196 protein-coding genes, 1 other RNA gene and 16 pseudogenes (2 of these 213 cut by a window edge) are annotated in these 229,559 nt (G+C 62.8%); 97 read left to right on the forward strand and 116 right to left on the reverse strand.

Going from position 1 to position 229,559, the window contains the following annotated elements; genetic code table 11:
• Positions 1–826, reverse strand: the 5' portion of a protein-coding gene (locus MET49242_RS11255; RefSeq protein WP_084679013.1) for an enoyl-CoA hydratase. Its footprint begins 8 nt before the window's first position; only the first 826 of its 834 coding nucleotides appear in the window; its start codon is at positions 824–826; the stop codon falls past the left edge of the window.
• Positions 827–1,007: 181 nt separating this feature from the next.
• Between MET49242_RS11255 and MET49242_RS11260 the strand changes: the two genes are divergently transcribed.
• Positions 1,008–1,850, forward strand: a complete 843-nt coding sequence (locus MET49242_RS11260) for a hypothetical protein (RefSeq protein ID WP_144259591.1) — start codon at positions 1,008–1,010, stop codon at positions 1,848–1,850.
• Between the two features lie 75 nt (positions 1,851–1,925).
• Here MET49242_RS11260 and MET49242_RS11265 read toward each other — a convergent pair whose 3' ends face one another.
• The 3 genes from MET49242_RS11265 to MET49242_RS11275 form a co-directional block, all read right to left on the reverse strand.
• A complete protein-coding gene (locus MET49242_RS11265; RefSeq protein ID WP_051134141.1) occupies positions 1,926–3,431 on the reverse strand; it encodes a PAS domain-containing sensor histidine kinase in 1,506 nt (501 codons plus the stop codon).
• A gap of 379 nt (positions 3,432–3,810) precedes the next feature.
• Complete coding sequence (locus MET49242_RS11270; RefSeq protein WP_036287787.1) at positions 3,811–4,221, reverse strand: ArsC/Spx/MgsR family protein; 411 nt, start codon at positions 4,219–4,221, stop codon at positions 3,811–3,813.
• A 173-nt stretch (positions 4,222–4,394) separates the two neighbouring features.
• Positions 4,395–5,111, reverse strand: coding sequence for an SIMPL domain-containing protein (locus MET49242_RS11275; RefSeq protein ID WP_036287789.1), 717 nt, complete (start codon positions 5,109–5,111; stop codon positions 4,395–4,397).
• A gap of 129 nt (positions 5,112–5,240) precedes the next feature.
• Between MET49242_RS11275 and MET49242_RS11280 the strand changes: the two genes are divergently transcribed.
• The 4 genes from MET49242_RS11280 (at position 5,241) to MET49242_RS11295 (ending at position 9,409) form a co-directional block, all read left to right on the forward strand.
• Positions 5,241–5,924 (forward strand): glutathione S-transferase family protein, encoded by a 684-nt coding sequence (locus MET49242_RS11280; protein ID WP_036283002.1) that lies wholly within the window; start codon positions 5,241–5,243, stop codon positions 5,922–5,924.
• A gap of 14 nt (positions 5,925–5,938) precedes the next feature.
• Positions 5,939–7,048: a tRNA epoxyqueuosine(34) reductase QueG gene (gene queG / locus MET49242_RS11285; protein ID WP_244430895.1), complete on the forward strand. Its 1,110-nt coding sequence runs from the start codon at positions 5,939–5,941 to the stop codon at positions 7,046–7,048.
• Positions 7,049–7,152: 104 nt separating this feature from the next.
• Entirely contained in the window at positions 7,153–8,382 is a 1,230-nt protein-coding gene (locus MET49242_RS11290; protein WP_036283006.1) for a hypothetical protein, read from the forward strand.
• A gap of 13 nt (positions 8,383–8,395) precedes the next feature.
• The gene (locus tag MET49242_RS11295) at positions 8,396–9,409 is read left to right on the forward strand and encodes a WD40 repeat domain-containing protein (protein WP_036283008.1); all 1,014 of its coding nucleotides are present in this window, start codon (positions 8,396–8,398) and stop codon (positions 9,407–9,409) included.
• 89 nt (positions 9,410–9,498) lie between these two features.
• On the opposite strand, the gene MET49242_RS23375 is transcribed toward MET49242_RS11295, so the two are convergent.
• The gene (locus MET49242_RS23375; protein WP_144259592.1) at positions 9,499–10,404 is read right to left on the reverse strand and encodes an alpha/beta hydrolase; all 906 of its coding nucleotides are present in this window, start codon (positions 10,402–10,404) and stop codon (positions 9,499–9,501) included.
• A gap of 235 nt (positions 10,405–10,639) precedes the next feature.
• Between MET49242_RS23375 and thiD the strand changes: the two genes are divergently transcribed.
• The gene (gene thiD, locus MET49242_RS11315) at positions 10,640–11,443 is read left to right on the forward strand and encodes a bifunctional hydroxymethylpyrimidine kinase/phosphomethylpyrimidine kinase (RefSeq protein WP_036283016.1); all 804 of its coding nucleotides are present in this window, start codon (positions 10,640–10,642) and stop codon (positions 11,441–11,443) included.
• Between the two features lie 24 nt (positions 11,444–11,467).
• Here the strand turns inward: thiD and MET49242_RS11320 are convergent, their stop codons facing one another.
• Positions 11,468–11,917, reverse strand: a complete 450-nt coding sequence (locus MET49242_RS11320; RefSeq protein ID WP_036283018.1) for a GatB/YqeY domain-containing protein — start codon at positions 11,915–11,917, stop codon at positions 11,468–11,470.
• A 61-nt stretch (positions 11,918–11,978) separates the two neighbouring features.
• On the opposite strand from MET49242_RS11320, the gene carA reads away from it, so the two are divergent.
• Positions 11,979–13,169 carry a glutamine-hydrolyzing carbamoyl-phosphate synthase small subunit gene (gene carA, locus MET49242_RS11325; protein ID WP_036283020.1) on the forward strand — a complete coding sequence of 397 codons (1,191 nt, stop codon included), beginning with the start codon at positions 11,979–11,981 and terminating at the stop codon, positions 13,167–13,169.
• Positions 13,170–13,224: 55 nt separating this feature from the next.
• Complete coding sequence (locus MET49242_RS11330) at positions 13,225–14,085, forward strand: hypothetical protein (protein WP_051134143.1); 861 nt, start codon at positions 13,225–13,227, stop codon at positions 14,083–14,085.
• A 40-nt stretch (positions 14,086–14,125) separates the two neighbouring features.
• On the opposite strand, the gene MET49242_RS11335 is transcribed toward MET49242_RS11330, so the two are convergent.
• Positions 14,126–15,466: a DUF563 domain-containing protein gene (locus MET49242_RS11335; protein WP_158497290.1), complete on the reverse strand. Its 1,341-nt coding sequence runs from the start codon at positions 15,464–15,466 to the stop codon at positions 14,126–14,128.
• A 249-nt stretch (positions 15,467–15,715) separates the two neighbouring features.
• On the reverse strand, positions 15,716–16,735 hold the full coding sequence (locus MET49242_RS11340) for a GNAT family N-acetyltransferase (protein WP_144259593.1): 1,020 nt from the start codon (positions 16,733–16,735) through the stop codon (positions 15,716–15,718).
• Positions 16,736–16,908: 173 nt separating this feature from the next.
• Here MET49242_RS11340 and MET49242_RS26615 point away from each other — a divergent pair, with 173 nt between their 5' ends.
• Entirely contained in the window at positions 16,909–17,628 is a 720-nt protein-coding gene (locus MET49242_RS26615; protein WP_371212549.1) for a trans-aconitate 2-methyltransferase, read from the forward strand.
• 2 nt (positions 17,629–17,630) lie between these two features.
• Here MET49242_RS26615 and MET49242_RS11350 read toward each other — a convergent pair whose 3' ends face one another.
• The 3 genes from MET49242_RS11350 to MET49242_RS11360 all read right to left on the reverse strand — a co-directional run bounded on the left by MET49242_RS11350 (position 17,631) and on the right by MET49242_RS11360 (position 21,253).
• Entirely contained in the window at positions 17,631–18,308 is a 678-nt protein-coding gene (locus tag MET49242_RS11350) for a WbqC family protein (protein ID WP_051134145.1), read from the reverse strand.
• A 351-nt stretch (positions 18,309–18,659) separates the two neighbouring features.
• A complete protein-coding gene (locus MET49242_RS11355; protein WP_036283027.1) occupies positions 18,660–20,330 on the reverse strand; it encodes a bifunctional 2-polyprenyl-6-hydroxyphenol methylase/3-demethylubiquinol 3-O-methyltransferase UbiG in 1,671 nt (556 codons plus the stop codon).
• 140 nt (positions 20,331–20,470) lie between these two features.
• Positions 20,471–21,253 (reverse strand): FkbM family methyltransferase, encoded by a 783-nt coding sequence (locus tag MET49242_RS11360; RefSeq protein ID WP_051134146.1) that lies wholly within the window; start codon positions 21,251–21,253, stop codon positions 20,471–20,473.
• Positions 21,254–21,896: 643 nt separating this feature from the next.
• Between MET49242_RS11360 and MET49242_RS11365 the strand changes: the two are divergent.
• From MET49242_RS11365 to MET49242_RS26145, 3 genes and pseudogenes are all read left to right on the forward strand, one after another.
• Positions 21,897–22,829: pseudogene (locus tag MET49242_RS11365) on the forward strand (transposase); the annotation flags it as partial.
• Positions 22,720–22,989 carry a hypothetical protein gene (locus tag MET49242_RS11370; RefSeq protein WP_244430797.1) on the forward strand — a complete coding sequence of 90 codons (270 nt, stop codon included), beginning with the start codon at positions 22,720–22,722 and terminating at the stop codon, positions 22,987–22,989. The pseudogene MET49242_RS11365 and the gene MET49242_RS11370, both read left to right, overlap by 110 nt.
• Before the next feature lie 301 nt (positions 22,990–23,290).
• Positions 23,291–23,446, forward strand: a pseudogene (locus MET49242_RS26145) (IS3 family transposase); the annotation flags it as partial.
• A gap of 199 nt (positions 23,447–23,645) precedes the next feature.
• Here MET49242_RS26145 and MET49242_RS11375 read toward each other — a convergent pair.
• Positions 23,646–24,818, reverse strand: a complete 1,173-nt coding sequence (locus MET49242_RS11375) for a DegT/DnrJ/EryC1/StrS family aminotransferase (RefSeq protein ID WP_084679019.1) — start codon at positions 24,816–24,818, stop codon at positions 23,646–23,648.
• Between the two features lie 334 nt (positions 24,819–25,152).
• Between MET49242_RS11375 and MET49242_RS24220 the strand changes: the two are divergent.
• The 7 genes and pseudogenes from MET49242_RS24220 to MET49242_RS11410 form a co-directional block, all read left to right on the forward strand.
• Positions 25,153–25,654 (forward strand): annotated as a pseudogene (locus tag MET49242_RS24220) (transposase); the annotation flags it as partial.
• A 128-nt stretch (positions 25,655–25,782) separates the two neighbouring features.
• Complete coding sequence (gene istA / locus MET49242_RS11385) at positions 25,783–27,321, forward strand: IS21 family transposase (protein ID WP_051134150.1); 1,539 nt, start codon at positions 25,783–25,785, stop codon at positions 27,319–27,321.
• Positions 27,318–28,160 carry an IS21-like element helper ATPase IstB gene (istB, locus tag MET49242_RS11390; protein WP_036282603.1) on the forward strand — a complete coding sequence of 281 codons (843 nt, stop codon included), beginning with the start codon at positions 27,318–27,320 and terminating at the stop codon, positions 28,158–28,160. Before istA (MET49242_RS11385) ends, istB (MET49242_RS11390) begins: the two co-directional genes overlap by 4 nt.
• Positions 28,161–28,315: 155 nt before the next feature.
• Positions 28,316–29,408 (forward strand): annotated as a pseudogene (locus MET49242_RS11395) (IS21 family transposase); the annotation flags it as partial.
• Positions 29,405–30,214: pseudogene (gene istB / locus MET49242_RS11400) on the forward strand (IS21-like element helper ATPase IstB). The pseudogenes MET49242_RS11395 and istB (MET49242_RS11400), both read left to right, overlap by 4 nt.
• A 97-nt stretch (positions 30,215–30,311) precedes the next feature.
• Positions 30,312–30,437: pseudogene (locus MET49242_RS24985) on the forward strand (IS3 family transposase); the annotation flags it as partial.
• Between the two features lie 44 nt (positions 30,438–30,481).
• Positions 30,482–31,870: an IS30 family transposase gene (locus tag MET49242_RS11410; protein WP_202804183.1), complete on the forward strand. Its 1,389-nt coding sequence runs from the start codon at positions 30,482–30,484 to the stop codon at positions 31,868–31,870.
• A gap of 114 nt (positions 31,871–31,984) precedes the next feature.
• Here MET49242_RS11410 and istB (MET49242_RS11415) read toward each other — a convergent pair whose 3' ends face one another.
• The 9 genes and pseudogenes from istB (MET49242_RS11415) to MET49242_RS11455 all read right to left on the reverse strand — a co-directional run bounded on the left by istB (MET49242_RS11415) (position 31,985) and on the right by MET49242_RS11455 (position 43,997).
• Entirely contained in the window at positions 31,985–32,827 is an 843-nt protein-coding gene (istB, locus tag MET49242_RS11415) for an IS21-like element helper ATPase IstB (protein WP_036283035.1), read from the reverse strand.
• Positions 32,824–34,362, reverse strand: coding sequence for an IS21 family transposase (istA, locus tag MET49242_RS11420; RefSeq protein ID WP_051134150.1), 1,539 nt, complete (start codon positions 34,360–34,362; stop codon positions 32,824–32,826). Before istA (MET49242_RS11420) ends, istB (MET49242_RS11415) begins: the two co-directional genes overlap by 4 nt.
• Before the next feature lie 127 nt (positions 34,363–34,489).
• Positions 34,490–34,669, reverse strand: a pseudogene (locus MET49242_RS11425) (transposase); the annotation flags it as partial.
• 88 nt (positions 34,670–34,757) lie between these two features.
• Positions 34,758–34,991: pseudogene (locus MET49242_RS11430) on the reverse strand (DDE-type integrase/transposase/recombinase); the annotation flags it as partial.
• Between the two features lie 296 nt (positions 34,992–35,287).
• Entirely contained in the window at positions 35,288–36,319 is a 1,032-nt protein-coding gene (locus MET49242_RS11435; protein ID WP_036287460.1) for an IS110 family transposase, read from the reverse strand.
• A gap of 365 nt (positions 36,320–36,684) precedes the next feature.
• Complete coding sequence (locus MET49242_RS11440) at positions 36,685–37,698, reverse strand: IS110 family transposase (RefSeq protein ID WP_036287802.1); 1,014 nt, start codon at positions 37,696–37,698, stop codon at positions 36,685–36,687.
• A gap of 471 nt (positions 37,699–38,169) precedes the next feature.
• On the reverse strand, positions 38,170–40,875 hold the full coding sequence (locus MET49242_RS11445) for a glycosyltransferase (protein ID WP_036283039.1): 2,706 nt from the start codon (positions 40,873–40,875) through the stop codon (positions 38,170–38,172).
• A complete protein-coding gene (locus MET49242_RS11450) occupies positions 40,872–42,413 on the reverse strand; it encodes a DUF6212 domain-containing protein (RefSeq protein WP_036283041.1) in 1,542 nt (513 codons plus the stop codon). The genes MET49242_RS11445 and MET49242_RS11450 overlap by 4 nt, the downstream gene beginning before the upstream one ends.
• 855 nt (positions 42,414–43,268) lie before the next feature.
• Positions 43,269–43,997: a GyrI-like domain-containing protein gene (locus MET49242_RS11455; protein ID WP_036283043.1), complete on the reverse strand. Its 729-nt coding sequence runs from the start codon at positions 43,995–43,997 to the stop codon at positions 43,269–43,271.
• A 153-nt stretch (positions 43,998–44,150) separates the two neighbouring features.
• On the opposite strand from MET49242_RS11455, the gene dapF reads away from it, so the two are divergent.
• The 3 genes from dapF (at position 44,151) to MET49242_RS11470 (ending at position 47,103) form a co-directional block, all read left to right on the forward strand.
• On the forward strand, positions 44,151–45,011 hold the full coding sequence (dapF, locus tag MET49242_RS11460) for a diaminopimelate epimerase (RefSeq protein WP_036283045.1): 861 nt from the start codon (positions 44,151–44,153) through the stop codon (positions 45,009–45,011).
• 5 nt (positions 45,012–45,016) lie between these two features.
• Complete coding sequence (locus MET49242_RS11465; RefSeq protein ID WP_036283047.1) at positions 45,017–46,165, forward strand: MiaB/RimO family radical SAM methylthiotransferase; 1,149 nt, start codon at positions 45,017–45,019, stop codon at positions 46,163–46,165.
• Between the two features lie 398 nt (positions 46,166–46,563).
• Positions 46,564–47,103, forward strand: a complete 540-nt coding sequence (locus MET49242_RS11470; RefSeq protein WP_158497292.1) for a class I SAM-dependent methyltransferase — start codon at positions 46,564–46,566, stop codon at positions 47,101–47,103.
• A 46-nt stretch (positions 47,104–47,149) separates the two neighbouring features.
• Here MET49242_RS11470 and MET49242_RS11475 read toward each other — a convergent pair whose 3' ends face one another.
• The 3 genes from MET49242_RS11475 to MET49242_RS11485 form a co-directional block, all read right to left on the reverse strand.
• Positions 47,150–47,662, reverse strand: a complete 513-nt coding sequence (locus tag MET49242_RS11475) for a phospholipase D-like domain-containing protein (RefSeq protein ID WP_051134154.1) — start codon at positions 47,660–47,662, stop codon at positions 47,150–47,152.
• A 67-nt stretch (positions 47,663–47,729) separates the two neighbouring features.
• A complete protein-coding gene (locus MET49242_RS11480) occupies positions 47,730–48,938 on the reverse strand; it encodes a sorbosone dehydrogenase family protein (RefSeq protein WP_084679020.1) in 1,209 nt (402 codons plus the stop codon).
• Between the two features lie 89 nt (positions 48,939–49,027).
• Entirely contained in the window at positions 49,028–49,471 is a 444-nt protein-coding gene (locus MET49242_RS11485; RefSeq protein ID WP_051134509.1) for a PRC-barrel domain-containing protein, read from the reverse strand.
• A 213-nt stretch (positions 49,472–49,684) separates the two neighbouring features.
• Between MET49242_RS11485 and MET49242_RS11490 the strand changes: the two genes are divergently transcribed.
• Positions 49,685–50,395, forward strand: coding sequence for a TerC family protein (locus MET49242_RS11490; RefSeq protein ID WP_036283049.1), 711 nt, complete (start codon positions 49,685–49,687; stop codon positions 50,393–50,395).
• A 136-nt stretch (positions 50,396–50,531) separates the two neighbouring features.
• On the opposite strand, the gene MET49242_RS11495 is transcribed toward MET49242_RS11490, so the two are convergent.
• Complete coding sequence (locus MET49242_RS11495; RefSeq protein ID WP_084679022.1) at positions 50,532–51,404, reverse strand: tetratricopeptide repeat protein; 873 nt, start codon at positions 51,402–51,404, stop codon at positions 50,532–50,534.
• A gap of 122 nt (positions 51,405–51,526) precedes the next feature.
• Positions 51,527–51,745 (reverse strand): annotated as a pseudogene (rpsU, locus tag MET49242_RS11500) (30S ribosomal protein S21); the annotation flags it as partial.
• 216 nt (positions 51,746–51,961) lie between these two features.
• Here rpsU and MET49242_RS11505 point away from each other — a divergent pair.
• From MET49242_RS11505 to MET49242_RS11525, 5 genes are all read left to right on the forward strand, one after another.
• Complete coding sequence (locus MET49242_RS11505; RefSeq protein WP_036283052.1) at positions 51,962–52,165, forward strand: hypothetical protein; 204 nt, start codon at positions 51,962–51,964, stop codon at positions 52,163–52,165.
• Positions 52,162–52,938 carry a metal ABC transporter ATP-binding protein gene (locus MET49242_RS11510; protein WP_192815594.1) on the forward strand — a complete coding sequence of 259 codons (777 nt, stop codon included), beginning with the start codon at positions 52,162–52,164 and terminating at the stop codon, positions 52,936–52,938. Before MET49242_RS11505 ends, MET49242_RS11510 begins: the two co-directional genes overlap by 4 nt.
• Positions 52,928–53,797 (forward strand): metal ABC transporter permease, encoded by an 870-nt coding sequence (locus MET49242_RS11515; RefSeq protein WP_036287817.1) that lies wholly within the window; start codon positions 52,928–52,930, stop codon positions 53,795–53,797. Before MET49242_RS11510 ends, MET49242_RS11515 begins: the two co-directional genes overlap by 11 nt.
• A gap of 5 nt (positions 53,798–53,802) precedes the next feature.
• Positions 53,803–54,678: a metal ABC transporter substrate-binding protein gene (locus MET49242_RS11520; RefSeq protein WP_036287819.1), complete on the forward strand. Its 876-nt coding sequence runs from the start codon at positions 53,803–53,805 to the stop codon at positions 54,676–54,678.
• A gap of 106 nt (positions 54,679–54,784) precedes the next feature.
• On the forward strand, positions 54,785–55,918 hold the full coding sequence (locus MET49242_RS11525) for a GTP-binding protein (protein ID WP_036287821.1): 1,134 nt from the start codon (positions 54,785–54,787) through the stop codon (positions 55,916–55,918).
• A gap of 6 nt (positions 55,919–55,924) precedes the next feature.
• Here MET49242_RS11525 and MET49242_RS11530 read toward each other — a convergent pair whose 3' ends face one another.
• The gene (locus tag MET49242_RS11530; protein ID WP_036283054.1) at positions 55,925–56,449 is read right to left on the reverse strand and encodes a DUF6101 family protein; all 525 of its coding nucleotides are present in this window, start codon (positions 56,447–56,449) and stop codon (positions 55,925–55,927) included.
• A 221-nt stretch (positions 56,450–56,670) separates the two neighbouring features.
• Between MET49242_RS11530 and MET49242_RS11535 the strand changes: the two genes are divergently transcribed.
• The 4 genes from MET49242_RS11535 (at position 56,671) to lpxK (ending at position 60,164) form a co-directional block, all read left to right on the forward strand.
• The gene (locus MET49242_RS11535) at positions 56,671–57,489 is read left to right on the forward strand and encodes a 3'(2'),5'-bisphosphate nucleotidase CysQ (protein WP_036283056.1); all 819 of its coding nucleotides are present in this window, start codon (positions 56,671–56,673) and stop codon (positions 57,487–57,489) included.
• A 2-nt stretch (positions 57,490–57,491) separates the two neighbouring features.
• Positions 57,492–57,746 (forward strand): DUF4170 domain-containing protein, encoded by a 255-nt coding sequence (locus MET49242_RS11540; protein WP_036283058.1) that lies wholly within the window; start codon positions 57,492–57,494, stop codon positions 57,744–57,746.
• A gap of 133 nt (positions 57,747–57,879) precedes the next feature.
• Positions 57,880–59,157 carry a 3-deoxy-D-manno-octulosonic acid transferase gene (locus MET49242_RS11545; RefSeq protein WP_036283060.1) on the forward strand — a complete coding sequence of 426 codons (1,278 nt, stop codon included), beginning with the start codon at positions 57,880–57,882 and terminating at the stop codon, positions 59,155–59,157.
• 5 nt (positions 59,158–59,162) lie between these two features.
• A complete protein-coding gene (gene lpxK, locus MET49242_RS11550) occupies positions 59,163–60,164 on the forward strand; it encodes a tetraacyldisaccharide 4'-kinase (protein ID WP_036283062.1) in 1,002 nt (333 codons plus the stop codon).
• On the opposite strand, the gene MET49242_RS11555 is transcribed toward lpxK, so the two are convergent.
• A complete protein-coding gene (locus MET49242_RS11555; protein ID WP_036287823.1) occupies positions 60,148–60,369 on the reverse strand; it encodes a DUF2093 domain-containing protein in 222 nt (73 codons plus the stop codon). The two genes, lpxK and MET49242_RS11555, sit on opposite strands and share 17 nt — an antisense overlap.
• Positions 60,370–60,664: 295 nt before the next feature.
• Here MET49242_RS11555 and MET49242_RS11560 point away from each other — a divergent pair, with 295 nt between their 5' ends.
• Complete coding sequence (locus MET49242_RS11560) at positions 60,665–61,741, forward strand: DGQHR domain-containing protein (protein WP_036283064.1); 1,077 nt, start codon at positions 60,665–60,667, stop codon at positions 61,739–61,741.
• Here the strand turns inward: MET49242_RS11560 and MET49242_RS11565 are convergent.
• Entirely contained in the window at positions 61,700–63,703 is a 2,004-nt protein-coding gene (locus MET49242_RS11565; protein ID WP_051134155.1) for a glycosyltransferase, read from the reverse strand. The genes MET49242_RS11560 and MET49242_RS11565 overlap by 42 nt on opposite strands.
• 114 nt (positions 63,704–63,817) lie before the next feature.
• On the opposite strand from MET49242_RS11565, the gene MET49242_RS11570 reads away from it, so the two are divergent.
• The 4 genes from MET49242_RS11570 (at position 63,818) to MET49242_RS11585 (ending at position 67,780) form a co-directional block, all read left to right on the forward strand.
• Positions 63,818–64,699, forward strand: coding sequence for a transporter substrate-binding domain-containing protein (locus tag MET49242_RS11570; RefSeq protein WP_244430798.1), 882 nt, complete (start codon positions 63,818–63,820; stop codon positions 64,697–64,699).
• A 145-nt stretch (positions 64,700–64,844) separates the two neighbouring features.
• Positions 64,845–65,792: a right-handed parallel beta-helix repeat-containing protein gene (locus MET49242_RS23380; RefSeq protein ID WP_051134156.1), complete on the forward strand. Its 948-nt coding sequence runs from the start codon at positions 64,845–64,847 to the stop codon at positions 65,790–65,792.
• 49 nt (positions 65,793–65,841) lie between these two features.
• The gene (locus MET49242_RS11580) at positions 65,842–66,777 is read left to right on the forward strand and encodes a hypothetical protein (RefSeq protein WP_036283068.1); all 936 of its coding nucleotides are present in this window, start codon (positions 65,842–65,844) and stop codon (positions 66,775–66,777) included.
• Positions 66,778–66,859: 82 nt separating this feature from the next.
• The gene (locus MET49242_RS11585; protein WP_036283069.1) at positions 66,860–67,780 is read left to right on the forward strand and encodes a right-handed parallel beta-helix repeat-containing protein; all 921 of its coding nucleotides are present in this window, start codon (positions 66,860–66,862) and stop codon (positions 67,778–67,780) included.
• 15 nt (positions 67,781–67,795) lie between these two features.
• Here MET49242_RS11585 and MET49242_RS11590 read toward each other — a convergent pair whose 3' ends face one another.
• On the reverse strand, positions 67,796–68,215 hold the full coding sequence (locus MET49242_RS11590; protein ID WP_036283072.1) for an Hpt domain-containing protein: 420 nt from the start codon (positions 68,213–68,215) through the stop codon (positions 67,796–67,798).
• Between the two features lie 281 nt (positions 68,216–68,496).
• On the opposite strand from MET49242_RS11590, the gene MET49242_RS11595 reads away from it, so the two are divergent.
• The gene (locus MET49242_RS11595; RefSeq protein ID WP_036283074.1) at positions 68,497–76,029 is read left to right on the forward strand and encodes a hypothetical protein; all 7,533 of its coding nucleotides are present in this window, start codon (positions 68,497–68,499) and stop codon (positions 76,027–76,029) included.
• Between the two features lie 84 nt (positions 76,030–76,113).
• Here the strand turns inward: MET49242_RS11595 and MET49242_RS11600 are convergent, their stop codons facing one another.
• Positions 76,114–77,643: an FAD-dependent oxidoreductase gene (locus MET49242_RS11600; protein ID WP_036283076.1), complete on the reverse strand. Its 1,530-nt coding sequence runs from the start codon at positions 77,641–77,643 to the stop codon at positions 76,114–76,116.
• Positions 77,644–77,988: 345 nt separating this feature from the next.
• Here MET49242_RS11600 and MET49242_RS11605 point away from each other — a divergent pair, with 345 nt between their 5' ends.
• On the forward strand, positions 77,989–79,515 hold the full coding sequence (locus tag MET49242_RS11605; protein ID WP_084679028.1) for an outer membrane beta-barrel protein: 1,527 nt from the start codon (positions 77,989–77,991) through the stop codon (positions 79,513–79,515).
• Between the two features lie 97 nt (positions 79,516–79,612).
• Here MET49242_RS11605 and MET49242_RS11610 read toward each other — a convergent pair whose 3' ends face one another.
• The 3 genes from MET49242_RS11610 to MET49242_RS11620 form a co-directional block, all read right to left on the reverse strand.
• Positions 79,613–79,870, reverse strand: coding sequence for a hypothetical protein (locus tag MET49242_RS11610; RefSeq protein WP_036283078.1), 258 nt, complete (start codon positions 79,868–79,870; stop codon positions 79,613–79,615).
• Positions 79,871–80,129: 259 nt separating this feature from the next.
• Complete coding sequence (locus MET49242_RS11615) at positions 80,130–81,125, reverse strand: hypothetical protein (RefSeq protein ID WP_036283079.1); 996 nt, start codon at positions 81,123–81,125, stop codon at positions 80,130–80,132.
• 43 nt (positions 81,126–81,168) lie between these two features.
• The gene (locus tag MET49242_RS11620) at positions 81,169–81,873 is read right to left on the reverse strand and encodes an aldolase/citrate lyase family protein (protein WP_036283081.1); all 705 of its coding nucleotides are present in this window, start codon (positions 81,871–81,873) and stop codon (positions 81,169–81,171) included.
• A gap of 98 nt (positions 81,874–81,971) precedes the next feature.
• Between MET49242_RS11620 and MET49242_RS11625 the strand changes: the two genes are divergently transcribed.
• Positions 81,972–83,264: a DUF2336 domain-containing protein gene (locus tag MET49242_RS11625; protein ID WP_036283083.1), complete on the forward strand. Its 1,293-nt coding sequence runs from the start codon at positions 81,972–81,974 to the stop codon at positions 83,262–83,264.
• 39 nt (positions 83,265–83,303) lie between these two features.
• Here the strand turns inward: MET49242_RS11625 and MET49242_RS11630 are convergent, their stop codons facing one another.
• Together MET49242_RS11630 and MET49242_RS11635 are read right to left on the reverse strand one after the other, a co-directional pair.
• Positions 83,304–83,591, reverse strand: a complete 288-nt coding sequence (locus MET49242_RS11630) for a ferredoxin (RefSeq protein WP_036283085.1) — start codon at positions 83,589–83,591, stop codon at positions 83,304–83,306.
• 20 nt (positions 83,592–83,611) lie between these two features.
• Positions 83,612–84,403 (reverse strand): NAD kinase, encoded by a 792-nt coding sequence (locus MET49242_RS11635; RefSeq protein ID WP_036283087.1) that lies wholly within the window; start codon positions 84,401–84,403, stop codon positions 83,612–83,614.
• Between the two features lie 212 nt (positions 84,404–84,615).
• On the opposite strand from MET49242_RS11635, the gene MET49242_RS25540 reads away from it, so the two are divergent.
• Positions 84,616–84,783, forward strand: a complete 168-nt coding sequence (locus tag MET49242_RS25540; protein WP_158497293.1) for a hypothetical protein — start codon at positions 84,616–84,618, stop codon at positions 84,781–84,783.
• Here the strand turns inward: MET49242_RS25540 and MET49242_RS11645 are convergent.
• The 8 genes from MET49242_RS11645 to MET49242_RS11680 all read right to left on the reverse strand — a co-directional run bounded on the left by MET49242_RS11645 (position 84,777) and on the right by MET49242_RS11680 (position 93,416).
• Entirely contained in the window at positions 84,777–85,697 is a 921-nt protein-coding gene (locus tag MET49242_RS11645) for an ROK family protein (protein WP_036283090.1), read from the reverse strand. The two genes, MET49242_RS25540 and MET49242_RS11645, sit on opposite strands and share 7 nt — an antisense overlap.
• Complete coding sequence (locus MET49242_RS11650; protein WP_084679307.1) at positions 85,694–86,407, reverse strand: pentapeptide repeat-containing protein; 714 nt, start codon at positions 86,405–86,407, stop codon at positions 85,694–85,696. Before MET49242_RS11650 ends, MET49242_RS11645 begins: the two co-directional genes overlap by 4 nt.
• Before the next feature lie 93 nt (positions 86,408–86,500).
• Positions 86,501–87,226, reverse strand: coding sequence for a hypothetical protein (locus MET49242_RS11655; protein ID WP_036283092.1), 726 nt, complete (start codon positions 87,224–87,226; stop codon positions 86,501–86,503).
• A gap of 22 nt (positions 87,227–87,248) precedes the next feature.
• Complete coding sequence (locus MET49242_RS11660; RefSeq protein ID WP_036283094.1) at positions 87,249–88,682, reverse strand: OmpA family protein; 1,434 nt, start codon at positions 88,680–88,682, stop codon at positions 87,249–87,251.
• A 199-nt stretch (positions 88,683–88,881) separates the two neighbouring features.
• Positions 88,882–89,340: a ribonuclease HI gene (gene rnhA, locus MET49242_RS11665; protein ID WP_036283096.1), complete on the reverse strand. Its 459-nt coding sequence runs from the start codon at positions 89,338–89,340 to the stop codon at positions 88,882–88,884.
• The gene (gene thrB, locus MET49242_RS11670; protein WP_036283098.1) at positions 89,337–90,302 is read right to left on the reverse strand and encodes a homoserine kinase; all 966 of its coding nucleotides are present in this window, start codon (positions 90,300–90,302) and stop codon (positions 89,337–89,339) included. The genes rnhA and thrB overlap by 4 nt, the downstream gene beginning before the upstream one ends.
• A gap of 25 nt (positions 90,303–90,327) precedes the next feature.
• Positions 90,328–91,296: a 4-hydroxy-3-methylbut-2-enyl diphosphate reductase gene (gene ispH, locus MET49242_RS11675; protein WP_036283099.1), complete on the reverse strand. Its 969-nt coding sequence runs from the start codon at positions 91,294–91,296 to the stop codon at positions 90,328–90,330.
• 155 nt (positions 91,297–91,451) lie between these two features.
• On the reverse strand, positions 91,452–93,416 hold the full coding sequence (locus MET49242_RS11680) for a bifunctional diguanylate cyclase/phosphodiesterase (protein ID WP_036283101.1): 1,965 nt from the start codon (positions 93,414–93,416) through the stop codon (positions 91,452–91,454).
• A 228-nt stretch (positions 93,417–93,644) separates the two neighbouring features.
• Between MET49242_RS11680 and MET49242_RS11685 the strand changes: the two genes are divergently transcribed.
• A complete protein-coding gene (locus MET49242_RS11685; RefSeq protein WP_036283103.1) occupies positions 93,645–94,598 on the forward strand; it encodes a DUF937 domain-containing protein in 954 nt (317 codons plus the stop codon).
• 9 nt (positions 94,599–94,607) lie between these two features.
• Here the strand turns inward: MET49242_RS11685 and MET49242_RS24225 are convergent, their stop codons facing one another.
• A complete protein-coding gene (locus tag MET49242_RS24225; RefSeq protein ID WP_084679029.1) occupies positions 94,608–94,772 on the reverse strand; it encodes a Flp family type IVb pilin in 165 nt (54 codons plus the stop codon).
• A 304-nt stretch (positions 94,773–95,076) separates the two neighbouring features.
• Here MET49242_RS24225 and MET49242_RS11690 point away from each other — a divergent pair, with 304 nt between their 5' ends.
• On the forward strand, positions 95,077–96,465 hold the full coding sequence (locus tag MET49242_RS11690) for a glutamate--cysteine ligase (protein WP_036283105.1): 1,389 nt from the start codon (positions 95,077–95,079) through the stop codon (positions 96,463–96,465).
• 92 nt (positions 96,466–96,557) lie between these two features.
• Here MET49242_RS11690 and MET49242_RS11695 read toward each other — a convergent pair whose 3' ends face one another.
• Both MET49242_RS11695 and MET49242_RS11700 read right to left on the reverse strand, forming a co-directional pair.
• On the reverse strand, positions 96,558–96,884 hold the full coding sequence (locus tag MET49242_RS11695; RefSeq protein ID WP_036283107.1) for a porin: 327 nt from the start codon (positions 96,882–96,884) through the stop codon (positions 96,558–96,560).
• Positions 96,885–97,155: 271 nt separating this feature from the next.
• Positions 97,156–97,896 carry a 16S rRNA (uracil(1498)-N(3))-methyltransferase gene (locus MET49242_RS11700; RefSeq protein WP_036283109.1) on the reverse strand — a complete coding sequence of 247 codons (741 nt, stop codon included), beginning with the start codon at positions 97,894–97,896 and terminating at the stop codon, positions 97,156–97,158.
• Between the two features lie 142 nt (positions 97,897–98,038).
• Between MET49242_RS11700 and MET49242_RS11705 the strand changes: the two genes are divergently transcribed.
• Together MET49242_RS11705 and ubiA are read left to right on the forward strand one after the other, a co-directional pair.
• Complete coding sequence (locus MET49242_RS11705) at positions 98,039–98,491, forward strand: hypothetical protein (RefSeq protein WP_036283111.1); 453 nt, start codon at positions 98,039–98,041, stop codon at positions 98,489–98,491.
• A complete protein-coding gene (gene ubiA, locus MET49242_RS11710) occupies positions 98,488–99,438 on the forward strand; it encodes a 4-hydroxybenzoate octaprenyltransferase (RefSeq protein WP_051134157.1) in 951 nt (316 codons plus the stop codon). The genes MET49242_RS11705 and ubiA overlap by 4 nt, the downstream gene beginning before the upstream one ends.
• A gap of 4 nt (positions 99,439–99,442) precedes the next feature.
• On the opposite strand, the gene MET49242_RS11715 is transcribed toward ubiA, so the two are convergent.
• The 5 genes from MET49242_RS11715 to MET49242_RS11735 all read right to left on the reverse strand — a co-directional run bounded on the left by MET49242_RS11715 (position 99,443) and on the right by MET49242_RS11735 (position 103,270).
• Positions 99,443–99,877 (reverse strand): hypothetical protein, encoded by a 435-nt coding sequence (locus MET49242_RS11715; protein ID WP_036283113.1) that lies wholly within the window; start codon positions 99,875–99,877, stop codon positions 99,443–99,445.
• Positions 99,878–99,906: 29 nt separating this feature from the next.
• Positions 99,907–100,110 (reverse strand): hypothetical protein, encoded by a 204-nt coding sequence (locus tag MET49242_RS11720; RefSeq protein ID WP_036283115.1) that lies wholly within the window; start codon positions 100,108–100,110, stop codon positions 99,907–99,909.
• A gap of 51 nt (positions 100,111–100,161) precedes the next feature.
• Entirely contained in the window at positions 100,162–101,262 is a 1,101-nt protein-coding gene (locus MET49242_RS11725; RefSeq protein ID WP_371212550.1) for an ABC transporter permease, read from the reverse strand.
• Positions 101,263–101,342: 80 nt separating this feature from the next.
• Complete coding sequence (locus MET49242_RS11730) at positions 101,343–102,278, reverse strand: ABC transporter ATP-binding protein (protein ID WP_036283118.1); 936 nt, start codon at positions 102,276–102,278, stop codon at positions 101,343–101,345.
• Positions 102,275–103,270 carry an HlyD family secretion protein gene (locus tag MET49242_RS11735; protein WP_036283120.1) on the reverse strand — a complete coding sequence of 332 codons (996 nt, stop codon included), beginning with the start codon at positions 103,268–103,270 and terminating at the stop codon, positions 102,275–102,277. Before MET49242_RS11735 ends, MET49242_RS11730 begins: the two co-directional genes overlap by 4 nt.
• 132 nt (positions 103,271–103,402) lie before the next feature.
• Here MET49242_RS11735 and MET49242_RS11740 point away from each other — a divergent pair, with 132 nt between their 5' ends.
• Complete coding sequence (locus tag MET49242_RS11740; protein WP_036283122.1) at positions 103,403–105,082, forward strand: electron transfer flavoprotein-ubiquinone oxidoreductase; 1,680 nt, start codon at positions 103,403–103,405, stop codon at positions 105,080–105,082.
• 136 nt (positions 105,083–105,218) lie between these two features.
• On the forward strand, positions 105,219–106,010 hold the full coding sequence (locus MET49242_RS11745; protein WP_036283124.1) for a YdcF family protein: 792 nt from the start codon (positions 105,219–105,221) through the stop codon (positions 106,008–106,010).
• Between the two features lie 32 nt (positions 106,011–106,042).
• Here the strand turns inward: MET49242_RS11745 and MET49242_RS11750 are convergent, their stop codons facing one another.
• Entirely contained in the window at positions 106,043–106,864 is an 822-nt protein-coding gene (locus tag MET49242_RS11750) for a response regulator transcription factor (RefSeq protein WP_051134511.1), read from the reverse strand.
• 933 nt (positions 106,865–107,797) lie between these two features.
• Between MET49242_RS11750 and MET49242_RS11755 the strand changes: the two genes are divergently transcribed.
• Positions 107,798–108,082, forward strand: a complete 285-nt coding sequence (locus MET49242_RS11755) for a DUF1190 domain-containing protein (RefSeq protein ID WP_244430799.1) — start codon at positions 107,798–107,800, stop codon at positions 108,080–108,082.
• Between the two features lie 9 nt (positions 108,083–108,091).
• On the opposite strand, the gene MET49242_RS11760 is transcribed toward MET49242_RS11755, so the two are convergent.
• The gene (locus MET49242_RS11760; RefSeq protein WP_036287836.1) at positions 108,092–108,901 is read right to left on the reverse strand and encodes a DUF3108 domain-containing protein; all 810 of its coding nucleotides are present in this window, start codon (positions 108,899–108,901) and stop codon (positions 108,092–108,094) included.
• Between the two features lie 83 nt (positions 108,902–108,984).
• Positions 108,985–109,401 (reverse strand): hypothetical protein, encoded by a 417-nt coding sequence (locus MET49242_RS11765; RefSeq protein WP_036283128.1) that lies wholly within the window; start codon positions 109,399–109,401, stop codon positions 108,985–108,987.
• Positions 109,402–109,499: 98 nt separating this feature from the next.
• Here MET49242_RS11765 and sseA point away from each other — a divergent pair, with 98 nt between their 5' ends.
• From sseA to MET49242_RS11785, 4 genes are all read left to right on the forward strand, one after another.
• Entirely contained in the window at positions 109,500–110,354 is an 855-nt protein-coding gene (sseA, locus tag MET49242_RS11770) for a 3-mercaptopyruvate sulfurtransferase (protein ID WP_036287839.1), read from the forward strand.
• 200 nt (positions 110,355–110,554) lie between these two features.
• Complete coding sequence (locus MET49242_RS11775; protein WP_036283130.1) at positions 110,555–110,893, forward strand: P-II family nitrogen regulator; 339 nt, start codon at positions 110,555–110,557, stop codon at positions 110,891–110,893.
• A 103-nt stretch (positions 110,894–110,996) separates the two neighbouring features.
• Positions 110,997–112,406 carry a type I glutamate--ammonia ligase gene (gene glnA / locus MET49242_RS11780; RefSeq protein WP_036287841.1) on the forward strand — a complete coding sequence of 470 codons (1,410 nt, stop codon included), beginning with the start codon at positions 110,997–110,999 and terminating at the stop codon, positions 112,404–112,406.
• A gap of 248 nt (positions 112,407–112,654) precedes the next feature.
• Complete coding sequence (locus MET49242_RS11785) at positions 112,655–114,235, forward strand: DUF3300 domain-containing protein (protein ID WP_051134158.1); 1,581 nt, start codon at positions 112,655–112,657, stop codon at positions 114,233–114,235.
• A 55-nt stretch (positions 114,236–114,290) separates the two neighbouring features.
• On the opposite strand, the gene glyA is transcribed toward MET49242_RS11785, so the two are convergent.
• Positions 114,291–115,550: a serine hydroxymethyltransferase gene (gene glyA, locus MET49242_RS11790; RefSeq protein WP_036283132.1), complete on the reverse strand. Its 1,260-nt coding sequence runs from the start codon at positions 115,548–115,550 to the stop codon at positions 114,291–114,293.
• Between the two features lie 155 nt (positions 115,551–115,705).
• Between glyA and MET49242_RS11795 the strand changes: the two genes are divergently transcribed.
• Genes MET49242_RS11795 through MET49242_RS11805 form a run of 3 tightly spaced genes read left to right on the forward strand, consistent with a single transcriptional unit; the run spans position 115,706 to position 118,631 of the window.
• Entirely contained in the window at positions 115,706–116,584 is an 879-nt protein-coding gene (locus MET49242_RS11795; RefSeq protein WP_036287846.1) for a chorismate mutase, read from the forward strand.
• 3 nt (positions 116,585–116,587) lie between these two features.
• Entirely contained in the window at positions 116,588–117,712 is a 1,125-nt protein-coding gene (locus MET49242_RS11800; protein WP_036283134.1) for a histidinol-phosphate transaminase, read from the forward strand.
• On the forward strand, positions 117,705–118,631 hold the full coding sequence (locus tag MET49242_RS11805; protein ID WP_036287848.1) for a prephenate/arogenate dehydrogenase family protein: 927 nt from the start codon (positions 117,705–117,707) through the stop codon (positions 118,629–118,631). The genes MET49242_RS11800 and MET49242_RS11805 overlap by 8 nt, the downstream gene beginning before the upstream one ends.
• A gap of 159 nt (positions 118,632–118,790) precedes the next feature.
• Here MET49242_RS11805 and MET49242_RS11810 read toward each other — a convergent pair whose 3' ends face one another.
• Positions 118,791–119,117, reverse strand: a complete 327-nt coding sequence (locus tag MET49242_RS11810; RefSeq protein ID WP_036283136.1) for a polyhydroxyalkanoic acid system family protein — start codon at positions 119,115–119,117, stop codon at positions 118,791–118,793.
• 51 nt (positions 119,118–119,168) lie between these two features.
• On the reverse strand, positions 119,169–120,860 hold the full coding sequence (gene recN, locus MET49242_RS11815; RefSeq protein WP_036283137.1) for a DNA repair protein RecN: 1,692 nt from the start codon (positions 120,858–120,860) through the stop codon (positions 119,169–119,171).
• 117 nt (positions 120,861–120,977) lie between these two features.
• Between recN and MET49242_RS11820 the strand changes: the two genes are divergently transcribed.
• On the forward strand, positions 120,978–121,865 hold the full coding sequence (locus tag MET49242_RS11820) for an alpha/beta hydrolase (protein ID WP_036283138.1): 888 nt from the start codon (positions 120,978–120,980) through the stop codon (positions 121,863–121,865).
• Positions 121,866–121,872: 7 nt separating this feature from the next.
• Here the strand turns inward: MET49242_RS11820 and MET49242_RS11825 are convergent, their stop codons facing one another.
• Positions 121,873–122,781, reverse strand: coding sequence for an outer membrane protein assembly factor BamD (locus MET49242_RS11825; RefSeq protein WP_051134159.1), 909 nt, complete (start codon positions 122,779–122,781; stop codon positions 121,873–121,875).
• A 384-nt stretch (positions 122,782–123,165) separates the two neighbouring features.
• On the opposite strand from MET49242_RS11825, the gene MET49242_RS11830 reads away from it, so the two are divergent.
• Positions 123,166–124,086 carry a hypothetical protein gene (locus tag MET49242_RS11830; protein WP_036283140.1) on the forward strand — a complete coding sequence of 307 codons (921 nt, stop codon included), beginning with the start codon at positions 123,166–123,168 and terminating at the stop codon, positions 124,084–124,086.
• Between the two features lie 54 nt (positions 124,087–124,140).
• Here the strand turns inward: MET49242_RS11830 and lpxC are convergent, their stop codons facing one another.
• The 19 genes from lpxC to MET49242_RS23385 form a co-directional block, all read right to left on the reverse strand.
• Positions 124,141–125,118, reverse strand: a complete 978-nt coding sequence (lpxC, locus tag MET49242_RS11835; RefSeq protein ID WP_244430801.1) for a UDP-3-O-acyl-N-acetylglucosamine deacetylase — start codon at positions 125,116–125,118, stop codon at positions 124,141–124,143.
• A 91-nt stretch (positions 125,119–125,209) separates the two neighbouring features.
• The gene (ftsZ, locus tag MET49242_RS11840; protein WP_036283141.1) at positions 125,210–126,949 is read right to left on the reverse strand and encodes a cell division protein FtsZ; all 1,740 of its coding nucleotides are present in this window, start codon (positions 126,947–126,949) and stop codon (positions 125,210–125,212) included.
• Positions 126,950–127,111: 162 nt separating this feature from the next.
• Positions 127,112–128,425: a cell division protein FtsA gene (gene ftsA / locus MET49242_RS11845; protein ID WP_036283142.1), complete on the reverse strand. Its 1,314-nt coding sequence runs from the start codon at positions 128,423–128,425 to the stop codon at positions 127,112–127,114.
• Positions 128,426–128,429: 4 nt separating this feature from the next.
• The gene (locus MET49242_RS11850; RefSeq protein WP_036283143.1) at positions 128,430–129,434 is read right to left on the reverse strand and encodes a cell division protein FtsQ/DivIB; all 1,005 of its coding nucleotides are present in this window, start codon (positions 129,432–129,434) and stop codon (positions 128,430–128,432) included.
• Complete coding sequence (locus tag MET49242_RS11855) at positions 129,401–130,324, reverse strand: D-alanine--D-alanine ligase (protein ID WP_036283144.1); 924 nt, start codon at positions 130,322–130,324, stop codon at positions 129,401–129,403. Before MET49242_RS11855 ends, MET49242_RS11850 begins: the two co-directional genes overlap by 34 nt.
• Positions 130,325–130,513: 189 nt before the next feature.
• The gene (locus MET49242_RS11860; RefSeq protein ID WP_051134162.1) at positions 130,514–132,043 is read right to left on the reverse strand and encodes a hypothetical protein; all 1,530 of its coding nucleotides are present in this window, start codon (positions 132,041–132,043) and stop codon (positions 130,514–130,516) included.
• Between the two features lie 36 nt (positions 132,044–132,079).
• A complete protein-coding gene (murB, locus tag MET49242_RS11865; RefSeq protein ID WP_036283145.1) occupies positions 132,080–133,000 on the reverse strand; it encodes a UDP-N-acetylmuramate dehydrogenase in 921 nt (306 codons plus the stop codon).
• Positions 132,997–134,406, reverse strand: coding sequence for a UDP-N-acetylmuramate--L-alanine ligase (gene murC / locus MET49242_RS11870; RefSeq protein WP_036283146.1), 1,410 nt, complete (start codon positions 134,404–134,406; stop codon positions 132,997–132,999). Before murC ends, murB begins: the two co-directional genes overlap by 4 nt.
• Positions 134,403–135,518, reverse strand: a complete 1,116-nt coding sequence (gene murG, locus MET49242_RS11875) for an undecaprenyldiphospho-muramoylpentapeptide beta-N-acetylglucosaminyltransferase (RefSeq protein ID WP_036283147.1) — start codon at positions 135,516–135,518, stop codon at positions 134,403–134,405. The genes murC and murG overlap by 4 nt, the downstream gene beginning before the upstream one ends.
• A 1-nt stretch (position 135,519) precedes the next feature.
• Positions 135,520–136,674 carry an FtsW/RodA/SpoVE family cell cycle protein gene (locus MET49242_RS11880; RefSeq protein WP_036283148.1) on the reverse strand — a complete coding sequence of 385 codons (1,155 nt, stop codon included), beginning with the start codon at positions 136,672–136,674 and terminating at the stop codon, positions 135,520–135,522.
• A complete protein-coding gene (murD, locus tag MET49242_RS11885; RefSeq protein WP_036283149.1) occupies positions 136,671–138,098 on the reverse strand; it encodes a UDP-N-acetylmuramoyl-L-alanine--D-glutamate ligase in 1,428 nt (475 codons plus the stop codon). The genes MET49242_RS11880 and murD overlap by 4 nt, the downstream gene beginning before the upstream one ends.
• A gap of 2 nt (positions 138,099–138,100) precedes the next feature.
• Positions 138,101–139,183, reverse strand: a complete 1,083-nt coding sequence (gene mraY / locus MET49242_RS11890; protein WP_036283150.1) for a phospho-N-acetylmuramoyl-pentapeptide-transferase — start codon at positions 139,181–139,183, stop codon at positions 138,101–138,103.
• Between the two features lies 1 nt (position 139,184).
• Complete coding sequence (locus tag MET49242_RS11895; protein WP_036283151.1) at positions 139,185–140,612, reverse strand: UDP-N-acetylmuramoylalanyl-D-glutamyl-2,6-diaminopimelate--D-alanyl-D-alanine ligase; 1,428 nt, start codon at positions 140,610–140,612, stop codon at positions 139,185–139,187.
• Complete coding sequence (locus MET49242_RS11900) at positions 140,609–142,060, reverse strand: UDP-N-acetylmuramoyl-L-alanyl-D-glutamate--2,6-diaminopimelate ligase (protein WP_036283152.1); 1,452 nt, start codon at positions 142,058–142,060, stop codon at positions 140,609–140,611. Before MET49242_RS11900 ends, MET49242_RS11895 begins: the two co-directional genes overlap by 4 nt.
• On the reverse strand, positions 142,060–143,862 hold the full coding sequence (locus tag MET49242_RS11905) for a peptidoglycan D,D-transpeptidase FtsI family protein (protein WP_370635057.1): 1,803 nt from the start codon (positions 143,860–143,862) through the stop codon (positions 142,060–142,062). Before MET49242_RS11905 ends, MET49242_RS11900 begins: the two co-directional genes overlap by 1 nt.
• Positions 143,859–144,338 (reverse strand): hypothetical protein, encoded by a 480-nt coding sequence (locus MET49242_RS11910; protein ID WP_036283153.1) that lies wholly within the window; start codon positions 144,336–144,338, stop codon positions 143,859–143,861. Before MET49242_RS11910 ends, MET49242_RS11905 begins: the two co-directional genes overlap by 4 nt.
• Positions 144,338–145,378 carry a 16S rRNA (cytosine(1402)-N(4))-methyltransferase RsmH gene (gene rsmH / locus MET49242_RS11915; RefSeq protein WP_036287857.1) on the reverse strand — a complete coding sequence of 347 codons (1,041 nt, stop codon included), beginning with the start codon at positions 145,376–145,378 and terminating at the stop codon, positions 144,338–144,340. Before rsmH ends, MET49242_RS11910 begins: the two co-directional genes overlap by 1 nt.
• Positions 145,379–145,676: 298 nt before the next feature.
• An RNA gene (gene rnpB, locus MET49242_RS23675) (RNase P RNA component class A) lies at positions 145,677–146,074 on the reverse strand.
• 110 nt (positions 146,075–146,184) lie between these two features.
• Positions 146,185–149,178, reverse strand: a complete 2,994-nt coding sequence (locus tag MET49242_RS23385) for a patatin-like phospholipase family protein (protein WP_244430802.1) — start codon at positions 149,176–149,178, stop codon at positions 146,185–146,187.
• Positions 149,179–149,498: 320 nt separating this feature from the next.
• Here MET49242_RS23385 and smbP point away from each other — a divergent pair, with 320 nt between their 5' ends.
• From smbP to MET49242_RS11935, 3 genes are all read left to right on the forward strand, one after another.
• Entirely contained in the window at positions 149,499–149,864 is a 366-nt protein-coding gene (gene smbP / locus MET49242_RS11925) for a small metal-binding protein SmbP (protein WP_051134164.1), read from the forward strand.
• Positions 149,865–150,073: 209 nt separating this feature from the next.
• Positions 150,074–151,360 (forward strand): M4 family metallopeptidase, encoded by a 1,287-nt coding sequence (locus MET49242_RS11930; RefSeq protein ID WP_144259594.1) that lies wholly within the window; start codon positions 150,074–150,076, stop codon positions 151,358–151,360.
• Between the two features lie 31 nt (positions 151,361–151,391).
• Entirely contained in the window at positions 151,392–151,718 is a 327-nt protein-coding gene (locus MET49242_RS11935) for a protealysin inhibitor emfourin (RefSeq protein ID WP_036283154.1), read from the forward strand.
• 190 nt (positions 151,719–151,908) lie between these two features.
• On the opposite strand, the gene MET49242_RS11940 is transcribed toward MET49242_RS11935, so the two are convergent.
• Positions 151,909–153,135 carry a DUF4268 domain-containing protein gene (locus tag MET49242_RS11940; RefSeq protein ID WP_036283155.1) on the reverse strand — a complete coding sequence of 409 codons (1,227 nt, stop codon included), beginning with the start codon at positions 153,133–153,135 and terminating at the stop codon, positions 151,909–151,911.
• A 147-nt stretch (positions 153,136–153,282) separates the two neighbouring features.
• Here MET49242_RS11940 and MET49242_RS11945 point away from each other — a divergent pair, with 147 nt between their 5' ends.
• The 3 genes from MET49242_RS11945 (at position 153,283) to MET49242_RS24995 (ending at position 156,495) form a co-directional block, all read left to right on the forward strand.
• Positions 153,283–155,565 carry a primosomal protein N' gene (locus tag MET49242_RS11945; protein ID WP_084679032.1) on the forward strand — a complete coding sequence of 761 codons (2,283 nt, stop codon included), beginning with the start codon at positions 153,283–153,285 and terminating at the stop codon, positions 155,563–155,565.
• 353 nt (positions 155,566–155,918) lie between these two features.
• Complete coding sequence (locus MET49242_RS26150) at positions 155,919–156,107, forward strand: YARHG domain-containing protein (protein WP_244430897.1); 189 nt, start codon at positions 155,919–155,921, stop codon at positions 156,105–156,107.
• Positions 156,108–156,147: 40 nt separating this feature from the next.
• Entirely contained in the window at positions 156,148–156,495 is a 348-nt protein-coding gene (locus MET49242_RS24995) for a hypothetical protein (protein ID WP_144259595.1), read from the forward strand.
• 71 nt (positions 156,496–156,566) lie between these two features.
• Here MET49242_RS24995 and hrcA read toward each other — a convergent pair whose 3' ends face one another.
• The 4 genes from hrcA to MET49242_RS11975 form a co-directional block, all read right to left on the reverse strand.
• Complete coding sequence (gene hrcA, locus MET49242_RS11960) at positions 156,567–157,652, reverse strand: heat-inducible transcriptional repressor HrcA (protein ID WP_036287878.1); 1,086 nt, start codon at positions 157,650–157,652, stop codon at positions 156,567–156,569.
• A 116-nt stretch (positions 157,653–157,768) separates the two neighbouring features.
• Positions 157,769–158,548 carry an outer membrane protein gene (locus MET49242_RS11965; RefSeq protein WP_036287882.1) on the reverse strand — a complete coding sequence of 260 codons (780 nt, stop codon included), beginning with the start codon at positions 158,546–158,548 and terminating at the stop codon, positions 157,769–157,771.
• Positions 158,549–158,721: 173 nt separating this feature from the next.
• Positions 158,722–159,975, reverse strand: a complete 1,254-nt coding sequence (locus tag MET49242_RS11970; protein WP_051134514.1) for a glycosyltransferase — start codon at positions 159,973–159,975, stop codon at positions 158,722–158,724.
• Between the two features lie 71 nt (positions 159,976–160,046).
• Complete coding sequence (locus MET49242_RS11975; RefSeq protein ID WP_244430803.1) at positions 160,047–161,186, reverse strand: glycosyltransferase; 1,140 nt, start codon at positions 161,184–161,186, stop codon at positions 160,047–160,049.
• A gap of 142 nt (positions 161,187–161,328) precedes the next feature.
• Here MET49242_RS11975 and MET49242_RS11980 point away from each other — a divergent pair, with 142 nt between their 5' ends.
• On the forward strand, positions 161,329–162,222 hold the full coding sequence (locus tag MET49242_RS11980; protein WP_036283159.1) for a hypothetical protein: 894 nt from the start codon (positions 161,329–161,331) through the stop codon (positions 162,220–162,222).
• A 25-nt stretch (positions 162,223–162,247) separates the two neighbouring features.
• Positions 162,248–163,414, forward strand: coding sequence for an LptF/LptG family permease (locus MET49242_RS11985; RefSeq protein WP_036283160.1), 1,167 nt, complete (start codon positions 162,248–162,250; stop codon positions 163,412–163,414).
• A 4-nt stretch (positions 163,415–163,418) separates the two neighbouring features.
• Here MET49242_RS11985 and MET49242_RS11990 read toward each other — a convergent pair whose 3' ends face one another.
• The 5 genes from MET49242_RS11990 to glmU form a co-directional block, all read right to left on the reverse strand.
• Positions 163,419–164,159: an ABC transporter ATP-binding protein gene (locus MET49242_RS11990; protein WP_051134165.1), complete on the reverse strand. Its 741-nt coding sequence runs from the start codon at positions 164,157–164,159 to the stop codon at positions 163,419–163,421.
• Complete coding sequence (locus tag MET49242_RS11995) at positions 164,149–164,973, reverse strand: ABC transporter permease (RefSeq protein WP_036283161.1); 825 nt, start codon at positions 164,971–164,973, stop codon at positions 164,149–164,151. The genes MET49242_RS11990 and MET49242_RS11995 overlap by 11 nt, the downstream gene beginning before the upstream one ends.
• Before the next feature lie 142 nt (positions 164,974–165,115).
• On the reverse strand, positions 165,116–166,468 hold the full coding sequence (locus tag MET49242_RS12000) for an acyltransferase (protein WP_051134166.1): 1,353 nt from the start codon (positions 166,466–166,468) through the stop codon (positions 165,116–165,118).
• Between the two features lie 282 nt (positions 166,469–166,750).
• Complete coding sequence (gene glmS, locus MET49242_RS12005) at positions 166,751–168,580, reverse strand: glutamine--fructose-6-phosphate transaminase (isomerizing) (protein ID WP_036283162.1); 1,830 nt, start codon at positions 168,578–168,580, stop codon at positions 166,751–166,753.
• Between the two features lie 121 nt (positions 168,581–168,701).
• Entirely contained in the window at positions 168,702–170,069 is a 1,368-nt protein-coding gene (glmU, locus tag MET49242_RS12010; RefSeq protein ID WP_036283163.1) for a bifunctional UDP-N-acetylglucosamine diphosphorylase/glucosamine-1-phosphate N-acetyltransferase GlmU, read from the reverse strand.
• Positions 170,070–170,292: 223 nt separating this feature from the next.
• On the opposite strand from glmU, the gene MET49242_RS12015 reads away from it, so the two are divergent.
• From MET49242_RS12015 to MET49242_RS12040, 7 genes and pseudogenes are all read left to right on the forward strand, one after another.
• A complete protein-coding gene (locus tag MET49242_RS12015; RefSeq protein ID WP_036283164.1) occupies positions 170,293–171,828 on the forward strand; it encodes a glucan biosynthesis protein in 1,536 nt (511 codons plus the stop codon).
• Entirely contained in the window at positions 171,816–174,017 is a 2,202-nt protein-coding gene (gene mdoH / locus MET49242_RS12020) for a glucans biosynthesis glucosyltransferase MdoH (protein ID WP_036283165.1), read from the forward strand. Before MET49242_RS12015 ends, mdoH begins: the two co-directional genes overlap by 13 nt.
• A 23-nt stretch (positions 174,018–174,040) precedes the next feature.
• A pseudogene (locus tag MET49242_RS26370) lies at positions 174,041–174,247 on the forward strand (phage baseplate assembly protein V); the annotation flags it as partial.
• Positions 174,245–174,664: a DUF952 domain-containing protein gene (locus MET49242_RS12025; RefSeq protein WP_371212551.1), complete on the forward strand. Its 420-nt coding sequence runs from the start codon at positions 174,245–174,247 to the stop codon at positions 174,662–174,664. The pseudogene MET49242_RS26370 and the gene MET49242_RS12025, both read left to right, overlap by 3 nt.
• A complete protein-coding gene (locus MET49242_RS12030) occupies positions 174,661–175,806 on the forward strand; it encodes a quinone-dependent dihydroorotate dehydrogenase (RefSeq protein WP_036283166.1) in 1,146 nt (381 codons plus the stop codon). Before MET49242_RS12025 ends, MET49242_RS12030 begins: the two co-directional genes overlap by 4 nt.
• Positions 175,793–176,167, forward strand: coding sequence for an SgcJ/EcaC family oxidoreductase (locus MET49242_RS12035; RefSeq protein ID WP_036283167.1), 375 nt, complete (start codon positions 175,793–175,795; stop codon positions 176,165–176,167). The genes MET49242_RS12030 and MET49242_RS12035 overlap by 14 nt, the downstream gene beginning before the upstream one ends.
• A gap of 65 nt (positions 176,168–176,232) precedes the next feature.
• Complete coding sequence (locus MET49242_RS12040) at positions 176,233–176,775, forward strand: formaldehyde-activating enzyme (protein ID WP_036283168.1); 543 nt, start codon at positions 176,233–176,235, stop codon at positions 176,773–176,775.
• On the opposite strand, the gene MET49242_RS12045 is transcribed toward MET49242_RS12040, so the two are convergent.
• The 4 genes from MET49242_RS12045 to MET49242_RS12060 all read right to left on the reverse strand — a co-directional run bounded on the left by MET49242_RS12045 (position 176,776) and on the right by MET49242_RS12060 (position 179,142).
• Positions 176,776–177,576 carry a DNA-binding domain-containing protein gene (locus tag MET49242_RS12045; RefSeq protein WP_036283169.1) on the reverse strand — a complete coding sequence of 267 codons (801 nt, stop codon included), beginning with the start codon at positions 177,574–177,576 and terminating at the stop codon, positions 176,776–176,778.
• On the reverse strand, positions 177,573–178,418 hold the full coding sequence (locus MET49242_RS12050; protein ID WP_036283170.1) for a DUF692 domain-containing protein: 846 nt from the start codon (positions 178,416–178,418) through the stop codon (positions 177,573–177,575). Before MET49242_RS12050 ends, MET49242_RS12045 begins: the two co-directional genes overlap by 4 nt.
• A 92-nt stretch (positions 178,419–178,510) precedes the next feature.
• The gene (locus MET49242_RS12055; protein ID WP_036283171.1) at positions 178,511–178,777 is read right to left on the reverse strand and encodes a hypothetical protein; all 267 of its coding nucleotides are present in this window, start codon (positions 178,775–178,777) and stop codon (positions 178,511–178,513) included.
• 74 nt (positions 178,778–178,851) lie between these two features.
• A complete protein-coding gene (locus tag MET49242_RS12060) occupies positions 178,852–179,142 on the reverse strand; it encodes a hypothetical protein (RefSeq protein ID WP_144259596.1) in 291 nt (96 codons plus the stop codon).
• 446 nt (positions 179,143–179,588) lie between these two features.
• Here MET49242_RS12060 and rpsA point away from each other — a divergent pair, with 446 nt between their 5' ends.
• From rpsA to rpsD, 4 genes are all read left to right on the forward strand, one after another.
• Complete coding sequence (gene rpsA, locus MET49242_RS12065) at positions 179,589–181,334, forward strand: 30S ribosomal protein S1 (RefSeq protein WP_036283173.1); 1,746 nt, start codon at positions 179,589–179,591, stop codon at positions 181,332–181,334.
• Between the two features lie 207 nt (positions 181,335–181,541).
• Complete coding sequence (locus tag MET49242_RS12070; RefSeq protein WP_144259597.1) at positions 181,542–182,462, forward strand: hypothetical protein; 921 nt, start codon at positions 181,542–181,544, stop codon at positions 182,460–182,462.
• A gap of 132 nt (positions 182,463–182,594) precedes the next feature.
• The gene (locus tag MET49242_RS12075) at positions 182,595–182,921 is read left to right on the forward strand and encodes a hypothetical protein (protein ID WP_036287895.1); all 327 of its coding nucleotides are present in this window, start codon (positions 182,595–182,597) and stop codon (positions 182,919–182,921) included.
• 281 nt (positions 182,922–183,202) lie between these two features.
• Complete coding sequence (gene rpsD / locus MET49242_RS12080; protein ID WP_036283174.1) at positions 183,203–183,820, forward strand: 30S ribosomal protein S4; 618 nt, start codon at positions 183,203–183,205, stop codon at positions 183,818–183,820.
• Between the two features lie 264 nt (positions 183,821–184,084).
• Here the strand turns inward: rpsD and MET49242_RS12085 are convergent, their stop codons facing one another.
• On the reverse strand, positions 184,085–185,668 hold the full coding sequence (locus tag MET49242_RS12085; RefSeq protein WP_084679035.1) for a DUF262 domain-containing protein: 1,584 nt from the start codon (positions 185,666–185,668) through the stop codon (positions 184,085–184,087).
• Positions 185,665–186,597: a hypothetical protein gene (locus tag MET49242_RS25000; RefSeq protein WP_144259598.1), complete on the reverse strand. Its 933-nt coding sequence runs from the start codon at positions 186,595–186,597 to the stop codon at positions 185,665–185,667. Before MET49242_RS25000 ends, MET49242_RS12085 begins: the two co-directional genes overlap by 4 nt.
• A 239-nt stretch (positions 186,598–186,836) precedes the next feature.
• Between MET49242_RS25000 and MET49242_RS12095 the strand changes: the two genes are divergently transcribed.
• Positions 186,837–187,139, forward strand: a complete 303-nt coding sequence (locus MET49242_RS12095) for a tyrosine-type recombinase/integrase (RefSeq protein WP_051134167.1) — start codon at positions 186,837–186,839, stop codon at positions 187,137–187,139.
• 67 nt (positions 187,140–187,206) lie between these two features.
• On the opposite strand, the gene istB (MET49242_RS12100) is transcribed toward MET49242_RS12095, so the two are convergent.
• Genes istB (MET49242_RS12100) through istA (MET49242_RS26385) form a run of 4 tightly spaced genes read right to left on the reverse strand, consistent with a single transcriptional unit; the run spans position 187,207 to position 189,587 of the window.
• Positions 187,207–188,049 carry an IS21-like element helper ATPase IstB gene (gene istB, locus MET49242_RS12100; protein ID WP_036283177.1) on the reverse strand — a complete coding sequence of 281 codons (843 nt, stop codon included), beginning with the start codon at positions 188,047–188,049 and terminating at the stop codon, positions 187,207–187,209.
• Entirely contained in the window at positions 188,046–188,717 is a 672-nt protein-coding gene (locus tag MET49242_RS26375; protein WP_256378581.1) for a hypothetical protein, read from the reverse strand. Before MET49242_RS26375 ends, istB (MET49242_RS12100) begins: the two co-directional genes overlap by 4 nt.
• Complete coding sequence (locus MET49242_RS26380) at positions 188,668–188,886, reverse strand: hypothetical protein (RefSeq protein WP_256378582.1); 219 nt, start codon at positions 188,884–188,886, stop codon at positions 188,668–188,670. Before MET49242_RS26380 ends, MET49242_RS26375 begins: the two co-directional genes overlap by 50 nt.
• Positions 188,883–189,587, reverse strand: a complete 705-nt coding sequence (gene istA, locus MET49242_RS26385; RefSeq protein ID WP_256378583.1) for an IS21 family transposase — start codon at positions 189,585–189,587, stop codon at positions 188,883–188,885. Before istA (MET49242_RS26385) ends, MET49242_RS26380 begins: the two co-directional genes overlap by 4 nt.
• A gap of 161 nt (positions 189,588–189,748) precedes the next feature.
• Between istA (MET49242_RS26385) and MET49242_RS12110 the strand changes: the two genes are divergently transcribed.
• From MET49242_RS12110 to MET49242_RS25005, 7 genes are all read left to right on the forward strand, one after another.
• Entirely contained in the window at positions 189,749–190,117 is a 369-nt protein-coding gene (locus tag MET49242_RS12110) for a DUF6876 family protein (protein ID WP_036283178.1), read from the forward strand.
• A 127-nt stretch (positions 190,118–190,244) separates the two neighbouring features.
• On the forward strand, positions 190,245–190,862 hold the full coding sequence (locus tag MET49242_RS12115; protein WP_036283179.1) for a DUF262 domain-containing protein: 618 nt from the start codon (positions 190,245–190,247) through the stop codon (positions 190,860–190,862).
• 56 nt (positions 190,863–190,918) lie between these two features.
• A protein-coding gene (locus MET49242_RS24235) for an IS5 family transposase (RefSeq protein ID WP_144259599.1) occupies positions 190,919–191,754 on the forward strand; the annotation gives its coding sequence in 2 pieces (ribosomal slippage) (positions 190,919–191,303 and positions 191,303–191,754; 837 coding nt in all).
• A 22-nt stretch (positions 191,755–191,776) separates the two neighbouring features.
• Positions 191,777–193,171, forward strand: a complete 1,395-nt coding sequence (locus MET49242_RS12130) for an HNH endonuclease family protein (RefSeq protein WP_051134168.1) — start codon at positions 191,777–191,779, stop codon at positions 193,169–193,171.
• A gap of 65 nt (positions 193,172–193,236) precedes the next feature.
• Complete coding sequence (locus MET49242_RS12135; RefSeq protein ID WP_051134169.1) at positions 193,237–195,465, forward strand: ATP-dependent RecD-like DNA helicase; 2,229 nt, start codon at positions 193,237–193,239, stop codon at positions 195,463–195,465.
• Positions 195,466–195,738, forward strand: coding sequence for a hypothetical protein (locus MET49242_RS12140; protein WP_036283181.1), 273 nt, complete (start codon positions 195,466–195,468; stop codon positions 195,736–195,738). It begins immediately after the preceding gene.
• 84 nt (positions 195,739–195,822) lie between these two features.
• A complete protein-coding gene (locus MET49242_RS25005) occupies positions 195,823–196,371 on the forward strand; it encodes a hypothetical protein (RefSeq protein WP_144259600.1) in 549 nt (182 codons plus the stop codon).
• Positions 196,372–196,441: 70 nt separating this feature from the next.
• Here the strand turns inward: MET49242_RS25005 and MET49242_RS12150 are convergent, their stop codons facing one another.
• Together MET49242_RS12150 and MET49242_RS12155 are read right to left on the reverse strand one after the other, a co-directional pair.
• The gene (locus MET49242_RS12150; protein ID WP_144259601.1) at positions 196,442–197,632 is read right to left on the reverse strand and encodes a hypothetical protein; all 1,191 of its coding nucleotides are present in this window, start codon (positions 197,630–197,632) and stop codon (positions 196,442–196,444) included.
• A gap of 177 nt (positions 197,633–197,809) precedes the next feature.
• Complete coding sequence (locus MET49242_RS12155; RefSeq protein ID WP_036283184.1) at positions 197,810–198,283, reverse strand: Hsp20/alpha crystallin family protein; 474 nt, start codon at positions 198,281–198,283, stop codon at positions 197,810–197,812.
• A 413-nt stretch (positions 198,284–198,696) separates the two neighbouring features.
• On the opposite strand from MET49242_RS12155, the pseudogene MET49242_RS26620 reads away from it, so the two are divergent.
• A pseudogene (locus tag MET49242_RS26620) lies at positions 198,697–198,957 on the forward strand (nucleoside deaminase); the annotation flags it as partial.
• 23 nt (positions 198,958–198,980) lie between these two features.
• Here the strand turns inward: MET49242_RS26620 and MET49242_RS24245 are convergent.
• A protein-coding gene (locus tag MET49242_RS24245; RefSeq protein ID WP_144259444.1) for an IS5 family transposase occupies positions 198,981–199,816 on the reverse strand; the annotation gives its coding sequence in 2 pieces (ribosomal slippage) (positions 198,981–199,432 and positions 199,432–199,816; 837 coding nt in all).
• Between the two features lie 887 nt (positions 199,817–200,703).
• A complete protein-coding gene (locus MET49242_RS24250; protein WP_158497294.1) occupies positions 200,704–202,275 on the reverse strand; it encodes an ATP-binding protein in 1,572 nt (523 codons plus the stop codon).
• A 686-nt stretch (positions 202,276–202,961) separates the two neighbouring features.
• Between MET49242_RS24250 and MET49242_RS12185 the strand changes: the two genes are divergently transcribed.
• Both MET49242_RS12185 and MET49242_RS12190 read left to right on the forward strand, forming a co-directional pair.
• The gene (locus tag MET49242_RS12185) at positions 202,962–203,531 is read left to right on the forward strand and encodes a site-specific integrase (protein WP_036283187.1); all 570 of its coding nucleotides are present in this window, start codon (positions 202,962–202,964) and stop codon (positions 203,529–203,531) included.
• 69 nt (positions 203,532–203,600) lie between these two features.
• Positions 203,601–204,959, forward strand: a complete 1,359-nt coding sequence (locus tag MET49242_RS12190; RefSeq protein WP_144259603.1) for a tyrosine-type recombinase/integrase — start codon at positions 203,601–203,603, stop codon at positions 204,957–204,959.
• A gap of 190 nt (positions 204,960–205,149) precedes the next feature.
• Here the strand turns inward: MET49242_RS12190 and MET49242_RS12195 are convergent, their stop codons facing one another.
• Entirely contained in the window at positions 205,150–205,962 is an 813-nt protein-coding gene (locus MET49242_RS12195) for an IS5 family transposase (protein WP_036279258.1), read from the reverse strand.
• A gap of 567 nt (positions 205,963–206,529) precedes the next feature.
• Here MET49242_RS12195 and MET49242_RS12200 point away from each other — a divergent pair.
• Entirely contained in the window at positions 206,530–206,799 is a 270-nt protein-coding gene (locus MET49242_RS12200; protein WP_036283189.1) for a DUF2312 domain-containing protein, read from the forward strand.
• Between the two features lie 68 nt (positions 206,800–206,867).
• On the opposite strand, the gene MET49242_RS25010 is transcribed toward MET49242_RS12200, so the two are convergent.
• Entirely contained in the window at positions 206,868–207,320 is a 453-nt protein-coding gene (locus tag MET49242_RS25010; RefSeq protein WP_144259604.1) for a hypothetical protein, read from the reverse strand.
• A gap of 963 nt (positions 207,321–208,283) precedes the next feature.
• Here MET49242_RS25010 and MET49242_RS12210 point away from each other — a divergent pair.
• The 5 genes from MET49242_RS12210 (at position 208,284) to MET49242_RS12230 (ending at position 214,095) form a co-directional block, all read left to right on the forward strand.
• Positions 208,284–209,714, forward strand: coding sequence for a hypothetical protein (locus tag MET49242_RS12210; RefSeq protein ID WP_144259605.1), 1,431 nt, complete (start codon positions 208,284–208,286; stop codon positions 209,712–209,714).
• A gap of 491 nt (positions 209,715–210,205) precedes the next feature.
• Positions 210,206–211,315: an IS110 family transposase gene (locus tag MET49242_RS12215; protein ID WP_036283192.1), complete on the forward strand. Its 1,110-nt coding sequence runs from the start codon at positions 210,206–210,208 to the stop codon at positions 211,313–211,315.
• A 351-nt stretch (positions 211,316–211,666) separates the two neighbouring features.
• Complete coding sequence (locus tag MET49242_RS12220) at positions 211,667–212,017, forward strand: transposase (RefSeq protein ID WP_051134170.1); 351 nt, start codon at positions 211,667–211,669, stop codon at positions 212,015–212,017.
• Positions 212,018–212,114: 97 nt separating this feature from the next.
• Positions 212,115–212,468 carry an IS66 family insertion sequence element accessory protein TnpB gene (gene tnpB / locus MET49242_RS12225; protein ID WP_036283193.1) on the forward strand — a complete coding sequence of 118 codons (354 nt, stop codon included), beginning with the start codon at positions 212,115–212,117 and terminating at the stop codon, positions 212,466–212,468.
• Positions 212,469–212,520: 52 nt separating this feature from the next.
• Complete coding sequence (locus MET49242_RS12230; protein ID WP_036283194.1) at positions 212,521–214,095, forward strand: IS66 family transposase; 1,575 nt, start codon at positions 212,521–212,523, stop codon at positions 214,093–214,095.
• Between the two features lie 299 nt (positions 214,096–214,394).
• Here MET49242_RS12230 and MET49242_RS12235 read toward each other — a convergent pair.
• The 6 genes and pseudogenes from MET49242_RS12235 to MET49242_RS23390 all read right to left on the reverse strand — a co-directional run.
• A pseudogene (locus tag MET49242_RS12235) lies at positions 214,395–215,336 on the reverse strand (IS110 family transposase); the annotation flags it as partial.
• A gap of 174 nt (positions 215,337–215,510) precedes the next feature.
• The gene (istB, locus tag MET49242_RS12240) at positions 215,511–216,353 is read right to left on the reverse strand and encodes an IS21-like element helper ATPase IstB (RefSeq protein ID WP_036283195.1); all 843 of its coding nucleotides are present in this window, start codon (positions 216,351–216,353) and stop codon (positions 215,511–215,513) included.
• Positions 216,350–217,889 (reverse strand): annotated as a pseudogene (gene istA / locus MET49242_RS12245) (IS21 family transposase). The gene istB (MET49242_RS12240) and the pseudogene istA (MET49242_RS12245) overlap by 4 nt, the downstream one beginning before the upstream one ends.
• A gap of 109 nt (positions 217,890–217,998) precedes the next feature.
• Positions 217,999–218,169: pseudogene (locus tag MET49242_RS12250) on the reverse strand (IS110 family transposase); the annotation flags it as partial.
• Between the two features lie 827 nt (positions 218,170–218,996).
• Entirely contained in the window at positions 218,997–219,755 is a 759-nt protein-coding gene (locus MET49242_RS26450; RefSeq protein WP_084679040.1) for a CatB-related O-acetyltransferase, read from the reverse strand.
• Between the two features lie 151 nt (positions 219,756–219,906).
• Positions 219,907–220,704: a sulfotransferase family 2 domain-containing protein gene (locus MET49242_RS23390; protein ID WP_084679042.1), complete on the reverse strand. Its 798-nt coding sequence runs from the start codon at positions 220,702–220,704 to the stop codon at positions 219,907–219,909.
• Between the two features lie 871 nt (positions 220,705–221,575).
• On the opposite strand from MET49242_RS23390, the gene MET49242_RS25775 reads away from it, so the two are divergent.
• Positions 221,576–221,854: a DapH/DapD/GlmU-related protein gene (locus tag MET49242_RS25775; protein ID WP_192815596.1), complete on the forward strand. Its 279-nt coding sequence runs from the start codon at positions 221,576–221,578 to the stop codon at positions 221,852–221,854.
• 41 nt (positions 221,855–221,895) lie between these two features.
• Here MET49242_RS25775 and MET49242_RS12265 read toward each other — a convergent pair whose 3' ends face one another.
• Positions 221,896–222,756, reverse strand: coding sequence for a class I SAM-dependent methyltransferase (locus MET49242_RS12265; RefSeq protein ID WP_158497295.1), 861 nt, complete (start codon positions 222,754–222,756; stop codon positions 221,896–221,898).
• A complete protein-coding gene (locus tag MET49242_RS12270) occupies positions 222,698–223,648 on the reverse strand; it encodes an alpha/beta hydrolase (protein WP_084679046.1) in 951 nt (316 codons plus the stop codon). The genes MET49242_RS12265 and MET49242_RS12270 overlap by 59 nt, the downstream gene beginning before the upstream one ends.
• Positions 223,649–223,809: 161 nt before the next feature.
• Here MET49242_RS12270 and MET49242_RS25020 point away from each other — a divergent pair, with 161 nt between their 5' ends.
• Positions 223,810–224,094 carry a hypothetical protein gene (locus MET49242_RS25020; protein ID WP_144259606.1) on the forward strand — a complete coding sequence of 95 codons (285 nt, stop codon included), beginning with the start codon at positions 223,810–223,812 and terminating at the stop codon, positions 224,092–224,094.
• A 329-nt stretch (positions 224,095–224,423) separates the two neighbouring features.
• Positions 224,424–224,555 (forward strand): annotated as a pseudogene (locus MET49242_RS24260) (transposase domain-containing protein); the annotation flags it as partial.
• 19 nt (positions 224,556–224,574) lie between these two features.
• Here MET49242_RS24260 and MET49242_RS12285 read toward each other — a convergent pair.
• The 4 genes and pseudogenes from MET49242_RS12285 to MET49242_RS26165 form a co-directional block, all read right to left on the reverse strand.
• Positions 224,575–225,522: a hypothetical protein gene (locus tag MET49242_RS12285; RefSeq protein WP_036283200.1), complete on the reverse strand. Its 948-nt coding sequence runs from the start codon at positions 225,520–225,522 to the stop codon at positions 224,575–224,577.
• Positions 225,523–225,648: 126 nt separating this feature from the next.
• Positions 225,649–226,799, reverse strand: a protein-coding gene (locus MET49242_RS12290; protein ID WP_371212523.1) for an IS3 family transposase whose coding sequence is annotated in 2 segments (ribosomal slippage) — positions 225,649–226,538 and positions 226,538–226,799 — 1,152 coding nt in all. Because the reading frame shifts where the segments join, the coding sequence is not laid out codon by codon here.
• A 452-nt stretch (positions 226,800–227,251) separates the two neighbouring features.
• Positions 227,252–228,511, reverse strand: a pseudogene (locus MET49242_RS12300) (IS256 family transposase).
• Between the two features lie 48 nt (positions 228,512–228,559).
• Complete coding sequence (locus MET49242_RS26165; protein WP_244452959.1) at positions 228,560–228,943, reverse strand: hypothetical protein; 384 nt, start codon at positions 228,941–228,943, stop codon at positions 228,560–228,562.
• Here MET49242_RS26165 and MET49242_RS12305 point away from each other — a divergent pair.
• Positions 228,866–229,559 carry the 5' portion of a PepSY domain-containing protein gene (locus MET49242_RS12305; protein WP_244430804.1) on the forward strand. Its footprint extends 410 nt past the window's final position, so only the first 694 of its 1,104 coding nucleotides appear in the window; it begins with the start codon at positions 228,866–228,868; its stop codon lies beyond the right edge, outside the window. The two genes, MET49242_RS26165 and MET49242_RS12305, sit on opposite strands and share 78 nt — an antisense overlap.

Here is a 229,559-nt window from a genome sequence, read left to right on the forward strand (position 1 = left end):
CGTCTCTCTGCACCCATTGCGGCGCCCGCTTTTCGAGAAAGGCCGCTATGCCTTCGCGCGCGTCCGCCTGCAGCATATTCGCCACCATCACGGCGCTCGCGTCTTCGTAGGCCTGCGACAGGGGCGCCTCCACTTGACGGTAGAAACATTTCTTGCCGAATGTAATCGCCTGCGCGGATTTTTGCGCGATCTTCCGGGCAAGCGCCAAGGCCGGCGCGCGGGCGCCATCCGGCGAAACATGATTGATGAGGCCGAAACGCAAGGCGTCATCGGCGTCGAACACGTCGCCGGTGAGCAGCATTTCCATCGCGTGCTTGCGCGCAAGATTACGCGATAGCGCCACCGCCGGCGTCGAGCAGAAGAGTCCGATGTTCACGCCCGGCGTGCAGAAGCGCGCGTGCGGCCCGGCGACGGCAAGATCGCAAGCCGCGACGAGCTGGCAGCCGGCCGCGGTGGCCATTCCGTCAACGGCGGCGATAACGGGCTGCAGCATACCGACGATCTGCTGCATCACATTCGAACAGGCGCGCATCGTTTGCGTAAAGAACGCTTCGCCGCCGTCGTTGTCGCTGCGATGCGCGGTCATTTCCTTGAGATCGTGACCCGCACAGAAAACGTCGCCTTCCGCCTGAACCACGATTGCGCGCACGCCCGGCTGTTGCGCAGCTTTTGCAAGATTCTGCGCCAATGCTTCGAGCATGGCTGACGACAGCGCGTTTCGCGTTTCCGGGCTGTTCAGCGTGATGATCGCGACGGGGCCGTCTTCGGCCAGCGTGACAAGCGCGCGCGCCACGTTTTCGGAGCGGGGATTTTCCTGTTGCGTCAACGTCTGCGTTTCCTCGTCAAATCCGCTCCTGACCCGACAGGTCAGGGAAGCGCCACCCGATCCGCGTCAACTAGCATTTCGATTGCACCGCTCAAGAGGACCATGCTCATGGTCCGCTTGCCAGCGAAAGGGCGCAATGTAGAGTCGCGCTCAGGCGCGGAGCGCGATTGGCGGAAGCAACATGCGAAACCTTGTGATCAGAGCATGTGTGATTTTTCTGTTCGGTTTGAGCTTCTCCACAGGCTTGGCGGCCAAACCGCCCATAGTCAAGCCAGCGCCGCCGCCCGAGGCCGAAAACCCGCCGGCGTCCCTCCAGGCTCAACGTCCCGAACCTGAAAAACCGCCAGCGCCGCCACAGCCGCCGCGCGCGGAGCCCGGGCCGCCGCCGCCCAGGCAACAAAAGGAAAACCCGCGCCGGGTCGCGGAAGCAAAGGCGGCGTCGTCCGAATTCACGGATATATTCGGGCTGCGATTCAAGAACGGCGAGCTTTTTCTCGCGGCCTTCACGGCCGGGCTTTTCCTCGGGACACTGGGTTTATGGCGGTCCAGCCGCAAGCTCATTCGCGAAGGAAGGGAGTTTTCCGAGCGCAAGCTCAGGGCCTATCTCCATGTCACACGCGTCGAGTTCCACGGGAGCCTCGGCGGCGAGCCGAAGTTTTTCCTCGAATACGCCAATCTCGGACAAACACCCGCCTACGAAGTCGCCGACTGGTGCGTTGTCGAATTGCGCCACCATCTCTCCGACCTTCCCTTTCTGGACAGCGGCGAGATCACGCATCACGGAGACCTGGGGCCGGGCCAGAAGCAAAGCTTCGTGAAAGAGGGCCCCCGCCAGTTCACCAGCGAGGAAATCAACGATATCATTTCCGGCGTGTCGACAATCCATTTCTATGGCGCGTTCGCATACCGGGACGCCTTCGGGAAGCTTCACCGAACGCAATTCAGAAGGATGCTCGTCGACGCTAACGGAGCGGGCGAGCGCATCCATTTCGGAGTCTGCTCCGAAGGCGAAAGATCGGATTGAGACGGACGCGCCTGCATAAGGAAATGCGCGCGCAGTTTCATTGAACGCGTTCAAGGCGCGGGGGACGCCGATTCGTCACGAAGCCATTGCGGGCGTCTCGACATGTGCGGCCAAAGGAAGACGGACGATAAATTCACTGCCACGTCCCACGCCCTCGCTACGCGCCTCGATCCGCCCGCCGTGCAACTGGACGACGCTGCGCGCGAGCGCGAGGCCGACGCCGATGCCGCCCGGCGCGCGCCGGCATGTTGGTTCGACCTGCGCGAACATTTCGAAGATCGACGACAACTGCTGCCGTGGAATCCCGATGCCGTTGTCGCGCACCGTGACGACGGCCTCCTCGCCATCGCGCGCGGCGGCGATCTCGATTCGCCCGCCCGCGTCGGTGTATCGCGCCGCATTGTTGATGAGATTGGTGAACACCTGAGCAAGGCGAACCGGGTCGCCATCGATTTGCAGGGGCTCAGTTGAAAGATCGACGGCGAGCCGGTGTGACCCTGCCTGGATTTGCGGCTGACTGAGATCGATCGCCTGGGTCAGGATCGCGGCGAGATCTGTCCGCGCCTTTCTAAGCTCCACCTTGCCATGGCTGATGCGAGTGATCTCCAGCAGATCGTCGACGAGGCGCGCCATATGGTCGACCTGACGCCCGGCCCGTTCGAGCGCCGCGCGTCTTTTTTCCTTCGTGGCGGAATCGTCGTCCTCGAGTAATCGGAGGACATGGACCGCGTTTTTGATCGGCGCGAGAGGATTGCGCAGTTCGTGCGCAAGCGTCGCGAGGAACTCGTCCTTGCGCCGATCCGTCTCGCACAAGGCATGGATGCGCTTCTTTTCGGTGACCTCATGCACCACGACGTTGAAGCCGATGATCTGGCCCTCACTGTCGAAGGCCGGATGGAGGCTTAGGCTGAAATAGCGCGCGACTCCGGGAGGGCGCGGCGCCCTCCCGCGAAACTCGATGTCTCGCAATGCTTCGCCCGTCGAAAGGATCTTTCTGGCGCTTTCCTCGATCCCGGGCGCGAGCGCGGGCGCGACTTCCCGCACCCTGCGGCCGATATGCGCCTCGATCGGCAGGCCGTTGATTTCCGCGAGCCAACGGTTCACGCAAAGATAGCGTAAATCCCTATCGAGGTGACACAGGCCGATCGGCGCGTTCTCGTACAACCATTCGATCTGGTCGCGCTGACGATCCGTTTCGACCGCTTCGTCGCGCAAAGCGGCGTCTGCAAGCTCTCGCCCGGTGACGTCCTCAGCGAGGATGACGACGCCGCAGATCTCGCCGGAGGCGGCGCGCCAGGGCATGAATTCCCATCGCACCCATTGAATGGAGCCATCCGCGCGCTCGAAACGATCCGCCGGCGAAATGACGGTTTCGCCCCCAAGGACGCGGCTGCGCGCCTCGCGCCACCGCTGCGGGATCTCGGGAAGGATTTCACGATGACGGTTCTCGCGCGGATCGCCCGCTCGCTCGTAATCCACCCGCCAGCGCGGGCTCATTGCGACATAATTCATGTCACAATCGAACATCGCGGCGGCGACAGGCATATTCTCGATAAAAGCTTGCAATTCTGCGCCGTTCATTGGCGATGTTCAACTCCGCGGCCGGAATGGAGCGGCAGGCCGCGCGGCCGATAACATTATTTATAAACCCAACAGCGCCAGCTGTGCAATTCCGCCAAGGCCCGTAAGCGCCAAGCTGCCATGTAAGCGATTGTGCAGATTATATTTTGGCAAGGCCTGATTACAACACCAGTGATGTAACATCTTGATGGTGGAGCCTTGCTTCTTTTGCGGCGCGCGCGATCAAGTGGCCAGGCCGTCGCCGGGCATTGCGAGAATCAGCCGGGCCAGCGGCCGATCGCATGAGCAAATTCAATATAAAACAATGACTACTGGAAATTGATCGCCGGTCGGAGACAATAATCGCGCGGGCGCCGCGCGCCGTCCGCTCGCGTCTCTTTCAGGCAGCGTCGCTTTCGATCACATGAATGCAGCCGTCGACAGCGTCATCCGCATCCGCCTTCAGGCCTACCCAGGCTCGAACCGCCTCGCGATCGAAGCCCGCCTCGCAATGATCGCCGACGCGCATGAGCGGGCGGCGGATCAGCGTCGGGTCGAGGATCATCATCATCAGCGCTTCCTGCGGATTTACCTTTTCGGGGTCGATTTCTCCCGACTTGATCCGCGGGGAAGCGGGGTTGAACCATTCCTCGACAGGCTTGGAGCCGAAATAGGGGCGCAGGCTCGGCGCGCTCCAGGGCTCGGTGAGCAGGTTGCGCGCGTCGACCTGATGTCCGGAAGCGAGGAGCAGCGCTTTTTGTCTGGCGTTGCCGGCGCAGCCCGGCTTTTCGTAAAAGATGATGCGAGCCATGGGCGTCCTCATCACGCTGCGGCGAAAGCCCAAGCTTTTCGCCACAATCAGCCTATCCCGGATTTGTGCGTTGCGATAGCGAATCGGCGCCTAAAGATCAAGCATTGCAATAGGCAACACGCTGTAATTACGGGCAGTTTGCTTTACAGAGCGCAAAACCGGTCTCCTGAGCCTCAGCGCCCCAAGGCCCAGGTGACGCTGACGCGCGAAGAAATCCGCTGCAGGCCGGGCCGCATCGGAACCTGAGTCGCCTCGGGAGCCGGAGCCAGGCGCGCCGCATAGGGGCGCATTTGCGGACTCTCGCCGTCCACGGGGCGGATCTCGAGGACGCGGCCGAGGCGCAGGCCGGCTGCTTCCGCGTAGGTTCTGGCGCGACGCTCTGCGTCCTTCACCGCCGCGGCGCGCAGGGCGTCGAGCTTCTCGTCGGGATTGGAAAAGTCATATTCCACCCCATCGAAGCTGTTCACGCCCTTGTCGATCAGCCGTCCGGCGATCGCCCCGGCCTTGTCGAGCGGCTTCACCCGCGCGGCCAGATCATTGCGGGCGCGGTAGAGTTTCTGCACGCCTTTCGATTTTCCCTTGGCGTCATGCTCTTCTATAGTGAAGGGCTCGAGCGTGACGCCCTGCGTCTGGATGTCGACGTCCGCGACGCCCAGCGACTTGAGTTCGGCGAGGATTTCTGCGGCGACGCGCGCATTTTCGGTCGCCGCCTCGGCGGCGGTCGGGCGCTCGGTCACGACGCCGAAACGCAGCGTCGCTCGGTCCGGCGCAACTTCCTCGAAGGCCTCTCCGACGACAGAAATGTTTGGAACCGTATCCTTGAGCGGCTCGGCGCTAACGGAAACGCAACCTGTCAGGACCAGAGACAGTGCGAATGCGAAACGAATCATGGCATATCCTCTACGCGCGGCGGCAAAGACGCCGCTGTGTGAGCCGCAAAAGCGCCAGCTTGTGACGTTATTCGGCTCGAACATACAGGAAATCGGCGCAATCGTCCCGCGCCGCCGCGAACAGGCCTCATGCCCACCCTCTATCATCACCCGCTCTGCCCTCATTCCCGCTTCGTCCGGCTTGTTCTCGCTGAATATGGCGTCAACGCTGAGCTGATCGAGGAGCGCGCCGCTGACAGACGCCCCGAATTTCTGGCGCTCGACCCTGCTGGCCGGACCCCGGTCTTCATCGACGACGACGGTTTGGTCGTCCCGGGCGTCGGCGTGATCGCCGAATATCTGGACGAGGTCTATGGCCCCGCGCGCGGCGTGCAGCGTCTGCTGCCGCAGGAGAAGGGCCCGCGAATCGAGACGCGGCGCCTCGTCGACTGGTTCAACGTCAAATTCTTCGACGAAGTGACCGGCTGGCTGGTGAAGGAAAAGGTCTACAAGCGCTTCTCGCGCCAGGGCGGCGCGCCGGACATGGACGTGCTGCGGGTCGCGCGCGCGAACATCCGCCACCATATGCGCTACATCGGCTATCTCACGAGCACGCGGAACTGGCTCGCCGGCGATCGCCTGACCTACGCCGATTTCGCTGCGGCCGCGCATATTTCCTGCGCCGACTATCTGGGCGACGCGCCATGGGACGAAGACGAAGCGGCGAAGCACTGGTACCAGCGGATCAAGTCGAGGCCGGCCTTCCGACCGCTTCTCGCCGACCGGGCGCCGGGCATGACGCCGTCGCCGCTCTACGCCGAACTGGACTTCTGACGCTCGAGGACGACATCCGCGCTCACGCGCTCTCGCTCGGCTTCGACGCCTGCCGCGTCGCGCCCGCGGAGGCTGCGCCGGAACTCGCCGGACGCCTGAGGGAATGGCTGGCGCTGGGGGCTCATGGCGACATGGGCTGGATGGCGGAAACCGCGGACCGACGCGCGTCCCCCCGCGCCCTCTGGCCCAATGTCAACAGCGTCGTGATGCTGGGTCTCAACTATGGTCCGGCCGACGGCCCGCTCGCGGCGCTCGAAAAGCGCCAAAGCGGGGCGATTTCGGTCTACGCCCGCCACCGCGACTATCACGACATCGTCAAGGGACGGCTCAAGCAGCTGGCGGCTTTCATGCTCAAGCGCGCGGGCGGCGGCGAGGTCAAAGTCTTCGTCGACACCGCCCCCGTCATGGAGAAGCCGCTGGCGCAGGCCGCCGGGCTCGGATGGCAGGGCAAGCACAGCAATCTCGTCTCGCGTGATTTCGGGTCCTGGCTGTTTCTCGGCGCAATCTTCACCGATTTGCGCCTCACCCCCGACCCGCCGGAGCGCGACCATTGCGGCTCCTGCCGCAACTGCCTCGACATCTGCCCGACGCAGGCCTTCATCGGCCCCTACAGGCTCGACGCCCGCCGCTGCGTCTCGTACCTGACCATCGAAAATAAAGGGCCGATCCCCCGCGAATTCCGCATGGCCATCGGCAACCGGATTTACGGCTGCGACGATTGCCTCGCCGTCTGTCCCTGGAACAAATTCGCCGTGGCGACGCGCGAGGCGAAGCTCGCCGCCCGTCCCGATCTCGACGCGCCGCCGCTCGGCGAACTCGCCCGGCTCGACGACGCCCGCTTTCGCGCTTTCTTTTCCGGCTCCCCCGTCAAGCGGATCGGCCGCGCCCGTTTCCTCCGCAATGTGCTGATCGCCATCGGCAACAGCGGCGACTGCGCGCTTGCAGCGGAGGCCGAGCGGCTTCTCGACGATCCGGAGCCGCTGATCCGTGGCGCGGCGGTCTGGGCGCTGGCGCGACTGGCGCCGGCGCGCGTCGCCGCACTGCAACCCCGTCATATGTCAACAGAACCGGACGAGACCGTGCGGCTGGAATGGGCAAAAGAGACACAGTGGGGAAAAAATTAGCCCTCGGACCGGAATCGTGCGTTGCAACACACACATGCTCCGCCATTTCATTTTAAGGTCTCCGACCAAGCCCGATTCAGCTCCCACTCCGCAGCGCCAGTCCGATGTTTACGTTTTCACGACGCCCCGCCGACGACCCCGCGGAGGAAGCCGCCCGCCTCCTGCTGCGCGTGGGCGTCTTCCTGCTGTTCGTGATCTCGCTCGTCGCGCCCATCCTCGCGCGCCAGACCGTTTATATCCTTCTGCCGATCGGGGCGGCGCTGCTGCTCATTTCGGCCAGCCTCTCGGAGGACGCGCGCGCCGGCCGGTCGCTGCGCGCGATCCTGCTGTCGCCGCCCATGCTCGCCGCCATGCTGCTCGTGCTCTGGACCGGGCTTTCCCTGCTCTGGACGCCCTTCAGCGGCCCGGGCGAGCGATTCGGCAAGGCTGTCGATACGTTGGGACTCGTCGCCGTGGCGACCGGCTTTCTGCCGCTGCGCACCAAGACGTCGAATCTCAATCTTCTGCCGATCGGCGCAGCGATCGCTGCGGTGGCGCTGGTCGCGATCACGCTGCTGCTGAAACCGCAATATTCGATCGAGGACATTCTCGACGTCGGCCCCCTCGCCCGCGCGGGGCTCGGGCTCGCGCTGCTCGTCTGGCCCGCGATGGGCGCGCTCGCCGTGCGCGGCCGCTGGTATTCGGCTGCGGCGCTGGGGGTGGGCACGATCCTCGCCTGTTATCTGTCGAAGGCTCCCAACGCCCTTCCGGCGCTGGCCGGCGGCGCGGTCGTCTTCGCCACCGCCTTCGGCCGCGCCCGGCAGATGTCCATGGCGCTCGCCGCGCTGATGGCGGCGATCATCCTGCTCGCCCCGCTCGCCGCCTTCACGACGCATCTTGTCTGGCCCGAGAGTCCGCCGACATTCTTCAAGCACCTCGCCTTCTGGGGCCACATGATCGCGAGCGATGGGCCGCGCACGCTGATCGGCCATGGCTTCGGCGCCGCGACCTGGGGCGTTCTGGGCGGCTATCTCACGCCGGCGACGCCGCGCAGCCTGATTTTCCAGATCTGGTTCGACCTCGGCGTTCTCGGCGCGGCGGCGCTGGCGCTGGTCGCCGTGCGGGCGAGCCTCGCGGTCGGCGGAACGCGGCCGGCGCTTGCGCCCTTTCTGCTCGGCGGACTTGGCGCCGGCTTCGTCATCTGCCTATTGGGACCGGCGGCGGAGCAGCTCTGGTGGCTGACCCTCGCAGGACTTGACGCCATCGCTTTCGCGCTGGTGACGCGCGGCCAGTTCCGCAAGCGCCGCCCGCGCCTGCCGGCCGGCTGGGGCGCGCCCGCGCAAGAGGGCGCCTGACGAGAGAGCTTTCGTGACCGACTATCCGACTCTGACCTCCAACGTCGAGACCATCGCTCTCGGCGAGGCCGCGGCAGGCGCGGCGTTTCTCGGGGATACGCCCGTTTTCGCGCTGGCCGACGGCCAATTGCGTTTTGGCGATGGTGTGGAGGGGCGGCGCGTTCCTGCGCATCCCGAAGCCTCTATCCTCGTCGTCGCGAGTGACGGGCGCCGCATCGTCACGGGCGGAGACGACGGGCGCGTGGTCACGACCGACGAGAGCGGCGCCTGCGAAACGATCGTCGACGAGAAGGGCAAATGGATCGACGCCGTGGCGCTGCATGAAGGCGCCATCGCCTGGTCGGCGGGTCGCTGGGTGCGGGCGCGCTCGGCCAAAGGCGAGGAGAAATCCCTCGACATACCGTCGACTTCGCGAGGCCTCGCCTTCTTCCCCAAGGGCTACCGCCTCGCCATCGCGCATTACAATGGCGCGACCCTCTGGTTCCCCAACGCCGGCAAGCCGGAATTGCTCAGCTGGAACGGCTCGCATCTCGACGCGACGATTTCGCCGGACGGGCGATTCCTCGTCACCTCCATGCAGGAGAACACGCTCCACGGCTGGCGCGTCGCGGACGGCAAGCACATGCGCATGGCGGGCTATCCGGGGAAGACCCGCAGCTTTTCCTGGTCGCATGACGGGAAATGGCTCGCCACCTCGGGCGCGGACGCCTGCATCATCTGGCCCTTCTCCGGCAAGGACGGCCCCATGGGACAGGCGCCGCGCGAATGCGGCGTGCGCGTGAACGTGCCGGTGACGCGCGTCGCCTTCCATCCCGGCGCGCTGGTCGTCGCCATCGGCTATGACGACGGGCTCGTCATGCTTGCCCGCATCTCCGACGGCTCGGAAATCCTCGTGCGCCGCATGGCGGAGGACTCGAAAAACGCCCGCATCAGCGCGCTCGCATGGGATGCGAGGGGCGCGCGACTTGCTTTCGGCGCGGAGAATGGCGACGCCGGCGTGTTGACGCTGCCGAAGTCTCACGGCTGACAGGGCTCGTCGCGGCGCGGAGCCTTGCTCCGCGCCGGGCGTCTCTACCTTGAAGGCCAGTCACGCTTTCGGTGGCGCGGCGCGCAGATTCAGAGGGCATTTAATGGATTGGGCCGCAAGATGTTGCTTATGCAGAGCAAGGCGGCGCGGTCGATGGCGGTTCTCTGCGTCCCTGAGAGGCCCGAGAATGAATGGCCGCCGAGGAAGGGGATGAATTTGTAGGACACGCCGAGCTGCGACAGTCTGCTGATCAGGGAGAGCGACTGCGACACCGGGACGACCGGATCGAGGGTGCCGTGGACGACGCAGGCGGGCGCCGTCCGTGTGCTCAAAGTGAAGATAGGCGACGCGTTACGATACAGATTCGGAACCACCGGGTAGGGCCGCGCGCCGAACAGAGCCGAAGGCGCAAGCTGCGTATACATTTCAGGCCGGGTGAGATCGGTTGGTCCGAACATGTCCACCACCGCCGACACCTTCGGCGACAGGGCCGGGAAGAAGGCCGCGCGATCGATCCCGCCCGTCATATTCGGGGCCGACGTCGCGAGAGACCCTAGAAACAATGCGAGATGGCCGCCGGCGGAGTCGCCGACAGCGCCGATGCGGGCGGGGTCGATCCGCAACGCGCTCGCATATTGGCGCAGCCAGCGTATCGCCAGCTGCACGTCCTGCAACTGGGCGTTCCATTGAGTCGAGCGATCGCCGTATTTCGCAAGGCGGTAATTGATCGCCACCACATGGAAGCCCGCCCGGGCGTACATTTCTGCGTAGTAGCCGGCGTAGGAAGATTTGTCGCCGCCCTGCCATCCGCCGCCGTGGATCATGACGACGACCGGGTTCACGCCCCTGTTGAGCAGATAAAGATCCGCCTTCTCCTGTTCGCTCACGCCATATCTGACGTCCCTGTAGACGGTCCAGTTCGGCGCCGCGTCGGCGGCGCGCGTTTGTAGCGACGCCAGTATCAGAATGGCGAAAAGACAGAAGATCCTCTTCATTTCTCCAACCTTCGAATTTCCCTCCGCAGCAAGGCGGGAGCATGCATGCCGGGGCGCGGCGGCGATATCGAGCAATGAAATTGCATCGTAAAGATTAGCGTCGCGTTCACGAAAGATGAGAAGTTCGAGGCCGTTACGCGGCGAAACGGCGACGGGGAAGCCGAAAGACGCGCGAACGCGGTCCGTACGGTGTCCGACGCTTGGGCGAGCAGAGCGACTGCGCTAACTAGGACTCATGCAGGCCCGAATCCCGAAGCTCCTCTCCATAGCCGGGTCCGACCCTTCGGGCGGAGCGGGCGTGCAAGCCGACCTCAAGACCTTTTCCGCCTTCAGCTGTTACGGCATGGCGGCGGTCACCGCGCTCACCGCGCAAAACACGCGCGGCGTAACGGCGGCCTTCCCCGTCGCGCCGGACATTGTCGCGGCGCAGATCGAGGCGGTGATGTCGGACATTCGGCCGGACGCCATCAAGATCGGCATGGTCGCAACGCCGGAAATCGCCCGGGCGATAGCCGGCGCGCTGGGGGAAGCGCCGCTAAATGTCGTGCTCGATCCGGTGCTCGTTCCAACGCAGGGCGTCAGCCTCGCCTTGGCAGGTCTGGAGACGGCCCTCTCCACGACGCTGCTGCCCCTCGCCCGGCTCGTCACGCCCAACCTACATGAAGCGAGCGCGCTCACCGACACGCCGCTTGCCCGCACGCTCGATGAAATGGCGGCGCAGGGGCGTCTGCTGACCGACGCCGGCGCGCGCGCCGTGCTTGTTACGGGCGGCGACCTTGCGGGCGAACCCCTCGACGTGCTCGCCGACGGCGCCGAGATCCGCGTTTTCCATGGCCGCCGCGTCGAGACGCGCCACACCCATGGCACAGGCTGCGCGCTCTCCTCCGCCATCGCCGCCGAACTCGCCAAGGGCACGGGGCTCATCGACGCCATCGCCGCGGCGAAGGTCTGGCTGGAGGGCGCTCTGGCGGCGGCGGAGGCGCTCGAATTGGGAGACGGCCGCGGCCCGCCCCATCACTTTTTCGCAATGTGGTCCTAGCGGCCGAGGCTCAGCCGGCGCCGATTACCCGTTCAGCGCCGCCTTGACCGCTGCGCTGGCCTTGGCGAAGTCCATGCGGCCCGTGTATTTCGCCTTGAGCGCGGCGACGACCTTGCCCATGTCCTTGATGGACGCCGCGCCCACCTCGGCGATGGCCGCCTTTATCGCCTCCGCCGCCTCGGCTTCGGTGAGCTGCTGCGGCAGATAGGCGGAGATCACGGCGATTTCGCCGCGCTCCTTCGAAGCGAGATCCTCGCGGCCGGCCTTCTCATAGATGTCGAGCGATTCCTGCCGGCTCTTGATCATCTTCTGAAGCAGGGCCAGCACATCGTCCCCTGTGAGCGTCTTGCCCGCCCCGCGCGCCTCGATATCCTTGTCCTTGAGCGCCGCATTGATGAGGCGCAGGGCGTCCACCTTGGCGCGGTCGCCTGCCTTCATTGCGTCTTTCAGGTCCTGGGTGATCTTCTCGCGCATAGGGTTTCCATTTCGGGGTCGGATGGACTAAATCCACGGTCAACAGGGAATAGAGCGGAACATGAGCGTCAATCAAGACAATGGCTGGACGAAGCCGGTGCACACCGGCGTGCTGGTGCTCGCGAGCGGCGAGGTTATCGAGGGCTACGGCCTTGGCGCCGTCGGCGAGGCGGTGGGCGAGGTCTGCTTCAACACCGCCATGACAGGCTATCAGGAAATTCTCACCGACCCGTCCTACGCCGCGCAGATCGTCACTTTCACCTTCCCGCACATCGGCAATGTCGGGGCCAATGAGGACGACATCGAGACGGTCGATCTCGCCCGCAGCGCCGGCGCGGTCGGCGCGATTTTCGGCGCGCCGGTGACGGACCCATCCAATTTCCGCGCCGAGTCGACGCTGACGAGCTGGCTCGAGAAGCGCGGGATCGTGGCTCTTTGCGGAATCGACACGCGCGCGCTGACGGCGCTGATCCGCGAAAAGGGGATGCAGAACGCCGTCATCGCCCACTCGCCGGACGGCCGGTTCGACATGGCCGCGCTCAAGGCGAAGGCCGCGGCCTGGCCGGGCATCGACGGGATGGACCTCGTCCCGACCGTGGGCGCGAAAGAGCGCTTCGACTGGCGCGAGACCACCTGGAAGCTCGGCGCGGGTTATGGCGCGCGCGAGGGCGCGCCGAAATATCGCGTCGTCGCCATCGACTATGGCGTGAAGCGCAATATCCTGCGCCTGCTGGCGGAACAGGGCTGCGAGGTTATCGTCGCCCCCGCGACGGCGACGAGCGCGGAAATTCTCGCGCTAAAACCCGACGGCGTATTCCTCTCCAACGGGCCGGGCGACCCGGCCGAGACGGGGAAATACGCCGCGCCCGTCATCCGGGACCTGCTGGCTGCGAAGGTTCCGACTTTCGGTATTTGTCTGGGTCACCAGATGATGGCGCTCGCCGTCGGGGCCAGGACGCGGAAAATGCCGCAAGGACATCACGGCGCCAATCATCCGGTGAAGGACTTCACCACGGGCAAGGTCGAGATCGTGTCGATGAACCACGGCTTCGCGGTCGATCGCGACACGCTGCCGGAGAATGCGGTCGAAACGCATCGCTCGCTCTTCGACGGCTCCAATTGCGGCATCGCTCTGACGGACCGACCGGCCTTCTCGGTGCAGCATCACCCCGAGGCCTCGCCGGGACCTCAGGACAGCCATTATCTGTTCCGCCGCTTCGTCGAACTGATGAAAGAGGCGAAAGCCGCGTGACGGCGGCCCGGCGGGAGCGCAAAATGGCGGCGTCGTCCACGAACGGAGCGCCGCCATGCGCATCCTCCGGTTTGCCGCGATGGCGGCGCTGACGCTCATAGCCGCCGTTGTCATTTCCCTGACGGCAAGGCCGGCGTTGCGTCATGCGCTCCTCGCCGAGCTGAATGACCCGGGCGCCCTGCCCGCGCTCGAAAGCGACGGGCGCATCCGCTTCGAGCCGGCGGCGCGCGCATGCGCGCAAGAGGTCGCCGCGATCCTTCCCGGCGCGCTCAGACGCGTCGAGAGCGAGCATGGCCGCCCCTTCGCGAAAGCTCCGCTGATCGGAGTCTACGAATCCTTCGACACTTACGCGCGCGCAAACGGCCTCGGCGACTCTGGCGTCGCAGGCGTTTCGCGGGCGGGACGCGCCTTGCTTTCGCCGACCCTGTGCGGGCAAGAGCGCGCGCGGCTCGATGGCGTGCTGACCCATGAATTGTCGCATATTCATTTCTTCGGCTGGCGACCGCGCAACGCGCCGCGCCCGCCGCCGTGGTTCACCGAAGGCCTTGCCGTGATGGTTTCGAAGGGCGGCGGCGCCGAGGGCGTCAGCGACGAGGAGGCCGCGCAGGCGATCCGCGACGGCTACGCAGTCATTCTCGACGATCGTCCGTGGTTCGATTTCACCGACATCCGCTTCGAGCGCGAGCCTTCGGCGACGGGCGCTCTCGACGCTTACTCCTACCGCCAGCGACTGGCCTTCCGGCAGGCGGCTGTCTTCATCGCCTGGCTGCGGGCGCGCGATCCCGTCGCCTTCGGGCGGCTGCTGCGCAGCCTCGAGAGCGGCGCGCCGTTCGACGAGGCGTTTCACGACTCCTTTCGCGCGGCGCCGATGGACTGCTGGCGAGATTACGTCGCCGCCATCTCACATGCGGGCTGAACCGCGCGCCGCGCGCGCTCGGCATTAATTCTGCGGGGGTCTACGCATCGGCCGTCCATTGCTTCAAAAAATCTTCGTACACGGTTTCGTCGATTCGATAATCGCCATGATGCGGGTAGTCCAGATCTTCCTTTACGAAGCGGCCGGTAATGACCGTCGTGTCCATGCCCAATTCATCGAGAAGCGCGGTCACCCCGACCAGCAATTCCGTATATTGATGATTGAGAATGGCGATCTTCGTCCCCGGCCTCGCAAAGAATGCAAGGAAATACGCCGAACCCTCCGGCCCGGTCACAAATTTCGCATTTCTGATGAGGTTGAGCTGGCTGGCGAAATCATGTTCTTCCGGGTAAACGATCGTGAAACCGTTACGGACCGCGATTTTCTCGATCCTCCCGGCGTTGAAAAGCTTGCGATGAAGATAGTAGCGGCGCGCCAGAAAAATCTTTTCTAGGCCCGGCGTCGCACTCAACCGCTCGACAAAGCGAGCTGTCATGAAATTGGCGAGGCGGGCGAAACGGTCGAGCGGCGCGGCAAACAACTCCTCGCGATAGCGATCGTTCATCCGGACGAGGATCGGCGCGTAATAATAGGTGGGCGAATACCAAAGCTTTCCCACCTCTACGACCGTATTAGGCTCAATTTCGATTATCTCGGCGTTCTCCGGCAGCAACAGCGCGAGCGATTGCCGGTGTTGCTCGGGCATATGAGCGTCCATCAGCACGGGAACATCGGGCATCATCCCGCTCGACATCGCGACAGCCAATCGAGGAAGGTATTCGCCAACCCAATGACCGAAGGCACCGCTGTTGGGGCCGAGCAGGCTGAAACACTCGTCAATCCGCAGCGGCGGCGCGTCGGAAACGCCCTCCATGAAAGAAGCGGAATGGCCTTCCCGCTGAAAAACCGCGGCGTCCAGCTCGATGTCATCGTCGATGCTGTCGAATTCCGTCCCTTCGTAATCCAGCAGAAGTTCGTCGCCCGAATTGACAAGCTGCGATCTGCCGAGAAGCTTCACCCCCTCGAAGGCCGCAACATATGAGGACCGCGAAAAACCATGGACAACACGATGGTTGCCGTCACCGATTACACGCGGCGGTAAATGCGCGACCGGCTCGCCGCCATTTTCCAGAAGATGAAAAAAAGCGCTCCGATGCGTCGCCGCCTCCCTGATGCTTCGCAAAGGCAAGGACTTCAGATGCGCAGAATCGGGATAACCCATCGCCTCCCTGAACAGCTCGAAACCATGATGAACGCCATATTTCTGGGTCAACTTCAGCTTCATCTGGCGCCGCGCCCATATCGACCAGACCGACATTGATCGGGCGTGATGGATGAGATCGCCAGGAAAAAGCTGCAAAATTTCGTCGTTATCGGCCAAAATGATTATCCATGAGATACGATGTTTCATCTCCGCCGGAAGGACACCCGGCGACGTGTCAAGGATGCTCAACCTCATTATATCTTTTATGTTACCAACGGGGAAGGCGCCAGCCGGGTCATTGACCGAATGTCGAGCGTCCCACAACCGCCCGTCCCCAAACAGGAACATACGATTGCGGCCAAGCCAATCGACACACGGCCACGCGCCATGTCAGTCAGGCACGCCGCCCGCGTAAATCGGCGCGACTCAACACCCCCGCCCTTGCTCGCTGGCCCTCGTTTCCCTCACCGGATAGGACGCCAGAGCCTTGGCGCGATAGGCGGGAAACCATTCGGCGTCCAACGGCGCATTCGACTCGACGCATAGTCTGCGGTATTTCTCGAGGTTATAAATTTGCTTCACCGCATGTAGCGACATCGGCCGTCCGCCGAACTTCTCCTTGAATTGATAAAGTCCGTCTTGTGGTTTTACGCCCCCTCCCAGATTCAGAATTCTCACTCCGCAATCTCTTAACATCTGCATGCCCCGCCATAACAGCCACGCCGACCAGTCGCGTCCTGCCGCGCTCGTGGCCCCGATGAAATACTCGGCCCGCTCGCCAAAGAAGGGAAACACCGCCACCGCCTCCACACAGCCGTCCATAGCCGCTCCCACAACAAGACTGCCTCGATCGAATATCCAGGAATCGAGCGTTTCTTGGGAAAATTGGTAATGCGCCAAAGCACCCGATCGCGCCATGGTCTCCGGATAAAGCCGCCGTAGCGCGTCAGCCAGCGATTCCCTTTCCTCGGCAAGCGCAACTCCGAGTCTTTCCGCGCGCCGGATTTTGCGTCGAATGATCGCCCCAGTGTTCTCTAGGAGATCGTAAGCTGAGAGATCGAGCAGAAACACCTGGTTGCCGGGCGTCGCGTTTGCGACCGCGCGCAAGTCGGTCTCCGGCTCGAACTGCAAATACCCGGCGACCCATCCCTTGGCCGCGCCATACTCCGCCCACGCGGAAAGACACTCTTGCCCCGGCGACCGCATCACGGCGCCTGAAACCGACAATGTGGTGCAAATGTCGACGTCATCCCGCCAGCGACGTTCATAGAACGGAAAAATCAGTGCGCTTTCACCCACTTCAACCAACGCGAGCCGGGGATCGATTCCAGAAAATGAGAGCGCGCGATTGAAAGAAAAGGAGTGCGAAGGAATACCGCTCCTGGCCGCCATCGCTTGCCATAGTCTAAGATCATCAAAAGTTGCGATCCGGATTTCGGCGTTCATTCTGACCACCCGCTGCAAGTGAAGCCCTTCCGCCGCGCCGCGCAAGACCCGCGCGTCCTTGACGCAGCCCGGCGCCGATGCTTGTGTATCGAAAATCCATTCTGATTTGGAAAAAAACGATGATTGATAGCGAAGCGCGAGCGTATAGCCGGTTTGCCGAATATTACGATCTTATGGTCGGAAATCGCGATGACCATGTCAGTTTCTATTCCGGCCTTTTGGACCCGGCTCAGAGTTCCCTGCTTGATCTTGGCTGCGGGACGGGCGCGATCACGACCCGGGTCGCCCGCGCATTGCGCGCCATGCGACGCGGCCAAGCCGTTCGCGTCGTTGGCGTCGATGGTTCCCGCGCAATGCTGGACGTCGCCGCGTCTCGTGACGCGAGCATCGAATGGGTGGAAGGCGATTTGCGGTCGCCGCCGATCGAAGGCCGCTTCGATCTTGCAATCTCCTGTTACAATACGCTGCAACACATTGAGACCGCAGACCTGCAAAAGGCATTTGAGCGGGTGCGCGCGCTGCTTGCCGCAGCCGCATGCTTTGCCTTCGATATATATAGACCCAATCTCACTTACATCCGCGTCCCACAGCGCAATCGCCTCGCCCGCGAACTGGTTCACCCCGACGGCAGACGTCTCGAAATTCGGGAAGACACGGATTATTGCGAGGAGGGGCGTTTCATCACCATTGTATGGGATTTGATCGACCCTGCTCGCAAGGACCAGCCGCCTTTGGCCCAAACAAGATACAGAATGTGGCAGCACGAGCCCGGAGAAGTCGAGCAGGCGCTCGCGCATGCCGGATTTGAAATCGTCGAGAGATTTGGCGACCTCGACCGTTCCGTATACGGGCAATCGTCCAAGAAACAGGTTACTGTTTGCCGCGCGATTTAAACTCATCGTAGCTGCTGAGGCGTCGCCACATCGAGAGTCGATGCATTGATAATGTCAGCGCGAATTACACCAGGCTCCTCGGTCATCAATGCGTGTAGCATGTTGGTGAAAGGTCCATTATAGGAAGACAGGAAGCGCAGCTCCATATTCGCTTCGGCAAATGCCGCAGCGTCATAGAGCCGCCTGCCCCCCGGCGAATTGACATAGCGCTTCGCGCCGACCGCCGAGGCGATGGCGATGACACGATCCTGACCACGGAGTTGGGGATCGATCGCGAGGCGCGAACTTCTGATGAACTTGATATCGAACGCGAGTAGCTCCGCGACCCTACGAAGGCTGTCTTCAAGATAGTCGATGACAGATGAAGCGGGTCTTTCGAGCAGTTCACGAATTAGGCCTGCTGCGGGGCTACTGCCTCCCTTTATCCATGCAACGCGCTCCACGCGGTCACGGAGTTCTTCCCGTGCATTTGGACTGAAACGCAAGTCTTTTATCAATGTCTCGCGCGGCTGACGCTCCAACGGGAGCGTCAGCCATGTCGGCCTTTCGCGATCGCCTCCGATTTGGCATCTATGAACCCGCCCGCGGCGCGGGAACTGCACGCAATCGTATATTACGAAAACTTCGCAGACGGCAAACAAGCGGAAATAACCCGCATAGGGAAAGAAATAGGGCTGCATGACCGCGACCGATCCCGGGCGAAATCCACGTAAAGGCCCAACGTCGCCGGGACCTTCAGTGTCACGCGCGGAGTTACCGCAGGATTGACCCCAATGCGATGCGGAATGGTCAAAGAGACGAACATTCATCGAATTTTTCTATCCCCACGAAATTGCCTGCCATTTCGCCGCATATTCCTCGGGCAATCGTTGACGAAACGGGCGGCGGCTTTCACAGGGGAGCACGAGGACGCAGCACATAGCTTTGACCGTTGGGTCAAGAAACCACCCTTTCATCAATGCCGTATCATTTGAATATCGACCAGCCGCCTCACCCGATATTTCGAAACAGAAGACGCCCCATTTCTGGCTCTAAATCCTGGCGCTCGCGCGAGCATTGAGCAGAGACGAGAGGCTCTTGGCGCCTTTTGCGACTTCGCGACGGATCGCGTCCAGCGCAGCCTTCGAAATATCATAGGGAAGAGAACCGGCGATTTCTGTCGTCGGTCGCAACAAAACTTCAGCGCCCAGCCCGCCGGGGATGACTTCCACCTTTGCAATCTCGTGCAGCCACTCGCCAACATTCCAGCGCCATCGCTTGTTCCAGATCAGGAAATCATCCGAATCAACTTCAAGATTGAATTGGTGAAATCCGCAATAATTTTCCCTTTCCGCCTCGTTGGGAATATGGCGCAGATAGACCAACCCGCCAGGTTTAGTGACGCTCAGCATATTCAGTATGCCGACAAGCGGGTTGATCGAATGATCCAGAGCGTTTCGGCAATGGACGATGTCGAAACGTTCAGATCCATCGAGCGCCAGGTAGAGGGCCTCGGCCGGTGCGAATCCGGTGCGAACAGGCGGCGAATATCCGCTGGCACTAATAATTTCGTCATAAAGGCTCGCGAGCGGATCGACTGCTTTCAGATAAATTCTTCCCTGCTTCGATTGCGTCCCGAGGCTGGTTGAAGGCCCTGCGCCCACATCCAATATGCGAATTCCGTCACCCGCAGCCAATCGGCCAATCACCATCTCCATGCGCTCGTCCATCGGTGTGTCCGGTTTCATTCGCTGGATAAACTCCTCCGGCCATTCCCTGCCGGCGGTCTGAAACCATTGCGCCCAAAACTGGCATTCGTATTCAATTCCTTCTGCCCAAACCCCAGTGTCAATCAATGCTTCGCCGTAAGCAAGATTGATCGCGGGGGCCGCTAATGACTCGTCGTTCTCTCGCGCCTCGATAATATGAGAAAGTGGCCGAGTTGTTTCCGTTGCTACGGTGGATGCAACTGAAACCCGAGAATCGGACGTCTGCGATTCGATCTCATTATCGACGAGTGGCGCGCAGAGAAAATTATGCGCGCGACCACCCCATGTTTCAGCGTCGTTCACAAGCCTGAAACCTACGGCTGAAAGCATCCGGCGAATAGTTTCCGCCGTAAAGAACCACCACCACGGGCCAAAATTTGGCTTCCCCGGACCATACATCAGCTTCTGTGCGTCCTGCATAATCGTCTCGTAAGGCAATCCCATTCGTTTTAAATAAGACCCGATAATCAACTGTTGTTTTTCGTCAAGTTGATGTGTCGACAAGAAGCGTCCACCAGACAGATCTATCTCTCCGTCGTCGCCACTTATGACATCGGGGACGACCATACTGGTCAGAACGAGATATTCCCTCGTAACCGCGTGGAGATTGATCAAATAATTGTAAGGCGAATGGACGTGATAAATGATGCCCGATGAGTGACATATGTCATAACGTCCTATCCTCTCAATCAGTTCCGGCGCGCAGGCGTCCGCGGTGAGGCACGCCACGCCGCGATCGCCCTGTTCCGCCAGTTTCGATTGAAAATCCAGCCAGAGCGAATGACCCTGAGGAACTATGTCTACCATAGTCGCAGAGGCCGCCCCCGCTCTCAGCGCCGGAGTCACCATTTCGTTCGTCAGGCCCCATAACCCTCCGATATCGACAAATGTCTTTCGAGGAGCGAGCCCTGCGATAACAGCTGCCTTATCTGTCAGATCCAAAACGTCGATCATTCCTATTTCACTCCATTTCCAGGATCGGACGATGGGGTTCTCAGTCTCCTGTCTGAAGATCGAGGCCACGCAACCGCGTAACGAATTGCTTGCTTCTGCCGTTTCAAGACTCGTACGCTTACAATCGGCATTTTTGGCGTCTATTCGATAACTCCCAGCTTTTTCAATGTCGCGCTGCTCGTGACATGGAAATCCATCCACCCATGCACGAGCGGACTGTTGTGTTTCTGCAATTCCTTGAAAGCGAGATAATCCCTCGCTGCGTCCTCAAAACTTTGCCATCCCTCTCGCGGCAGTTCACGTCCGAACAATCCGCTCATGAGGCCGTTGAAGTGCGCAGGTACAAACACACCTTCTTGCGCCGGATTTGGAGGCGTTAAAGAGCTGTTAAATCCTTGATTGACGATTTGGACTAGATCGTAACCTGCTGCAAAAAGAACAGCCAGGGCGCCAAGAGAAGCCGCCTCGATCGAAACAAAGGCCGGTCGGCGTGAGTCAGCCAACAGCTGTTGAACGAACAATTCATCTGCTCCCTCCATATCACATTTGAGGTAATAGGGCACGCCATAAAGATCGAACATTTGGCTGAGCGTGATGGTGTCGACCTTGATTTCCTGGCTGGCGTGTCCGCCTTTCTCCGCCCGGCTCTTGAATGCGCTCGACCAATCGTCCTTTATCGGGTTGAGATAGAATGAGATTTTCTCAGCCGAATTACGCCATAAAGCCCGATTGAGGATGACAAGCCTTTCTGCTTGCACGAAGGCCTCATGCTCCTGAAGCGCCGCTTCGACGAAAGCGGGATTTGCCTCGAGTGAAACTACACGAAACCGCTTGTCCAGATAGAACTTCGTGTCCAGCGCATAGTGCATCCCCAGATCGTAGATAAGATCCGGCAGATAGGTTTCCCCGTTACCATGCAACATTAACAATTCTCCGCTTGTTTTGGTTACTCACCTGCCGATTTTGCCTTTGATCAATCCGATAACTTGTTGCGCCTATTCGCGGCTGGCAGGTACGAATGTCTCGTGCGGCCCGGTCGCAACATGTTGTCGCGCGTGCGCTCACATTAGATCTACGAGTCAAGTCCCACCGCACAGCGTCATAAGCGATATGCGCCTTTCAGAAGGCGTGACCCCGATTTGTTTACATTGGAAGGCGGCACGATTACGGTCCGAATCCCTCCATTTCATTCTCGGGGGCGGCGACTGATCGTCCCGGCTGAGGCAATTAGGCCGTCGCCGCGTAACACTAATGATGTTGATTTGATTTTGCAAAGCATCGGCCCGGGGAAAGCCCATGGCGCCCGGGATCTCGATTGACGCCGATTTACCTGATCAGAACGCCAGCTCTAAACCTGGATTTCCGCCCGGGATTGCAAGCGATAATTCATTCGGGTGAAAAATCAAAAAAACCAACGCGATAAGCGTTAATAGACAACGCCGTCGAATTTCTTTTCGGCGCGTCTGCGGGGACGTTCTTCAATTTCTGCGACTCGATTCAAAGAAACCGGAAGCGTAACATTGGCCGAAGCGGCCTCTTTTCCGTGACGCCGGCGCCTTTCAATGCATCCCTACGCCCCCGCCGAAGGCAGAGCTTGCCGTTGCACAGACCAGTGGGCTGGACTTTACAGCGGAACTGGCGGTCGCCCACGCGAAAGTGTCGGAAGATATGGCGCTGATCGCACAACAGAAGCTTCGGAACGCGAAACGGAGCGCCACGTCTTCGGGTAGCGGTCCGAGCGTTCGATGAGGCTGATCGATCACTTGTGGCTTACCTTCGAAGAACTGGAAGCCGGCGCGACGGAAGACCGGCTTGCAGCCGAAAAGGCGGTCGCCAGGACGACGACGGTCGCTGGATTTACGCGCAAGCGCGGGAAGCGCAATACCTTCCCTGACCTCCTTGCTCGCGAGCGAGTGGTGATCGACCCGCCGGCGGCGTGCGAATGCTGCGGGAGCACTCGCCCGCGCAAGCTCGGCGAGAATGTGACGCGCACATTGGAAACGAGCCCTGCCAGTCGAAGGTGATCGAGACGGTGCGGGAGATGTTCATCTGCCGGGATTGCGAGAAGATCAGTCAGGCGCCGGCGCCGTTCCATGTGATTGCGGAAGGATGGGCAGGCGCGAGCCTGCTGTCAGTGATCGTGTTCGAGAAATTCGGCCAGCACCAGCCTTTGAACTGTCAGGCCGAGCGTTATGCCCTGGACGGCGCGCCGATCGCGCGGTCGACGATGGCCGACGCCGTGGCTCGGTCTGCCCGGCTCCCGATCCGCTCCTCCGCCTTGTGAAAACGCATGTGATGTCGGCCGAACGGCTGCAGGGCGACGACACGACCGCGCCCGTTCTGGCCAAAGGCGAGACTGACACGGGCCGGTGCTGGATTTATATACGAGATGACGAGCCGATTGGCGGCGCTTGGCCGCCGGCCGCGATGCTCTACTATTCTCGCGATCGCCGGGGCGAACACCCAAATCGCCAAAGAACTCTGCGAGCCCGTGTGTTGGCTGTTTGACGTCGCCGCAGAGATGGAGCCCGAAAACGGCCTCATATGGGTCCACGGCATCACGGACGACGGCGTGATGGCTTTCACCGACTGTGGAATCGATTACTTGGTCGAGCTGATCAAAATGCGTAAGCTCGATCGGACGCTCCTCAGTAGATAAAACACCGGACCGGCGATACCCGCGACCTACGTTCGATGGCTACTGTCGTCCACACGAAAGACGGCTTAACTCCAAGCGCCACGTCTTCTGGGACGGCGCCGGAAAACAGTGGCAATGCCGTTGACCGAGGCCGTGACGGCGACTGGCTTCGCGAGGCGTTCGCCGGGCGCGCGACAGAGCCCTGCAATCCGCCGTCGGAAAGCCCCAAGGACTTGGTTACTACAACAAGGCCCTCTATCGCCAACGCCAAAAAATCGAGAACCTCTCCGCCAAACTCACAGCTGTCCAAACAACAGGGGCCAACTCTCTCAGCTACGCGGCGCCGGCAAATTATGCGGCAAACTTCACCGAAACAGGCGGTCGGCTGCGCAATCCTGACCAGCTCCGCCGATCACCAGTTGCTACATCCGCGCCCTCGTGCGTATCAAACACCGAAACTCTGGTTGCCCCTGGATGAAAATGCAGGGGCAGGTCACCCACTTTTGGATGGGATCCTAATCAGATATGGAGAAATGCCTCGTTAATCCCCAGCCAGATAATGGAGGTCTCCGTCAATTTCACTTCCACCTTATATAGATTTTCTTTCCTTACTGCCGCCGCTTGATATACGTGAAAACCACTCATGTTCGCAATGAACTATTTTAAATGGAACATCGTCAAGCATATCCAACAATCGCATTATTTTTCGAGTTCACAATTGATGGCATTATCTTGTCTCGACGAACACCATCCGCTATCGCCGCCACGACTCGGCTCACGTCCGAGGCGGACAAGTCGCACGCGACCGGAACACCCACCAATCGGCGAGCCAAGTCCTCTGTGACAGGAAGTTCGTCTCGTTCAACATCTTTATAATAGGCATGATTGTGCAGTCCCGATCCGTACCACAGTCGAAAATCGACGCCGAATCGCTCAAGAGCCGTATGCACTGCGGTTGTTTCTGCGGAGGTCTGACAGAGATATAGGGCGTAACATCCCGCAACCTCCGGAAAACCATGAAAGTTATCGGCCATCGTTACATCATTGAAATACCGGCGATAACAATCAGCAACGGCCCTGAACGCCGCCTGTCGCTCATACAGACTATCAAGAGACGCGAGCCCAACCGCCGCATGATATTCGCTCATCTTCCCATTGATGCTCGGCATTTGGCTATTGCGCGCGCCATAAAAGCCAAAATTCATCGCTTGTCGCGCACGGTCCGCCAATGCGATGTCTGATGTGACAACTGCCCCCCCTTCTCCCGTCGCAAAGCTTTTGGTAGCGTGAAAACTCAATGCGATCGGGATATCGCCAATCGCTTGCTCTGGCGAGGCGACGCACGCTTCAAAACTTGCGGCCGCATCGATAACTATCGGTATTCCGGTTCTTCTTGCGAAGCGTCGCCACGCCTCTTGCTGGGGCGGCTTTCCGAATGACGCCACAGGAACGATGACGCCAACATGGTCGAGCAAGGGATGCGCGATGAGTCGCTCGGGATCGAGCATCCAGCTCATTTCATCAACGTCCACCAGATACGGTCGATACCCGCATTGCTCTACCGCTGAAGCGGTGGCGATAAATGTATAGCCTGGAACTATCGCAAGTGGTCGCGCCGCCCTTGCGCGTCCCGACGAGGCCAGTATCGCACAAACGAGAGCCGCAGTTCCTGAACCCGTGCAAACTATACCCCCGGCAGGCGAACGAAGAAGACGAGTTATCCGCGTCTCCAATTCAGCGACCAAAGGTCCGCCATTTGAATAGGTCCTGCCTACGTCAATGTAACGCAAATATGGCAGTATCTGATCCGCCACCGGCAATTTCGGGCGCATGACAGGTATCTTATTCATCGACCCCGCTCAACATGTTACATGTTAACCTTATACACGCACGCTCTGAAGTCAAGCTAGTGCGCAAGGTGTTGAATATTCGATCGAACACCAGATACGCCTGCTCTGAAATCGACCGCTGACAGGACGCTTGATTGGCCTTCGGTAACACATTTCAGGTGATTTTAATCGAGGCTCAGGACTCATTGATTGAGATAAAACCGCGGCGGCTGCGATCCAGATGGCCGAAATGAATGTGTGGGCGCAGAGCTGGCCGCGGAAATTCGGGCAGTAGCTTGAGTGGATTTTCTGCCTGATCGCGGCGAGGATTCTCGGCGCGAATCAGAAGTATTCGATGACGAAGCGAAGCCGCCGGACGCATTCTCCGGCGTTCAAGGCGAAAGTGGCTTTGGCCGCGATCAAGGGTGAGAAGACGCTGGCCGAACTGGCGCAGCAGTTCGACGTCCACCCCAACCAGATCACGACGTGGAAAAGTCAGTTGCTGGAAGGCGCGGCAGGCATTTTCGGGCAGGAGAAGACGGAGCCGAAAGAAGCCGCCATTGACTTGAAGGGGCTTCACGCGAAGATCGGCGAACTAACGCCGGAGAACGTTTTTTTGTCCGGCGCGCTCACAAAAGCGGGATTGCTGAGCGCAAAAAGATGATCGACCGCGACCATGACCTCCCGATCGCCCCCGGCATGCGAAAGCGCTCGGCCTCGCCTAAAGGACGGTCTACTACAAGCTTCGGCCGGTCTCGGCCGAGGACCTGAAGCTGATGCGGAGCCTCGACGAACTGCATCTAGATTATCCCTTCGCCGGGGCGCGGATGCTGCGTGATTTCTTGGGGCGCGAGGGCGTATGAACAGCGGCGCCAAAGTGTACCACTGAACCGGCTTTGGGGGCTGCTGTGACGGCGGCGCAAAAGTGTACCGGTCCTGATAGGCCGAACTCGATGTCATCGACTGGCATGGAGAGGCCGAAAGGATGTTCACAGTGGAACTCTATGCCCGGGTGAGACGCGCGGTGATGGCGGAAGGGCTGAGCCGCCGGGAAGCGGCCAGGCGCTTCGGCGTGCACCGCAATACGATCACGAAGATGCTTCAATATTCGGTTCCGCCGGGGTATCGGCGTCGGGAGCGGCCGATCTCGAAGAAGCTGGGGCCGTATATGGCCTGGATCGACAAGGTCCTGGCGGATGATCGGCTTGTTCACGCCAAGCAGCGTCATACGGCACAGCGGATATTCGAACGGCTGCGGGACGAAGAAGGGTTTTCCGGCGGCTACACGATCGTCCGGGAATATGTCGCGCAGGCGCAGTTGCGGTCGCGCGAGATGTTTATTCCACTCAGCCATCGACCGGGGAATGCGCAGGCGGATTTTGGCGAGGCGGACGCCTATATCGCCGGCAGGAAGGTCCGCTTTCATTATTTTTGCATGGACCTGCCGCATTCGGACGGCTGCTTCGTCAAGGCCTATCCGGCGGAGACGGCGGAAGCCTTCTGCGACGGCCATGTCGCGGCCTTCGCCTTCTTTGGCGGCGTCCCCCAGTCCATTCTTTACGACAATACGCGTCTCGCGGTCGCCAGGATCGTGAAGGGTGGAGAGCGTCTGCGTTCGCAAATGTTTGCGGAACTCCAGAGCCATTACCTTTTTGCTGATCGCTTTGGCCGGCCCGGCAAGGGGAATGACAAGGGCAAGGTCGAGGGGCTTGTCGGCTATGTCCGGCGCAACTTCATGACGCCACTGCCCGTGGCGGAGAGTTTCGAGGCGCTGAACGCGAGGTTCCTGGACGCCTGCACGAAACGACGGCGGGCGATCCTGCGCGGCCAGTCGACGCCGATCGGCGAACGCATGCAGGCGGATATGGCGGCATTCCTGCCGGCGCCGCCGGCTCCCTATGACGCCTGTCACAAGGTCGCGACGCGCGTGTCGTCGATGGCGCTGGTGCGCTACCGCAACAACGATTACTCGGTCCCGACGCGCTTCGGCCATCGGGAGGCGCTGGCCAAGGGCTATGTCGATCGGGTCGAGATTGTCTGCGGCGGGGAGACCATCGCCGTGCATGCGCGCAGCTACGGCAAGGCCGAGTTCATCTACAACCCGCTGCATTATCTCGCCCTGCTCGAACACAAGAGCCGCGCGCTCGATCAGGCCGCGCCGCTCGACGACTGGCGGCTTGCCGACTGCGTGCATCGTCTGCGGCGGCTGATGGAGGCGCGCATGGGGAATAGCGGGCGCCGCGAGTTCATCCAGGTGCTGCGGCTGATGGAGGACTTTCATCAGCATCAGGTCGAACAGGCGGTCGCGGAGGCGCTGCGTCTTGGCGCGATCAGCTTTGACGCAGTGAAGATGCTGCTGCTGGCCAGGCTGGAGAACCGGCCCGCGCGGCTCGATCTGACATTCTACCCCTACCTGCCGGCGGCTACGGTCGGCGCGACGGATCCGCGCGCCTATCTCGGGCTCGTCGCCGGCGCGAGCGTCATCGCGGGCGTCATGGAGACGACCGCGGGAGGTCCGGCATGACCACCTCGCATGAGCCAGGTTCGCAGACGATCGTCGCGCCGCAGGTGCTGCTGGGTAATCATCTCAAGGCGCTGAAGCTTCCCACCTTCGCGCGCGAATATGAGAAGGTGGCGCTGGAGTCGGCGCAGGACCGCGCCGATTACCCGCGCTATCTGCTACGCCTGTGCGAACTGGAGCGCATTGATCGCGAGCGGCGCAATGTCGAGCGCCGCATCCGGCTGGCGCGCTTTACGCAGGTCAAAAGCCTCGACACATTTGACTTTACCGCCCAGCCTTCACTCAACAAGCCGCTCGTGCTGGAGCTGGCGCGGTGCGAATGGATCGAGAAGCGACAGAACTGCATCGCCCTTGGGCCAAGCGGAACGGGGAAGACCCACGTCGCGCTCGCCCTGGGGCTCGCCGCCTGCCAGAAGGGGTTCAGCGTCGCGTTCACGACCGCCGCGGCTCTTGTGCACGAACTGATGGAGGCGCGCGACGAGCGCCGCCTGCGCGCGCTGCAAAAGCATCTCAACACCGTCAAACTGCTGATCGTCGACGAGCTGGGCTATGCGCCGTTCACGGCGGTCGGCTCAGAGCTGCTCTTCGAGGTCTTCAGCCAGCGCTATGAACGCGGCGCGACGCTGGTGACCAGCAATCTGCCCTTTGATGAATGGACGTCGGTGTTTGGCTCCGAGCGTCTCACCGGCGCATTGCTCGACCGGCTCACCCATCATGTCCACATTCTGGAAATGAACGGCGGGAGCTATCGCCTCTCGACCGCAAAGAAAGCGCAACGGCGAAACCGCGATCTCCCCGACGCGCCCGCAATCGACAAAGGAGGCGCCGACACGACGAACTGATCGCCGTCGCGCGCGTTGAACCGCGCTGCGCTACGCTCCGCGCGCCTCAACGCCCGCGTCAACTAAACTACAAGGGCCGTGCGGCCCTTTTCTCGAAACCAGACCGGTACACTTTTACCCCGCCTTCATGCACATTTTGTCCCCGCCATTGACACCAGGACCATCCGCCGGGCCGAATGGCACTCTCCGACTTTTGCGACATGCGGAATCTCAACGTCTCCGTCGCCGGGGTTCCACTCGATCATCGGCTCTATCACTTCCGCCTGCCGTTCTCGGGCTTCGAATCCGCCCATGTCGTGCGCGGCGGCGAGAGCTTCGTCGCCCTCGCCGAAGGCTTGCAGAACGCCCTGTGGACGCTCGGCGGCGTGCCGCAACAACATCGCAGTGACAGTCTCTCCGCCGCCTTCCGCAACCTCGACGCCGACGCCAAGGAGGATATGACGCGCCGCTACGAGGCGCTCTGTGCCCATTACGGCATGACGGCGACCCGCAACAATAAAGGTGTCTCCCATGAGAACGGTTCGATCGAAAGCGCCCATGGCCATATCAAAGCCGCGCTCGAAGACGAACTGCTGCTGCGCGGCTCGCGCGACTTCGACGATCTCGGCGCATGGCGAAAGTTCGTCGACGAGCTCGTTGGTCGGCGTAACGCCCGCAACGCCGCGTAAGACCTCGGACTTCGAGGAAGAACGGGTCTCGGTCACCTCGTCCAGCGCCTTCACTTTGCGCAAAGTCTTCTACACCGTGCCCTCTCGGCTGATTGGCCACAAGCTTCTCGTGCGCCTCTACGACGATCGGCTCGAGGTTTTTCAGGGATCGACGCATCTGTTCGACCTGCCGCGCGGCGGGCCGAGGCCCAATGGCAAACATGGACATGTCGTCGATTATCGGCACGTCATTCATTCTCTGCGCCGCAAACCCATGGCGCTGCTCAATCTTGTCTACCGGGATCAACTCTTCCCCCGGCGCGCCTACGCCAGAGCCTTCGACGCGCTGCTCGCCGAGGCGGGAGAAAAGGCGGCGTGCAAAACCATGGTCGGTTTGCTCGCCCTCGCGCATGAGCGCGTCTGCGAAGCGGAACTCGCCGCGGCGATAGAGGAGGAGCTCGACACAGGCCGTCTGCCGGATCTTGCCGCGCTCACCGAGCGCTTTGCCCCGAAAACCGCCGCAACGCCCAGCGTCGTTGTCGCGCTGCCGGACCTCACGGTCTATGACGCGCTTGCCTCTCTCGAAGGAGCGGCGGCATGAAGGCGAACGACAAAATCGACGCCGCCCGCGTCGACCCCCTTCTCTCCGAACTGCGCCTTTCCGGCGTCAAGCTCGTCTGGAGCGCGCTCGCAGCCACCGCCGACAAGGAAGGCTGGCCCGCCGCACGATTCCTCGCCGCGCTTGCCGAGCAGGAACTCGCCGATAGAAGGCAGCGCCGCTTCGCCCGACATCTCACCGAGGCGCGCCTGCCGCCCGGAAAGACCCTCGACGCCTTCGACTTCGACGCCGTGCCGATGATCTCGAAGGCGCAAGTGCAAGCTCTCGCCGCCGGCGACGCCCGGCTGGAAAAGGGCACCAATCTGCTGATGTTCGGTCCGCCCGGCGTCGGAAAATCGCGTCTCGCGGCGGCCCTCGGCCTCGCGCTCATCGAAAACGGATGGCGCGTTCTCTTCGCCAGAACGACGGACCTCGTCCAAAAGCTGCAACTCGCCCGGCGCGATCTCGCCCTCGAGGCGGCGATCGACAAACTCGACAAGTATCATCTCCTCATCCTCGACGACCTCGCCTACGTCGCCAAGGATCAGGCCGAAACCAGCGTTCTCTTCTAGCTGATCAGTGCGCGATACGAAAGACGCTCCCTTCTCATCACCGCAAATCAGCCCTTCGGCGAATGGGGGAAAATCTTTCCCGATCAAGCCATGACCCTCGCCGCCATCGACAGGCTCGTCCATCACGCGACAATCTTCGAGATGAATGTCGACAGTTACCGGCGAAAAGCAGCGATCAAAAAATCTCAAGGCCCAGGCCGACCCGCCTCGCGCGCGACAATCAAATCCTCATCCTGATTGTCGCTCCGCGACAATCATCCCAACACCGCGACCGAAACATCTCATCCCGATTGTCGCGCTCTTCTCACTCAGATTGTCACACCATAACGTGGCGAGCCGCCGCGTTCTTTCGCATCGCGTGTCGATCACGATGGAGGCGGCGTTCTGCGTCGAAGCGCTTGAAGAGGCGCTGGCGAAACATGGCAAGCGTGAGATTTTCAACACGGGTCAGGGCGTGCAAGGCGGATTCAATCGGTCGTCGCAACGATCTCAATGGCGGCGGTGATGGCGTGCACGAGATCGAAGATTGGGATATCTGACAGAAAGACGACGATACGCTCACCCGGCAGACCGTCAGCAGCCGTCCGGGAACAGCTTGTTCAATTCTGGAAAGCAATTGCCGCGGGTCAGACAAGCGACGGCGCTGCTATAGATGCGGGCGTCTCCCCGGCGGTCGGCGTCCGGTGGTTTCGGAGGGCTGGCGGCATGGCGCCGTCGCATTTGTCGAAAAATTCCAAGCCGCATTCCGGGCGCTATCTGTCATTTACCGAGCGAGAAGAGATCGCAATCCTTTACGCACAAGAGCGGGGCGTCTGTGAGATTGCGCGCCAATTGGGGCGAGCATCTTCGACCATCTCCCGCGAACTGCGTCGCAATGCCGCGAGGCGTTCCGGCGGCTACGATTACCGCGCCACGGCCGCCCAATGGCATGCGGATCGATCGGCTCAGCGACCAAAACCGTCGAAGCTGGCGACGAATTCACGTCTGCGGCAGTATGTTCAGGAAAGGCTGTCCGGAGCAATCAGCTCGAATGACGGCTCGAAAATATTGGGGCCGAAGGTCGAATGGAAAGGCCGGAAAACGGGACCTCGGCAAGATCGGCGCTGGGCGTGCGCTTGGAGCCCCGAGCAGATTGCTCGTCGATTGCCATTGGACTTCCCCGACGACACGGAGATGCGGATCAGTCACAAAGCGATCTATCAAGCCCTCTTCATTCAAGCGCGCGGCGGGCTCCGACGCGACCTGACCGCCTGCCTTCGATCAGGGAGGGCGCTGCGAGCGCCGCGGGCGCGTACCCGGGGAAGAAGCAAGTCTTTCGTCTTGCCCGAGATCATGATCAGCGAACGTCCCGCCGAGGCCGAAGACCGGGCCGTTCCGGGCCATTGGGGAGGCGATCTGATTCTCGGTTTGCGCAGCTCCGCTATCGGAACGCTGGTCGAAAGGACAACACGCTTCACGATGCTGTTGCATCTTCCTCGAATGGAGGGCCATGGTGAAACTGCACGCGTGAAGAATGGGCCGGCTCTGGCTGGCCATGGCGCCGAGGCAGTTCGTGACGCAATTAGCCGGACGATCGTCCGACTCCCCGAACAACTACGCCGATCCTTGACCTGGGACCAGGGAGCAGAAATGGCGCAGCATCCACGTCTGCGGATCGATACCGGGCTATGCATCTATTTTTGTGATCCGCACAGTCCATGGCAACGAGGCACGAACGAGAACACCAATGGGCTTCTGCGCCAATATTTTCCAAAGGGAACCGATCTGAGCGAGCATAGCGCCGAAGCCCTGGAGGCGGTCGCTAACGCGTTGAACACACGACCGCGAAAGGCGTTGGATTGGAGAACACTCGCTGTCAATGGCGGGGACAAAATGTGCATGAAGGCGGGGTAAAAGTGTACCGGTCTGGTTTCGAGAAAAGGGCCGCACGGCCCTTGTAGTTTAGTTGACGCGGGCGTTGAGGCGCGCGGAGCGTAGCGCAGCGCGGTTCAACGCGCGCGACGGCGATCAGTTCGTCGTGTCGGCGCCTCCTTTGTCGATTGCGGGCGCGTCGGGGAGATCGCGGTTTCGCCGTTGCGCTTTCTTTGCGGTCGCCAGCCGATAGCTCTCGCCGTTCATTTCCAGAATGTGGACATGATGGGTGAGCCGGTCGAGCAATGCGCCGGTGAGACGCTCGGAGCCAAACACCGACGTCCATTCATCAAAGGGCAGATTGCTGGTCACCAGCGTCGCACCGCGTTCATAGCGCTGGCTGAAGACCTCGAAGAGCAGCTCTGAGCCGACCGCCGTGAACGGCGCATAGCCCAGTTCGTCGACGATCAGCAGTTTGACGGTGTTGAGATGCTTTTGCAGCGCGCGCAGGCGGCGCTCGTCGCGCGCCTCCATCAGTTCGTGCACAAGAGCCGCGGCGGTCGTGAACGCGACGCTGAACCCCTTCTGGCAGGCGGCGAGCCCCAGGGCGAGCGCGACGTGGGTCTTCCCCGTTCCGCTTGGCCCAAGGGCGATGCAGTTCTGTCGCTTCTCGATCCATTCGCACCGCGCCAGCTCCAGCACGAGCGGCTTGTTGAGTGAAGGCTGGGCGGTAAAGTCAAATGTGTCGAGGCTTTTGACCTGCGTAAAGCGCGCCAGCCGGATGCGGCGCTCGACATTGCGCCGCTCGCGATCAATGCGCTCCAGTTCGCACAGGCGTAGCAGATAGCGCGGGTAATCGGCGCGGTCCTGCGCCGACTCCAGCGCCACCTTCTCATATTCGCGCGCGAAGGTGGGAAGCTTCAGCGCCTTGAGATGATTACCCAGCAGCACCTGCGGCGCGACGATCGTCTGCGAACCTGGCTCATGCGAGGTGGTCATGCCGGACCTCCCGCGGTCGTCTCCATGACGCCCGCGATGACGCTCGCGCCGGCGACGAGCCCGAGATAGGCGCGCGGATCCGTCGCGCCGACCGTAGCCGCCGGCAGGTAGGGGTAGAATGTCAGATCGAGCCGCGCGGGCCGGTTCTCCAGCCTGGCCAGCAGCAGCATCTTCACTGCGTCAAAGCTGATCGCGCCAAGACGCAGCGCCTCCGCGACCGCCTGTTCGACCTGATGCTGATGAAAGTCCTCCATCAGCCGCAGCACCTGGATGAACTCGCGGCGCCCGCTATTCCCCATGCGCGCCTCCATCAGCCGCCGCAGACGATGCACGCAGTCGGCAAGCCGCCAGTCGTCGAGCGGCGCGGCCTGATCGAGCGCGCGGCTCTTGTGTTCGAGCAGGGCGAGATAATGCAGCGGGTTGTAGATGAACTCGGCCTTGCCGTAGCTGCGCGCATGCACGGCGATGGTCTCCCCGCCGCAGACAATCTCGACCCGATCGACATAGCCCTTGGCCAGCGCCTCCCGATGGCCGAAGCGCGTCGGGACCGAGTAATCGTTGTTGCGGTAGCGCACCAGCGCCATCGACGACACGCGCGTCGCGACCTTGTGACAGGCGTCATAGGGAGCCGGCGGCGCCGGCAGGAATGCCGCCATATCCGCCTGCATGCGTTCGCCGATCGGCGTCGACTGGCCGCGCAGGATCGCCCGCCGTCGTTTCGTGCAGGCGTCCAGGAACCTCGCGTTCAGCGCCTCGAAACTCTCCGCCACGGGCAGTGGCGTCATGAAGTTGCGCCGGACATAGCCGACAAGCCCCTCGACCTTGCCCTTGTCATTCCCCTTGCCGGGCCGGCCAAAGCGATCAGCAAAAAGGTAATGGCTCTGGAGTTCCGCAAACATTTGCGAACGCAGACGCTCTCCACCCTTCACGATCCTGGCGACCGCGAGACGCGTATTGTCGTAAAGAATGGACTGGGGGACGCCGCCAAAGAAGGCGAAGGCCGCGACATGGCCGTCGCAGAAGGCTTCCGCCGTCTCCGCCGGATAGGCCTTGACGAAGCAGCCGTCCGAATGCGGCAGGTCCATGCAAAAATAATGAAAGCGGACCTTCCTGCCGGCGATATAGGCGTCCGCCTCGCCAAAATCCGCCTGCGCATTCCCCGGTCGATGGCTGAGTGGAATAAACATCTCGCGCGACCGCAACTGCGCCTGCGCGACATATTCCCGGACGATCGTGTAACCGCCGGAAAACCCTTCTTCGTCCCGCAGCCGTTCGAATATCCGCTGTGCCGTATGACGCTGCTTGGCGTGAACAAGCCGATCATCCGCCAGGACCTTGTCGATCCAGGCCATATACGGCCCCAGCTTCTTCGAGATCGGCCGCTCCCGACGCCGATACCCCGGCGGAACCGAATATTGAAGCATCTTCGTGATCGTATTGCGGTGCACGCCGAAGCGCCTGGCCGCTTCCCGCCGGCTCAGCCCTTCCGCCATCACCGCGCGTCTCACCCGGGCATAGAGTTCCACTGTGAACATCCTTTCGGCCTCTCCATGCCAGTCGATGACATCGAGTTCGGCCTATCAGGACCGGTACACTTTTGCGCCGCCGTCAAAGCAGCCCCCAAAGCCGGTTCAGTGGTACACTTTGCCGCCGCTGTTCATAGTTGGGCATGGCGCGCCAGGCGATGCCGTAGCGCAGCACGTAACGCAGGCCGTTGAACAGCTCGCGCAGCGAATGTTGACGCTGCGGCGCGCCTTCGTCCATGAGCGTCAGATAAGGCGCAACCAGCGACCATTCTTCGTCGCTGACGTCAGACGGATAAGGTTTGCGAATCGGAGACATCCGATTCTACTAAGACAATCAATCACCAAAGTACATAACACCCTCTAGCTTACGGTTATTGCGACGACCGATTGAATCCGCCTTACACGCCGCGGTCGCTGTGATGAACGAGACCGCCGCGAACAGGCTGCCGATCGTACAACGCTTGTTCGAGCGCATCGAGCACGAAGGGCGTCTGCGCCGAACGGGAGACTCGCCAGCCGACAATCCGCCGGGCGAAGACGTCGATAACGAAAGCGACATAGACGAAGCCCTGCCAAGTCGCGACATAGGTAAAGTCGGCCACCCACAGCCGGTTTGGCCTATCCGCCGCAAACTGTCTTGTGTGGATGTATATGGACCCCGCCCGATTGCAACGGCTTTGACAGTTCCGACTTTCGGTCACAACTGCTGACGTATATCCGGCTTCATGATGCGGCCGAAAAAGTTCTTGCCGCGAGCCTCGATGGATTTTCGCGCGCTTCCACCTCAATGCCCCCAAGGCATTGGCTCTCGCCATGCCGGTCCACACATCAGGTTCGGGAATCGACGGAGTGACCGTTTCGCCATCACTGCCAATCGTTGCAATTGCTGGTGGGAATCTCGTTGGTTGTCTGTTTCCCGGATGCTTAGCTGCGGTTAGGCCGAGCTGACGGTTAGACGCTGATCGTAGCTCATGCCGCTGGCGAGCAAGCTCCATGCGATCCGCGCGTTCTTGTTGGCGAGCGCGACGGCGACGACATTTGGATGATGGCGTTCGCGCGCTTTGAGCAGCCAAAGGCTTCTCGGATCCTGCTTCCCTCGTATCCGGCCCAAGGCGGCGCGTGCGCCGTGGATAAGCAAGGTACGAAGATATCGGTCGCCGCGTTTGCTGATGCCGAGCAGCCGCGATCGGCCGCCACTCGATCGTTGTCTCGGGACAAGTCCGATCCATGCCGCGAACTGCCGTCCATTCTTGAAGCATTTTGCATCGCCAGCCGCTGCGACCAGCGCTGTCGCAGTAATAGGTCCAATTCCTTCGACCATGCCGAGGCGCTGACATGCTGCGCTTGTTCGATACAATTCCCGGATTTTGCGATCGTAAATTGCGACCCGCCTATCAAGGTCGATCAATTCCTCCCGCAATTCGCCGATCAACTCCCGAACAATGCTGTTCAGACCGTTGCTTTCCTCGTCGACGATCCGCGGCAAAGCGCGCCGAAGATTGCCGATGGTCTGCGCAATAACGACGCCGTGCTCGCCGAGTAGGCCGCGGATCTGGTTCACAAGTCTAACCCTATTGGCGACTAGACGACTGCGAATCCGATGAATAGCCTGGATCGCCAGCTGTTCGGCGGATTTGACCGGAACGAACCGCATGTTCGGACGGCCGACTGCTTCACAGATCGCCTCGGCGTCATTCCGATCATTCTTGTTGGATTTTACGTATGGCGTGACGAACTGCGGGCTGATCAATCGAACGTCATGCCCAAGCTCGGAGAACGTCTTGGCCCAATAATGCGCGCCGTTCGAGGCTTCCATTCCAACAATGCAGGGCGGAAGATTCGCGAAGAAGAGCGCAACGGCCGGGCGGCGTAAAGTCTTACGCAAAACGACTTTGCCGCGTTCGTCAACACCGTGAAGATGGAAAACATATTTCGCGAGATCGAGGCCGATACGGACGATGTGCATGGTCGTCTCCTGCTCTGCGAGTGACAGTTCGACATCCCAGCCTAGGCCAAGGGCGGGGTCCATACCATTGCCCCCGTTTTGGCAAGGTGATTCTTCGGCGACATTTCAGCGCGGCGCTTCTATCGGTCGTGTGTCAGGCCTCTTGACGTGGCCTGCTTTGCGCCACGGGCCGGCATGCCGTTCGAAGAACAGGGTCCACATCGGTTCAGAGAGCTTGGTTGGCTCGAGCCCCGGGACCGGCTTTCCCCATTCTGAACATTGAAGTCCTTGCCGCATATGTCGTCGGTCGATCTCCTCGCCGGAACCGGCGCTACGCCGGCCCTGTCAGCGCTTTTCCGCTTCGCGCCCGGTTGGGCTTTCGCGGATCACGCCATTCGGTAATTCTGTTCCCTGGTCATCATGGCCCAGATGATGCGCGCCATTTTGTTCGCGAGGGCGACGGCTGCGACCATCCTCGGCTTGCGGCCGAGAATGCGGCCAAGCCAATTGTCGGGCAATACGCCCTTGCGCACGATCCAGCGGATCCTGCTCATGGCGCCGACGATCAGCAACCGGCGGATATCGTTCTGCCCCATCTTGCTGACCGCCCCCAGTCGGGTTTTCCCGCCTGTCGAATGCTGGCGTGGCACAAGGCCGAGCCAGGCGGCGAAATTTCTGCCGCTCGAAAAAGCCCGCAAGTCCGGAGCGAAGGCGAGCACGGCTCCGGCGGTCACAGGGCCAACGCCCGGGACAGTGCAAAGACGCCGCATCTCGTCGTTTTCCTTCGTCGCTTTTTTGAGCCGCAGAGCCAGATCCTCGATCTTGGAAGTAATCGCTTCGATCTGATCGAGGAAGAGCTGGACGACGTCCCGCACTGCTTCTGGGACATCGACGCTTTCATCCTTCATCATGTCGACGAGTGACTTCAAATTCGCGGGGCCTTTCGCGACGACCAGTCCGAACTCCGCCAGGTGACCGCGAAGCGCGTTGATCAATTGCGTGCGTTGTCCGACGAAGCATTGATGGGCGCGGAAGGCGACGGCCCGCGCCTGATGTTCGGCGCTCTTGACCGCCACGCAATGCATGTTCGGCCGCAAAGCGGCCTCGGCGATCGCCGCAGCATCCGCGGCGTCATTCTTCTGACGCTTCACGAACGGCTTGACGTAGATCGGCGGGATCAGACGAACCTCGTGTCCACAAGCAGCTCCCATTCGGCCCCAGTAATGGCTCGTCGCGCAGGCTTCCATCGCGACGATGCAGGGCGGCTGCGCCCGGAGGATTTGCTCGAGTTTCGAACGAGACACGGTCCGATTGAACAGAACCGCCCCACCGCGATCCGTCCCGCAAAGCTGAAAACTGCGTTTCGCCAAATCGATCGCCAAAACATGAACTTCAGACATATGCACGTCCTCCATAACTGCGCCTCCCGGCGCCGACCCAGCATCACACAATGCTGGGTGGAGGGGGCATCCACCCCATCAGTTCACCACGGCGCGGCAACTCTCGCCAGCCAAAACCGACGCAACCACACGCTCTCGAAGATCATTGGAGAGAGGTCGAACCATTGGATGCTGGCCTCCGCCCAGCCAGCATCTTCAATCACACTCCTGCTAGAATAGGAATCCCTCCCGATTCAGAAAAACAGGGAAATGCTCTAACTTTTCACCTTCCTCAAATCAACGACATGATGCGAGGACGCCACACCTGTCGCCCAAAACGAATGTCCCGCCTTCAGCGGGATTGCCGAAGTCTGTTTTCCGCCAAAATTTACCCATGTATAGCCAAACGTCGCGCCTCGCCCTTACGACCCGGTCCATACTGAGTATCCCGTGTCATACCAAGACCAGCAATCACCAATTGAATCTACTCTATCAAGCCGTTGCCTCCGTCGATAATGCGTCGGAGAGATTGATTTGAGAGTTATTCGCATTCATCTCAAGACGAAAATCCAGTTTAGAGAAGTGGCTATGATTAGCCTGTCTCTTAATGCCTGCAACCTGTCCCCCCTCACAATAGAGACTTCCTCGTCGTTCAGCGACTTCGCGACGTAAGCGATCGTACAAATCCGTTATTGAATCATCCCATCTCCGATCCTCAACGGAGAGCATAGCGGCTTCGGCCATTTTCAATCTTTGTTCCGAGTTGACGGCCAGATATACTAACCTTTTTGTCATATCCTCAACGCAGCTTTCCTGTGAAACGATAAAACCGTTCTCACCGTTCGCTATCAATTCCCGCAGAGCTCCGGTTTCGGTGACAACCGTCACAACACCCGCGATCATTGCCTCTATCGCAACCAGCGGAAGTCCTTCATAATGCGAGGGCAAGAGCAAGACATCGGCCCACTCCAACAGCTCTATCAGGCTATCTGGATCATAGACCGCAGACTCGATCCTAGTGTGGTTGATATGCTTGGCTTCATGTTGATCTATAACGGATTTTCCGACAAGCCTGAATCTAATATTATAATCGTCCCAGTCGATCGATAGAAGCCGCTGAATTCTATCAAGACCCTTTTGATAATCGAATCGACCCATAAGGAGCACATTGAGACCAAGCTTTTTCTCAGCCCTGGCACGACGATGAGACACCCAGTCGCGCGTGCGCAGGAGTTCTTCATTAATGCCCGGCGCATTCGGAACGATTACGATCTTGTCACTCGCCATTCCGCGTCCAAGCAGTTCGGCCCCGAGCTGGTTGGAACAGGTTATTACGAGATCCAATGCGTGATCATAGGCTAAAGCAAGTTGTGGATGCCCAACGATACGACCGGTCTGCGTGATATCGTTTACATGCAGATATGCGCTTGTCACAATTCCAATCTGTTGCAGCTTGCGAAAAATACCAAACATCGCTGATCCGTTACAGGATAACACGACGTCGTATGATGTAAAAAAACCAGCGACCCCGGAAGCGACGCTTTCGTTGTCCCACGCAGGTAATTTGGTTCCCTCATAAAGAGGGCCGGACCATCCCTGAAATTTGGAGCTGTCGACAAAATTGAGAGAATCGAATGCTTCGCGAAGCGTCGGCCCCCAGTCGACGCGGGAGGCGCCAATCACAACTGCATGGCATCGCATCCCTCGACGCTTTAGAGCGCTTGCGACAGCGCAGGCCACGCGCTCCACACCACCAAACTCCAGAATAGGCAACAAAAAGGCGACATCGATCGCTGCTACGTCGGCGCCGGCCTGCATGCCGTCAACACCGAGGTTCCAACACATTAACTCATAGACCGCCGAACGATCTGGCGCCCCCATTTTCATCAATGTCGCCGGCCATTGCCTCACGAAAGCTCCCCCGTATGCGCGCAACTCCATAAAAAACGAGACCAGATAAAACACCGCGCTCTTGGCTCCGAGACTGTCAGCGCTCGACGGTGTCGCTACTCGCCGCCGGTTGACCCCTATCTCAGGTTCCTTCGTGGTCACCGAGCGGATCCGCAAATCTTGGGCATCCTCGAGGATTTCTCTTGCCAGAGTCATGCTGACCATCGCGATTTGTGCGTCGGTCCACCCGGACCAGTCAACGGACGAAGGCTCGACAAATTCATCCGAGCATTGGAACAGTTCGGTTACAGCAAGGTTTTTCGATTGGGTTCTCCTTTCGAGATCGAAGAGAATCCAGTTGGAAATATGCAGATCGTTGATCGCGCTCAGGGTATTCGACGTCGTGATGACAAGGAAGGATCCCGGATGAAAGCTGTTTGGTTGCTTCATCGCGCTGACAAACAGCTTCCTGTAGTCATCGAGCCGCATGCTTTCTCGCGTGGACTGGGCGTTGCTGGTCAGAACAACCCGCGCCTCGTCCGCAAGGAAGATCGCATACCTTGGAAGATCGGACATCTCCAGAAAAAGAAGGGATTTCGCGTCGCCTGTCCAGCGATGCTTATGTTTCATGTAATTGGAGATATGCGCATGCTCCCGGTGAGAATCAGCCAGCATGCTTTCTGGGCGCTTGCGATAGCGAAAGCCCAAACCCGGCCAATTCATTCCACGGAATCCCGCCTCCACTATCGATAGCCAGAAATCCCAATCCTCATATCCAGATTTCATATTTTCATCGAAGCGCTGTCCTTGCAAGAAGACGCGCGTCCGCACCAAGCTGCCGGCTTCCGATATATTGGCTACGGCGTGGATCAGCGGAAGATAGTTGCCAGCGTAACTCCCGTGCCAGTTTAGTCCGAACATATTGATATCCGGATAAAACCAGTCGGCATCCGGATGCTTATCGAGGGCATCCTTCATTGATCGTACAGAGTGCGGCTCCAGCATATTGTCAGCGTCGAGAAAGAAGATTCCCTCGACATTTGGAAGCTTGGCCAATATATATTCGATCCCGCGATTTCGAGCCGACGACAAGCCTTTATTTGGGCCTCTTATGCAGTAAATCTGCTCGTTCGCGATGGATAAGGAGAGACTCGTAAGGTGACTTGAGAGGTGCGGGCATCCATCGTCGACGATGACGACAGACACCTCGATTCCCGACTCTTGGGACGCAGCAAGAACAGACTGAATCGCTTCGCAGACGAGCTGGCTATGTTTGTATAATGGAACGACGAATGCAATTTCGATCACGCGGCCTGTCCTTCCGTGCGCATCGCGTATTTATCGGCCGTGCGGCTGATATACATACCCCCGAAAATGCTCCATGCGAACTGGCAATTTCCTGATGGAGATCTTGAAAAAAGAATTATGTCGCCTGTCTCGATTCCCTTCGGAAGATTGCAATGAATCTGAATTGCGTCGCCGGGAGTGACGGCCATCCAGTCCAAGGATTCCCAATATTCGGATCCCAGATGACCCACGATGTCGCCTAATGAACCGCCATTTCTGTTGTGAGCACTTTTCAATACAGCTGCGGCGCACTCGATTGCAGCCTCCGATTGCGTTCCGACATGGCTTACCAGTATGCTCAGTTTTTCGCCGCCGCCAAACGGGACGTGAGGCACAACGGCGATAGTTGGCTCTTTTCCTGTCGGATGAACGAGAATGCCATTGTATTGCGGCATCAACTTTACGACGTCAAAATCGGCAAGTTCAGCCGTCTCGACAAGCTGACACTGCGCAAGATGTTCCTGGCCCAACGTCCGATGCTCTTCGCGCGAGCCGCTAATATAGGTTTTCGCCAAAGGCGCGGGAACTCGCAGGTCGACGCGGCTGATATCTCCGATTTCGATACTTTCGACCGGCATCAGCGCGCCGACCGTCGGTTGCCTCATGTTTCCCGGCAGCCCGGAATATACGCGGACGGACAGAGGTCGGTCGCCCTCACGTTTGCCATTGATCGCAAGCGCGTAATCCTTGATCGGGGTCGCCTTGCCAAGGCCCACTGAGACGATAGGCGTTACTGAATAGGGGATTGTCAGAGAAATTTCCATTGGCTCGTCGAGAGCCTTGATGGAAGGCGGCATCTCAAATCGGGTCCAGGGTCCCGAAATAGCATCGAGCGACACGACCCACTGACCGATGGATTTGCGCGACCAGCGCCCGATCACCGAGAGAGATATTTGCTGCTTTTCGTTGCCGCCTCGACGAACATGCTGGAGCTTCAGCGACACCCCGCTCGGAAAGGGTACGACCTGCGGAAGGGCTTGCGTCAAAGTGACGTAGGAGTTCAGGCCCGTACTTCCTTCAGAAAACGTCCAGTAATCCTCCGCGTCTGGCAGGGCGAAAGCGAGCCAATCACGAGCGAAGGGGACCGACGTCAGATATTCCTCGAGATGCGAGAACGAGGTTTGAACTTCTCGCAGCCTGGACCTGACCTCGCCCAGAGCGATAAGGTTTCGACTGTTTTCAGCAAGCGACAAGCGCGCAAAGGCCGTCGCTCGTTTGGCAAGCCAAAAACAAACTCGGGTTGTCGCTTCGGTCGAGTCGAAAACGAATGTCGAGTCTTCCTCGAGTCCTTTCGGAAACAAGGCGACTCCCGGTTTGATAGCCCCTGGTTTTTCGACAATCACGCCCAGCAGCGGCCCGTGCTTGGAAACGTCGTATCCCGTATTCGTCGCCTGATCGAGATCGATGCGTTCGATTCCATTATTTTTCAGCAGGGACACCAACCAATCAGGCGCCTGCTTTTCAGTGGCTACGCAGAAGAGACGTTTTTGTTCTAGCATCGGGGATCCCCTAACGCCGCCTGGCGATAATTTTCAACTAACGCAGCCCATCGTCAAAACGCAGATTGACGGACGAAGTCCGAAGAGCGCGAGGCAAATCCGGCCCATAAAAGCTCCGGGATGGACGAGGCGCCGAAGCCCGTCGCATGAAAGTTGCACTTTCTGCCGCTCAGTCGGACACGCGACAGGCGCGTTAGCGCTGCCGTGCGCTCCGTGAGAAGCGGGCGAACGCCGCGAAAAGGTAAACTCTGGCTCACTCCCGACATCTCCGACGCCACTGCAACACTTAAGATGTTACATGAAGATGGCCCAATCCGGAATAGCGTCCGGCGACTTTTTTCTTGGCCGGAAGCGGTGGGCATTTTTCCCTTGCTACAAATGCATGATCGCGTCCCGCCGTCGCCTTGCGGGGAGGACCGATAAAATTGTCTTCAGGATAGAGCTGTCGTCGCTATTTCGAGCCGCCAGTGATTTGCGATTGTCCGCATCCGCGACGTGGAAAACCTGCTGGGGGAGGCCATAGCGGGCGACAAAGTCGCCGTTCGACATATCTCGGCCCGGATTTCCGAACACTGGCGGATCGAGAATGCACATGTATCGCCGACGAAGGGGCGCGCCCGCCCGTGCCCGGGAAATTTCCAATGAAATCAGGTATTTTTAGCCAGCGAAGATCGGCGGGCGCATAGCTGGGCCTTCACCCCGCGCCCGAGCGGCGTTGTCGCCCATTGCGCCGACCGCTGACGCGCCCGCCGTCCTCGCGACGGGACCCGCGCACCTCCGACGAAACGCGAACACGCCCCTCCGCAGACATGAAGAATGTCATACTCCCAATCTCACGCCGGTGCCGGCCAATCATCACTTCAGAAAGACGTAGATATCCACATCGACGTTTGCGTCCTCGCCTTTGAAGTCGGTGAGATATTCCTCGATGATCAGGTCCTTGGTGTCGAGCCCCTTTTCGTCGAGATAGGCCGCGATCGCCTCATAGGTGGCGTCGATCTCGTCATAGGCGCCCCGGTGCTGGAATTTGAGCGCCTTGCCGGCCGGCGACGCGCCGATCTCGACGCCGTCCGCAAGCTTGACCTTGCCCTCCGGCGCGGCGGTGAGAGGGGCCATCGCTTCGAAAGAAAAGCCCGTGTCGTCGGTCTTGGTGAAAACGGCGATCGGCCTGCCGTTAACCGTGAGGCCCGCCTTTGTCACAGCGGCGATGAGCTTTTCGAGCGCGGACGACAGCGTCTTGGCGGCCTCGTCCCACTTGCCCTGCCCCTTGAGCACCGCGGCCGGCCGCGCGTCGACGGCGACGGTCTCGCTCATGACGGCGGCTGCGGGGTTTTCCTTGGCCGCGCCCTGCTGCGCGTCGGCGGCCCCGGCCGGCTTGTCGGCGACGCTGCCTCCGCCCCTGGCGTCCGTCTGGGCGGACGGAGCCGGCTGCGCAGGCGTGACTGGCGTTTCGTCCTCGAGCTCGGGAGCCGGAAACAGCCTGCGCTCGGCGACGATCGCCGCCGTCGCGACGAGAAGCGCGAAAACCGCCAGCGCGCGCCAGTGACGCCGCAGGCTGTCGATCAAAGCCGGTTCCTCGTCCATTCCCAGGGCATCCTTTCACACAGGCTGCGAATTACATTTGGCCCTTGTCGCGCGCAATTGCGACAGGCGTCGGGCGCCGCGAAACTGGCGCTGCCGCGGCGCAGTCTCTATATACGAGCGCTTGTTAACGGAAACAGTGCGAGACCGCCCGCGATGCCACATCCGCTCGAAAACCGACCGATCCTGCGCATGAATGGCGCCGGCAACGAAATTCTGGTGCTCGACCTGCGCGGCCTCGACCATGTCCTCGCGCCGCAGGAGGCGCGCGCCATCGCCGCCGCGCCGGGCCTGCGCTTCGACCAGTTGATGGCGCTGCATGATCCGCGCGAAAAGGGCGACGACGCCTTCATGCGCATCTATAATGTCGATGGTTCGCTCTCCGGCGCCTGCGGCAATGGCGCGCGCTGCGTGGCCTATGCGCTCGCGCGCGACGGCAAGGAACGGCTGCGGCTTGCGACCGACGCCGCCCGCATCGAGACGCGGCGCGAAGCCGAGACCGTCTTCACCGTGGACATGGGCCGCCCGCGGCTCGACTGGCGGGAGATTCCGCTGTCGCGGGAGGCCGACACTCGCACGGTGGCGCTGGAGCCGCCGGTCGCGGGCGCGCCCACGCAATTCAGCGCCGTGAGCATGGGCAATCCCCATGCGGTGTTTTTCGTGCCCGACGCGCTCGCGACGCCGCTCGAAACATTGGGCCCGAAGCTCGAACATCACCCGCTCTTTCCGCAACGGGCCAACATATCCTTCGCACAGATCGTCGCGCGCTACGATATTCTGCTGCGGGTATGGGAACGCGGCACGGGCGCGACGAAGGCCTGCGGCTCGGCCGCCTGCGCGACGCTCGTCGCGGCGGCGCGCGCGGGTTTCACCGAGCGGCGCGCGCGCGTGCGCCTGCCGGGCGGCGATCTCCATATCGAGTGGCGCGACGACGATCACGTCATGATGACGGGGCCGGTTGAGTTCGAATTCGAGACGATGCTTTCCGCGAGCCTTTTCGAGGGCGTCGCCGCGTGAGCGAGATGGCGCGGAATGTCGAGGTCGTCACCTTCGGATGCCGGCTCAACATGGTCGACTCCGAAGAGCTCGCGCGCCGGCATGAGGGCGAGCGCGAAACGATCATCGTCAACACATGCGCCGTGACGGGTGAAGCGACCCGGCAGGCGCGACAGGCCATTCGCCGCCTGCATCGCGAGCGTCCGGAGGCGGAGATCGTCGTCGCGGGCTGCGCGGCGCGCATCGATCCACAAGCCTTCACATCGATCGAGGGCGTCTCGCGCGTCATCGCCGAGCAGGCGCAAAACCGCGCTGCTGCGGCGGAGGAAGGCACGCGCGCCTTTCTCGCCATACAGAACGGCTGTGATCACAGTTGCACCTTCTGCATCATTCCGCTTGGCCGAGGCGCCTCGCGCTCCGCGCCGCCGCAGGAGATCGTCGCGCAGGCTCGCGCGCTCGTCGAGCGCGGCAAACAGGAGATCGCGCTCACCGGGGTCGATCTGACGAGCTATGACGCGGACGGATTGCGGCTCGGAGGGCTTGTCCGGCTGCTGCTTCGCGAAATTCCCGACTTGCCGCGCCTGCGTCTTTCCTCGATCGATTGCATAGAAGCCGACGACGACCTCATCGTCGCGGCCGCGGAAGAAGAACGTCTCTGCCCGCATCTGCATCTATCATTGCAGGCAGGCGACGATCTGATCCTGAAACGCATGAAACGGCGACATTCACGCGCCGAAGCCATTCGTTTTTGCGGGGAACTTCGCGACGCGCGCCCCGACATCGTCTTCGGCGCCGATTTCATCACAGGCTTTCCGACGGAAACGGAAGAAATGTTCACGCGCACGCTCGGGCTGGTCGAAGAATGCGGCCTGACGCATCTCCATGTCTTTCCCTTCTCGCCTCGCCCGGGAACGCCTGCCGCGCGCATGCCACAGGTCGCGCGAGAGGTTGCAAAGGAACGCGCCGCGCGGCTGCGCGAGGCCGGCGACGCGGCGCTGGCGCGCCATCTCGACAGGCAAAAGGGGAAGCGGCTGCGCCTGTTGACCGAGCGCGGCGGCATGGCGCGCGCGGCGGATTTCACACCGGCGCGCACGCCGGGCGTAGCGGCGGGAGTGATGATCGACGCCCTCGTCACCGGCCACGACGGCCGGGCTCTCGAGACGGCGCGCGGATAGCGTCGCGTTGGGGAGTTTCGGGCGTGCGTCGCTGTCTGCGGCGTCGAAGCATGCGCCATCGTTCACGCGCCGAAATTAAATAATGTCGCGCGCGGCGCTGACTGGATGGATCCATGCGACGATATATCGTCAATCAGCGAGCGCCCAACAGTTCGTCTACTGGTGGGGCGTCTGGATCGCCTGCCACCGAACGCCAGAAACACTTTCCATGTCATTGAATGTTAGATACACTACCCACTTTGGCGCTACAATGGCACTAGGTGGTTTGCGGCATGCCGTCATCTTCCCGCTCGGTCGAAACACTGGAGTCCCTCGCAACGAATGTTGGACGCCGTTATAAAACTGCGACGAAATACTTTGAAGCGGCGGAAGGCGAAATTAACGAGCGCTGGGCGGCATTGGTTTGGCCATTCATCAAGGGCTGCAATTTCGAGACCTGTGTGGACCTGGCGGCGGGGCACGGCCGAAACACGGTGAAGCTTCTGGAGTTGCCGGAGTGCAAGCTCGTCTATTGCGTCGAAATCAATCAGGAAAACGTCGACTTCTGTTCAGCAAGATTCTCCGATGAACCGCGCGTCGTTTGCATCAAGAACAACGGCGTGACAGTCTCCGGCATTCCTTCCCAATCCGTAACCATGTTTTATTGCTTCGATTCGATGGTCCATTTCGACTCGGACATCGTACGTAGCTACCTCGCCGAAATCGCGAGAATGCTTGCGCCCCGGGAAGGGCGAGCGTTTCTGCATCACTCCAATTACAGCGCCAATCCGGGCGGAGATTTTTACCAAAACCCGCATCGGCGGAATTTCATGTCCGCGGAGCTCATGAAGCACTACGCCGCAAAGGAGGGTCTTGCGGTCGAGAAGCAGCAATTGCTCGACTGGAACTGGGACGGCACGAATATCGACTGCTTCACGCTGTTGCGGCACGGCGAGTGAAATCCGCCAAGTTCCGCAATGAGCGGAATCGACAAAGGCGACGCCTTCACCGCGCCCACATGGCTTCGAACGCCTTCTGAAACCGCTCGACGGCCGCGGGGCATCGCAATGCGACGAGGGAGTTGTCCTGCTTTCGCAGACCGCTGTGCGTGAAATTGCCTGCGCCTTCGCGCACCAGCACGCCGTCGACGGCGTAGGCCTTCAGATGCATGAAGGGTTGCGGATCGCCCTTGTAGCGGATTTCGACATTCTCGCGCGCCGCAAGCCGATTGTAGGCCTCCGCTAGCCGGGACGGCATGCGGGCGTCGCGACCGTCGCGATAGAGGCGAATGCGCACGCCGCGAAGCGCCGCGGCGTCGAGCGCCTGCACGATGGGAATGCTCGTGAGCACATAGGCCGCCATGTCGATAGAGCGGGTCGCGCGGCCGATGAGATCGACGTCGATCGCCTCCAGATTTTCCGCCAGCGCATAGGCGTGCCGCTCGACAACGCAGGAGCTGGCCGCAGCGGCGGACTGCCCGCCAGCACATAGAAAAACGATGAGCGACAGACGTTTCATTCGGCCCCGGTCCGAGAACGGATACGGAACGCTTCTTGCACGTCAGGATTGCGGAATCCAGCGCCAATTACGGCCTGCGATAGGTAATTCGATAGATCGCGCCATTCTGGTCGTCGGTGACGAGCAGCGAGCCGTCCGCGAGTTCCGCGACGTCGACGGGGCGGCCGAGATAACGCCCCGCGCCCGTATTCCAGCCCTCTGCGAAGGGCGTCGCCACGCCGCGCCCGTCGGCGCCGGGCCGCGTGAACATCAATCGGGCGCCGATGGGGACGCTGCGATCCCAGGAGCCGTGCTGAGCCGAAAAAAGGCCCCCGCGATATTCCGGAGGAAACATAGCGCCGCGATAGAAGGTCATGCCGAGATCGGCGGCGTGCGCCTGCGTCTCCACCATCGGGAAAACGGCGTCCGCCGGCGGCGTGTCCCGCTCATATTCCTTCGTGCGGACGTGGCCGCCGCCGAACCACGGAAAGCCGAAGTTCAGCCCCGGGCGATCGGCGCGGTTGATTTCGCCGGGAGGAATGTCGTCGCCCATCCCGTCCACCTGATTGTCGGTGAACCAGAGGGCGTCGTCGAGGTCGAAATCCATGCCGACGGAATTGCGAACGCCGGTCGCGAAGACTTCACGGCCGGAGCCGTCGGGATTCATGCGGATGATTCCGCCGACGCCGGTCCGCTCATAGAGCGCGAGCTTGTCGCGCGGCGCCACATTGTCCGGCTGGCCGAGCGAAATATAAAGCCTGCCATCCGGTCCGACGCGGCAGACGCGCGCGGAGTGACTGCGGCTCTCCGAGCTGCGCGGGACGAGATCACCCGCCTTGACGATCGCCTGCGCTTTCGACGCTGCATCGCGCCAGTTGCTCTCGGCGTCGTCGAGCCGCGTCACGCGGTTGCGTTCGACGAGAAAGAGAGCGCCCTCTTTCGACAGGCATACGCCATGCGGCATCGTGAGACTCGGCCATGGCGAGAAATCCTCGACGGCGGCCGCCTTCCCGTCGCCGGGCGTCAGCACATAGGCGCGCTTGTCGTCCGTGCCGACGAAGATCGCCTTGCCTTGCGCGCCGACCGCAAGCGTGCGCGCGCCCGGCGCCAGCGCATAAAGCGAGATCGAGAATCCCGGCGGCAGCTTGATGCGCTGAAGCGTAGCCTCGACCTCGCGCCGGCGGTTTTCACTATCGGCTTGCGCCGGCGCCGAATGCGCGTCCGGGGGAACGGAAAGCGCAGCGGCAAAAGCAAACAGCGCCATTCCGGCGGCGAAAAGTTTTCTTGCAGAAGACATCCGCGTTGCTTCCCGCGATCAAGACCCGGCCACCAATGCAGGAACGAGCGGTCGAAGCAAGGCCGCGAGACGGCCTTCCCCGACCCCCGTCAATGACCCATCGTTCGATCGGCGTCGCCGCGCATGGGCGAGACCGGCGGAACCGGCGAGTTCGGCGTGATGGGAGACATTGGCGATTCCTCCCAATAGGGCGCCGCAGCAAAATGCTCGTGCAAGCGGACCTCCCAGTCGCGGTCATCGAAGCTGTCTTCGTCGAACTGCGGCGCCCCCTTCACCTGCTCCGCGGTGACTGCGGTGACATACCCGCCAAGGCTCATGTCATAGTGAAAGGCCTTCCAAGGCAGCGGATATTTCCTGCTGCCGAAACCAAGGAAACCGCCGAAGGTCATGATCGCATAGCGCACCATGCCGGAGGCGCGGTCGATCATCAGATGGTCGATTTCGCCGATTTTGACCCCCGCGAGGTCATAGACATTGGTCCCTTCGACCCGCTCGCTGGAAATGAGATTGACGCTGTGCTGGCCCGTTCCCATCATCGCCTCCCGCGGCAAGGCGCGAGTCGACTTCGATTCGCGCAATGTCCTAGAACCATTCTTCAGGCCGAATGTTCCGCCCCGGAAAAACGGGCGGGGCGGTTTTTCCTCCTCACGATAGCGACGGCCCCGAAAAGGACCAGCTTTCGCTGTTGTTGAAAACACGCTAATTCGACGACATGGCGCATTGGCCAAAATGCAGGAAACCTACGCATGACTTCTGATCTGACGATCGGATGGGAAATCCTCGAGATCATCTGGATCAACATCCTGCTCTCCGGCGACAATGCGATCCTCATTGCGCTCGCCTGCCGGCAACTGCCCGTAAAACAAAGGCGTTGGGGCGTTTTTCTCGGCGCTCTCGGCGGCGTCGTCCTGCGCGTCGTCTTCACGCTGATCATCGTCGAGCTGATGGCCGTTCCGCTGCTGAAAGCCTTCGGCGCCGTGCTGCTGCTGATCGTGGCCGTGAAGTTGCTGATCGACGAGACGGAGCATTCCGACGTCAAGGCCAAGCCCAATCTCATGGGCGCCGTCGTCTCGATCATCATGGCCGACGCCGTGATGTCGCTCGACAATGTCATCGCCATCGCCGCCGCCGCGCGCGGCTCGGCGCAGCTTATCGTTTTCGGCCTGGCGCTCTCCGTACCGATCGTGATGTTCGGCGCGGGCTTCCTGTTGAAAGTGCTGGAGCGCTTCCCGCTGCTCGTCTGGGCCGGCGCGGGACTGCTCGGCTGGGTCGCGGGCGACATGGCGGCGGCCGATCCCTTCGTTGTCGAGCACACGCATGGAATGATCGACCACGCCATGTTGGAGCGCGCGCTCTGCATCGGCGGCGCGGCGCTCGTGCTTTTGGTCGCATTTATGGTGGAGGCCTATCGCCAGTGGCGCGAGGACCAGAAGGCGCGGGAAGAAGGCAAGCTTTGAAAGCCGCGCGGGTCAGCTTCAGCCGGACGGATCGCCGCTCGGCTGAACAAGACGCTTCGGGAAGAATAGAAGAGCTCTGAAGCGGATTATGTCCGCACAGTCGGATGGCAAGCCGCGCGCATTGCTCCTGAATGCTTCAGCCGCGGGAGTTCTGCCTCGCGATCGGCTGCTGCGGGTCGAGCTGCAGGGCGCGCTGATAGGACTCCTGCGCTTTCTGCCGGTTGCCGTTCTTCTCATAGGCGAGCCCGAGCCACGCCCAGGCGAGCGCGCTCTTGTTGTCGACGTTGAGCGCGGCGTTGAAGTCCTCGACCGCCTTGTCATATTTGCCGAGCGCCACGAGGCTCTCGCCGCGCGCCTGATAGGGCGCCGCCGCGAAGGGGTCGCGGTCGATGGCGTTGTCGAAATCGGTCACGGCGCGGGCGTTGTCGCCGCGCTTCTGATGGATGAGGCCGCGGGCGTGGAAGGCCTGCGCGCTCTCGGGATTCAGGCGGATCGCCGTGTCGAGATCGGAGAGCGCCTGGTCGAGATTGCCCTGCGCGCGCAGCAGATTCGCGCGTCCGACATAGGCCGGGGCGTGGTTGGGATTAACCTGGATGGCGTGGTCGAAATCGTTGCGGGCGGCCTCGTTCTGGCCGATCTGTCGCTGGGCCAGCGCGCGATTGGTGTATGCCGCCGCGCTGTTCGGGTCGAGCTTGATCGCCTGCGTAAAGTCCGCGATGGCCTCGTTGAAGCGCCCGACGCGGGCGTAGGCGACGCCGCGGGTGTTGTAGGCCTCGGCGCTGGATGGGTTGCGCCGGATGACCTCTGTCAGCGAATCGATGTTCGCCGCGGCGGCCTTGGAGTCGGTGTCGGCGATTTCGGCGATGCCGCGCCCCGGCGGCCGGATGCCGCTGGCTGTCTCGCAGCCCGCGAGCGCGATTACGGCAAGCGCCGCGGCGCCACGTACGAGCGTGGCGCGGGAGGGGACAGGAGACGGGCGAACCAATGTCGCCGCAAGGCGGAAGCCCATGCCTTCAAATCCTCTCAGCCGTGTCATTGCAACCTATGGCCGATCTCTGCCGTCTCAACCTTAACAAAAGGTGTAAAAACGGCGAAACGCAGGCTCAGGCGCGCCGCTCAGCGGCCGGTGGCCTTGGCCTTGACCGGCAGCAGGCCCTCGCGCTGCAGCTTCTTGCGGGCCAGCTTGCGAGCGCGGCGAACGGCCTCGGCCTTCTCGCGGGCGCGCTTCTCGGACGGCTTCTCGTAATGGCCGCGCAGCTTCATCTCGCGGAAAATGCCTTCGCGCTGCATCTTCTTCTTCAGCGCCTTAAGAGCCTGATCGACATTGTTGTCGCGAACGAGAACTTGCACGAATCCATCCTGCTTTTGAGGGGCCGCCCGCTCGAAGGGGCGTCCAAATAGGGAATAGGTCGCCGGGCGCTGTACGGAGCGCCTGACCCGCGATGGGGCAGATAGCAGAGTCGCCCTGCCCTGTCCATGAAGAAATGCCCGAAATGCGTGTGGCGGGCGATCAAATCGGCGGCGCCGCGCTTGTTCTTGCGGCCCGTTATATTATAACATTTGGACATGACAGACGCCACGTCCCACGGACATAGCCACGGACATAGCCACGATCACGGCCACGCGCATGCGCGCCTCCCGGCGCCCGTCGTCGCGACCATCGGCGCCGAGCGAACCAGCCTGCTGGGGCTTTCGGCCGTGGGGCGGCTCGGCGGCGTGGCGCTTCTGCTTGCGGCGCTGTGGGCGGGCGTTTTCTGGGCGCTGCATTGACCGCGACCGCCGGACAGCGCGAGCCGATCCGGCTCGTCAATCTCACTCTCGGCTATGACCGCCACCCCGCCGTCCACCATCTGGAGGGCGAGATCGCGCCCGGCGCCGCGCTTGCCGTCTGCGGCCCCAACGGCGCGGGGAAGTCCACGCTACTGAAGGCGCTCGCCGGCGTACTGAAGCCGCTCGGCGGGCGAATCGAGCGCGGCGGCGGTTCGGCCCGCGACGTCGCCTATCTGCCCCAGCTCGTCGACATCGACCGCGCCTTTCCGATCAATGTCCGCGATTTCGTCGCCATGGGCGCCATGCGGCGGATCGGACTTTTCGGCCGGCTCGGCGCGCAGGAGCGTGAGCGCGCCGAGCGCGCGATCGCCCGCGTGGGCCTCACGGGGCTAGAGGATCGGGCGATCGAGACGCTGTCCGGCGGGCAGATGCAGCGCGTGCTCTTCGCGCGGCTCATAATGCAGGATCAGCCGGTGATTCTTCTCGACGAGCCCTTCGGCGCGATCGACGAAGCGACGACCGACGACCTTCTCTCCCTCATCGGGCAGTGGCGCGAGGAAGGCCGCACGGTCGTCGCCGTGCTCCACGAACTCGAACTCGCCCGCCGCGCCTTTGCGCAAACGCTGCTGCTGGCGCGCGAGCGCATCGCCTGGGGCGAGACGCGCGAGGCGCTTTGCCCGGAAAACCTCGCCCGCGCCCGCGCCATGTCGGAGGCCTATGACCGGCAGGCGCGCGAATGCCTGCGCGACGAAGAAACCGCCCATGTTCACTGACGTCTTCATCGCGCCCTTCGCCGATTACGAATTCATGCGCCGGGCGCTGGTCGGCTCGGTGGCGCTGGCGCTGTCCGGGTCGCCGCTCGGCGTCTTTCTCATCCTGCGGCGCATGTCGCTCGCCGGGGACGCCCTGTCGCACGCCATTCTCCCCGGCGCGGCGGTCGGCTATCTCGTGGCCGGCCTCTCCCTTCCGGCGATGACCTTCGGCGGACTCGTCGCGGGGCTGGTCATCGCGGTCGCGACCGGCGCCGCCTCCCGCTTCACGACCCTGCGCGAGGACGCCTCGCTTGCCGCCTTCTATCTCGTCTCGCTCGCGCTCGGCGTGACGCTGGTTTCGCTGCGCGGCTCGAGCGTCGATCTGCTGCATGTCCTGTTCGGCTCTGTCGTCGGCCTCGACGACGCGGCGATGCTGATGCTCGCCGGAGTCTCGACCTTCACGCTCGCCGCGCTGGCGATCTTCTACCGCGCGCTGGTGATGGACACGCTCGACCCGCTGTTCCTGCGCCAGACGAGCGCGCTGGGCGAAGCCGTCCCCTTCCTGTTTCTGTCGCTCGTGGTGCTCAATCTCGTCGCCGGTTTTCATGCGCTCGGCACGCTGATGGCCGTCGGCCTCATCATGCTGCCGGCCGCCGCCGCGCGGCTCTGGACGCATGAACTCGCCGTCGCCCTGCCGCTCGCCGCCGCAATCGGCGCGCTTTGCAGCTATGTCGGCCTTGTCTTCTCCAATGAAACCGGCGCGCCGACGGGCCCCGCCATCATACTCGCCGCAGGCCTCGTCTATTTCGCTTCTCTCGTTTTCGGCCGCGCCGGGGGCGTGCTGCGCCTGCGGCGTCCGCGCCGGCATCTCGAAGGGTGACGCTCATGCTGACACGCCGTGCCGCTCTCGCGCTTTCCCTCGCCGCGCTCGCCGCGCCGGCCCTCGCCGAGTCGCCGAAAATCCCGGTCGTCGCAAGCTTTTCGATCATCGGCGATTTCGTCCTCGAGGTCGGCGGCGATCGCGTTTCAGTGACGACGATCGTCGGGCCGGACGGCGACGCCCATGTCTACCAGCCGAGCCCCGCCGACGGCCGCCGCATCGCGCAGGCGAAGGTGATTTTCGTCAATGGACTCGGGTTCGAGGGCTGGCTGGAGCGGCTGATTTCCGTCGCGAAAACCAAGGGAACCGTCGTCACTCTGGGCAAGGGCGTCGCCGCCCGCAAGGACGAGGAAGGGGCCGATCCCCACGCCTGGCAGGATGTGGCGAATGCGAAGATTTACGTAAACGAAATCCGCGACGCGCTCGTCGCCGCCGATCCGGAAGGCGCCGAAAGCTACAGGGCCAATGCGGCCGCCTATCTCGCGAAGCTCGACGCGCTCGACGCGGAGATCGTGAAAACGCTCGACGCGATCCCCACGGACCGCCGCCGCGTCGTCTCCACCCACGACGCTTTCGGCTATTTTTCTGCCCGCTACGGGGTCGAATTCATCGCGCCGCAGGGCGTCTCGACCGAATCCGAGGCCAGCGCCCGCGACATCGCCCGCATCATCGACGCGGTGAAGCAGCACAAGGTCGGCGCGGTGTTTCTCGAAAATGTCGCCGACCCGCGCCTCGCCAAGCGCATCGCGGCGGAGACGGGCGCCCGCGTCGGCGGCATGCTTTATTCGGACGCCTTGTCCGATGCAAAAGGCGACGGGGCGAATTATATCGACATGATGCGCCACAATGTTAGAGAATTGGCGAAAGCCTTGACGCCTTGAGGGCGATTGTCTCGGCACGCCCGACCGCCCGATCCCTAGAGCCGCGCCACCAGCGCGCCGTCTCTCGGGATGCGGGCGTGAGGGCTCGTGAAACCAAGGAATGATCGTGACCGATAAAATTCCCGTCACCGTCATCACCGGCTATCTTGGCGCCGGCAAGACGACGCTTCTCAACCGCATCCTCACCGAGCAGCACGGACGCCGCTACGCCGTGATCGTCAACGAGTTCGGCGAGATCGGCATCGACAACGATCTCGTCGTCGGCGCGGACGAGGAAGTCTTCGAGATGAACAACGGCTGCATCTGCTGCACCGTGCGCGGCGATCTCATCCGCATCATCGAGGGGCTCATGCGCCGGCGCGGCAAGTTCGACGCCATCATCGTCGAGACGACCGGCCTCGCCGACCCCGCGCCCGTCGCGCAAACATTCTTCGTCGACGCCGACGTGAAGGACGCCGCGCGCCTCGACGCGGTGGTGACGATGGCAGACGCGAAATGGCTGAGCGAGCGGCTGAAGGACGCGCCGGAAGCGAAAACGCAGATCGCTTTCGCCGACGTCGTCATCCTCAACAAGACCGACCTCGTGACGCCGGAAGAACTGGAAGAAGTCGAGGCGCGGATTCGCGGCATCAATCCATACGCGGCGCTGCATCGCGCGGTGAAGGCGGATGTTCCGCTGAAGGCGGTGCTGGAGCGCAACGCCTTCGATCTCGATCGCATCCTGAAAATCGAGCCGAATTTCCTGTCGGCCGAGGAACACGATCACGACCATCATGATCATGTTCATGATCACGACCATCATCATCATGACCATCACCACGGGCATGATCACGAGCACGGTCATGAGTGCGGCCCGGACTGCGGCCACCATCATCATCATGAAAAGCACGAACATCACCACCACGACGACCACGGTCATCTGAAGGCGATTCACGACTCGGAGATGCAATCTATCTCCATTCGCCACTACGGCGAGGTCGATCCCGAGCGCTTCGTGCCCTGGCTGAACGAACTCGTTCAGCGCGACGGGCCGGACATTCTGCGCTGCAAGGGCATCATCGCCTTCAAGAACGAGCCGCGCCGCTTCGTTTTTCAGGGCGTGCACATGATCCTGGACGGTGATCTGCAACGCGAATGGAAGGACAATGAGAAGCGCGAGTCGCGCCTCGTCTTCATCGGCCGCAAGCTGAAGGAGGATGAAATCCTCTCCGGCTTCGCGCAGGTCGTCGGCTCGGCCTGAGCCGGCTCATTCGTAGCAGATGATCTCGCGCTCACCGGCGAAGACGGCCTCCATGCGGGCGGCGTCGCCGGCCTTGCGGCGCGACAGGAAGCGCGGACGGCGCTTGAGCACGTTCACGTCGCGGCGGCGCTGCACGCTCGCCTGAGCAGGCGTCGCGGCGTCGATCGGGGCGAATTCGCCATCCTCCAGCGCCAGACGCGGCAGGTCCAGAAAGGCCGCCCAATATTTCCACTCTGCCGCAGCCTCGCCGCCGTCCTGCGTCTCCGCCAGCACGATGTCCAGATCGGCGTCGCGATGGGCGAGCGACAGACGGTAGCAAGGCGCCCCGTCGCGGCCCTCTCGCACGTCGAGGGCGACGCCGTGATAGGCGGGGACCGGCACCGCGATCATCATGTCGACGCCGCCGAAGCGACGGGCGATGAGAATGTCGCTGCGCGTGACGCGGACGCGGCGGGCGCCGCCGTCGGCCCGGCGGTCCCGCTGAACGAGAAACGCTTCCTCGACCTTGCGCGCATTGCCGGCTTCGAACATGGGCCCCTCCTCAAGGCGTGATCTCTTTGTCCCGGTCATCTTGCCGCGCCATGCCCGCCGGAGTCCCTAAAAACACTGGTGAACGGCGCGTAAATCACTGCTTTTACACTGCAATTGAGCGATGAGGGTGAAGCCGCGGGAAACGGAATAGATCAAATTGTCGATATTTCGCCCATGCGGGCGTCTTGCGGCCCGGCGGCGCGTCGCCTACTGATTTTGCAATGCACATTTCCCGAAACGACCTCGCTGCTTTCCTCCCGCGCCTCGAAGCCGTGACGCGGAAAGCCGGCGACATCGCCATGTCCTATTTCCGGCCCGGACAGCGCACCGCCGCCGCGGTCACCTACAAGGGCGGCGGCTCGCCGGTGACGGAAGCGGATTTCGCCGTCGACCGGTTCCTCTTCGAGGAAATGCGCCGCCTCGCGCCGGAGGCGGGCTGGCTCTCCGAGGAAACCGCCGACAGCGAAGCGCGGCTCTCGCGCGAGCAGCTCGTCGTGGTCGACCCGATCGACGGCACCAAGGCTTTTTCCAACGGCGACGCGCGCTGGGCGGTCTCGATTGCGCTCGTGGAGAAAGGACGCCCAACCGTCGGCGTCATCCATGCACCCGCGCTGGGCGAGACCTTCACCGGAGCGGCGGGGCTGGGGGCCTTTCTCAACGGCGCGCCGCTCCTGACGCCGCCGCGGGCCGGAATGACCGGCGCGGCGATCATCGCGCCGCGGTTCCTGCATCCCGAACTCGCCAAGCTGCCGCAGAAGCTCGTCATCGCGCCGCGCACGCCGTCGCTCGCCCTGCGGCTCGTCGACATCGCGACCGGCCGCCACGACATCGTCATCGCCGCGCCCGACGCGCGCGACTGGGACATCGCCGCCGCCGACATCATCCTCCATGAAGCCGGCGCCGCGCTCAGCGAAGCGGAAGGCGCGCCGTTGATCTATAATCGCCGCTCTCTGGCGCGCGGCATGCTGGTCGCGGCGCCGAAGCCGCTACTCGACGAAACCCTCACGATCGCACGGACTGTTGCGGAAGGAGCCTATTAGAAATGACGAAGCAGGCGACGAAGGCAAAGAAGGACAAGCAGCTTCTGCATCTCGTGTTCGGCGGCGAACTCGAGTCGCTTGACGGCGTCACATTCCGCGACCCCTCGAAGCTCGACATCGTCGGCATTTATCCCGACAATGACAGCGCTCTCGCGGCCTGGAAGGCGAAAGCCCATTCAACGGTCGACAATGCGCACATGCGCTATTTTGTCGTGCATCTTTATCGTCTGCTCGACCCCGATCACGAGGAACTGTAAACGGCAGGCTTTCCAAAATTCGCCGGTTTTGCGAAGAATATAGATGTTTCTCGCCGCGAGGCGGAGCGGTTGCGATGACCACGCGCCGCGCCTGTCCGCGACACGCGCGTGCGTTTCATAAGACCAAGGAAACATGCCGCTATTAAAGCTCTATCGGGCAGCGACCATTCTCGCGACGCCTTTCGCCGGCGTCGTTCTCAGGCGGCGCGCGGGTCAGGGCAAGGAAGACCTTGCCCGTCTCGACGAGCGCATGGGGCTCGCCAGCCGTCCGCGGCCCGAGGGGCGACTCGTCTGGCTCCATGGCGCCAGTCTCGGCGAAAGCCTGTCGCTGCTGCCATTGATCGAGCGCTTCATCCAGCGCGGCGCGGAAGTGCTGGTGACGAGCGGGACAGTCTCCTCCGCGCGCGTTCTCGCCGCGCGCCTGCCGGCCGGCGCCTTTCATCAATACGCCCCGCTCGACGCGCCGAAATTTGTCGAACGTTTTCTCGATCACTGGCGCCCCGACATCGCGGTCTTCGCCGAGTCGGAACTCTGGCCCAACATGGTCGCCGCCGTGCGCGCCCGCAACGTGCCGCTGGTGCTCGCCAACGCCCGCATCTCGCGCAAGTCCGCTGAGCGCTGGCGCAATTTGCCCGGCGCGGCGCGCATCGTCTTCGGCGCCGTCGATCTCTGCCTCGCGCAGGATTCCGACAACGCCGCCCGTTTCCTCGCGTTGGGCGCGCCCTGCGTGCGCATCACCGGCAATCTGAAATTCGACGTGCCGCCGCCGCCGGTCGACGCGGCGAGGCTCGCGGAATTCAACGGCGCCGTCGGCGCGCGCCCCGTCTGGGCGGCTGTCTCCACCCATCCGGGCGAGGAGTCGATCATCCTCGAAGCCCATGCGGAACTGGCGCAGCAGATCCCCTCGCTGCTGACGGTGATCGTGCCGCGCCATCGCGAGCGCGGACCCGAGATCGCGCAGATGGCGCGCGACAGGGGCTATGTGACGGCGCTCCGCTCGCAGGACGGCGAGCCGCGGCGCGACGTCGACGTCTATGTCGCCGACACGACGGGCGAACTCGGGCTCATCTTCCGCAGCGTCGGCGTCGTGTTCATGGGCAAGTCGCTCGTTCCCGGCGGCGGGCAGAACCCGATCGAGCCCGCGAAGCTCGGTTGCGCGGTGCTATACGGCCCGAATGTCGAGAATTTCAACGAGGTGTATAGCGAACTCGCCGCCGCCAAGGCCGCCGCCCGCGTCACCGACGCGGCCGTCCTGGCTCGCGCGGCGCATTATCTGCTCTCGGAGCCCGCCCGGATGCGGCGCATGGGCCGCGCGGGCGCCGAGACCGTCGAGAAACTCGGCGGCGCCTCGCGCGGGATCATGACGGCGGTCGAACCGTTCCTGGCGCAACTCGCCGTCGCGGAAAGGTGATCCCGATGCGCGCGCCGAACTTCTGGCGCGCGGATGGTTTGTCCGCCCGTCTCCTGGCTCCGGCCGGAGCCGTTTATGGCGCTGTCGCAAAGACGCGGCTCGTCCGCAGGGCGCCGCGCGCCGCCCTGCCAACCATCATCGTCGGCGGACTGACGACCGGCGGCGACGGCAAGACGCCGCTCGCGCTGGCGCTGGCGGAGAGCCTGTTGGCGCTCGGGGAACAGCCCGCGATCCTGACGCGCGGCTATGGGCGAAAGCTCGGGCGCCGCGAGCCCTTCGTCGTCGACTCCAGCCATGTGGCCGAGGATGCCGGCGACGAAGCGATTCTGCTCGCGCGCGTGGCGCCGACGATCGTCGGCGCCGACCGCGTCGGGGGCGCCGCCATGGCGCGGGAGTTCGGCGCCAGCGTCATTCTGCTCGACGACGGCTTCCACAGCCGCCGGCTCGCGAGTGATCTCGTCCTGCTCGCCATCGATTCGGATTACGGCGCCGGCAACGCCCGCTGCCTGCCGGCCGGGCCCCTGCGCGCGCCGCTCGACGCGCAGCTTTCAGCAGCGGATGCGCTGGTCGTGATCGGCGATGGCGCGCAAGGCGCGAAGCTTGCGCGGCAATCGGGGAAATCCGTTTTCACGGCCCGCATCGTTCCCGATCCGAAGTCGGCGGGCGCTCTGGCGGGCGCGCGGGTCGTCGCATTCGCAGGGATTGCGCGGCCCGACAAATTCCTGCGCACGCTCTCGGAAACCGGAGCGGAAATCGTCGCGACGAAATTCTTCGGCGACCATCATCGCTTCTCGCGGAGCGATTACGCCGCGCTTTCGAGCTTGCGGCGCCAATTCGACGCACGCCTCGTGACGACGGAAAAGGACGCGGCGCGCATCGACGCGTCAGCCGCAGGACTTCGCATTGAAACCCTGCCCGTCACGCTCGCTTTCGACGATCCCGCCGCAATCGAGGCGAGGCTTTCCGCCGCGCTCGCGCGGCGGGCGCGGATCAGTCGGGCTTCTTGACCCCGAGCCGCATCAGCTTGGCGTGCGGGCCGCTGTAGGGCTCCTGCAGATCGACGTTCCAGTAGCGCAAATCCTCGAGCGGGATCGGCTCGCCCGTCACGGCGCAGCGCACATAGGCGCCCGGCTTGCGAACGCGATATTCGCCGTCGAGAAATTCAACAACGGCCTCGTCGGCCGGCTGAGGGGTGCGTTCGTAGCGGTTCATGCGGAATCTTCTGTTAAAGCGCCGCGAGAGCGGTTGCCCCGTCAGACGCTGCAGCGCCGAGATGATCGACCTCATTGGCGACATTCGAATTAGATCGGCCACCACGGCCGCGGGGCAACCCTACATCCGCGCGCGCGCTAACGGAAGAAAATTCGCGCCCTTTCCGACCCATGGCGGGGCTTTGCGTCTTGTTCTCGTCGTTATTCGAGCCTACCCTTTCGGGGAGTACCGGTTTTGATTCGTCGAGTCAGCTTTTGCGAACGCTGTCAAGTTCGCGCTTTCGAGGGATCACCAGATGGATCGGGACACGATAGGCGACCTTGCCGATTCCGCCCCGCTTTCGGGCGACGATTCAAACTTCTCCAGCGCAGAGACTTCGCATTCCTTCGACGGCAAGTTCGTCACCGACAAGGCGCTCGTCGTCGAACAGGGAAAGCATCGCTTCTATTCGCTGGTGCTGCCGAGCGATCTCCTCGGCGAGACCTGCATGGTCGAGCCGCGCAACGAAAATCCGATCGACGGCTTCCAGAGACTGCTCGACGAACGCCGCGCGAAATCCATCGCCCGCTATATCGACGCCGGCTTCGGCACGGTGCCGGGAGCCGTCGTGCTTTCGGCCCAGAGCCGCGCGCATCTGCGCTACGACCGCGCGACGGGGGCGCTGACTTTCCGCAAGGACCCCCGCTCTTTCCTCATCATCGACGGCCAGCATCGCGTCTATGGCTTCAAGCTCGCGAAAAACGCCGTCAGCGTTCCCGTGGTGATCTACAACAGGCTCACCCGCGCGCAGGAATGCCGGCTGTTCATGGACATCAACACCAAGCAGCGCCCGGTGCCCAATGAATTGCTGCTCGACATCCGTCGCCTCTCGGAGGTGGAGACGGAAGCCGAAGCGCTGATGCACAATGTCTTCGACCTCTTTCACACGCGCGAGGACAGCGCGCTCGCCGGCTATCTGAGCCCCGCGGAACGCAGGAAGGGCCGGATTTCCCGCGTGACGTTCAACGCCGCGCTGCGCTCGATCAGGAGCGCCTTCGTCGGCGCGCCGGCCGAGGAAGTCTACGCGGTTCTCAACGCCTATATGCGCGCCTGCCGCCACGGGCTCGGACTGCATGGCGTCGATGAGAACATCGCCAATCCGGTGCTGTTCAAGACGCTGATGCTGCTCTTCGTCAATGTCGCGGAGCGCGTCGCGGACCGCCATGGCGGCAATTACACGGTGCGCAATTTCGAGGATGTGCTGATCCCCTTTTTCCGCCGCCTCAAGAAGAGCGACCTTCCGCGCGCCGGCATGGGCCATCTCGCGCTGCACGAGCATTTCAGCAAGGCGCTAAGCGCGGGGTTCCTGCTCAAGCAATGGCTCTTCGCCTGAGGCGAAGGGCGCGGGGTGGAGAGCGCCGCGCATGGTGAGCCCGTGCTCGGTCTTCTCCCAGTGAAACGGGCGGCTCCAGAGTTCGAAAAGCGCGCGCCAGGCCGCGATGCTGAGCATCGCCAGCCATAAGGGCAGGCAAAGCAGCGCGCGCCACTGCGCGGTGAGCTTGCGCCGATACATGCCCAAAATCAGCGGCCACAGCAGCGCGACGGCGCCTGAAATCGCCAGAAAGCACCAGAGCGTGCTGCAAATGATCTCGAAACCCGTCTGCGGCTCGAAAAGCGCGCCGAAGGCCGCGTCGTAAACCAGCCGCGCCGCAAGCAGCGGACCGAGGAGCGGCCCGAGGAATCCGCCGACGAACATGGCGCAAACCGCGCCGGCGCGGCGCGGGCCGAGGTCGGCGAGAAGCCGCAGCGGATGGCGGCAATGGACGATCGCCGTCTGCATCCAGCCCTTGAACCAGCGCGTGCGCTGCTTCACCAGCGCGCGGAAAACCGCCGGCGCTTCCTCATAGGTGTCTGAGGAAAAGGTGCGCACCCCATAGCCCGCGCGCGCGAGGCGCAGGCCGAGATCGGCGTCCTCGGTGACGTTGAACGCGTCCCAGTAGCCGATCTCGCGCAACGCCTCCATCCGGAAATGATTGGACGTGCCGCCGAGAAAAAGCGGCAGCCCGAGCGCGGCGAGGCCCTTGTTGAAGACGTCGAACAGCGCGGCGTATTCCATCGCGAAAAGCGACGTCATCCAGTTCAACGCGCCATTGTCGATGACGAGGCTCGCCTGCAGGCAGGCGACATCGCTCGGCAGATGCGCGAACAGCGCCGCCGCGCGGCGAAGCTGGCGCGCGTCGGGGAGATCCTCCGCGTCGAAAACACAAACAAGCGAACCGCGCGCGAGCGACATGGCGATATTGAGCGCGCGCGGCTTGGTGCGCGGCTCGCCCTCGGGGCAGACGACAATCTCATGCGGCGCGCGCGGCGCATGAGAGCGCAAGGCGGCGGCGGTCGCCTCGTCATCCTGCTCGATGACGAATTTGACGTCGAGCTTGGCGCGCGGATAGTCGAAACGGTCGATGGCGCGCGCAAGCTGCCGCGCCACGGACGCCTCCTTGTAGAGCGCGATCACGACCGTATAGACCGGCAGCTGCGCGTCGCGGATCGAGCTCACGCGATCGTGGATGTCGCCTCGCGCCGCGCAGGCAGCGAGGCGCAGGAAGACGCTGGAGAGAAAGGCTACCGCAAGCAGCAGCGCGGCGGCGAGCGCGACCGCCTTCACCGGCGCGAAAAGGCTCGCAATCAGCGCCGCCAGGGCGCCTGTGGCGAGCGCGAGCGGCGCGCGACGCAGCGAGCCGCGCACGCAGAGCGCCCGGTCGACGAACTCGGCGGAATGGGCCGCGACATGCGCAACGTCTTTCGGCGCGGCGCGGCGCACCGCCTCGATGAAGCGCGTGCGCGTCGTGACGGCGAAAAGCGGACGCCCCCCGGCGTTGCGCGCCGCGCTCATCAGCCGGAAGATTTCGGCGCCCACCGGCGCGAAGAGCCACTGCACGCCGCATGCGGCGTCGCGAAGCCGGGCGTAGCCGAGACGGGCCGTCACGACGCTCGCCGGCGCAACCTCCACCGGCTCGTCGATGAAGGCGACTTTGAGATGATCGGCGAGCGAACGGTAGTAGACGTCCTCGCGAACGAGCCCCTCGGCGAGCAGCGCCGCGTCGGCGGACACGCCCTGACGGCGCGCCGTTTCGGCGGCGTATCGCAACACTTCCTCCGGCACGCCATAGGCGATGAGAAAGCTGATTTCGACCGGAAGCGCGCGCGGCGCAGGGACTTTCGCGCTCGCCGGCCGCCTCTGGACGGAAGCCGGAAGCTCCGTGGAGAGCGCGCGCCGGCGGTCGACAGGGCGCGTATCTTCTCTTTTGAGAGAAGGAGAGGCGGACGAAAAACTGTCGACCGACGCCATGCTCATGAACTACAAACTCAAATAAGACGCTGCGGTAGCAGTCTGTAGACGACTATCGTCCGCGAGCTTTGCCTTGGCAATGAATTTATACGGATTATCAACAGGGGGCCGGGAGCGGGCGTGAAAGCACTTCCCATGAGCGTCGTCGCCGCGTGGCGAGGGCTTCGCCGCCCTGCATTGTTCGGAGGGCTGGCGCTTCTTTCCTTTCTGGCGGGCGCGACGGCCGGGGAGACGCCGGCCACCGCGCCCCCGTCCTTCTGGGACTCCAATCGCACCCTCGAAAAGCCGGATCTCTCCGGCGTTCGCCAGATCCGGTTTCTGACGGAAGACGACTTCCCGCCCTTCAACTTCCTGTCGGCCGACGGCCAGGTGGCGGGCTTCAACGTGGACCTTGCGCGCGCGATCTGCGCGGAGCTCGACGTCCCCTGCACCATCCAGCGGCGCAGCTGGGAGCTGTTGATCCCGTCGCTCGACGACAACAGCGGCGATGCGATCATCGCCTCGCTCGCCATCAATTATGAGACGCGCAAGCAGGTCGACTTCACCGCCCCCTATTTTCTCACGCCCGGGCGCTTCGCCATGCGCACGGACACGACGCTGAAATCGGCGTCCCCCGACGCGATCGGCGACCGGCCGGTGGCGGTCGTCGGCGGCTCGCGTCATGAAGCTTTCCTCAAGGCCTTCTACCCGAAAGCGACGCTCGTTCCCTTCGAGACGCCCGCGCTGGCGCGCAACGCGCTGAAGGCCGGACGCGTGCAGGCGCATTTCGGCGACGCCGTCACACTCTCCTACTGGCTCAATGGCGCGGAGGCTGGCGGCTGCTGCGAATTCCGGGACGGGCCCTTCACAGATCCCCGCTTTTTCGGGGAGGGCGTCGGCATTGCGGTGAAGAAGGGAAACAATCAGTTGCGCCGCGCGCTGGACTATGCGCTGGCGAAGCTCGCCCGACGCGGCGTTTTCGGCGAGATTTATCTAAAGTATTTCCCGGTCGGGCCTTTCTGACGCCGCGCGGGACGGCGGCGTCGCCCGGCGTTAAGCAAATGTAAAAACTCCGCCATCGAATGTGTTTCAAATTGTAGCGCTCAAGCCTGATGCGGTGTAAATCCGTCGCATCAGGCTTATGCAAACGCATTTTCAGGAGCGCGCTATGACATTCCGCCCCGCTTTCGTCGCCCTCGCCGCCATCTCCAGCCTGGGCGTCGCCGCCACGCCGGCCCTTGCGCTGTCGCCGCGCGTTTTCGTCTCAGGCAAGGGCGCCAACGCAGCCGGATGCGGGACGACGGCGCCCTGCCGCACTTTCCAATACGCCCTTGCGATGGTGTCGGCCGGCGGCGAGATCGTCGTGATGGACTCCGGCGATTACGGCCCCGTGCGGATCACCAAATCGGTGAGCATTGTCAGTGACAGCGGCGGCGTCGCCGGGATCACCCAGACGGGCGCGGGCGCGGCGATCGACGTCGCGGCGGGCGTCGCCGACAAGATCGTCCTGCGCGGCCTCACAGTCGACGGCGCCGGCGCCGCCGCCTATGGCCTACGTGTGACGAGCGCGGCGAGCGTCGATGTGACGGACTGCGCTTTCAGAAACTTCCGCGCCGATGGAATCCACGTCAACGCCACCGGCGGGCCCTTGTCCTTCTCGCTGTCGAAGGTCGACGCCTCCGACAACCGCGCGAGCGGCATGTTCGTCACCGGCGCCTACAAGATCACCGGCAGGATTGCCGACAGCAACTTCGATCGCAACGGGATCAACGGCTTTTACGCGCTGAACTATCAGGCCGCCGCCGTCGCCGGGCTGATGACGCAAGTGGCGATCTCGGGCGGCGAAGCCCATGGCAACGCCTTCGGCTACCGCGCGGAAAGCACGGTTTCGACGAGCCCCGTGCATCTCACGCTCGACGACGTCACCGCCTCGAAAAATTCCACCGCCGGCGTCTCCAGCGTCGGCAATATTCTCGAGACGCGAATTATGAAATCGGTCATCGCCTACAACCGGGTCGGCGCGAGGGGCGTAAAGCTTACCTCCGCGAAAAACAACGTCTTCTCGGGAAATACGACCGATCTGGCCGGCGCCCTCGGCGCCGCGCCGGCGTTCTGACTCGCCCCGCGCCGCGATAACGATCGAACCGATTTTCACGAGGTCTCACATGCGTTTCCAACGCCTGGCCGCGCTCGCGGCCGTCTCGACGCTCGCCGCGTCGCCCGCATTCGCTCACTCGCCACAGGTCTTCGTGTCCGGAAAGGGCGCCGACAGCGCCGGCTGTGGAACGACCGCCGCGCCCTGCCGCACCTTTCAATACGCCCACGACTCGGCCGTGACGCCGGGCGGCATGATTGCGGTGATGGATTCCGGCGACTATGGGCCGGTGCGGATCACCAAATCGGTGAGCATCGTCAACAACGGCGCCGGCGTCGCGGCGATCGGCCCCAACGCGCAACTTTCGTCGATCGAAGTCGCCGCCGGCGCGGACGGCAAGGTTGTTTTGCGCGGCCTGACCGTGGACGGCGGAAAGACCGGATTTCTGGGATTGCGTATCGTCAGCGCCCGGGCGCTGGACGTGTCGAAATGCGGTTTCCGGAATTTTCTCGGATCGGGCATGGCGTATGAGGGAGGGTCGGACATGTCCTTCCGCATCGCGGACTCGGAGTTTTCCGATAACGTCAACAGCGGGATACAGTTCGCCTCGATGAACGAGCCGAACATCGACGGCGTGATCCGGAACAGCCGCTTCAACCGCAATGGCGCCGGCTTCCTGGGCGCCGTCTTTTATTCGCCCTTCGGCAGCAACCGGACTTTCCGCGTCGTGGTGAAAGACGTCGAAGTCAATGGCGGACGAGCGGGTTTCGAACTGACCAACCCGTCGCCAAACACATCGCTCACTCTCACGGGCGCAACAATCGGCGGGGCCTCGCGCGCGGCGCTCATGGCCAGTTTCTCCGCGCCCCAGATACGTCTTTCGCGCTCTGTCCTGATCAATAATCTCAACCCTTGGGAAGGCGGCGAAGGCGTCACATCGTCCGGCGACAATCAGGTGATGCTGAGCGCGACGACGCTCCCCGCGCCGATCATTCCGATGAAATAGGGCGGCCCCGCCCGCTCCTGCTTCGAGGCGGCGCGCCGCCCCCTCCCCAATCGATATTCATGAATTTTCTGGAGGTCACGACATGAAGTTCCGCTCGTTTCTGACCACTGTGGCGACTTTCTCCGCCCTCGCGGCGAATCCTGCCTTCGCATTGTCGCCGCAGGTCTTCGTCTCCGGAAAGGGCGCCGATCGCGCCGGCTGCGGAACAACAACGGCGCCCTGTCGCAGCTTTCAATACGCGCACGACGCGGCGGTGACGGCCGGCGGCATGATCGCAGTCATGGATTCGGGCGACTACGGCCCGGTGAAAATCACCAAATCCGTCAGCATCATCAACAACGGCGCCGGCGTCGCGGCGATCAGCGCCGCTTCCGCGAGGACTGCGATCGAGATCGACATTCCCTCATCGGGCCGGGTCGTGCTGCGCGGCCTGACGGTCGACGGCGGCAAGACACAGGACTGGGGCCTGCGGGTTCCAAACGCCGCCACGCTCGAAATATCGAAATGCGTTTTCCGGAACTTCAATCAGTCCGGCATCGCCCTCGCCGGATTCACGCAGCTGTCTTTCATCATCGCCGACACGGAGTCCTCCGACAATCTCCGTTACGGGCTCGAAGCCACCGGTCCGGTCTCCATCGACGGCGTGATCAGGAACAGCCGCTTCAACCGAAACGGTACGGGAATTTCCGCGGGGCCGAGCTACCGCTCCATCGATCCGGGCGTGCGGCTTGTCGTCAAAGGCGTCGAAGTGAACGGCGCCAATAAGGGTTTCGCCATGTGGGGTTATGACCCGACCCGTGATGTCTCGACGCTCGCGGGCGTCAGCATCTCCAACACCTCGACCGCGCTTTTAGCCTCCCTGTCCGGCGCGCTCCGCGTCTCACGGTCGACCTTCGTAAACAACAATGAGGTCGGCGGCTTCGGGCTGGTCACGTCTTCGGGCGACAATCAGGCGTCCTTGTACAACGTCGGGCCGACCATGACTGTCGTCCCGATGAAATAGCGCCGGGAGCGGCGCTCACGCCTTCTCGAAAAGCGCCGCAATCTCGGCTCGCGCGGTCCCTATCGCCGCCGCGAGCCGCTCTTGCAGCGCTTCCGCGCAGGGGTCTCCGCTGCGCAGCGCCGACTCATAGGCCTCGGCCGCGGCGCCCAGGCCGAAGGCGCCGACGGCCCGGGCCGAGCCCTTCAGCGTATGGGCGAGATCGGCGCGCCAGCCGCTTTCCCCGGCGCCGCAAGGCGCGGCGAGACGGGCGGCGAACTGCTCCGCCTGACGGTCGAAAAGCGTCAGCAGCTCGGTCTCCAGCGCATGGTCGCCGAAGGTCTGACGGGAGAGATGGACGAGGTCGAGAACCGGCTCCTCCGCCGCGGGAGCGCTCCCGGAGTCGCGGTCCGGCGCCGGTCCACAGGAAAAAGACTCGGCCAAAGCGGAATTAACCATAATGCGGCTCCCTTCATTGTCGCGCCAAGCCTGCCGTCTGGAAAATCGCTGCGCTTACAAGGCTATAGATAAGCAGGGCCGTTGCGCGCGCAAGGCTGGCGAAGCGCCATTGCGAAGCCTCGCGCGCATTTCTGAAGGCCGCGTTAACGAAGTTTCGGATTACGCCAGAGCCACATGTTTCAATTACATGTGATGGGCTGTAAACTTTGGTTAATCTTTTGTGTGCGCGCCCCCGCGGCGCGATGCGGAGCGGCGCATGTTTTCCGCTCGGAGTATTGAAGATGGCGAAATCGGGCAAGATCCAGGATGCGGCGTCGGCCGCTCTGTCGGCGATCGAGGAGGCGCTCGATCTCGGCGCTCCTCCCGCCGCGGAGGGCCAGAGCGCCGAGCCCGAAACGAAACCGGCCGACCCGCCGCCAGCCGCCGGCGCAGCGAAGTCAGCGCCCGAAAATCCAGGTCCGAAGCCACAGCAGCCGCTCGTCGCTCCCTCGGTCGCGCCGGCGAACGACGACCGTCGCACCGTCGGCGAATTGCGGGCGGCGCTCCAGATTCCGCCCAACCGCACGATCATGGCGATGACGTTCGCCTCGATCGCGCTCTGGGCCGTCTGCTGGACGCTTTACGTCTATTTCCATCAGGGCGAGATTCTCGACGCCGACGGCTCGCTCCTCGCGCCGAAGCCCGTTCTGACGCTCGCGGCGCTCGTCGCGCCGATCGTCTTCCTTTTCATCACCGGCCTCATGGCGCGCCGCGCGCATGAAATGCGGCTCATCGCCAATTCGATGACCGAGGTGGCGATCCGCCTCATCGAGCCGGAGACGATCGCGACCGAGCAGGTCGTGTCGCTGTCGCAGGCGATCCGGCGCGAGGCGGCGTCGATGGGCGACGGCATCGAGCGCGCGCTGGCGCGCGCCGGCGAACTCGAAGTGATCGTCCGCACGGAGGTGACGAATCTCGAGCGCTCCTACACCGAAAACGAGCGCCGCATCCGTCTTCTCATCGACGAACTCACGCGCGAGCGCGAGGCGATCGTGGTCAACGCTGACAACGCCCGCACCGCGCTTTTCGGCGCGCGCGACGCGCTGTCCCAGGAGCTCGCCGCGACATCGGTCCATCTCGCCGAGACAGTGAGCGAGGCCGGCGCGCGCGTCACCTCGTCGCTGGGCTCGAAGGGCGAAGAGATCAAGCTCGCCCTCGAAAAGGCGGGCGACACATTCGAGGCGACGCTCTCCTCGCATGGCGAAAAAGTCATCGGCGTCCTGTCGCAGACCGGCGACGCAGTCGCGCAGAAGATCGCCGGCGCCAGCGACGACGTGACCCGCCGCTTCACCGAGGGCGTGCAGGAGGTCGGCAGCAAGCTGCAAACCGCCGGCGAGGCGCTGTCGGTGGATTTCGGCGTGCGCGGCGCGGGCATTCTCGAGCGTTTCGAGGAGCTCGGTTCGAGCTTCGCCCAGTCCATCGGCGACCAGGGCGATCGTCTCGTCGTTCGGCTCGCCGAGACGGGCGGCGTCATCCACGAAACCATCGCGACGCATGGCGGCGCGCTGGACAGATCTCTCGCGGAAACGACGGAGCGACTCGCAGCCCGTGTCGGCGAGCAGATCGAGAACGCCAAAGCGACATTCGAGAGCGCCGAGACGCGCATCACGGGTCTCATGGAGACCACGCATCGCAAGGCGCACGACGAATTCGAGCTGCGCGGGCAAGCGCTGCAGGACGCGCTGACGCGCAGCCTGAACCAGACATCCGCCGCGCTGGTCGAGCAGGTCGACGCGATGCAGGACCGTTTCGTCTCCGTGGCGAGCGAAGCCGTGTCGGCGATCGGCACGCACAGCGACCGCGTCAACGAGACGCTCGCCGACCGTCTGCAAAATTTCGAACGGCTGGTGCTCAATCGCGGCGAGGAAATCGCCGAGCGCGTCACCGAACGCGGCGGCCAGATCGAGGCGACGCTGTCCGAGCGCCTCGCTGCTTTCGAGGACGCCGTCGTGCGCAACAGCGCCGACGCCGCCATGCGCGTCGCTGAACATGGCGACCGCATCAGCACAGCATTGACCGAGGGCCTCGCCGCCTTCGAGGAGACCTTCGGCCGTCAGGGGGAGGAAGTCGCCGCCCGCGTCGTCGAGCATGGCGACCGCGCCGCGACCACCCTGTCCGAGCGCCTCGCCGCTTTCGAGGACGTCTTCACGCGCAAGAGCGAAGCCGTCGCATCGAGCGTCGCCGAACATGGCGACCGCGCAGCGGCGACAGTTTCGGCCCGTCTGGCGGACTTCGAGGAAACCATGGCGCGCCGGGGCGAGGAAGTCGCCGCCCGCGTCGTCGAGCATGGGGATCGCGCAGCGACGAAGGTGACGGAGCAGCTCGCCGCCTTCGAAAGCACGGTGGCTGCGCATGGCGACGAACTCGCCGCGCGCGTCGTCGAGCATGGCGACCGCGCCGCCGCCTTCCTGACCGAACATCTCGTCGCCTTCGAAGACTCCGTCACGCGCCAGACCGAGGAGGTCGCGACCCGCGTCGCGCAGCACGGCGAGCGGGCGACATCCGAATTGTCACGCCAGATTGCGGCCTTCGAGACGACCGTCGCGCGTCATGGCGACGACATCGCCGCCAAGGTCGCCGAACAGGGCGAGCGCGTGACGACCGTCCTGACGGATCGGCTCTCGGTTTTCGAGGACATTTTCACGCAGCGCGGACACGAAGTCGCCTCACGCGTTTCCGAACACGGCGATCGCGCCGCGACGAAGGTGGCCGAGCAGCTCGCCGCCTTTGAACAGACCGTCGCCGAACATGGCGACGAACTCGCCGCGCGGGTCTCCGAGCACAGCGAGCGCGCGACGACGGCCTTGAGCGAACAACTCGCCGCCTTCGAGCAGACCGTCGCGGCGCACAGCGACGAACTCGCCGCCCGCGTCTCCGAACATGGCGAACGCGCAACGACGACCCTGACCGAGCAACTCGCCGCCTTCGGGCAGTCCGTCGCCTCGCACGGCGACGAACTCGCCACGCGCCTCTCCGAACAGGGGGATCGCGCGGCGGCGGCGGTGACGGAAAAGCTCGCGGCGTTCGAACAGACGGTCGCGCAACGCAGCGACGAACTTGCCGCGCGCGTCAGCGAGCAGGGTGAACGCGCAACGACGACGCTGACGGAAAAGCTCGCCGCGTTCGAACAGACGGTCACGCAGCGAAGCAATCAGGTCGCGGCCCGCGTCGCGCAGCAGGGCGAACGCGCGGCGACGACGCTGAGCGAAAAGCTCGCCGCGTTCGAGCAGACGGTCGTCGAGCGCAGCGACGCGATCGTGGCGCGCAGCGACGAGATTGCGACGCGCGTGAACGAGCATGGCGAGCGCGCGGCCACGACCATCACCGAGCAGCTCGCGGCCTTCGAGCAGCGGGTCGCCGCGCACAGCGACGAACTCGCCGCCCGCGTCGTCGAACATGGCGAGCGCGCAACGGCGACGCTTTCCGATGGACTCGCCCTTTTCGAGGACTCGATCCTCGGCAAGAGCGAAGAAGTCGCGACGCGCGTCGCGCAGCAGGGCGAACAGGCCGCGACGACGCTTTCGCAGCGCATCGCGGCCTTCACGCAGGCGGTCGCGCGCCACAGCGGCGACGCCGCCAAACTGATTTCGACCAAGGGCGAGGAGGTCAACGCCGCCTTCGCACAGGGCCTCGCCGCCTTCGAGGACACTTTCGTCCGGCAGGGTGACGAAATCAGCAAGCGCGTCGTCGACCAAACGACCGTCACGGGCGAAGAGCTCACCGCGCGGCTCGCCGCCTTCGAGACCGCTGTGCAGCGCGCCAATGAGGAAACGGCGGCCCGCGTGTCGGAGGAAGGCCGTCGCATGGCCGAGGCGCTGTCCAGCGGCGTCGGCTCCTTCGAGGACGCCGTGAAACGCCACAGCGAGAGCGTTTCCGCCGTCGTCTCCGAACATGCGAAGCGCGTCGACGATCTGCTCGACGAGCGCATGACCGCGCTGGAGACCGCCGGCATGCAAGTAGCCAAGACGATGGAGACGACGCGCGAGCGCGCGCTCCAGGAGTTCGAGGCGCATGGCGAGGCGCTGCGCGCCAATCTGCAGGAGAGCGTCACGGCCGCAGCGGCGGCGCTCGCGGAAAATTCCGAGACGATGCACGATCGCTTCACGACGACGGCGACCGACGCCGTGCTCGCGATCGCCACTCAGGGCGAACGCCTCACGGAATTCCTCGGCGAGCGGCTCGCCGCCTTCGAGAACTCCATGCTCGAACAGGGCAAGGACGTCGTCGTGTCGTTGGCGGATCACGGCGAGCGCATCGCCACGACGCTCGGCCAGCAGCTGGGGCAGTTCGAGCGCGCGCTGCTGCGCGACGGCGGCGCCATCGCCGACCGCGTCGCGCAACATGCGGCGCGACTGAGCGAGGATGTGGCCGAACGCCTCACGGTCGTCGAGGACGTGATCGGCGGCCACGGCGAGGAGCTCGTCCAGCGCATCGCCGCGCAGACACAGGACGCCGACGCGCGCATCAGCGCTCAGGCGCAGAAATTCGTCGCCTCGGTCGACGATCGCCTGAACGCGATCGACCAGACGCTGACGACGCAGGGCGGCGAGCTCGTCGGAAAACTTTCGGCGCAGGTCGATTATTTCTCGTCGCGCATCGGCGACAATTCCAAGCATTTCGCCGAGGAAATCGACGCCCGTCTCAGCGCGCTCGACGAGACGATGACGACGAAGGGCGGCGCGCTCGTCGACCGGATCTCCGCGCAGGCCGATCTCTACGCCTCGCGCATCGGCGACAACTCCAAACATTTCGCCGACGAAATCGATGCGCGCCTCAACGCGCTCGACGAGGTCATGACGAAACATGGCGGCGCGATCGTCGAACGGCTCGCGGCGCAAGCCAGCGACTACGCCGCTCGCGTCGGCCAGAGCTCGAAACAGCTCGCGGCCGAAATCGAGGAGAAGGTCGGCGCGCTCGATCAGGCGATGACGACCCAGAGCGGCGCCCTTGTCGAAAAGCTCACGGCGCAGGCCGACGACTACGCCGCGCGCATCGGCGAAACGTCGAAACAGCTCGCGGAGCAAATCGACTCGAAGATGGGCGCCATCGATCAGGCCGTGACCACGCAGGGCGGCGCTCTCGTCAACCGGCTCGCCCAGCAGGTCAATCAGTTCGCGGCGCGCATCGGCGCGACCTCCAAGCAGCTCACCGAAGAGATCGACACGCGCCTCGGCGCCATTGATCAGGCGATGAACACGCAGGGCGGCGCCCTCGTCGACCGGATCGCGACGCAGGTCGATCAGGTCGTCGGCCGCATCGGCGACAACTCCAAGCATTTCGCCAGCGAGATCGACGCGAAGCTCGAAACGATCGACCAGGCGATCTCGGTGCGCGGCGGCAAGCTCGTCAGCGAACTCGACGCGACCACCGTCGCGGCCTTCTCGCGACTGGGCGAGCAGGCTGAGAGGCTCTCGAGCGACGTCAGCGCCAAGCTCGACGCGATCGACCGGACGATTGGCGCGAAGGGCGGCGAGCTCGTCGAAAAACTCGGCGCCCGCGCGGCGGACATCGCCGCAACCATGTCGAGCAAGATCGAAACCTTCGAGAGCGTCAGCGAGACGCGCACGAAGGAAACGGCCGACCGCATCGAGGCGCTCGTGAAGCACATGGACGCGGGGCTCGGCGCCGGCGGCCAGAAGCTGCAGGAGTCGCTCGCGAAGCATGCGCTGGACGTCGCCCGCGTGATGGGCGACGGCGGCCGCGAGATCGTCGGCTCGCTCGACGCGAAACTGAAGGACGTCGACTCCGTTCTTCTCTCGCGCTCCAGCGAACTGGCGCAGACGCTCGCCGCCAAGGCGACCGAAATCAACGACACGCTCGGCGGCCGCGCGAAGGAGCTGGAGAACACGCTCGACGGCCGCATCGAACTCTTCGAGAAGAACGTCGTCGACCGTCTCGGCGCGGTCTCGACGGAGATCGACCAGCGCGGCCGTCAGGTCATCGAGACGATCGGCGCGCGGCTCGAGGACATCAACCAGACGCTTGCCGGCGCCCGCCGCGAACTCGATGCGACGCTCCATGCGCGCACCGGCGATCTGGGCAAGACCCTCACCGAACGCGTCATGGAAATCAGCGGCGCGCTCGACGAGCGCCTCACGCAGATCCAGGGCGCGCTCGACGAGAGGCTGGAAAACATCAAGAGCACCCTCGGCGAACGCGGCGGCGACGTGACGCGCGAACTGACGAGCGTCGGCGAACTCGTCGCCAAGGCGATCGAAAGCCGCGGCGCGGCGATCGTCCGCCACCTTGGCGACAAGCGCGAAGAGCTGACGCAGGCGCTCGACCAGTCGCGCGAGGCGCTCTCGCAAACGCTCGACGCCGGCGCCCAGTCGTCGATCAGCGCGCTCATCGCGATGAACGACAAGATCCGTTCGGAGCTGCCGCCGGTGCTCGACAAGCTCGGCCAGACGAACACCTCGCTGCAGGCCATCATCGACAAGACCGGCGGCAATCTCGTCAATCTGGAGCGCGAACTCGGCAAGCGTCTGTCGGAGTTCAACGAGGCGATCAACGACGTCTCGGGACAGGTGCAGCAGCTCAGCGCCGTATCCGGCGGCACGATGCGCGACGCCCATGTCATCGTCGACGCGCTGGAGGAGCGCCAGCAGGCGCTGACCCAGAGCGCGCAGAAGCTCGCCGAGAGCCAGAAGGCGCTCGACGCAGCCTTCGACGAACGCCAGCGTTCGCTGGAGGAGCTGGTCTCCATGCTCGACGGCAAGCGCGCCGAATTCGAGCGCGGCATGTCGGGCTTCTCGGAGATGATGGAGGAAGCCTTCCACGCCATCGAGGCGCGCTCGCGCGACATTGGCGGCGTGCTGACCGAGACGACGCAGCAGACCGCCCATATCGTCGAGGAGCGCTTCGCGCAGGTCCGCGAGGCGGCGGAGGGCGAGCGCCAGCAGACCGCCGAAGCGATGCAGGCCGCTTTCGCGCAGGCCAATTCGGAGATGTCGCGGCTCTTTAGCGAGGCGACGGCGAAATTCCAAGCCGCGGCCTCGGAAATCCGTGGCCTCTCGCGTGAAATCCATCGCGAGATCGAGGAGACCCGCGAGGAAGTGCGCCGCGGCGCGACCGAGCTGCCGCGCGAGACAGCCGAACAGGCCGCCGCGCTGCGCCGCGTCGTCGGCGATCAGGTGAAGGCGCTCAACGAACTCACCGACATCGTCGCGCGTTCGGGCCGCGTCTACGACATCGCCGAGCAGGCGCCGCCCGTCGCCCCGCGCCGCACCTTCGAGGCCGCGCCGCGCGTGGAGCCGCCGAAGCCGCGCGTCGCGCCGCCGCCGTCGCCCGCGCCGGTTCAGCGTGCGAGCGAGCCGCAGCGCGATGCGCAGGGCGGCTGGCTGAGCGACCTGCTGGCGCGCGCCTCGCGCGAGGAGGCTCCGGCCTCTCAGGCCGCCCCGCAAGCGCCGGCCCGGCCCGCGCGCCAGCCCAACGCGGGCGCGCTCGACAATCTGACGCTCGACATCGCCCGCATGGTCGACGGCCCCGCCGTCACGGAGCTGTGGCGGCGCTACCAGCGCGGCGAAAAGGGCGGACTCTTTGGCCGCCGCCTCTACACCGCGCAGGGTCATCAGACCTTCGAGGAAATCCGCCGACGCTATCGCGTCGACCCGGAATTCCGCGCCACGGTCGATCACTACATCCGGCATTTCGAGGATCTGCTCGTCGAGACGAGCCGCGGCGATCGCGACGGGACGAAGGCGCTGGATCTGCTGACGGGAGACGCCGGCAAGGTGTTCACCATGCTCGGCCACGCCGCGGGCCGTTTCGACTGAGCCTGTCGCCCCGCGTCGACAAAAAACGGAAGAGGCCGTCTCGATCGAGACGGCCTCTGCGATTCGCAGGCGAACGAAACCAGCTTACATCGCAAGCGCGCCGATCGCCTGCTCGAAGGCGACTTCGGCGCGCAGGCTTTCGAGATCGCGACCCAGCGTCGCCACCGCAAGCTTGCGGTCGCCATTGTAATAGACGACCGCGCAATCGCCCGCCGCCGGATCGCCGGAGACTTCGGCGCGATCCCATGCCGGCGCATGGCCGACATAGGAAATGACCTGATCGTAGTGCTGGCTCCAGAAGAAGGGGGTGGCGTCGAAGCGCTCCTTCCCGCCAAGCATGTTGCGCGCGGCCGTCTGGCCCTGTCGCCCGGCGACGGCCCAATGCTCGACGCGGATGTTTTCGCCGGTGATCTTGTCCGGCCAGCGGGCGATGTCGCCGGCGGCGTATATGTCGGGCGCGCTGGTCTGGAGATATTCGTCGACAAGCACGCCCTTGTCGACGGCGAGCCCTGCGCTTTCGGCCAGCGCCACATTGGGCCGCACCCCCACGCCGATGACGACGAGGTCGGCGTCGACCGTTCCCCCGCTTTTCAGCGTCAGCGTGCGCTCGCCGATTTCCGTCGCCGTGTCCTCGAGATGGAACACGACGCCGTGATCCTCGTGAAGCTTCTTCACATGGGCGCCGAGCTCCGGCCCCAGAATGCGCGCCATGGGCACGGACTCGGGGGCGATGACATGGACGTCGAGACCGCGCGTTCGCAGCGCCGCGGCGACCTCGAGCCCAATGAAGCTCGCGCCGATCACCGCGACGCGCCGGGCGCCGCCGCTCCCTGCGATCAGCCGGTCGGCGTCGGCGAGCGAGCGCAGGTAAAACACATGGGGCCGATCGGCGCCGGGGGTCGGAAGGCGCACCGGATCGGCGCCGGTCGCGAGCAGCAAAGCCCCGAAAGCGACGTCGGCTCCGTCATCGAGGGTGAGGCGCTTCGCCGAAACATCGAGCGCCTCGACGCGGCGGCCAAGGCGTAGCAACACGCCATGATCGCGATACCAGGCGGGATCGCGCAGCGGCAGCCATTCCGGCTGCGCGGTCCCGGCCAGATAATCCTTGGAAAGGTTCGGCCGGTCGTAGGGCTCGGCCGGATCGGCGGCGATCATTTCGACGAGGCCGTCATAACCTTCTGTCCGCAAGGCATGCGCGGCGGCGAAGCCGGCGGCCCCTGCCCCGACGATCACGACCGAGCGCGGCGCGGCGCCTTCATGCCTGCGCTCGGGCCCCGGGAGCTTCTCGCGAGCGAAATATTTGCCGTCGGCGCTCTCGACCCGCCAGCGCTTGAGCGCGTCGAAGGCCGGCGCCCGCAGGGCCTGCCCGCTGCGCAGGCTGAAACAGGCGTGATGCCAGGGGCAGCGAATCGTGTCGCCGACAACGAGGCCGTCCTCGAGAGGGGCGTGGTAATGCGTGCAGGCGGCGCCCAGGACGAAGACCTCCTCGCCCCGGCGCACCATGATCGCGTCCTTGCCGCCGACATGTCCGCGCAGCGGCGTGCCTTCGGAGAGGGACGCCGCGTCGATCCCGAGAGCGAAATCGGGTCCCGAAACCTCATTGCCACCGCCCATTTGCACCTCCCCGCTCATGTTGCGCCGTCACGACGCATTTCACTGCAGGATGGCGCAAAACCGCCAGCGAACAAGCTCCACAATGCAGCGAATCACATCATCGGGCGGTCGGAAACTGCGACGTGAAAAAAGCGTCCGCCGCGCGCGAAGGTTAACAAGATCAAAACATGGGAAGTTTTAGCGCCGAATTAAATGTGACATTCTCGCCACATTCGCTGACACAAATTTTCTACAACGCCGATTTTGCCTATCAAATAGGCAATTGCGCTTGAGTTGAGCTTGAACGCATTCAATCGTGAGAGTGAAATCAGACCAGTTCTTCTCCCCCGCTCTGGAGTTCCTGGCATGAAGTGGACCTATCTATCGACCGTCGCCGCTATAGCACTGGCAGCAAGCACGTCTGGAGTCGCGCACGCTCAGTCCAAGCTGCTCGACGTCGACCCGACGCTCATCGAGGAGAACCAGGCCGCCCCGGCGCCTGCCGCAAAGCCTGTCAAGAAGAAGGTCGCCATCACCAAGGGTCCCGCCCCGGTCGCTCCTCCGCCGGCCTGGATTGATACGCTGACGGTTGACGGCTACATCGAAGGCGGCGTGGCGTTCAACTTCGGCCAGCCCTTCAACAAGCTCAACTTCGGACATCTGTACACCGACCGCGCGAACTGGCCGACCTTCAACGGCGCCGTTCTGACGGCGCAACGTCCGCTCGACCCGAATGCGACCGGCTATGACTTCGGTTTCAAGGTCCAGGTCGGCGTCGGCGAGGACATGCGGTACAACCACTATCTCGGCGAGCTCGATTACGTGATTCCCTCGCGCACACAGATCGCGCCGATCGAAGCCCATGCGCTCGCACATCTTCCCTGGGTCAGCCCGATCAGCGAAGGCGGCATCGACGTCAAGGTCGGTCAGTTCGCGACCTATAACGGCACCGAGCTCATCTACGCCAAGGACAACCTCTTCTACAGCCACTCCTACATCTTCAACTTCGGGCCGTTCTTCCACACCGGCGTCATGGTTACGACCCACGCCAAGCCCTGGCTCGACATCTACACGGGCGTCACGACCGGCGTGAACACCAGCATCGGCTGGCCGGGCGACAACAACGCCTCGGCTTCGTTCCATGGCGGCTTCGGCCTCAATCTGCTGGACGGCGCTCTGACCGTCATGGGCATCGTCCATCATGGCCCGGAGAACCCCAAGCAGACCGGCGACTGGCTGACCCAGACGGCAACCTTCTGGCCCAATACGGCGCTGGGCTGCGCCTGCAACCCGAACACGGCCAACCGCACTTACGTCAATCTGACGACGACCTGGAAGGCGACCGAGAACCTCACGCTCATCACCGACATGGCGTATAACCGCGAGAGCGGCTGGAACACGATCTCCCAGACGGGCCTCCCCGCGCAGACGCTTGCGGACATCGACGCCGCCTTCGGCACCAACTTCGCCGGATATCCGCTGAAGCCGCAGGGCGCCGACGCCTACGCCGTCGCGCAATACGCGTCTTACCAGGTGAACAATCTGTTCAAGGTCAACGGCCGCATCGAGTATTACCGCGACAACAAGAACTTCTTCGTCGCGGGCTTCCCGGGCTACTTCGACGCGGTCAACCTCGCTCACGGCTTCGCCTGTCCGTCGTGCATCTTCGCCGGGCCGGGCAATGTCGGCACGAGCTATCTCGCGCTCACCGCGGGCGTGACCATTACGCCGGAGATTCCGAAGCTGCCGATCATCACCGGCCTGATCCTGCGTCCGGAGTTCCGCTGGGACACGGCGGTCAATGGCGCGACCCCGTTCTTCGGACCCAATGGCCGCAAGAGCACGCAGGGCATGTTCAACATGGACGTGATCATTCCCTTCTCGCTGCTCTGACGGCAAAGCCGTTTCCGTCTCCAGGCAAATCGAAAAGAAGCTGGCGCCTTTCGGGGCGCCAGCTTTTCTTTTGCCCGCCGTTCAGCGACGCGCTGGATCAGCAGCCGCCGCTCCAGTGGCGGATGCCTTTCGCGGCTTCGGCCGGGGAGTTCGTGGTGAAACAGCCGCCATGGCTCGGCGCAGTCGCCGCCCGCTCCGTGGGCTCGGCGCCGCCCGCATAGGCGTAGAAATCGGAGTGGTGGACAGGAACCCGAACCCCATGGTCGCGCGCTTCAGCGGCGCCGCTCGCCCCGGCGCACAGGCCGGCCAGGATGAGAACGCGGGCGCTGAGGCTAGCAAATTTCGACTGCGTCATCTTAATATCTCCTGACTGGCCTGATTATTTCGCAGCCGATCGGCTGAAATTTTGAGCGACATCCGCACAAATCTTGATCACATTGTTCAATTTATAATCAAATGGCGCCAGTCAGAAAGGGCCACCCCGAGCCATTATGTACAACCACAGTGGTTCCAGTTGTACAATCGAAAGCTGGGCCACGGCGAGCCATTCGCGCCAGCCACGATAGAGCCAGAAAGCCTTTTGGAATCAGGACCAGAGGAGGTAGTCAGCCGCGCTACTGAGCCGGCTCGACCTCGGGTCCGGCGTCCTTCGCGATCACTTCCACATCCGCGTCTTTCGTGGACTGGACCCGGAAGGTGTTCTGGAAGGTCTTGCCCTCGTGACGAGCGATGGCGACATATTCGCCTTCGGCGAGCACGAGCGACGGGAAGGCGCCGATCAATTCGCGAATCACGTCGCCGCCGGGGGTCAGCACCGAGAAGGTCGTATTGGCGAGAGCCTCGCCGCCCGGCGCCTTGACGAGCTTCAGGGTCATGGTGGCGGCGTGGTGCTTCAGCGTCGCCTCGATGAGCTTGCCGGCCGGGACTTTCAGATCCGCCGTTACGACGGAGTTCGTCGCATTGTTGCCGCCCTGCGCGCCCTGAGTCGTGTCGAGAAGCGTCGATACGATATGGTAGGATCCCTCTGGCAGGGAGATGATTTCATCGCCCCTCGCGTTGGCGAGGACGAGCTTGGCTTCGGAATTGCCGCGCTCCGGGACGTAAATCGAAATCGACAGGCGTTGCGGCGGGATTTTCGTCTCGCCCAGCATGTCGACGATCTTAAGCCCGCCGGCGTTGAGCGGCACGCGCTCGGAAATATTGCGCCCTTCGACGACGATTCGGCGGGTGACGCCCGCAAGACCATAGGACGCATGCACGACATAGGCGCCGTCGGGCAGAGGCAGGGTCGGCGCGGCCTCTTCGGATTGCGCGACGAGCTTGTGGGAGCCGTCGGGCTGCGCGCGCTCCTCGAAGATGCGCCAGACGACGCCCGACCGAACGGGCTGGGCGTCATTGGACGCGAGGGTCGCCGTGAGATGAAGGGTCGAAAGGCCCTCCGTGCTGGCCGGGGCGGCGGGCGCGGGCTCCGGCGACGGCTGTGGCGACGGCCGGGCCTGCGCCGGCGGCGCGTGTCCGCGCCGATGCGTCGGCGCGGCGGCCGCCACGCTCGGGACGGCGAGCGCGACGAACAGCAGTCGCCCCGCCTTCTTCAAAATGTCCTGCTTCATGTCCGCCGATCTATGGCGCCGATCATGGCTATTTGTCGATTCGTTACGCCGCGCTGAAGGCGGCCTCGATGACGCCGATCTGGTCCGGCGCCTGCGCCAGCATCCCGGAGAAGCCCTCGCGCCGCGCCGCCGTGCAGGCCGTTTCGAGCTTCGCGCCGTCCTTCGGCGCGCAATCGAGCGCGGGCACGCCCGCGGCCGCCGCCGCGAAGACGAGCAGCGCGCGCGCCGCCGACAGCGGCGCCGCTCCTTCCGCGATTGCGCCGGACATCGCGTCGAGCAGCGACGCCTCGTCATAGGCCAGCGCCGTCAGCCGCGGCGAGGCGCCGGCGTATGTTCCCAGCTGGAAGATCGCCGCCGGGGTCTGCGCGGCGAGAGCGACGATGCTCGTCGATCCCTCGGCTACCCCCGCGGCCGCCTCGCGCACGGCGAGCTTGACGGAAAGCTGCTGCAGGTCGGCACGGCCCGCGCAAGCTTCGAGAAAGACCCCGCCCGGCAGCGCCCCGGCCAGCGCATCGAGATCCGCCTCGACGACAGCGCTTCGCGCCGGCGCAACCTGCACGAAGATGCGCGGGGCGGCGGGACGGCAGCGGGCCTCAGTAATTATAAGGCGCGCGCGTTCTCTGGCGCGGCGGCGCGCCTCGTTTTCGACCGGGGGCCCCAGCCGCAGGAGCAGCGCCGCCGCGCCGCATCCGAGCGCGGGGGCGAGCGCCTGCTCAGCGTCCGCAGGAAGGATCAGACAGGAGCGCATGCGACCCCGTTACTGCCGACCTTAAGCCAGCATTTACCATAAATCGCCATGATCCCTGCCTGTTAACCGCCTGCGGGCTGGAGAGGATCGGGCTGCCAATGATCGTGCGTAATTTCCTGTCATGGGCGCAAACGGCTCCTGCGGCGCAACGCGCCGAGGGGGCTGGCGCGCTGGCGCGGGCCTATCTTTACTCCGATCTCGACGCTCATGCGCGTCGCGAGACGGAAATCGCGCTGATGTCGCTCCTCGACGATCCGTCGCCGCTGGTGCGCAAAGCGCTCGCCGACAATTTCGCGAGCGCGGCCGACGCCCCGCACGCCATCGTCTCGGCGCTCGCGAGCGACCAGTCCGACATCGCCTCGCCGGTGCTGTCGCGCTCGCCGCTGCTGACGGAGGCCGAACTCATCGACTGCGCCGCAATCGGCGACGCCTTCGCGCAAAGCGCCATCGCCCTGCGCGCCCGAGTGCCGGCCGGCGTCTGCGCGGCGCTGGCCGAAGTCGGCGCGCGCGAGGCGGCGATCTCGCTTGCGGTCAATCCCGGCGCGGACCTTCCCGACTTCTCCATGCGCCGCATGGTCGAGCGCTTCGGCGACGACGGCGAAATGCGCGAGGCCCTGCTCTCGCGCCCCTGGCTGCCGGCGACAGTGCGCAACGATCTCGTCAACGCGACCGCGGCCAGCCTCACGGCTTTCGTCGTCGATTGTGGCTGGCTTACGGGCGAGCGCGCCAAGCGCCTCACGCGGGAGGCGCGGGACAAGGCAAATGTCATCATTGTCGCGGAGGCCGCCGAGCGTGACGGCCGGCAAGGCGTGCGCGACCTCGTGGCGCATCTGCGCGCGTCCAACCAGCTCACCGCCACCCTCGTGCTGCGCTCGCTGCTTTCGGGCAATCGCGACCTGTTCGAGGCCGCGCTCGCGGAGCTCTCGGGCCTGCGCGAGGAGAGGGTCGCGGGGCTCGTGCGCGATTTCCGCGGCGCCGGCTTCGCCGCGCTTTACGCTCGCGCCGGGTTGCTCGAGAAATATCTGCCCGCCTTCCGCGCGGCGCTCGAGGCGCAGCGCGAATACGCCGACGTGAATGGCGGCGAAGCGAAGCTCAGCCTCGTGATGATCGAACGGGTGCTGACCGCCTGCGAGGAAATCAACGGCGGCGAACTCGACAAGCTGATGGCGCTGCTGCGCCGTTTCGAGATGGAGGCGGCGCTGGAGGAAGCGCGGATCGAGGCCGCGCGTTTTGCAGCGGAAGCGGAAGCCGCGCGGATCATCGCGACCGCGCAGGCTCCGGAGATCGTCGCGCCGGCGGCTTTCAACGATTCCTTCTCCTCCGCCCCTGCTTTCGAGATCGCAATCGACATGGCGGCGATCGAGGCGGAACTCATGCCGGAAGCGGCATAGCGTCGGCCGGGAGCGGCGCGCCGCCCTGCCGGCCGCCGATCAGTCGAACGAGCTGGCTTCCTCCGTCACGAAACGCGCGAGCTCCTCGGCGGAGGCGTAGCTGATCCATTTGCCCGCTGGGTAGGCCACCGCGACCGGCCCGTGCTGGCAGCGCCCGAGGCAGCCGGCGGCCGACACGCGGACGCCTTCGCGATCGGCGGCGGGCAGCGCGTTTACCGCCGCTTTCGCGATTGCGAGCGCCTCCTTCGCGCCGTGATCCTCACAAGCGGGCCGCCCTTCGCGCTTGTTCGTGCAGACGAAGAAATGTCGCCGAAAAGGTTCGATCAAGCAAAAGCCTCCCTCATCGCTCAATAGCCGAACTGCTCCCGCAGGATTCGCTCTTCCAGCGAATGGCCCGGGTCGTGCAGCAGCACGAGATTGGTGCCATGGTCCATCTCGATGTCGACGAAGGCGAGGTCGCGGAATTCGTCGTGATCGGCGACGACCGAGACCGGCCGCTTGGCCGAGTCGAGCACCTCGATCCGCACCCTGGCGGCGTCGGGCAGCAACGCGCCGCGCCAGCGTCGCGGACGAAAGGCGGAGATCGGCGTCAGCGCCATCAGCGGCGCGTCGAGCGGCAGGATCGGGCCGTTGGCGGAGAGATTATAGGCGGTTGAGCCCGCAGGCGTCGAAACCAGCACGCCGTCGGTGATGAGCTCCGGCAGGCGCTCCTGCCCATTGACCAGAATGCGGAGCTTGGCGATTTGCGACGTCTGCCGCAACAGCGAGACCTCGTTGATCGCATGGGCGGAAAACTCGTCGCCCTGCACGTTCACCGCGTGCATCAGCAGCGGGTGGATGATCGACGGCTTGGCCTCGCTGATGCGCTTGCGAAGGCCGCTCTCGCGATACTGGTTCATCAGGAAACCGACCGAGCCCCGGTTCATGCCATAGATCGGCTTGCCGGAGTCCATGTAGCGATGGAGCGTGCGCAGCATGAGGCCGTCGCCGCCGAGCGCGACGATGCAGTCGGCGTCCTCCGGCGGGACGTCGCCGTATTTCTCGACCAGCCGCTTGCGCGCCTCCTCGGCCTCCGGCGTCCCGGACGCGAGAAAAGCGAGCTTCTTTGCCGTTGTCGGCGTGTCGCCGGAGGCGCCCATTTCTCATCCCTTGTTCAGGACGCCCGAACAGCGCCGCGACAGACCTTCGCATACACCGGCCCGCAAGGACGGAAAATGGCCGCCCCGGCATTTCCCGCCGACCTTCGCAATTTTAAGTAAATCTGAAATCCTTGCTCAAAAACCGGCGTTTACAGATAGGCGTGTACAAAATCGGCATAAACCCCGGGTGAGGGTTGGAGTCCCTTGAAATCATGTCGAAGCTGGCGTTCCTCGCGAGCTTTCTCGCGGCGTTCATCACGATGGACGAACAATTCTTTGGCGGCGAAACGACGCGGGCGGTCTGGTATGGCGTCAGCGACGCGGCCCATGCGGCGGAAAAACAGATCCACCGCTGGACCCATCCTGTCGGCCGTCACTGAGCCTCGTCTCGCCACAGCCAGGCGGCCCCGCGCACGCCGCCGGAATCGCCGTGGACGTTGCGCAATATTTTCGTGTCCAGCGCGTCCGTGAAGGCGTGGCGCGCGACACGCGCGGTCAGCCCCTCGTAGATTCGGGCGATGTTGGAGACGCCGCCGCCGAGCGCGATCACGTCCGGATCGAGAATGTCGATCAGCATGGCGAGCGCGCGCGAGAGACGGTCCTGATAGGCGTCGAAAGTGGCGAGCGCAGCCTCTTCGCCTTCATCGGCCCGCGCGACGATATCGAGACCCTTCACGGCCTCCCCCGTGCGGACGAAATAGTCATGCGCGAGCGCCGGGCCGGAAAGAAAAGTCTCGATGCAACCGTCGTGGCCGCAGAAGCAGCGCCGGCCCGGATATTCCTGCGGCGTCATCCACGGCAGCGGCGTATGGCCCCATTCGCCGGCGATGCGATTGCGGCCCGCATGCGTCTTTCCGTCGATGACGACGCCGCCGCCGACGCCGGTGCCGAGAATCACGCCGAAGACGACGCGCGCGCCCCGCCCGGCGCCGTCCACCGCCTCGGAGAGCGCGAAACAATTTGCGTCATTCTCGACGCGCACGGGACGCTGAAGCGCCCGCGAAAGATCGGCGACGAGCGGCTTGCCATTGACGACGGTGGTGTTGGAGCCTTTCACAAGGCCAGTGTGGGTCGAGATCGATCCCGGACCGCCGACGCCGACCGTTCCACGGCGGTCGGTTTCGAGTTCGAGATCGTGAACGAGCGCGACGATGGAACGCACGATCTCTCCATAGTCATGCGCGGGCGTCGCAACGCGGCGGCGGGCGAGGATCTCGCCGGAGAGATCGAGCGCGATCGCTTCGATCTTGGTGCCGCCGAGATCGACGCCGATGCGAATCGATTCATGACTCATTTTCGGCGGGCGCGATCGAGATGCTGGGCATTCTGGAGCGCGCTTTCGGCCGATGCGTCGATCTGCGCGGAGTCGAGATCGAGGTCCTTGGCGTTCGCCCCCGTCAGGATGACGCCGGCGAGATCGGCGCCGGAGGCGTCGGCGTTCATGAGATTGGCGCCAGTGAAATCCGCGCCGGCCGCATGGGCGAAACGCAGATCGGCGCTCATCAGATTGGCCTTTTGGAATTGCGCGCCCTCAAGCACGGCCGAGCGCAGCACCGCGCGCATCAGGCCCATCGACTGGTTCTTCATGTCGGCGGAAAGATCGGCGCCGTTGAACTTCGCGCCGCGCAACGACGCGCCGGTGAGATCGCCAGCGACGCGGGCGCCGGAGAAATCGGACCCGTCGGCCCGCATGCGCTGCATCTGCGCGGCGAAGGCGTGCGCGCCTTTCAGCGAGGCGCCTGTGAGGTCGGCCTCCATCATCCAGGCCTGATCGAGAATGGCCCCGTCGAGATTGGCGCCGGAAAGCCGCGCCTTGTTCAGCCGCGCGGCCCGAAAATTTACGCCGGAAAGATCGAGGCCGGAGAGGTCGAGGCCATTGAGGCTCTTGCCCGAGAAATCCACTTTAACGCCCGACTTGCGGTCTTTCAGGGCGGTTTCGACATCGGCGCGCGAGAGTTCGGCCTGAGAATAGGCGGGCTGCGAGAGATCGACGCCCTGCAGCATGTCCTGCGCGTTAAGCGGCGCAGGCGCGACGAGGAGCGCGCAGAAAAGCGCGAGCGCAAATGGACGCAAATTCGACACGTCGCCCCTTCCCTCTCAGGCGCGCTCCACTGCTTCATCCGCCTCGATGAGCGCGCGCGCCTGCTGAATCCACTTACTGCGTTCGACGCGACCGGGGGCGCCGATGGCCGCGCCGATCCATCTGGCGTTGTCCAGATTCCACGCGGCGATCTGATCATAATGGAAAACGCCGAGCGCGTGCAGCTTTTCGACGCTCTTAGGGCCGAGCCCCTTTATGCGGGCGAGATCGTCGGGCGCGCCGCCGCGCGGCGCAGCGAGCCTGGCGGGCGGCAGGCCGGGCAGCGATTTCTTCGCGGGCGGCGCCTCTCCCTCCATGGCGGGGGCAACATCGGCGGACGCGGGCGCTTCAGGGGATGCGACGGTCTCCTGCGGAACGATGATCGGCTCCGGCGCCGCGACGATCGGCCCCTCGCGACGCGTGACGACGACAGGCGCGACTTTCGGACGCTTCGGCTCGGGCGCGCCGCCGAGGGATTTCAGCGCGCCGCCGACCGGCAGGCCGACCGCATAGGCGAGGCCTGCGAGAAGCGCGATGTCGAAAGTCGCCGCCGTGCGCCCGCTCAGCATTTCGAGCCAGGAAACCGCGCCGCCTATGGCGAGCGCGAGGACGCCCGCGACGATGATCCAGCCGCCCGAAAATGTCGCGCTCTTCGCCGTGTTGAAAGTAACGAAGCCGACGAGCGCGCCGAGGGCGAGGGCGCCGGCGAACCATGGCCAACCGAGCGCAACCAAATACAGCATAAGCCTTCTCCGTTGCTCGCAGTTATCGCACGACGAATTCGACGCGCCGATTGCGCGCCCGATTTTCGTCGCTGTCGTTTGGCGCGACGGGGCGCTCGCTTCCATAACCGGCGGCCGAAACCCTGGACGGATCAGCGCCAGCCTTGATGAGGCGGTCGACCAGGACCTGCGCCCGCCGCTTCGTTCGGCTGCGATTGATTTCCTCGATGCCGAAATTGTCGGTATGCGCAGCGACCTCGATCGTCGCGGCCCGGCAACGCAGCACGGTCGCCGTCAGCGCGTCGACGAGCGGCGCCGAGTCCGCGGCGACAGCCGAATCATCCGTTTCGAAGATGATCGGCGTCCGCGCGAGGTCCGTAAGCGCCGTCCGGCAGGCGGCGGCGTCGAGCGGCGATCCGGCGGCGCGCGCGCCAAGGCGCCCGTCGTTCCTGAAACTCTTCGGCAGCGCCGCCGCGAAAGCGGCTTCGACCTCGGCGCGAGCTTCGTCGTAATGCGCGGCGCCGGTGAGCGTGACATTTGCGCCGCGGATCGAAAGCCTGCCCTCGGCAAGCCGCGAGAGCGCGGCGAGCGAGGCGTCGACGGCTTCGATGAAATTCGGCGGCGCGCCTGTGGCGATGGACAACCGGTCGGCGACCGTCGCGCCGAAGAAGCGGCGCCGCGCGGCCTCCACGATGCGCTTGCGCGCCCCCTCGTCGGGCGCGAAGCCGGTAAGCGTCGCCTCCGCGCCCTCGCGCGTCGCGCCGAAGACATAGGGCGACACGGGGCCGGCCACGACGTCGGCCCGGGCGAGTTCGAAGCCCTGCGGCAGCCGCGCCTTCGCCTCCGCTTCGATGGTCTCGGCCCGCACATTCTCGCGGCCCTGTCCCTCGACCGAGACCTTTCCGCCGGCGATAGCGACCCTGCCCTGCGACAGGCGCCCCAGCGCCTCGAGCGCGAAGCCGACCGCGGCGGCGTAGTCTCCCGTTGGCGCGGCGGCGTCGATCCGCGTCGCGTCGCTGACAGCCGCGCCCGCGCCGAGCGCCGCGATCTGCGCGACGACGGTCTTCCGCAGCTCTTCGCTCGGCAACTGACCGGAAAGCGTGATCATGCCCTCGCCGATCGCGGCCGAAAACGCATAGGGGTTCCCGCCGGGCGCGTCACGCGGCGGCGGCGACTCGGAGTCGACGGGTTTCGCGATCGCGACGACGGTCGAGGCGCCGGCGGCGAGTTTTCGCAGTCCCGGCGCCATACGCAGGTCGTCGAGCGCGCCGGCGGCAAGGCTGACGCCCGAAATCGTCACATCGCGGCCGGAGACGGATATTTGCGGCGAGCCGCCGCCCTCCGGCGTCCGCGCGAGCAGCGACGCCGCGCGGGATTGCAGATCGGCTTCGATCCGCGGCGTCAGATTCGCCGCGGCGAAATAAACAAGACCGGCGAGGATCGGCAGGCCGATCCACCATTTTCTGGGCTGGTGCATGGACGTCCCGTCTCCGTGCGGAGAGAATCAGCAAAGACGCGCATACTCTTGACTGCATGGTTGCTTGGCGCCCGCAGGTGTCAAGATGATGGCCGCAGAAAGAAGGGCGCGGCTCGCGCCACGCCCTTTCAGGTTTGAAGAAGAGAGTCCTGGGTATTGATAAGTCAAATAGGCGCGCCCGCGCGCTGTGCAAGGGGGCTCAGGCCGACGCCGACCGGCGCGGGAGAAAGGGCGCGAGGCCGGCGCGCGCGAGCGCGTCTGCGCGGTCGTTCATCTCATGGCCGGAATGGCCCTTCACCCAGTGCCAGTGGACGTCATGCCGCTCCTCGGCGGCCTCCAGGCGCTGCCAGAGCTCGACGTTTTTCACCGGCTTCCTGTCCGCCGTGCGCCAGCCGCGGGCTTTCCAGCCCTTGATCCAGGAGGTGACGCCGCCGCGCAGATATTGCGAGTCGGTGTAGAGATCGATCACGCAAGGCCGCGTCAGCGCCTCCAGCGCCATGATGGCGGCCATCAGCTCCATGCGGTTGTTGGTGGTCAGCGGCTCGCCGCCGCTTATTTCCTTTTCGTGTTCGCCGAACCGCAGGATCGCGCCCCAGCCGCCGGGGCCCGGATTGCCGGAACAGGCCCCGTCGGTCCAAATGGAGACGCGTTTCGTCATGGGGCCAGGCCGTATCCGCTCACGCCCTCCGCGGCGCGGTGGAAACGCAGTTTGGCGGCGTATTCGAGCGGGTCTTTCGGTCGCACGAGCGCGCCCTTGGGCACGTTCAGCCAATCCACGAAACGCGTGAGCAGGAAGCGCAGCGCCGCCCCGCGCGCAAGGAGCGGGAAGGCGGCGATCTCCTGCGCGGTCAGCGGCCGCAGCCGGCGATAGGCGGCAAGCAGCGCCACGCCCTTCTCCGGCTGGTAAACGTGATTCTCGTCGAAGCACCAGGCGTTGAGGCAGATCGCGAGGTCGTAGGCGTAGGCGTCGGTGCAGGCGAAATAGAAGTCGATCAGGCCCGAAATCCGGTCGCCGAGGAAGAAGACATTGTCGGGAAAAAGGTCGGCGTGGATGACGCCCCCGGGAAGTCCCTTCGGCCAGTTGCGCTCGAGATGGTCGAGCTCGGTTTCGACCAGTTCGCGCAGGCCTTCCGCCACCTCGTCGGCGCGCGTGGCGGAGGGCGAAAACAGCGGGCGCCAGCCCTGAACCGACAGCGCATTGGCGCGCGTGAGCGGAAAGCCCGCGCCGGCGACATGGAGCCGCGCAAGCGCCTCGCCGAGCGCGGCGCAATGGACGGGCTCGGGATGATGGATCGAGTATCCGTCGAGAAAGGTGACGATGACCGCCGGCCGGCCCGCGAGCCGGCCGAGCGAAGCCCCCGCACGGTTTTTCACCGGCTGCGGGCAGGTGACGCCCTGCGTCGCGAGATGCTCCATCAGCCCAAGGAAAAAGGGCAGATCGGCCTCCGCCACGCGCTTTTCGTAAAGCGTGAGGATGAAGCTGCCGGCGCTCGTGTGAAGGTAATAGTTCGAGTTCTCGACGCCCTCCGCAATTCCCTTGCAGGAGAGGAGTTCGCCGAGATCATAGGTCGCGAGAAAAGCGATCAGCTCCGCGTCGTCGACCTGAGTATAGACTGCCATGACGTCGTCCCTGAGAGCGGCGCCCTCAGGCGATCGCGCGCAGCTCCTTGGGCAGGGGGAAGGACACGCTCTCGTCGGCGGTGGAGACGGTTTCGACCGTTATCTCATAGCGCTCGGCGAAAGCGTCCATGATCTCCTCGACCAGCACTTCCGGAGCCGAGGCGCCGGCGGTGATTCCGAGCGAGGAGATATTGCCGAAGATCTCCCAGTCGATCTCGCCGCGGCCCTGCACGAGCTGCGCGGGCGCGCCGGCGCGCTCTGCCACCTCCCGCAAGCGCTGCGAATTGGAGGAGTTGGGCGATCCCACGACGATCACGGCGTCGACATGCGGAGCCACTTCCTTCACCGCCGCCTGCCGGTTGGTGGTGGCGTAGCAGATGTCTTCCTTGTGCGGCCCGACGATCTGCGGAAAACGGCGCATCAGCGCATTGACGATCTCCTGCGAGTCGTCGAGCGACAGCGTGGTCTGCGTCACATAGGCGAGGTTCGACTCGTCGTCGAGCTTCAGACCGGCGATGTCGTCGACCGACTCCACCAGCACCACCGCGCCATCCGGCAGCTGCCCCATTGTGCCGACGACTTCCGGATGGCCGGAATGGCCGACGAGCAGGACCCGGCGGCCGCGCTTCCAGTGGATTTCGGCCTCGCGGTGCACCTTGGTGACGAGCGGGCAGGTCGCGTCGATCGCGAGCAGATTGCGCTCCGCCGCCTCGGCGGAAACGGATTTCGCGACGCCATGGGCGGAGAAGATAACCGGCGCGTCGGTGCTCGGGATTTCCTCGAGCTCCTCGACGAAAATCGCGCCTTTTGCCTTCAGGGATTCGACGACGTAGCGGTTGTGCACGATCTCGTGGCGCACATAGACCGGCGGGCCGAATTTGGCGAGCGCGCGCTCGACGGCGTCGATGGCGCGGACCACGCCGGCGCAGAATCCGCGCGGCGAGCACAGAAGGATTTTGAGCGGCGGCTTCATACCGCGAGGCTGAACGTTCATATTGGCGCCTTCGGCAAATGGCGGGTGGCGGCGCCCGGGGCCCGCGTTCCGCCCGTGGAGGCCGCCCCCGGGGGGCCGGCCGCCCGCTTGTTGCGGCAGTTGGCGCAACTGATGTCGCGCCGGCGGGGGTCTGTCAAGCCGCGCGGGGGGCGAGGCTATTCCGCCGCGCGGCGATAGCCGGGCTCGCGCTCGCCGGCCAGGAGATAGGCGGCGACCTCCGGCTCGGCGATCGGTCTCGAGAAATAATAGCCCTGCGCGATGTTGCAACCGATGCTCGCGAGCGCCAGCACCTGTTCGGGACGCTCCACCCCCTCGGCCACGCAGGTGACGCCGATGTCGGCGCTCAGCGACTGCAACGCCTTCACGACATTGTAGCTGATCTCGTTGGTGGTGATGTCGACGACGAAGCTGCGGTCGATCTTGATCTTGTCGAGCGGCAGATTGCGCACATGGCTGAGGCTCGAATAGCCCGCGCCGAAATCGTCGAGCGAAATGCCCACGCCCAGCGCCTTGAGCGCCCGGATCGTCTCGCATGCCTGGTCGAAATCATGAGCGATCGTCGTCTCGGTGATCTCGAAATCGATGCGCCGCGGATCGACGCCGCTGCGGTGAATGATGTCGATGATCTGCAACACGCCATCGGCGGCGGAAATGTCGTGCGCGGAAAGGTTGAAGGAGAGCCGCACCTGCTCCGGCCAGTCGTTGGCGGCGGCCAGAGCCTTGCGCAACAGCACCTTGGTGAGGCGGCGGATGAAGCCAGAGCGCTCGGCGACGGGTATGAAATTGGCGGGCGACACCTCGCCGAGCGAGGGGCTCGTCCAGCGGGCCAGCGCCTCCAGCGCCAGCGTGCGGCCGGTGCGCGCGTCGACGATGGGCTGGAACACCATGGAGAGTTCGCTCTCCAGATCGGCGCTGTTCAACGCCAGTTCGATCACGCCATATTTGCGGATCTGCTCCTCATGCTCCTGCGAGAACAGGATCGCCTCGCCGCGCTTGTGGCGTTTGGCGTAATAGAGCGCATAATCGGCGCGCTCATAGAGCCGCGGCGGCGTGTCGGCGCTGTCGGGAAAAACCGCGAAGCCGACCGACGAGCCGATGCGCACATCGAGTTCGCCGAGGTAGAAGGGCGCGCGGATCACCGCGATGAGCCTGCGCCCGAAGTCGATGATTGCGCGGTCGGACGGGTCTCCCGCGACGATCAGCGCGAATTCGTCGCCGCCGAGCCGATAAAGCCTCGCGACTCCTTCGCAGCAGAGCTCCATGCGCCGCGCCGCCTCGACGAGCAGCCTGTCGCCGACGAGGTGGCCATGCGTGTCATTGACGGGCTTGAAGCCGTCGAGATCGACGACGCCGATCGCGAGACGCCGGCGCGACAGCTTCGCGGCCGTGAAAGCCTCGTCGAGCGCGCCGAAAAAATTGCGCCGGTTGGCGAGTTCGGTCAGGCTGTCGAGATTGGCGAGACGAAGATTTTCGTCGCTCAGCCGCTGCGTCTCATCCTGTTTGTGCATCAGTGATTTGCGGGATTCCACGAGATTGGAGAAATCTCGGTAATAGGCGAACAGCACCGCCAGCATCGCTACGGTGACGAGGGCGATGTTGACCGCCATCGCGCGCAGGTTCGCCTGATCCTCGAGCAGGAAATAGAGGATGAAAGGCACGTTGACGACGAGCGCGACCAGCAGCGCCGCGGATCGCACATGCATCAGACAGAAGATGCAGCCGATGACCGTTATCGCGATATAGAAGGCGACCTGACCGCGCGCATATGCGTCACCGTAATGATAAAGCGACAGGGCCCAGGCCGTGAAGAGGAATGAGAGCACGATCGCGAGCCGGTTGGCCTGCTGCAGCAGCCGCAAGGCGCGTTCGTCGCCAACGCATTCCGCATCGTGGGAAATCCAGAAGACGAAACGCGCCGCGCAAAAGAGACAAAGAGCGCCAGGAAGATAGAGCGAAAGATAGTTCGGCGCGACGCCATGGAAGGCGTAGCAGATCGCCAGCGAGTTGGTGATCAGGATGAAATAGAGCAGCGGGATCTGTTTGGAGAACGCCGCATATTGCGCTCTGACAAGCTCCACATTGTCGCCCGAAACCGTGAAAAGCTTTCTTGCAAGAGACATTTTGAACGTCCTTGGGTCGCAATCATTGCGACATGAACGATTGTAGACACGCTTGCGTCTGCCAAAGGTTAAATGAAGGGATCGAAGCCGAAAGACGCGAAATCATGATGAACGCTTTGACAGCGAGGAAATGAAATCGTCTCGCGTTTTGGCGATAATCGGATACCATGATTGCAATCAGGTAAGCGTCAGAAATTCCCCGGCGCGAAAATCTGGAGGGAGAGAAGCATGGCGGGCCTCGACGAAATTCTGTACTCGGCGCAGGGTGGACAGCTTGTCGCCAATCTCGCGCAGCGTTTCGGCCTGAGCGAGGAGCAGATGGAAAGCGCGATCAAGGCGCTCACTCCCGCGCTCGCCATCGGCCTCAGCAACGCGGCCGAGGAGCCCGCCGCATTCGGCAAGGTCGTCGGCGCGCTCTCGGCCACCGAGCGCTATTCCTTCTTCGACGAGCCCGAGGCGTCGCAGTCCGACGACTCGGTCGCGATGGGGCGCGATCTCCTCACCGACCTCTTCGGTTCGCCCGATGCGGCGGGTCAGGTCGTGCAGGTCGCCGCGCGCGAGTCGGGCGTCAGGCCGGACATTCTCAGCCAGCTTTTGCCGGTGCTCGCCTCGATCCTCATCAGCGGCCTCGGAAAAGCGATCAGCAACCAGGGCCTTGGCGGCGTTCTCGGGCAACTCGTCAATTCCGGCGCGCTCAATGACATCCTCGGCCAGGTGCTCGGCGGCGGCCAGACGCCCCGGCAAGGCGGCGAAGCGGGTCGGGCGTCGGGCGGCGGACTCGGCGATATTCTCGGACAGGTGCTCGGCGGCGGGCGCGCGCCGCAGCCGGGTCCATCCCCCACGCCGCCAGGGGGCGGGATGGCCCGCGCTCCCGGCGGCCTCGGAGACCTTCTGGGCGGGCTGCTCGGCGGGCTTCTGCGCGGCCGGCGGCCGCCGCCCGGCATGGATCGCGGCCCTGCCGACGCAGGCGGCGGCTTCAATCGCGGCGGGCCGCTCGACGTCGATTCCGGAATGGGCCGCCCGGGGCCGTCGGGACTGCCGGAGGGCATCGACGAGGCCTCTTTGCAGCAGGCGATCGAGCAGATCCAGAAGACGCTGAAGGTCGGGAAAAGCGCCCCAGCGAACACGGGCGGTCAATCCGATCTGGAGAGCCTGCTCGGACAGTTGCTGGGAAAACGCTAGAGTCGGAAATCAGAAATTGCCGATGAGCTTGCCGTAATAGAGCGTCGACAGCTTGGTGCCGATGGTCGTCGAGCCCGCAATGATGATGATCGACACCATAAAGGCGATCGTCACATATTCGAGGGCCGTCGCGCCTCGCGTGTCGACAAGAAAATTGCGCAATGACCGTAGCATCGTGCCTCCATGGCCGGTGAAGCTAAAGCAGGATTCTGTCAAAAACCTTAATTACTTCGCGGGCGTTTAATCAGACCACGGAGGGTCGGCCCGCCGGATCCGGAGGCGCGCGCCTCTCCGCTTCGGCGGCGTTCGCTCACGGACTTGCGCGCGGAGCGCTTTTCCGGCAATCCATCCGCCGGGGGCGCCGGACGACCGTGGCCGGGCGGCGCCCGAATCCTCCCCGGAAAGCGGCGCCCGCCGCCTTCCCCCAGCGCCTTGGTCGATCGCATCGACCCCTCTACTATGGAAAATCTTCTCTGAAATGGCCCGCGACGTATCAGACACGACGCCGATCACGTCGCAAAATGCGCTCGTCGAATCGCTGGAAGCCGGTTGCAAGGGCGTCGACGCCGTGCTGCGCATCGGCACGGAACACGAGAAGATTCCCTTCTACGCCGACAGGCTTGCGCCCGTGCCCTACGAGGGCGACGGCAAGCGCGGCGGCGTGCGCAGCCTTCTCGAAGGCCTGCGGGAGCGTATCGGCTGGGAGCCGATTCTCGACCAGGACAATCTGATCGGCCTCGCCGATCCGCGCGGCGGCGGCGCCATATCGCTCGAACCGGGGGGGCAATTCGAACTCTCCGGGGCGCCGCTCGTCGACGTTCACGCCACCCAGGCGGAACTCGACGCCCATCTCAGCGAACTCGGCGCCGTGGCGCGCCCGCTCGGCGTCAAATTTCTCGATCTCGGCTGCAGCCCGAAATGGTCGCGCGCGGAAACGCCCGCGATGCCCAAGCAGCGCTACGCCATCATGTCGGCCTATATGCCGAAGGTCGGCTCGCGCGGTCTCGACATGATGTTCCGCACCGCGACGGTGCAGGTGAATCTCGACTTCGTCAGCGAGGCCGACATGGTCGAGAAGATGCGCGTCGGCATTGCGCTGCAGCCCGTCGTCACCGCGCTTTTCGCCAATTCTCCGTTCCTCGACGGCAGGCCGACAGGGCAGTTGTCGCAGCGCTCCTGGATCTGGCGCGACACCGATCCGGATCGCACCGGCATGCTGCCCTTCGTCTTCGAGGAGGGTTTCGGTTTCGAGCGCTACGTCGAATATGCGCTCGACGTGCCGATGTATTTCGTCAAGCGCGGGGACGTCTATCACGACGTCGCCGGAGCGAGTTTCCGCGATCTTCTGGCCGGCCGCCTGCCGCAATTGCCGGGCGAGCGCGCGACGATGTCGGACTGGGCCAACCACCTCTCCACCATCTTTCCCGAGGTGCGGCTCAAGACCTATCTCGAAATGCGCGGCGCCGATGGCGGGCCGCGGGCGCATATGACCGCGCTGCCGGCCCTTTTCGCCGGGCTCTATTACGATCGCGTCGCGCTCGATCAGGCGCTTCAGATGACAAAGGGATGGAGCGCCGCCGCGCGCGAGACCCTGCGCGCCGAAGTTCCGACAAGGGCGCTGGCGGCCGGGATCGAGGGGCGCAGCGTGCGGGACATCGCGCGCGACATGCTGGAGATAGCGGCGGCGGGCCTCGAGCGCCGCGCGCGCTTCGATGCGCAAGGGCGCGACGAGAGAATCTATCTCGCGCCGCTGGAACGGATTGTGGAAGAAGGCCGGACGCTGGCGGAGCGCCGTCTGGAAGCCTATCGCGGCGCCTGGAGCGAATCAGTCGACGGCGCTTTCACGGACTGCGTCATCCCGATGTAAAAAACCTTTCCGGCCAGATCGAACCGGAAAGGCTTCTGATCTCATTGGCGTAACGCCACGCCTTCACGCGAGAAAGTCCGCCCGGCGTCTCCTCAGCGCGGGAACAGGTCGTTGAGCCCGAAGGGCGCGACTGGCTGAAGGTTGGCGGCGCGAGCGGCGGCGTGATGCACGCCGTCCTGCATGGCGACATAGCCCATCGGCGCGACCGGGGTGCGGGCGATGTCGACACGCACATGGCCGCCGATCCGAACGCATCCGTTCGATCCCGCAACCGCGACATAGTCCGAACCATAGCGCGCGCAATGGCTGACGGTCTCCGCGCCGGCCGGCGCGACGGCGAAGGTCGCAAGCATGGCTCCGAGCACGCTGGCGCTCGCGAAACCGGAAGATGCGAGGGGGCGTAAAGCGGCGAACATCATGGGTTGGTCAGCCTCGGTTCCGATTGTCGCGCGCCGCCGGGCGACGCGTCGGCCAATCTGGCCCAGTCAATTTTTTGCGGTCGGGTTTGCCGCTGAGCCGCCTTCCGCGACCTTGCGACGACGCCCTCCCGTCACCCGATCAATAGAGCCGAACATCGTGGCAGGATCGTGTCGCAATTGGCCAGGTCGTCCGTCTCATTTGGGATAGGAGCAATTTTCACTTTATTTTTCGTATAGTCGAAAGGTTAACGGTTGATGGCCGCACGAACCCTCAGCGCCAGTCGCCGATCGTCGCCTGCACGACGGCGAGCGCGGCGACGGCGGCGGTGTCGGCGCGCAGCACGCGCGGCCCCAGCGACAGACGGACGACATTGGGGAGACGCGCGATCGATTCGCGCTCGACGTCGTCGAAGCCGCCCTCCGGCCCGACGAGCAGACTGATTCCCTCGCCTTCCCTCCCAGCGAGCGCCGCGACGGGATTGGCGATCGGCGCGTCCTCGTCGCAGAAGACGAGAAGCCGCCCCGCGGGAAAGCCCGCCAGGAACTCGGGCAAATCCGCGGCCTCCCCCACCTCCGGCACGGCGAGAACGCCGCATTGCTCGGCGGCCTCGACGGCGTTGGCGCGCAGCCGCGATGTATTGACGCGGCGGACCTGGGTGCGGCGGGTGACGACCGGAAGGAGCCGGCCGGCGCCCATTTCGGTCGCCTTCTGGGCCATATAGTCGAGCCGCGCCTGCTTGAGCGGGGCGAAGCAATAGTCGAGGTCGGCGCGCGGCGTCTGGGGACGAAGCTGCGCGCCTACCGCGAGCCGGGCCGAGCGGCGGGTCACCTCCCGCAATTCCGCCCGAAATTCGCCATCGCGGCCGTTGAAAAGAACGATCGGGTCGCCCTCGCGCAGCCGCAGGACGTTCAGCAGGTAGTTGAGCGCTTCGGCGGGCGGGAGGACGTCGGCTCCCGGCGCCAGCGCGCTTTCGACGAAGAGACGCTGCGCAGAGAAGTCATAATGTGACAAGATCGGATCCTGCTGTGCGGCGGCGCCTTGCGGGGACCTTGCCTTGAAGCGGCCGCTTTGTTTGCCGACAGGTTGGCGAAAACTTGCATGACCGGCAAGCCTGCTGGTAACACAAACAGCCCCTTAAAGCGGATAGAACGTCATGATCATCGGCGCCTTCTCCTACCCGCGCATGGTCGCAGGCCTCTCGCTGCTGGCGCTTCTCGCCGGCGCGAGCGGCGCGTCCGCGCAGTCCTGCCAGGAGGACTTCCAGAAGCTGACGGAACGGCGCATGGGCCAGATCCAGGTTCTGAACAATCTGGGCAAGGCCGGCAAGGGCAAGATGGACCCGAACGCCGCCTGCCCCGCCGCCAAGAAGCTCGTCGGCATCGAGACCGAGATGCTCAACTACATGACCAAGAACAAGGAATGGTGCAACATTCCGGACAATGTGCTCGACGGCTTCAAGCAGGCGCGCAGCAAGACCCAGAACTTCGCCTCGCAGGCCTGCACGGTCGCCGCGAAGATGAAAAAGATGATGGAGCAGCAGCGCGAGCAGGCCGCCAACGGCGGCGGCATGATGGCGCCGCCCAAACTGCCCTCCGGACCGCTGTGAGCCTGACGCGCGGCGACGACGCCGACACTCTTCTTCCGGACGCTGTCGCAGATCATTGGCTCTGGCGCCATGCGCCGGCGAGGCTGCGCCCCTTCGTGCAGCTTGCGCGGCTCGATCGGCCCGTCGGCTGGTGGCTGCTACTTCTGCCCTGCTGGGAAGGAAGCGCGCTCGCCTCCGCCTCGCTCCGTGAGGCGCCCAATCTCTGGCATCTGACGCTCTTCTTCATCGGCGCCGTCGTGATGCGCGGCGCCGGCTCCACCTACAACGACTATGTCGACCGCGAGATCGACGCGAAAGTGGAGCGCACGCGCGGACGCCCTCTCGCGAGCGGCCGCGTCAGCCCCCGCGCCGCGATCTGGTTCATCGTCGCGCAATGCCTGATCGGCCTTTGGGTGCTTCTGTCCGTCAACGGCCTCACCATCGCGCTCGGCTTTGCGTCGCCGCTGATCGTCCTTCTCTATCCTTTCGCCAAACGCTTCACCTCATGGCCGCAGGCGATCCTCGGAACGGCCTTCGCCTATGGCGCGCTGCTCGGCTGGACGTCGCGCACGGGCGCGCTCGAGGCGCCGGCGCTGCTGCTCTATCTCGCCGCGATTCTGTGGACGATCGGCTACGACACGATCTACGCGCTGCAGGATCTGCGCGACGACGCGATTGCGGGCGTGCGTTCGACGGCGCGGCTCTTCGGCGAGAATGTGCAACTGGCGGTCGGCGGGCTTTATACGGGCTCCGTGATCAGCGCGGCGCTCGCGGTCCATCTCGCTGGCGGCGGCGTATTCGCCTGGCTCGGCGTCGTCGCCTATGCGGCGCATCTCGCCTGGCAGACGTCGCGGACTCGCGAAGACGTTGCTCCGCCGACGGCATTGAGGCTTTTCCGTTCGAATCGTGACGCAGGCCTGCTGCTTTTCGCCGGCTTTTTCCTGCAAAGCCTCGCGCGGCTGATGTGAAAATCTAAAACCGGCGCCCCGGCGGCGCGGGGTTGCATGTCAGAACGGCGATCTCGTCGCCATTGTCATATTTCATTTCGCCGCGATTGACGTCCAGCGTGTTGCGCACATGCTGGTCCGCGCATTTCTTCGCGCCGTCCTCCATGCAGAGGCGGTCCGAGCCGAAGGTGACGACGCTTTTGACCATGTTCATCACATAGACGACTTTTTCCTTGCGCCCGTATTTGTCGGGGCCGGAGATATAGGAGTCGCCGTCCTTGTATTCCTCCGCGACGCCTTCGCCCCACATGATCTGGAGGAAGTTGCGGTCGGTGTCGATGTCGACCATCGCCGTCTGGTTCGAACGCGCACAATCGAGATGAATTTCGGTCGCCGTCGCCGGAGTCGCACACAGCGCGAGCGCGGCGACGAAAATCGGATGCGCCGGATTTTTCGTCATGTCTGCCGCTCGCAATTGAAAACCCCGCGCTATTTGTCCAGTTCCTTCTTCGCATCCAGGCAGGAATCGAGCTGCGTGCGGCTCAGTTCCCAATAGGAGGCTCCGCACAGCGCCTGATAGCGGCTGCTGTTGAAGAAGGACCAGAGATTATAGGCGCCCAGAAGCAGCGCAATTACGGCGACGACTTTCAGGATGTTGTTGAATCTCGTGATCGGATCGGCGTCGGTCGTCATGCTGTCCTCCGCAGACAAATGTGAGGCGCGAAGCCCCGGCCGTCAACGGCCTCAGTCGAGCGTCTGGCGGAAGCGCATCACGGCGAGGCTCATTGCTGCAAGCGCGAAAATCGCCAGAGCGCCGGCGTCGACGGCCAGATCGGCGAAGCCGGAGCCTTTCAGCATCACCGAGCGCACGATGCGCAGGAAATGGGTGAGCGGCAAAATCTCGCCGAGATATTGCGCCCAGAGCGGCATGCCATGGAAGGGGAAAAGAAATCCCGAGAGAAGCATGCTCGGCAGAAAGAAGAAGAAACTCATCTGCATCGCCTGCAGCTGGTTCGTCGCGACTGTGGAGAAGCTGTAACCGACAGACAGATTGGCGACAATGAAGAGCAGCGCGAGCGGCGCGAGCACGAATAGCGAACCCACGACGGGCACGCCGAAAAGGAAATAGGCGACGATGAGGATCGTCGCCATCTGCACGCCGCCGACGACGATATAGGGCGCAATCTTGCCGAGCATGATCTCGACGGGGCGGATCGGCATGGCGAGAAGCGCCTCCATCGTGCCGCGCTCGATTTCGCGCGTGACCGACATCGCCGTATAGATCAGCATGGTCATGGTGAGGATGGTGCCGATCAGCCCCGGCACGATGTTGCGGCGCGTTTCGCCGGCGGGATTATAGCGACGCTGTATGTCGACGACGAAAGGCGGAGCGGGTTGCGCGAGCGAGGCGAGCGGTCCGGTGAGTTCGCGGTCGAGCGCCTGGCCTGCCGCGCCCAGCACCGCCGCGACGACGCCCGAGGTCGCGACGGGATCGGACGCGTCAGCGACGAGAAGCAAGGACGGCTTTTCGCCGCGCACGAGACGACTCGAAAAATCCGGCGGGATCTGCACGACGAATTGCGCCTTGTTGGAAAGGATCAGCCGGTCGGCGTCCGCCTCGCCCTTCGCCTCATATTTGATGTTCAGATAGTCGGTCGCGCGCAGGGCTCCGACCAGCGCGCGCGTGATGGGGCTGTCGTCGCTGGTCAGCAGCGCGGTCGGCAGGTGCTTGGGATCGGTGTTGATCGCAAAGCCGAAGAGCATGAGCTGGATCAGCGGAATGCCGACGATCATCGCGAAGGTCGGCCGGTCGCGCCGCAGCTGGATGAACTCCTTGGCGAACATGGCGACGAATCGCTGCCACGACTGGGCGACGGGGCCGCGCCGCGCGGGGCGGTTGGCGCCCCATATGCGTCGCGGCGCGGTCATTGCTCCACCCGCTTGCGGGTCATGAGATCGATGAAGACGTCCTCCAGCGTCGCCGCGTCGCGCGACCAGCGATGCGCCGGATCGGCGCAGCGGCGCACGACCGCCTCCATCGCCGCCGCATCGCGCCCGCCGACATGCAGGGCGACGCCGAAGCGCGCCACCATGTCCACGCCGGGCGTGATTTTCAGCCGGGCTTCGAGCGCGTCGAGCCCTTCGCCCGTGACGACCCAGGTGGAGAGGCCCGCCTCTGCGATGATCTCCTCGCTGGTTCCGGTGGCGAGCAGCCGCCCTTCGGCGATATAGGCGATCTCGTGACAGCGCTCGGCCTCGTCCATGTAATGCGTGGAGACGAGGACGGTCAGGCCCTGGGTGGCGAGCTGATGGATTTCATCCCAGAAGTCGCGCCGCGCCTTGGGATCGACGCCGGCCGTCGGCTCGTCGAGCAGGAGCAGCGAGGGCGAGGGCAGGACACAGGCTCCGAGCGACAGCCGCTGCTTCCAGCCGCCGGAGAGTTCCCCCGCAAGCTGGTCGGCGCGGGAGGTCAGCCCCAGCCGCTCCAGCGCCGCCCGCGTCGCGCCCTCGGGGTCTTCGAGGCCGTAAATGCGCGCCACGAACAGCAGATTCTCGCGGATGGTGAGATCGCGATAGAGCGAGAAGCCCTGCGTCATGTAGCCGACGCGCCGCTTGATCTCCTCCTGCTGGGTGCGGATGTCGTAGCCGAGACAGCGCCCCTCGCCAGCATCCGGCGTCAGCAGGCCGCAGAGCATTCGGATCGTGGTCGTCTTGCCGCTGCCGTTGGGGCCGAGGAAACCCTGAATATGGCCGCGCTCGACGCGCATGCTCAGATTGTCCACGACCTTTTTGGCGCCGAAGAATTTCGTGAGGCCGGAGGCCTCGATGGCGATATTGCTTTCGGCGCCGGCTTCGGTCATTTGGCCGCCCCGCCCGCTTCAGGCCAGATCGTCACCGACGCGGGCAGGCCGAGCGGTAATTCCCGCGCGCGGCCCTCCAGCCGCGCCTCGGCCTTGAAGACAAGCTTCGCCCGCTCCTGGTCGCTGAAGATCACGGGGGGCGTGTATTCCTGACGGCCGGAGATGAAGGAGATGCGGCCGTAAAGGTCGTCGGGGCAGCCGTCGCATTCGATCTTCACGCGTTCGCCGAGCTTCACGCGCGCAAGCTGCGGCTCCCCGACATAAAAGCGCACTTTCCGATTTTCCGGCGGCAGGAGGGCCACGACCGGCTGGCCCGCCTTCACCACCTCGCCGGGGCGGAAAAACACGTCCTGGATGACGCCGTCCGCCGGCGCGGTCACACTTTGGCGCCTGATGCGAATGTCCAGCGCCTGCTGTTGCGCGCGCGCCTGCTTGATGGCGGCCTCCGCCGCCTCGATCTCCTGCGAGCGGCTGGCCATTTGCGCGACCTCGACCTGACGGCGCGCCTCCTTGACGCTCGCCTCGTCGCGCGAGCGGGCCATCACGGCGCGATCCAGCGCCGCCTTGGCGACATGCCCCTCGGCGAAGAGCTTGCGCTGACGCTGGTAATCCTCCTGCGAGAGTTTCAGCGACGCCTCCGCGCGCTCCAGCGCCGCCTGCAGCACGGCGATCTGCTGCGGACGATTCATCGCGGCCTGCAGATTTTCCACCTGCGCCTCGAATTGCGCGATTCGCGCCCCCGCCTCGGCGCGGGCGCGTTCGAGCAGCGTGGTGGTCATGACGAAGAGAAGGTCCCCGGCCTTGACCTGCGCGCCCGCCGCGACCGCGAGTCTCGCCAGACGCTCCTCCTCATTGGGGCCGATGTAAAGAGTCTCCCCCTCGACATAGCCGAGGAAGCGCGGAGACCCTTCGGCACCGTCGCCCATTATCCGCCAGACGGCGAATCCCGCCAGGGCCAGAAGAATCCCCGCCAGCACGACGCTCGTTTTCATGTAGCCCTGTCTCTTCCGGCTCTACCGCGTCGCATGGATGGCCGATCCGCCCCATCCGCCGAGAATCTCCTTTTGGCGCGTCGCGCACAAAAAGGCTAGAATGTCTCCAACAAGGCCGAAAAGGGATCGAAAATGGCTGAAGAAGTTACGGAACTGCCGGCGCGCGAAGGGATGGACTACGACGTGGTGGTGGTCGGCGCCGGCCCGGCGGGACTCGCGGCGGCGATTCGGCTGAAGCAGGTTGCTCCCGATCTTTCCGTCGTCGTCATTGAAAAGGGCTCCGAGCCCGGCGCCCATATTCTCTCGGGCGCGGTTATCGACCCCATCGGCCTCGACCGTCTTCTGCCCGACTGGCGCACGCGCGACGACGCGCCGTTGAAGACGCAGGTTCATGACGATCAGTTCCTTCTGCTCTCCGAGAAGGGCGGCTTCCGCATCCCCAATTTCTTGATGCCGAAGCTGATGAACAATCATGGCAATTTCATCGGCTCGCTCGGCAATGTCGTGCGCTTCCTGGCGAGCGAAGCCGAAAACCTCGGCGTCGAGATCTATCCCGGCTTCGCGGGCGCCGAAATTCTCTACGGCGAAAAGGGCGAAGTCGTCGGCGTGGCGACGGGCGACATGGGCGTCGACCGCGACGGAACGCCCAAGGACAGCTTCACCCGCGGCATGGAGCTGCGCGGCAAATACACGCTCTTCGCCGAGGGCGCGCGCGGTTCGCTGTCGAAGCAGCTCATCGCGAGATATGAGCTGGCGAAGAACAGCGACGTGCAGAAGTTCGGCATCGGCTTCAAGGAGCTCTGGCGAATCCCGAAGGAGAAGCACAAGGCGGGCCTCGTGCAGCATTCCTTCGGCTGGCCGCTGCAGTCCGACACGGGCGGCGGCTCCTTCCTCTACCATTTCGACGACGATCTCGTTTCGATCGGCTTCGTCGTGCATCTCAATTATTCGAATCCGACGCTCTCGCCCTTCGACGAGTTCCAGCGCTTCAAGTGCCATCCGATGATCGCCCCGACGCTGGAAGGCGGCGAGCGCCTCGCCTATGGCGCCCGCGCGCTGACGGAAGGCGGCTGGCAAAGCGTGCCGAAGCTGACTTTCCCCGGCGGCGCGCTGATCGGCTGCGGCGCGGGCTTCATGAACGTGCCGCGCATCAAGGGCTCGCACAACGCCGTGCTGTCGGGAATCATGGCCGCCGAACATGTCGCCGCCGCAATTGCCGAAGGCCGCGCGCATGACGAGGTCAGCGCCTATGACGCCTCATGGCGCACGTCGGACATCGGCCGCGACCTCAAGCCCGTGCGCAACGTCAAGCCGCTGTGGTCGAAATACGGCACTTATGTCGGCGCCTCGCTCGGCGGGCTCGACATGTGGACCAATTCCCTTTTCGGCTTCTCCTTCTTCGGCACGCAATCGCATGGCAAGCCGGACCACGCCTGCCTGAAGCCGCTCTCGGAAGTGACGCCGATCGTTTATCAGAAGCTCACGCAGAAACCGGCCTTCGACAAGCTGTCGTCCGTCTTCGTGTCGAACACCAATCACGAGGAAGACCAGCCGGTGCATCTCAAGCTTGCCGACCCGTCGATCCCGATCAGGCAAAACCTGCCGATCTATGGCGAGCCGGCGCGGCTCTATTGCCCGGCTGGCGTCTATGAAGTCGTCTACGGCGACGAAGAGACGAAGTCCGATCCGCGCTTCGTGATCAACGCGCAGAACTGCGTGCACTGCAAGACCTGCGACATCAAGGACCCTGCGCAGAACATCACCTGGGTTCCGCCGGAAGGCGGCGGCGGGCCGAACTATCCGAACATGTGATGGCGTAAAGACGCAACGACTTCATTGCGAGGAATAGAGGGCGATGAAGCAATCCGCTAGCCGCGCGCGCGGCGGGATTGCTTCGCTTCGCTCGCAATGACGGCGGGCTTCCACAATCATCGAGCACGGCGGCGCCATGTTCTTCATCGCCTCGAAGATTTTCGAGTTCTTCTTCGCGCCTGCGCATTTCTTCATCTTTCTCGCAGCGCTCGGCGCCGCGCTGCTTTACACGCGCTTCGCACGCTGGGGCCGCCGCTTCGCGGCCGTGAGCGCGGCGGCGCTGGCGCTCATGGCCTTCGGTCCCGTGGGACAGTTTCTCGGCGCGCCGCTCGAGTCGCGTTTTCCGCGGCCCGGGGATGACATGCCGGCGCCCGACGGCGTCATCGTGCTTGGCGGCACGGTCGACGAAAAGCTGAGCGCGGAGCTCGGTCATACGGCGATGGTCGACGCTGCGGAGCGCCTCACCGCTCCCATCGCGCTCAAGCGCCGTTATCCCAATGCGCGCATCGTCTTCACGGGCGGCACGGCGGCGCTGCGCGGCTCGCCCTTTACCGAGGCCGAGGGCGTCAAGCGCTTCTGGCGCGACGTCGGGCTGGACGCCGGCGACATTCTTTACGAAGACCGTTCGCGCAACACATTCGAGAACGCCATTTTCACACGCGAACTCGTGCAGCCGAAGCCCGGCGAGCGCTGGCTTCTCGTAACGTCGGCGATGCACATGCCGCGCTCGATCGGCATTTTCCGCAAGGCGAATTTTCCGGTGATCGCCTATCCGGTCGATTACCGCACCAATGGCAAGTTCAGCTTCATCCTGCCGCGCTTCGCGGTAAAGGCGATCGGCGTCGTCGAATTCGCCGCGCATGAATGGATGGGGCTCGTCGCCTATCGGCTGACCGGCAAGACCGACGCGCTTTTCCCCGCGCCGTAGACGATTTTCCGGCGGGAGGGACGCCGGCCGGATTACTCCGGCCGCCCGTGCCCCCTGCGCCCGCGCGCGCCGGCGGGGCCTTCGAGATTGCGGCCGCCCGACGCGCCGCCGGGCCAGGCGCCATGCTTCATCTCCAGAAACAGCGCGATCGCCTGGGCGCGATTGCGCACTTCGAGCTTCTCGAAAAGATTGCGCAGGTGGAACTTGATCGTGTTGATCGAGACGCCGAAATCCTTGGCGAGCTGGCTGTTGGTGTGGCCGGAGCCGAGCGCCGACAGCAGGCTGCGCTCGCGCAGCGTCAGATTCTCGAGCGGATCGCTGCGCATCTTGCGGATGTCGACGAAGGGAAACACCATGTCGCCCGCCGCCACCGCCGCCAGCACGTCGAGGAGGCGCTCTGGCGGAGCGCGCTTGGAGACGAAGCCGGCGCCGCCGAGTTGCAGCGTCTCGGCCGGCGCGGCCGGATCATTGGTGCCGCTGTAGACGACGATCTTCGGCGCGGCGACCTGGCGCGAGAGCGCGCGCAGCACGTCGCGGGCGTGCAACGTCGGCAGTTGCCAGCCGATGACGGCTATGGCGAATTTCTGCTGGCGCGCGGCCTCAAGGAATTCCTCGCCGTCGGTGACCTTGAGAACGAGGTTGAAGCGCTTGTCGTCGGAGAGAAGCTTGTCGAGCCCGGCAAGTATGAGCGGACTCTTGTCGGCGATGGCGACGTCGATGCGCTCGCCTTGCGACATGGTTTCGCGACCGTCGTTTTCGGGGCGGGCCGCGCGTGGCCGCGCCGCTTCTTCGCCGCTGGCGCGAAGACCCTCCGCCGCGGAGTCCGCGGGCCTGATCGAAGAGGTAGGGATCATCATCTCCTCCAGGCCCGGGCGAAGCGCGCCCGCGAGCCAATTATCGCCGCTGAAGATCGTCGCCGATTCTCTCAACTTATTGTAATTTATGAGATCGGGACAAAGCGCACGCCTACCCGTTCGAGTTGGCGCACGGCGATAGAATACTCGCCGCCTTTGAGGAAGCAAGTCCTGCCCGCAGGGCTGGACGGATGGAAGCGCGAGACAAAAATAAGGCGCGGCGCATCGACCCAAAGCCGACGCGCCGCGCCTGAAAACGCTGCTTCGAGCGGTCGCCTTAGTCGGTGAAGACCCAGCGGGCGGCGAAATAAGCAACCGCGCCGATGACGATGATCGCGATCATGCCCATCGGGGTCGCCGCATAGCTGGTCAGTTCGAGAATAGCGCCCATAAGTTCCTCCTTCTGTCACACAGTTTGCCGGTTCTTAACCACAAGCCGACATGTCACAATACAACACTGCCGCAAGCGGCGCCGTCATTTTTGTAATCGCGGTCACGTGGATCTCACCGCGGACCCGTTCCCCTGCGTGTATGACTATACGTCAAGTTCACATAGGGGGGAACATGTCTGCATCGCTCGTTCGGCCCTGTCCGCGTCGGTGAGCCATATTGCTCCACAGCGCATCGCTGCGGTTCCGAAATGCGGTGGTGCGACCAACTATTGTAGTCGCCGATCCTTGTCAAGCGACCGCCCGGGACAGCATTGCGACGAGTCGTCGCGTCTCAGCCGGACAAGAGCACAGTTTACGCTTGCCGCACGATGCGGCGGGCGACTAATCTCGCTTCGATCAGCAAAAGAAGAACAAGTGGAAACGCATGGCGACCAGGGGTTTGACAATAGTCGTGATCGGGGTCGCGCTTGCCGCGGCCGGCTTTTCGGCCTTTTATGCGATGCGGGGCCGCACCCCCGCGTGCGCCGGCGGCGGAAAATACATGTCCACGCTCAACGACTGCAAGGCATGGGGAATCGCGGCGGACGTCTGCGCGCAAGCAGTGGAAAAGGCGCGCGCCGTCGCCGCCCGCGCCGCGCCGAAAACCGAGACCATGTTCCAATGCGAAGTGCGTTTCTCGGAATGTTTCGAGAATCCGGCGGGCGGCTTCACGCCGCGCCCGTCCTTCTGCCTGAACCCGGGCGGCGAACCGACGGAAGTCCGCTATCTCGAGTATGAATCCGACCGCCGCAACCGGAAAACGACGAAGGAAGTGCGGATCGACTGATGCGACGGGTCAGCGACCGGAATCCGCGCGTCGCTGACCGACCTGGAATTCCGAGGCGTCGATGACGAGCTTGCCGGCGGCCGTGCGGATGTCGATGTGGATCGGCACGACGACATGGGCCTCCGGGAGCGGCGCGAGCCAGACGTTCATGTCGTGGTTCTCCGCCATGTAGCGCGTCGAGGTGCTGTCGGGACGGTGTCCGGCGATCGGCGTATAGCGCGCCGAGCAGACAGCCACCGGGCCGGAGTAGCCCTTCGTATGCGCCTCATGCGCGCCGGCGTAGGACAGCGCGACGTCGAAACGCGTCACGCCGTCGAAGACGGAGATCGTGCGATCGCAGGCTGCGGGGCCCGCCAGATCCTGCCCCGACGGCACGCTCATGATCAGCGCGCTCACCGGATCGACGACGCGCCTTTTCGCGCTCTCGGTGACGGGGATGCGCGCGGCGGCGTCCCAGGGCGCCGGTTTCACCTCCACGGCCTGCACGGAATTGCCGCCGAGCGCCATGCGAACGGTGCGCGTTTCGTCGCTGTTGGCGGTCGTATTGGCGTAGGTCGCGGGCGACGGCCCGCCAGAACCAAGACCGCCTGTCGCGGAGGCTGCGCCCTTCGTGCTGTTGACGAGATTGGCGAGCCCCGTCGTCTTCATCGAAATGTCGATGCGATAGGTCTGCGGCTCGACGACGCCCGAGGCGAAGGCGCTGCCTATGGAAAGGCCCATCAGGCTCAGCGCGTAATGCGCCTTGATCGTTTCGGCGCTGGCCGGAGCGGCGGCCGCGAGCCCCCCGCAAAGGAGAGCGGCGACGCGCGCCTTGCGCATGATGACGAAGGAAAGCGTGTCGATCGGGCTCATGATCCGCACATTCGGAAGAAGGACGCCGCAAACATCATGAAAGGACGGCATCAGGCCGACTCCTGCCAATGTCCGTCGGCATAGATGCGCCACGCGCGCAACCCCGCCTTCGCGACGACCATCCTGCCCGCCTTGGCTTCGGCGACGAGATGCCTGAATACGAGAGGATTGCGCCAGGAAAACGGCTTTTCCGGGTCGCAGACGGCATGGTACTCGTCGCTGTCGGGGTCGTCCATCAGCAGCGTTCCGACGCGATCGGGCCGCATGGTGGCGGGAAGGCCGCGGTCCTCCTTCCACTGACAATAATAGTCGCGGCAGACCTCCGGGCGCGTGTCATAGACGCCGCAGCCGCCGGTCAGCGCGCAATGCCCGCACAGCGTCCCGGCCTTCTTCTTCATTTCCTCGATTTCGAGCACCTTGCAGCAGAAGTAACAAGGGCCGCAGGCTTTGCCGGGGATGTCGAGCATGAGGATCGGGGCCACGAGACAGTGAGAATCGAATCGGCGTATTGTGACCGCGAAAGCGCCGGATGCAAGCTGGCCCGGACCGCAACCTGAGCGAGACAATGCCGCGAAAGATCCACCTGGAAAATCTGTTCGTCTCCACGCAATGGCTCGCCGACAATCTTTCTTCACCCGACATTCTCGTCTTCGACGCCTCCTGGCACATGCCGGCGGCCGGTCGCGACCCCCGCGCGGAATATCTCGCGGGCCACATTCCCGGCGCTGTCTTTTTCGACATTGACGGCGTCGCCGATCATTCGACCGACCTCCCGCACATGCTCCCTTCTCCCGAGGTCTTCGAGGCGGAGATGCGGCGACTCGGTTTCGGCGACGGCACGCGCGCGGTCGTATACGACAGCGTCGGCCTCTTTTCGGCGCCGCGTCTTTGGTGGACGCTCAATGTGTTCGGCGTCGACAAGGTTTCGATCCTCGCGGGAGGGCTGCCGGCCTGGAAGGCGGAGGGGCGCCCGCTCGAGAGCGGCGAGCCGCAGCGCGCGCCGCGAGGTTTCACCGCGCGCTTCGACCCCGATCTCGTCGCCGACGCCGCAGCGGTGAGGGCCGCGCTCGAAAGCGGCGCCGCGCAGGTCGTCGACGCGCGCTCGGCCGAGCGCTTCCATGGTCGCGCGCCCGAGCCGCGACCCGGCCTGCGCTCGGGTCATATGCCCGGCGCGCGCAACCTGCCCTTCCCCGCCGTGATCCAGGACGGCCGCATGAAGGAAAGGTCCGGGCTCGAAGCCGCCTTCACCGCCGCCGGGCTCGACCCCGACCGGCCGGTGATCGCGAGCTGCGGCTCCGGCATGACCGCCTGCATCCTGAGCCTCGCGCTTGCGGCCTCCGGACGCGCGCCGGCAACCGTCTATGACGGCTCCTGGTCGGAATGGGGCGGCCGCGCGGATTTGCCGGTCGTGGCCGATTGATTGAAACAGGCGCCGCCGAACTGATCATCTATCGCCTAAAATTAAGGCATATCGTATAAATCCTCGGCGCCGGACCGGAATCCGGCGCCAGAACTTTGGCCATGGCGCCAAAATCGCTCCAATGCTAGAAGCTCGACGGCGTCGGCTATTGGCGAGGCATAGGCGCGGGCGCGGGCTTAGACGCAGCGCGGGGAAGAGAAATGAAGAAGGTCGAGGCGATCATAAAGCCGTTCAAGCTCGATGAAGTGAAAGAGGCTTTGCAGGCGGCGGGACTGCAAGGCATCACCGTCACCGAAGCGAAGGGTTTTGGACGCCAGAAGGGGCACACCGAGCTCTATCGAGGTGCCGAATATGTCGTTGATTTTCTTCCGAAAGTAAAAATCGAGATCGTCCTGGCGGATGAGGCCGTGGATCGCGCGGTCGAGGCCATTCGCAATGCGGCGCAGACGGGCCGCATCGGCGATGGCAAGATTTTTGTTTCCAACATCGAAGGCGCGATCCGAATCCGCACGGGGGAGACCGGCGCGGACGCGATCTAGACCATCGAGTTCCCGCCCCATGAGCTTTCTCGACAAGATCTTCCGACGCTCCGCAGCGCCCAACACGCACATAACCAGGCAACAGACAGAGGCAACGATCAAAATGACAACGGCCAAGGACGTAATCAAGCAGATCAAGGACAACGACGTTAAATACGTCGACTTCCGCTTCACCGACCCGCGCGGCAAGTGGCAGCATGTCACCTTCGACGTCTCGATCGTCGACGAGGACGCGCTGAACGAAGGCATCATGTTCGACGGCTCCTCGATCGCTGGCTGGAAGGCGATCAACGAGTCGGACATGACCCTGCTGCCCGACCTGTCGACCTGCACGATGGACCCGTTCTTCGCCGCTTCGACCATGTCGATCGTCTGCGACGTCATGGAGCCCCTGACCGGCCAGCCCTACAACCGCGACCCGCGCGGCATCGCCAAGAAGGCGATGGCCCACATCAAGACCGCCGGCGTCGGCGACACCGCCTATTTCGGCCCCGAGGCCGAATTCTTCGTCTTCGACGACGTGCGTTTCTCGGCAGACCCCTACAATACGGGCTTCTCGCTCGACTCGGTCGAACTGCCCACGAACTCCGACACCGCCTATGAGGGCGGCAACCTCGGCCACCGCGTACGTACCAAGGGCGGCTATTTCCCCGTTCCGCCGGTCGACTCCGCCCAGGACATGCGCGGCGAGATGCTGGCGGCCATGGCGGCCATGGGCGTGAAGGTCGAGAAGCACCATCACGAAGTCGCCTCCGCCCAGCACGAGCTCGGCCTGAAGTTCGAGACGCTCGTCACCGTCGCCGACCACCTGCAGATCTACAAATATGCGATCCATCAGGTGGCGCACTCCTACGGCAAGTCGGCCACTTTCATGCCGAAGCCGGTCTTCGGCGACAATGGCTCGGGCATGCACGTGCACCAGTCGATCTGGAACGGCGGCAAGCCGGTCTTCGCGGGCGACAAATACGCCGGCCTGTCGCAGGAATGCCTGTGGTACATCGGCGGCATCATCAAGCACGCCAAGTCGCTGAACGCCTTCACCAACCCGTCGACCAACTCCTACAAGCGTCTGGTCCCGGGCTATGAGGCGCCGGTGCTGCTCGCCTACTCCTCGCGCAACCGCTCGGCCTCCTGCCGCATTCCGTTCGGCACGAGCCCGAAGGCCAAGCGCGTCGAGGTCCGCTTCCCCGATCCGACGGCCAACCCCTATCTCGCCTTCGCAGCCATGCTGATGGCCGGCCTCGACGGCATCGCCAACAAGATCGATCCGGGCGCGCCGGCCGACAAGGACCTCTACGACCTGCCGCCGGAAGAGCTGAAGGCGATCCCGACCGTCTGCGGTTCGCTCCGCGAGGCGCTCGAGAGCCTGAAGGCCGACCACGCCTATCTGACTGCCGGCGGCGTTTTCGACACGGACTTCATCGAGTCCTACATCGAGCTGAAGATGCAGGACGTGATGCGCTTCGAAATGACCCCGCATCCGGTCGAGTTCGACATGTACTACTCCTACTGAGGAGCACGCGCCCGACCGGGCGACGGTCCCGACCGTCGCCTGTCATGCGCGCCGATCAAAGGCCCGAAAGCGGTTCCAACGCCGCTTTCGGGCCTTCTGTTTTTTCACCCTTCATTGCGGTTGAATCCACAGGCGCGACTCGCGTGGATTGACGCGCTCGCTTATGCTGGGCCGTGCGATCGGCGAACGGACAAACCCGCGTCTTTCGTCTTTTTCAGCGGCTACGCCGGTTTCCCGGGAACGTACGAATGTCGAAAAACAAGAACGAGACAGCGCTCGCCAGAAGACTTGTCGCCGGCGTCGCCTGCCTGCTCGTCGCGCTCACGCCCGAATATTCCTTCGCCATCGATCCCCCACCCGTCCCGACGCCGGACGCCGCCGCCCCGGCCGCTCCGCAGCCCGCGCCCGAGGCGCCGAAGTTCACGCAGGCCGAGCTCGAGAGGCTGCTAGCGCCGATCGCGCTCTATCCCGACGCCCTGCTGGCGCAATTGCTGCCCGCTTCGGCCTATCCGCTGGAGATCGTTCAGGCGCATCGCTGGCTCGAGAAGAACAGGGCGGCCGCCGAAAAACAGGACTTTTCAGGCGCGGACGCTCAGGACTGGGATCCGTCGGTGAAAGCGATGCTGCGCTTCCCGACCGTGCTCGACAAGATGAACGACGACCTCGAATGGACCGAGAATCTCGGCGCGGCGATCGTCAATCAGCCGCAGGACGTCGCCAATGTCATCCAGCTGCTGCGCGCCAGGGCGCAGAAGGCAGGAACGCTCAAGTCCGGCAAGGAGATGCAGGTCACGACCGAGAAACAGGACGGGCGCGACGTCGTTACGATCGCCTCCCCGGACCCTTCGGTCATCTATGTCCCCTCCTACGATCCCGTCGCCGCCTATGCGCCCGCCTATAACGGAACAGGCATGGCGGCCGCGGCCGGACTGCTGAGCTTCGGCGCCGGCGTCGCGATCGGCTCGGCCTGGCGCGGCAATTACTGGAACTGGGGCACGGGCGCGTTCTATCGGCCGGTCTGGCCGGGTTATCCGGCGTGGCGGCCGCCTTATCCCGGCTGGCGTCCCGGCATGGCCGTCGGCGGCGGCAACAACGTCAATATTGGAAATGACGTCAACATCGGCGGAAAGCCCTGGCGGCCGGATCCGGGCCATTACCGGCCCGGGGGCCGGCCGGGCATTGGCGGCGGACCGGGCGTGGGAGCCGGGCGCCCCGGCTATGGCGGCGGCCGTCCGGGCGCGGGGATCGGCGGCGGGCGCCCCGGCGCGGGAGGCGGACCCGGCAATAATGGCGGACTCGGAGGCGGCGGCGGGATCGGCGGCGGCCGTCCAGGCGTGAGCGGCGGGCGCCCCGGAGTCGGCAAGCCGGGCGTTGGCGGAGGCACCAAACCCATCGCCCGCCCGAAACCTGTGACTCGCCCCGTGCCCCGGCCCGCCACGAGACCGGCGATGAACCGGCCGATAGCGCGCCCGGCGGGCGGTTTCGGCGGCGCCGGAGTCGGCCGGCCCGCAGGCGGCTTTCGGGGCGGCGCCATGAGGGCCGGCGGCGGTTTCCACGGCGGGCGCCGATCCGACTTGCGCCTCAAGCATGCCGTCACCCTCCTCGGCCGTCTCGACAATGGCCTCGGCTTCTATCGCTTCATCTACAACGGCGGCGAGAAAGCCTTTGTCGGCGTCATGGCTCAGGAAGTGCAGAAGGTCATGCCGCAGGCGGTCTGGCGCGCGCCGGACGGATATCTGCGGGTCGCCTACGACAAGGTCGGCGTCAAGTTCCAAAGCTACGACCGCTGGGTCGCATCCGGCGCAGAGATTCCCGCGACCCGACGCTGAGACCGGGCAGGCGGCCCCCCGGCCGCCTTTCCCTTGCCTCGCTGCCGGGCGCGGCTCAGTAGATGGGAAATTCAGCGCACAGCTTCCGCACCTCCTCACGAATGGCGGCGATCTCCCGCCCGTCGTCCGGCGCCCGCAGAACGCGGTCGATCCAGCGCGCGATTGTTTGAAACTCCCCGACGCCGAAGCCGCGCGTCGTTCCGGCGTTGCTGGAAAGGCGCAGCCCCGACGGCGCCTCGGGCGGCCGCATGTCGAAGGGGATGAGGTTCTTGTTCACGGCGAGCCCCGCCCGCTCCAGCGCCTTCGCCGCGATGTCGCCCGTGACGCCGCGCGGCGTGAGATCGACGAGCATCAGCCCCGTGTCGGTTCCGCCCGTGACGATGCGCAGGCCCGCTTCCGACAGCGCCTCGGCCAGCGCGCGGGCGTTTTCGAGCGTCGCCCGATTGTAAAGCGTGAACTCGGGCCGCAGCGCCTCGCCGAGACACGCCGCCTTGCCCGCGACCCCATGCAACAGCACCGATCCCTGAACGCCCGGAAAAATGCCGGCGTTGATCCTGTCGCTCAGGGATTCGTCGTTCCAGAGCGCAACGCCGCCCCGCGCGCCGCGAAGGGATTTGTAGGTCGTCGTGGTGACCACATGCGCGTGCGGGAAGGGGTGCGGATGCAAACCCGTCGCGACCAGCCCCGCGAAATGCGCCATGTCGACGAGGAGATACGCCCCCGCCTCATCGGCGATGGCGCGAAGCCCGGAGAAGTCGATGGCGCGCGGATAGGCCGAACCGCCGGCGATAATCATGCGGGGACGCGCCGCGAGCGCAAGATCGCGAAGCTCGTCGAGATCGATGCGCTCCGTCTCCCGGTTCACGCCATATTGCGTGATCTTGTAGTCGCGCCCGGTAAGCGTGGCCGGATGCCCGTGGCTGATGTGCCCGCCGGCGGCGACATTCATGGAGAGGATCGGATCGCCGGGCTTCAGCAGGCCGAGAAAGACGCCCGCATTGGCGTTGGAGCCAGAATGCGGCTGCACATTGGCGAAGCGGCAACCGAAGAGCCGGCATGCGCGTTCGACCGCAAGCGACTCGATCCTGTCGGCGTATTCCGCCCCGCCATAATAGCGGCGATAAGGCGCGCCCTCGACGGTCTTGTTGGTCAGAACCGACCCCTGCGCCTCCAGCACGAGGCGGGAGACGATGTTTTCGGAAGCGATCAGTTCGATCCCGTCCTGCTGGCGGCGCAACTCCCCGCGAATGGCGTCGGCAAGTTCGGGATCGGCGTCGAGCCCCGTCGTGAAATATCCCTGATGCAAGCAACTCAATGGCGGCCTCCCCTTCACCGGAGCAAGGAAGCCCCACCTCGGCCGCGAGGGCAAGGCTTCCGGGCGCGTGAAATTTCCGCTGCCGGCGGAGATTGCCGTTCTGGCCGCGCGGCGCCCCCTTCACTCTCGCCGCCCGCTGGCCTAAGACAGTCGCCATGCAAGACTCGCCTGTCCTGACGCCCGCCGCCGACACGCTTGCCGAATTGCGCGCCGAGATCGACCGCATCGATCTCGAAATGCATCGGCTGCTGATGGCGCGTGGCGAGATCATCGACCGGCTGATCGCCGTGAAGCGCGCGCAGGGCGGCGGCTGCGCCTTCCGGCCAGACCGCGAGGCGCAGATGATGCGCGCGCTGGTCGAGCGGCATCGCGGCCTCCTGCCCGTCGACGCTGTCGAAGGCGTCTGGCGCGTCATCGTCTCGACCTTCACCTACGTCCAGAACAATTATTCCGTCCACGCCGACGACTCGGGCGGCGACGCGCAAATGCGCGACAGCGCGCGATTCCACTTCGGCTTCACCGTGCCTTACATCGCGCATCACGGCGCGAGCGCGGTGATCGACGCGGTGGCGGCTTCGGCCGGCGATCTCGGCGTGCTGCGGGCGACCGGCGCGATCAACGACGGCGCCTGGTGGGTGCGGCTCGTCGGCGAGAACGCCCCCAAGATCATCGCGCGTCTCCCCTTCGTCGAGCGGCCCGACCACCCGGCGGGCCTGCCCGTCTTCGTCGTCGCGCGCCCGGCGAAGGACGCCGCCTCGCGGGACATTCTGCTCTATGCGATCAACCTTCCGCGCTGGTCGCATTCCATCCCCGCCGTCGTCTCGGCGCTGGAGGGCGAAATCCTCGCCAGCGCCCCGCACGCCGGCGGCCTCTCGCTGATGGTCGCCGCGCCCGGCCATGTCGAGGCCGCGCGTTTCGCGCAGGAGCTTTCCGCCGCCGGCGTCGCCGATGCGGTCGTGGAGCCCATCGGCAGCCATGCGGGCAGATACGAACTCAACGAAGCGCGCAGCGGCGTTTTCGCGCCAAGGAGCTGAGACATGACTCGTCCCGTCCCGCGTCCGGGCGTGCTGGCGATCGATCCCTACGTGCCCGGCAAGAGCGCCGCCCCCGGCGCCCGGCGCGTATTCAAGCTTTCCGCCAATGAGACGCCGCTCGGCCCCTCGCCGCGCGCCGTGCAGGCGTTGCGCGACATGGCCGGAGACATCGCGATCTACCCCGACGGCTCCTCGGCCAAACTACGCGCGGCGGTCGGCGCGCGTCACGGGCTCGACCCCGAGCGCATCATCATGGGCGCCGGCTCGGACAACATCCTCGAACTGCTGGCGCTCGCCTATGTCGGTCCGGGCGACGAGGGCGTCTACAGCCAGTATGGCTTTCTCGAATACAAGATCGTGATCCACGCCGCGGGCGGAACGCCCGTCGTCGCGCCGGAGACGAATTACACCGCCAGCGTCGACGCGATGCTCGCCTGCGTGAGCGAGAAGACGAAGATCGTCTTCCTCGCCAATCCGAACAATCCCACCGGGACCTATCTGCCGGCGTCGGAAGTCGCGCGGCTCGCGCGCGGCCTGCCGCCGCATTGCCTGCTCGTTCTCGACGCGGCCTACGCCGAATATGTGACCCACGAGGATTATGAGGCTGGCGCCGCGCTCGTCGACGCGCATGAGAATGTGGTGATGACGCGCACCTTCTCGAAAATCTACGGCCTCGCCGGCCTGCGGCTCGGCTGGGGCTACGGCCCCGCGCATGTCATCGACGCCCTGAACCGCATCCGCTCGCCCTTCAATGTGTCGAGCGCGGCCTCCGTCGCCGGCGTCGCGTCCGTGGAGGATGTCGCGCATCTCGAAGCGGCGATTGCGCATAACGACCGCTGGCTGCCATGGCTGACGCGCGAGATTTCGGCTCTCGGCCTCGACGTACTGCCGAGCGTCTGCAATTTCATCGCCATTCGCTTCCCTGATACGCCGGGGCGGGCGGCCGCCGACGCCGATCGCTTCCTGACCTCGCGCGGCCTCATTCTGCGCGCGATCGGCGCCTATGGGATGGGCGAATTCCTGCGCCTCACGGTCGGCTCTCAGGAGGCGAATGAAGCCGTCGTCGCCGCCCTCGCCGAATTCATGCAGGACGCGCAGGCGCCCGCGCAGCAAGCCGCTCATGGCTGAGCCGATCTTCAACAGGCTCGCGCTGATCGGCGCCGGCCTCATCGGTTCTTCGATCGCCCGCGCGGCGCGCGCCTATGACGCCGCGCGCGAGATCGCCATTCTCGACGCATCGCCGCAGGTGATGGCGCGCGTGCGCGAAATCGCCATCGCCGACGAGGCGAGCGGTGATCCGGCTGAGGCGTTGCGCGGCGCCGATCTCGTCATCATCTGCACGCCGGTCGGCGTCTGCGGCGCGGTGGCGCAGGAGATCGCGCCGTACCTGGAGAATGGCGCCGTCATCTCCGACGTCGGCTCTGTGAAAGGCGCCGTCGTCGCGCAGGTCGCGCCGCACGTTCCGGAGGGCGCGCATTTCATTCCCGCGCATCCGATCGCCGGCACGGAATTTTCCGGCCCCGACGCGGGCTTTGCGACGCTTTTTCAAAACCGCTGGTGCATTCTCACCCCGCCCGACGGCGCCGACGCGGCCGCGGTGGAAAAACTCGCGGCCTTCTGGACGCGCATCGGCGCCAGGGTCGAGAAGATGAGCGCGGATCATCACGACAAGGTGCTCGCGCTCACGAGCCATCTGCCGCATCTCATCGCCTATAACATCGTCGGCACGGCGGATGATTTCGGCGAGCAGACGCGCTCGGAAGTCATCAAGTTCTCGGCTTCGGGCTTTCGCGATTTCACCCGCATCGCCGCCTCCGACCCGACGATGTGGCGGGATATCTTCCTCAACAATCGCGAAGCCGTGCTGGAGATGCTCGGGCGCTTCAACGAGGATCTCTCCGCGCTTCAGCGCATGATCCGCCGCGGCGACGGCGACGGGCTGTTCGATTTCTTCACGAGAACGCGCGCCATTCGCCGCTCCATCATCGAACAGGGTCAGGACACGTCGGCCCCGGATTTCGGACGGCGCACGCCTCCCGCCAATTAAGCGTTGCGCCGACGCGAAGCCGTCGAATGATGACGGCTCATGTTCTGTCGAGCGTTCGGACGCAAAAGCGCGCACGCTTCTCCCGAACGCCTTTTCGGGATTCCCCGGTTCGAGTCAGGCTCGAAGGAGCCGATCGGCGAATTCGACGCTTGTCGCTGCTTACTTCTTGGGTGTGTGCCCGATTTTCAACACGTCATCCGCATTGTGCTGGATCATCTGCTGCACCCTGCCCGAGATCGCGGCCAGCAGCCAAGGCAGTTGCACCTCGACGCGCGCCATGTCGGCAAGCACGGTGATCTGCGCGCTCGCAGTCTGGCCGAGCGCCTTGACGTGAATATTGGCGACGTCGCCGGACCATGTGACTTCGGAATGCGCGACCTTGTCCACATAGTCGCGCTGCAATTTCGTCAGCCGTTCGGCGAGGCGCTGCTTTGCCTTCTCGACCCCCAGATTATGCGGCACGGTGACGACGATCTTGTTGGACATGGCGTTCCTCCGCTTCCGCTTGATCTGGGGCGCGACCGCTGGAAAAGAAGATCAGTCCGCGCCCTGCAGCAGTCGCGCCGCCGCGGCGCGCGCCTCGTCCGTGATCGCCGCTCCCGACAGCATACGCGCAATTTCCTCCCGCCGCTCGGCTTCTGCGAGCACGGCGACGCTGGTTGCGACGCGCCTGTCCTTGCCTGCGGACTTGCCGGCCTTCGCCGGCGCGCCTTTGCTGATGCGCAAATGGCGGCTCGCCCGCGCGGCGACCTGCGGCGCATGCGTAACGGCAAGCACTTGGGCGCGCGTGGCGAGGCGCGCGAGACGCTGGCCGATGGCGTCCGCCACGGCGCCGCCCACGCCGGTGTCGATCTCGTCGAAAACGAGGGTCGGCGCGGAGCCGCGGTCGGCGAGCACGACCTTCAGCGCCAGCATGAAGCGGGCGAGTTCGCCGCCCGAGGCGACCTTGGTGAGCGGGCCGGGACGTGAACCGGGATTGGTCTGCACCCAGAATTCGACGCGGTCGACGCCCTCCGGCCCGCCGTTTTCCGGATCGCTCGTCACCTGCGTCATGAAATGCGCGCCGTCCAGCCGCAGCGGCTTCAGCTCCGCATCGACGAGCGCGTCGAGTTTTTTGGCCGCCTTCTGGCGCGCGGCGGAGAGGGCGCGGGCGGCTTCGTCATAGCCCGCCTTCGCCGCCGCAAGCTCCTTGCCGAGCTTCACCAGCCGCGCTTCCGACGCGTCGAGCGCCCCGATGTCGTCCGCGAATTTCTGTGCGATCTTCGTCAGCTCCGCGACCGTCACGTGATATTTGCGCGCGGCGCCGCGCAGCGCGAAGAGCCGTTCCTCGACCCGCTCCAGTTCGGCGGGGTCGAAACGGGTTTCCGCCAGCGCCTGCTCGAGCGCCTGTTCCGCGAGGCTCAGCGCGTCGACGGCCTGCGCGAGGGCGCGCGCCGGCGGCTCCAATATCTGCGGCGCCTGCGTCAACCGGCGCTCGAGGCGGCGCGCGACCTGCGCGATTTCGCCGGCAGGCGCCGCGTCGCTGGCGAATGCGGCGAGCGCGTCGCGAATGTCGGTCGCGACCTTCTCCGCGCGCTGCATGAAGAGACGCCGCTCGGCAAGTTCTTCCTCTTCGCCGTCCTGCGGCGCGAGCTTCGTCAGCTCTTCATGCGCGTGACGCAAGTAATCCGCGTCGGCGCGGGCCCTGGCGATGCGCGCTTCCTCCTCGGCGAGCGCGCGGCGCGCCGCCTGCCAGGCGCCGTAACGCGCGCGAACCTCGTTCGCCTGTGTCTGCAATCCGCCGTGAGCGTCGACGAGCGCGCGATGCGCGGCGGGATCGACCAGCGCGCGGTCGTCGTGCTGGCAATGTATTTCGACGAGCTCCCTGCCGATCGCGCGCAGCGCCTGCGCCGTGGCCGGCTGGTCGTTGACGAAAGCGCGCGTGCGGCCGTCCGCCATCTGCAGGCGGCGCAAAACGAGTTCATCGTCGCTCGTGAGGCCGAATTCGCGCGCGGCGAGATGGGCGGGGTGGTCAGCCGGCAGATCGAAGACGGCCGCGACCTGCCCCTGCTCCTGCCCCGCGCGCACGAGCGAGGCGTCGCCGCGACCGCCCAGCGCCAGCATGAAGGCGTCGAGAAGGATGGATTTGCCCGCGCCGGTTTCGCCCGTGAGCGTCGTGAGCCCCTGCCCGAATTCGAGGTCGAGCTCGTCGATGAGCACGATGTCGCGAATGGATAGACGGACAAGCATGACGCGTTACTCTTGGGCTCCCGCGCGCGAACGCCATTTTGCGGTGACGCCACGCATTGACGAGAGGGATGCTCGCTCCCGGCGGAGCGTTCGATTCGTTTCCCGACGGAGGTTGGCATGGCCGGAGCCGAAATCAACGATATTCGCGCGCTTCTCGGCGCAAAGCCCCGGCCCGTGGGCTGGGCGGAGCGGCGCGCGCGCATAGAGGAGGTCGGCGCGATCTGGCCCGTCGCGCCCGACATCGCGCTGGAGCTCGCCCGTTTCGACGGAATTTCCGGCGAATGGTCGCTCGCGCCGGGGTCCGATCCCGGCCGTGTCCTGCTGTTCTTTCATGGCGGCGGCTATTGCTCCGGGTCGCTCGTCAGCCACCGTCGAATGGTCACCGAGGCCGGCCGGGCGGCGCGGGCGCGCACGCTGGCGGTCGCCTTCCGGCTCGCGCCGGAGCACCCCTTTCCGGCCGCCTATGACGACGCGCTGGCGGCATGGCGCTTTCTGCTGTCACAGGGTATCGCGCCGGGTCGCGTCGCCGTGGGCGGCGACAGCGCCGGCGGCGGCCTGACCGTCGCGCTGATGAACCGGTTGCGCGACGGCGGCGAGGCGCTGCCCGCCTGCGCCTGGCTGGCCTCGCCATGGACCGATCTCGCCATGTCCGGCGACACGCTCACAACGAAGGACGCCGTCGATCCGCTGATCCACAAGGCCTATCTCGAAGAATTGGCGAGCGCCTATGTCCCCGCGGGCGTGGATCGCAAAGATCCGCGCGTTTCGCCTCTCTATGGGGCGTTGCGCGGACTGCCGCCGCTCATCATCCAGGTGGGATCGGACGAGACGCTGCTCGCGGACTCGACGCGCTTCGTCGCCGCGGCTGGCGCCGCCGATGTCGCCGTGACTTTGGAAATCTGGCCGCACATGATCCATGCATGGCCGATGTGGAATGCGCGGCTCGAAGACGGCCGGCGCGCGCTTGCGAACGCCGGCGCCTTCATTCAGGCCCACACTCGATAGCGCCGCCTCAGATGGCGTGGAGCGTCTTGCCGATCTTGGAGAGCCAGGAGTCCGTATATTCATGCGGCTCCAGCCCGCCGGTCTTCAGCAATGCGTGCGCATCCTTGTACCACTGCGAGTCGGGGAAGTTGTGGCCCAGAATCGCGGCGGCGGTCTGCGCCTCGTTCGTCACGCCCATCGCCATATAGGCTTCGGTGAGGCGGTACAGCGCCTCCTCCGTGTGGCGAGTCGTCTGATATTTTCCGAGCACGTCGTGGAAGCGGTTGATCGCCGCCGGATAATTCTTGCGCGTCAGATAGAAGCGGCCGACGTTCATTTCCTTGGCGGCGAGTTGGTCGCGCGTCACCTGAATCTTGTAGCGCGCGTCCGTCACATATTCGGACTTCGGATATTTCTGGATGAGCTGGGTGAAGACCTCCAGCGCCTTCTCAGCCGGCTGCTGGTCGCGCATGACGTCCGGCACCTGGTTATAGAAGGACATTCCGGCGAGGTAATAAACGTAGGGCGTATCCGCCGAATTCGGATAAAGGCCGATGTAACGCTGCGCCGACTGCACCGACTCGTCGTAGGCGCCCTTCTGGAACTGAGCGAAAGTCGTCATCAGCAAGGCTTTGCGCGACCATTCGGACGACGGATACTGCTTTTCCAGATCGCCGAATTTTTTCGCGGCGCCCTCGTAATCCTTCTTCTTCAGCTTGGCGAGACCCTGATTGTAGAGGTCGTCGGCGGGGATGTCGGGCAGGATTTCCGTCTTGTATTTCTCGCCGCCGCCGAAGAGTCCGAAGCCGCTCGTCACGGAGTCGAGAAGGTCGGCGCGCGCCGGCGCCGGGGAAACAGCGACGGCCGCCGCCGCGGCAAGAGCGCCAAGACGGGCCGTCCGCATCGCAGAACGGAAGGAAATAGCGATAACCGACATATATTGCGCCCCTTGCGGCAAAGAGCGACGACGTCGCGCGCTCGTGAGCCTCTTAGCCTAAACCGCCGATCCGCGCCACCTCGGGCGCTCCGCGCCGCGGCGCCGGCGGGGCGAGGCGGCGGATTGTCTCAAGACGGCAGAGGGTAAAGACTCCCTTCTGGCGAGATTATGGCGAAGCGCGGCCATTGGCGTTACGATAAGAAATTCCGCCCGCTGTTCGCGGTTCATGGCGGCCGCCGCGTCGCTCCGCGCAACATTCGCCTCAGCAGGTTGAAGACACGCAGCGCCGCTACAAATGGCGCATTATAAACTCATCTGCACGTAACCGAAGGTCGGGATGCGTGCGCGCAAGGAAAAAAGCCGCCACAAACGAGAGGGCGCCCCATGAAATACATCTCATTGTTAATGTTGTCATTCACGGCTTGCGGCCTCCTGTTCGGCGCCGCGCCCGCCGGCGCGCAGGCGACCCGCACCTGGGTTTCCGGCGTCGGCGACGACGCCAACCCCTGCTCGCGCACGGCGCCCTGCAAGACCTTCGCCGGGGCGATTTCCAAGACCGCCGCCAAGGGCGAGATCAACACGATCGACCCCGGCGGGTTCGGGGCTGTCACAATCACCAAAGCGATTACGATCGACGGCGGCGGCGGGCATACGGCGAGCATTCTCGCTTCGCTCGTAAATGGCGTCATCGTCAACGCTGGCCCTAATGATATTGTCCAGTTACGTAATATCGACATCAACGGCGCCGGAAACGGACTGAATGGAATTCGCTTTCTCGCCGGCAACACGCTGATCGTCGAAAACGTCAAAATCTACGGGTTCACGCAGAAGGCGATCGACTTCGAACCGAACACCGCAGGAAGGTTAATCGTTGCGAATTCGACCATCTCGAACAATCTCGGCGCGACGGCGGGCGGAGTCTTCGTTCAGCCCGGCGCCGCCGGCTCCGCCTTGGTCGATCTCGTCAATGTCACTGCGTCCCGCACCGGCGACGGCTTGCGGCTTCTCGATCGCAGCAGGGCCAGCGTCCAGAACAGCGTGTTCAGCGGAAACTCGATCGGGGTGGTCACTCAATGCTCGACCGCAGTCTGCGAAATTGATCTTGAAAGATCCATTCTCTCGGACAACCAGATCGGCGTCAGGACGGCAGGCGCACAAGGGACCGTGCGTCTGTCGGAGACCGGGATCTACAACAACACGACCGGCATCAGCGTCGCGGGCGGCGCAGTGGTTTCCTTCGGCAACAACCGGATTGCCGGAAACACCACGAATGGCGCGCCGACATCGACGGTCTCGCAGCAGTGAAAGCCGCGCCGCACGTGCCGGGAGTCCGGGAAACGCGGCGCACTTGGCAAATTTTCAGGATAAGGAGGCGTCCAGAGCTGCGGGCGCTTCCATCGACGGCCGGATTTCGCAGCGTTCGGCGGCGCCTTCGCGCGCCATGGCCTCCAGCAGGGCCAGATTGAGCCGGTGTCCGCCGCGATAGGAACGGAAAGCGCCGATGATCGGCGCTCCGGCGAGCGCGAGGTCGCCGACGACGTCAAGCATCTTGTGACGGACGAATTCGTCGGGGAAGCGCAGGCCGTGCGGGTTCAGGACGGACTCGCCGTCGAGCACGACGGTGTTGTCGAGCGAGGCGCCGAGCGCCAGGCCCTCGCGCCAGAGCCGCTGGGCGTCGCGCAGGAAACCGAAGCTGCGCGCCCGCGCGATCTCGCGGCGGAAAGTTTGCGGCGTCAGCGCCAGCGCGCGCCGCTGACGCCCGATGCGGCCGTCGAAGGCGATCTCGACGTCGAGATGCAGGCCGCTGTCCGCCGGCCGCACCTCCGCCCAGCCGGCGCCGTCGGCTACGCGCACGGGTCTGGTGACGCGCAAATAGCGGCGGGGGGCTGCGAGATCGATGACGCCGGCTTCGTCGACCGCGTCGACAAAGTCCGCCGCGGAGCCGTCCATCGCCGGGATTTCGCCGCCCTCGACGTCGATCAGCGCATTATCTACGCCAAGACCGGCCAGCGCGGCCAACAGATGTTCGACCGTCGAGACGCACGCGCCTTGCGCCGCGATCTGCGTGCGAAGCTGGGTCGCGTCGACACAGGGCCAATGCGCCGGGATTTCGACGCCCGCGACGCTGAACTGGATTCCGGCGTCCGCGCATGCGGGCGCGAGCGTCACGCGCGCGGAGCGGCCCCCATGCGCGCCGCGCCCGGAGAGCGTGATGGTGCGGCCAAGCGTGGTTTGCGTGGCGCGTGATGTCGGGCGAATGACGCAACCCTCCCGGCGGTGGAATCGGCCAAGAACGCCGGCCAGATTAGCCGATGGACCCGGGCGTGCTCCAGTCACGCTTTCTTACAGATTGTTACAGATTGCCGAGCGCCCATGAAAACAGGGGCCCGCACGAGGCGGGCACCTGAACTTTCGGCGGCGGGGCGCGTCAGTGATTTGACTGGCGGCGCAGGAAAGCGGGGATCTCCAGGTGATCCTCCTCGACCGGACGCGGCGCCGGGGCGCGGCGGCCATGCGGGTCGAGCGCCGCATGGGCGGGCGCATGACCTTGCGGCTGGGGCGCCGGCGCGGCCGGACGCTTGCCGTATTCCGCATGGGTCTGCGTCGGCTGCGGAGCGGCCGGGGCGCGCGGCGGCATCGGCGCGGGCTGGGCCTGCGGGGCCGGCGCCGGACCGCCGTGCATCGCGTCTTCCTGACGGCTCGCGCCGAAGGAGGCGAGACGCTCGAAGATCGACTTACGGCGCGGGTCATGCGCCGCCTCGGCGCGCTGCTGGCGGATCTGATCCTGAATCGGCTTCGGGAAGTCTTCGATCTGCGGCATGCGCGGCGCGCGCGGCATTTCGGGGGCCGGCGGAATATAGGGCGCCGGGGCGGGCTCGGCGGCCATGCGCGGCGCCGGCTCCATCATCGGCTCGCTGTAGGAGTGACGCGCCGGAGCCGGCTCCAGATAGACGCCATTGGTCGTCATCGTCGACGGCGCGACCGGCGCGGGCTCGGCGAAGTAGGACGGCGGAGCGGGCTCGCGCGCTTCCGGCTGATAGGCCGGCGCGGGCGCGCGCTCGGGCGCCGTGTAGATCTGGGCGGGCGCCTCGACGACCGGAGCCGCCGGCTGCGGCTTCGCCGACTGCTGCATCTGGATGCGCATGCGCTCGGCTGCTTCCGCCATGCGGGCCTGGCTCGTCGGATCGTCCGCCGTGATGGCGGCGAGATCGATGCCGGTCGCGACAACCGAAACGCGCACGACGCCTTCGAGCGAGGAGTCGAAGGTCGCGCCGAGGATGATGTTGGCGTCCTCGTCGACCTCCTGACGGATGCGGCTCGCGGCTTCGTCGACTTCATAGAGCGTCAGGTCGTGGCCGCCGGTGATGGAGATCAGCAGACCGCGCGCGCCCTTCATCGACACTTCGTCGAGCAGCGGATTGGCGATGGCCGCCTCGGCCGCGAGATTCGCGCGGCGCTCGCCCGTGGCTTCGCCCGTGCCCATCATCGCCTTGCCCATGCCGCGCATGATCGAGCGGACGTCGGCGAAGTCGAGGTTGATGAGACCCTCCTTGACCATGAGGTCGGTGACGGAGGCGACGCCCGAATAGAGCACCTGATCCGCCATGGCGAAGGCGTCCGCGAAGGTCGTCTTCTCGGTGGCGATGCGGAAGAGGTTCTGGTTCGGGATGACGATCAGCGTGTCGACGCATTTCTGCAATTCGCCGATGCCCGACTCGGCGATGCGCAGGCGGCGCTGACCCTCGAAGTGGAACGGCTTGGTGACGACGCCAACCGTGAGAATGCCCATCTCGCGCGCGATCTGCGCGATGACCGGCGCGGCGCCCGTGCCCGTGCCGCCGCCCATGCCGGCGGTGACGAAGCACATGTGCGCGCCCTGCAGATGTTCGCGGATTTCCTCGCGGGCTTCTTCAGCCGCGGCGCGGCCGACCTCCGGCTGCGCGCCGGCGCCGAGACCCTCGGTGACCTGCAGACCCATTTGAATCACGCGCTCGGCAGGCGAGGAAGCCAGCGCCTGCGCATCGGTGTTGGCGACGAGGAAATCGACGCCGGACAGGCCGGACGAGATCATGTTGTTGACGGCGTTGCAGCCGCCGCCGCCCACGCCGCAGACCATGATGCGGGGCTTCAATTCCCGCAGTTCGGGAGCTTTGAGATTGATCGTCATTTGCCAGGCCTCTCGATATTTACACTGCTCATCGGCGTCGGTTGTCCGTATCCTTGGACGCCCCGTCGCCGAACGCGTCGTCCTCGGTATTTCCGCTCGGCGGCTCGTCTCGGTCTCACTGGCCCGAACGCGCGGAGTCTGGAGAATCACTTGCTCCCGATTCTAGAAGCTTTCTTTTAACCATCTACCCACTCGCGTCATGTAACCGTCGGTTCCGGTCGCCGCCCGTTCGAAGCGATGCGGCTCGAAATATTCGCGGCCCGCGACCTGCGGGTAGACAAGGAGTCCGGCGGCGGCGGCGAAGGCCGGGCTCCGCGCCGCGTCGGGCAAACCTTCGACGCCGATCGGACGACCGACGCGGACCTGGCCGCCGAGGATTCTGCGCGCGGCTTCCGCGACGCCGGTGAGCTGGCTCGCGCCGCCGGTAAGCACGATGCGGCGACTCGGGCCCGAGGGGTAGCCGGCGCGCGCGAGACGATCGCGCAGGAATTCGAGCGTCTCTTCCACGCGCGGACGGATGATGCGCACGAGATGCGATTTCGGCGCGTGTGCCTTGTGCGGGCCGCGCTCGCCGACATGATCGAAGGACACGGTCTCCCGATCGTCGGATGAGGAGGCGATCGCCGAGCCATGGAAGGTCTTGAGGCGCTCGGCGTCCGCGAGGCGGGCGTCGAGTCCGCGGGCGATGTCCATGGTGACGTGATTGCCGCCGAGCGTCACGGCGTCGAGATGAACCAGTTCGCCGCGCGCGAAGACGGCGAGCGACGTCGAACCCGCGCCCATGTCGACCACCACGACGCCCATCTCCGCCTCGTCTGGCTCGAGCACGGAGAGGCCGGAGACATAGGGCGTCGCCGCCATGCCCTCGACGCCGAGATGGCCGCGCTCCACCGCGAGAATGAGATTGCGCGCCGCCGCCTGATCGCAGGTCGCGACGTGAAGGTCGACGCTAAGCTCGTCGCCGATCATGTCCTTGGGCTCGCGAATGCCGCTGACGCCATCGAGCGAGAAGCCCGTGGGCAACGAATGCACGGCGACGCGGCCGCGATGCAGATGATGCGCGGCGGACGCCTCCAGCACGCGATGAATGTCGGACTCGGCCACCTCGCGGCCGCCGATGGCGCGCTTCGCCTGGAAATGCTCGGAGGCGAGGCGCCCGCCGGAGGCGGTGACGATGACCCGGTCGACCTGCATGCCGGCCATGCGCTCGGCGGCGTCGACAGTCTGGCGGATGGCGCGCTCGGCTTCGTCCATGTCGACGACGAGCCCGTGCTTGACGCCCAGCGAACGCTGATGCCCGATGCCGACGACGCGAATGCGATGCGTGCGCCAGTCGCCCGGCGCGACCCGTCCGACCGGCGTGAGGCGCGCGATGAGGCAGGCGATCTTCGACGTGCCGACGTCCAGAGCCGCGAGCGTCGCGGAGCGGCGCGGCGAAAGGGGCTTCATACGCGGCGGGACGATTTGGGCCTTCATGACTCTAACCACCACTCTTGTGCGACTTGCGCGACAGCTTCGCCTCGCGCGAGGCGGCGCCTTCTTCGGTGAGACGAACGGTGACGCGATCCGTCATGCGCAGATCTATGGACATCACATCCTTGTCGAGGACGCGCGCCTCGTGCTGCAAACGTGAGAGCGTCTCCAGCGCGCCGAAGGGATTCTGCTCGGGTAGCCTGACCATGACGCCGTTGGTCATCTCGATATCCCAGCGGCGGCCGGCGACGAGCACACCCGCCTTGACGCGCTTGGCGAGATCGCCGGCGACTTTCATCAGCATGGAAAATTCCGCGAGGCGCTTCTGCGCGCCCTCGCCGACGACGAAGGGAAGATTGAGATAGCGGTCGTCGCGCAGATCGTCGATCGCCACGCCGTCCTCGGAAACGACCGACACATGCCCGTCCCGCTGCCACAAAGCCGAAGGCTGGCGCTCCTCTATCGCCACGACGAGGCGATTGGGATAGAGCTTCATCACCCGCGCCGATTTGACGAGCGGAACCGCCATCAGTTTCTCACGCACCGCATTGGCGTCGAGAAAAGGCAGCGACTGGCGCGGGCCGACGCCGGAGGCGACGAGCAATTCCTGTTCGCTCATCCGCGACTGGCCGGTGATCGTGACGGCGGAAATGTCGAAGCCGACGGCGCGCGCGACAATGTCCCAGGGCTCGCCTTCACGGGCGACGAGATCGGCGTAGCCGCCATTCTGCACGAAGCCCGCGAGGCCGACGCCGCCGAACAGGAGGACCGTGGCCGCAAGTCCGACGCCCGGCCGGCCGAGCGCCGCGAAGCGCGACAGTCGGGAAGAAACATCGACGCGACGGCGCGACTGCGCGCGAGGCGTTGGAGAACTTGCGGGCGCGGGCTGAAAGGGAGCCGTCGGGGCGCCCGCTATCGCCGGGCGGGCCTGGGCGAAGGGGGCATGAACAAGCGGAAGGGAAGCCGTTACCGACTCCCTCAACGATCGCAGGACGCGTCTTCCACCATCCATCTGACAAGCTCGCCGAACGAAAAACCTGCATAAGCCGCCATTTCTGGCACGAGCGAGGTCTCCGTCATTCCCGGCTGCGTGTTCACTTCCAATACGACGAGCTCGCCCGTACCTCCGGGGCGGTCGTCGTATCGGAAGTCCGCGCGGCTGACGCCGCGACAGCCGAGAGCTCTGTGAGCCTCGATGGCTAAATGTTGAACCTCTTGGTAAATATTCTGTTTAAGATTTGCAGGAAGAACGTGTTTCGAGCCGCCTTTCGCGTATTTCGCGTGATAGTCGTACCATCCGCCGTCTGCGGCCAGGATTTCGATCACGTCCAACGCGCGGTCGCCCATCACCGCGCAGGTGAGTTCGCGGCCCGCGATGAATTGCTCCGCAAGCATCAGATCGCCATGCGCCCAGTCGGCCCTTGCAAGCTCCCGCGGCGGTGGCGCGTCGCCGTCCGTGATGATGAAGACACCGAAGGATGAGCCCTCCGAAATCGGCTTCAATACATAGGGAACCGGCAGCACATGCGCCTTCGCCGCCTCCAGCCTATGGACGACTCGGCCTTTCGGCACCGGCACGCCGGCGGCGGCCATCACGACCTTGGCCACGTCCTTCTTCATCGCGACCGACGACGCGAGCACGCCCGAATGGGTGTAGGGAATGCGCAGAAGCTCCAGCACGCCCTGTATGCATCCGTCCTCGCCGAACTTGCCGTGCAGGGCGTTGAAGGCGACGTCAGGCTCGAGCGCAGCCAGAACGCTTGCGGCGTCATGACCCACGTCGACTCGCGAGACGCGATAAGCCTGCTCCTCGAGCGCCTTTGCGCAGGCCTCGCCCGAGCGCAGCGAGATTTCGCGTTCGGCGGAAAGTCCGCCCATCAGCACGGCGACATGTTTGGTCATCACGGTCTCGTTGTCTGGAATGAGGCTGCAAGCCTCGCTCGAAAGTTTCTTGGCGGGAGGCCGAAGCTCGACGTCTGGCGAGCCGCAGCCGGAATGGGGACGCTTGGCAAAATTCGCTTCGCGGATGGACGGGCAATGATACGTGATTCGCGTTAAGGCCGGGACGCCGCCTTGAGCGGCGCAATATTGTCACGGCGCCTTGCGCGTCCAGATCTCGATCTCCCCGGCCTGTCCGGCCTTCTCGTAACCGTCGAGCGCGCGCGCCGTTTCGGGCTGCTTCACGACCCATTCGCGCGTGTCCCTGTCCTCGACGACAATCACGTCGGGCCGCCCGTCGCGCACATCCTCCATGAAGCCCGCAAGATCGCGGCGTCGATATTCCTCGAGACGCGCGCGCCACTGCGGATCTTTCACGTCGCGCAACAGATAGGCCGCGAGACTGGCCGTCCATAGGGCGTTGGGGCGGCCGACCCACACGCCGTCGAGCTGGCGCGTCACGGGATGGCCATAGTCCAGCTGGCGCGCCACGGCGATCATGCGCGGATGAGGCGGCGCGACCCGCGCGATTTCCGCGCGCAAACCCGGATGCTCCTCGACATTGGCCAGCACCTTGACGGCGCCAAACAGCATCGGCGCGGCGATGAAGGCGGGAAGAAAGACGAATTTGAACAGCCGTCCGTCGCGGACCGCCTGCGCGCGCGGATGCTTGTCGAGCGCGAAGAAACACCATGCGAGAAGCGCGAGCGCGACGCCCGGAAACGCATGGTTGCTCCAACCTTTTCCCTGCAGGAAGAAGCCCGCCAGAAAAGCGGCCGACGCATAGGCGCAGACGCGCGCCGCAGCGGGCGCGACGAAGCCGGGAGCCACCGGCGGCGTCGCGAAGCCGCGCGCGGATGCTATGGCGAGCGCGACAAGCAGCGCGATGTTGAAAGGCGCAAGCGTGAAGAACGCCAGATTGCTCGAAGTGTCGCGCGCCGGCTGGTAGACGTCGACGATCGCGGGCAGCGCGTAAGCGGCGTAGGCCGGGAAGAACAGCAGCGTCGCCGCCGCATAGCCGAGGCAGACGCCAAGCGCCGTCGCCATTTCCGCAGTCAACAAAAGCCGGGGCGAGCGCTCGCGCGCGGCGAGCGCCAAGGCCGGCAGAACGATGGCGAGCGCGAAGAAGGGCTTGAAACACACGGCGACGCCGGCGCCGGCGCCAGCGATGACGCGCAGCGGAATTGAGACGCGGCCGCCTTCGGCCGAAGCGGCGAGCGTCGCGAGCATGGGCGCAAGCGCCAGAAGCGCGATATGCTCGCGCTCGGCGAAAACCATCGCGGGCGTGATGAGCAGCAGGAACACGGCGCCGTTTACGAGCAGGCCCCAATCCTCCCGCGAACGCGGCGCGCCGGAACGGAAGACCAGCGCGCTGACGATGAAGGAAACATAGGCGAAAAGGAAAACGAGGCCCGCAACGACGGGCTCTACTGCGACATCGAGCGCGCGCGCCAGGGCGACCGCCGGCGCCAGCGCCAGAAAGGCGGCGGGCGGGTTGGGATCGGTGACGTCGACATAGGGAACGGCGCCGTCGAGAAATTTCTCCGCGAAAGTGATGAACCAGGAAACATCGCAGTCGAGATGGCCGACGATTTGCTGCGTGATCGCGATCAGCGCGAGCGCAAGCGTCGTCCAGGGGCTTGCCAGCGTCGACGCAAGCCGCGCAGGCCGACGTTCGGTCATCACTCCCGGCGCATGTCTCGAACTGATGGAGCTCATCTATGCAACGCCAATCCGTTTGATTTCCCATTGCAGCTCGACGCCGCTCGTCTCGCGCACGCGACGACGCACCGTCTCGCCGAGAGTCTCGATGTCGGCCGCGGTCGCTCTGCCGCGATTGATGAGAAAGTTGCAATGCATCTCGCTCACCTGCGCGTCGCCGACGACGAGTCCGCGACAGCCGGCGGCGTCGATCAACTGCCACGCCTTGTGGCCGTCAGGATTTTTGAAGGTCGAGCCGCCGGTCTTTTCCTTGATCGGCTGCGAGGCTTCGCGCGCTTCCGTTATGCGATCCATCTCGGCGAGAATCTGCTTCGGATCGCCGGGACGCCCCTGATAAAGCGCGCTCGTGAAGATCACATCATCCGGCGCCGAGCAGTGGCGATAAGTGTAACCCATGTCGGCGTTGGCGAAGACGCGAATATCGCCGTTACGGTCGACGCCGCGCGCTTCGATCAGGGCGTCCTTCGTCTCGCCGCCATGCGCGCCCGCGTTCATGCGCAACGCGCCGCCGATGGCGCCGGGAATGCCCCGATAGAAGGCCAGTCCGTCGATGCCCGCGTCGGCCGCCGCGCGCGCCGCCTTCACATCGGGCACAGCGGCGCCAATGCGCAGACGACAATGGTCTTCGACGGCGATTTCGCCGAAGCCTTTTGCAGAGAGGCGTATGACCACGCCCGCGACGCCGCCGTCGCGCACGATGAGATTCGAGCCGAGGCCGATGACGGTGACGGGAATCTCGCGCGGCAGGTGCGCGAGAAAATAGGCAAGGTCCCCCTCATCCGCGGGCATGAACAAAAGCTGCGCCGGACCGCCCACGCGAAACCAGGTGTAGGGCGCGAGCGGCTCATTCGCGCTCACGCGTCCGCGCAATTGCGGCATGAGCCGCGCGATATCGGCGGTGAGGTCGGGGAAGGTCACTGCGCGCCGCCCGCCGCAAGCTGCTCCGGCAGCGCATAGGCCCATTGCGTGATATTGCCGGCGCCGAGGCACACGACATAATCCCCCGGCGCGACGATCTCTCGCACCATCGCGGGCAGGACCTCCGGCGACGGCAGCCCCACGGCGCGGCGATGACCATGCGCGCGAATGGCGTTGACGAGCGCGTCGCGATCGACGCCCTGAATCGGCTGCTCGCCGGCGGGATAAACGTCGGCGATGATGACGACGTCGGCGTCGTTGAAACAGGTCGAGAAGCCGTCGAACAGCGATTGCAGGCGCGTGAAGCGGTGGGGCTGCATCACGGCGACGACCTTGCCTTTCGTGGACGCGCGCGCGGCGCGCAGCACGGCGGCGATTTCCACCGGATGATGGCCGTAATCATCGAAGACCTGCACGCCATTCCAGTCGCCCGTGCGCGTGAAGCGGCGCTTGACGCCGCCGAAGCCCGCGAGCGCCTTGCGAATCTGATCCGGCGAGAGGCCGAGCTGATAGGCGACGGTGATCGCAGCGGTCGCGTTCAGCGCATTGTGATGGCCCGGCATGGGCAGCACGAGATTTTCGAGATAGGTCGCCTGCGCCGTCTTGCGGTCGCGCAGCAGGACATTGAAGCGCGAGACCCCGCCTTCCAGATTGACGTCGAGCAGCCGAACGTCCGCCTGCGGATTTTCGCCGTAAGTGATGACGCGGCGATCCTCGATCCTGCCGACGAGCTCCTGAACCGTCGGATGATCGAGACACATCACCGCGAAACCGTAGAAAGGAAGGTTCTCGATGAAATTGCGGAAGGCTTCCTTTATGGCGTCGAATGTGTGGAAATGGTCGAGATGCTCGGGGTCGATATTTGTGACGATCGCAACGTCCGCGGGGAGCTTGAGGAAGGTGCCGTCGCTTTCGTCGGCCTCCACAACCATCCATTCGCCGGCGCCGAGCCGCGCATTGGTGCCATAGGCGTTGATGATGCCGCCGTTGATGACCGTCGGATCGAGTCCGCCGGCGTCGAGCAGCGTGGCGACGAGCGAGGTCGTCGTCGTCTTGCCATGCGTGCCGGCGATGGCGACGCATTGCTTGAGGCGCATCAGCTCCGCGAGCATCTCCGCGCGACGCACGACCGGCAGGCGCTTCTCGCGCGCGGCCGCGAGTTCCGGATTGTCGCGCTTTATCGCGGTCGAGACGACGACGACGGCTGCGTCGCCGAGGTTCTTTGCGTCGTGTCCGATAAAAACGGAAGCGCCCTTCTCGGACAGGCGCTTGACGTTGGCGTTTTCGGAAGCGTCCGAGCCCTGCACCGTATAGCCGAGATTGAGCAGCACTTCGGCAATACCTGACATGCCGATGCCGCCGATGCCGACGAAGTGAATGGGGCCGAGATCGCGCGGCAGCTTCATACCTGTCTCCGTTCCAAAGCGCGGGCATGGGCCACGCTCAAAATTAGATCCGCAAGCCGCTCGGCGGCGTCAGCAACGCCGACATGTTTTGCGGCCTGCGCGCGCGCGGCAAGCTGCTGCGGCGCGTCGATGAGTTCCGCGAGGCGCGCCGTGAGAAACGCGGGCGTGAAATCGCTCTGTCTCACGGCCTCCGCCGCGCCCGCCTGCTGCAGGAAGGCCGCGTTGGTCGCCTGGTCCTGATCGAGAGCATGGGGCAGCGGCACCAGCATCGCAGGCCGTCCGATGACGGCGAGTTCCGACACAGTTCCCGATCCGGCGCGCGCGATGATGAAATGCGCGGCGGCCATGCGCGCGGGAAGATCGGTGAAGAATGGCGCGATTTCGGCTTTGACATTAGCGCTATTGTAAATCGCCTCGACGCGAGAAATGTCCTCGGCGCGCGTCTGCTGCACGAGGCGGATGCGCGCGCGCAGATCGTCCGGCAGCGCGGCGATCGCTTCTGGCACGATGTCCGCCATCACGCGCGCGCCCTGCGAGCCGCCGGTGACGAGAAGGCGGAAAAGCCCGTCCGCGAAGTCGGGATAGGGAAGCTTCGCCGCCTCCAGCACATTGGGACGCACCGGATTGCCAGTGACGACGACCTTCCCCTGCAACGGGCCCGGCACGGCGAGATTGGGCAGGCCCGCGGCGATCCTGTCGACATGGCCCGCGAGAAAGCGGTTCGCTTTTCCCATCACGCCATTCGACTCATGCAGCGCGCTTGGAATGTGCAGCATGGACGCCGCGAGCAGCGGCGGCACCGTGGGGTAGCCGCCAAAACCTATGATCGCGCGCGGCTGCAATTTGCGCAGCAGCGCCGCCGCCTGCGCGGTTCCGTAAGCGAGACGCGCCACGGCCTGCGCGCGCGCGAGGAGCGAACCGCCGCGCGGCGTCGCCGCAGGGATCGTGTGCATGGCGCGCGCGGGAAAGCTCGCGCCATATTTCAGCGCGCGTTCGTCGGTGACGAGCTCCACCGCGACGCCTCGTGCGGCAAGCGCATGGGCGAGAGCCTCGGCCGGGAAGAGATGGCCGCCGGTGCCGCCGGCGGCGAGAAGGATGGGCGCTTCGCTCATGTCACGCAACCGCCGGCTGACCGCTCACGGCGACCTCTGTGAGAACGCGCGTGCGCGGACGCTTGCGCGTGACGGCGAGCAGGAAGCCCATGCCGAGCGAGAGCGAAATCAGCGACGAACCGCCATATGAGACGAAGGGCAGCGTCATTCCCTTCGCGGGCATCAGATGAACGTTCACAGCCATGTTGATGCAGCTTTGCAGACCGAAGAGCATGACCAGTCCCGCCGTCGCGAAGCGGCAGAAGGGATCTTCATTTCGCGCCGCGGAGAAGAGCCCGCGCACGACGATGAAGGCGAAGACGGAGGCGAGCGCGATGCAGACGATCACGCCGAACTCCTCGCCGATCACCGCAAATATGAAGTCCGTATGCGAGTCGGGAAGGATACGCTTCACCGTGCCCTCGCCCGGCCCCTTGCCGAACCACGAGCCGGCGATGAAGCTTTCCAGCGCCGTCTCGGACTGGAAGTTCGACGGCACGCCCGCGACGGGCGGCGGCGGCTCGAGAAAGGCGTCGATGCGCGCCCGCACGTGCGGCGCGAATTTATAGGCGAGCAGCGCGGAGAAGCCGCCGAGACCGCCAAGCCCCACGACCCAGATCCAGTGCAGCCCGGCCATGAAGAACAGCGCCGCCCAGACGATGGAGATCAGCATGGTCTGGCCGAAGTCGGGTTGCAGCACCAGCGGGCCGATCGTGAGCGGAAAGAGCAGCAAGGCGATCGTGTTGCCCGGCACGTCCTTGCGGCGCGCGCCCTCCGAGAAGGCCCATGCGACGACGACCACGAAGGCGGGTTTCAGGAACTCCGAGGGCTGGATGCCGAAGATCCAGCGCTTCGCGCCCTTCACCTCCTGCCCGAAGAACAGGGTCGCGACGACGAGCGCGAGCGAGATGACGAAGATGACGAGCGCCGTGCGGCGCACATGACGCGGGGAGAGGAAGGACGTCCCGATCATCACCGCAAGCGCCGGCAGCAGATAGGCGACCTGCCGGTTGACGAAATGGAAGGTCGCCAGATGCAGGCGCTCGGCGACAGGCGGACTGCCCGCCATCGCGAAGACGAGCCCCGCGACGATGAGAAGGCCGATGCTGGCGAGAAGCCAGCGGTCGACCGTCCACGCCCAGTCCGAGAAGGGCGTCCGCTCCGCGCGCGAAATCATGTGTGTGCTCCTCTGCGCGCCGCGAGTATCGCGGGCAGTCCATGCACGATTCCGCGAAAGGCGTCGCCGCGCACTTCGAAATTGGGAAATTGATCGTATGAGGCGCAGGCCGGCGACAGCAGGACGACAGGCTCCTGCGCCTCGCCCGCGAGCGCGTCGAGCGCCGCACGCGTCGTTGCGACATCGAGCGTCTCGCAACGCTCGAAGGGAAGCGCGCCTTCCAGCGTGCGCGCAAATTCATCGCTCGCGGCGCCGATGAGATAGGCCTTGCGGATGCGCGGGAAATAGTCGCGCAAGGGCTCGATGCCGCCCTCTTTCGATTTGCCGCCGATGATCCAGTAAATGTCGTCGAAGCTCGCCAGCGCTTTTTCCGCCGCGTCGGCGTTGGTCGCTTTCGAGTCGTTGACGAATAGCGTGCGCTCGATGCGTCCGACTTCTTCCATGCGATGCGGCAGGCCCGGATAGCTCAGCAGGCCTTGCGCAATCTCGTCATCCTCGAGGCCGCATTCCCATGTGGCGGCCGCGGCGAAGGCGGCGTTCTGCGCATTGTGCGCGCCGCGCAGCGCCCGAGCGCCCTTGAGCGTTCCGATCAGCTCCGCCTCCTCCGGCGGATGTCCCTTCTCGCGAAAATAGACGCTGCCGTCCTCGACATAGAAACCCCAGTCCAGCGTGCGCGCGCCGGAAACCGGAACGACCCTTTGATCGGGCCGCGCCGCGGCCAGGAGACGCCCACCGATCGCATGAGTGTAAATGTCATCGACGCCGACAAGCGCGACCTCGGCGCCGGCGACGAGCCGCTCCTTGACCGCCGCGTAATTTTCCATCGAGCCATGACGGTCGATGTGATCGGGCGTAAGGTTGATCAACAGGCCGATGGTGGGGTTCAGAGACGGCGCCAGATCGATCTGGAAGGACGAGCATTCGATGACATGGATGCGCTCGTCGGAGGGCGGCTCGAGATCGAGGATCGGCACGCCGATATTGCCGCCGAGCTGCACGTCGCGACCGGCCTCGCCCAGAATATGCGCGATCAGCGCGGTCGTCGTCGACTTGCCATTGGTGCCGGTGATGGCGACGAAAGGCGAGCCGCCGGTATGGGCCGCACGCTCGCGACAGAAGAGCTCGACGTCGCCGATAATCTCGACGCCCGCCGCCTTCGCAAGCGGCACGGTCCAGTGCGGGGTCGGATGCGTCAACGGCACGCCGGGCGTGAGAATGAAGGCCGCGAATTGCGACCAGTCGGCCTGCGAAAGATCCTCCAGCGGCACGCCCTGCGCGACAGCCTTCAGACGCCCGGCCTCGCCGTCGTCCCAGGCGTGCACATGCGCGCCGCCGGCCATCAGCGCCCGGGCGGTCGAAAGGCCAGAGCCGCCGAGACCGAAAAGCGCGACGCGCTTGTCCTTGAATGTCGTAACGGGAGTCATCGTCACCTCAGCTTCAGGGTCGCGAGGCCCGTCAGGGCCAGAACGAAGGCGATGATCCAGAAGCGGATGACGATCTGCGGCTCCTTCCAGCCCTTCTGCTCGAAATGATGGTGGATCGGCGCCATCAGGAAGATGCGCTTGCCGGTGAGCTTGAAATAAGCCACCTGGATGATCACCGAAGCGCCCTCGAGCACGAAAAGGCCGCCGACGATAACGAGCACGAATTCCTGCTTCACCGCCACGGCGACAGTGCCGAGAAGGCCGCCGAGCGCGAGAGAGCCCGTATCGCCCATGAAGATCTGCGCCGGCGGCGCGTTGAACCACAGGAAGCCGAGGCCGGCGCCGATGAAGGCCGAGCAGACGATGGTGAGTTCGCCGACGCCCGCGACATAATTGACGCCGAGATAATTCGAGAAGATCGAATTGCCGACGAGATAGGCGAAGATCGCGAAGGTTCCCACGGCAATCATCGAGGGCACGATGGCGAGGCCGTCGAGACCGTCCGTGAGATTGACGCAATTTCCGGCCGCCACGATGACGAAGGCGCCGAAGACGACGAAGAACAGGCCGAGCGAACCTATGTAGCCCTTGACCATCGGGATCGCGAGCTTCGACATGTTCTCGCCGCCGACCCGCATGAGAAAGTAACATGCGAGTCCGGCAATGAGGAATTCGAGCGCCAGCCGCGCCTTTCCGGAGAAGCCGGCGTGCGACTGCTTCGTCACCTTCAGATAGTCGTCGTAGAAGCCGATCGCGCCGAAGGACACTGTGACGAAGAGCACGATCCAGACATAGTAGTTGCGCAGATTCGCCCAGAGCAGCGTCGCGGCGACGAGACCCGAGAGGATCATGAGCCCGCCCATGGTGGGCGTGCCCTTCTTCGTCACGAGGTGAGAGGCGGGTCCGTCCTCGCGAATCGGCTGGCCCTTGCCCTGCTTGATCCGCAAGGCGGCGATGCTGGTCGGACCAAAGAAGAAGACGAAGAACAACGCCGTCGCGGCCGCCATCGCGGCGCGAAAGGTGATGTAACGGAAGATGTTGAGCGGACTGAAGAGATACGACAGGTCCGCGAGCAGCGTCAGCATATTATTGTCCCTGGTTCGCCTTCTGCGGCGCGAATTTCTGCCTGACGGCGGCGACGATCCGCGACATGCGCGAACTGTTCGAGCCCTTCACCATCACCACGTCGCCGGCGCGGAGGGCGGCGAGAACGGCTTCCTCCAGCTCCAGCGCCGTCCGCCGATGCGCGGCGCGCATGGCGTTGGGCGCGGCGTAATAGAGGCTCGCCATCAGCGGTCCGGCGGTAAAGAGCAGATCACACTTGGCGCGCGCAAGGTCCACCGCGAGTTCGCCATGCAGCTCGGCGCCGCAAGGGCCAAGCTCGAGCATGTCGCCGAGCACCGCGATACGCCGTCCGCCCGCGCCGGGCGTGGTCGCGCCGAGCAGCTCGAAAGCCGAGCGCATGGAGGTCGGATTGGCGTTGTAGCTCTCGTCGATCAGCGTGAACGGGCCGCTCGGCGCCATCAGTTTCTCGCGCGCGCCGCGCCCCGACGGCGGCGTGAAATCGGCTAACGTGAGCGCGGCCTTTTCCACATCGATGTCGAATACGGCGGCGATGAGCAGCGCGGCCAGCGAGTTGAGGGCGATATGTTTACCCGGCGCGCCGATACGATAGGCGAGGCGCTTGCCGAGAATATCCGCCTCGACTTCGCAACCGTCGTCGATGCCCTTGTAGGACAGAAGACGCGCCTCGGCGCCTTCCGACTCTCCGAAGCTGAAGATATGACCCGCCGTCGGCGCTGCGGCGGCGGCAAGCCGCTCATAGGTCGCATCGTCGCGGTTGATGATCGCGACGCCGCCATCGAGCGCGGAGAAGATCTCCGCCTTCGCGTCGGCGATGCCCTCGACCGAGGCGAAATGTTCGAGATGCACGGCTGCGACGCGCGTCACCACGGCGACATGCGGGCGCACTTGCGCGACGAGGCCCGTAATTTCGCCAGCGTGATTCATGCCGAGTTCGAACACGCCGAAGCGCGAGGCCGCCGGCATTCGCGCCAGCGTGAGCGGCACGCCCCACTGGTTGTTGTAGGAGGCGACGGAAGCATGCGTCTCGCCGAAACGCGACAGCATCAGCCGCGTCATATCTTTGGTGGAGGTCTTGCCGACGGAGCCGGTGATCGCGGCGATGAAGGCGCTGCTGCGCTCTCTCGCGCGCTTGCCGAGCATTTCTAGCGAGCGCTGCACGTCCTTGACGATGAGGAGCGGTCCCGCGCCGGAAAATTCCGCTGCATGCGCTTCGTCGATGACCGCGGCGGCGGCGCCTTTCTCGAAAGCCGCGCGGACGAATTCATGGCCGTCGCGCGCCTCGCCCTTGATTGCGAAGAAGAGGTCGCCCGCCTTCAGCGTGCGCGTATCGATCGAGACGCCGGTCGCCTCGCGCGCGAGCGCGCCGCTCACGCGCGCATGCAGCGCGCCGACGAGCGCCAGACCCGACCACAAAGGTTCCTGCCTCATGAACGATGCTCCTGCAACGCTTGCGCTATTGCCTCGTGATCCGAAAAGGGCAAGACGCGATCGCCGACAATCTGGCCGGTTTCATGGCCCTTGCCCGCGACCACGAGCACGTCGCCGGCGCGAAGGTCGGCGACGGCCTTCGAGATCGCCTCGCCCCGGTCAGCGATTTCGATGATCTCCGCCCCGCCGCCGCGCGCGCCTTCGATGATCGCCGCGCGAATGGCGTTTGCGTCTTCGCTGCGCGGATTGTCGTCGGTGACGATGGCGACATCGGCGGCGCGCGCCGCGATCTCTCCCATCAGCGGACGCTTGCCCCTGTCGCGGTCGCCCCCGCAGCCGAAGACGACGATGAGGCGTCTTTTTGTCAACGGCCGAAGGGTCGCAAGCACTTTTTCGAGCGCATCGGGCTTGTGCGCATAATCGACGAAGACCGGAGCGCCGTCGCGCTCGCCGATGAATTCGAGCCGGCCGGGAGCGCCCTTCAGCTCGTTGAGCGCTGAGAAAACGCGCGCCGGATCATCGCCGGCTGCGATTGCGAGGCCGGCTGCGACGAGCGCGTTCGACGTCTGGAAGGCGCCGGCGAGCGGAAGCTCGACACTGTAATCGACGCCGGCGTGACGCAGCTTCAGACTCGTCGCCAGCGCATGAGCGCGCGCCTCCCGCACCGCAATCGCCTCGCCTTTGGCGCCGACGCCGAAGACGTTCAATCCGCGCTTTTCGCACACCGCAGCCACACGCGGCGCAACATCGCTGTCGGCGTCTATCACCGCCGTTCGCCCAGGCTGCGACAGCGTATCGAACAGCCGCATCTTCGCCGCGAAATATTCTTCCATGTCGCGATGATGATCGAGATGATCGCGCGAGAAATTGGTGAAGCCGGCCACCGAGAGGCGCACGCCGTCGAGGCGGCGCTGATCGATCCCGAGCGACGAGGCCTCCATCGCGAGATGCGTCACGCCGCGCCCCGCAAGGTCGTCGAGGATCCGATGCAGTTCAACGGGGCCCGGCGTCGTCAACGCGCCATAATGCGCGCCCTTGGAGTCGACGACCCCGACCGTGCCGAGCGACGCCGCTTCATGGCCCATCGCCGTCCATATCTGGCGCAGAGAGGCGACGACGGAGGTCTTGCCGCTCGTGCCCGTGACGGCCGCGATCACTCGCGGCTGCCGCGGATGGAAGCGCGCGGCCGCATGCGCCAGCTCCGCGCGCACATCGTCCACCACGACGAGCGGCAGCGAACATTCCGACTGACGCTGGGCGACGACGACGCGGGCGCCGCGCGCCCTGGCGTCGTCAACATAGGAGAGTCCGTCCCCCGCGTGACCGGGAATGGCGAAGAACGCGAACCCCTCGCGGATCGCACGGCTGTCCGCCGACAGTCCCGCAATCTCGATTCCCGCCAGAGCGGGATCGAGGTCGTTTCTCGCGAGGAGTTCAGTGAGACGCATCAGTGGCCGTGGCCTCCCGTGGCCGGAACATTGGCCATGCCAAAGCCGAGTTTCGCAAGCAAGGGGAAGGGCTGATGCGGCGGCTCGAAACGCGGCGCGAGGCCGAGGATGGGACCGACGCGCTCGATGATCTCGCCCGTGACATGGCCCGAGTTATAAGCCGCCGTCGCATAGCCGCCGGTTTCCGGCAGGCCCTGCGGTTCGTCCATGATGGTCAGGAACAGATATTTCGGCTTGTCGGAGGGCGCGACGGCCATAAAGGTCGTGAACAGGCGGTTCTTGGAGTAATGGCCGCCGATCACTTTCTCCGCGGTGCCGGTCTTGCCGCCGACGAAATAGCCGTCGATGTTGACCTTCTTGGCCGTGCCGATTTCAGCGTTGAGGCGCATCAGATAGCGCATCGCCTCGCTCGTCTCGGGCTTGACGACCTGCACCGCCGTCTTCATCGCCTCTTCCGGGGTGCGCTTCAGGAAGGTCGGCGTCATCAGATAGCCGCCGTTCATGAGGGCGCCCACGGCCATCATCGCCTGCAGCGGCGCGACCGCGAGACCGTGACCGAAGGCGATGGTCATCGTATTCAGCTCGCCCCAGTTCTTGGGCACGATCGGCTCGGCGCTTTCGGGCAGCTCCGTGCGCATGCGTGTGAGCTGGCCCATCTTGCGCAGGAAGGCCTTGTGCTTCTCCACGCCCTGCCCCATCGCCATGCGCGCCGTGCCGACGTTGGAGGAATAGGTGAACACTTCCGGCACGGTGAGCGCGCGATTTTGCGCGTGATAATCGTGGATCTTGAAGCGGCCGAAGGAGAGCGCGCCGCGCGCGTCGAGCCGCGAGTTGAGATTGACCTTGCCGGAGTCGAGCGCCATGGCGATCGTGAGCGCCTTGAAGGTCGAGCCCATCTCATAGACGCCGACGCTCATGCGATTGATGTGCAGCGGATCGAGCGCGTCGGTCGGCTTGTTGGGGTCATAGTCCGGCAGGGACGCCATCGCGACCACTTCGCCCGTGTTCACGTCCAGGATGGCCGCAGCGCCGGCTTTCGCCTTGAAGTGAATGACGCCCTTTTCAAGTTCGTCGCGTAGCGCATGGGTTGCGCGAATGTCGAGGGAGAGCGAGATCGGCTTCAGATCGTCGGGCGTCGCGCCGAAGCCCATATTGTGCAGATCGGCCAGTCCCTGTCCGTCGATATATTTCTCGACGCCGGCGATGCCCTGGTTGTCGATATTCGCAAAGCCCAGCACATGCGCGCCGATAGGGCCGTTGGGATAAACGCGCTTGTTTTCCGCGATCAGGCCGACGCCGGGAAGGCCCAGATGGAAGACCTCGTCGCGCTGATGCGGCGTGACTTCGCGCTTCACCCAGACGAAGCCTTTCTTCGAACCGAGGCGCTCGCGCAATTCCTTGGAGTCGACGTCCGGCAGGACGGCGGTGAGAAGCTCGGTCGCCTCATCCTTGTCGATGAGGCGGCGCGGCTCCGCGAACACCGACATCACCTTCACATCGCTCGCCAGCACCTCGCCATTCCGGTCGAGAATATCTGGACGCGAGGCGGCGACGGCTTCCGCCGCGGCGCGGCGCGTCGTCGCCGGCTCAGGCCTGAATCCGAGATAGACGAGCTTGGCGCCGATCACGCCGTAAAGCGCGAGAAAGCCGAAGGCGGCAAGCTTCATGCGCGGCGCGCTCGACGACAGGCTCGTCGAGAAGGCCGCATGCATGAAGCGGCGAAGGCGGGAGCTCTTTCGCGCCTGCCCCGGCGCCAGAGTTTCACGCATGTCCTGCTCGCGCATGTGCTGTTGCTGTGTCATTGCTTGTGCCGCTCATGGCTGGCGCTCTGGCTTGCGCCTTGCGCCCTGGTGTTCGTTGCGGGCTTGGCGGGCGCAGTCTTCGGGGTCGTCGGCGCGGCCTTCGGCGTCGTCGTCGGCGCCTGCGGAGCGGCGATCGGCGTGGCGGCGGCGCTCAGGCCGAGCGAATCCAGCTTGCTGCCAATGGCGTCGACGCGGGCCGCTTTCTCCGGCAATGACTGCGCCGCGACGAGCTGCGTCACCTGCAGCGGCTTCAGGTCGGCGAGATATTTGTCCGCGAGCGGCTGCAAACGCTCGGGGCGCGTCATATAGGACCATTCAGCGCGCAGCACCGCGATGGCGTCGCGCTCCGCCTTGATCTCGATCTTCGTCTTCGCGATCTGCTCGGCGCGATAGCTCGTCTGATATTTGATCGAATAGGCGTAGACCGCCGATCCGACGAGCGAAAGAATTGCGACGATGTTGAGAAGCCGCAGCATCAGGGTTTTCCTTTGTCGCGGACGGGCAGACGGGCGAGCCGCGCGAGCCTGTCGTCGAGCGGAAGCGCCGGCCCCGCCGTGCGCGTGGCGAAGCGCAGCTTCGCGGAGCGGGCGCGCGGATTCCGCTCGGTCTCCTCGCGCGTCGGCGCCACGGGCTGGCGCCCCTCGCAAATAAAGCTCCTCGGCGGCGGCGCGGCTTCGCCCGGCAGGCGGCGTGAACCGGTTTCGCCGCGCCCGCAGCGCTCGGCGAAAAACTGCTTCACGATGCGGTCTTCGAGCGAATGGAAAGTGACGACGGCAAGCCGTCCGCCCTCGGCCAGCGCGCGCTCCGCGCCGGCGAGACCGTCGAGCAGTTCGCCGAGTTCGTCGTTGACCGCGATGCGCAGCGCCTGAAAGCTTTTCGTCGCCGGATGAATGTCGCCCGGCCGGCCGGGCGCGACGCGCGCGATCATCTCGGCCAGCGCTCTGGTCGAGGCGAAGGGCGCGAGTTTCCGGTCGTGGACGATGGCGCGGGCGATGCGGCGCGCGGCGCGCTCCTCGCCGTAGAAATAGAGAATGTCGGCGAGGGTCTCTTCGTCCGCCTCGTTGACGATGTCGGCGGCGGTCTGGCCACGCCCTTCCATGCGCATGTCGAGCGGGCCGTCGCCGCGGAAGGAGAATCCACGCTCGGCCTCGTCGAATTGCATAGAGGAAACGCCGATGTCGAAAACGACGCCGTCGAGCGGCGCGAAGCCCCGCGCGCGCGCGACCTCATCGAGCTGCGAAAAGCGCGCTTCGACGAGCGTGAGCCGCCCCCGCGCCACTTCGACCAGCGGCCGGCCGTCACGCACGGCGTTCGGGTCGCGGTCGAGCGCCAGCACGCGCGTTTCCGGATGGGCGAGGATCGCGCGCGTATAGCCGCCTGCGCCGAATGTGGCGTCGAGATAGCGACCGCCGGGCGTGGGGCGAAGGGCGTCGATCACTTCGCGCAGCAGCACGGGAACATGGCGAGCCGCTCCGCCTGTGGCGGCGAGGCCGTCCGCGCCGCGACCCGTCGTCATCCCCCAGCTCCCTGCCTTGACGCCAATCGCCATCCGCCCCTTTGCACGCCTGTATCGGGACGCAACTCCCCGCGCATGAGCCCCTCCGCCGGCGGCAAACCGGCTCCCGGTCTCTGGTCGTCGCGACGAAATCAGTTGGACGGGCATTGGTTTTTCGAAGCGTCGAAGAGACGGCGGCGGGCCGAAGCGCCTCTATGGCGCCTTACTCCATTAAGCTTTGTTAGTGTTAAGGGAGCGTTTACGCCGGGCCGGGATCGGCGCGCCGCGCGCAGCCGGCCGCCGGCGCGGACGCAAAAAATTCGCCAGCCGGCCTGTAAGCCGGGTTCTGTATGGCCGCGCCGGTTGCCCGGCGCGACGTGACGGCCATTCCTCTGGGACGGTCGTCGCCGACCGCCTCTGGCGACCAACCCGGGCGACGGCCCGGAGACGGGCATGGGAGCGAACTCCCGTGTCACCCCTATTCGGTCTTGCTCCCGGCGGGGCTTGCCATGCCTGGGGCGTCGCCGTCCCAGCGGTGCGCTCTTACCGCACCCTTTCACCCTTGCCGCGCGGCGCGCTCTTGCGAGCGCAAACGCGGCGGTTTGCTTTCTGTGGCGCTTTCCCTGGGGTCTCCCCCGCCGGACCTTATCCGGCGCCGTGTCTCCGTGGAGCCCGGACTTTCCTCTGCCTTGCGGCAGCGGCCATCCAGCCGACTGGCTGGATCAGGGATAGGGAGACGGAGCGCCAAATGCAAGCCTTGCGAAGGCGCCGCCCCCTCCCGTGACACGCAAGGAGCCGACGAATCCGCCGCGCGGCGCCCGCCAAGCTCAGCGACGGCAGTGCTCGGAAGCGCGTTTTTCGAGATCGATCGAAAACGAACGCGGTTCGCCCTGTCCGCCGAATACTTTCAACCCGATGTGATAGCCAAGGCGCCGGTAGCTCTCGAACTGCGACTCGCTGAAGAACTGGTCGCCCGTCGATTCATGCGGAAAATCGGGATGGGCGGCGGCGTAGCTCCATATGTCCTCCGGCTCGTCGCCATGGATCGCCGCCTTGATATAAATGAGCGCGCCCATCCCCTCGCCGTCCGGATATTGAACGCTGCCGATGTTGCAGTAAGGGGCGGCGCAGAGCGCGGCGGGGCGATTTGTGAGGCCGAGACGCCTGGGATCGCCGCCGGTCGCCGCGGGCTGCGGTTTGTTGAAAGTTATTTCCACCCCGAGGTCGATGCGGGCCTTGCGCACCAGATTGCCGAGGTCCTCGTATTTCAGGTCCGCGTCGCAGCCGGCGTCGATCACCACTATGGTGCAGCAGCGGCGGCGCAGCATCTCGTAGACGCCGAGATTTTCGAAATGGCCGCCATCGCTGAGATATACGTAATATTGTTGTTCGTTGGTGAGGCCGAACAGCTCCATCATGAAAGGCCACAGCGCGAGGCTTGGTCCCGGCTTTTCCCAATTGCTCTTTTTCGGATTGCCCAGCCACCACCCCAGTCGCGCGTTGAACAGCGTCATGATGAATGTCAGGAACGGCGACGAGTGATATCCCATGTTGGGGCTCACCGCCGCGCCCGAAATCGCCATCGCCGTGGCGAGGCTGACCTGGTCGCCGTAGCGCTCGGCGGGCCGATAACCCAGCCGCGGATTGCCGGCGGTCAGCGGCGTGAAAGCGTAGGATGACGCCTTGCGCTCCTGTAACGCGAGCGAGTCGCCGTGAACGATATTGAGCGCCGTATTGACGACATGCAGCGGCTTCACCCTGGTCAGTTCGCTCATCATGACGTTGTCGTACTGATCGAGCCCCGTGAAGCGGTTGGGGCGGCGCTCCGCATTGGACGCGCCGAGATAGGCGCGCATCAGCCGATAACGATAATAGGCGTGCAGGGAGAATTTGTTGACGTTGATCATCCAGGCGGCGAGAGTCACCCAGATCAGCATCACGATCGCGGCAATCAGAAAGACGGAGACCGTGTCGTCGGAGACCCTGTGATGCGCGACGATTTTCGCGAGAGAATCGGGCAGCAGGATTAAATCCATCAGTCGTGACAATTCATAGACCAGCGCGACCGTGAACAGCAGCGCGCCAGCCACCGCCACGCGGCTCCAATTGACGGCGCTCATGCTTTTCGTATCGCCTTGTGTCGCCGCCGTAGATTTGCTGTGTCCGAAGAGCGCCGCCGCGAGGCCCGTCGCGCCGCCGACGGAGGCTATGATCCCGTTGGCCCATTCGCCGAGCCAGTCCTTCATGTCGACGCCGTGCAAATCCTGCCTCGGATCCCAAAGGACCAACGTAGCGTAAACCGTCCAGGCCAGCCCTATGACGATGAACCAGCCGCCGGAGCGCGCCGTCCATTCGAGCAGATCGTCGAGCCGCGCATTCTTGCTGCTCGTGGCCGCAAACAGGATGCTGCCGGCGAGATGGGCGACAAAGCAGCAGGTGACGCCGAAGACCACCGCATAGCGGGAGTCCCGCACACCGACGACCTCTCCAATAAGATGAAAGGCAATCAGCAGAAAGACGCCGAAAACCGCGCCGGCGAAGATGCGCGAAACGGTCATTCGCGGCAATTCGCATAGATGCCTGTTTGCGCCGTCGTCGCAATCGCTGGAAGAAAACTGCGCTCCGAGATTCTCGCCCCACTCGCCGCGAATAAACGAAATGAAAACTGCGATGGCGAAAGGCGCGGCCCATAAATTCGCGCCGGCGGCCGCGAACCAGAACCATGTCGATGGATCGTCGAAGGCGATGCTGTCGCGGAAATAAACGAGCACCGCCGTCGTCAGACAGGCGGCCAAATATATCGGAACAATCACACATACGAAGTGCATGACCTCGCCCGCGCCATAGGGCGTCGCCTCGACGTGATCGGATTGCATTCGGGCCAAAGGCTGTTCTCGCTCCAGCCGTTCCCGACGTTTTTGCGCCTGTATGGAAACCAGTTGCTTGCTCGTGAACAGTTCTGCAACGGCGTAAAGAAAAGCCGCGCTCATGAGGAGCGCCCAGGGCGAAACGCCGCCGCCGGCGTCGAACTCGTAATGCAACCTCTCCAGAAGCAGAACGGTGCTTTTCGGAACCCAGACAAGCAACAGGAACAGCGGCAGGAATAGCAACCAGTTGATGAGCAGATTTCGAACGACCGTCGCCGCGCCGGTCCAGGTGTCGGACGACATCAGCCCCGCGCGAGGCGTCAGATAATTGGAAAATTCACGAAGGCCGGTGAGCTCCGGGGGCTCGCCCTGCTGGTTCAGCCGCTCTTCGACGCCCTTCATCCCGCCCGCTTCGCGCGACGCCCAGGCCGAGAGCCAGGAGCCGATGTAGCCGCCGCCGGAAACCGTCGAGAGGTAATCGAATTTTCGCAACAGACCCTGTTTAGCAAGGGCCTGGATGACACCGAGGCAGAACGTCGCGCTGCGGATGCCGCCGCCCGAGAGACAAAGCGCAGTGAGCTCCGCATCGAACAGCTTTTTTTCGAAATCTTCCGCCAGCCACGGCGGTTTCGCATCCGGCGACGCCGATCCATCCCGCATCTCCGCGCTCGCCTCTCCCGACGACGACTGCTCGCCTGCGACGCCTCTGCCCAGAGTCTTTGCGATAACGGCAATGCTGTCGAGCGCCGCCGAAAACGGGCCGATCGGCTCCTTCGGCTTTTCCTTTTGCGGGAGCGGCGACGCAAGCCCGCTCTTTCGTCGCGTCGCGTTGATACTTTCAATTTGCGCGAGCTCGGCGCAAATGACGCGCTCCAGGCTAAATGGCCCGTCCGGATTTTCCGCACCATTCACGCGCCCCGCGCTTTTGGCGGAAGTTGAAAATTCATTCGTCATGGAATTCATCCCTGCTCAAATACGCCAAGCCGAAAAAAGCGCTCAACCCGTAGCAGAACCGACGCCCATGCGATGGAAAATAATCCGGTCCCCCGACTAACTTGTCGTATCGATGGCCCGCCGGCAAGGGCGACTTTCGACTTCGTCCCAATTCAAAACAGGCAAGGCCAAGGCGAGGAACTCCCGCGTCAATTTGTTCCATCCTGAAAGGCGCGGCCACGCTGGCGCGCGTTCACAGGAGCGCTATGTCCAAGCTGTGTGAAAACGCGTGACATGGCGCGACCGCGCCGGCGCCGCGTTATCGAGAGGGAGGAATATTCATGATCAATCGTCGACTCGTCTTCGCCGCGCTGGGCCTCGGCTTCGCTCTCGCGCTGGCGCCGCGCGCCGCGCTGGCGGGGAACCACCATGTCACCCAGGCGGTCGCCGAGACCAGGGAGGCGATCCACGAAGGCAAGCAGCACATGTTTTCATCCTTCGCGGAGCATACGCATAACGCGCTCGACCACGCGCGAGAGGCCGTCGCTGGCGGGTTCGATCCTAAGGGCCATGTGAAAATGGCGATCACTCATCTTCGTCAGGCCATCAAGACCGCGAAGCGGACGCATGACGCAAAACGTCTCGCCGCCGGCGTCCGTCATGCGGAACGCGCCCTGATCCACCTGAAAGTGGCGGCGGAGCATTAATAATTAATAACGCGAAGCCTACGCATTCCGCGGGCGCGAGCCGCCCGGACGGAACGCTACAGGATTGATCTGGAGGCGGCCTTGTCCCGCCTCCAGCCTTATTGCGTGACGCAGGGAACTTCTCCCGTCCCCCGACGTTTCTTTATGTGCCGATACGCGCCGCAAGCGCGTGGATTGCGACAAATCATTTTTTCCAAAAGGAGGGTTTCATGAGAATGGATACGTCCTGCGAGTGTGGTTTTTGCTCGATCATTCCGCCCTATATTTTCACCGGCATGGAGCGCTCCGGCGATGAGCGCCTGAGGCGTATCGCCGAGCATGTCCAGCAAGTGATGAAGCGGTTGCGTGAGCGCCGCATCGAACGCTTCTCCGCGACCGCGGTCGTGAAGTCGCTCGCAGCCAAACCCGCGCCGCTCAAGCGGATCATCTATGACTGCGAGCGGGGCGGGGATTTGCCGGGCAAACAGGTGCTCGTCGAAGGCGGTCAGCCGCCCGCTGATCCGGCGGTGCGCGAAGCCTATGAATATTCCGGCGTGACCTGGGACTTCTTCAAGAAGCTGTTCGACCGCTCCTCGATCAACAACGCCGGACTCACCCTGACTTCCTCGGTTCATTATCAGGAGGGCGCCGAGGGTCTCGACAACGCCTTCTGGGACGGCCGGCAGATGATCTACGGCGACGGCAGCGGGATCGCGTTCGATCGCTTCACCAAGTCGATCGACGTTGTCGCGCATGAACTCACCCATGGCGTCACGCAATATGAAGCGAATCTGGTCTATGAGAACCAGCCCGGCGCGCTGAACGAACATTTCTCCGACGTTTTCGGCATTCTGGTGCGTCAGTGGCACGGGGCGAACAAGGGCGACGCGAAGCAGAATGATCCGATGACCGCCGATTGGAACATTGGCGGCGACCTGCTGCTCCCCGGCGTGCATGGCGTCGGACTGCGGTCGATGAGCAATCCGGGCGGCGCCTACGACGATCCGCGTCTGGGCGGCAAGGACCCGCAACCCAAGCATATGTCGCAATATGTCGATCTTCCCAACAACGCCGACGGCGATTGGGGCGGGGTTCACTACAATTCCGGAATCCCCAACCATGCTTTCTATCTCGCGGCGGTCGCGGTCGGAAAGCCGGCTTGGGAAGTTCTCGGAAAGATATGGTACACGACCCTCACCGAACGCCTCAAGGCGGATGCGGACTTCGCCAAATGCGCCGCGGAGACGATCTCCGTCGCACGCGACTATTTCGGCGATGACGTCGCGCACAAGGTTGCGGCGGCGTGGTCCAGCGTCGGCGTGACGGAGGTAGAACCGCGTGCCATGGCCGCGGCCTTCAGGACGAGCCTGCTGAAGCCGGCGGATGTGCTCGGATTGACCGAAAAGTCGACCAAGGCCAAGGAGAGCTTGAAGAAACTCGAGAAGACCGCCGTCGGCCGGGCGAAGAAAAAGGTTGCGGACGCCAGGAGCGCGATCGAGGCCGCAGCCCATAAGTAACAGTCATTCTCGCGCAAAGGGGAACGGTCTTATGTCGCCGGGAACGGAGAAAAGCGAAAGCCCTTCCGATAACCCGGCGGCGGACCCGGACAAGGGACCCCTGCTCCGCATCACCCGCCTCGGCGGGCATTTGCCGTTACTCAAGCCGAAGCGCGAAGTTCTGTTCAACACATTGTCGCAGGTCGAGCGCGGCGCGATCGAAGCCATACTTTCGCTCGAGACGCCCGAGGAGAGCATAGAGGCGCGGCGTCCCGACGCGACGAGCTACAAATTTGAACTCGAGGGGCCAACGACCAACCTCTGCGTGACCGTTCCGGGTCTGAAAATCCCCAAACCGCTATCCAGGCTGCTGCCGTGAACGTCTCTTAGTCGACCCTGCGGCAGGGAGTCCTCGCGACGATCGAAATATGGTCTATGACGACGCGTGACCTCCGCAGTTCTTGTGCTGAAACATTATTGCTGGCCGGTTCGTTGCACGATAGGCGGCAAGACTGCGTTAGAAGAAAAGCCGCAATGCTTACTCCGACTCGACGAAGCGCGGCTGGAGATTATGAATGGTTCTGTAGATTGAGATAGTCAGCGGTCGCCGACCGAATTCGCGGACGCAGGACATTGACGAATGCGTTCACCCGCCGGCCCAGCCACTCGAACGCTTTTGCGCGCTCGTCCGCTTGATCCAACGGCCCAACTGTCAAGGAATCGGCGATCGACCAGCGTCCGTCGTCCTCACGCAACGACACCGTATCTCCGAGCTGAGCCTTGATGCTTTCCCACTCCTCAGTGACCATTCTCATGATGTATTCTCCGGCGCCTTCATTAGATCCAACGAAACTCAACCCGACCCTGTTTTTGTTGATTTCGCGATAGACCAGCAACGAACAGCAGCCCTTGGGAACTGGAAGCGAAAAATATACAAAGCCCTGCCGCGGTGGCCGCGGCTTCGGCTGCTCAGGATCGTCCAGCATGAGACGATCAAGAAACTCTTGCCAAAACTTTTGCTGCTCATCGCCGATCGAGCTGCGTTGTGGATCAACGGCCAACGCCTTCTCATCCTCTGGCGCCTCCTCGATCACATACCCGTCCGGCGAGGCGACGACGTATCGTGTGATATTAACCGTCCGCGCGAGCACGCGCGGAGCCACCAGACGCCCACCATCCGGAGTGAGGTAAATCGGGAGCTCGACCAGCCCCAGAGAAAAATGCAGGCCTGCGTGCTCTTGAAGATATTCAGCGATCGCTTCGACGTTTTCCCGAATGCCGTCGCCGACGATAAGAAGCAGAAACCGTCCGCGTCGAAGATTGCCGGTCAGCGCGTCGTTGAACTGCGCCTCGTCTATGTCGGGATCAACCTTTCGAACAAGTTCGAGAATCGGATCGCCGGAGCGCTTCAGCCGGCGACACACTTCACGCTGAAGATCGGAAGACGACCAGCGTCGCAACTCCTTCGCATAGTCGAGAATTTGCCCGACCACCTCACGGCGCGCTTCAGCGTTGCGCCACAACTTGCATTCCACGATCACGGGAAGGCCCGTCGGCGTTATCATCAAATTGTCGATCTGCCCGGCAGGCGTGCTCAACTCCCTGCAGACAGGGACCGGTCGCGTGAACATCGGATCGATCTCGTCAATGGGGAGAATTTCCGGATGTTCGTGGACAAGCGCCTGAATGTCCGCCTCCGCCACCGACGAATCCAGCCCAACCTGGCGCATTGGCGTGAGTCGCACGGCTCCCGAATTCGGCGGCAAAAGGACAGGGCAGCAATGTTGTCTCGCCAAGCGGAGATCCTCCAGATCGCACGGGACGCAGGATGTGCGTATCGCGAATCGTAAACTTTTAAAGTAACGCTTAAGGTGTTCCGCCAAATTTGCAAAGTGAGCCCCGCCTCTACCTTCGACCTGAGAAAAATGATCTAAAAGCGGCCCATGACCGAAGCGATCCGCGCGTCCGCGATCGGCGCGGCAGACCCCCAGCAATCGCCGGCTTGCGCTGGCGCGCAGATCGTCGAGGTCCTGCCGCCGGTCGCCGTCGATGCGCCCTACTCCTATTTCGCGCCGCCGGCGCTGGGGCTTCAGCCCGGCGACAGCGTGAAAATTCCGCTGGGGACGCGCGAGGCCTATGGCGTCGTCTGGTCCGTCGACGCGGCGCCCGCCGCCCGCGGCAATCTCAAGACGGTCATCGCGCGGCTCGATCGGCCGCGGCTGTCGCAGAAGCTGCGTGACTTCATCGACTGGCTGGCGCGCTACACGCTCGCGCCGCGCGGCATGGCGCTGCGGCTCGCGACGCGCGCGGCCGAGGAAGCCGCGCCAGACGCCCCGCGCACGCTCTATCGCGCAACCGGCGCAACGCCCGAACGTCTCACGCCCACGCGCGGGCGCGTGCTGGCCGCGGCGGAAGGCGGCATGGCCTTCACGAAAAAGGCGCTGGCCGACGCCGCCGCCTGTTCCCCGGGCGTCATCGACGCCCTGGTCGACGACGGCGCGCTGGAGACGATCGCCGCGCCGCCCGACCCGATTGCGCTCCCGCTCGATCCCGATCATGGCGCGCCGCTGCTGGAGCCCGCGCAACTCGCGGCCGCGCAGGCGCTGACCGCGGCGGTGCGGGCGCATGCATACAAGCCGTTCCTTCTCGAAGGCGTCACCGGCGCCGGCAAGACGGAAGTCTATTTCGAAGCCATCGCCGCCGCGCTGAAGGAAGGCGGACAGGCGCTGGTGATGATGCCGGAGATCGCGCTCACCGCGCAGTTTCTCGAACGCTTCGCGACGCGTTTCGGCGAGAAGCCGGCGGAGTGGCATTCGGGCGTCTCCCCGCGCAAGCGGGCGCGCATCTGGCGCGCGGCGGCGACGGGCGACCTCAGCGTCGTCGCCGGCGCGCGCTCGGCGCTGTTTCTTCCCTTTCGCGACCTGCGCCTCATCGTCGTCGATGAGGAGCACGAAGGCGCCTACAAGCAGGACGACGGCGTTTCCTACCACGCGCGCGACATGGCCGTGGTGCGCGCGCGCATGGAGGACGCGACCATCGCGCTCGCTTCCGCGACGCCGTCGATTGAAACGCGGGTGAATGCCCAACGCGGCCGCTACGGACATCTGAAACTCGACGCGCGCGCCGGTTCTCGGCCGATGCCGCTGCTCGAATCCATCGACATGCGCGTCGAAGGGCCGCCGCGCGGACGCTGGATCGCCCCTCGTCTGGCCCTCGCCGTCGGAGAAACAATCTCGCGCGGCGAACAGGCGCTGCTTTTTCTCAATCGTCGCGGCTATGCGCCGCTCACTCTGTGCCGCGTTTGCGGCCATCGTTTCCGCTGCGAGAACTGCGACGCGTGGCTCGTCGAACATCGCTTCCGCCGCGCGCTGGTCTGCCATCATTGCGGACATGTCGAACGCCGCCCCGACGTCTGCCCCGAATGCGAGAGCGAAGATTCGCTCGCCGCCTGCGGACCCGGCGTCGAGCGTCTCGCGGAAGAGGCGGCGACGCTGTTTCCCGACGCGCGCATTCTCGTTCTGTCGTCCGATTTCCCCGGCGGGGCGGAGCGCCTCAGGCGCGAACTCGAGGAAATCGCCAAAGGCGCCTTCGATATCGTCATCGGCACGCAACTCGTCGCAAAGGGGCATAATTTCCCGCATCTCACGCTCGTCGGCGTGGTCGACGCCGATCTGGGCCTCGGCAGCGGCGATCCGCGCGCCGCCGAGCGCACCTTTCAATTGCTCAATCAGGTTACCGGACGCGCGGGGCGCGGCGACAAGCCCGGCCGCGCGCTGATCCAGACCTTTCAACCAGACCATCCCGTCATCGCGGCGCTGCTCTCCGGCGACGCCGAAAAATTCTACGCGCAGGAAATCGCGCTTCGCGAGCGCGCGGGGCTGCCGCCTTTCGGCCGTCTGGCCGCGCTCATCGTTTCCGCCAGGGCCGCCGCCGCCGCCGAGGCGCACGCCCGCGCAATTGCGCGCGCCGCGCATGATCTGCCGCCCTCGCCGCGCTACCGCGTCGCGGCGCTCGGCGGACTGCCGGAGGCGGACGAAATCATGCTTCTCGGCCCGGCCGAAGCGCCGATCGCGCTCATTCGCGGCCGTTATCGTTATCGCCTGCTCGTGAAGGCGCCGCGCAGCGCCGATGTGCAGAGCTTCCTGCGGGACCTCATCGGCGCAAGCCCGAAGGAACGCGGCGGCGTGCGCGTGCAGATCGACGTCGATCCGCAGAATTTCATGTGATCGAGGCGCGTCGAAATAATACGGGTCGTGGCGAGGGCGCCACGGCGATTGGATTGCAACGCGACTTTTCACCGCATTCATGTCGGCCGCGAGCGTAGCCATGTCATGTGACGGCGGGAATGTGCGTCCCCGGGACCGCGCAGGAGGAGGCGGCAGCGTCAACACTCCAGAAAGTGCCCTGGCTCGGACCGTTGACGTTCGCAATTTCCGACACAGTTACAAGGCGATATCAGGGAGAATTGAAAATGGCTTATCGGGCGTCAAACTTCATACACGGCGCGATTGCGGCCGTTGTCATGGGCGGCAGCCTGTTTGCGGCGCCGCCGCCGGCGCGAGCGCAGCATCCATCGGACATGTCCTGCGACGAATTGTGGTACGAGCGAAACAAGATCTACGCGCGTAACGGATATTGTTTCAAAACGGCCCGCGCCAGGGCCGAATTCGGCCCCGGATGCTTCCCCCCCTACGGCGATTTGCGCGGCTGGGAGAGAAGGCGCGTAAACGAAATTCAGATGTGGGAGAGCCGCAACGGCTGCAATTGATTGCCCAATTTAGGTGAAACCTCATCCACAAGGAGATGACATGGTGAAGCATGTGAATTTACTCGTTGCCGCCGCTGTGGCGGTCGGCGCCCTGTCCATGACCGCGACGAACGCCTCGGCCATGCCGGCGGCGCCGAAAGACGCTGTCGCGCAATCAGGCGAAGCCGCGGGTCTGGAACAGGCGCATGCGGTGTGGGTCTGTCGTTACGGCCGTTGCTTCTGGACGCATGGTGGTCACCATCACAGCGGCCATGGATGGGGCGGACACGGACACTGGGGCGGTCACCACGGCTGGGGCTGGGGCGGCCACCACGGCGGTCACTGGGGCCATCATGGTCATCATGGACATCATCACCGTGGCCACCACCACGGCGGCCACCGCCGGTGATCATCGGGTTGAGACGCTGAAACAGGCGAGCAAGACGCGGGCGGGGGCTGACGGTCTCCGCCCGTTTCTTTTCATCCGCCGCTGACGACGCGCGCAACGACTTTCGCGGTGTAGTCCACCATCGGCACGATGCGCGCGTAATTCAGCCGCGTAGGGCCGATCACTCCGAGGGCGCCGATGATGCGCCGCTCGCTGTCGCGCAGGGGCGCGGCGATCAGCGAGGAGCCGGAGAGCGAGAACAGCTTGTTCTCCGAGCCGATGAAGATGCGGACGCCCTCGCCCTCTTCCGCGCGTTCAAGCAAATCGATCACGCCGGTCTTGGTTTCTAGATCGGCGAAAAGCAGCCGCACGCGCTCGAGGTCGGCGGCTGCGGTCAGATCCTCGAGGAGATGCGCCTGTCCGCGCACGATGAGCTGACGGGCGCCGCTCGATGCGCCCGCCCAACTCGCCATCCCTTCCTCCACGAGACGCGCGGTCAATTCGTCGAGCTCCATCTGCGCGGCCCGGCGCGACGCCTCTATGCCTTCGCGCGCTTCCGCCAATGTGCGGCCGGTGATGCGCGCATTCAGATAATTCGCCGCCTCGGTGAGCGCCGACGCCGGCAGATCGCGCGCGACGGGAATGACGCGGTTCTCGACCGTGCCGTCGTCGGCGACGAGGATCGCCAGCGCGCGTTCGGGCTCGAGCCGCACGAAGTCGATCTGCTTCAGGCGGACATTTTCCTTCGTCGCGACGACGACGCCCGCGACGCGCGTCAGGCCTGAGAGCAGGCTGGTCGCCTCCGACAGCACGCCCTGGAAATCATGCCCCTTCGAGGCGGCCTCGACCTCGGCGGCGATGCGGGCGCGCTCCGAGTCGTCGAGATCGCCGACCTGCAGCATGGAGTCGACGAAGAAGCGCAGGCCGAGTTCGGTCGGCAGGCGTCCCGCGCTCGTGTGCGGCGCGTAGATGAGGCCAAGCTCTTCGAGATCCTGCATCACATTGCGCACGGACGCAGGCGACAGCGTCATCGGCAGAAGACGCGACAATTGCCGCGAGCCGACAGGCTCGCCGGAGGCGAGATAGCTGTCGACGATCTGGCGGAAGATCTCTCGGGACCGATCGGTGAGCTGGGCGAGACCCGAGGCCGGCGAAATTATCGGTGTTGTGCGGATCATGACACAAGACAATATCGCATCCCGCCGCGCCGTCGAGGCCGCGCCGCGAAACAAAAAAGCCCGGCCAAACCGGCCGGGCTCGAACGACGCGCGCGGCGTCGGTTGCTTTGCGTCGATCAGAGGCCGAGGCCATCCCATCCGAGCAGCGCGCCAATGCTCTTCACATTGTAGTTCAGGCCGACGCGGGCGAGATGCGTGTCGAAGCCGCGGCCGTCGAAGGTGCGGAAACCGTTCGGGAAAGCGAGGCCGGTGCCGCTCGGGCCCTTCATGCTCGTGTAGAGATATTCGGCCTTGATCGAGAACTTGTCCCAGAAGGCGTATTCGAGACCCGCGCCGACCGTCCAGCCGGCCTGCCAGGTCGAGGCGTTGGTCGGGAACAGGAAGCCGCCGATGGAATCCGTGCCGGAAGCCTTCACCCGGCCATAGGCGAGACCGCCGGTGACGTAAGGCAGGATGCGGCCGAAGGCGTAGCCGAAGCGGAGCCGCTCGGCGCCGAACCACTCGAGGCGATTGCTCACGCCGCCGAACCAGGAGTTGGTGTTGTTGCTGCGCACGTCGGCGTAGCTGAACTCCGACTCGTAGCCCAGAACGAAATTGTTGGAGAACTGCCACGTGTAGCCGCTCTCGTAACCGACGAGATAGCCGCTCGTGCCCCGCGAGGTGTTGACGTTCCATACGGCGGGAACGGCGCCGAAGTCCCATATCCAGGAGCTGGTGCTGGACGAGCCGCCGCCATAGCCGCCAACGACGCCGATGTGCCAGCCTTCCCAGCTGAAAACCGGCGGCGGGGGAATGTATTCCGGCGGGGCCTTTCGGCTGGGGAGATCCGCGGCCGAGGCGGCGCCGATCATGAGGACCGACGCCAATGCGCCGACAACGGTAGCCTTGAAAGTCATGTTACCCGTCTCCAATGCAAGGCCGCCGGGGACCCCGCGCAGCACGTCGATATGCAAGGTAACACCACTGAATTGATGAAGAAATTCTAACAACCGCCGGCCGCGTGATTTTCACGCCGGCGTTGCGATTGCGCCACACTTTCTCCAAGGCCGTGTTTTCACAGCGTAAAAAGTCACGCATCGCGCGCAAGAAGCGGAGCCGTGAGCATGGCGAGATTGCGCTCGTAGGCGGAGGATGAAAAGCGCGCGTCGTAGTAGGCGCGCGTCGCGCTCGCCCTCCGCGCCGATTCGTCCGCGGCCGGCGCCCGCGCGGCCTGGACGAGCGCGCGCGCGAAATCCTCCGCCGTATCCGCCAGGCTTACGCCGGGCAGCGAGAGCGCTTCCGCGTCCATGCCGCGCAGCGCCTGCGGCGTCGCGATCAAAGGGACGCCGCTGGACATGGCCTCGACCGTCTTGATCGAAAGGCCCGTGCCGCTGATCGTCGGCAAGAGCGCCAGACGGGCCGTCGCATAGACGGCGCCGGGATCGTCCACCCGGCCGAGAAACCAGTGCTTGTAGGAAGCATATTCCTCGGGGGCGCGGGCCTGCACGCCGGCGTCGACATTGCCGGCGATCTTCACCGTCACGCCCGCCGCTTTCGGCGCGACCTCGCGCAGGAACCAGATCACGCTTTCGACATTTGCCGTGTTGTTGCTCGCGACAAGCACGATGTCCTCGCCGCCGGGGCCGGTCGGAGCGGGCGGCGTCGCGGGATAGAGCAGCGAATGGCGCTTCTCCGGCAACATGGCGCGAAAGGCGTCGGATTCCTGCGCATTGAGATGCAACAAACGATCGGCGCCGCGCATCGCCTCCAGCTCCTGCGCCAGCATCGCCTCATAGGTGACGCGCGGCGGGAGCCAGGGCATGCGCTCGTTGATCAGCGCGAACTGGCGGGCCTGCAGATCGTGGGTGTCGAGCATGATCGGCGCGCGCCCGCGCGAGAGGCGGCGCGCGACCGGCATCAGGAAGAAATGGTTGCAGTGGACGAGGTCGTATTCCGCCGCCTCGACCTCCGGCGAGAGGACGGCCCGTTCCGCCATGCCGAGGCGTATGACGGCCTGATCGCCATGGATATAGGGCCACAACACGTGCGTTAGGAACCGCGGATCGAGCATGGCGAGAAAGGATGCGCCGCCATAGAAGCGCGCGCCGGCGTCGAGCTCCGGCGTCGAATCGCTGAAGGATTTCCAGATCCACGCGCGCCCCGGAACGAAACCGGGATCGGAGCTGATGGCGACGGGGAACACCTCCGCGCCCAGCGCGCGATAGGCGGCGATCTGGCCCAGCACGACGCGATAGGTGCCACAGGAGTGCCACGCCGGATGCGTCAGCGCGACACGACGGCCGGCCAGCGGGCGGGAATCCGTTTCAACTTTGTAATTGTCCATCATCCCGCCGCGAGTAGAGTGTTTGTCAACGGCGCGACCTTAGCACTACCTGTCCGCCTCAAGAAGGATCGTTACTGAAGGAGCGGCTCCACCGCCGCCGCCAGCGTGCGCGCATAAGCCTGCGGGCTGAAGGAAGATTCATACAGACGCCGCGTGTCGCTCTCCAGAGGCGGCGTGTCGCCCCTGTCGGCCCGCTCCTGCGCCTCGCGCCAATGTCGCGCGAATTGCGCGGCGTCGTCGGCGAGAGCGACATTGCCCAGCGCATGCGGATCGACCTTCATGCCGCGAAACGCCAGCGGCGTCGCGACGAGAGGGGCGCCGCAGCAGAGCGCCTCGACCGCCTTGATCGACAGGCCGTGACCTTCGATAGTGGGCAGCAGGACGGCGCCGGCGTTGGCGTAGACGGAGCCAATGTCGTCGACCCGCCCCCTGAACAGGGCGCGATGGGCCTCGTAAAGGGCCCCGTCCCGACGCTTCACGCCGCCGTCGATATTGCCGTAGATCGCAACGCGCGCGCCCCCCGAGAGCGGGACGACCTCCTCCAGAAACCAGCGCAGGCTGACGTAATTGGCGTAATTGTCGCTCGCGACGATGATGACGTCGCGCCCGGCCGCGCGAGGGACTTCGGGCACGGCCGGATAGATCAGCGCGTGACGGGAATCGGGGAGGAGATCCCGGAAATCGTGAAACTCCTCCTCATTCAGATGCGCGGAAAGATCAGCGCGGCGCATCCAGTCGAGCTCTACCTTCAGCATGTTGTCATAGGTCGCATAGGGCGGGATGAAGAAGCCGCCCTTGTTGCGCAGCACATATTGGCGCGCCTGAATGTCCTGGGTCTCCAGCACCACGGGAATGCGCCGCCCGTTCTTCAGGGCCTCGACGAAGGGCAGCGTGAAATAATGGTTGGCGTGGATGAGGTCGACGGTCTCCTCCCAGAAGCCGTCCGGCAACGGCGCGCGCCTTGCGAGTTCGATCAGCCAGCTGGCCTGATCGCCGTGGATGAGCCGCCACCAGCCGTCGACGAGGAGGCGCGACGCCAGACCCGCGAACGGCGGGCCGGAAAAGAAGCGACGGTCGGCGCCGATGTCATGCGTGGCCGCAACATAGGCCCGCCACCGCGCCCCGCACGGCGGCCGCGACGCAAGATCGTCCATCATCGCGACGGACAGGACCCGCGCGCCCAGCGCCCGATAGGCCGCAATCTGGGCCACATTGACCTGATAGCTGCCGCAGGAATGCCAGGCGGCGTGGACTACGGCGACTGTCTTGCCGGCCAGAGGCTGACCGGCGGGCGGAAGAGGTCCGATCTGCGCCCCCTTGCTTTTGCCTGAACTTTACAAGTACACCCCCTATATGAGCCTTCGTCTCCCGAATCCACCCCTCCGCGCCCCGGACGCCGAGACCGGCGCGGGGAGCGCCGGCAAACGTTACGGCATAGCCATCGTCGGCAACGACAAGATCATCGACTGGCTGCTGCCGTTCCTCGAGAGCTACCGCGACACCAATTCGTCTCTGCCGATCTACCTCATCCCCTATGACGACAATGTCGCCATGACGCGGAAGGCCGCCGACATCTACGGCGCGACCTATATCGCGGAGGAGCCGGTCGAGATCGACAGGCTCTCGCATGAGCTGTACCCCGGCTTTTTCAACAACAACCGCCGCCGGCTGCGCAAGCTGCAGGCGCTCGCCCTGCCGCTCGACGAAGTGGCCTATGTCGACGTCGACGTGATTCTCTTTCGCGACTTCACGCCGGCTTTCGGAAAGCTGGAGGAGGGCAAGACCGAGTTCATCGTCGCCTCTCCGAGCTTCGAATATGTCTACAACGAGCGTCGCGAAAAATATCCGTTCCTGAAGGACGTGCTGCTCTTCAACGACGGCTTCTGGGTCACGTCCAACAAATATCTGAAGCTCTCCGACTTCATCGACACGATGCGCGACGACGCCGCGATCTTCCACGACGTGCGCAAGCGCGGCCAGCTGTTCGCGCAGCCGCTCGTCAATTTCGTCACCCATCGGCGCGGCCTGAAGATCGAGCTGCTGCCGAATGTCGTTGAAAACGCCTCGCACGAGAGCTTCTACAAGGCGCCGGGCGTCACTTTCAGGGACGGCAAGCCGGTCGATTACGAAGGCAAGGAGATCTATTTCGCGCATTGGGCCGGCGCGACCGCCCTGCCCTCGCGCGGCGTCTTCGACCCCGCCTGGACGGAATATTCCAGGGCCGCCTGGGCGAGGTTCAAGAAATGACGCGGCCCCACAGGTAAGACCGGCCATGCCGCGGCTGCTTTTTTCCTACCTCTTCAAGCGCGTCGGATTCGGCGTGCTGATCGTGCAGCTCGCGCTGTCGGTTCCCGTCGTCCTTTCCTACCTGCTTTATCAATTGCCGCCGGCGGCGGTGCGCGGCGGCTTGGTGATTCCCGCGCTCGTCGGCATCACGCCGACCGTGGCCTATGTCACGCTGCCGATGGCGGTCGGCGTCGCGACGGCGCTCGAATTCTCCCGCATGGCGAGCGAAGGCATGATCGCCGTGCTCTACGCGCTGCGCCTTTCGGCATGGTCGATCTGCCGGCCGGCGCTGACCCTCGCGGCGGGAATCGTCGTGCTGGGCTATGCGCTCGCCAATTTCATCGCGCCGCATTATGCGACCAACATGCAGGACGTGCTCAACGTCGTGCGCAATTCGCTCAACCACCGCATGCTGGACGCGGCGCATTTCTACACTTTCGACAATGGCGTGAAGACGCTCTACATCGAGCGCTGGGTCACGCCCGATCTCGCCGCCAATCTCTTCGTGCGCCAGCTCTCGATCGAGAAAATGCAGGAAGAGACGATCACCGCGGCGCGCGCCGAGTTCCGCCGCAATGAATCAGGCGTCATCGTCGCGCTGTCGAACGGCAGCATCCAGACCCGCTCGCTGTCGTCCGGCGACGTTCGCATCGCCAATTTCGACGAATACGCCATGGCCCTGCCGATGCAGGGCAGCGGAGGCCTGCCGGACCGCGGCTGGCGCGGCGTCTATGAATTGTCGGCCGGCGCCTTCCTCGCCAATTACGAAAGCGCGAAAGGCGATCCGCGCCAGCTCGGCGAATGGCGGGCGGAGGCGGCCAAGCGTTTCGGCGTGCCGGCGCTGGCGCTGGCGCATACGCTTCTGGCCATGGCGCTCGTGCTCAGTTTCGGCAACATCACCGGCCGGCGCGGCGCCGGAGGCAGTCTCATCATCATCGCAATTCCGGCGGCGCATATCGCTTTTCTGGTGGGGCTGGAATCCCTCCTGCGCATCAGCGGGTTCTTTTTCCTGCTGCTGGCAGGGCTAGCGCTCGCCGAAGTCGGCGTTTCCGTATGGCTGATCGCGCGGCTCAATCGCAGCGCGGCGCCGGCCCGGCTCTCCGCGGAATATGGCGCGCCGCAGAGCGACGGTTACGCAAGCCCGCTCGCCTGAGCCGTCAGGCTCCCGTCCCCATCGCCTTGCGATAGTCGGCGATCACCTGCGCGGGGTCGCCGACCTCACGAATGACGCCGTTCTCCAGCCACAGCACGCGGTTGCACAGCGTCTGCAGGAAATTGAGATCGTGCGAGACCATCAGGATCGTGCCGTTCCGGCCGAAATCCGCGATGTATTTCTCGCATTTGCGCTGGAATATTTCGTCGCCCACCGAGAGCGCCTCGTCGACGATCAGCACGTCGGCGTCCGCATGAGCGCAGATCGCGAAGGCCACGCGCGCGATCATGCCCATCGAATAGGTGCGCATCGGCTGGTCGAAGAAGGGGCCGATGTCGGCGAAGGCGGCGATGTCGTCGATGCGCGCGTCGACCTCCTTGCGCGAGAGGCCGAGAATCGCCGCGCCGATGCGGGCGTTCTCACGCCCCGTCAGCAGCACGTCGAAGCCGGAGCCCAGCGCCAGGATCGGCGCGATGCGGCCCTGGACCTTGAACTCGCCCTTCGTCGGCAGGGTAATGCCGCAGAGAATCTGCAGCAGCGTGGTCTTGCCGGCGCCGTTGCGTCCGACGATGCCGACGCGCTCGCCCTTGTTGACCGTGAAGGTCACGTCGTGCAGGACCCACTTCTCCTTGTAGAATTTCTTCCACAATCCGAACAGGACCTGCTTCAACTGGTCGTTCTGATGCGCATAGAGCTGAAACGCCTTGCCGACGCCCGCGCAGCGGATGGAGGGCTCAGATGACATCGACGATGACCGATTTGTAGCGCATGAAGAACTGGTAGCCGCCGAGGAAGACCGCATAGGAGACGGCGACGACGGCGAGATAGCCGAAGACGTTCGGAATGGAGCCGTCGAGCGCCACGTCGCGCAGCATCTCGATGTAGTCGCCGACGATGTTGAGCCGCAGCCAGATCGCCGTCGTGGGCGACATCTGCGCAATCTGGTCGAGCCGGTAGAAGATCGGCGTCGCGAACATCAGCACCGGCACGATCGAGGCCATGATGTGCGCGACGTCGCGCGTGAAGGCCCCGAGCGCCATCAGGAACCAGACGACGCCGAGAATGAAGAGCGCAAAGGGCGCGATCAGCAGCGGCGACAGCACGATCGTCAGGGGGATCGTCCCCGCCACGATGAGCCGGAAGACGATGTAGACAGCGAAAGCGACGCCGGCGTAGGTGAAGGCGCGAATCGTCGCCGTCCAGGCGATGGTTTCGCTCGGAAAGATCGAGCGCTTGACGAAATTGACATGCTCGTGGAGCAGGATCGGCGCGCGATAGGCGAGTTCGCTGAACAGATTGAAGACGATCAGCCCGATGAAGATGCCGCTGGCGTAATCGGTCACGCTCATGCCGGCGGAGAGCTGGGGCACGGTGATCGAGAACAGCGCCGTATAGGTCAGCAGCATCACGAGCGGCGAGATCACCGCCCACGCCGGCCCGAGAAGCGAGCCGCGGAAGCGCGAAATGAACTCGCGCCGCACAACGGCGCGGATGAGCTCCCGGTGACGCCACGCCCGCTCGAAGGGGGCGACATAGGCGGGAGGGATCGAGGCGAGCAACAGGCGAAACGTCCTTTCGCTGAGAGGGGCGCCCGGGGCGCGACCGCCACCGCATAGACCAGTTCGGCCCGCCCACTGTCAATGGCGCGTCTGCGCCCCCTCCGGGGCGCGACAGTCCGCCGGCTCCGGCGGGGCGATGGCCTTACCCCCTTCCAGCCGCCGCGATTTTGCCGTCGCCCGCTTCGCCGTATTCTCCGCATCCCTGCGCGGATTGAGCCGCCGCCACGCCCGGCGCGCGGGGCTTTTCGAAGCGGCCGCCCGCCTTCCATAGCCCCACGCGACGCGAAATGGCCCGGCGCGCCAGAGGCGCCCGCATCAGTCCGGCGAGCGGCTGATCCGCCAGACGTGATTCGGCGCGGTCGACGAACTGGCGCAGCCGGCGGCGCGCGACGCCGACCTTCGCCTCCGTCACGCGCGACAGCGCATAGGCGAAGGCCACGGTCACGCCGGCCGAGACGGCGAGAACCTCCCACTGCTCGGCTCCCGCCGTGCTTTGAGCCCATTCCAGACCGAGAAACTGCGAGGCCGCCGCGCGGAGAAACACGATGGTCGGATTGTGGATCGCATAAAGCGTGAAAGAGAAATCGGCGAGCCGCTTGTGGCCGGACCAGTCGAGAACACGCCAGTCCTGGAGCGTCGAAAAACGCATCGTGAGGATCAGATTGGCGAAGGCGGCGGCCGTGATGGCGTCGGGAATGCAGAGAAGCGCCGGATAGTCCCGCATCATCGCGCCGGTGAAAATCACGCGCAGCGCGACGATGACAGTTGCGGTCAGGACGAGGGCCCGCGCGGGAGAGCGCATCAGCGGCCGCCGCGCGAGCGTGAGCGCTGCGCCAAGGCCCCAGACCAGGAAGCCGAACGCGAACCAGATCTGCCTGATCGTCACCGCAATGCAGACGGCGAATATGACGGCGGCCACGATTTTCCGCGTTCCCGGCGAATAGGCGCGCCCGAAGGGGAGCAGGAGCAGAGGGAAGAAAATATAGTACCAGAATTCATAGGCGATGGACCACAAGGGTCCGTTCGTGCCGTAGAATTTCGTGATGATCCCCTGCAAATTCACAAAGTCCGCCAGCATCAGACGCAGGTCGTAATGCCCCTCGAAATAGGAGACGCCATAGGCGCCGAATTCGACAGGGAAAATGGAGCGGCCGGTCGTGTCGAGAACGAAGGTCAGCACGATCGCCGGGATCAGCACCAGATAGATGCGCGCGAAACGGTGAATGCAATAATCGAGAAGAAACGGCTTGTCCTCCCGCAGCCGCGCAATCGCCGCGCCGCCAACGAGAAAGCCGGACATCACGAAAAAGCCGATCACTCCCTGCCGCGCGAACTCGTAACTGACGAGGAAACGCCAGGCCGCCACGAAGGCGGACTCGTCATTCGGGTCGAGGCGGTTGAAATTCAGGAATAATGCTGAGCCGTGAACAGAGAGAACAAGCAACGTGCCCGCCCAGCGCGCAAGGTAAAGCAGTTGCGACAATTGCTCAGGCACAGCCGCATCAGCTCTTGTTTGAACCTGAGGCGAAAACTGCCACGATGTTCTCGATGGCGATGAAAAGATGCGGTCTGAGATCATCGGTCAGGTCTCAGTTGCGGCTGTGAATTGTTTCAATTCTTAACAGACGCGCGCCCTGTTGCACGCATTTGGTGACGACAAACCAAAAATTCCGCAGCGACTGTGGCGAGTTAGTCACAATATGTGGAATCGGTCGGGGCGCATGGTCCCAACCGCTGAAATGCAAGCGCAGCCTTTCCGCAAAACACGAAAGCCGGGCTATTCCACGGTCACGCTCTTGGCGAGATTGCGTGGCTGATCCACGTCTTTGCCCATGAAAACAGCGACATGATAGGCGAGCAGCTGCACCGGCGCGGCGTAGACGATGGCCGCGAAGGGGCCTGACACGGCTTCCGGAAGCTCAATGAAGCCGGCGAGTTCGGCGGCCGCCTCCCTGCGCGCGTGCGGCGACCCGATGAGAATCAGATGGCCGCCGCGCGCCGCCACTTCCTGAAGATTGGAGACGGTCTTTTCCAGGCTCGCGTCCGGCGGGGCGAGAACGATTACCGGCATGGCGTAATCGATGAGCGCGATAGGGCCGTGCTTGAGCTCGCCCGCCGCATAGCCCTCGGCGTGGATATAGGACAATTCCTTGAGCTTGAGCGCGCCCTCCATCGCCAGCGGGAAGGACGGCCCGCGGCCCAGATAAAGCACGCTGGAGGCGCGCGCCACATCTCGGGCGACGGGTTCGATCCTCGCCTCATGCTTCAGAACGTCGGCCATCTGGCCGGGCGTGGCGATGAGTTCGGCGACGAGCTCGCGCTCGCGTTCACGGGTGAGCACGCCCCGGGCGCGGCCGAGCGCCAGCGCCAGGCAGGCGAACACGGCGAGCTGGCAGGTGAAGGCCTTCGTCGAGGCGACGCCGATTTCCGGCCCGGCGAGGGTCTTGGCGACCGTGTCGCTCTCGCGGGCGATGGTCGAGGTCTCGACATTGACGATGGAGAGGATGTGCTGGCCATGCTCGCGCGCATAACGCAGCGCGGCGAGCGTGTCGGCGGTCTCGCCCGACTGCGAGACCACGATCATCAGCCCGTTCTCCGGCAGCGGCGGATCGCGGTAGCGAAACTCCGACGCAATGTCGATTTCGACGGAGAGCCGGGCGAAACGCTCCAGCCAGTAGCGCGCGACGAGGCCCGAGTAATAGGCCGTGCCACAGGCGGAGATCGTGACGCGGGTGAGGCTTTGGGGATCGAAGCCGAGTTCGAAGGGCAGCCGCACCACGCCCTCGGAGAGATCGAGATAATGCGCCAGAGTGCGGCCGACGACCTCCGGCTGCTCGTGGATTTCCTTGGCCATGAAGTGGCGGAAATTGCCCTTGTCCACCAGGAAGGAGCCCGCCTGAAGCGGCTGGCGGCGGCGCTCCACGACGGCGTCCGTCGCGTCGTGAAACTCGGCGCCGGCGCGGCGCAGCGTCACCCAGTCTCCCTCGTCGAGATAGGCGATCGAGGTGGCGAAGGGAGCGAGCGCCAGCGCGTCCGAGCCGAGATACACCCCTTCGTCGCTGAAACCGACGGCGAGCGGGGAGCCGCGCCTCGCGCCGATGAGGAGATCGGTCTCGCCCTCGAACAGAAATGCCAGCGCGAAGGCGCCCTTGAGACGCTTGAGCGCCACGGCGACGGCGGCCTCCGGGGTCGCGCCGCCGGCCATGCTCTCGGCGACGAGATGCGCGACGACCTCGGAATCCGTTTCGGAGGCGAAGACATGGCCCTTGGCCGTCAGCTCCTCGCGCAGCTCGCGGAAATTCTCGATAATGCCATTGTGCGCCACGGCGACATGGCTGCTGGCGTGAGGGTGGGCGTTGTTCTCGGTCGGCCGGCCATGCGTCGCCCAGCGGGTGTGGCCGATGCCGATCGCGCCGGTCAGCGGCTCGCCCGCGAGTTTTTCCTCGAGGTTCTTCAGCTTGCCGCTGGCGCGCAAACGCGTCAGCCGCCCGTTCTCCAGCGTGGCGATTCCCGCCGAATCATAGCCGCGATATTCGAGGCGCTTGAGCGCTTCGACGAGCTGGCCCGCAACCGGACCCTTGCCGAGGATTCCCACAATGCCGCACATGACGACCTCCGAAGCGGTTATAGCAAGAGCGCCGCCAGCGCGGCCCGGCGCCCGGATCAGACGACGATCAGGGTTAAGGGCGACAGCCCGCTCAATCCTTTTCGCAGGGCGGAGCGGCCGATTACTTCTTTTCCTTCCGCTCCGCCTGCGCGGCGCGGAACGCCGCGGCCCAGCCGGCTTTCTCCATCTGGCGGCCGCGGGCGACGGCGAGCGCGTCGGCGGAGACGTCCTTGGTGACGACGGAGCCGGAGCCGACATAGGCGCCCGCGCCGACCTTCACCGGCGCGACGAGCGCAGAGTTGGAGCCGATGAAGGCGTTTTCGCCTATCTGGGTGCGGTATTTGAAGAAGCCGTCGTAATTGCAGGTGATCGTGCCCGCGCCGATATTGGCGTTCGCGCCGATGTCGGCGTCGCCGATATAGGTCAGATGATTGACCTTGGCGCCCCTGGCGACCGTCGCGTTCTTGATCTCGACGAAATTGCCGACCTTGGCGTTCTCCGCCAGCGCCGTTCCCGGCCGCAGCCGCGCGAAGGGACCGATCGTCGCGCCGGGCCCAACCTTCGCGCCCTCGAGATGGGAGAATGAATGGATGACGGCGCGGTCGGCGATTTCGACTCCGGGACCGATGACGACATTGGGCTCGATCAGCACGTCGCGGCCGAAGCGCGTATCGGCCGAGAGAAAAACGGTTTCCGGCGCGATCATGGTGGCGCCGGCGGCCATGGCGGCGCGGCGCAGGCGCGTCTGTGCGATCGCCTCGGCCCGGGCGAGCTGGATGCGGTCGTTCACGCCGAGCACTTCGGACTCGTCGGCGACGACGATGCGCGCCTCACGACCTTCCGCGCGGGCGAGTTCGACGACGTCGGTCAGATAATATTCGCCATTCGCGTTGCTGTTGCCGATCTTTTCGAGGAAGCCCAGCGCGCAGGCGCCGTCGATCGCCATGAGCCCGGCGTTGCAGAGACTTATCGCGCGTTCGGCGTCGCTCGCGTCCTTCTGCTCGCGGATCGCCATGAGGCGGCCCGCGTCATCCCGAATCAGCCGTCCGTAGCCGAAAGGATCGGCGGCCTCGAAACCGAGGACGGCGACGCCAGCTCCCGCCGCGAGGGCGGCGCGCAGGGCGATGATCGTCTCCCTCGTGACGAGCGGCGTGTCGCCGAAGAGCACGAGAAGATCGTCGCATCCCCCGGCGATGGCGGCGCGCGCGGCGAGAACGGCGTGGGCCGTGCCGAGCCGTTCGGCCTGCACGAAGGTCTGCGCCCCGGGGACGAGGCGCTCGGCCTCGGCGCGCACGTCGTCGCGCCCCGGCCCGACGACGACGGCGACGTTCCCGACCTGCGCCCCGCCGACGGCGGCGAGCACATGGGCCAGCATGGAGCGGCCGGCGACCTCGTGCAGCACCTTCGGAATGTCGGACTTCATCCGCGTCCCCTCGCCGGCGGCGAGGACGATCGCGAGCGCTTTTCGGCTCTTTATCGCCTCAATCATCGAAGCTTCATCGCATTTTCTTCAACTGGAGCTCGGCGACGGGCGCCGTCCTCCGGCTACTTCGCAGATTCGGGCCGTGGAGAGCAAGTTTTCGCGAGAGCGTCGGAACCGGCGGCGCCTGCGGCAAAAGTCCCAAGAAAACCGTTTTGCTCCCTCATTTTCTTGTATAGATGAGCGACGCGCGATCCTCATTGACCGCTTTCTTCCACGCTCCCGGTTGCTCATGTTCGAACGCAGAGAAGTTTTGAAGGCGGCCTTCGGCGCGATCGCCGCAGGCGTCGCGTCGGCGCAGGCTCGCGCGCAGGGAGCTACGCCGCCGTCACCCCCGCCCCCGGCGCCCTTCTCCCGCGACATGGTGGTCGATCTGGCGCATGCGCTCGCCGCAAAGCCCTATGTGGCGCCGCCGACCGATTTGCGGGAACCGTTCGAGAGCCTGAGCTACGAGCAGTTCGTCGGCATAAGGACAAAGCCCGGAGCCGCCGTCTGGGCCGGCGAAAACAGGGGCTTTTCGATCGAGCCGCTGCATCGCGGGCATATATTCACCGCCGCCGTCGATATTTTCATCGTCGAGAACGGGGCCGCGAGCCGTCTCGCCTACGACCAGTCGCGCTTCGATTATGGCGGCCTGAAAGTCCCGGAAAAACTGCCGGATCTCGGATTTTCCGGTTTTCGGGCGCTTCATGGGCGGGATGGCGGCGCGGAAGCGGAGCTCGCCATCTTTCAGGGGGCGAGCTTTTATCGAGCCGTCGCCAATGGCCAGAACCTCGGAGTGACGGCGCGCGGACTCTCGATCCGCACCGCCGACCCGCATGGCGAGGAGTTCCCCGCTTTTCGCAGTTTCTGGATCGAGAAGCCGGCGCCGGGCGACAATGCGCTCGTCATTCACGCCCTGCTCGACTCCCCCAGCGTCGCGGGCGCCTATCGCTTCACCGTGCGGCCGGCCGAAGCGACCATCATCGACACCGAGCTGACGCTGTTTCCGCGCACGAACGTCGATCATTACGGGCTCGCGGGATTTGCCGCAGCCTCTCTCTACACGCCCCTCGACAGGCGCCGCGCCGACGATCTGCGCCCGATGGTGGCCGCGACGAACGGTCTGCAGATGCTCACCGGCAAGAACGAATGGCTCTGGCGTCCGGTCTCCAACCGCGAGAGCCTGCAGTTTTCCTCCTTCGTCGACGCCAATCCGAAAGGATTCGGGGCGCTGGTGAGAAGCCGCGACATCAACGATTATCAGGACGACGACCAGCATTGGGAGCGGCGCCCCTCGCTGTGGATCGAGCCGCTCGGCGAATGGGGCGAGGGGGCCATGCAGCTCGTCGAAATCCCGTCCGAATCCGAGAACAACGAGAATATCGTCGCCTACTGGCGTCCCAAGGCGTCGCTTTTCGGCGGGGCGGCCGCGACATTCGCCTATCGGCAGTTCTGGTGCTGGGAGCCGCCGATCAGCCCGCCGATGGCGGCGGCGACGCAAGCGCGTTCCGGCCGCGCCCCGGGCGGCAAGCTCCGCCGTTTTCTTGTCGTTTTTTCAGGCGATGTGCTGGCCGATCCGAAAAAGACGGAGCGGCTCACCGCCGCCCTGACCACCTCGCCGGGATCGGCGACCAACATCCGCACGTTTCTCAACCCGTCGGCGAAAACGTGCCGGGTCTCCTTCGACGTCGATCCCGCCGGCGAAAATTTCTGCGAATTGCGCCTTGTCCTGAAAGCGGGCGAGGAGCCGATCAGCGAAACCTGGCTTTATAGATGGACTCTTTGAATAGCTCGCCAGCCGAAGCTCCCGCGCCGGCGGCCCCCTTCGCCGACGCCGCGCCGCCGACTCCGGTCGAGAACCGGCTTTCGATGCCGGCGCAGAATCTCTTCAAATTCGATGCGCGCCAGATACGCAGGCCCGCCGCGCCCTGGCTGTGGCATACGCCGTGGCTGGCGCGTCTCGTTGCTTTCGGCGGCGGCCTTGCGCTGACCGCCTATGGCGGCCACGAGATGTACAAGGTCATCGACGTCGGCGGCGTCACGACCCTGAAATGGGCGCTGCTCGGGCTCTTCGTTCTCAACTTCTCATGGATCGCGCTGAGCTTCACGAGCAGCATCGTCGGCTTCGTGATATTGCTGCGTAGACGTCCCCCCGTCAGCCTGCCGACGGCGCTCAACGAGAAGACCGCCGTCGTCATGCCGATCTACAATGAAGCGCCGAGCCGGGTCTTCGCCGCGCTTCAGACGATCTACGAGGACGTGCAGGCGACGGGGCTGGGCGATCATTTCGACTGGTTCTTTCTCTCCGACACCACCAATCCGGACGTATGGATCGCCGAAGAACGCGCCTTCATCGGCATCCGCCGCCGGCTGGGGCCGCAGGCGCGCGTCTTCTACCGCCGCCGCGAGAAGAATGTCGGCCGCAAGGCCGGCAACATCGAGGATTTCGTCACGCGATGGGGCGGCGCCTACGCCCATATGGTCGTGCTCGACGCCGATAGCCTGATGACCGGCCCGACGATTGTGAAACTGGCCGCCGCAATGGAGTCGGACCCGGACTCGGGCATCATCCAGACGCTGCCGCTCATCATCAACCGCAACACGCTCTTCGCCCGCGTGCAGCAGTTCGCGGCGCGCATCTATGGCCCCGTGATCGCCATGGGCCTTTCCGCATGGATGGGCCGCGACGGCAACTACTGGGGCCACAACGCCATCATCCGCACGGAGGCCTTCGCGCGCCACTGCGGCCTGCCCGACCTGCGCGGCCGCCCGCCGTGGGGCGGACATATCCTTTCCCACGACTTCGTCGAGGCGGCGCTGATCCGCCGCGCCGGCTATGCGGTCTACATGATGCCGACGCTCGGCGGCTCTTATGAGGAAAGCCCGCCCTCGCTCATCGACCTGTCGATCCGTGATCGGCGCTGGTGCCAGGGCAATCTCCAGCATTCGCGCGTTCTCTTCACGCGCGGCCTGCACTGGGCGTCGCGACAGCATTTCCTCACCGGCATCTTCGGCTATCTGACCTCGCCGCTGTGGCTGCTGCAGCTCCTCATCGGCATCGTGATCGTCTTTCAGGCGAGCTATTTCCGCCCGGAATATTTCACCAGCGAATTCGCGCTGTTCCCGACCTTCCCGCGATTCGACGCGGAGCGTTCGCTCGAGCTCTTCGCGCTCACCATGGGCATTCTGCTGGCGCCGAAACTCTTTGGCCTGCTCGTCGCGATCTACGAGCCGGAGACGCGCAGGGGCTCCGGCGGCGTCATCATGCTGTCGATCTCGACCCTGTTCGAGGTGGTGCTCTCGGCCCTGCTCGCGCCGATCATGATGCTGATCCAGACGGGCCATGTCGTTCATATCGTCTTCGGATTCGACACCGGCTGGGACCCGCAGCGGCGCGACGACGGATCGGTGCCTTTCATCGATATCGTGAAGCGCCATCGCTCGCATGTGGCGCTCGGCGCGCTGAGCCTCATCGCCGGCCTGTTGATCTCCCCCTCGCTCGTCGCCTGGATGTCGCCGACGATCGCCGGCCTCATCCTGGCGATTCCGATTTCCTGGCTGACGAGCCAGCGCTGGCTCGGCCTCGTCTTCCGCCGCGCCGGCGTGCTGACGACGCCCGAGGAAACGACGACCCCGCCCGTCGCCAAGCGCGGCAAGGCGCTCTCCAAGGCGCTGGCCCGCGCGGACGAGGACGAAGTCAACGGAATCGTCGCGATCCACGCCGACCCCGAGCTTCGCGCGCTGCACGAAGCCTGGCTGCCGATGCGCAAGCCGCGCCAGCGCGGCGTCGTGACCGCCGACCGCGCAGTGGCGGAGGCGAAGATCGCCGACGCAGAGACGATCGAAGATGCAGTGGCGTGGCTCAATCGGGGCGAGCGTCTGGTCGCGCTCTCCGACCGCGCTTTGATCGGCATGATCGCGCGCCTGCCGCGCAAGGCTGACAAGCAGGCGGAAACCGCGCGGGCGGCGGAGTGAATTCGGACGCCCGCTTCTACGGGGTGTATCGCGCCCGCGTCGCGGAATCGCAGGACCCGGTAAGCCGGGGCCGCGTGAAGGTCGTCGCGCCGAACCTGTTCGGGCCGGAAATGTTTTGGGCGCGTCTGGCGACGGCCGTGGGCGCAAATGAGATAGCGACCGCGCCCGCAATCGGCGATGAAGTGCTGATCGCATTCGAAGCCGGAGACGCAAGTCTGCCTTTCGTCATCGGCGTTCTCTGGAAGGAAGGCGCTCCGCCGGCGTCTCACGACGCCGCGCGGTCCGACGCAGCCGTTGGCAGCATGAAACGCATTTACAAGATCGTCTCCGCGTGCGAATGGCGCGCCGCCGAGGCCGCGGGCGTCTTCCTCGGCGCGGCGATAGACGTCACCGACGGCTTCATCCATTTTTCGAGCGTAGAACAGGTTGAAGAAACGGCGGCGAAACATTTCGCCGGACAGACGGACCTTCTCCTCGTTTCCATCGACGCCCACAGGCTCGGCGATGCGCTGAAATGGGAGGTCTCGCGCGGCGGCGCGCTGTTTCCCCATCTCTACGCGCCGCTCTCCCTCGACGCCGTCGCGCGCGTCGACCCGTTGCGGCTCGGCCCGGACGGGCGCCATGATTTTTCAGGGCTTCTCGCATGATCGACGCTTTCGGCCTCCTGCTTCCATTGTTGCGTCTGCTCGACGCCGAGGATGCGCATCGCGTGACGATCGCCGCGCTGAAATTCCTGCCGAGGCGCACGCCCGAGAAGGACGATCCGCGTCTCGCCGTCTCCGCCTTCGGCCTCGATTTTCCCAATCCGGTCGGCCTCGCTGCGGGCTTCGACAAGAATGCGGAAGTCGCCGACGCCATGCTGGGTTTCGGCTTCGGCTTCGTGGAGGTCGGCACGCTGACGCCGCGCCCGCAGCCGGGCAACCCGCGCCCGCGCGCCTTTCGTCTCGTCGCGGACCGAGCGGTCATCAACAGATACGGCTTCAACAACGACGGCCATGCGCCGGCGCTGGATCGGTTGACGCGCCGCCTCGCCCGATTGGGCGAGACAAAGGAGCGGCGCCATTACGGCGCCGGACCTTTTCGCGGCGCGCATGACGGCGCTGGCGTCGTCGGGGTGAACGTCGGCGCCAACAAGGACTCGGAAGATCGCGCGGCGGATTATGTCGCGGGCGTCGCGGCATTCGCCGACGCGGCGGATTATTTCACAATCAACGTCAGCTCGCCGAACACGCCCGGCCTTCGCGATCTGCAGGAGCCGGCGGCGCTCGCCGACTTGCTTGCACGCGTCATCGACGCTCGCGACGCTTTGCCGACGCGGCGGCCCGTGCTCTTGAAAATCGCTCCGGATCTGGCTCTCGACCAGCTCGACGGCATTGTCCGCGTCGCGCGCGACAGGGGCGTCGACGGCATGATCGTCTCCAACACGACGATCTCGCGCCCCGATACGCTGCGCTCGCCGCTATCCAAGGAAACCGGCGGCCTTTCAGGCAAACCGCTCTTCCTGCTTTCAACCCGCATGCTCGCGCAAACCTGTTTGCGCGTCGAAGGACAGTTTCCGCTCATTGGCGCGGGCGGCGTCGATAGCGCTGAGGCGGCCCTCGCCAAGATCGAAGCAGGGGCGACGCTCGTGCAGCTTTATTCCGCGCTCGTCTACGAGGGTCCCGGCCTCGTGACGCGCATCAAGCGCGGGCTCGTGGAGGCGCTTCAGCGCGAAGACGTCGCGCTTTCCACGCTCGTGGGACGCCGGGCGAGAGAAATCGCGCAGGGGAAGACATATGACCGACGATGAAAAGGCGATCCGCGCCTTCGTGGATGAATGGTTCGCCGCGAGCAGAAGCGGCGACGTCGACGCGATCCTGCGGCTGATGGACGAAGATGCGGTCTTCATGTCGCCCGGCGCGGAGCCTTTCGGCGCGCAGGCCTTCAAGGCCGCCGCCGCGCAGATGAAGAACATGAAGATCGACATGGCGAGCGACATTCAGGAAATCAAAATCCTCGGCGACTGGGCGATCATGCGTAACCGTCTCGAACTAACCGTCGCGCCGCCCGGCGCAAAGCCGATCCGGCGCGCCGGCCATACGCTGACGATCCTGCGCAGGACCGAAGACGGCCGCTGGGTGCTCTCCCGCGACGCCAACATGCTCGTCTGACGCCCCGCCTTTCATATGACCGCGCGCGATGCTATCGAGCGCGCATCCAACGAAGAGGGACAATCATGAGCGAACAAATCTGGCTGGCGACGGGCGAAGCGACGGTTCTGGCGGCTGACGGGCAATATACCGACGCAATGCCGGAAGTGCTGATCGGCAATGTGAAGGGCCCGGTCGGCCATGCGCTGGCCTCGATGACCGGACAGGTGGCGGGCCATCCGCGCATGTTCGTCATCCGCGACCTCAATCAGCAGGTGCGCCCGGCGACCATGATGACCACCAAGATGACGGTGAAGTCGGAAGCCTATGTCGAGCTGCTCGGCGGAATCGTGCAGGCGGCGACGGGCGACGCCATCGTCGACTGTGTGGCGGAAGGGATCATCCCCAAGGCGCAGGTCAACGAGCTGTGCATGATCATCATGGTCTGGCTCGACCCGCGCTGCGCGACGGATGAGAATCTCGACAAGAGAGACCTCTACCGCACCAATTACGAGGCGACGAAGCTCGCGATCTCGCGCGCGATGAAGGGCGAGCCGACGGCCGACCAGCTCATCGCCAACCGCACGACGGTTTCCCACTACGCGCTGGAAGGCGTGTTCGACGAGTAATCAGTCCTCCTGTCGAGGGCGGGCGGAAATCACCATCCCGTCCTCGAACCAGCTGGCGAGAAACTGCGCGAGCCGCTCCGGCTCGATCTCGCCGGACTGCTGGAAAGCCGCCATCTGGCATATATCGCCGAAGGCGCGACCGGCCCGCGCCTCGCTCAATGCGACAAATTCGTCTGGCTCCAGCCCACGGAAGGCGGATTCTTCATTGACGCGCCACACCGCGACGGCCTCGACGCCATCCGCTTCCGGCGCCTGCGCGCCTTCGTCGTCCGGCGACGGGTCATAGGCTTCGAGCGTGCCTGCGGCGAGCTCCAGAACGATGAGACTCGGATGGAAGCCGAAGACGAGGCGCGGCCAGTCTTCCGGCGCAAATTGAGCCAGCGCCTCGATCGTCAGCGGCTCGGCGTCGGCGGCGTCGAAGGCGTCCACCATCGCACGCTCGAACAGCGCCATCGAGACGGCGCGCCGGTCGTCGCGCCAGCGCGGGCTTTCGCGCATGAAATCCGGCAGGCCGGTCGTGTACCAGCGCGCATTGCGGTTCCGCGGCGGAGTTGCGGCGATATAATCCTCGACGAGCGCGTCGAAGGCCTCATCGCCGAGGAGCGCGCGCAGGCCGGGGTGGTCTTCGCCGAGAAAATCCGCAAGCCGCGCGCGATAGCCATGCTGATAAACGCCGAGCAGCGTCTCGCGCTCCGCGCCGCGTTGCGAGGGGCGCAGCGCCGACAGCAGGGGCTTGTCGCCCTCCCCTGCCCCTTCCAGTATGCGGCCCTGGAACAGCGCCTGAAAGTCGGCGAGCTTCATGCGGCGTTCAGCGCGCCGTCGGCGGCGATGCGCGCGTCGATGTCGCGCATGTGCTGAAGCTCGTCGAGCAGTTCGGAGAAGGGCGGGAAATTGTCGTCGCGCTCGATCATCGCCGAAACATTTCCAAAGCGGCGGCGAGCATGTTCGTAGAGCGCCCAGACTTCCTCGCAGACGGGCTGATCATGCGTGTCCACGCGATGCGTCTCGTTGTTGGTGTGACCGGCCATATGAAACTGCACGACGCGCTCGACAGGGATGGCGTCGATAAAGGGGATCGGATCAAAGCCGTGATTGAAGCTCGACACGAAGACATTGTTGACGTCGAGCAGCAACAGGCAATCGGCCCGCTCCGCCATCTCGCGAACGAAATCTTGCTCGCTCATCTCGGAGGCGACGAAAGAGACGTAGGTCGAGGCGTTTTCGACGACGAGTTGACGTCCGAGGAAATCCTGAACGCGCCGGATGCGATCGACGATATGGTCGAGCGACTCGCGCGTGTAGGGGATGGGCAGGAGGTCGTGCAGCGTCACGCCATGCACGCCCGTCCAGGCGACGTGGTCGGAGATCCAGGCCGGCTCAACCCGCTCGGCGAGCGCCTTCAGCTGCTTGAGATAGTCGAAATCGAGCGGGTCGCAGGAGGCCAGCGACATCGACACGCCGTGCATGACGATCGGATAGTTGGCGCGCACGCGGTCCAGCATGGCGAGCGGCCGACCGCCCGCGAGCATGTAATTTTCGGAGATGATTTCAAACCAGTCGACCGGCGGATTGGTCGAGAGAATCTCATCGTAATAGACGGGCCGCAGGCCGAGGCCGTATCCGAGCGGCGCGGGCTTATTCATCGCGCATATCTCTTCTCAAGGCCGCGCTTCAGCTCGGCGGGACATAATCAAAGACTGGGACGGCCGCGAGCGGCCGCCCCAAATTACGCAACTTACTTGCTCTTGCAATGGCTCTTGTGATGGCAGCCGGCCTTCGTGTGATGACAGCCGTGCTTGTGATGGCAATTGCCCTTGTGATGGCTCATGTGATGCTTGCACACGCCGGTCTTCGTCATGCACTTCATCTTGCCGCCGCACTGGCCCTTGGCCATGTTGCAGGTGTGGCCCTTGGCGTATGCCGGCGTGACGGCGGCTCCGCTCAGCGCGAGCGCGACTGCGGCCGCGGCCAGAGCCGCGCCTGAAACGACTTTCGTCTTCATATGGTTCTCCTCAGTAAAGCCCCCGACGGGAGCGAAAGGTCGTGCAAACCGGACGCCGCTGGCGACGCGGATGACTATCGGTTCATCGGCGCCGCGGAGGGAGCGGCGCTCGCCGGCGCCGCGCCTGAAGCCGGAGCGCCGGGGGCGGCGTTGGCGGGCGCGGCCTCGTTGGTCGCCGGAGCAGCGGCTCCCTCGGCCTTGCCCTTCGCCGGGCACCCGGCTTTCGCGCTGCAGGCCATTTTCTCGGACGAGGCCGCGCCGCGATGATGCTTCTTGCCTTTGGCGGCGGCCGGAGCTGCGCCAGCGAGCGCGAGAGCCATGGCGGCAGCAGCGATGGCGGCTCCCTGGAAGGTCTTTGTCTTCATGAACAAAACTCCTGAAAAAGAGCGCGGCGCTTCGACGTCGCGCGAAGCAAAGACCACGCCACAATGGTCAAGCTTACCATCCGATCGCCATTCCGCCAGCGCGTTTTCGGTCAGACCCCCAACAATCAAGGACATGGATAACGCCGACCGTGATTCTCCACAGCGTCAGATTGCTGCAACGCAGCGAATTTGGCAATGCGCCGCACCATCGAAACCCGGGCGGCTAGGCTTGCCGGGACACCGCCCCGCTGTTAGATAGCAGCGCATCGTCGGACGAGTCTCGTCCGGCGTAAACTGGTGTTCGATCGTCGGGCCGCGCCGGCCAGTTCAGTCATGAACCTTTCGTCTTTCGCGCGCACGCGCAGGGACCTCCGACTATCGAAAGCCGATCCGTAACGCCAACCCATAGCCGGCGCCCGCCCGCAAAGGGCTCCTCAGGAGAAACAATGTCATCCGCAACGACTCAGCGCGCCCCCACGCGCGAAGATTTTGCCGCCCTGCTCGACGAAAGCTACGGCAATAACGAGGCTTTCGAAGGGTCCGTCATCAAGGGCCGCGTCGTCGCCATCGAGAAGGACGTCGCCGTCATCGACATCGGTCTGAAGACCGAGGGCCGCGTCGCCATCAAGGAATTCACCGGCTACGGCCGCGATCCCGCTCCGAATGTCGGCGACGAGGTCGAGGTCTATCTCGAGCGCGTCGAGAACGCGCTGGGCGAAGCCGTCATCTCGCGCGACAAGGCGCGCCGCGAGGAGAGCTGGGTCAAGCTCGAAAAGGCGTTCGAGACCAATGAGAAGGTCGACGGCGTCATCTTCAACCAGGTCAAGGGCGGCTTCACCGTCGACCTCGACGGCGCCGTGGCCTTCCTGCCGCGCTCGCAGGTGGACATCCGCCCGATCCGCGACGTCGCGCCGTTGATGAACGTGCCGCAGCCGTTCCACATTCTCAAGATGGACCGCCGCCGCGGCAACATCGTCGTCTCCCGCCGCACTGTGCTGGAGGAGAGCCGCGCCGAGCAGCGTCACGAGATCGTGGCGAACCTCGAAGAAGGTCAGGTGATCGACGGCGTCGTGAAGAACATCACGGACTACGGCGCCTTCGTGGATCTGGGCGGCATCGACGGCCTGCTGCATGTCACCGACATCGCCTGGCGCCGCGTCAATCATCCGTCCGAGGTGCTGACCATCGGTCAGACCGTCAAGGTGAAGATCATCAAGATCAATCACGAGACGCACCGCATCTCGCTCGGCATGAAGCAGCTGCTCGAGGATCCGTGGCAGGGCATCGAGGCCAAGTATCCGATCGGCGCGAAGTTCCATGGCCGCGTGACCAACATCACCGACTACGGCGCCTTCGTGGAGCTGGAGCCGGGCATCGAGGGCCTCGTCCACGTCTCCGAGATGAGCTGGACCAAGAAGAACGTCCACCCCGGCAAGATCGTTTCGACGAGCCAGGAAGTCGACGTTCAGGTTCTCGAAGTCGATCCGGTCAAGCGCCGCATCTCGCTGGGCCTCAAGCAGACCCTGCAAAATCCGTGGGAGGCCTTCGCGGAGAAGCATCCGATCGGCTCGACCGTCTCCGGCGAAGTCAAGAACAAGACCGAGTTCGGCCTGTTCATCGGCCTCGACGGCGACGTGGACGGCATGGTCCATCTCTCCGATCTCGACTGGAACCGTCCGGGCGAGCAGGTGATCGAGGAATACAAGAAGGGTGACGTGATCAACGCTCAGGTTCTCGACGTGGACGTCGAGAAGGAGCGCATCTCGCTCGGCGTGAAGCAGCTTGCGGGCGATCCCTTCGCCTCGGTCGGCGGCGGGGAGGAAGGCGGCGACGTCCGCAAGGGCGCCGTGGTCACCTGCGAGGTGGTCGAGGTCAAGGACTCCGGCATCGACGTCAAGATCGCCGGCACCGATCTCACGACCTTCATCAAGCGCAGCGAGCTCGCCCGCGACCGCGCCGACCAGCGCCCCGAGCGCTTCGCCGTCGGCGAGAAGGTCGACGCCCGCGTGACCCTGTTCGACCGCAAGGCGCGCAAGGTCGCCGTCTCCATCAAGGCGCTCGAGGTCGCCGAGGAGAAGGAGGCCATCGCGCAATACGGATCCGCCGATTCCGGCGCGTCGCTCGGCGACATCCTCGGCGCGGCGCTGAAGGCCCGCGAGGGCGAAGCAAAGAAGGGCAAGAAGGACGAGTAATCCTTCCCCGCAAAAAAAAAGATCAAAGGCCCGCGGCGCGCAAACGTCGCGGGCTTTTTCTTTTGGTTCGGCGCCGCCGAACCCGCGTCAACCTTTCATTCACCATAACGCAACCTGTTTTATCGGCGTTAACCCTAGTTTTGGCCGCGCAGGGCAAGATCGGCGCATCGTTAATGCTTGCCGAACGCGAGCCCCTGGAGTTGCGTCATGAGTGCGAACTCTTTTGATCATGAATATGTCGCCAGTCCTTACATGGGCCCGCTACGCGCCCGACCGCTCGGCGCGCTTGCCGCTTTCGGCATGGGCGCGGGCGCCTCGCTCATTCTCGCCGCGGCCGTGATCCTGACCCGCCATGCGGCCGACCCCCAGTCTGTCGCCAATGCGGACGCTCCCCCAGCCGCGGCGGCGCCCGCCGCCAAGATCGCCAACAAGATCGCCGCCGCCGGCCCGGACCAGGCCGGCGACGCCAGGGCGACGCCCTTCAGCGCCTTCGACCTCAACGCGCCGGAATTCGAGCGTGAGAAGAAGGTCATCTCGGTGCGCGAGTCCGAAGAGGGCGGCGGCCGCGTCGACAGCCTGACCATGGGCCAGTTCGCGATGGGCGCGCCCTTGCTGCGGATCGACATTCACCAGAATCTGACCGCCAGGGACACCAATCCCGACTTCTTCCTCGACATGACCCGTCACGCCGCGCAGCTTGGCCTCAATGTCGCGAAGATCGGCCAGCCGACGGCGCTGACCACGCGCTTCGGCGCCTTCGAGACCGCCGACATCCGCCTGACCCAACCCGCGAGCGAAGGGGTCGCGGCGAGCGAGCGCTCCTGCCTTGCCACGCGTCTCGTCGACGGCAAGCTGCCGCTCGAGATCGCCGGTCTCGCCTGCGGCGCGGCAACCCTGCCGATCGAGCGCGCCTCGCTGGGCTGCATGCTCGACCGGCTGGAATATGTCGCGCCCGGCGACAACAAGGCGCTCAACGAGTTCTTCCTCAACGCCGAGGCGGCGCGCGGCAAGGGCTGCGCCAATGTCTCGCGTGACGACGTGACAGCGAGCATTCCCGCCCGCAAGCCGCCTGCGAAACGGGCCGCCAGGGCCAAGCCGGTCGTTCACAAGACCCAGGCCGCCCGCTGACGCGATGGATGGCGGAGGCGCGACCGCCATTCACTCTAACGGGAAAAAGCCGGATCGCGGATCAAGTCTTGTCGCTTTTGCGAAACGATCCGCTATTATGATCGTAACCGGTTCAACTTGATGGGGATGGAGATGCGCAAAGCTTCGGTTATTTCGGCGGGACTTGCTTGCCTGATCGCGCTGGCGGCGGGCGGCGACGCGCTCGCCAAATCGCGCAATCGCCAGCCCGGCTATTCCGTCTCGCAGAGCCGCGGCCCCATCGAGGTCGAGCGCCGCAGCTTCCTCGACCCGGGCACCAAGGTTCCGACAGGCAGCACGAACCGCTACATGGTGCAGCAGACTTTCAACAATCAGGATCCGATCGAGGCCAATCAGCGCAGCTGGTACATGCAGGAGACCCTGCCCCGCAAATATGAAGTGCCTTACGACGACGGCTTCACGCTCGATCTTTTTCCGTAAGACCGGGTTATTCTTGACACGGGGGACGGGCTGCTGTAGCTCCCCCTCAGCCTGACGCGGCACCGACCGCGCCGGGCATGCACCCGTGGCTGCTCTCTTCAGTAAAAGACGAGCGCCTGTCGGCCGGATATCCGGCAGAGGAGGGCGCGTTCCGGACCCCGGCGACGCCGGGAGCGTGCGGGAAACGCGATTGCGGCGAAGCGCCCCGGGCATAGGCTCGCGGCGCATTTTCGTCTTTTCGCCTCTCGCGCGCAACGCGACCATGAGAGGACGAAAGTAAAGTGACGAAGCGCGCAGAAGCCAAATACAAGCTCGACCGCCGACTGGGCCAGAACATCTGGGGCCGCCCGAAGAGCCCCGTTAACCGCCGTGAATATGGTCCCGGCCAGCACGGCCAGCGCCGCAAGGGCAAGCTCTCCGACTACGGCACGCAGCTGAAGGCGAAGCAGAAGCTGAAGGGCTATTACGGCAATATCTCCGAGAAGCAGTTCCGCAAATATTACGCGGAAGCGATTCGCATGAAGGGCGACTCGGGAGACAATCTGATCGGCCTGCTGGAGCGCCGTCTCGACGCGGTCGTGTATCGCGCCAAATTCGTGCCGACGGTCTTCGCCGCGCGCCAGTTCGTTAACCACGGTCACATCCGCGTCAACGGCCGCCGTGTGAACATCCCGTCCTATCTCGTGAAGGTCGGCGATGTGATCGAGGTGAAGGAAGCCTCGAAGCAGGCGGTGACGGTGCTCGAGTCCGTCGCTCTCGCGGAGCGCGACACGCCGGAATATTACGACGTCGACCACTCCAAGATGACCGCAAAGCTGACGCGCGTTCCGCACGCGACGGAAGTTCCCTACCCGGTCCAGATGGAGCCGAACCTCGTGATCGAGTTCTATTCGCGCTAAAGATTTTTAGCGTCGAATACACAATATATAGTAGCAAAAACAAAGATTTAGGCGTCAGCATACTAGATGTTGACGCCTATTTTTTTACACACGCACTACACAGAACAAAGCATGAACTGAATTGGTTTGGTGAGTTTTAAACGTGCGATGAGCGTGGATTTGGGAGGGAGTTTACACAGACGTTACACAGGCGATTAGCAGGAGGTTGGGGGAAGAGGGTCGGTGCCCCAAACTCCTGAACTCAGATCTATAGGGGAAAGGCACCTAAGCCCCTACAAGCGTGTACGCTTTAGCATGCAATAATTCAGCGCGACGACGAAGAAACTCATCGTAAGAACCCGAATCTAAGGCAGCAATCGAGTCTTTGTCGATAAACTGTGAGATCAGAACGTCTACACGCCCCTCTTCTCCAAGCTTTAGAATGTGGCTTCGCCAATCCACTGGTCCGGGATGATCCAAGTCCGCCAAACTTCTGAGTAACACATTAGGGAAAATCCTCGGCGAGGGCCCCACGTCCAGACCCGATTCCTTCAATTCTTTGCCGGTTAGAATGCTCTCAAAGGCCCTCAAATCAGAGGTAGCCATGAACTCCGATGAGTTTATTTTTTCGCCAGTCATAAGGCTTTTAGCTTCGTGAATCGCAAACATCGCGGCAAAAGCCCCCGAAAGAGCCTTACCACGTATCAGGCGACGCTCGAAAAAGTCGTCCTTGGACAAACGCAAGCGTGTTTCAAGGCCACGAATCTGCCCGTTGATCAATGCACGCCAATCCGATACGGCACGAACTACGTAATGGTCGGGCTTACCTCGAAGGCTCTCGTTAAATCCTACTGCCCAGAACCAGCGTTTAATCTGATCCAACTCAATAGGTGATTTCGCCTCGCTCATCCCGATTGTCTTGAATAAAACTAAAAGCTGCCCTTCGTATGGAACAAACGCAATATTTTGAATGCCGAATCCCTGTCGAAGGAACTCTCGGACGGCGTTGAATTTATCCGGAAACGACAGAAACGCATCCCGCAATTCGCCCGGGCTTCGATTGCGAAGCGACAACAGACCTTCACCAGATGGCGACACCCCGAGGAGAAGACCGACACATTTAATGATCGTCTCATCAGATAGTTCAAATCCGGTCACCTGTAGAGGCTCGCGGACTAGGTCCAGATAATGATTGAGATCGAACGACTGATTCCATGTTATCGCACGCATGAAATCAATCGTATCAAGACGTGTTCCTGTCGAATTTGTTCGCTCGAAAATTCCAACGATCCGATCAATATCATTACCTTGAATTCTCACGACCGGAACCATGTAATCTTGAAACGCTGCTTGAGTGCGAAGCAGCTCGTCTAAGAGCGCATCGCCGTCGTTCATTCTCGCAAGACGTGCCTGATGCTCAAGTAATGATCGAGGCGAAATTAGTGCTGAGAGTGGAATTGCTGAATTAATCTCATCAGCTACGAGGTCACGTTGATGGATAAACCGACGCCCACGCAGATCATAATAAACATTAAAAGATTCGCACTGTCCCGCTTGGAAATGAAAAGTCCCGTACAACGTTGATAAACGCTGCATCCCATCCAGAATGTAATTCGTCGGGTAAGACTCTGGAACATCAGGAAACGCTGTTAATTGGTGACTAGCAATCTCCATCATCTTTCGATCTACATACCAAAGAAGGATGCTTCCGATTGGAAAATGGTCACGAACACTACTCAATAGGTCAATGATCTGATTATCCTTCCAGACAAATTCTCGTTGGAAGGCAGGAATGCGCAAGTCCCCCGCCCCGATCTGGCGGAACAGCGTGAACAAATGCACGACCGCGGGTTGAGGAGCGCTAATCATGAGTCCGCCTCGCTCGGAGAATCTCGTCCTGCCATTGCTTCTGCATTCACAGTCGGCGCACTCCCAGAAATGGGCGCTGAAGCGGATTCCATCTCGGAAATAGCCATGTCCTTTCCAGGCATAAGATCGAGCACCTCATCACGAAAGGTCTGAATCACCCCCTCAAGCAAATGAAGGGTATGACCAAGATACGCTGACCTGAATAGCTGGGAACGTGGCTCCCATCGCCATTTCTGATCGGTGTGGTTTGAAGGCTGAGTGCTACGCCGCCCTTCATACAACCCGTGAGTCAAACCGGTGATGAGCTCCGACAACTGAGTCGTTAATTGGAGCTCAAACCATATACATTTTTCTTCAACACCTTCATTTACCATGATCTCAACCGGAATTCGGAAGTAAAAGTGCCATGCATAGTATCCTAAATCATTATTCATTGAATAGTATTTCGATTTAATACACCTTTCTTTACAGAAACTTGCAAGAGCACTAGCAACGAATTTTGGTCCATCCATGTATTTGCATACAAGTCTAGCTCGCAATAAATCATTCATGTTTTCATGCTCGTACATGCTGCTATAATCGACAAATCCTTTATCGGGTCTATCTGGAAACCTACGATTGTTAATGCAGTTTATGCGATATACCTTGTTCAGAAGGCTTTGGTATGGCTTCGTAAAAACAGACAAGTCGGACGGACTAACCGGGTAATATAAAAGGTGCGGCCTGCCGCCTGCATACTCGGCCGCTATCTCATTCAGGTAGCGTATCAAATCATTCATAAACTCTCCGGTTTGAAGCTTCGACTGTGCGGACGCGATATTAAACTCATAGGTCTTGGCACCCGACATAGCCGGATTCGGAAATCCTAGCTGTGCACCATACCGCGCAAAATAAGCTTCTTCCGAGAGCATTGAATCACCCGCGATCAATCAGCATTCTTCTCGTCTGATCATTCTCGTCAAGAATCATGAGCCTGTGCGCACAAATCGAGCACAGCCGTCTGCTGGAGGGCTCAGCACCGCGCAACATCACAAAAATCATATTCTGTGATGCTGACTTGTAACCCACTGAAATCATTGGATTCACTTCGGCAATCTCTTCGGTTGCTCTCCTGAACATCAGAAAACATGCTTGTTCCGAGCAAATTGTTAGCCAAGAGGAACAAGCAATGAAACAGGCTCCCGTCCTCACCGAGCGAGATATGAAGCGGGTGCTACAGCACGTAGCCCGAGCACGCTTCCCTGCCCGCAACCGTTGCTTGCTGATGCTGAGCTGGCTCGCGGGCATGCGTGTGGCAGAAATAGCCGCGCTGAAGCTAAACGACGTCCTCGCGCCTGACAAGACCATCCGAGCCGAAATCCAACTCTCCCCTGAACAGACCAAGTGTCAATGGCGGGGACAAAATGTGCATGAAGGCGGGGTAAAAGTGTACCGGTCTGGTTTCGAGAAAAGGGCCGCACGGCCCTTGTAGTTTAGTTGACGCGGGCGTTGAGGCGCGCGGAGCGTAGCGCAGCGCGGTTCAACGCGCGCGACGGCGATCAGTTCGTCGTGTCGGCGCCTCCTTTGTCGATTGCGGGCGCGTCGGGGAGATCGCGGTTTCGCCGTTGCGCTTTCTTTGCGGTCGAGAGCCGATAGCTCTCGCCGTTCATTTCCAGAATGTGGACATGATGGGTGAGCCGGTCGAGCAATGCGCCGGTGAGACGCTCGGAGCCAAACACCGACGTCCATTCATCAAAGGGCAGATTGCTGGTCACCAGCGTCGCACCGCGTTCATAGCGCTGGCTGAAGACCTCGAAGAGCAGCTCTGAGCCGACCGCCGTGAACGGCGCATAGCCCAGTTCGTCGACGATCAGCAGTTTGACGGTGTTGAGATGCTTTTGCAGCGCGCGCAGGCGGCGCTCGTCGCGCGCCTCCATCAGTTCGTGCACAAGAGCCGCGGCGGTCGTGAACGCGACGCTGAACCCCTTCTGGCAGGCGGCGAGCCCCAGGGCGAGCGCGACGTGGGTCTTCCCCGTTCCGCTTGGCCCAAGGGCGATGCAGTTCTGTCGCTTCTCGATCCATTCGCACCGCGCCAGCTCCAGCACGAGCGGCTTGTTGAGTGAAGGCTGGGCGGTAAAGTCAAATGTGTCGAGGCTTTTGACCTGCGTAAAGCGCGCCAGCCGGATGCGGCGCTCGACATTGCGCCGCTCGCGATCAATGCGCTCCAGTTCGCACAGGCGTAGCAGATAGCGCGGGTAATCGGCGCGGTCCTGCGCCGACTCCAGCGCCACCTTCTCATATTCGCGCGCGAAGGTGGGAAGCTTCAGCGCCTTGAGATGATTACCCAGCAGCACCTGCGGCGCGACGATCGTCTGCGAACCCGTCTCATGCGAGGTGGTCATGCCGGACCTCCCGCGGTCGTCTCCATGACGCCCGCGATGACGCTCGCGCCGGCGACGAGCCCGAGATAGGCGCGCGGATCCGTCGCGCCGACCGTAGCCGCCGGCAGGTAGGGGTAGAATGTCAGATCGAGCCGCGCGGGCCGGTTCTCCAGCCTGGCCAGCAGCAGCATCTTCACTGCGTCAAAGCTGATCGCGCCAAGACGCAGCGCCTCCGCGACCGCCTGTTCGACCTGATGCTGATGAAAGTCCTCCATCAGCCGCAGCACCTGGATGAACTCGCGGCGCCCGCTATTCCCCATGCGCGCCTCCATCAGCCGCCGCAGACGATGCACGCAGTCGGCAAGCCGCCAGTCGTCGAGCGGCGCGGCCTGATCGAGCGCGCGGCTCTTGTGTTCGAGTAAAGCGAGATAATGCAGCGGGTTGTAGATGAACTCGGCCTTGCCGTAGCTGCGCGCATGCACGGCGATGGTCTCCCCGCCGCAGACAATCTCGACCCGATCGACATAGCCCTTGGCCAGCGCCTCCCGATGGCCGAAGCGCATCGGGACCGAGTAATCGTTGTTGCGGTAGCGCACCAGCGCCATCGACGACACGCGCGTCGCGACCTTGTGACAGGCGTCATAGGGAGCCGGCGGCGCCGGCAGGAATGCCGCCATATCCGCCTGCATGCGTTCGCCGATCGGCGTCGACTGGCCCGCGCAGGATCGCCCGCCGTCGTTTCGTGCAGGCGTCCAGGAACCTCGCGTTCAGCGCCTCGAAACTCTCCGCCACGGGCAGTGGCGTCATGAAGTTGCGCCGGACATAGCCGACAAGCCCCCTCGACCTTGCCCTTGTCATTCCCCTTGCCGGGCCGGCCAAAAGCGATCAGCAAAAAGGTAATGGCTCTGGAGTTCCGCAAACATTTGCGAACGCAGACGCTCTCCACCCTTCACGATCCTGGCGACCGCGAGACGCGTATTGTCGTAAAGAATGGACTGGGGGACGCCGCCAAAGAAGGCGAAGGCCGCGACATGGCCGTCGCAGAAGGCTTCCGCCGTCTCCGCCGGATAGGCCTTGACGAAGCAGCCGTCCGAATGCGGCAGGTCCATGCAAAAATAATGAAAGCGGACCTTCCTGCCGGCGATATAGGCGTCCGCCTCGCCAAAATCCGCCTGCGCATTCCCCGGTCGATGGCTGAGTGGAATAAACATCTCGCGCGACCGCAACTGCGCCTGCGCGACATATTCCCGGACGATCGTGTAACCGCCGGAAAACCCTTCTTCGTCCCGCAGCCGTTCGAATATCCGCTGTGCCGTATGACGCTGCTTGGCGTGAACAAGCCGATCATCCGCCAGGACCTTGTCGATCCAGGCCATATACGGCCCCAGCTTCTTCGAGATCGGCCGCTCCCGACGCCGATACCCCGGCGGAACCGAATATTGAAGCATCTTCGTGATCGTATTGCGGTGCACGCCGAAGCGCCTGGCCGCTTCCCGCCGGCTCAGCCCTTCCGCCATCACCGCGCGTCTCACCCGGGCATAGAGTTCCACTGTGAACATCCTTTCGGCCTCTCCATGCCAGTCGATGACATCGAGTTCGGCCTATCAGGACCGGTACACTTTTGCGCCGCCGTCAAAGCAGCCCCCAAAGCCGGTTCAGTGGTACACTTTGCCGCCGCTGTTCATACTCCTCTCTGTTCGGTTGAGGGGAGGCAGGGACCATGACTTCCGAAAACAAGCTCGATCCTGCCATCATGGCGCAGTTCACCGGCTCGGAGACATTCTACCGCTACGGGCTCGCTGGCGACGTTCTCTTCACGGAGGGCGTCAAATATGTCGCGGACACAGCCGGGGCGTACTGGCTGCTCGATCTGATCTGCATCGCCAATGTCTATGAGCCCAAGGTCCGGGGTGAAGAATTTCAGCTGTGGACGCTCGGGGTGCGGGACAACGCCACGGGAATGGTGACCTGCGACGATGGGAACGGTCGCATCGTCTCCGAGCAGGCGCTGAACTTCACCGATTTTCCTAAGCCCGGGATAAAGCTGTATTTTTGCAACGGGACGATTATGCTGCCGACCGAGTACTGACCTTTTCCCTCGCAATCGCCGCCACCGATATCCGATGTCCTCGCTAGAAAAACCAGCTTGGGCGTGAGATATTCTTGGGTGGAAGCCATGGCCACAGCCATTTGTCCGCGATCGAGGGAATTCACCATTGCAGCCGTCAAAACTTTCTATCTCGGAGCTCTTTCAGCAACGCGAGCAGTACCTGATTCCACTCTTCCAACGTGGGTATGTTTGGACACTGACAAATCAGATTATGCCTCTTTGGGAAGATGTAGCGGACAGATTGAATGCACTGAAAGAGCATCGAGAAGATGCTCACAAAATTGGTAGCGCAGAGAAGTTGCGCCCTCTTCGCAAGCATTTTTTGGGAGCCATTGTCGTCGGAAGCCCCGCAACTTTCGACAGCAAGGCCGTTCCTACACGCGAAGTGATAGATGGTCAGCAACGGATCACGACACTGCAGATAATGCTTCTCGCTCTGCGTGATGCTATCGCGCCATTGGACGATCCCGCGATTGGCGACGATGTGCTGAGCCTAACCTATAACAAGGGGAATTACGAAGCAAAGAAGGACCATTTTAAGGTATGGCCCACGAATGCTGGGCGCGATGTCATGCAGGTCCTGTCATCCGCTGGAAGCATGAAGGAGGTCTGCAACAGATACCCAGCAAAAGACAAAAGCCGACAAAAGGTTGAGCGGCCACTAATGGTTCAGGCCTATCTGTTTTTCTATTCCATGCTAAGTGTCCGTCCTGAAAGATGTTGAATCGAATGAATCTGTTGTGATGGATGGGAGGCGGTCTGATTCGTAGGAGGCCGTCGATGTGGACGAAGGCAAACCGGGCGAAATACAATCGCGACAGGTTACGTTATCCGAGTGATGTGACGGACGAGGAGTGGGGGCATGTGGCGCCGCTTATTCCTCCGGCCAAGCGTGGCGGGCGCAAGCGTGAAGTGGACATGCGGGCGGTGTTCAACGCCATCATGTATGTGCTGAGCACGGGATGCCAATGGCGGTACATTCCCAAGGATTTTCCCCCGAAGAGCACAGTGTATCGTTATTTTTGCGATTGGGCCTGGTGCGGCGTTCTGGATCGCATGCACGACGCGCTCTACGTCATGTGTCGCGAACGAGCGGAACGAGAGGCGAGCCCCACCGCGGCGATCATCGATAGTCAGAGCGTGAAGAGCGCGGAAAAAGGGGGGCGCGCATTGATCCGCATGGCTATGACGCCGGCAAAAAGATCAAAGGCAAGAAACGCCACGTACTCGTCGATACGCAAGGTTTGTTGATGGGCGCCGTCGTTCACGGCGCCGACATTCAGGACCGAGACGGCGGCGTCTTGCTGCTTTCGACGTTGCATGGGCGGTTTCCCTTTCTTGAAAAGCTGTTGGCTGACAGCGCCTATCAGGGACCGATCTTCGCCGACGCAACGGGCAAAATCCTACCGTGTCTCAAAATCGAGATTATAAAACGATCCGATCAGGCGAAGGGCTTCGTGAAATTGCCCATGCGCTGGATCGTCGAAAGATCAATCGCCTGGCTAAACCGCTGTAGAAGACTGGCCAAGGATTGGGAAAACCTCAATATCATAGCGCTCGTGTTCCTGCGTTTCGCGTCGATTCGGCTCATGCTACGAAAGCTCTGCAATTGTTGACTAACTTCTGGGACGGACTCTAATGGCTTTGATGAGAGGTAAGAACCATGATGATTTGGCGCATGAGCAAGAGACGAATGAAGGCAACACAATCGCGCATGCAGTGATACGCAGCATTGATAAGGACAACGATATCCTCATTCCATATATCAACCTTCCGGCTTCGATAGAGCCAATATCCTTATTGCTAGACTCACTGCAAACCTGCTTCCAAATTATGCGGCTACAGCTGGATAACGAAGACGATCCGCAAATAATATTCGAAACACTCAATGCTCGCGGCGCACCTTTGCAGCCGAGCGATCTTATCCGAAATTTCCTATTTCTGACTGCGTCACGACAAAATGAAGACGTAGACGATCTCTATAAGAATTATTGGCAGGAATTTGACGAAAAGACGGAAATCGGCACCACAGTAAAAGGCCAAAAATTCTGGAAAAAGGAAGAGCGTCAAGGACGCCTGAAGAACTCTCGCCTAGACCTGCTACTCTATCATTATGTCGGCCTACGCAAGCAGGAAGAGACAAAAGTTGCGTACGTGTTCGAGGAGTTCAAGAATTGGTGGGAGCTTGAAAGACGCGACACCGCACAGGAATTGCAAAAATTGACACGCATATCAGGACCCTTTGAAACACTCATTGCCCCGGGTCAATCGAGTCGATTTGAACTATTTTGTCGCCGAATGAAGCTGCTTGACACCACAACTCAGACGCCGCTCATATTCCACCTTATCGAACACAACGAAATTGATGGTCCAGATTTTTTGCAAGCAATAGACTATCTAGAATCATATTTCGTGCGGCGATTTATTTGTGGACTCACGGCAAAAAGCTACAATCGAGTATTCCTCAATAGGTTGCTCGCGGAAATGGTAGCGGAAAGAAAATCCGATTCCGCTACGTTACGGAACCTGCTTCTCAGATTGGAAGGGGACAGCCAACGCTGGCCAGACGATGCAGAATTTAGATCAGCATGGAGTCACCGGCAGCTATATCAAGGACGAAACACACGCAAGGTCCGCGCTGTATTGGAAGCGCTGGAATTCGCGCAGCGAGGCTCCAAGCAAGAATTCACCCCGACGCTTGATACCCTTTCTGTAGAGCACGTTCTACCACAGAGCTGGAAGCCAGAGGACTGGCCGCTCGTGGACGATTCATCGGAAGGTAAGGAAAAGCGTGTGCGTCTTTTGCACAGCATCGGAAACCTGACTCTCGTTACTCCATCGTTCAATTCAGCATTGAGTAACGAGCCGTTCAGGGTAAAACGTCCAGAATTAGCGAAAAACAGCAGCCTGATGCTAAACGCATATTTTCAGAGTTTCGCAGATAGCGACGCTTGGAATGAGCTAACGATCGTTGATCGGGCTGATAAGTTGTTCGGCTACGCTACAGCCCTGTGGCCTCGGCCATCGCCTTAGTGTCTAATGCTGGCATTAACCAGTTACCAAGAACACCACCTATGCGAGATGCATCTTCATATCTCATGTCGAAGATAGAAGCGGCCTCAACACCAGAGCGCGAGGTTATCGCTGGATTAGTCGAGCGTGTGACATTTCACAATGGTGATAACGGTTTTTGCGTACTCCGGGTTAAAGCCAGATCACATCGGGACCTTGTTACCGTTATCGGGCATGCCGCAACGATTTCCGCCGGTGAGTGGGTGACTGCTTCGGGTGAATGGGTCAATGATTTCACTCACGGTAAGCAATTCAAAGCGCACTTCCTGCGCTGCTCAACGCCGACCTCGGTCGAAGGCATCGAGAAATATCTCGGCTCGGGGATGATCAGAGGCATCGGGCCGGTGTACGCCAAGAAGCTGGTCAAGGCTTTCGCCGACAAAGTCTTCGATGTGATTGAAGCCCAACCGGATCGCCTGAAAGAGATCGCTGGCATTGGCCCCGTACGAGCCGAAAGAATCACAGGCGCATGGGCTGAACAGAAGATCATTCGGGAAATCATGGTCTTCCTCCATAGCAATGGAGTGGGCACAGCGAGAGCCGTTCGAATTTACAAAACCTACGGGGCAGACGCCGTGCAGGTGATGAGCGAGAATCCCTATCGCTTGGCTCGCGATATTCGAGGGATTGGCTTCAAGACAGCCGACGCGATCGCCATGAAGCTGGGGATCGAAAAGACAGCCATGATTCGTGTGAGAGCGGGCATTTCCTATGCGCTTACGGATGCCATGGATGATGGGCATTGCGGCCTGCCAAAAGATCAGCTCCTCCCCCTTGCCGTTGAGCTACTCGAAGTAGCGAAGGAACTCATCCAGACCGCTCTCGACCTCGAACTCGCCGAGGGAACAGTCGTTGCTGATTCTGTAGGAGACACATTCTGTATTTTCCTCTCTGGATTCTATCGGGCGGAGCAGGTAATTGCCGAGCGGCTCCTGAGATTGATCCAAGGTGGACTACCATGGCCCGCGATTGACGCTGACAAAGCCCTTCCGTGGATCGAGCAAAGAACGGGCCTCACTCTCGCCCAGAGTCAGGCAACCGCAATCCGTCTCGCGATTGCGTCAAAGGTGACGGTCATCACTGGCGGCCCTGGGGTGGGCAAAACGACAATTGTCAATTCGATCCTGCGCATCCTCGCCGCCAAGGGTGTCAAACTTTTACTGTGCGCTCCGACAGGGAGAGCTGCAAAACGGATGAGGGAAGCGACTGGCTTCGAAGCGAAAACGATCCATCGGTTGTTAGAGGTCGATCCTAAAACTGGCGGCTTCAAACGCGGCCCCGATCTTCCAATTGAGTGCGAACTGGTCGTGATTGACGAAGCCTCGATGGTCGACGTGATGCTGATGCAGGCGTTGCTGAAGGCGATTCCCGATGGCGCCGCTTTGCTGATCGTAGGCGATATCGATCAGCTGCCGTCCGTTGGTCCCGGGCAGGTCTTGGCCGATATCATAGCTTCCGGCGCGGTTCCGGTAGTTCGACTAACGGAGGTATTTCGTCAGGCTGCCAAAAGCCGAATTATCACCAATGCTCACCGGATCAACCAAGGCTCGATGCCGGACCTTTCGAAGCCGGACGGTGAAAGTGATTTCTATTTTGTTGAAGCCAATGAGCCTGAGATCGCCGCGACCCGCATCGTCGAAATGGTCAAGTCGCGCATCCCGAAGCGCTTCGGCTTCGATCCGATCCACGACATTCAGGTCCTCTGCCCGATGAATCGTGGGGATGTGGGCGCGAGGTCCCTAAACGTCGCCCTGCAAGCGGCGCTGAATCCCGCTGGCGATCGCAAGGTCGAGCGATTTGGCTGGGTTTTTGCTCCCAAAGACAAAGTCATGCAGATCGAAAATGACTATGACAAAGAGGTCTACAACGGCGATGTTGGCTACATCGAAGACGTAGACCCAGATACAGGGGAGCTGACGACCGACTTTGATGGCCGTAGCGTTACCTATGGGTTTGGGGAATTGGACACACTGGTTCCGGCCTATGCCGCCACTATCCACAAAAGCCAAGGCTCAGAATATCCGGCTGTCGTGATCCCGATCCTGACCCAGCACTACACGATGCTCCAGCGGAACCTACTCTATACGGGGATTACTCGCGGGAAAAAGCTTGTGGTTTTGGTGGGTCAGAAGAAAGCGGTCGCCATGGCGGTTCGGAACGCCTCCGGACGGCGACGTTGGTCGAAACTGGACGAATGGCTTAAACAAGCCGCCATTGCTTCGACCACGCAGATTGCAAAAAGCGGGGAGGCGTAAGTGGTTGATCGCGATCCGAATATCGTCATTTCTGGGCTGTCTGGGGATTTCACCAAAGATGGCGTGACTGTCGAGGTCCACATCATCCGGCTTGAGGATGGAAAGGACTGGACGCTTGAGGTGGTAAACTCGGCGGGCACGTCGATTGTCTGGGACGATCCCTTCGAAAGTGACGAACAAGCTTACGCGGAATTTTACCGCACGGTCGCCGAAGAAGGGATGCAAGTGTTCAGTGACGAGAGCAATGTAATCCCGTTCAGACGTCCTCATTGATGATACCAAAGCACGAAGTTGCGTACCGTGTATTCGAGGTAAAGCCAAAGCTCGTCGAGTGAAAAGCACACTGGAGCAGACCAAATGCGCGGACATCTCTTCCTCGTTGTCGCCTTGTTCTTATCATCACCGACTGCCGTAGCAGCAGATGAATTTTCATGCAGCTTCGCTGCCATCGATTCATATCTCAAAGCTGACTGGGAGAAATATGCTCGGGCCGATCCGTCCGTATCGAAGGCGGAAAAAATCGGTATCGTGCCGAGATATGCAAAGTGCCCGCCTATGGAACAAAGGGGGATGCTGGAATATATGGACAGCTTCCAGTTGGTCCCGGTTGATGAGCGTACCGATGCAATCCTGATCGACACGCATCAGTGCGGCGGCGGCAACAAGCATGGTCAGTATTTCTTGATTTCACGGAGCGGCAAATGCGATGTGATCACAAAGCCGGAGATCGGCGACATGGCGTTTATCGCAGAGAATATATACGCGAATGAAAACATTGTGATCTTGAAAGGGGTTAAGTGGGCGGAGAAAGATCCTCACTGCTGCCCATCTAGCGAAGGGACGCTGGATTACAATGTCCAAACGAATCAATACTCCTTCAAACTACACAAAATAAAGCAACGCTGAACCAGCAGCTTCCTGCGCTCGATATCACGGCCTACTTTTCTCCACGAGCCTTATCACTTGCATTCGGGCTTTACGGCATCAAGAAAGCCGTCGCATCGCCATGCTTGATCATGTCTTTTCGCTTAACCCACGTGAAGCCTTCGCATTTTGCGATGATCGCCACGTCGATTGGGCCACCGACTGTTTCCTGCTGCTCGACCGACATTCGAGCCTTGAAAGCGGTCAAACTCACGAGTGCTTCCGCCATTTTCGCAAGGTCATGGCACGAAAGCACTTCGACAGCGCTAATCAACGGCAGTGTGTATTTCACCTGAAATTCCTTTTCAATCGCGGTCATCACATCTTTTTGCACGACCTTTGATCTGCTCTTTGATGGCGCCTTGCCCTTCGGGTGCGGAAGGTGCTTCGAGAGAATATCCGCCAATCGGTCTTTCAGAGTTGGATGAATCCCGCTGCAAAATAGATCGATCATATCAGTCTGAGCGAAGGGGATTATGATGACAGGATGCTTGCGATCAACATGCGCCTCATCAGCTTTGGCCCATCTCAATTTGGAGGAAACAACGGTGCCAACGCTATAAATATAGAGACTGGGGAATGGCTCAGGCTCGCCAAATCCCGCAAACACCATGCCGCTGAAATGATCTGGATGAAACCATTGCCGCGTGTGCAGGAGTTTCACGAGCAAATTGAGCGCATCGCTGATCTCATCCGAGAGAGCAACATCTTGGAAAAGCGAATCTTGCAGCTTCTGAATAATCTCCGCGTGATCTGAGATGACCTTTTCCCCAAATGCATGATCAAGCTGTTCGATTGGCAGGATCTTTTGCAATGAAGTGATTTCATTTTTTATGGTCTGCAGGAGCAACGAAGCTGCCTTACGACAATGGCTTTTAGGTTCGCCGCCCAATTTCTTCTTCCACTGATCCCGTATATTCGCTTTGAGAACGGACTCAACAACCGACGAAAACCACTCGTCCTGCACCGACACTGGGAACAGCATTTCCGACGTTTCTATAAAGCGCAGGAAGTCCAGAGCGTATTGTTCAACCGTCGGGAACCGACGCTCTCCGAATTGCTTGACATAGGTCTTTATCGCGATTTCCCAAGGCACCCCCATTATCTCAGCGCAGCCATAAGTCATGATGGCGATCGGCGCATTTGACAGTTTGAAAAGTTTTTCCGCTGTATGGTAGACCTTCTGGCCATCGCTGATCGACACCGCGCTATCGGCTGCTAACGCAATGCCATGTTTATTCATCACCGCTACTTCGCAAGTCACTTTTGCATACTTTCATAAGCTTATGGTAGTGATGACGGAAATCGCTACCGTATAGAGATGGATGTTAGCAAACGAGGCGTCCGTTTAGGAAAGCCTCGGATGACGCAAAACGATGCCGGGAGCTTCATCCTCTCCCCGCGTAGTTCGGAGTCCGTTTTACGCTTGGGGCGGCGCGCCAGTTTTTATCTCGATCGTCTTGGCGGTTTTTGCGAGTTCTTCGGGCTTCCTCACCGTAACGTGCAAGACGCCCTTATCGAGATAGGCCTCGATAGCCCCATCGTCCGGCGTGAACGGCAGCGACATCGACCGGTAAAAAGAACCGAAGCTACGTTCTTCCACATGCCAGTCCTTTTCGTCTTTCTTTGACTCCTGCTTTTTCTCACCGCTCACGACCAACTGGTTGCCCTCGACGTTGACTTTGATGTCCTTCTCTTCAACGCCGGGTAGTTCAGCCGTTATCTCGATCGCTTTATCGGTCTCGGCGACGTTCACAGCCGGAACACCTGCTCCCAAACCCAAGCTCGGCAAATTCTTGTCGACTTGGCTAAACCAATCTTCCATTTCCCTGCGGAAGGCTTTGAACGGGTCGGTCGCCAAGTCCACCCTCGACCACAAGCTCGGCAGCTTCATTGGATTTCTCCCTCAATCAATTTGCAATGCAGGGCCAGTTTACCGGCCCTCAGCCGATGATTTAGTCAGGCGTTTCGTCGCAGCAATGACGGCAGATCATCTCTCGTCTTGCCATAATTGGCAGGAAGCTACACGCTCTCCAGCCGACCCCTGATTTCCCCGAGGGTCTGATCAAGCGGTCTTTCCGCGAATGCGCTACGCTGCTGCCCTAACAATGTTCATTTCGGCCTGCGGGTAGCCACGCAAGCTGGCCGTCATTGGACGCACTGATAGGCGATCCAGAAGCTTTGGCTGAGCATCAAATCAGTAAGGTGCTAGGGATGACCGGGATAGATGCCATCAGCTTTCGCCTCCCAGGTTGGCTTACCAGCTTTAGCGAAAAGTATAGAGAAACTCTCGACATCACGTCTCGGATGTCGTTCGTCTTAGAGGCTGCTCGGCAGAATGCAACAACGAGAACTGGCGGCCCATTTGCTGCTGCTATATTTGAATCTGAAAGCGGAAAGCTTGTATCGCTCGGTGTCAATTTAGTGCAGCGGGAGAAGCTATCGATATTACATGCAGAAATCGTCGCCATGATGGTGGCTCAACGATCCCTTGATACCTATGACTTGGGCCAAGAGGGGCTTCCGCCACTTGAGCTTGTGACGAGTGCCGAACCCTGTGCGTTGTGCTTAGAGTCCGTCCCAGAAGTTAGTCAACAATTGCAGAGCTTTCGTAGCATGAGCCGAATCGACGCGAAACGCAGGAACACGAGCGCTGTGATATTGAGGTTTTCCCAATCCTTGGCCAGTCTTCTACAGCGGTTTAGCCAGGCGATTGATCTTTCGACGATCCAGCGCATGGGCAATTTCACGAAGCCCTTCGCCTGATCGGATCGTTTTATAATCTCGATTTTGAGACACGGTAGGATTTTGCCCGTTGCGTCGGCGAAGATCGGTCCCTGATAGGCGCTGTCAGCCAACAGCTTTTCAAGAAAGGGAAACCGCCCATGCAACGTCGAAAGCAGCAAGACGCCGCCGTCTCGGTCCTGAATGTCGGCGCCGTGAACGACGGCGCCCATCAACAAACCTTGCGTATCGACGAGTACGTGGCGTTTCTTGCCTTTGATCTTTTTGCCGGCGTCATAGCCATGCGGATCAATGCGCGCCCCCCTTTTTCCGCGCTCTTCACGCTCTGACTATCGATGATCGCCGCGGTGGGGCTCGCCTCTCGTTCCGCTCGTTCGCGACACATGACGTAGAGCGCGTCGTGCATGCGATCCAGAACGCCGCACCAGGCCCAATCGCAAAAATAACGATACACTGTGCTCTTCGGGGGAAAATCCTTGGGAATGTACCGCCATTGGCATCCCGTGCTCAGCACATACATGATGGCGTTGAACACCGCCCGCATGTCCACTTCACGCTTGCGCCCGCCACGCTTGGCCGGAGGAATAAGCGGCGCCACATGCCCCCACTCCTCGTCCGTCACATCACTCGGATAACGTAACCTGTCGCGATTGTATTTCGCCCGGTTTGCCTTCGTCCACATCGACGGCCTCCTACGAATCAGACCGCCTCCCATCCATCACAACAGATTCATTCGATTCAACATCTTTCAGGACGGACACTTAGGCGCGATCCCATGGTCCGGACTCCGTCGGGTTGTGATCGGAGCACGGGATCAGGATGTTCGGGATATCGGCTTTGACGAGGGTCCAAAGCCTCCAGATTGGCAAGGAGAATTCGAACGGCGAGGTATCGAGGTCATCACTGATGTTCACAGGAGCTATGCGGTCGATATCCTCAAGGCTTATGCGGCCGAAGGCGGGATGATTTATGGAGGAAGAGCGACGAGCCATCCTGCCTCCCGACCTTCGCCAGAAACGGCCGACGATTTCCCAAGGTGACTTCGGAGCGAATGGCCTTCTTTCCCGGCACGATCATCAAACCCGAACCCGCTTTTTTCGAGACTTTTCATCAACACTTTCAACGCTCTACAGCCACCGAATCGGCCGCAAGCTATGTTGGTATTGGCTGGGTTGAGATGACGCTTGAATGTGAATATATTCCTATTACACAGATGCTACACATGTAGATTTTCGCTCTGCAAATCATTGTTTTTAAAGCCATTAAACCATGGTCTGGTATAATTCGCGCTAAAGATTTTTAGCGTCGAATACACAAGATATAGTAGCAAAAACAAAGATTTAGGCGTCAGCATACTATATGTTGACGCCTATTTTTTTACACACGCGCTACACAGAACAAAGAATGAACTAAATTGGATTGAGGGAATTTAAGCGTGGTTTCGGCGTGACCTTGTGTGGGAGTTTACACAGACGGTACACAGCCTTCGAGCGCACGCTGAGCATCAACACCACTCAACCTACCTCCTCGTGCCTGCGATGGGATTACGGAATCGCCAGCACCCCGCGCCTATTCGTCAACATCACGCGGCTGTCCGAGCAAATCGCGCAGCGCGTCAAAGGATGCGGGCTTTGTCAGGTGCTGATCAAAGTCAGCTTCCGATATGCGGTCTCGGATCTGGGTCTTTCCCCAGCCGGTAAGCGCGACGATCTTGAGATTCCGTCCATTGGCGGAAGAACGCATACGGCGTGCAACCTCATATCCGTCCATTTCAGGCATCCCGAGATCAAGAAATACGACGTCGGGTTTGAAAAGCCGAAGAATTTCTAATCCGGCCGCGCCGCTATAGGCCACCTCGACCGTTGCGCCCAGCTTCTCTAACAGTATGACCATACTATCGGCGACGTCACGGTTATCGTCGACAACGAGAATCCGACGAGAGATTGCAGCATTTCCCGAGCAGCGTGGTTCGATTGAAATTGGATCTCTCGGGGTTTCAGGCTTCAGCGGTAGACGAACCACAAAGGTGCTCCCCTTTTGATATCCACCACTATGAGCAGCGACAGTTCCGCCGTGCATTTCAACGAGGGACCGCACCAGCGCCAATCCAATGCCAAGTCCCCTAGATTGATGCCCTGTATCAATCTGGGCGAAGGCTTCAAAGATTTTAGTCAGGTTCTCGGGTGCAATGCCTACGCCGTTGTCGCGCACCGCCACGATAACTTCGGCGTCGCGGCGCTCAGCTTGAAGGTAAAGGATATCCGGCTGTTTTGTAAATTTCGCAGCATTATTAAGCAGGTTTGTGAATACCTGAGCAATTCGAACCGTATCCCCTTCGATCTCCAATGCCTCCGGCGGCAACTGGACACGTAGTTCGTGCCCTCCGCGTTCAATTTCTGGTCGCGCCATTTCGATCGCATGGTGGAAGGCATCTGCGAGATTTATCTTAATTTTTTCCAGAACGATCTTGCCCTTTGTAATGCGCGACACATCAAGCAAGTCATCCACAAGACGAATAAGATGCTTCACTTGCCGATCGGCCATTGACAGTAACGCCATGCCTCGCTCTACCTTGAGAGGTGTGGCGATTTCGAGCATCAGCACATTAATCGCATTATGGATCGGCGCGAGGGGATTACGCAATTCGTGCGCGAGCAAAGCCAAGAAGTCATCTTTACGACGATCTGCGTCCAACAGCAAATTTTCCGAACGTTTACGCTCGGTGATGTCAATAAGGACATTGACCGCTCCGATGACATTGCCAAGAGCATCGAAGAGCAATTCTATGTGAGGTTCAATCCAGACGCGAGAGCCGTCCGGCCTCTCCACAATCGCCTCGACACCACTTATTTTTCTATGCTCCCTCAATGTGACAGCAACCGGGCATTCGTCGTGCGGAAGAATGGAACCGTCTGTTCGATAAAGCTTCCAGCTAACACACCATCTGTCGACTCCAATTTCCGGCTCACGGCCGGAAAGCTCCTTTGCGGCTTCATTGAAATAAATTAGCCGCCCCTCTGTATCCACTGCATAGACAGCGGTCGGCAGGTGGTCCATTATTTGGGACAGAAGCTGCTTTTTACCGCCAAATCCAAAAACCTCGCCTCTGTCATCCGGGCTTTCTGAACAGGTCGCGGGCATGGGGTATCCTATTCCAGTATTCGGTGTCTGAGCTGCGCCGCGTTGATGTGACCTATCGGCTGGCATCACCCGAGAAGTCATCTGGATTGACCCAGATCCCGAAAGATAGCGGGCTTCTTTTGTAGGCGGCTTTTCATTTCGACTCAATTGTTAAGCTAATTATAAACATAACGAGCGTTCTGGTGAAATCAGACAAGTCGATGCACGCTTCAAAAGACATAGCAGTTCATCATCGATTGATTTTATCTAGCGATCGGCCGACATTGGCTATGGCATCAATTCTTTAGGTTCACCTGGACATCTGTTCACAATCACGATTTTGCACATCAACATTGCGGATTGCTGAGCTCCATAAGCACGTTTCCAATTGCATTGGGATTTCGCGCGGGCAGACCAGCCGTTGCTTCCAACACGGAAGGTCTTTGCTGAAATAGACTCTGCCCGCCGGGATTAGCGCTGCGGGAAAATGCCCGACTGCGCACGATATGGATGACATTTCTCGCAGCGTGAAAACCCACGCTCTGCGCCGCCCTGCACCGTGCAACATCACAAAATGCAGAATCTATGATGTTGGCGCATAACCAACTGAAATCATTGCGCTCTTTTCAGCCATCTCTTCGGTTGCTCTCCTGAACATCAGAAAACATGCTTGTTCCGAGCAAAATGTTAGCCAGGAGGAACGAGCAGTGAAACAGGCCCCCGTCCTTACCGAACGCGATATGAAGCGGGTGCTACAGCATGTAGCGCGAGCCCGCTTCCCTGCCCGCAACCGCTGCTTGCTGATGCTGAGCTGGCTGGCGGGTATGAGAGTAGCGGAAATCGCCGCGCTGAAGCTAAGCGACGTCCTCGCGCCTGACAATACCATCCGAGCCGAAATCCAGCTCTCCCCTGAACAGACCAAGGGCAGCTCAGCTCGCACTGTTCTCATCAGTTCTCAGCTCAAATCCGAACTGGAAGCCTACATCAAATCCCTGCCCCCGAACCCTGCCCCGGATCGGCCCCTGATCGCCAGCAAGACCGGGAAGCGATTCTCAGCCAATGGTCTCTGCCAAGTCATGCTCCACATCTACGACGCCGCCGGTCTGGACAGAGCCACATCGCATTCGGGCAGACGCACATTCATCACCACGCTCGCTCATAAGGGCGTCAATGTCCGTGTCCTCGCGGCCCTCGCCGGGCACAAACACATCGGCACCACCCAGCGATATATCGACTTGAATGAAAACGTGCTGCGAGCCGCTGTCGAGATGATTTAGCCCACCCATCCTGTGCTGACCTGCCGCATTGCTGAGACGTTCCAAGCAAGCAGACTGCACGGCCGATTGATGAGGCGAATCAAGCTCAACGCCATGGCGCATGCCCAAAACCAGCAGATAATTGCAAACGGCCAAATCACGCTCTACCAGCGCGATGACGTTAAGGACGCCCTGTGGCAGTGCCGGATCAAGGTCAAGGGTCACTCCGGCTATGTGCGTCGGTCCACAGGCGAAACCGATTTCGAGCGCGCAAAGGAAGCCGCACTTCTGATCCTCGGCGAACTGAAGCAACGAATTGCTCAGGCCCTGCCCCTCAAACGCAAGACCTTTTCCGAAATCGCCGTCTCCTTTCTCAGGGATGCTGAGACCCGCTGGAAGGAAGGCCGCAACAGCGAAGGGCGCTACATCATCATCAAGGGCACCACGCAGCGCTATCTCATTCCCTACTTCGGCAACTGCGACATCACGCTGATCCAAAAGAAGGACCTGATGGCCTATCGAGCATGGCGTCAGGAATATTGGGTCACAGGCCCCGGCTTCGCGGAAACCGGCAAAACGAAAAAACCCCCGACGCTGGCCACATTGAAACAAGAATGGACCGTCTTACGCGGCGTCTTCCTCCACGGCGTCGATCTTGGCGTTGTCCCGCAGAGCATGCTGCCCTTCCTCAAACACGACAAAACCAGCGTCAACAAACGTCCTGCCTTTACCCAGGACGAATATGACCGTCTCTGGCTGCATCTGCTGACATGGCAATACAAGACGCATAACCCGAGAGTGCGCCGGGATCGCACGCTTTTGCGCTACTATGTGCTGATCATGGTCAATTCGGGCATGCGCATCGGCGAAGCCCGCATGCTCAAATGGCGCGACGTTGGCAGCTACAGCAACGAGCATGGTCACTGGGTCACATGCATGGTTAAAGGCAAGACCGGCGAACGGCTCGTTGTCTGTCAACCCGGCGTAGAACGTTACTTCGAGAAGCTCAAGGAGCGTGACTACAAGACCGATCCAGATGACCTTGTGTTTTGTCACGACGACGGGGAGCCGATCGCGAACTGGACGGGCTTCTACACCATGCTCCGGGCTGCTGGCATCGAACACGACACCAACGGAAACAAGCACACTCTCTACAGCCTCCGTCACACCTACGCGACCTTCCGGCTTCAGAACGGCACCAATGTCTATTGGCTGAAAAAGAACATGGGCACGTCAGTGGCCATGATCGAGCGCCACTATGGGCAGACCAACGTCCTTGTTGGCATCGAACATGAGACCGCCAAACGAGAACCGGGCCAGAAAAAGCCAAAATCCAGACACCTGCAATCTCACAGCGCCGCGCGAGATGAAATAATGCTAGTGAAGAACAAGAATGAGCTGGTCCCAGCAGGTGCGGTCGATATGACGCCCGCTCGGGAAGCTGACTAATCAATTTTGCAGCACAGATTTCCTAAATAATCTTTCCTTGCAGAACGGGAGTTTATGGACTTCCAGTCAGGACGGGCTCCATAATTGTTTTGTAACAGATTTTAAGAAAGGTATTCTATGGACAACAATTCATTCAACAACCAATCAGTAAAGGCTGGGATATTTCCAGTGGTATTGGTTCTAGAGGGTGTTATGCACCTTGGATCATGAAATCTGCTGCGCGCTTGAGCATGAGACATGCGAAGGCGACGACGTGGAGTCCTGCGAGGGTCTGAGCATAGCGCTCGTAGTCTTTGACGAGCCGCCTGCATCGCGTCGCCCAGGCGAATGAACGCTCGACCACCCATCGCTTGGGCAACAGCACGAAGCCCTTCTTCGCTTCGGCAAGTTTGACGACGCACAGTTCGGCGCCTTGCGCCTTCGCCGCCTCGGACGCCTTTTCGCCGGTGTAGCCCTGATCGACATAAACGAGTTCGACGCTTTCGCCTGTCACATCCTGCACGGCTGCGATGAGCTTGCCGACCTCGGCGCGGTCATCGACATTCGCCGGCGTGACATGCAACGCCAGCAAATGGCCCAATGTGTCGACTGCCATGTGCAGCTTCGAGCCGCGCTTTCGCTTCGCGCCGTCATAGCCCGCTCGTGGGCCGCTCTCAGGGGTCGAGCGCAAGGTGCGGCTGTCGATGATCGCCGCCGTCGGCTCCGCCGCCCGCCCGGAAGCGACGCGCAACTGGGCGCGCAGATCCTGCGCAAGCGCCTCGAACACGCCCGCCGACAGCCAGCGCTGCGATTGCTGATACACGGCGAACCATGGCGGCAGATCGTTGGGCATGGCGCGCCAGGCGATGCCGTAGCGCAGCACGTAACGCAGGCCGTTGAACAGCTCGCGCAGCGAATGTTGACGCTGCGGCGCGCCTTCGTCCATGAGCGTCAGATAAGGCGCAACCAGCGACCATTCTTCGTCGCTGACGTCAGACGGATAAGGTTTGCGAATCGGAGACATCCGATTCTACTAAGACAATCAATCACCAAAGTACATAACACCCTCTATACTCATCGCTGTGCTCGTCGGCGCTTACCTTAATCCCGTTTTATGGATCGCACCCGGCCAGCTAACCAAAGGACATCAGCGGTTCGCGGCCAATTGCTTCGCTTGCCACGAGCCGTTTCGGGGGGCATCCGCAGCTAAATGCAGGGACTGTCACTCGATTCAATCTGATGGGCACGTGACAACTATCGGAGTAATTCAAGCTAAGAAGGCATCAACGCCCTTTCATCATCTTTTGATCGAGAAGGATTGCACGGCCTGCCATAAGGACCACGAGGGCAGTCGCCTTTACCACAACGCGGTCCGATTTTCTCACGATCTTTTAGAGCCCTTGGCTCGCCGAGATTGCAGAGGATGCCATCAGATACGTGGCTCGGAGTGATCGTCCGAATGCAAGCCATCCTCCTCAAACAGCCTCCCTGTCGTTGACACTTTGGCGCCCTGCTTGTGGATCGCTCTTCGGCCTTAACCTCGCGCTTACCTTTCCGCTTCTAGCCTCCTGCCATTCAACGGAGATAGCACATGACTGATACAGTCGGAATCGGGGGCGAACGCATTCTGTCCTTGATTGAGCGAATCGAGCACATCGAAGAGGAAATCAAAGCTCTCACAGAGGGCAAGAAGGAAATCTTCGCCGAGGCTAAAGGCGAAGGTCTCGATGTCAAAATCCTGAAAGAGATTTTGAAGCTTCGAAAGCAAGACAAAGACGAGCGGGACGAGCACGAGTCCTTATTGGACCTTTATCTGCACGCCATTGAAACAGCGGGCTCGCAGCAAGCCAAGGCGGCATAGCAACGTCAAAAAGGAAGGGCTACGTGTATCGCTGCCCTTCTCGCCCTGCATCCAAAAATTGAAATCAGTCAGTATTTCGGCGGCTTGGGCGGCTCTGCTCTTATCGGCGTCTTTGATCCCGGCTTCTTGGTCCGAATCCGTTCATTGTAGCGGTTCAAACGCTGGCGATATCGTTCCTGCTTGACGCGGAATGCCGCCTGCTTGGCGTTTCGATCGAGGCTGGCGATTTTCTGCTGGTCGGCTGGGGAGGTGATTTCGGCGATTCTCATGCAGCTATTTATTTCAGGCCTTGGTAGCGACCGACACCTTAGCCTTAACAGCGAATCAATATCTAGTATGCCTGCAACCACAATCTGGTCTATATGTATAAAAGGTGAAGAATCTTCACCTTTTTCAGAATCCAGCCCTCCCAGAAAAGGCTGTTTTTGACCGAACGTGGCCTCGGAACCCGGTTTCGATGCGAGAATGAAGCCTATAGATGGGTCGCTGTCACGGCATATTTGCAATTCACGCTTTAGCACGCACCTACAGCAAGCTTTTCTCGCTCCGCTACACATATAGCGGCCCGCCCAGCTCCCCGCGCTGTAGGGCGCTTATTTCCAATCTATGATGCCCGCATGCAGCGGGAGCGCATGGCGCTTTCGCCGCTCTGTTTCCTTCGGAACCGAGGTCCTGCAATCAGCCACGATTTCGAGATATAGCATCTCTGCTAGATCAACAGCTTGCTGTCGGGGAAGGAGTCCGTCAACCGAAATATCGGATCAAAATCCGGAAAAGATTGGTTGACGAAATGCGCCGCAGACGCACAAATCAAGCAGAAATAGCGCTCATGCTAAAATCAGCATTCTTGGCTGATTTTGCGACCTCGACTGCCAAGCAGAATATGCCGTAGCTTTGGATCAGATACCTCTCGCGATTCTATCAACGGCCATACGGTCCTTGCCAGTTCCCTTATTCCTTGCTGTGTTGGCGACATCGGGTCACTTGAAAGCCGATCCAAGCTCATAGCCAGAGTTATCATAGCGACGATAGACATTGGCCTGTTTCGGCTCTTTGCAGCGCTGAACCAGCTATTCCTTCTTCCACAAAGACGACCAAATGCATATTGGCTTTGAACGACGCCGAGCAATCTAACGCTTTCATAGATTGTTTTGAGATATGTTCTGCTTTCCATGCAGCCATTTATGACAGGAATTGCAACTTGGAGGCAGCCTGACTGACCGATGACGTCTTCCGATAGAGATATCCTCGAAACTAGACATCTAAATGAGATATCGCAGGTATCAGATACGACGAAAATCCCTATATACATAAGCCATTTTCGTCGTTCACGAAATCCATCAATTCAACATCAACTCCTCGCTGGCCTCCGATATAAATCACACGGGAATGGCGCACACATCGCGATCACCTACATCACAGACCGAGACTGGTCGAAGTTCCTGAGAGATAAACCGGCCAAAGAGGGAGGCGACGAGAATCCCATGAGTCTACGCGATCAACTGCCGAATCTAATCGCATCAGCTATGAGTGGGCAGCCCTTTGCGTGGATGGGCAACAAGGATATTCCCGACGACTACTTCCAAACACAGACAGCAATTCGATTACCGAACTCCCCACATGGGCTGAATTCATTCCAACACCTGCACAATGTCGTCGTTCTATCGGCCTTAAATCCTCCACTTGCCCATTTTCATTTCATGGAGTCTCGGGGTGTTGATGCAGAAGCATTGAGGACAGCCCACTATCGTTCGGCGGTCTACCAAGCGGCAATGCGTATCTCTGTCCGCGATCCGGACAATGTCGAAGCAAAGACCATCATCGTCATGGATCGGTCAACGGCGTATTGGCTTGCTGATCTATTTCCTGGCTCAAAGGTTCAGCCCATCGGCGGCTCGGCTATAACCATACAAGCTGGTAAGCGGGGGCATCCACGTAAGCATGCATCGGCGCTAGATCGCGATAGGGCCTACAGGGACCGCAAGCGGGCGCTAAATGCCTCGGCCGGACCACAGGCTATCACCGGCGACTTTGGCACTGCATATGGATCGATATACGACCGCGATCCCCTACTTCACCTCGATGTTGAAAACGACAACGCTTTCATAGCTCTCCTGCGCGAGCTCCACCATCGTAAACTACCGAGCAAGGATGCAAACTTCCTCTTCAGTCCGGCTCACTTCGAACCGGATTGTGCCGGTGTAGACACCAGAAGAGGACTCTCCAATGTTCGGCATGTTCGAGGGATATGGCTCGACAATGATGGGGGTGACTTATCCTCCAAGGAATTCGCCCGTTTATTCCCCACGCTGCGCATTGTCGCGTGGAACACCTATTCAAGCACACGGGAAAGGCCACGTTGGCGATGTTTTATCCCTACCACACAAACTGTAAGCGCTGAGATATACAAGGCGATCATCGAGCAGATCATGCAGGTGCTGCGCTACGCCGGCTATGTCTCCGACGCGGAGATGACCAAACGACCAAACCTGCGAGTTCATGGCTTCGATACCAGCAAGTTCGTGGCGTCGTCCCTGTTCTACGCCCCGTGCCAAGCAGCTGAACCCAAGGCCAGCTTCTTCGTGGATTACAATGGGCTCGGGAGAACTGCGATTGATCCCTGCCTCTGGATTGAGAATGACATCCGTAGCGCCCCCGGTGTAGCGCTTGAAGCCGACACAAATCGAAGTTCTGTCTTTTCCGGAGAAAAAACCGAACAAATTCAAACAGCAACAGAACGCTGGCGTAACGCACCACGTGGTCAAGGCAACAGAGCCTTTTATCGGCTTGCACAGGACTTGCTCCGGGCGGGATTGACCAAGATGGAGGTCAGAACGAGGCTTAATTTGGAGGCCCAGCACGCTGCTTCGCCAAGAGATCGAGCAGCTGATGCAAAGCGCATGTTTCGAAATTAGTCACCTACCTGACACGTTATCGTGAGAACTTTTGACTTATGTGTTTGTGCCTTGAAATCAAATGGTGTAGATATTCAGGTCAGCTGATAGACAACGAATCAACCTTCATTATTGCTGCAAAGCGTCATTTTTGATTTATGATAACGAACTTTATGCGTCACTAAGTATCGACTAAACTGAAGAAATTTTTCTCGACCAACACCTAGTTGATTCGAATTATTCAGCACACATCACAAAGCGTGTGTCGTTTTGACACGCTGAGTTATCAACGAATTTATTTTGATTGTGACTCAAAGCTGACGCCTCCTTGTCCCGTCACTGAAACAGACAGGAGATATTGATGGTCAGCAAGGCCAATCCGCAGATCAAAACTCTCACGATTGAAGGTAAGGCCGTATGTCCGCTTCTGCGACTGAGGTAGCTCGCTCTACGCTGTGCGAGCGAGGGTTGCTCGGTGTTCCGAGCCGAGCCTCAGCGCAGGAGAGCGAGCCATGGAGCGGTCTACAGAAATTTTTGTTGGGATCGACGTTTCGAAGGCGCGCAATGCGATTGCCGTCGTCACGGAGGGACGCAGCGGCGAGGTGCGTTATGTCGGTGAAGTTGACTCCTCCGTCGACAGTATGCGTCGCTTGATCAAGCGCATTACCGCCAAACACCCGCAGGCACATTTTTGTTATGAAGCCGGACCGACCGGCTACGGCCTGCACCGGCTCATCATTTCCATGGGGTTCGCTTGCTCCGTCGTGGCGCCCTCGCTCATTCCGCGCAAGCCAGGCGATCGGGTCAAGACCAACCGGCGCGACGCCGTTGCGCTCGCCAAGTTGCTTCGAGCCGGGGAATTGACTGCTGTGTGGGCGCCGGACGAAAGCCATGAAGCGATGCGCGATCTGGTGCGCGCTCGATCCGCCGCGGTTGAAACACTGCGTGTGCATCGTCAGCAGGTGAGCGCATTCATGCTCCGTCACGGTCGGATTTTTCCGCGCAAAACGACTTGGGGCGCTCGTCATCTTCGTTGGCTGCAAGAACAAAAGTTTGATCATCCAGCCCATCAGATCGCGCTGCAGGAGATGGTCGAAGCCGTGAGAATCTCCAAGGAGCGCGCGGAGCGGCTCGAGGCGGCGATCAAAGAGTTCATACCCCAATGGTCGCTGGCGCCTGTGGTCCGGGCGCTCCTGACATTACGCGGGATTGATCTGCTTGTGGCAGTCACCTGCGCCACGGAGCTCGGCGATTTAAGCCGTTTCGATAATCCGCGTCAGCTTATGGGCTATCTCGGCTTGACCCCGAGTGAACGCTCGACGGGTGACACGGTTCGTCGCGGCGGCATCACCAAGGCCGGCAACGGACGTGTCCGGCATCTGCTGATTGAAAGCGCCTGGACCTACCGTCATCCGCCAAGGGTCGGAAAAGAGAAGCTCTACAAAATTGAAGCCGCGCCGCCGCGCGTAAGAGAGATCGCGTGGAAAGCGCAGAGTCGCCTTACAGCTCGCTATCGCGCACTCAGCGCACGCGGCAAAAAGACAACCGTCGTCTGCGTTGCAATTGCGCGGGAACTCGTTGGCTTCATGTGGTGCATCGCAAAGGAGGCGCAAGTCGCCTAAGCGACGGTTGATTGTCCGCTCGCGCATGGGCGGGGACTGGATCACGGCAGGGGAATACCCGTCAGACGCTTTGTGGCCGGCGACAGCCGACGCCCGATGTAAGATAGGGAAAGCCCCAGACGCATTTTCGGGAATGCGGTAACCAACCCGCGCATAAGAGCTTGATCACCGACGTCTTTCAGATCCAGTCCCTACCCCTGCGCGATAACCTTCCCTTGACGCTGCTGCCCGTGGCGCGAAGTCGCTCGTCAAAATTGTTGACTGCGGACATAAGAGGCGTGATGTGACGACCGCCTACCGGAACGCATATGGAGTTGGTTAGGTGTCCACCATTGAAGAGGTGGACACCTAATGTCGGCGGCGAAGGATGGCGTCAAGCGGCGCACGTGGAGCCCTGAAGAACGGCAGCGGATTGTCACGGAGGCGTTGACGTCTGGCGCGTCCGTAGCGGCGGTTGCGCGGCGGCACGGATTGAACGCCAATCTGATTTTCAAATGGCTACGGCGTTCGCGCGAAGGCTGGCTGGATCGTCGGCGCGCGCCGGCGAAAGAGACCGCAGCCGCACAAACCTTCGTTCCCGTGGAGGTTCTGGAGTTGAAGCCAACTCTGGTGAGCCCGGCTCTGGCGCCGTCGTCGTTACCGGTTGCGAAGATGGCCGCCACGCCAGCGAGGGGGCGCGCAAGAGCGTGCGGCGCGGTGTGATGGAAGTCAGCCTGCCGAATGGCGCCCGCTTGTCGCTCGACGCGGATGTGGATACGGACGCTCTGCGCCGCGTGTTGTCTGCGCTGGGTGATCTTTGATGCTTCAGTTCGCACCGGGGATGAAGGTCTATCTGGCGTTGAAGCCCGTCGACATGCGGCGCGGCTTCGATGGGCTCGCCGCCGACGTGGCGCAGGTGCTGCGTAACGATCCTTTTTCTGGCGCGGCCTTCGTGTTCCGCAGCAAGCGCGGCGACTACGTGAAGATTTTGACCTGGGACGGGTCAGGCCTGTGTCTCTTCGCCAAGCGGCTGGAGAAGGGAAAGTTCGTCTGGCCGCCGATCGTCGAGGGTGCGCTGCAGTTGACGGCGGCGCAGCTGGCCTTGCTGATCGAAGGGATCGACTGGCGGCGGACGGTTGCGCCAGAAGCGCCGGAGCGCCCGGCCTTCCTGTAGAATCCATTCATTATTGAGCTGCGCCGTCACGTGTTTCGTGATAGATGAAACCATGTCGCGCGCCGCTGCCGATTTGCCCGAAGACCCCGCCGAACTGCGGCGTTTCGCGGAGGCGCTCGCCGCGGAAGTTCACGCCAAAACACTGCTGATCGAGAAGCTGAAAATGCAGCTCGCCGTGTTGCGGCGCGCACGCTTCGGGCGTTCGTCGGAAAAGCTCGATCGGGATATCGAACAGCTCGAACTGCTGATCGGCGACATGGAAGAGAGCGACGCCGAGCGGCAGGCGAGGAGCGAAGCGGTCGAGAGCGGCGGTTCGTCATCGACGCCGAAGAAGAAGCCGTCCGTTCGCGTTCCTCTGCCCGATCATCTCCCGCTCGAGACGATCGTCCACGACGCGCCCTGCGTCTGCCCGACCTGCGGCGGGAACAAATTCGGACCGGTAGGCGCCGACGAGCGGGACGTGCTGGAATACGTCGCCTCGCACTTCAAGCGCGTGATGCATGTGCGGCCGAAGATGAGCTGCCGCGCCTGCGAGACGATCGTTCAGGCGCCCATGCCGACGCTGCCAATCGAGAAGGGACGGCCGGGGCCGGCGTTGCTTGCTCATGTGATCGTCTCCAAATATTGCGATCATCTTCCGCTGCATCGCCAATCCGGCATTTACGCTCGCGAGGGCGTGACGATCGACCGCTCGGTCATGGCCGGCTGGGTCGGCCATATGGCGGCGCTGCTGGAGCCGTTGGCCCAGCGCATCGCGCGTCATGTGCGCGCCGGCTGCGCCGTTCACGCGGACGATACGACGGTTCCCGTGCTCGATCCTGGGCGCGGCAGGACGAAGACCGGCCGATTGTGGACCGCGGTGCGCGATGAAAGACCCTATGGGTCGACGGCGCCGCCGGCTGCCTTCTACCTCTACTCGGCTGACCGCGCCTCCGAGCACGCCCATGCCTTGCTGAAGGGCTGTCGCGGCCATCTCCATGCCGACGGCTATACGGGCTTCGGCGGCCTTTACGAGGCCGATCTGAAAACCGGCGCGCCGGCGCCGCTGAAGGAGGTCGCCTGCTGGGCGCATGCAAGGCGCAAGATTTACGACGTGCATATCGAAACGAAATCACCGGCGGCGGGCGAGGCGCTCGAAATGATCGCGCGGCTCTTTGCCATCGAAGCGGGTGTCAAAGGCAAACCGCCGGCCGAGCGCGTCGCCGCGCGCCGCGAGCGGGCGAACCCCATTCTGGATGAGCGACGCGCATTCCTCGACGCGACGCTGGTCAAAATCAGCGGCAAGAGCGACTTCGCCAAGGCCATCCGCTACGCGACCTCTCGCTGGGCGGCCTTGACCCGCTATGTGGATGACGGGTGTCTCGAGATGACAAACAACGCCGCTGAACGCGCCGTCAGGCCTCTTACATTGGGCAGAAAAAACTATCTGTTCGCTGGCTCCGACGAAGGCGGGCGAAGGGCGGCGATCATGTATACGCTGATCGAAACCGCGCGCTTCAACGACGTCAATCCGGAGGCCTGGCTCGCTGACGTCATCGCTCGCATCGCCGATCACCCGATCAACCAGATCGACGATCTCCTTCCGTGGAAATGGCGGCGTGAAATGTCGCAAGCCGTCGCCGCATAGCAACACGCGGTCGTCCGATCACGCTCTTATGTCCGCAGTCAACAATTTTGACGAGCGACTTCGCGCCACGGGCAGCAGCGTCAAGGGAAGGTTATCGCGCAGGGGTAGGGACTGGATCTGAAAGACGTCGGTGATCAAGCTCTTATGCGCGGGTTGGTTACCGCATTCCCGAAAATGCGTCTGGGGCTTTCCCTATCTTACATCGGGCGTCGGCTGTCGCCGGCCACAAAGCGTCTGACGGGTATTCCCCTGCCGTGATCCAGTCCCCGCCCATGCGCGAGCGGACAATCAACCGTCGCTTAGGCGACTTGCGCCTCCTTTGCGATGCACCACATGAAGCCAACGAGTTCCCGCGCAATTGCAACGCAGACGACGGTTGTCTTTTTGCCGCGTGCGCTGAGTGCGCGATAGCGAGCTGTAAGGCGACTCTGCGCTTTCCACGCGATCTCTCTTACGCGCGGCGGCGCGGCTTCAATTTTGTAGAGCTTCTCTTTTCCGACCCTTGGCGGATGACGGTAGGTCCAGGCGCTTTCAATCAGCAGATGCCGGACACGTCCGTTGCCGGCCTTGGTGATGCCGCCGCGACGAACCGTGTCACCCGTCGAGCGTTCACTCGGGGTCAAGCCGAGATAGCCCATAAGCTGACGCGGATTATCGAAACGGCTTAAATCGCCGAGCTCCGTGGCGCAGGTGACTGCCACAAGCAGATCAATCCCGCGTAATGTCAGGAGCGCCCGGACCACAGGCGCCAGCGACCATTGGGGTATGAACTCTTTGATCGCCGCCTCGAGCCGCTCCGCGCGCTCCTTGGAGATTCTCACGGCTTCGACCATCTCCTGCAGCGCGATCTGATGGGCTGGATGATCAAACTTTTGTTCTTGCAGCCAACGAAGATGACGAGCGCCCCAAGTCGTTTTGCGCGGAAAAATCCGACCGTGACGGAGCATGAATGCGCTCACCTGCTGACGATGCACACGCAGTGTTTCAACCGCGGCGGATCGAGCGCGCACCAGATCGCGCATCGCTTCATGGCTTTCGTCCGGCGCCCACACAGCAGTCAATTCCCCGGCTCGAAGCAACTTGGCGAGCGCAACGGCGTCGCGCCGGTTGGTCTTGACCCGATCGCCTGGCTTGCGCGGAATGAGCGAGGGCGCCACGACGGAGCAAGCGAACCCCATGGAAATGATGAGCCGGTGCAGGCCGTAGCCGGTCGGTCCGGCTTCATAACAAAAATGTGCCTGCGGGTGTTTGGCGGTAATGCTGTCAATGGCGGGGACAAAATGTGCATGAAGGCGGGGTAAAAGTGTACCGGTCTGGTTTCGAGAAAAGGGCCGCACGGCCCTTGTAGTTTAGTTGACGCGGGCGTTGAGGCGCGCGGAGCGTAGCGCAGCGCGGTTCAACGCGCGCGACGGCGATCAGTTCGTCGTGTCGGCGCCTCCTTTGTCGATTGCGGGCGCGTCGGGGAGATCGCGGTTTCGCCGTTGCGCTTTCTTTGCGGTCGCCAGCCGATAGCTCTCGCCGTTCATTTCCAGAATGTGGACATGATGGGTGAGCCGGTCGAGCAATGCGCCGGTGAGACGCTCGGAGCCAAACACCGACGTCCATTCATCAAAGGGCAGATTGCTGGTCACCAGCGTCGCACCGCGTTCATAGCGCTGGCTGAAGACCTCGAAGAGCAGCTCTGAGCCGACCGCCGTGAACGGCACATAGCCCAGTTCGTCGACGATCAGCAGTTTGACGGTGTTGAGATGCTTTTGCAGCGCGCGCAGGCGGCGCTCGTCGCGCGCCTCCATCAGTTCATGCACAAGAGCCGCGGCGGTCGTGAACGCGACGCTGAACCCCTTCTGGCAGGCGGCGAGCCCCAGGGCGAGCGCGACGTGGGTCTTCCCCGTTCCGCTTGGCCCAAGGGCGATGCAGTTCTGTCGCTTCTCGATCCATTCGCACCGCGCCAGCTCCAACACGAGCGGCTTGTTGAGTGAAGGCTGGGCGGTAAAGTCAAATGTGTCGAGGCTTTTGACCTGCGTAAAGCGCGCCAGCCGGATGCGGCGCTCGACATTGCGCCGCTCGCGATCAATGCGCTCCAGTTCGCACAGGCGTAGCAGATAGCGCGGGTAATCGGCGCGGTCCTGCGCCGACTCCAGCGCCACCTTCTCATATTCGCGCGCGAAGGTGGGAAGCTTCAGCGCCTTGAGATGATTACCCAGCAGCACCTGCGGCGCGACGATCGTCTGCGAACCCGTCTCATGCGAGGTGGTCATGCCGGACCTCCCGCGGTCGTCTCCATGACGCCCGCGATGACGCTCGCGCCGGCGACGAGCCCGAGATAGGCGCGCGGATCCGTCGCGCCGACCGTAGCCGCCGGCAGGTAGGGGTAGAATGTCAGATCGAGCCGCGCGGGCCGGTTCTCCAGCCTGGCCAGCAGCAGCATCTTCACTGCGTCAAAGCTGATCGCGCCAAGACGCAGCGCCTCCGCGACCGCCTGTTCGACCTGATGCTGATGAAAGTCCTCCATCAGCCGCAGCACCTGGATGAACTCGCGGCGCCCGCCATTCCCCATGCGCGCCTCCATCAGCCGCCGCAGACGATGCACGCAGTCGGCCAGACGCCAGTCGTCGAGCGGCGCGGCCTGATCGAGCGCGCGGCTCTTGTGTTCGAGCAGGGCGAGATAATGCAGCGGGTTGTAGATGAACTCGGCCTTGCCGTAGCTGCGCGCATGCACGGCGATGGTCTCCCCGCCGCAGACAATCTCGACCCGATCGACATAGCCCTTGGCCAGCACCTCCCGATGGCCGAAGCGCATCGGGATCGAGTAATCGTTGTTGCGGTAGCGCACCAGCGCCATCGACGACACGCGCGTCGCGACCTTGTGACAGGCGTCATAGGGAGCCGGCGGCGCCGGCAGGAATGCCGCCATATCCGCCTGCATGCGTTCGCCGATCGGCGTCGACTGGCCGCGCAGGATCGCCCGCCGTCGTTTCGTGCAGGCGTCCAGGAACCTCGCGTTCAGCGCCTCGAAACTCTCCGCCACGGGCAGTGGCGTCATGAAGTTGCGCCGGACATAGCCGACAAGCCCCTCGACCTTGCCCTTGTCATTCCCCTTCGCCGGGCCGGCCAAAGACGATCAGCAAAAAGGTAATGGCTCTGGAGTTCCGCAAACATTTGCGAACGCAGACGCTCTCCACCCTTCACGATCCTGGCGACCGCGAGACGCGTATTGTCGTAAAGAATGGACTGGGGACGCCGCCAAAGAAGGCGAAGGCCGCGACATGGCCGTCGCAGAAGGCTTCCGCCGTCTCCGCCGGATAGGCCTTGACGAAGCAGCCGTCCGAATGCGGCAGGTCCATGCAAAAATAATGAAAGCGGACCTTCCTGCCGGCGATATAGGCGTCCGCCTCGCCAAAATCCGCCTGCGCATTCCCCGGTCGATGGCTGAGTGGAATAAACATCTCGCGCGACCGCAACTGCGCCTGCGCGACATATTCCCGGACGATCGTGTAGCCGCCGGAAAACCCTTCTTCGTCCCGCAGCCGTTCGAATATCCGCTGTGCCGTATGACGCTGCTTGGCGTGAACAAGCCGATCATCCGCCAGGACCTTGTCGATCCAGGCCATATACGGCCCCAGCTTCTTCGAGATCGGCCGCTCCCGACGCCGATACCCCGGCGGAACCGAATATTGAAGCATCTTCGTGATCGTATTGCGGTGCACGCCGAAGCGCCTGGCCGCTTCCCGCCGGCTCAGCCCTTCCGCCATCACCGCGCGTCTCACCCGGGCATAGAGTTCCACTGTGAACATCCTTTCGGCCTCTCCATGCCAGTCGATGACATCGAGTTCGGCCTATCAGGACCGGTACACTTTTGCGCCGCCGTCAAAGCAGCCCCCAAAGCCGGTTCAGTGGTACACTTTGCCGCCGCTGTTCATAAATGCGCTTGATCAAGCGACGCATACTGTCGACGGAGGAGTCAACTTCACCGACATAACGCACCTCGCCGCTGCGTCCCTCCGTGGCGACGGCAATCGCATTGCGCGCCTTCGAAACGTCGATCCCAACAAAAATTTCTGTAGACCGCTCCATGGCTCGCTCTCCTGCGCTGAGGCTCGGCTCGGAACACCGAGCAACCCTCGCTCGCACAGCGTAGAGCGAGCTACCTCAGTCGCAGAAGCGGACATACGGCCTTACATCGCAGCTTCCGCCAAGCTATTCGACTCATAAAAACATCCGCTGCGATCTTCATCGGCAACCCAATTCCCAAACCGGATAGGTTTTTGAGCAGGGACAGGGCTCCGCCTTCGCCTTACAATAAAGCTTTCTCTGAAGGATCCTGATCTTGTCGGGCGTTGCAAGGCTCGTCGCCAATCACCCCGTCCTCACCATCTTTGAAAGCGCACCAGAAGTCAGGGCCCTTTCCTCCGCCGGAATTACCCGGCCTCGACGGTACTACGACCCTGTCCGACTCCCGCATGGTCCAACGCCAAAAGCGATGTTGAAGCCGCGACCTTCGACCACAATGGGCCTCCCCCGATTACCCGCGTCACCCTTCCAGCGTGCCGTACCCACTACCCCGATGGATCCAACGGGTGCATGCGTCGATTGCTTCCCCGTCCACGCGGTCTTCCCCATTACTCAGGCGGGCCGACATCCATGCCTTCACTTTCGAGGCCTGCTCGGACTTCACTCACGTTACGGCCCACTGGATCGCTCAACCGCCCAAGGCGGCCTTTGTCACGAGGCTCCGGCCCGGCCAGTTACCCGGCCAAGCCGCTCGTCAGCTACCAGATCAATCGACAACTCTCTGGGTGGAATCTTCCTCCACTGGCGATACGCGCCGTCGGGGCGCACTGAGAAATCCGGGCTAGGTCATAGCACACGTAAGCGTCGGAAAATATGAGACGTTCGACCCCTCACGGAGTTTGCAAGGAGACATCCTTAGCGACCAACTCCGCGAGTTTGATCTGCTTCGGCGCGTAAACAGGGGTATTCGCCTCCCGCAAGGAGACGACGAGATCGAGGAAGCGAGGGATGTCGTCGACCGAGGCACCGCGCAACTGCCAGGGCGCGAAATCCCACCAAGCCGAAGCGAGCAGTCGCTCGATATCCCGTTCCGAAAATCTGTAACGCACGATGCGGGCGGGGGAGCCCGCCACAATCGCGTAAGGCGGGATATCCTTCGTGACGACTGAACATGCGCCGACCACCGCGCCCGTCCCGATCGTGACGCCCGGAAGAATGAAAGCCCCGTGTCCGACGTACACGTCATTTTCGATATGGGTAACCTTGAGCGTCGTCGGCGGGGTCCGACGGGAGAAATCGGTGCGCGGCGATAATTTCACGCCGGAAGGCAAAGGCTGATCGAGGACCAGGTGAAAGTCCTGGTAGAAAAAGGGCGAGGTGCTGAACCAATTCGTCGGATGCGCGTGACGGCCAATCTGGACGTCCTCGCCGAGCGAACAATATCGCCCGATTCGACAAGCGAAATAATAGCCGTTAACCGCATAGCTGAAGGCGCCAACGGCAATCGAATGCTCGACACGCATCCACTTGAAACTACAAGGCGGCTCGAAGATGACATCGTCTGGCAGCCTTACCCCCGGTCGGTGAAAGGTTGTCACGCCGCTCGATTTGAGAGCATCGATCAATTTCTCGGACAGAGTAACCGCCATCTGGATATCGACCCATTCTTTAACAGCGGGCTCAACAAGCCTCGGTCTGTCACAACGCCAATTGCTCTCAGCGGATGCGAACACACAGACGCCGTTGGCTGAAGCTGTCGCCCGACTACTTCAAAGGGCGGAACGCCAAAAGAGCACAGCGCTATTGTCTAGCACTCCATATCTGATTATCAAACAGGCAGTATTGCTCCAGTTTCTCTAGCGTCTTTTCGGCCGCGCCAAGTTTCAACAGTTGCGAGAGGCGATCCCCCGCCTCCACTTCTGCGTTTGCGTTCACACGATAACTGTCAGCGGCAATCTCGACCCCGCTCAGGTCTCTGATCGCCTTGAAAACCTCATCCATCCTGGAAAAAGAAAAGACTCCATCCAGCTCTTTCATATTGGCTTTTGCGAGGTCAACTAGTTCTTCCGGCGCCATCTCGCCGCGAGAGAGAAGCGGCCAGAGCTGATTGCGGGCGAGATAGTGCCGCCCAGCGAAAAAATACGTGTAGAAGTTATCGTAATGTGCATCCAGAAAGCTCCTAACATGCGCAGGGCCGCCACAAAAATAATGGTCTGGCCCACCTTCGATAGCTGCCTTCTTGCCGGCGTTTTGAGGGAGACCGAGGACCTCCGGGGGCAGCTTGGCAGCCTCTTTTCTCATGTAAAAATAAAATGACAGGATACGATCACGCGGCTCGCGCAGGATCGTGAATATATATTTTGGCCCTTTTATGCAGTCCAGAAACGCCCAATCCAAATGCCCCGAGAAGACGCTGTAGCTATTGAGCTCAGCTATACTCATTTTCCGAAGAGAATCATTTACTCGAGCAGGGCAAACTCGATCCTTTCCGAAAGACTCCTCAAGAGCGGCATGAATCGATTGTCCAGCTGTCTTCGGGATATGGAGAAAGACCACCTTCATCTGATTTTCTTCGGCCTCCGCAATAATTACTGACATCCCGATTGACTTCAGAGACTCGGGTGCAGTCTACTTCTATGCCGCTCTATGACCTGCTTGGCAAGCAGGTTTCCGACCAGACGGTTATCCCGACTTCGCCAACTGAGGGGATGTTCGCTGGCTAACCCATTGGTATAGCGCGACTTATGTGAAACGACCCCGCGGGCAAGCGCTTTTTTCAGACATTTTCATCCTGCGCAATCGCGACGACCTTGAACGGTCGACGCGCCAATAGCGTGATTTTAGCCATCGCGGCGCTTTCTCGTTACCCTTCACGCGTCGCAAGACCGACGTCGCGCCACAAACGAGCAGTGAGCGGAGCGTCGGATTGCGCCACCTGTCAGGAAGCTATCTCAAAAAATGCGATCAACGCCAGGCGGCCCACGGCGGAGGGATACTCTGGTGGAGCGGGTCGAGTGAGAATAACGGCAGCCGGAGGTTCGTTGTCTCGTCCGTCGGTAATGCCGCGCTTCCATGACAGTGGCAACGCAGCAAGCCTAGGAACGGAATAGCGCGGCAGGGATACGTTGGAAACGGATGTATCAGCCCGCATTGTCTAAGGACACTGCAAGTGCTAAATTGAACGATCTGTAAAACTAGAGATGGTGCCCGCTAGCATATGGACGGTGTCAAAGATTTCGCCGACTTCGGAAAAGGCAATGCTGTAAGCATTGGAAGTGGCTGCTTGGTAAGCCGCCTGCGGTTTTATGGGAACAACAACATTGTTACGATAGGGAACAACTGCAAACTGAACGGGCACATTATTTTAAAGTGCCACAACTCAACGCTCCATATTGGCAGTCAGACTACATCCATGAACTTATTTTTGACGATGCACGAGACGTCATCTATTAGTATTGGAGAAGACTGCATGTTTTCCGGAAACGTTTTTGCCGATGTCAGCGATATGCATTCAATCATAAGCCTCGACACGGGTAAACGGATTAATCCGCCAGCTCCGATCGTGATCGAGGATCACGTGTGGATTGCACGAAATGTGACTATCGCGAAAGGGGTCAAAATTGGCGCGAACTGCGTTATAGGCGCTGGCTCCGTTGTTACAAAAGACATCGAAGCCAACTGTGTAGCTGCAGGTGTACCTGCACGTATTTTAAGGAGAGGTATTACATGGGACAGGCGACGGCTCTAACGTGACAAGCAATGCCCTCCAACCCACGCTCCTGCCCCCGATCAACGAGAATAAACAGCTCGTACGAAACTCGGCTCGACGGTGCCATTTTCCACGAGCATGACGTCGAGTTCCCAAAGCATCCGGATCAGCGCGCCATCCTGTTCCAAGTCGTAATTGCGAGCATAGTTGTTGATAATCGGAAACACGATGCCACCGAACAGAAACTCATCGACCACGTTGAATGTGGACCGAAGAGCAGGCAGGATGGCGTCGGAGCGTATCGCCTCGAAGGGTGACAGGAGCCGCTTGTCCGGAATTGGCAGCTTATCCCAAACCCGACCATTGTGATCAGTGCGCAACCGGGCAGGCAGGCAATCCCATAAACGCTGGCAAACTGTCCGTTGCTTTGGCCCGCGTTGCAAGAACGGTTCGCCAACGTAGTCGTTGAGTACAAAAAGGCCGTCCGGCTTTAGCGACTTCTTGATTTCTGCGACAACGTGCTCCACGTCCTCGATATGATGTAGCGACTGCTGCATATATACGAGATCGTATTTCTCTTCGGAAAGCGTGATCTCGTTCACGTCGGCGATGGTGTAGTCGACGGGTATCTGCCCATCATTGACGAGCCTGTTGAACCGTTCCTTTTGGCCCTCGCTGATATCGACGGCATCGATTGCGGTTGCCCCCATCGCCTTGAAGAAGCCGTACTCACCTTTCATGTCGCCACAGGCCATTGTCAGCGCACGGATTTCTGGCCGCCCAGAAAGTCGTGATCTCGTTAGGGCGCCGAGATTGACTCGCTCCTGCAGCTTCTTGCTAAAGTAAGGTATGGAGCTCCAAGCCAACGACCGGGTCTGGTCATTATGTACCCCGGCGAACGCTGCGGCTTCGGCCTGCAACGCGGATGTTCTGTCTTCCATTCTTTCCCCCTCGGCCATTTCCCGACTCCTCGGACGAACCATGTCCCTTTGCGGACGACAACACAAACGGGATCATCGTGTCATTCGTGAGCTCGAAGCTTTTCGGCCTCTGAAAAAAGCCATGCCCGCCACTCGGCAGCCAATGCGTCGTAGCTGCCGCGCCGTAAGCTTCGGCGAACAGCTTGGCATGGCCGATCGGAGTGACCGTGTCGTCCTCAGCATGCATGATCAGGCACGGGATATTCTTCCACGTGTCGTCCAGCAGGGCTGTAGGACAGATGCTGCTGTCACCTTCGGGAGGGATCTGTCGATTCGAGAAGCCGCCGACAGAGGTTCTCACGACAGGGTTGAGCAGGATTATTCCATCGGCAGCGACCTCTTTGGCAGCATGAAAAGCCAGCAGTCCGCCGGCAGATGCGCCGCCCACGAAGACCTTCGTATCGGCGGAGCCGAGTTCGCGTCTAGCCCACTTGCAAGCCGCCACGGCATCCTCGATGGCATCCTGTACTGTGGCTTTGTGTTTATCCTTGAGCCGATACTCCGGAAGCACGGTCGTGATCCCGTGAGATGCCAGGACTTTCGCTTGTGGAAACAACATGGCCGGGCTGCCGCCGACCCAACCGCCCCCATGAAAGAAAACGGCAAGCACGATGGGATTAGACGCGCAAAAGACATGGCAGAGAAGCTCGCCGCGGTAGTTGAGTACCAGTTTGCGAAAGTCGTCCACTTCGTACTTGCCCCGATCCAAAATGGAGAGAGTGGAGCTATAGCCCCAGAGAGCCGGCCTCGCAAATTCGGATAGTCGCTTGAGTGGATTTTCTGCCTGACGGCGGCGACGCTTCTCGCTGCGAATCAGGAGCATTCGATGACGAAGTGGAGTCGCCGGACGCATTCACCGGCCTTCAAGGCTAAAGTTGCCGCGCGACAAACAAGATGAGAGTCCGTCCCTCATATTGTCCCGCGGCAAATTTAAGCGCAAGGCTAAAATATTGAGATATCTGAAACCAGATTCTGCCGATTAAATACAGCGTAGCAACGGGAGTGGCGCTCGATATGGCGGGTGACGTCCTCCTGGCTGATCTTGCCGAGGTCGCCGGTGCCGGCAGGGCGCACCTCGCCCAGGAACCGGCAGATGACCGGCAGGTGGCTGATGATGGACCTCGGCGCCAGTCCGCGTTCGCTTTGCAGATAATCACTGAAATCCCCAAATATCTGGTCCGCGGAGCGATCAGCGGCAGCACCGACAGCAACCGCTTCAGCGCGGCCCGATCGCCCGGCTACATGGACTGTTTCCCCGCTCGGCGCTGGAGGTACTGCTCGACCATGCGTTCATCGTGATCACTCAGCGTCGAGCGGCTTTTCTCGATCCAGATGAGGAGACCGCTGACCAAGTTGAGACAGCGCCAAGTGCCGTGGCGCGCGAGTCCGTCTTTGACAAGACGCGCTGCGTAGAGCTTGACGAGCTGTCCGTGGGGTCCGGTCTTCAGGCCCCGGAACAGCCGGCTCCTGCCCAAGTACTCTTCTGCTACCATCGTCCTGTTCTCAGCTGTTGAGAGCGGAGGCACAGGACAAACTATCCTGAGCCAATTACACGTCAGCTACGGTGAATCTCGGGGAAAACGAACTCGTTCGGCATAGTTCGGCGGGCGGCATAAACCTGCAAACTCAATGGCGTCGATCCGCAGGCCTACATGGCCGACGTCCTCGTGAAAATCGTCGACGGACATCTCGCGAGCAAGCTCGACGAACTCATGCCATGGGTCTACGCGTCGCATCTCGCGCTCAAAGACGTGGCCTGATAACAGCGGGTACCCCGGTTTAGTCTACCCGAAGCGAAAAGCCGTCCCATTGCGCCGATGCCCGGATGTCGCCCATGGCGGCGATGCCGTGGTAGGTGCCGGTCAACATCCAGTCCGATAGATCTTGCGCCATGCCGTACTTCGCACCTTCGGCGATCAATTGGATCAGTCTTGGATAGAGGTCGACGTCGAAGGTGGTCCACTGACCCTGGGGAGCCGGCTCTTGGCCGAAGCTCGCGACATTATCGCCGTAGCCATATTGCCCGTAGCCTTGACGCTGCTGGATGTTTTGACCAGTGAAGAACCAGCCGGGCGGGGGGGCTACTGCGTGCGGTGCGGTTTCATGGGTGACAGTGAGCAGTCGGAGCTGGTAATAGAGGACCTGCTTGGCTTTCGGGTTCATCAGCACCACTGCGGTAATGAACACCGCCTGCGAAACTTGGCACGGCCCGCTATCGAATGCGACCAATTGGGGCCGCACGCGAATGCGATGCAGAATTTTTGAGATCCTGGACAGCGGCTCCTGATCGTTCACAGAGGCTGAGGGGAAGCCTTTTGCGGTGCGGGCATTGTTTGGGCTTGCGAATATGTCGGTTTCTTTGACCAGCCGCCGTCCCGAGGGATACGTCGTCTGGCACGGCTGCGCCATGGTATCGACTTTCAAGTTGTAGGATCCGTCGGGGTTGATCGTCGCAGAGTGATCGCTATCTGCCGTTGCTCCGTTGTTGAACGCAGGCAGGTCGCTTAGGGTGCCCCACTGGGCTATCGCCCAATTCGCAGCGGGCGTGCTCGGACCATAGAGCTTTTTTCTCTTGTCGGTGGGCCTCAGCCAGAAACCCTGCGGCACCTCGTAGACCTTTCGCGCTCCGGTAGCTTCTGCATGCGCGACTGAGTGCGCTGGCATCGCGAGTGCGAACGCCAACACAGCGACGAGCAGGTGGCCGTGCGAAGGGGATCGGAATGCCATGTCGTTACGGGCCTCGTGAAACGTGGATGCGCAACTCGCCACAAGAGCGCGGTGAGGTCAACTTAATCCCCACCCCGTTGATGATGTGGACGGGCTTGAGCTGCTGCCGGTTTCGTGGACACCGAGTTAAGTTACTCCCACCTTCTTTTCGAACTCAACCGGGCTGACGTAGCCGATCGTCGAATGCCTGCGGACGGGGTTGTAGAACCGCTCGACGTAATCGAAGACGTCTGCCCGGGCGTCGTCAGGCGTGCGGTAGAGTTTCTTCCCGATCCGCTCCGTCTTCAGTGAAGAGAAGAAGCTCTCCATCGCCGCATTGTCCCAGACATTGCCGGATCGGCTCATCGAGCAAACGACGCCATTGTCGGCCATGAGGCGCTGGAACTGCTCGCTCGTATATTGGCTGCCCCTGTCGGAGTGATGCAGCAAGGCGTCCGGCTTGCCGCGACGCCAGATCGCCATCATCAATGCATCCGCGACAAGACCAGCGGTCATCTCGGCTTTCATCGACCAGCCGACGACCCTTCGCGAGAACAGGTCGATGACTGCGGCGACGTAGAGCCAGCCTTCCGCCGTCCAAATATAGGTGAAGTCGGCGATCCACTTCTGGTTCGGCGCTTGCGCGGCGAACTGCCGGTCGAGAACATTCGGCGCGACGACCGCCGACCTTTGTCCGTCGTCCTTCGGCTGACCCCGGCGACGCGGTCGCGCCCGCAAGGCGTTTGCCCGCATCAACCGTTCGATCTTGTGCAGGCCGCAGGAGACGCCTTCGGCTAGAACGTCCCGCCAGACGCGGCGGGCGCCGTAGGTTCGGGCGCTGCCCACGAAGCTCGCGCGGATTTTCTTTGTCAGCTCCTCGTCCGCGACCGATCGGGCGCTCGGCCCGCGACGCAGCCAGGCGTGAAAGCCCGATCGGGACACGTCCAGCGCTTCGCAGAGCCACGCCACCGGCCAGACGCTCCGGTGCTTTGCGACGAAAGCGAACCTCATTTCGCTTCCCTCGCAAAGAAGGCTGCGGCCTTTTTTAGAATGTCGCGCTCCGCCCGCAGTTTGGCGACCTCACGGCGCAGCCTTTCGATCTCCAGTTGCTCCGGCTTCCGCTGGCCGTGTCCGGGGAAGGCCTGCACGGGATCCGTCGTCAGATCCCGAACCCAGCGCCGCAACACGTTCTCATGCACATCCAGATCGCGGCAGGCCTGCGCGACGGTGACGCCGCGCTCCTTCACCAACCGAACCGCCTCGACCTTGAACTCCCGACTGAATATCCGTCTCGCCATAACAAACCTCCGGCCTCATGAAACACCGTTTCTCGGTGTCCACGAAACCGGCAGCAGCTCAGCTCTCCTCAACGGCATCATAGTGCCGGGGCGTGGCCGCAGGGGCGCTACAACGAGGGAGATCGCCCGTGAAAAAATTCATGAGGGTTGGCGTCGATTTGGTCAAGAACCATTTTCAGGGGTAAATCGGCATCCAATCGTGACCCCGGGGATGAAGATATTCATCCGTTTGAAATAACAAAGGATTCCAATGATCTGCGGGGTCACTCTTGAACGTCGATCATTTCTCGTCATTACCCACAAAATATACATTGAATCAATGCTTTGTCCGAGGTTGCGCGCGGGGGCATAAGACGATATGACCGTTTGGAGGCGGACGGGGTGGCCCGTCTCCACGATGTGCAAGCAGCGAGGGCTGCGGAGCCATGCGCGATTTTGGGTGACGGGGTGAATCAATCGGCGAATTTTTGATCGCGCGCGATTTCGACTCCGTCACGGAACCATACACCGCTGACGATCTTGGGCAACAGCTTTTGTCCTTAAAGTCGTCGCCAGCTTTTCGACGCCTCCATCACCAGCTTGAACACCATCCGTCCCGCCAAGTCCTGCGAGAGCGCGCCTTTCGTGCGAACGGTTCTGTGTCGCACCATCTCAAAGACGCTCTCGATCGGGTTCGAGGTTCGCAAAGGTGTCCAATGCTCCGCCGGAAAATCGAAAAAAGTCAGCAGCGCATCGCGGTCCTTTATCAGGCAATCGACGGCCTTCGGATATTTCGCCGCGAATTTCTCTGCGAAAATGTCGATTGCCGTCTGCGCCGCAGCACGGCTCTCCGACAACCAGATCTCGCGCAAATCCTTGTGCGCGGCGCTCTGCAAGGACTTCGGCAGTTTGTCGAGAACGTTCAGCGTTTTATGCACCCAGCAACGCTGATGGCGGGTCGATGGAAACGCCTCGTCGAGCGCTTTCCAGAAGCCGAGCGCCCCGTCGCCGACAGCGACCTCGGGCGCGATCGAAAGACCGCGGGCCTTCAAATCGACGAGCAATTCCTTCCAGCTTTGCGCGCTCTCGCGCATGCCCGCCACCAAGCCAAGCAGCTCCGTCTTGCCCTCCGACGTAGCGCCGATGATCACCAATATGCATTCAGCCTGTGGCTCCATCCGCGCTTGCAGATAAACGCCATCAGCCCAGACATACACATAGCGCCGCGCCGAAAGGTCGCGCTTTTGCCAGCGACGGTAATCGCCTTCCCACTCGCCTTTCAGCCGCGCGATCACGCCGGGCAAAAGATTGGGAGCGTCCTTGCCGAGCAAGGCCGTCAATACGCCCTCGAAATCGCCCGTCGAAACGCCGCGCAGATAAAGCGCCGGCAGGAGAACGTCGAGGCTCTTCGTGCGCCGCGCCCATTTCGGCAGGATCGAGGAAGCATAGTGAATGCGGTCTTCGCCGCTCGCCCCCCCGGTCGCGCGCCTTGGGCTTTTCCACCTCTACAGGTCCGACGCCCGTCTGGATTGCGCGGACCGGATCATGGCCGTGGCGAACGACCCGCTGCCGCCCATCCGGCAGTTTCAGTCCGGCGTGCTCCGCCAAAAACGCGGCAAATTCGGCTTCCACCGCCTGCTCGATCAGCCGATTCGGCCCGAGCGCAGGATTTCCGTCAGTGGATCGGCAATTTCGTCTTTCGGTCGAAAGGCGACAACATTATTCTCGGTCATGGCGTAACGCTCCTCCAGGAGGTTCGGGTCGGCTGCACACCAACCCCGTTACGCCGCCTGCTTCACTCCATCATCACCCAGTTTCGGCCATATCTCCGAATCGTCATCGCCTGAAAACAGGGCGTCTCCATATGGAGTGAACAGACCCGGCTCTTGATCCTCGCCGCCTAGATTGCGATCATTATAGGTGGAGTCTTTCTCGTGATCGTTGAAGGGCACAATCGCAAGAACAAATAGAGCTGTATCACAATGTCCGACAAAATCATCGAGGGCGATAAGGCAATTGTCGCAGGATTCGGGCGGCGGCGCGGGAGCTGGCGAACACTGATTTTGCAAATCCACCGTACGATTGGCTTGTTCGCGGGCGCAGTCTTCGTTTTGATCGGGCTCAGCGGAGCGCTCCTCGCCTATCGCGAGGACATCGACGAACAACTGAACGCGTCGATCATGCGCATTGAGAAGCCGCAAAAAAACTCCGTCTATCGCCCGATCGACGAGATCATCGCCGCTGCGGTCGCCCTGATGCCGCCGGACGGCAAACTGGAAAGGCTCACAATGCCTCGCGGACCTGAATCGGCCGCGGCGCTAACCTACATCGTCGAGACGGATGATCTCGACACCTACGCCTATGAAATATTTGTCGATCCCTACAATGCGAAAGTCAAAGGGCAGCGGCTTTTCCTGCATGGCGACGATCCGCTCTCGCAGCCGCTCGTTGCGAGCCTCATGACCTTTCACTGGACGTTATTGCTTGGCGTCAACAACGCTTACATCGTCGGGGCGTTGGGAATAGCGCTTTTCTTCTCGTTGATGCTCGGACTGTATCTCTGGTGGCCGCACAACGGCAACTGGCTGTTGGGTTTGAAGGTCAAATGGGGCGCCAGCCCCGAGAGAGTTGTGTATGATCTGCACAAGAGCATCGGCGCCTATTGTGCGGCTATTTTATTGATCACGCTGTTTACGGGAGTCGCCATGATCTTCAAACCGGCGACGCGATCCGTCGTCAATCTGTTTTCGCCTGTGCGAGCGGATCCGGATTTTGGAAAAT

The organism is Methylocystis sp. ATCC 49242 (assembly GCF_000188155.2).
Taxonomy (GTDB): domain Bacteria; phylum Pseudomonadota; class Alphaproteobacteria; order Rhizobiales; family Beijerinckiaceae; genus Methylocystis.

Bases quoted from the DNA above. Each gene is read 5' to 3' on its own strand.
- MET49242_RS11260 (WP_144259591.1), top strand. From the start codon at position 1,008: ATGCGAAACCTTGTGATCAGAGCATGTGTGATTTTTCTGTTCGGTTTG.
- MET49242_RS11265 (WP_051134141.1), bottom strand. From the start codon at position 3,431: ATGAACGGCGCAGAATTGCAAGCTTTTATCGAGAATATGCCTGTCGCC.
- MET49242_RS11270 (WP_036287787.1), bottom strand. From the start codon at position 4,221: ATGGCTCGCATCATCTTTTACGAAAAGCCGGGCTGCGCCGGCAACGCC.
- MET49242_RS11275 (WP_036287789.1), bottom strand. From the start codon at position 5,111: ATGATTCGTTTCGCATTCGCACTGTCTCTGGTCCTGACAGGTTGCGTT.
- MET49242_RS11280 (WP_036283002.1), top strand. From the start codon at position 5,241: ATGCCCACCCTCTATCATCACCCGCTCTGCCCTCATTCCCGCTTCGTC.
- MET49242_RS11290 (WP_036283006.1), top strand. From the start codon at position 7,153: ATGTTTACGTTTTCACGACGCCCCGCCGACGACCCCGCGGAGGAAGCC.
- MET49242_RS23375 (WP_144259592.1), bottom strand. From the start codon at position 10,404: ATGAAGAGGATCTTCTGTCTTTTCGCCATTCTGATACTGGCGTCGCTA.
- thiD (WP_036283016.1), top strand. From the start codon at position 10,640: ATGCAGGCCCGAATCCCGAAGCTCCTCTCCATAGCCGGGTCCGACCCT.
- MET49242_RS11320 (WP_036283018.1), bottom strand. From the start codon at position 11,917: ATGCGCGAGAAGATCACCCAGGACCTGAAAGACGCAATGAAGGCAGGC.
- carA (WP_036283020.1), top strand. From the start codon at position 11,979: ATGAGCGTCAATCAAGACAATGGCTGGACGAAGCCGGTGCACACCGGC.
- MET49242_RS11330 (WP_051134143.1), top strand. From the start codon at position 13,225: ATGCGCATCCTCCGGTTTGCCGCGATGGCGGCGCTGACGCTCATAGCC.
- MET49242_RS11340 (WP_144259593.1), bottom strand. From the start codon at position 16,735: ATGAACGCCGAAATCCGGATCGCAACTTTTGATGATCTTAGACTATGG.
- MET49242_RS26615 (WP_371212549.1), top strand. From the start codon at position 16,909: ATGGTCGGAAATCGCGATGACCATGTCAGTTTCTATTCCGGCCTTTTG.
- MET49242_RS11350 (WP_051134145.1), bottom strand. From the start codon at position 18,308: ATGCAGCCCTATTTCTTTCCCTATGCGGGTTATTTCCGCTTGTTTGCC.
- MET49242_RS11355 (WP_036283027.1), bottom strand. From the start codon at position 20,330: ATGATCGACGTTTTGGATCTGACAGATAAGGCAGCTGTTATCGCAGGG.
- MET49242_RS11360 (WP_051134146.1), bottom strand. From the start codon at position 21,253: ATGTTGCATGGTAACGGGGAAACCTATCTGCCGGATCTTATCTACGAT.
- MET49242_RS11370 (WP_244430797.1), top strand. From the start codon at position 22,720: ATGACGAGCCGATTGGCGGCGCTTGGCCGCCGGCCGCGATGCTCTACT.
- MET49242_RS11375 (WP_084679019.1), bottom strand. From the start codon at position 24,818: ATGAATAAGATACCTGTCATGCGCCCGAAATTGCCGGTGGCGGATCAG.
- istA (WP_051134150.1), top strand. From the start codon at position 25,783: ATGTTCACAGTGGAACTCTATGCCCGGGTGAGACGCGCGGTGATGGCG.
- istB (WP_036282603.1), top strand. From the start codon at position 27,318: ATGACCACCTCGCATGAGCCAGGTTCGCAGACGATCGTCGCGCCGCAG.
- MET49242_RS11410 (WP_202804183.1), top strand. From the start codon at position 30,482: ATGGCGTGCACGAGATCGAAGATTGGGATATCTGACAGAAAGACGACG.
- istB (WP_036283035.1), bottom strand. From the start codon at position 32,827: ATGACCACCTCGCATGAGCCAGGTTCGCAGACGATCGTCGCGCCGCAG.
- istA (WP_051134150.1), bottom strand. From the start codon at position 34,362: ATGTTCACAGTGGAACTCTATGCCCGGGTGAGACGCGCGGTGATGGCG.
- MET49242_RS11435 (WP_036287460.1), bottom strand. From the start codon at position 36,319: ATGCACATCGTCCGTATCGGCCTCGATCTCGCGAAATATGTTTTCCAT.
- MET49242_RS11440 (WP_036287802.1), bottom strand. From the start codon at position 37,698: ATGTCTGAAGTTCATGTTTTGGCGATCGATTTGGCGAAACGCAGTTTT.
- MET49242_RS11450 (WP_036283041.1), bottom strand. From the start codon at position 42,413: ATGCTAGAACAAAAACGTCTCTTCTGCGTAGCCACTGAAAAGCAGGCG.
- MET49242_RS11455 (WP_036283043.1), bottom strand. From the start codon at position 43,997: ATGGACGAGGAACCGGCTTTGATCGACAGCCTGCGGCGTCACTGGCGC.
- dapF (WP_036283045.1), top strand. From the start codon at position 44,151: ATGCCACATCCGCTCGAAAACCGACCGATCCTGCGCATGAATGGCGCC.
- MET49242_RS11465 (WP_036283047.1), top strand. From the start codon at position 45,017: ATGGCGCGGAATGTCGAGGTCGTCACCTTCGGATGCCGGCTCAACATG.
- MET49242_RS11475 (WP_051134154.1), bottom strand. From the start codon at position 47,662: ATGAAACGTCTGTCGCTCATCGTTTTTCTATGTGCTGGCGGGCAGTCC.
- MET49242_RS11480 (WP_084679020.1), bottom strand. From the start codon at position 48,938: ATGTCTTCTGCAAGAAAACTTTTCGCCGCCGGAATGGCGCTGTTTGCT.
- MET49242_RS11485 (WP_051134509.1), bottom strand. From the start codon at position 49,471: ATGGGAACGGGCCAGCACAGCGTCAATCTCATTTCCAGCGAGCGGGTC.
- MET49242_RS11490 (WP_036283049.1), top strand. From the start codon at position 49,685: ATGACTTCTGATCTGACGATCGGATGGGAAATCCTCGAGATCATCTGG.
- MET49242_RS11495 (WP_084679022.1), bottom strand. From the start codon at position 51,404: ATGGGCTTCCGCCTTGCGGCGACATTGGTTCGCCCGTCTCCTGTCCCC.
- MET49242_RS11505 (WP_036283052.1), top strand. From the start codon at position 51,962: ATGACAGACGCCACGTCCCACGGACATAGCCACGGACATAGCCACGAT.
- MET49242_RS11515 (WP_036287817.1), top strand. From the start codon at position 52,928: ATGTTCACTGACGTCTTCATCGCGCCCTTCGCCGATTACGAATTCATG.
- MET49242_RS11520 (WP_036287819.1), top strand. From the start codon at position 53,803: ATGCTGACACGCCGTGCCGCTCTCGCGCTTTCCCTCGCCGCGCTCGCC.
- MET49242_RS11530 (WP_036283054.1), bottom strand. From the start codon at position 56,449: ATGTTCGAAGCCGGCAATGCGCGCAAGGTCGAGGAAGCGTTTCTCGTT.
- MET49242_RS11535 (WP_036283056.1), top strand. From the start codon at position 56,671: ATGCACATTTCCCGAAACGACCTCGCTGCTTTCCTCCCGCGCCTCGAA.
- MET49242_RS11540 (WP_036283058.1), top strand. From the start codon at position 57,492: ATGACGAAGCAGGCGACGAAGGCAAAGAAGGACAAGCAGCTTCTGCAT.
- MET49242_RS11545 (WP_036283060.1), top strand. From the start codon at position 57,880: ATGCCGCTATTAAAGCTCTATCGGGCAGCGACCATTCTCGCGACGCCT.
- lpxK (WP_036283062.1), top strand. From the start codon at position 59,163: ATGCGCGCGCCGAACTTCTGGCGCGCGGATGGTTTGTCCGCCCGTCTC.
- MET49242_RS11555 (WP_036287823.1), bottom strand. From the start codon at position 60,369: ATGAACCGCTACGAACGCACCCCTCAGCCGGCCGACGAGGCCGTTGTT.
- MET49242_RS11560 (WP_036283064.1), top strand. From the start codon at position 60,665: ATGGATCGGGACACGATAGGCGACCTTGCCGATTCCGCCCCGCTTTCG.
- MET49242_RS11565 (WP_051134155.1), bottom strand. From the start codon at position 63,703: ATGAGCATGGCGTCGGTCGACAGTTTTTCGTCCGCCTCTCCTTCTCTC.
- MET49242_RS23380 (WP_051134156.1), top strand. From the start codon at position 64,845: ATGACATTCCGCCCCGCTTTCGTCGCCCTCGCCGCCATCTCCAGCCTG.
- MET49242_RS11580 (WP_036283068.1), top strand. From the start codon at position 65,842: ATGCGTTTCCAACGCCTGGCCGCGCTCGCGGCCGTCTCGACGCTCGCC.
- MET49242_RS11585 (WP_036283069.1), top strand. From the start codon at position 66,860: ATGAAGTTCCGCTCGTTTCTGACCACTGTGGCGACTTTCTCCGCCCTC.
- MET49242_RS11590 (WP_036283072.1), bottom strand. From the start codon at position 68,215: ATGGTTAATTCCGCTTTGGCCGAGTCTTTTTCCTGTGGACCGGCGCCG.
- MET49242_RS11595 (WP_036283074.1), top strand. From the start codon at position 68,497: ATGGCGAAATCGGGCAAGATCCAGGATGCGGCGTCGGCCGCTCTGTCG.
- MET49242_RS11600 (WP_036283076.1), bottom strand. From the start codon at position 77,643: ATGGGCGGTGGCAATGAGGTTTCGGGACCCGATTTCGCTCTCGGGATC.
- MET49242_RS11605 (WP_084679028.1), top strand. From the start codon at position 77,989: ATGAAGTGGACCTATCTATCGACCGTCGCCGCTATAGCACTGGCAGCA.
- MET49242_RS11610 (WP_036283078.1), bottom strand. From the start codon at position 79,870: ATGACGCAGTCGAAATTTGCTAGCCTCAGCGCCCGCGTTCTCATCCTG.
- MET49242_RS11615 (WP_036283079.1), bottom strand. From the start codon at position 81,125: ATGAAGCAGGACATTTTGAAGAAGGCGGGGCGACTGCTGTTCGTCGCG.
- MET49242_RS11620 (WP_036283081.1), bottom strand. From the start codon at position 81,873: ATGCGCTCCTGTCTGATCCTTCCTGCGGACGCTGAGCAGGCGCTCGCC.
- MET49242_RS11625 (WP_036283083.1), top strand. From the start codon at position 81,972: ATGATCGTGCGTAATTTCCTGTCATGGGCGCAAACGGCTCCTGCGGCG.
- MET49242_RS11635 (WP_036283087.1), bottom strand. From the start codon at position 84,403: ATGGGCGCCTCCGGCGACACGCCGACAACGGCAAAGAAGCTCGCTTTT.
- MET49242_RS25540 (WP_158497293.1), top strand. From the start codon at position 84,616: ATGTCGAAGCTGGCGTTCCTCGCGAGCTTTCTCGCGGCGTTCATCACG.
- MET49242_RS11645 (WP_036283090.1), bottom strand. From the start codon at position 85,697: ATGAGTCATGAATCGATTCGCATCGGCGTCGATCTCGGCGGCACCAAG.
- MET49242_RS11650 (WP_084679307.1), bottom strand. From the start codon at position 86,407: ATGCTGCAGGGCGTCGATCTCTCGCAGCCCGCCTATTCTCAGGCCGAA.
- MET49242_RS11655 (WP_036283092.1), bottom strand. From the start codon at position 87,226: ATGCTGTATTTGGTTGCGCTCGGTTGGCCATGGTTCGCCGGCGCCCTC.
- MET49242_RS11660 (WP_036283094.1), bottom strand. From the start codon at position 88,682: ATGCACCAGCCCAGAAAATGGTGGATCGGCCTGCCGATCCTCGCCGGT.
- rnhA (WP_036283096.1), bottom strand. From the start codon at position 89,340: ATGACGAAACGCGTCTCCATTTGGACCGACGGGGCCTGTTCCGGCAAT.
- thrB (WP_036283098.1), bottom strand. From the start codon at position 90,302: ATGGCAGTCTATACTCAGGTCGACGACGCGGAGCTGATCGCTTTTCTC.
- ispH (WP_036283099.1), bottom strand. From the start codon at position 91,296: ATGAACGTTCAGCCTCGCGGTATGAAGCCGCCGCTCAAAATCCTTCTG.
- MET49242_RS11680 (WP_036283101.1), bottom strand. From the start codon at position 93,416: ATGTCTCTTGCAAGAAAGCTTTTCACGGTTTCGGGCGACAATGTGGAG.
- MET49242_RS11685 (WP_036283103.1), top strand. From the start codon at position 93,645: ATGGCGGGCCTCGACGAAATTCTGTACTCGGCGCAGGGTGGACAGCTT.
- MET49242_RS24225 (WP_084679029.1), bottom strand. From the start codon at position 94,772: ATGCTACGGTCATTGCGCAATTTTCTTGTCGACACGCGAGGCGCGACG.
- MET49242_RS11690 (WP_036283105.1), top strand. From the start codon at position 95,077: ATGGCCCGCGACGTATCAGACACGACGCCGATCACGTCGCAAAATGCG.
- MET49242_RS11695 (WP_036283107.1), bottom strand. From the start codon at position 96,884: ATGATGTTCGCCGCTTTACGCCCCCTCGCATCTTCCGGTTTCGCGAGC.
- MET49242_RS11705 (WP_036283111.1), top strand. From the start codon at position 98,039: ATGATCATCGGCGCCTTCTCCTACCCGCGCATGGTCGCAGGCCTCTCG.
- MET49242_RS11715 (WP_036283113.1), bottom strand. From the start codon at position 99,877: ATGACGAAAAATCCGGCGCATCCGATTTTCGTCGCCGCGCTCGCGCTG.
- MET49242_RS11720 (WP_036283115.1), bottom strand. From the start codon at position 100,110: ATGACGACCGACGCCGATCCGATCACGAGATTCAACAACATCCTGAAA.
- MET49242_RS11725 (WP_371212550.1), bottom strand. From the start codon at position 101,262: ATGTTCGCCAAGGAGTTCATCCAGCTGCGGCGCGACCGGCCGACCTTC.
- MET49242_RS11730 (WP_036283118.1), bottom strand. From the start codon at position 102,278: ATGACCGAAGCCGGCGCCGAAAGCAATATCGCCATCGAGGCCTCCGGC.
- MET49242_RS11735 (WP_036283120.1), bottom strand. From the start codon at position 103,270: ATGAAAACGAGCGTCGTGCTGGCGGGGATTCTTCTGGCCCTGGCGGGA.
- MET49242_RS11740 (WP_036283122.1), top strand. From the start codon at position 103,403: ATGGCTGAAGAAGTTACGGAACTGCCGGCGCGCGAAGGGATGGACTAC.
- MET49242_RS11745 (WP_036283124.1), top strand. From the start codon at position 105,219: ATGTTCTTCATCGCCTCGAAGATTTTCGAGTTCTTCTTCGCGCCTGCG.
- MET49242_RS11750 (WP_051134511.1), bottom strand. From the start codon at position 106,864: ATGATCCCTACCTCTTCGATCAGGCCCGCGGACTCCGCGGCGGAGGGT.
- MET49242_RS11755 (WP_244430799.1), top strand. From the start codon at position 107,798: ATGTCCACGCTCAACGACTGCAAGGCATGGGGAATCGCGGCGGACGTC.
- MET49242_RS11760 (WP_036287836.1), bottom strand. From the start codon at position 108,901: ATGCGCAAGGCGCGCGTCGCCGCTCTCCTTTGCGGGGGGCTCGCGGCC.
- MET49242_RS11765 (WP_036283128.1), bottom strand. From the start codon at position 109,401: ATGCTCGACATCCCCGGCAAAGCCTGCGGCCCTTGTTACTTCTGCTGC.
- sseA (WP_036287839.1), top strand. From the start codon at position 109,500: ATGCCGCGAAAGATCCACCTGGAAAATCTGTTCGTCTCCACGCAATGG.
- MET49242_RS11775 (WP_036283130.1), top strand. From the start codon at position 110,555: ATGAAGAAGGTCGAGGCGATCATAAAGCCGTTCAAGCTCGATGAAGTG.
- glnA (WP_036287841.1), top strand. From the start codon at position 110,997: ATGACAACGGCCAAGGACGTAATCAAGCAGATCAAGGACAACGACGTT.
- MET49242_RS11785 (WP_051134158.1), top strand. From the start codon at position 112,655: ATGTCGAAAAACAAGAACGAGACAGCGCTCGCCAGAAGACTTGTCGCC.
- MET49242_RS11795 (WP_036287846.1), top strand. From the start codon at position 115,706: ATGCAAGACTCGCCTGTCCTGACGCCCGCCGCCGACACGCTTGCCGAA.
- MET49242_RS11800 (WP_036283134.1), top strand. From the start codon at position 116,588: ATGACTCGTCCCGTCCCGCGTCCGGGCGTGCTGGCGATCGATCCCTAC.
- MET49242_RS11805 (WP_036287848.1), top strand. From the start codon at position 117,705: ATGGCTGAGCCGATCTTCAACAGGCTCGCGCTGATCGGCGCCGGCCTC.
- MET49242_RS11810 (WP_036283136.1), bottom strand. From the start codon at position 119,117: ATGTCCAACAAGATCGTCGTCACCGTGCCGCATAATCTGGGGGTCGAG.
- recN (WP_036283137.1), bottom strand. From the start codon at position 120,860: ATGCTTGTCCGTCTATCCATTCGCGACATCGTGCTCATCGACGAGCTC.
- MET49242_RS11820 (WP_036283138.1), top strand. From the start codon at position 120,978: ATGGCCGGAGCCGAAATCAACGATATTCGCGCGCTTCTCGGCGCAAAG.
- MET49242_RS11825 (WP_051134159.1), bottom strand. From the start codon at position 122,781: ATGTCGGTTATCGCTATTTCCTTCCGTTCTGCGATGCGGACGGCCCGT.
- MET49242_RS11830 (WP_036283140.1), top strand. From the start codon at position 123,166: ATGAAATACATCTCATTGTTAATGTTGTCATTCACGGCTTGCGGCCTC.
- ftsZ (WP_036283141.1), bottom strand. From the start codon at position 126,949: ATGACGATCAATCTCAAAGCTCCCGAACTGCGGGAATTGAAGCCCCGC.
- ftsA (WP_036283142.1), bottom strand. From the start codon at position 128,425: ATGAAGGCCCAAATCGTCCCGCCGCGTATGAAGCCCCTTTCGCCGCGC.
- MET49242_RS11850 (WP_036283143.1), bottom strand. From the start codon at position 129,434: ATGGATGGTGGAAGACGCGTCCTGCGATCGTTGAGGGAGTCGGTAACG.
- MET49242_RS11855 (WP_036283144.1), bottom strand. From the start codon at position 130,324: ATGACCAAACATGTCGCCGTGCTGATGGGCGGACTTTCCGCCGAACGC.
- MET49242_RS11860 (WP_051134162.1), bottom strand. From the start codon at position 132,043: ATGACCGAACGTCGGCCTGCGCGGCTTGCGTCGACGCTGGCAAGCCCC.
- murC (WP_036283146.1), bottom strand. From the start codon at position 134,406: ATGAAGCTGCCGCGCGATCTCGGCCCCATTCACTTCGTCGGCATCGGC.
- murG (WP_036283147.1), bottom strand. From the start codon at position 135,518: ATGAGCGAAGCGCCCATCCTTCTCGCCGCCGGCGGCACCGGCGGCCAT.
- MET49242_RS11880 (WP_036283148.1), bottom strand. From the start codon at position 136,674: ATGATTTCGCGCGCGGAGCGGACGCCCTTCTCGGACTGGGCGTGGACG.
- murD (WP_036283149.1), bottom strand. From the start codon at position 138,098: ATGACTCCCGTTACGACATTCAAGGACAAGCGCGTCGCGCTTTTCGGT.
- mraY (WP_036283150.1), bottom strand. From the start codon at position 139,183: ATGCTGACGCTGCTCGCGGACCTGTCGTATCTCTTCAGTCCGCTCAAC.
- MET49242_RS11895 (WP_036283151.1), bottom strand. From the start codon at position 140,612: ATGAGGCAGGAACCTTTGTGGTCGGGTCTGGCGCTCGTCGGCGCGCTG.
- MET49242_RS11900 (WP_036283152.1), bottom strand. From the start codon at position 142,060: ATGCGTCTCACTGAACTCCTCGCGAGAAACGACCTCGATCCCGCTCTG.
- MET49242_RS11905 (WP_370635057.1), bottom strand. From the start codon at position 143,862: ATGACACAGCAACAGCACATGCGCGAGCAGGACATGCGTGAAACTCTG.
- MET49242_RS11910 (WP_036283153.1), bottom strand. From the start codon at position 144,338: ATGCTGCGGCTTCTCAACATCGTCGCAATTCTTTCGCTCGTCGGATCG.
- rsmH (WP_036287857.1), bottom strand. From the start codon at position 145,378: ATGACGACGGGTCGCGGCGCGGACGGCCTCGCCGCCACAGGCGGAGCG.
- MET49242_RS23385 (WP_244430802.1), bottom strand. From the start codon at position 149,178: ATGACGAATGAATTTTCAACTTCCGCCAAAAGCGCGGGGCGCGTGAAT.
- smbP (WP_051134164.1), top strand. From the start codon at position 149,499: ATGATCAATCGTCGACTCGTCTTCGCCGCGCTGGGCCTCGGCTTCGCT.
- MET49242_RS11930 (WP_144259594.1), top strand. From the start codon at position 150,074: ATGAGAATGGATACGTCCTGCGAGTGTGGTTTTTGCTCGATCATTCCG.
- MET49242_RS11935 (WP_036283154.1), top strand. From the start codon at position 151,392: ATGTCGCCGGGAACGGAGAAAAGCGAAAGCCCTTCCGATAACCCGGCG.
- MET49242_RS11945 (WP_084679032.1), top strand. From the start codon at position 153,283: ATGACCGAAGCGATCCGCGCGTCCGCGATCGGCGCGGCAGACCCCCAG.
- MET49242_RS26150 (WP_244430897.1), top strand. From the start codon at position 155,919: ATGTCCTGCGACGAATTGTGGTACGAGCGAAACAAGATCTACGCGCGT.
- MET49242_RS24995 (WP_144259595.1), top strand. From the start codon at position 156,148: ATGGTGAAGCATGTGAATTTACTCGTTGCCGCCGCTGTGGCGGTCGGC.
- hrcA (WP_036287878.1), bottom strand. From the start codon at position 157,652: ATGATCCGCACAACACCGATAATTTCGCCGGCCTCGGGTCTCGCCCAG.
- MET49242_RS11965 (WP_036287882.1), bottom strand. From the start codon at position 158,548: ATGACTTTCAAGGCTACCGTTGTCGGCGCATTGGCGTCGGTCCTCATG.
- MET49242_RS11970 (WP_051134514.1), bottom strand. From the start codon at position 159,975: ATGGACAATTACAAAGTTGAAACGGATTCCCGCCCGCTGGCCGGCCGT.
- MET49242_RS11980 (WP_036283159.1), top strand. From the start codon at position 161,329: ATGAGCCTTCGTCTCCCGAATCCACCCCTCCGCGCCCCGGACGCCGAG.
- MET49242_RS11985 (WP_036283160.1), top strand. From the start codon at position 162,248: ATGCCGCGGCTGCTTTTTTCCTACCTCTTCAAGCGCGTCGGATTCGGC.
- MET49242_RS11990 (WP_051134165.1), bottom strand. From the start codon at position 164,159: ATGTCATCTGAGCCCTCCATCCGCTGCGCGGGCGTCGGCAAGGCGTTT.
- glmS (WP_036283162.1), bottom strand. From the start codon at position 168,580: ATGTGCGGCATTGTGGGAATCCTCGGCAAGGGTCCGGTTGCGGGCCAG.
- glmU (WP_036283163.1), bottom strand. From the start codon at position 170,069: ATGATTGAGGCGATAAAGAGCCGAAAAGCGCTCGCGATCGTCCTCGCC.
- MET49242_RS12015 (WP_036283164.1), top strand. From the start codon at position 170,293: ATGTTCGAACGCAGAGAAGTTTTGAAGGCGGCCTTCGGCGCGATCGCC.
- mdoH (WP_036283165.1), top strand. From the start codon at position 171,816: ATGGACTCTTTGAATAGCTCGCCAGCCGAAGCTCCCGCGCCGGCGGCC.
- MET49242_RS12030 (WP_036283166.1), top strand. From the start codon at position 174,661: ATGATCGACGCTTTCGGCCTCCTGCTTCCATTGTTGCGTCTGCTCGAC.
- MET49242_RS12035 (WP_036283167.1), top strand. From the start codon at position 175,793: ATGACCGACGATGAAAAGGCGATCCGCGCCTTCGTGGATGAATGGTTC.
- MET49242_RS12040 (WP_036283168.1), top strand. From the start codon at position 176,233: ATGAGCGAACAAATCTGGCTGGCGACGGGCGAAGCGACGGTTCTGGCG.
- MET49242_RS12045 (WP_036283169.1), bottom strand. From the start codon at position 177,576: ATGAAGCTCGCCGACTTTCAGGCGCTGTTCCAGGGCCGCATACTGGAA.
- MET49242_RS12050 (WP_036283170.1), bottom strand. From the start codon at position 178,418: ATGAATAAGCCCGCGCCGCTCGGATACGGCCTCGGCCTGCGGCCCGTC.
- MET49242_RS12055 (WP_036283171.1), bottom strand. From the start codon at position 178,777: ATGAAGACGAAAGTCGTTTCAGGCGCGGCTCTGGCCGCGGCCGCAGTC.
- MET49242_RS12060 (WP_144259596.1), bottom strand. From the start codon at position 179,142: ATGAAGACAAAGACCTTCCAGGGAGCCGCCATCGCTGCTGCCGCCATG.
- rpsA (WP_036283173.1), top strand. From the start codon at position 179,589: ATGTCATCCGCAACGACTCAGCGCGCCCCCACGCGCGAAGATTTTGCC.
- MET49242_RS12070 (WP_144259597.1), top strand. From the start codon at position 181,542: ATGAGTGCGAACTCTTTTGATCATGAATATGTCGCCAGTCCTTACATG.
- MET49242_RS12075 (WP_036287895.1), top strand. From the start codon at position 182,595: ATGCGCAAAGCTTCGGTTATTTCGGCGGGACTTGCTTGCCTGATCGCG.
- MET49242_RS12085 (WP_084679035.1), bottom strand. From the start codon at position 185,668: ATGATTAGCGCTCCTCAACCCGCGGTCGTGCATTTGTTCACGCTGTTC.
- MET49242_RS12095 (WP_051134167.1), top strand. From the start codon at position 186,837: ATGAAACAGGCTCCCGTCCTCACCGAGCGAGATATGAAGCGGGTGCTA.
- istB (WP_036283177.1), bottom strand. From the start codon at position 188,049: ATGACCACCTCGCATGAGACGGGTTCGCAGACGATCGTCGCGCCGCAG.
- MET49242_RS26375 (WP_256378581.1), bottom strand. From the start codon at position 188,717: ATGCAGGCGGATATGGCGGCATTCCTGCCGGCGCCGCCGGCTCCCTAT.
- MET49242_RS26380 (WP_256378582.1), bottom strand. From the start codon at position 188,886: ATGACAAGGGCAAGGTCGAGGGGGCTTGTCGGCTATGTCCGGCGCAAC.
- istA (WP_256378583.1), bottom strand. From the start codon at position 189,587: ATGTTCACAGTGGAACTCTATGCCCGGGTGAGACGCGCGGTGATGGCG.
- MET49242_RS12110 (WP_036283178.1), top strand. From the start codon at position 189,749: ATGACTTCCGAAAACAAGCTCGATCCTGCCATCATGGCGCAGTTCACC.
- MET49242_RS12130 (WP_051134168.1), top strand. From the start codon at position 191,777: ATGGCTTTGATGAGAGGTAAGAACCATGATGATTTGGCGCATGAGCAA.
- MET49242_RS12135 (WP_051134169.1), top strand. From the start codon at position 193,237: ATGTCGAAGATAGAAGCGGCCTCAACACCAGAGCGCGAGGTTATCGCT.
- MET49242_RS25005 (WP_144259600.1), top strand. From the start codon at position 195,823: ATGCGCGGACATCTCTTCCTCGTTGTCGCCTTGTTCTTATCATCACCG.
- MET49242_RS12150 (WP_144259601.1), bottom strand. From the start codon at position 197,632: ATGAATAAACATGGCATTGCGTTAGCAGCCGATAGCGCGGTGTCGATC.
- MET49242_RS12155 (WP_036283184.1), bottom strand. From the start codon at position 198,283: ATGAAGCTGCCGAGCTTGTGGTCGAGGGTGGACTTGGCGACCGACCCG.
- MET49242_RS24250 (WP_158497294.1), bottom strand. From the start codon at position 202,275: ATGCCCGCGACCTGTTCAGAAAGCCCGGATGACAGAGGCGAGGTTTTT.
- MET49242_RS12190 (WP_144259603.1), top strand. From the start codon at position 203,601: ATGAGGCGAATCAAGCTCAACGCCATGGCGCATGCCCAAAACCAGCAG.
- MET49242_RS12195 (WP_036279258.1), bottom strand. From the start codon at position 205,962: ATGTCTCCGATTCGCAAACCTTATCCGTCTGACGTCAGCGACGAAGAA.
- MET49242_RS12200 (WP_036283189.1), top strand. From the start codon at position 206,530: ATGACTGATACAGTCGGAATCGGGGGCGAACGCATTCTGTCCTTGATT.
- MET49242_RS12210 (WP_144259605.1), top strand. From the start codon at position 208,284: ATGAGTCTACGCGATCAACTGCCGAATCTAATCGCATCAGCTATGAGT.
- MET49242_RS12215 (WP_036283192.1), top strand. From the start codon at position 210,206: ATGGAGCGGTCTACAGAAATTTTTGTTGGGATCGACGTTTCGAAGGCG.
- MET49242_RS12220 (WP_051134170.1), top strand. From the start codon at position 211,667: ATGTCGGCGGCGAAGGATGGCGTCAAGCGGCGCACGTGGAGCCCTGAA.
- tnpB (WP_036283193.1), top strand. From the start codon at position 212,115: ATGCTTCAGTTCGCACCGGGGATGAAGGTCTATCTGGCGTTGAAGCCC.
- MET49242_RS12230 (WP_036283194.1), top strand. From the start codon at position 212,521: ATGTCGCGCGCCGCTGCCGATTTGCCCGAAGACCCCGCCGAACTGCGG.
- istB (WP_036283195.1), bottom strand. From the start codon at position 216,353: ATGACCACCTCGCATGAGACGGGTTCGCAGACGATCGTCGCGCCGCAG.
- MET49242_RS26450 (WP_084679040.1), bottom strand. From the start codon at position 219,755: ATGGCGGTTACTCTGTCCGAGAAATTGATCGATGCTCTCAAATCGAGC.
- MET49242_RS23390 (WP_084679042.1), bottom strand. From the start codon at position 220,704: ATGTCAGTAATTATTGCGGAGGCCGAAGAAAATCAGATGAAGGTGGTC.
- MET49242_RS25775 (WP_192815596.1), top strand. From the start codon at position 221,576: ATGTTTTCCGGAAACGTTTTTGCCGATGTCAGCGATATGCATTCAATC.
- MET49242_RS12265 (WP_158497295.1), bottom strand. From the start codon at position 222,756: ATGGAAGACAGAACATCCGCGTTGCAGGCCGAAGCCGCAGCGTTCGCC.
- MET49242_RS12270 (WP_084679046.1), bottom strand. From the start codon at position 223,648: ATGCGTCCGGCGACTCCACTTCGTCATCGAATGCTCCTGATTCGCAGC.
- MET49242_RS25020 (WP_144259606.1), top strand. From the start codon at position 223,810: ATGGCGGGTGACGTCCTCCTGGCTGATCTTGCCGAGGTCGCCGGTGCC.
- MET49242_RS12285 (WP_036283200.1), bottom strand. From the start codon at position 225,522: ATGGCATTCCGATCCCCTTCGCACGGCCACCTGCTCGTCGCTGTGTTG.